Consider the following 230,686-nt stretch of genomic DNA (forward strand, 5'->3'; position numbering starts at 1 on the left):
GCCGCCGTCATAGCGCAATATTCGTTCGTTCTGCACGTACAGACCGTAGGAATCGAGCGCGGTAGCCAGCGCATAGATGCGGCCCTCTCCGTCCGCGACCGCTTCGTTGAAGTCGATTCTGGCGTCCCGGCCTGCGGCCGCGTAGGACATCTGGCGGAGCAGCGTCCCGTCCGCGTCCAACTGTTCGATATGCTGCTTCGAATCGCTCACGACGGCGATCGAGCCGTCCCCGCCGGAAGCCGACAGGGACAGGTTATTCAGTCCTTGCGTCGTTTTCCAGGACGTCGCGTTTTTGTCGCCCCGCTCGGCGAGCGTGTATCCCGACCAGCCGGACAGCGCGAGAGACAGCAATACTAGCAACACAGCCACTTTTTTCATCGATTATAGGCGCCCGCTTTCTCTTCCGACGGTTCTGCGGAGAGAACCTCAATAGTTTCATCGTACTACAAGTTCTTCCTTAATTCACCCCCCGTCAACACAAAATGACAGATTTCAAAAATTGAGGTACTATGGATATAAATATTGATAGATTGTTCCTATAATTAATTCTACCTATATCGGAAAAGAGCGTGACATGGGGCATGGGACAACTGGTTTGCGGCGGCGCGATGATGCAATGCTCGTTCGGAGTAGCTCCCTCAACGTTAAACGTGCTGCCGGCCAGCAGGACGATGACCGCGATGCCGATCGCCAACATTATGGATAACAAGCCATTCGTGAACATCATGCCGTTCGGCATGTGCAATTCGATGGCCAACCCTACCGTAGCGGCCGCCACGGCGGCCAAGCTCGGCGTGATGACGCCGATGCCCTGCACGCCCATGACCGCCGCGCCCTGGACGCCCGGCTCCCCGACCGTCTTGGTCGGCAACTTCCCCGCATTGAACGGCTCGTCCAAGTGCATGTGCAGCTACGGCGGCATCATCCAGATCAATCTCCCCGGCCAATTTACGATTCAGGTGCCTTAAGATGATAGAGACGATACTCAAGCCGTTCATCAAGCCGATCCAACGACGCATCCTGCGGCCGCTCAAGCAGGCCAAGACGCTGCCCAAGCGCGCCCTCAAGTGGCTGATCCAGTGGGCTCGCGCCGTCCTCGGCGGCGGGCTGCGCTCGCTCGACAACTACTGGAAGGTCGGCAGCTACTATATCGCCAAGAAGCTCGTCGTCCTGATCGTGCTGATCGGGCTGGCCGTCGCTTACTTCGGCTTTATTAACCCGCCCAAATTCGTGGACAAGTGGTTTGCCCGCACGCCTACGTACGAGGCTGCCGCGGCGCTGGACAAGGGCTACACCGGCACCGCCAAGATCGTGGACGCCACGGGAAGCGTCGTCTATGTCGGACCGCTCGAGAGCGGACAGTACAGCGGTGTCGGCAAGCTGTACGGCGACGGCAAGCTGCTGTACTTCGGCGATTTCGTCAAAGGCGTGCGCGCCGGCTCCGGCGAAGCGTACGCGCCGGACGGCAGCCTGCTGTACCGCGGCGCATTCGCCGCCGACGCCTACAACGGCGCGGGCACGCTGTACGCGCCGGACGGCAGCGTCGTGTATGAAGGCGCATTCGCCGCAGGCAAGTACGAGGGCAACGGGACGCTCTACGCGGCCAAGGACAAGGTGAAGTATACGGGCGCGTTCGTCCAGGGACTGTACCAGGGCGAGGGCAAGCTGTACGGCGACGACGGCAAGCCGGTCTACGAAGGCGCGTTCGCGGGCGGACAATACGAAGGCGCAGGCAAGGAGTATGTCGGAGGAACGCTTCGCTACGAAGGCGCGTTCGCCGCCGGACTGCCATCCGGCGAGGGCACCGAGTATGCGGCGTCGGGCGCGCCGCTGTACAAGGGCGCATTCGTGCGCGGACAGTACCAGGGCGCGGGCGCGCTGCTCAGCGAGCAAGGCGTCACCGTGTACGCGGGCGCTTTTGTCGGCGGCCTGCGCGACGGCGAAGGACAAGCGTTCAACGCGGACGGCACGCCGCTGTACCAGGGCACGTTCCGCGCCGACCAGTATCAAGGCTTCGGCGCGCTGCTGGACCCGAACGGCACGGTGCTCTACAGGGGCATGTTCAGCGCCGGACGGGCCGACCCCGCCGCCTTCATGGGCATGGCGCTCGCGACGCTGCAGGAGAAGCTCGGTGCGCCGGACGCGCAGCCGGGTTCGAAGGACGCCGGCACGGGCGGCGACGCAGGCGAGACGCCGGATACGGGCGCGGGAGGCAATGATTCGGCAGGTGCGGGCACGGCGGGTGCAGGGACTGGTGGCGCGGGTTCGAGTGGTGCGGGTGCAGGTGCGACGGGCGCAGGCGCTGCTAGTGCGGGTACGGCTGGAGCCGGGGCTGGTGCGGCGAGTAGCGGAGTTGCGGGCGCGGGTGCTGCGAGTGCGGGTGCGGCGGGTGCCGGAGCCGGTACGGCGAGCAACGGAGCGGCGGGCGCAGGTGCTGGTGCGGCGAGTAGCGGAGCAGCGGGCGCAGGTGCTGGTACGGCGAGCAACGGGGCTGCGGGCGCAGGTACGGCCGGCTCGGGTACGACGGGCACGGCGGGTACTGACTCGGTGAGCACCGGAGCGGCTGGCGCGAGCGCGGCCGGTGCCGGCGCGGCGAGCGGCGGAGCGACTGGCGCGGGGACGCAGACTGAAGCAGGCAGCGAAGCCGCGTCAGCAGGAGCGGCGGGCGCCGTGGTCGGCACGCCGTCGTCCGGCAGCGGATCGGCGACGGATGCGGCAGGCAGCGGCGGCGCATCGACTACAGGCGAAGCAGCAAACGGCGGGGCCGGCGCCGGCGACAACTTGACGCAGCCGGCAGCAGGAGGCGCAAACGCTGCGGGTCCGAGCATCAGCCAGCAGCAGACTGCTGCCGGCGGCACGAGTCCCGCAAAGACGACCGCCGCAGGCGGCGCGGTTGTCAACGGAGCAAGCACCGGCAGCAGCGCTGCCAATACGCCCCCGAGTCTCCCTTCGGGCGATGAGGTAGGCACGGCGGGTTCTCCGGTCGAGCTAGTCTACGGCGGCATTCAGTTCAGCTTCAAGCTGGAGCCCGACCCGGACAATCCCGAAGCGTACGCCGTCACACTCGTCCGTACATGGAACAAATACGTCATCAACGACATGCTTGGCACGCTCCAAAAAGCGTCGGCAAAAGGCGTTAAAACGGAAGCGTCGGGCAAGCTCTACACGATGTCCTACGAGTGGAACGGCATTTTGTACAACTTCAATTACAACAACGACAAGCCGGTCCGGCTGACGATCGGCGTTTTCCAAGTATAGCTCGAGGATGCTCCCGCCCCCTCACCATTCGCCCAAACACACTAAAAGCAACCGTCAGGGCAAACCGCCCTGACGGTTATTTCGTTACTCCGGCAGCAATCTCTCTGTAGCAGCGCTTTTCTCGCTTACAGCACGATCCCACGCCGCAGCCCCCCCTGCAACGGTGCTTTTCTCGCTTACAGCCGCGCCTCTCTCCTGTAGCAGCGCTTTTCTCGCTTACAGCACGATCCCATGCCGCAGTCCCCCCTGCAACGGTGCTTTTCTCGCTTACAGCCGCGCCTCTCTCCTGTAGCAGCGCTTTTCTCGCTTACAGCACGATCCCACGCCGCAGTCCCCCCTGCAACGGTGCTTTCCTCGCTTACAGCCGCGCCTCCCTCCTGTAGCAGCGCTTTTCTCGCTTACAGCACGATCCCATGCCGCAGTCCCCCCTGCAACGGTGCTTTTCTCGCTTACAGCCGCGCCTCTCTCCTGTAGCAGCGCTTTTCTCGCTTGCAGCACGATCCGGCTCCCTCGTCTCTCCAGTAACGTTGATTTCCTCGCTTACAGCACATTCCCCCACTCATTACATGCTCGTCCGCCCACTCCTCACTTTACGCGCAATGGACCGTCTGCCGACAATTCAAACAAGCCGCACCGCAGCCCCCCAGGGACCGCGATGCGGCTTGTTTGTCTCGCCCGCCCTCCGGTACGACGACGCGAAGCGGCTATGCTATTCGTGTCAGCGGCAGCCTCAGCCGCGCTCCTCGCGTCCGGGCGCAGCTTCGCGGCGGGCGGACAGTTCGCTCTCGTCGTCGGCCGACGCGCCTTCCTGCAGCTTTTTGAACGCCCACCAGCGCACGCTCAGCTTGTCCGCCTCCGTGGAGCCGTTCAGCCGCATGCCGATGCGGAATCCGCCGTGCTCGGGATAGACGATCGTGCCGAAGTCCACGTTCGGGACGTCCGACTCGTACTCGGTTCCTTTGAACACGTCCTGCGAGCCGTAGTAGATCGACGCCTTCAGCGTATCCTGAAGCGCCAGGCCGACGTGGACCGTCACCTGCCCCGCGCCGAGGCCATGCTTGATCTCGTCCGTCACATAGTTGCGCCTGCCGCGCGAGAAAAACTTGAGCCCCGTCTTGGCGTTCAGCTCCAGCGGCACCTCGATCGTTCCCGTCGCGATCTCGTCCTGAATCGCTTGCGGGCGCGGGAGGCCGAGCTTGAAGTCGAACGCATTGCGCTCCGGATGATAGTTGACGTCGAGCCTTGGCTTCGCATCGTACTCGAGATCGTAAGCCTCGGCCTCGGCAAAAAAGCGATGCAGCGATGCCGATCTGTCGGCCTGGGAGAGCCTCTGCAGCAGCGAAGCGTTGGGCACGTATTCCCCGAACGGCACCCGCTCGACCTGCTCGATCATATAGGTCGATCCGAGCTGCAGAAGGCCGATTTTCGCCAAGCAAATCTCCTGCTCCGCCGAGCCTTCGGCAGCCTGGTCGAGCGAGCGCTCGTACCAGGTTTTCAGAATACGCCCCATAACCGGCTGCGAGATGATATCCACCTTGTGGACGGCGGCATGGTCGATCGGGACGCGCTGATCGCCGATCGCGAGCGTCACCGACTGCGGAGGCAGCGTCAGCTTGGCGGACGTATCGGGACGATCGTGCGCCTTGACGCTGTAGGTCAGACGGTACTCGGTATCCTGCCCGTCCCGCGGCTCCGCGAATTCGATATGCGATCCGTTGTCGCCGACCGGACTGAAGCCGTCCGCTTCATAGTCGAAGCTGAGCGCCACTCTCGCCGTTTGCAGCGTCTTCTCCACGACCAGCGTCACGTCGACGACATCGCCCGGATTGACGTACCGGGGCATCCGCTGCGATACGCGGACATGGGCGTCCTGGTACAGCACGACGACATCCTCCAGCAGCCGCACATGCTCGAAGCTCGAAGGAGAAGGTGCCTCTTCTTTGACGAACAGCCGGTAAGACTCCAGCACGCGATTGTATTCGCTCACCTCTTCGCCACGGATCGACGAATTGCCGACGGAATGGACCGGCTCGCGCCCCTTTTCGTCATAGGCGACATACAAGTACACGTTTTTCTTGTATTCGTTGTTCGTGAAGCCCTCGATCATGGACAGCTTCAGCGTGACCGGAGACGGCAGTACGACCTCGCGGCCCGAGTAGTCGATCGCCAGCCCCATCTCGACCGTGATCGTCTTGTCGTCCACGGCAACGACCTGCATGCCGGCGACGACGCCGCTCCCGAACAGCAGCCGGTTGAGCAGTCTGCGCTTGTTGTTCAAATATTTTTGCTCCGACTCGAAGTCACGCACCGTCAGCAGCTTGCCGTAAAAATACCGATTGCGCTCGAACGGGTACATTCTCGCTTTTCTCATCCGTCAAGTCCCCTCCTTGTCGTCGGAACCGCGCGGCGGGTCCGCTCCTTCACTCCATCTCGGAATCCATGCCCAGTCGCATATGCGCATCGAGCCGGCGGTTCATGTTCGCATCCACGATCAACGTGTCGTTCGGCATCGAGCGGCCGTCGCCGAGCGTGAAGATCGAAGGCTCCGCGAGCACCGTATTGACGCCCAGATACGTATGCAGATCGAGATACATCCAGGGCTGCAGCCATTCCAGCTTCGCCTCCGTATGCGCCGGCTTGATGTCGTCGACGAGCTGCCTCAGCAGCACCTTCTCCATGTCGCTGCGCGCCTGATCCGGATGCAGCAGCACAGAGAACGTGAATGGATCGTTGCCGTACAGCCGGTCGATGACCTCGCGCCACTCCCCCCGTTCGCGCAGCGACTTGTACTGCGCAGGCTCGACGATAATCGGCTTCATGCCGGTCAGCGTCTCCACCGCCGTCTCGATGCCCTTTCGCGTGCCCCGGTGCCTGTACATGTCCGGCGCGGCGCGAATGAGGCGCCGGATCGCGTCGTCGCTCCAATATTCGTTCGTGTCGAGCCCCAGCCACGAAGCCAGCCATCTGAGCTGTTCGCCGTGCACTGTCTCCCGGTCGAATTGTCTGGACACGCCGTCGATCCGCGCCTCCATCTCGTCGAACAGTGTGCCGAACAGCGCCAGATAGCGCTCGAGGAAGCTTTTGCCTCCCGACTCCTGCTGATAGACCGCGGGCATATACGACAGCAGCGTCTGCCTCGGAAAATAAACGCGCATGCGACGCATCGCCGGCGTACTGCGTTCGCTGCCGATCCATTCGACCAGCATCCACAAGTACCGTCCCTTGGCGCCAAAAAACAAAGCGTCCGTCGGATTGACAACCGGCTCGGACCAAAAATCGGCGAGTCCCTTGAGCTTCTCCGACGCGCTCAGATCAGTGCGGGCGATCCAGTCGTCGATCCGCCGGATCGAGCCCGCGATCATCCTGACCCCCGTATCGTCCGCGAAGTAGCGCACGCGCAGCTGCGTCCCGTCCGGAACGTCGGATTCCATCGTAAATTTGTGCCACACCGTCTCTCGGTCCGCACTGTCGAACGCGCGGGACAGCCAGTAGCCTTCGAGCGAGCCCGCGCCCGCCATCGCCAGCGTCTGCGGCTGCAGATCGAGCACGGCCAGCGTCTGCTGCTCGCCGTTCAATATATACATCCGATCCTTGCCGTCGATCAGGATCGCGTCGGCTTTGCCGCGGAACCCGCCTACCTTGCCGATCGGCTCGCCGGCCTCGTTGAACTGCAAAATAAAGCGGTCGTCCTCCCCCTCCGACTCCATGGTGCGCGAATCGCCGACATAGATCTGCCGGTTCGAGTCGACGGCCAGGCCGGCGAACGACAAAGGGGGCAGCAGCATGCGCGTCGTCAGCTCGCCCTCGGGCGAAAAGGCGAACAGCGTCCGTCCGAGACTGTCGTAAACGTACATATCTCCAAGCGGAGATACGGTCAAAAAGGGCTTGCCCGGAGGTCCGCCGTCCGCCGGCAGCTTGAGCGAGAACCTGTCGTCCCCGATCAGCGCGACCAGCCCGCCCGATAAGGTGAGCCTGACGATCCGCAGCAGCGCCGGGCCGGCGGGACGCGCTTGCGCATCTCCCGCCTCATCGGGCGGCTCAGCCAGCGTCAGCGCGTAAAGACTGCGACCGTCGGAATGGAGAGCGAGAGGGCGGCAGTAAATGCCGTCCATCCATTCTCCCGTGCGGCTCCAGCGGGTCTGACCGCTGTCCATATCGTAGGCGGCCAGCATTCGCTCGCCGTCGGGATCCGCGACGAACAGCGTCTCGCCGGCTGCCGCGAGCATGGCGGAGGCCGAGAACAGCCCGTGTCTGGACACGAACAGACGCTCGTGATGCCGGCTATGCCGGTCGTACAGCCACAAATCGCCCGCGTCGTCCAGCAGGATGAGCCGCGCGAAGGGACCGACGGCGAATGCGTTGACCGCGCCGATGCCTTCGAGCTCGCCGAAGGACGCCGTATCCAGGACGCCGTAGCGCGCATCGCTGCGCAGGCGCAGCGTCTCTCCGTTGTCCAGGTTCTCCATCCAGCCCCGGCGGCTCCAATGCGCCGGCACGTTCACCGAAAAAAATAAAGCCTCTTCATTCACTGCCGCTCACCTCCCTTCTGCATGACACAGCCCATTTTCCGGCTCAAACCTGGGTCCGGCTGAGCAGCTCGATCCGGTGCTCGCCGGAATATACGAGTCCGTTCGGCGGCAGCAGCACGTCGCCGCCTTGGCTTTTGGCCGCGTATCTTCCTTCTCCGTCCAGCCACAGATCCTGTACGTACGACACGCCGCCGATGCGGCTCAGCGCAGCGAAGACATCTCCCCGGTACACCGGACGGCCGAACGGCCAGCCCGAAGGCGACTTGAGGCTCCCGGACGGACTGAGCAGCGCATTCAGAACGGACGTGATCCGTTTTGTTTCCTGCGCGAACTGAGGCTCGACGACGATCACGGCATGTACGGTCACCTTGATATATTCCGGTGCGATCACGTGGATCTCGGTCCCGATGAGTCTGCGCTCGTCCAGATGCCTGGCGACCGTCTGCAGGAAACCGGGACTCGGCTTCGGCGTCGGCTGACGGCTGTACGGCATCGCCACGACCGTCACCGCATGGGGCGCCGGCTCCGAACGGCCGGGCGCGTATCCGGCGATGACATGCACCCTGGCTACCCGCAGGCCCGGCGTAGACTGCGCGATAGCGGCGTAGTCCTCGTCCGTGACGGCGCGATGCGGCTTGAGCCATTCCTGCCGCAGCCGGGCGATGCAGTCGCCGACGTCCTCGCCCTCGGCGCCGCCGAATCCGTAGCCTGCGTTGGTCACGGACACGCCGAGCGCCCGCTGCGCATCCGAGACCCATTCGGTCAGCAGATGCGGCTTGATATTGCCCCGCGAACCGCCGCCCAGGACGCAGGCGACCAGACAGAGGTTGGGCTCTTCGCATGCCACCGGGATCGCGCCGCGCTCATCGTCGCCGAAGCGCACTTCCCCGGTGTCGGGGTCGTACGTATAGTGGCGGTCTAGTGGCCCCGAACGGTCGAAGTCCTCGACCGGCTGCCAGTCCTCCCATAGCCAATCGCCTGCGGCGGTCCCCGGGATGCCGACCTGGAGCACAAAGTGTTCCCGCCTGCGGCAGGGCAGATCGTACACGACGAACCGCTGCCGGGGCAGGCCGTTGCTGCGGCCGATCCATCGCTTGTCCGCAAAGGAGCGGTCGGCGTGAATGCGCCGGACCCGGCCCGGACCCGCAGGCGGCCGCATGCCGGACTCGCCGTCGCCGAACGCCGCGGCGATTCCGCCGCCGGGGTCCGCGGTCCAGGCGTATATGCGGTCCTCGGGACCGGCCGCCTGCAGATCCGCGACTTCCCGCCACTCCCGCCAGCGACCGTCAGGCTCCCTTACCTGCACGCGCCCCAGGCCGAAGCGCGAGAGGTAAGTATCGGCGGCTGCAATCACGGGGCCTTCTTCGGGTACTTCGTATTCAAGCGTCTCGCTTTTCGTATCGCGCTGGACGACGAGCGCCGTATGCAGCATGATCCGGTCGATGCGCGGCGGCTCCTCGTAGCCCTCTTCCTCCAGCACGCAGCAGATCCACCATCTGGGCCGGTCGTTGGCCGGATGGACGAGCACGGGCCGAAGCGGCGCGGCGAGCGTCATCGTGACCCGTCCGCTGAAGCTTAAGTGCACGGTCTCGTCGACGACAGGCTCGATCGGCAGCCATGCGGAAGCGCCAGTCGCCTCGTCGAAGGCGTAGCTCTTCCAGGCTACGCGCGCGGAAGGCACGATATCCGGATGCGCCTCCCTGGACGCAAGCAGACGTCCGTACGCGCCGGCTTCCCCGGCCGAGGCGGCAGCGCCGCCGGTGAAGCCGGTCGCCTCCTCCTCCGCCAGCAGGATCGTCAGCTCGATCGGCTCCCCGACCGGCGGCTCCCGGTCGAACGATACGTACAATCGGCTCCCGGACCTCGCGTCCGCGCCGAACGCATAGAAAGCGACATCGCCCTGCGTGTTGGACGCCGTCCGGTCGCTCGCCTCGCGCTCGGTCCGCGTCACGATCCGGTCGATGCCGATCGGCCGCAGCGTCAGCGGGGCGGTCGTCTCGAACACCTGGTCCTCCGCCAGCAGCTTCGTGCCGCCGGGCAGACGCACAGTGTCGCGTATTTCGGAAAAAGAGGCCAGCGCCGAAGCCGCTGTCGTCTGATGCGGCGCCTCGCCCAGCAGCTCCAAAAACTTGCGCCGGTTGCGATCCGGCACCCGGCTCAAATAAAATTGCTGCATCTCGCTGATCCAGGCGAACAGCTCCAGCATCGTCATGCCGGGATCGTGCGCATTCTCGTCCGTCCACTCCGGCAGCCTGCGCTGGATACCCTGGCGCGCTTCCTGCATGATGCTATCGAATGTCCGGTCGTCCAGCGGCAGTCTGGGCAGCATTGGCACCGCACCTCCTCTCCTTCGTTATCTCGCATGCCTATCGCAGGACGCATGAGGCATCGCGCGAACCCTTACACCATTCACGTCACGTCACGCAGCAAGCATGCGCGCCCTCAGCTTCCGGGCCGTCCGACGATCGCGCCTAGCCCAGTCTCGCCGTAACCGTGTGGACCCCGGAGGCAACGATGCCGTGCGGGTAATCTGCCAGCGCCGATTCCGGAACCTCACGAGCTTCGCCGTGCTCGATGACGACGATAGTCGCATGCAGCAGCTCCACCGACTCCACCTTGCGCACGGACTGAAGCAGGCCGTACATCGCCGAGGCGTGGACGGTCTCTCCGATCTGCCAGCCGCGCCCGTCGAGCTGTCCGCTGCGCGTATCGAGATAGCGGTTCAGCGCCGACCGGCAGTCCGCCTCCGCCGGCACGATATCGTCCGCGGAGCTGACGCGGACGACTACGGTGACGGATACTTCCAGCAGCGCGGGCGGCAGGATGGCGAGCCGACCGCCCTGCAAGAGCAGATTGGAAGCTTTGTCCCGCATCGCCGCTTCGATTTTCTTTTTAATACCCGGGAAAAAAGCGATGCCTTCCCGGCTGCCCAGCGGCAGTGCCACGACCGCGACCTTGCCTGGCGAGCGCCGCAGTCCGGCATCGCGGCCGGGCAGACAGCGCACCTGCACGATCGACGGATCGGCTTCCCGCACGATCCACTCGATATCGGATGCCGACACCGCCCGGCCGCGGTGACGCGCATGCTGCGGGCCCCGCTCCATCGCGCGCGCGAGCGGCTCCGCGTCGCCGCCGCCGACCGCCGCCGCCGGATTGCCGACGCTGTCGACAAAGGCGATCGGCTGCAGCAAGCTTCGAATCGACAGAGCCGGCACATTGCCCCGCGCGCCTTCGGTCACTTGATACGTCACGCGAATCTTATCCGTACCCGCCAGCGGCGGCGCCATGCCCGTCTTGCCGTCGCCGAAGCGCAGCCTGCCCGAAGCTTCGTCGATCTCATAATGCCGGTCGTGCGGGAACGAGGCGGCCAGCGACTCTACCGCGAGCCATCGAATCCACACCCGTGTCTGCCGTCCTTCGCTGTCGCGATGGACCTCGCAGCAGTCCTCGTCCATCTCGGACAATGCCTGATCGTTCACGAAGCCGGTCTCGTCGACCCACACTTCCTGCGAGACGACCGGCGCGGACGCGAGCTGCCAGCCGTCTTCCGACCGCTCGGGGTACTCGTCGTGCAGCGTGCGGCGCTGGACGACGGCCACCGCGTTGCGGTCGACGCGCAGCACGGACGGAACCTTCGCGCCCTTGATCCCATAGGCGCCGTCGCGGTTCAACGCGCGCAGCCATACCCGCTCCTCGCCGAACAACCGGACGGCCATAAGCCCGGGCGGGCCTGCGAACTGAAGGGTGCCGGACTCCGTAAATCCGTTTGTGGCGTCCATCCCCTTCAGCGGCACCCAATTCAGCGTCAGTCCCTCGCGGACGAGCGCCTCCCATTCGACCGACGGCATGCCGCCGTCCGCGGGCACCCGCCTGCCGAGTTGAAAGGACAGACGGATCGGCCCTTTGAGCGGAGGCCGGTCGAAGCCGAGATAGACGGCGGGCGCGGGACAAGCGATCGGCGTGAACAGCTTGAACGGCTCTCCGCCCTGACGCAGCTGTGCCGACTTGTCAGTCCACTCCGCATTGTTGAGCGACAGCGCCTGCTCGGGCGCGAGCCGGGCGGCAGACGGATAAGCGTATGTCAGCGACAGGCGCGACAGGCGGGGCGTCATATACGAGACGACCGGCTGATTGACCGTGTCCATCGCGGCCACGCGCACGCGCAGCCACCAATCGGCATTGCCGTTGACGTAGGTGCGCTGCCAATCGGCCGGACAGTCCAGTTCGAGCGCGTAGCTCTTCTCTTCGCGGTCCGACATGTCGGCGAACAATTCCTCGTACCGTCCGCTGCCGGGCAGCCGCATCCAGCTCTCGCCGTTCCAATATTCCCACAGCATCCGGCGCACGAACAACCGCTGGGGCGGCTTGCGATCGAAGTCGGACGACCGCATGACCATCCGCCACCGCACCTCGGGATCGGGGGCCATGCGCAGCTCCCACGGCTCGCAGCTCGCATCGAACCGCAGCGTCATGCGGCTGCCCCGCTTGCTGAACGCTTCCGGACAGGAGAGATGGAACAGCGAATACTGCACGAATTGCTGACCGAACGGGAAGAAGCCCGCCGGGTCCAGCTCCAGATCGCCCGCGTACAGCAAGGCGGGCGGGATGCCGTCCGGATCGGCCGCGAGGTCGTGCTGGCCGCGCAGCGATAACAGCTCCGCCTCGGGGAGAGCCGACAGCGCCGGAGAGGCGGCCAGCTCGTGCGGATCGGGCTTGACCCGCGCCCGAATCCAGCGCCCCTCCTCGCCGTTGACGTCCGTGGTTCCCAGGGTGCCGGCGGTCGTTTTCCACAATGTCACTTCGTTGCGCTCGCTCGTCACCCGGTCGAACAGCCGCCAGCTCTCGCCCGCCTTGTCGTACCAGGACCATTCCAGATGCTCCGTATTCGCCATCCCGCGCGCCAGCTCCGGCTCGACGTAACGGCTTGCGGCGTTGAACCAGGAGATCGTCAGCCGGGCCGGATGGTCCAGCTCGAACAGCTCGTCGTGCCGGATGTACAGCTCGTGGCGCTGCAGATTGTCCCCTTCCGAGCCGAACACCGCGATCTCGGGCGCGGCGCCGGCCGCCTGCTCGTCCTCGTACGCGCCGGAGGCGCGCACGATAATATCGCGCTGCGGATGGACATTGATCCACTCGACGAGCCGCGCGGGCGTCACCAGCAGCGCCTGCTCCGTCTCGAAGGGAATATCCTCCCCTCCGTCCGGCGCGGCCGCCGCCAGCTGCGTTCCCTGCGGTACGTAGACAGGCTCGTAGGCGCCTTCGGCCAGACGGAACACGGCCAGCGAGCGGGACGGCCTGGCGGGCTGAAGCTTGACGCCGAGCAGCTCCAGAAAAGCGATGAAGTTGTTCAAGGGCGCACGGTTCAGACGTTTGACGTTCTCCTCCAGCATCTCCGCCGCGAGAAAAAACAAGGCGGTGCCCGCATCGGGATCGTCCGGCGAAAATCGCCACTCCGGCGTATAGTGGGGCGCCATCGCTCTGAATCGCTCCGCGAACGCGGCGATATCGCTGCCGTCGATCGGCGGAGGCAGGCGAATGCCCGTCCTGTCCGTTGAATCTGACTTCATGCCCTAGAGTCCTCCCGCTGCGCTGCCCTTTATTTGGTGCCTTCGTCGAGATAATAAGGATACACCTGGTTAAACAAGTTGTTGGTCGAACGGACCACGTAGTCGACGGACAGCAGGATGCGGCCCGGCCGCGACGAGTCCGTCTGCGCGCGCACCTCCACGTCCTTCACGCGCGGCTCCCAGACGACGATCGCCTCTCTGGCGTCGCTCTCGAGCAGTCGCAGCGTCGTCTCGTCCAGCCCGGAGAAGGCATAGTTCGCCAGCCCGCTGCCGAAGCCGGGGCGCATGACGCGCTCCCCGCGCGACGTCATCAGCACGATGCGGATCGCCTCCGCGATGTCGTCCTCGCCTTCGGACATGAGCATGCGGCCGGTCGTGGCGTCGACCCCGACGGGGAAGCGCCAGCCTTTGCCGAGAAATGAAGCGGACATATGCATCTCCTTCCCGCGCGCCGGCGCGAGTGGCGCCGACGGGCGCGCTAGTTGATCTTGACCAGCGAACCTTTGATATTGATGATGCCGTCGCTCTTCATGTCAATGCTCGCGGACGCCTTCAGCGTCAGTTGGGCGGAAGCCTCGATCTTGAGCTGCGTCCCCTTGATCTCGACGGCATTCGGCGCTTCAATCGTGATCTTGCCGCTCTTGTCCAGCGTGATCTTGGCGCCGGCCGACTTGACGACGACCGTCCCTGTCGCGCCTCCGGTCAGCACGACCGATTGGTTCGAATCGTTCGTCGCCACCTCGACCTTGTTCTCTTTTTCGGAGATGTCGAGCTTGAAGCCTTTGGAGGTCTTGATCGTAATCTTGCCGTCGCCGTCCGTATCCTGAAACAGCAGCTCATGCCCGCCTCGCGAGCGAATCTTGCGAATATCGTTCTTGTCGTGCTTGGCCGGCGGCAGGCTGTTCTTGGTCCACAGGCTGCCGATGACGTACGGAAGCTTGAGACTGCCCATCTCGAACGCGACCAGCACCTCGTCCCCGACCTCGGGCACGAACAGCGTCCCCCGGCCGCCGCCGCCCATGAGCGAGGCGATCGGCACCCAGTCCGTCTCATTGTCGTTTTCCCGCACCGCAAACTTCAGCTTGACGCGATTGCGGTTTTCCGGATCGCTGTTGTTCGTGACCGTGGCGACCATGACGCCATTCACGCTGCCCGCATTCGGCCGCAGGCCCGGGCTATCCTGCCCCATCATATGGCATTCCCCTCCACGTTGAAGCTGGTGACGAAGCCGCTTGAATCGATGGCATGCGTCACGTTGCTGAGCAGCATCGGCTGACTGAACTGCCTGCCGACGTTCTCCAGTTTGATGAACCGTCCGGCCCGCAGCTCGGGCAGGCCGATGCACGTCCCGGAGCCGGTGACGAGCTCCATCGCCTTGTCGTGCATCATCGAATCCGCGAGCTTCTGCGCCGCCGCCACCGTCGTATACTCCATGAATTCGGTCTCGATCAGATAGGACGACAGCGCGCCTACGATATTGGGCCCGGAGCGGCCGTTCGTGCCGATGACGTCGACCGCCTTGGACTTCGCTTCGATCGCCTGATGCGTATCCGGATCGATGCCCCGCACGACGACCTGTGTCACCTGATTGGAAATATCGACCTCGGCGGAATAACTGAGCAGGCTTTTGCCGTACGTGAGCGTGAGCACCTCGGCAGCGGACGTATTGCGTTTTTTAAAATACAGCTTCGAGCCGATCACCATGAAGTCGCGCTCATTGTCGAAGGCCAACGAATGCAGAAAATGAAAGTCGCTCACCCGATGCTGCTCGATGCGCGGCACCGGCGTCATCGTGTCGTCGACGACCGGCGTCAGTCCGTACTTGGCGGCTATCTGCTTGACGACGTCGCTCGCCTGCTTGTCCTTCCACTGGCTCGACTGCTTGCTGCGCATCATGAGCATCGACTTGTCCATGCCCTTGACGCTCACGACAGGCAGGCCGCCGGTCGGATAGTCGACACCGACACCGGTGACGATCCCCTCGAACACCGTCTCGAAGCGATCCGTATACCCCATGTTAATCGTAATCGACTTGCCGACGTCGACGAGAGAGCCGAGCCACTTGAGCGAACGGGCGACCGGGTCGAAGGCGTTGGCGATGCGGAAGCTGAAGTGGTCCGAGAACATGCCGGTGCGCGACGTGACGCGCAGCGACGGGATGGCGGCGCCGAGGCGCACCAGGTTTTGCCCGTCGATCAGTATCTCGAAGGACGGCGCGAAAAACGAACGGTATTTGCTCTCCAAAGCAGCGAGGTCGTAGGTTGTCGTATCGAACTTTACCGTCACGCGCTTTTCACTCCAATCTCGGAATCGTCAGCTTGCGCCCCGCGGGCAGCCGTCTCGGATTGTCGATGCCGTTCGCCTCGGCGATCGCCCGCCACTTGGACGGGTCCTCGTATTCCTCGGCGGCGAGCATCCATAGCTGCTCGTCCTGCTTCAGCGTCTTCTGCTTGGTGCGGTCGGCGGACTGCCGCGGCACCTGCTGGTACTGCTCGGTCATGCCAAGCACGGCGCGCAGCGTCACGTTGAGCGTCGCCCGCACCGGGATGCCGGTGTCGAGGAACATCGTGAACCGCTGCGATACTTTCTCCGCCACGCCCTTGAAGTTGAGCGAGCCCCATACGAACCGGCACAGCGGGGGCGCATGCAGATCGCTGTCGACCTGCAAGAGGCCGCTGATCTTCGATGTATGGGTTCGCACGTCGGTTCCTTTTTCATAGGTGTCGAAAAAAAGATCCATCGTCAGCGTCGTCGCTTCGCCGCTCACGAACTGGGCGATCGGAGACTGCAAGCCCGGCACCGAATGCCAGGAGTAGCTGTTGCCGGCCTGAAGCACGTATTCGCCCGGATTGAACAGCACGTCGACCGTCTCCTGCGAATTGCTCTTGATGATAACGATTTTGGCTTTGGAAAGGGCCATCGTGGATTCCTCCGTCAATATCCGCTAAGTCGCTGCTCGAACTTCATCCTTCGCATCAGCGCCGTGTACACCGTATCGGCCAGCCGCTCGGGATCGAGCTCCGGCATCGCGCGGACCGCCTGCTGCAATTGCTCGGCGCTGAGCTGCGGCGGCTGTTGCGGCTCGGGCGGTGCCGGCGGCTGCGCCTCGGCCGCGGGTCTGGGCTGGCGGCGCAGCTCCAGCTCGGCGGCGGGCGCAGGCCCGGCAGCGGGCATCGCCGCTGCCGGGGCCGAAGCCGCCGCTGCGCGCGGCCGCTCCGCGTAGCGCAGCGGCGAGGGCGCGGCGTAGCCGGCGGCCGCTGGAGGCGCGGACGGCGCTGCCGCCGCGGCAAGCGCGGGTTCGGCCGGCGCAGACGGCGCCGCGGTGGCGCCGCGATGCGACATGCCGATGGCAGGCGCAGCGGGCAAGGCCGTCGTGCCGCTGCGGCGCGGCGCGAGGCCGGCCGGCGACGGCAAGCGGCCGCGGCGATGCGCGCTGCCGGGCACGGCGGGGGCCGCCGGATCGCCGGCCGGACGGCCGGACGGCGACATGCGCGCGCCCGGCGCGGGGCGTGCCGGTGCCGGGACGGACAAGGTCGTCCGGGCACCCGGCGCTTGTCTCGTCGTCGCAGAGCCGGACGGCGCCATTCGAACGCCCGGCGCGTGTCTCGACGTCGCCGGGATCAGAGCGCCCCGCGCTTGTCTCACCGGCGCTGTGCCGGACGGGGTCGCGCGCGCGCCCGGCGCGAAGCCGGCAGACTCTGCGCCGCCGATGCGGCGCAATCTCATCGCGCCTCTGGCAGTTGCGCCGACTGTGCCAGTTGCTTCTGCATTAGCGCCAGCTATCCCTTGCGCCGCTACGCGCGCCGTGGCCGGGGCATGAGTCGCCGGCCGGGATTGATGCCGCTGCGTTTGGCCGGTTTTCGTGCCTCTGTGTGCCATAGTTCCCGGCAGCGCGTCGCTTCGATTTGAACGAGTTGCTTCTATAAAAGAAGCTTCTGAAGGGGCGATGACGGCGCTCCCGTTCTCTCCCCGCTTAAGCGTGCGAAGTGGCTGAGCGATCTTGGCCGGGGTGCGATCGGTTCGATGCGTCGTCTTCCGCACAGCCAACGAACCGTTCCGCACCAGGCCCGGTCTGACGTGCAGCATACCGATGCCGGCCGATCTTGCTCCGCCGATGCCCGCTTCGCCCCGACCGGCTCCTGTCCGGCTCAAGCCGGCAGAAGCTAATATGCGGCCGGGGATCCGCGAGCTGCTTGGCATAGCCGCGCTCTCGCGCATTGCTGGCGGCAGCGTCGCCGCTCCCGCAGCCGGAGGAACGCCGGACGTGCCGGACGCGTCGAGACTCCGTTCGCTCGCTCCTTCCGTATCCGCCACCGGGCGCTCCGAGCGCGCTCGGCCGACATCGCGAGCAGGATGCCGCAAATGTCCGACGGTCGGCTCCGCTTGATGCTGATGCCCATCGCGAGCTGCGCCGCGAGTGCCGGATGGCCGTGCGTTCGCAGAAAGCGAAGACGCGGCGTCTAGCGTCCGGCGTCTGCCGACAAGCGGGCCGGACGACAATCCCGGCGCCAAGCCGCGACTAAGCACCAGTCGCGGCGAATCGCTGCGGGCGCTGCCGGCCGCTGCGGCCGACAGACGGGAACCGCGCTCTGTCGGCGTAGCTCGAATGGTTGCTCGCACCGCGGCAGAAGACGATTCGCCGCTTCCGTTTATACCGTTGTCGGCTGCTTCGCGACGGCCTTGCGGCTTATGCGAATGGCCGAGTCGTATGCCCGCTCGCCCTCCCGCAGTCTCCTGGCGCGCTGCGTTCGTCAAGTTTCCGACCGCGCCGAGCTTGAATCTTGGTCTCGCAGCCGCAGCAGCGTGATCGGCCAGAGACTTCATGGCGTCATCCGACCGCTGGACGCGCGCTTCGCCCGCTTTGGCGGCCCGCGCGAAGCGCAGACCGGACGCTGCCGTATGCGATCCGCCCGTCGCGCCCCGCGGGAGCGTCCGCCGCAGCACAAGCTTGGACGCCGGGATGCTCTGTCCGCTCTCCGGGCGTACAGGCTGCCGGATACCTGCCTGACGAACGCCGGTGCGCCCGATCTCGCGCGCTTGTATGACCGGCGGCTTCACTGGCTCCGCGGAGACGGCATTTGCTTGCAGGCCGGGCTGAGAGGACGGTTTGCCCGTACCGGGCAAAGCTGTCCTCTCGGACCGCTGCCGCTCTGCCGAAGTGGGCCGGGAAGCCTCGGCTTCCTTGGACCCGAACGAGTCGGCTCTCTCGGACCGGTTCGATGCGGTTCGCTTAAGCCCCGCCTCCTCGTTCGCCTCTCTGCGCTGGGCCAATCTGCCCGACAGACTGCGGACCGGCCTGGTCTCTTCTTGGCTTCGCGCAGCAGCTTCTTGCTGCTGAGATCGAAGCTCGTCTGGCTCCGGCCGAGCCGGCGCTTGATCCGACTGCTTGGCCCGATCGCCGGACTCGGCGGCGAGCCGCCAGCGGGAGCCGTAGTCCCGGTTCAGCATGGCCGCCTGCGCAACGCCCGTGCCTGCCGGTCGCCGTACGCCGCCGTGAATCAGAATCCCGATCGGCGCCGCACGCGAACCGCCGACCGCTCTCGCTGCAAGCGTCAGCTTGAGCAACCCGGACGGCCGCACGCTCCCGATGTCCCGGGAACCGCGTTGCTCGGCATAGCCCGAGTGTTCCGCTTCGATGGCGGATGCTCCGTCAGTCTTTTCCTCTATCTTTTCTGTCTTTTCTATCTTTTCTGTCTCTTCTATCTTTTCTGTCCCTTCTATCTTTTCTGTCTCTTCTATCTTTTCAGTTGACCGCATTTCTCTCGTCGTTCCGGCGAAAAGCTGCGGCGCTGTATTCGCATGACTTGCATCGACAAACTCGTCTTCGCTCCTAGGAGCCATCGCCGGCGCTTCGTTATTCAATGAAGCGGCCTGTTCGAAGTCGAAGTCGGACGCAACGCTTGGACGAGTTTGTTCCTGAATATGCTCCAGACTTGGCTCTCCAGCCGGACGCGCTTGTCCGGAACGTTCCGATCCGGCTCTGGCGCGCAGTTGGGCGGACCGGATGCCGCTTGGAGCGTCGGCGGCGCTTCGCGCCGGAGCATCATGCGTGCCGTCAAGTTCGCCGCCCTGCAGCTTCCCGTGCGTTTCGCGCACAGTGGAGCCGGGCTGGCTGCGGGAAAAATCCGTTGAGATCGACGCTTGAAGCCGATCTTCTTCAACGCCGCGGACAACAACCGAGCCGTCCGGCTTGTTCGCCGCAGTGCCGGATTGACCTGCGCGAGCGGCATCGCCACTACGTATGCCGACCCGCCCGTCGCTCCGTCCGTCGTTCGTCTCTACTCTATCGACGCCAAGTTCAGATGCTCCCCAGGAACTCCCCTGCTCCGAACGGCTGCGTATATCCGATTCAGTGCGACTGCGAGCATCCGATTCGATACGACTGCGGGCATTCGCTTCGCTGCCGCCAAGCGGCAGCGGCTCCCGGTTGCTGCGGTTCGTCAGATCGGGCGCAGCAGCGCTCCTTCGGCCCAGTCCCGCCATCGGTGTCGCGGACGAATCCGGAGACGTTAAAAACTGCGCGCCGACCTGTGGGATCGCTGCAGCAGCCTCGGTGATCGCCCGTCTTGCGGCCGATCCCGCAGACGGCGTCGTTCCGCGTGGCGCACCCGCATCCGAGCGCGGCTCCCCGCCGCGGCGATGCCGCCGGCCAATCGCGTACACGTACCGGGGCGACGAGATCGTCATAGTGCGCTTGTCGGACATCCCGCTCCGAACGCCGCCGGTCAGCCGCGCCAGCAGCTGCCGCACGGCCGGCACCGACACGGCGATGATACCCGTCCGCGGCATCTGGCGCGACGATTCCCGTGCGGATTGCCGTGAGCCGAGACCTGGCAGCGGCATCTGGCGGCGGATGTCGTTCTGCCGTCCCGATTGCTGCGCAGCCGGAGTTCCTGTTCCTGTTCCTGTTCCTGTGCCTCTGCCGAGCTCGCCTGCCGCAGCAGCACCGGACGCCCTGGGCTGGGCTGCCTCCGCCTTGCCTGCCGGCAAAACGCGATCCCTGCCAAGCGCGGACGCGCCGTCATGCGGCAGTTGCCCGGATAGGCCGGCAGCGTCACTGCCCGGCTCCGATAGCAGCCGGACATGATCTACAGCTTCCTGCTCCAAGCCTGACGTCTCTGCGCTCGCGACATCGCCCGAACCTTGCCGGATACGATTCCCGTCCACGCCCAAGCCGCCGTCGCCCGTCCGCCCTTTGTCCCGGTCCGAACCTGCAAGCCCGCCCGGCGCGCCGCTGACGCCGCGTGCGCTCATCAATGACTCTTGAGCGCCGGCCCGGGACGCCGGCCGGTCGCCGATTCCCGGCACGCGCGTCTGCGGTCTGCCCGGCTGCTCTAATGTTACATCCCGCTTATTCTGCCGCACGGGCGGAAGATCGGCATGAGGGCGCGGGCTATCCCGCCCATCCCGGTTGTGGACAGACGGGCCGCCCGACTCCAGTCGCGCCTTGTCGTACACCGCCTCGTCCCGATCCATGCGTTCAAGCGGGGCCTTCTCGCCCTGATCCACTCTTCCTGGCTGCACCTTCTGAACTCGTTCCGTGCGCCCATGCGATGCACTCTCAGACCGCTCCATCCGTTCTGACGGCGCCTTCTCAGACCGCCCGGTGCGCCCATTCGATGCCGCCTCTCCCCGATCCTTGCGCCTCCCCGGCGCAACCTCATCGCGATCCCTACGCACTTGCCGCTCTTGCGGGGCCACCGTCTCAACGCCCGGCCGCGGCGCAGCCTGATACGGCGCGTTCACGGCCAGCTCCCGCACGATCCGCTGCTCGCGCACGATGCGTTCGACTTCCTTGACGACGACCGTATGCCGCTCGACGATACGCTCCCTGACGATCGTGCGGGTCTCGACCGGCCCCCGGACGGGCGCCGGCAGCTTGATCGCCGGCGAAGTACCCGCGCGAAGCTGCGAACGCGGTGCCTGCGCCTCCTGCCGGCGCTTGCCGGAAGCCGGAGCCGCGCGGAAGACGAGCGCCGGACGGGCAGCACGGCCCTGTCCGCGAAGCGACGCGTACTTGCGCTTGATAGCTTCGGCGAAGGACGCATACTCCGTCCGCGCTCTCCCAAGCTCCGCGGCAGGGGGAATTCCCCCTCTGGCTCGCTTCATGCTACCCCTCCTTCCGACCGCTCTGACCTTCCGCTCACCCGCCTGCCGCCGTTCTATTTCCGATTAAAAATCGCCTTGATGCCGTTGTGTACAAGCTCCACCGACTCGATGGCGATATCGCTCGACCGGGCGTCAAGCGACGGACCGCTCCACTTCACCGGATACGCCTCGAAAAAATTCCAGCGGCACAGCTCCTCGCCGTCCTGACGATACAGGATGATCGAGCCGCTCTTGCGCGTCACGGTCCCCCGCACGGTCTGATCGTACCAGTCCCACAGCGCCGACGACGAGGAGAAGCCGCGACGCAGCACGATCTGGGAATAACGCGTGCCCTTGGGCAGGCGATGGGTGTACCCGTTCACGCCGCCTTCGCGATACTCCTCGAACTCCGTCTGCGACTCGAGCCCCTGCACGTCGGAGAAACCGGCCACCAGCATACCGTCCAGCTCCACGTCGAACCGGAAGCTGCCGAGCACGTCGCGTGCAACGCCGTTTGCCGTCATCTGGAAGCTCACCTCCTGCCGAATACGTCGAACGGATTGTTTTTGTCCGGCTCGTCATTCAGCTTCTTGTTGATCTTGGAGATCTCGTCGCACCAGCGGCGGCGCTCCCGATGCTCCATATCCATAATCTCGTCGTGCGGCCAGTGGAAGTAATAGGCGATGAAGCCCACCTCTTCGTACAGACGCTCGGCAGGATACGTTACGAGAGGCCCTCCGCTACGGACAAAAAATCCACTTCCACCTCGAACTCGTGATCGCATTTCGGACAAATTGTTTCGAGCTTGGGTGTTTCAAGATCGTTGATCTGGCGGTATATGTTCTGTAAGTAGGCGAGGTCTGCCGTAAACAGCTTTTCTATGACTTTGGTATCGACATGCTTGAGCTCTCCGAGCCGGGTGACTACCCGCGCGAGCAGGATGACGGTCAGGTAGCTGGCGTTCTGCTGGACGCGCGGGTCCCGCATCGGCAAAATCTCGTCGGCGGCCGTGGCCAGCCTCATGACGCCGCGCTTGTGCAGATTGCCGGCATCGTCGACGTATCCGCGCGGAAGCTCGAAGTCGTATTCGGTTTGAAAAGCCATGGATGGCGTCCTCCACTCGTTGAATTCATATTGAAACGCCGGTCTGTCGGACTAAACCGCCCGTCGGCCGGGTCATGTGCGGTAACGGCGAACTGCAAGAAACGCGGGTCCGGCATAGCGGACCTGCACTTCTTGCAATCGGCTACGCGCGCCGCCGGCGCAACAAAAGCGCAGGCGGTACGACACAGCGATGCTCCGACTTAAATGCGGGAAGGCCGCTCCGCGGGCGCAAAAAATCGCTGCCGCGGGTCAGCCCTCTCGCCGCCCGTCAGGGCTCTGATTGTTATTGCGAACGCGTCATGCCTTCGTGCGCCAGCTCGAGCAGCTCGATAGCGGCTTCGGAGCCTTGACCGTTGAAGTTGGGCGCGGTGTAGCGAACCGGCCAAGCTTCGATGACTTGCCAGGTCGCCACGTCCGTGCCTTCTTCGTCGATGGCGATGATCGTGACGGTCTTGCGTTCGACCGTGCCGTTCACGCAGTCCTGAATCCATTCCCACAGCTCGAGGGAATCGGTAGCGCCCCACTTGAGGCTGATGTTGCCGTAGCGCGCGAGGCCGGGCAGCTTGCGCGGCGTGATGACCTCGTTGCCTTCGCGGTACTGGATAACGTCGAACGAAGCGTCGAAGCCCGACACTTCACTGAAGCCCGCCTGCTGCAGACCTTCAAGCTCGACGCGGAATCTAAAATTGCGGTACGGATCCGTACGTTCTCCTGTCATGGGAATCCCCTTCCGTGAATATCATGAGCGCCTCCGGTCCGGACGGCGCGATCAAGTTAGGCTGGCTTTATTCGGAGCCGGTCTTCTGCGTGATGCGGAAGATGACGAATTCGGCCGGCTTGACCGGCGCGACGCCGATGACGCAGATGAGGCGGCCGTTGTCGATGTCGTCCTGGGTCATCGTGGAGCGGCCGATATCGATGAAGAACGCTTCGGACGGGCTGGACCCGACGAGCGCGCCGTCGCGCCATACGCGTGTCAGGAAGGCGTCGATCGTGCGCTGCACGCGCGCCCAGAGCTGATCGGTATTCGGCTCGAAGACAACCCAGTTCGTACCTGCCTTGATCGATCCCTCGAGGAAAATGAACAGGCGGCGAACGTTGATATACTTCCACTGGGAGTTGGAAGAGACGGTGCGGGCGCCCCATACGCGGATGCCTTGACCGGTGAACGAACGGATCAGGTTGACGCCGGCCGGATTCAGAATATCCTGCTCGCCGGTGTTGTACTGGACGTCGAGTCCGACGACGCCGCGCAGCACCTCGTTCGCAGGCGCCTTCTGTACGCCGCGCGTCGTGTCGGAGCGGGAGTACACGCCTGCCATCGTGCCGGACGGAGGCACGAAGATATTGCGCTTGTCGAGCGGGTCGAACACGGACAGCCACGGATTGTAAAGCGCCGCATAGCTGGAATCGAACAGATTGCGGTGGGTCATGACGTCCGCCACCTTCGTCTTCTCGCGCGGAATATCGAGAATGGCGAAGCGACTGCCCAGATTCTCGCAATGCGCGACCAGGGACAGTTGGACGTTCGGATCGGTCACGCCGGGGATCGCCATGATGCTGACCACGTCGTTGTCGATGAACGACTGGATGCCCGTGCGGCGGCCCGGTCCGCGGTCTTCGCCGATGAAGTCCGCGGCGGACAGATTGCCGACGGTGCCGTCGCTGCCGCCGGTCAGGACGAATTCGAGCACGCCTTCGGCGTTGCCGGTCAACTGTTCGAGAGGCGCGACCGCAGCCGTCGAAGTGACGAGCGCGCAGATGTCGACCAGGTTGGAGCGTCCGGCCACCTTGTCCAGGTAAGACGGCGCTTCAGGGTTGAGCGATACTTTCTCGAAAATCTCGACCTCGTCTCCAAAGACGACGGTCAGCGTAAATTCGCTCGTCGACAGCACCTTCGTCGGCAGCAGCGCAGTGTCGACGACGTCGCCGGCCAGCGGCTCGGCCAGCTCGATGACGTTGTCCTGCACGCTGACGATCCGGCCAAGCTGCACATCGTCACCGTCCGCGAACGATACGACGTCGCCGGCGTAAAATCCGTTTGCGTTTTTAACGCGATAGCGCTTGTCGGTCACTTCGTAAATCTGCGTCTTCGCCTTGCTGGCGGGCGCCAGCGATACGCTGACCAGACTGCCCCATGCGCCGGGGTTCTTGGCGGAGATGGAGAGGACGTCCGCCAGATTGTCCGCATTGGACGCAGGCTTCGCGTCCGGCGGCGCTACCCGCATGACGTAGCAGCGCGAGCCGCCGTTCATGAAAAACTGCTCGACCGCATAAGCAAGAAAACGGTAACTGCCGAATGCGCTCTCGGACAAATACGATCCGAATGCCCGCTGAAAGTCCGCCGGTCCGGTCACAAGCAGCGGCAAGCCTTCTACCGCGCCGCGCTGGGCCAGTCCGATAAAACCTGCCGTGCTCGTGCTGACGCCCTCGAGCGGTCTGGACCCGCTCTCGAATTCCTCCACATATACCCCTGGCGATAAATACTCTGCCATATTCCCCGGCTCCCTTGCGGATGCGTCCTGATGTCGTACGCGATGTGGCATCCGCCGGCAGCCAGTTCCTCCTCTCCGGTGTTGGGATAGGTGATGCGCGGCAGCGAAGCGTCTCGTATCGCCGGCCATGCCGACTTAACGATAGCGAAGACCCGCTGCCCGCCCACCCTCTGATTCTGAATCAATGACGCCGCGCCTCCGCCTCGCGGCGAAGCGCTCCGACGTCATATTTGCGTTCAAGAACTCCCGCCCGGCGTCGGTCTCTCGACCGGTCGGAATTGCGAAGCGTTGACGTTAAGCGATCCGCGACTTGGCGTGCAGGGTCGCCCCCCTTCGATCGATGCGGTCCGGCGGCCGCCGGACCGCCCTCACCCGGGGGGCCATTGTATCTGCTCCTGCCAAGCCAGGGCGCCGCCTGCCGCCGTCCAATCGGCCCGCGTCCGTGCGCCGCCGAGGGTCAGCTCGGCCTTCACGCGGAACGTTGGCGGGTACGCGCCGCGCAGCGGCAGCGTCACGATCCCGTCGCCGTCGGTGCGCGCCGCCGATGCGGGCAGCAGCATCGCGCCCCGCCGCCAGTCGCGGGCGGTCGGCGCTTCGAGCGCCAGCGCCCCCGGCTGACCCGTGTCCGGCCCGGCACGGCACCGCTCCACGGCCTTGCCGCCGCGATCCATGATGACGAACGGATCGCCCGGCAGCAGCCTGCCGTTCTCGGGCGCGTATCGCAGCGCCGCGGATCCGTCCTTGCAATCGTCCGCCAGACGGCCGCGGCCGCAGCCTTCTTCCTCCGTCCAGGCGAACACTGCTACGCCCGGCACAGGCTTGCCGGCGGCATCGGCGATGCGCAGCCGCAGTCCCGTCGCGCCGGGCGGCGGGTCGAGCCGCGAGCCGGGCAGCATGGGCGCGATCACGACGGGCGCCTGCTTCGGCAGTGCCGTCAGGTCGACCGCGCTGCGCCACGGCAGGCGGAGCGGCGCCTCTACGACGACGGTGCAGGCCGTGCCTGCCACGTCGATGAAAGCGCAACCGCCGTCGGATGTGCGGAGCGGCCTGCCGGGGAGCCCTTCAAGCCGGACGGATACGTCCGGACCGGACAGGGCGCGCCCCGTCCAGGCATCGACGGGAAGTACGACCAGCGAGCAGCGGTATACCGAGGTTGACTCCGCTCTCATGGCCGTTCCCCTCCCCCGATGTCCTGCAGCGTGATGCGCCGTTCGACGACGCGGGGTCCCGGCTTCACGCGGTTCGACTCCAGCAGGATCGGACCGACCTTGTACACGAGCGACAGCTTGTAGGGCAGGTCGCCGAACTGCCACAGCCGCACGAGCTGGTCCGTGTCGAGGTTCTCCGCCGTGATGCGCAGCTCCTCTCCGCTCATGGCGAGCGATCCTTCGAGATACGGCGCGCGCAGCACCGCGTTGTCGTACAGCACCTGCACGACCTTGCCCAGCATGAGATGCTCGTCCAGCGTGCGGGCCAGCGGCTCGGCTGCGGAGTGCGCCGTGACCAGGTAGGTCAGATCGAGCGCCAGCGGGGGGTATCGAAGCTGTCCGCCCTGCGTCTGCATCGTATTCCTGCGGGCGTCGCCACTCTCCCTGACGCCGACGAGATACAGGGACAGGCTGAGGTCTCCCTTGTCCGCCGGAGAAGCCAGGCCGATCAAGTCCGGACGGGCGACCGGATCGGGCGACAACTGCTCGCGCAGCAGCTTGAGCAGGCTCGAACCGACTTCAGCGATCGCGGTATAAGACCCGATAGATGCCACCCCTCCCGAAGGCATAAAATATATGCTAAGAATCCCAAGAGATTCCTACAATTTTCGCCAATATTTTTATTATATCGGCATTTGCGTCCAGTGGCTATCCAAAACTTGCAACCTTTTCAGGTATCGCATTCAGGCGTCGTAGGGCGCAAAGTTGTCCTTGACCCAGATTTTCCCCATCTTGCGCAGCTCCTGGGCGGCGCCCCGCACCAGATGCGCCATGCCGATCGGTCTGTCCTCTCCCGCCGCCAGGAAGGCTGCGGTCAGCACGATATTTTTGATATGTCCGCCCGCCACGTCCAGCCGCGCAGCCAGAAAAGCCAGATCCAGGTCTTCGTCCGTCGGCACCGATGGCGGCAGATGCGCCCTGAAAATCCGCTCGCGGTCGCCCGCGTCCGGCGCCGGGAACTTGACGACCGCGCTCATGCGCCGCAGCAGCGCTTCGTCGAGATTCTGGAGCAGGTTCGTCGCCAGAATCGTCACCCCGTCGTACGCCTCGATCCGCTGCAGCAAGTACGCCGCCTCCATGTTGGCGTATTTGTCGTGGGCGTCCTTGATCTCGGTCCGCTTGCCGAACAGCGCGTCGCCCTCGTCGAAAAAAAGGATCGCCCCGCTCTGCTCCGCCTCGGCGAACAGCTCGCGCAGCCGCTGCTCGGTCTCGCCGATATACTTGCTCACGATGCGCGACAGATCGATCCGGTACATCTCGAGGCCCAGCTCGGCGGCGACGATCTCGGCGGACATCGTCTTGCCCGTGCCGGGCGGGCCGGCGAGCAGCAGATGCAGGCCCGTACCGTAAGGCAGCTTGTCGCGGAAGCCCCATTCCTCGAGCACGCGTCCGCGATGGGCGAATCGTCCGCAAGCTTCCTTCAGCAGCGCCAGCGGCTCTGCCGGCAGCACCAGATCGCTCCAGCCCCGCTTCGGCACGATCCGCTCCGCCATCTCGGACAGCCGGTGGCGGAACTGGCCGCGCGAAGCTTCCTCCAGCTCGGCCGCCTCCGGCCAGGCGCGGCCGGCGCCGGCGGCCAGTACGCGCGCCAGCCTCCACGCCTGCTGCGTCTGGCCCGGCGAGAGCCGGTACTTGTCGGCCAGCTGTTCGAACAGGCCTTCCTCGTAGCGTCCGGGCATCGGGCCCGGTACGCCTTCTCGGCCATGCGCCGCAGCTTGCTGCCACAGCGCCGCGCGCCGCGCGGCATCCGGCAGGCCGGCTTCGGCCTGCCAGTATGTCCGTCCCTCTGCGCCGGGCAAGGCGTGAGGCGTGCGTCTGTCCCGGCTCGTCCAGCAGACGAGCGGCCGCGCGGCGAACGCGGCATAGTCGCCGAGCGCGTCGCCGAAGACGCCGAGCAGCGCCGGCTCGGGCGCCTTGCCGCTCTCGCCCTCCGCGAAGCAGAGCGCCGCGCCGCCGAGCAGCGCCTCTCTGGCGATGCGCGCGAGCGCGGCGGCCAGCTTGAGCGGATCGGCGGGCAGCCGGTCGACGCGTACGCAGAGCAACGGCTGCCCTCTGGAGGCCGCAAGACGACGGGCCCGGAGCAGCTTGCCCGAGCCGGCCGGTCCCCATAGCTGCACCAGCGGCCAGCCGGTCTGCGGCTTGTCCCCCGCCAGCGGCTGCAATGTATGCCATGCCGCATCGTCGTCAGGCAACTCCGGCAGGTCGCCGTCGGCCGGCCCCAGCAGGCGGGCGATGCCGTCGAGCCGCCAATCCACAGCCTCCGCCTCCAGCGCAAAGCTGACGATGCGGCGATCGAGCCGGAGCGGATCGCGCAGCCCCGGCGCTCCGGCATAAGCCTCCTCGCCGGCATCGAACAGCAGGCGGCGCGCCTTGGGTCCTGCGAGCGCGCGCCTCGCTGCGGCGCGTTCGTCCGCCGAATCGCACAGCAGCCGCAGCGCCAGGTCCGGCGTGGCCGACTTCAGCGTCACGTCGTCGTTCAGATAGCCGAACCATTTTTCGTAGCGGCGGCTGCACTCGCCGGCGAGGCCGAGCACGACGAGCCGCCGCTCCCAGCGCGACAGTCCGAGCCGCTCCGTCAGCTCGGCCAGCGGCAGTGCGATGCCGTGAAGCACGCTCCGGCGCTCTTTTTCCGCCATCCGTTCTTCCGCCTCGCGCCGCCGCCGGACGAAGTCTTCCCAGCGCTCCGCGGGAACTTCCTCCTCGTCCCTCGGCCGGATCAGTTCGCCCGGCGTCACGACGAGTCCTTTCAGCGCGGCCAGCGGGTCCGCCAGCGGATTTTCTCCTTCCGGCCCGAGCAAGGTCTGGAGGCCTTCCTCGAGCAGCAGCAGCTCGTCCGCCAATAACTGCGCCCCGTCCCGATACATTCCGTCGCCGCTCAATGGCGCGCCTCCTCTTTAGCGACGCATCAGGCTCAGCACCGCGATATCGTCCGATTGCGGCGCTCCGTCCGCGAACATGAATACGTCCATCAACAGGGCATCGATCACCTCGGCGCTCGACATCCCCGGCGTCATCTTCAGGAATTGCTGCAGCCGCTGCCCGCCATATTGCTCCTGCGCGCTATTCTCCGCTTCGGTGATGCCGTCCGTGTACAGCACGAGCCGGTCGCCGTCCGCGAGCGTGACCACGGTATCGTAGTAGCTCGATTCGGGCATCGCCGCGAGCGGCAGACTTTTCCGCAGCTTGAGCGGCAGCACTTCGCCCGTCGACCGGACGAGATACGGCGTGCAGTGGCCGCCCTCGCTGAGCGTCGTCTCGCCGGTCTCGACGTCGAATACGCCGCATACGATCGTCGCGAACAGCATCGGATCGTCCTTGGCCAGCTCGTCGTTGACCATGCGGAGCAGCTCGCCCGGAGACAGATCGGACCTCATCTTGCCCTTCAGCAGCGTCAGCGCGACCGCCATGAACAGCGCGGCGGGAATCCCCTTGTCGGACACGTCGCCGAGCGTGAAGAACAGGCGGGTCTGATCGATCTTGTAAAAGTTGTAAAAATCGCCGCCGACCTCCTTCGCGGACTTGAGCAGCGCGCAAATGTCGAACGGCTCCTGCGCCGAAGGCATCGTGCGCGGCAGGAAGCTCATCTGGATGCCGCCCGCGATCTGCAGCTCGCTCTCCAGCCGCTCCTTGATCTTGGTCGTCGCTGCCAGCGCGTGCACAGAGCTCTCAAGCTGCTCGTACAGCCTGCCGTTCTCGAGCGCGACCGCCATCGGCAGCGCGACAGCCTCGAGCAGCAGACGGTCCCGATCGGTGAAAGGCCGCCCCCCCGTCTTGTTGACGACCTGGAGCACGCCCTCCACCTGGCCGCCGTTGACGATCGGGACGGTCAGCAGATTGCGGGTCACGAAGCCCGTCGTCTCGGCTACGCGGCTGGACCAGCGCGGGTCTCTCGCCGGATCGTTGACGACGATGCTGTCGCCCGACTGCGCGACGAGTCCCGCGATGCCCTCGCCCAGCGGCAGACGGATGCGCTTGACCTCGTCGCCTTTGCCTCCCGTCGCCACTTCGAAAAAAAGCTCCTGCCTGTCCCGGTCGAGCAGCAGCACCGAGGCTGCCTCCACCGGCAGTATCGTCTTGGCCCGCTCCACGATCAGCCCGATCTGCTCGCTCCGCTTGAGCGTGGAGTTCAGCTGCAAGCTGATATCGAGCAGCGTACGGGCCCGCCGCACGCGCGACCTGCAGACCGCGCCGACGGCCGCCGCACCGGCCAGACCGCCCGCCAGCAGCGCGGGCACGGCCGCCATCCACCACTGTTCCATCGATCCATCCTCCGTCCGAATCCGCTGCGCCTTCGAACCCGACGCATCGTCGATGCCGCGCCGATCCGCCTCTCGCCTTTCTCCGCTTCGCTTCGCGGCTTTATCGGCCTGCCAGGCGCTCCACGGCCTCATCCGCCGCATCCGCCGTCTCCAGAATGCCGAGCAGTCCCGACATCTCGAACACCTCGCGCACCGCTTCGTTCATGCCCGCGCAGATCAGACTGCCTTTGATCGCCTTCGTTTTTTTGGCGGCGACGAGCACGACCCGCAGCCCCGCGCTGCTGATATATTGAAGCGCCGTCATATCCAGCACGAAGCGGCTGTGGCCCTCTGCCGCCAAGCCGCCGAACGCCGTCTCGGCCTCCGAAGCGTTCTGACCGTCGAGCCGCCCCTCTATCGCCAGGACGGCGACGCCGTCCTTCACCGTCGCGTTCAAGTTCATATGTAACACCTCTTCTATTCGTATTTAATCATCGTGAGCCGGTTGCCCGACGGCAGCCGCTCGTAGCGCACATCGTCCATCAGCCGCTTGACGAAGTATACGCCGAGCCCGCCGATCGGGCGGCTGTCCAGATCGAGCGTCAGATCGGGGTCGGGCTGGCCGAGCGGGTCGAACGCCGCCGCATTGTCCTCGAGCACGAGCCGGACGCCGCCTTCCGCAGCCGCCGCGGACAGCCGGATTCTGGGGATGCCGCCTTGCGGATAGCCGTAGGAAATGATGTTCGTCAGCAATTCCTCGCAAGCGAGCGTCAGATGATGCTGCGTGCGCGCGTTCCAGCCGAAGCGCCCCGCCGCGTCCGCCATGAAGCGGTGAAGCATGTCGATGTCGGAGCGCTCCCCGTCCAGCGTCAGCACGCAGCCGTCGTCTTCCGCCTGCCTTTTGTTGTCGTCGCTCGCAGCCACTGTCTTCCCTCCGTCCGCCGCCCGCAGCGGTCCTGTGACGTACTCTTTCACGCGTATCATACCATATAACGACATTTTTACGACAAAAAAACGACGGATTTCGATCGGTTTTCTATCTCTTTTGCCGTATGGCACTGCCTTTTTAATATCGGCGGCGCGCCTTTCAAAACTTTTCGTTTTTCATTGGAAAATTTAAGCTATAATAAGGGACAAATCCATGTACGGAAAAGAGGTTGCGAGCTTGAGCCGATCGTATGCCAAGTCCCGTCCGCAAACGTCCGCCGCAGCGGCGGAACGCGCCGCCTCGCCGCAGCGGGGCAAAGCCGTCCAACTGCTCGCCATGCAGCGCTCCGTCGGCAACCGGGCCGTCCTGCAGATGCTCCGTTCCTCCGGCGCTGCGCTCGAAGAGGAAGCCGCCCCCGCCCAGCGCAAGGCGGAGCGGCCCGGCGCGCTGCCGCTCGACGTGCAGGCGAAGATGGAGAAGGCGATGGGCGCGGACTTTTCCAACGTCAACGTCCATACCAATTCTTCGCAGGCTTCCGCCGCGGGCGCTCTGGCCTATGCCCAGGGCAACGATATCCACTTCGCTCCCGGCCAATACGACCCGGACACGCAGAACGGCCAGAAAATGATCGGACATGAGCTGGCGCATGTCGTGCAGCAGCGTGAAGGCCGCGTGCTGCCGACCACGCAGCTCAAGAGCGGGCTGCGCATCAACGACGATCCGGCATTGGAGAAGGAAGCCGACGCGATGGGCGAGCGGGCGGCCGCAATCCCGGACCAGAGCGCTCCGACGATTCAACGGATGGCGGATCGTCCGACGCCGGAGCTGCCGGAGCATGTGGCTCCTTTTATGCCGGGGCAGCGGTCATGACCGCCGCTCGTCGCACTCGCCCGTCCGTCGCGCCGTTTTTTACGAATCCGCAACCAGCTTTTGAGTCGTCCATTCTCGTTCATCGCCAAGGAGACATGCAGTCATGAGCGCATTCGAAGCCAAATCCCGCACCTCCCCCGCCGCCGCAGCGTCCAGGCCCGCCCGTGCCACGGCAGCTCCGGCGACCGCGACGCTGCAGCGCATGCAGTCTCCGGCCGCCATTTTGCAGATGCAGCGCGCATTGGGCAACGCCTCCGTCCTCCAGCTGCTGACGGACCCTAGCAAGCTGCCCGCCTCGATGCCTTCTCCCAAGTCGGCGACGCAGACATCGCTTGCCGGCGCTCATTTGCGCAGCTTCAAAAAGGAAAACGACGCGACGGGCAACGAGACGTTCGAGGTCGATGCCAACACGATGGTCGGCGGCAAGATCAAGTATCGCGGCGAACTCGACATGTACGAGATCTACGACAAGACGGGCAATTGGAAATTGGCGAAGTTCGGCAGCGATTACGGCTTCATCCGCAAAGAAAAATTGAAGCCGATGGGCGGTCTGTCGGGCGCGCGGGACAAGCTGGCCGAGATCAAGGCCCAGCAATCCGGCGGTGCGCTGTCGTCCGTCGGCAACGCTCCCGAGGACGACAAAGACGCGCTCGAGGATAACGCGGAGCTGGCGGATACCGTCAAGGAACTCGGCACGCTCGTGCCGGGCGCCAAGTCGGAGCAGTTGGAGATGGCGATCGACGACCTGAAGGGCGTCGCGGGCAAGGAAGACGACAAGGACGCGCTGGAAAACGCCAAAAGCCATCTCGACGTCGGCACCGGCCCGCTCGACTTCGTCATGTCCGGCGTCGGCGGCCTCGTCGCCATGAAAAAAACGCTGTCCGCAGCCCGCGACACCGAGAAGTCGGGGCATGAAAAGCGGATGGACGTCGCGGAAGGCGTCATCGACACGGCCAAAGCCGGCCAGGAGCTGGTCGAAAGCGGCGCCTCGGTCGTCAACGACGCGGGTGTCGTTCACACCGGCGAAGGCATCGGCCACGCCGAGGCGGTCAGCGACTGGTCGGGCTCGGTCGGCGAAGCGATCTCCGCGATCAAGAGCGCATTTTCCGTCGTCAAGGGCATATACGATATGTTCAAAAAAGGCATGAGCGACGAGGGCCTCAGCAAGGACGAAGCGATCACCGGCACGCTCGACCTGCTCGAGAACAGCCTGCAAGCGGCGCAGGGCGTGGTCAAGACGGTCAAGTCGATCAAGGACATCCTCGACGTCGGCACGGCCGGACTCGCCACCGCCATCCCCGGCATCGGTATCGCGATCAGCGGCATCTCGATCACGATCAAGACGTACAATTCGATCAAGGCGACCGTCTCGGTCATGAAGATGACCGCGGCCAAGCGGGAGTTCAAGGGCGCTTACGGCGCGGGCGGCAAAAACAAGGACTATATCGTCGCTTCGAAAAAGCGTACGCTCGGCGGCGTCCATCTGTGGTCGACCAACGCGGGCACCGATCCGGTGAAGCTCAAGGCGCGCAAGGACCAGCTCATCGCGCTCGGCGCGAATGCGGATGCGGAAGAAGCGCAGGAGCTCAAGGACATCCAGGATTACGAGCTGGCCAAGGAAATGAAATATATCAACCGCAAGCGGCAAATCCGCGGTACGATGGAGATCGGCCTGGAGATGACAAACATTGCCGGCGATATCGCTACGCTTACAGGTGTCGGCGCCCAGGTCGGCGTGCCGCTGAAGGCGGCGGCGGCCGGGGCCGGCGCGACGATGAGCGTGGCGCGCACGGTCAAGCAGATGGGACGCGACCGCGCCGCCCAACCCGGCGCCTGGGGCGTCACCAAGGCCGTCTTCAACGCGGACAAGTCGTCGGCCGTCAAGCTGGCCAAGCGGATCGAGCATAGCAACCTCATTCTCGAGATGGTCGCCGCGCTGCCCGAATACCGTCCCGGCGACGAGAGCACCCTCAAGCAGTACAAGCGCGTCGAGAACTTCATCGCCGCCAGCGGCATCTCGCCGAGTGAGCTGTACCGCCTGAACGGCAACGTCGAAAAGCAGCGCGAGCTGCTCGTCAAAGGCATGAAGGAGCGCTGAGGCGTTTGAACAATAGTGCCCACACCGAGATTGAGGAGATGAGTTATATATGGACGCCAACGCAATCTATGCGCGCGATCTGGCCGAACTTGGATTTCTGGAGCGCTCGCTCACAGAGGCAGGGCTGCCCTGCCGCCTGATCGAACCGACGGAAGGCGTGCCGATCCCCGCCCTGCTCGCGGCGACAGAAGCGGGCGAAGACGGGCGCGAACGCTACTTGACCTTCACCTTCGTCCCGCTGGCGGACGAGGATATCGGCGATATTCGCCTGCTGCAGCTATACACCGTCGTCTCCCCTGCCGTGCAGGCGGATCGCCGTGCCGAGCTTGCCGAGCTGCTAATGACCGTCAACGGGCGCATGCCCTTGGGGCATTTCGGCCTGAATGAAGCAAGCGAGCTATACTACCGCTACGTATGGGCTGTGAGCGACAAACATCGGCTGCCCGATCCGGAGACGCTGCATGTCACGGATCTGTTCCTCATGACGCTCGGCATGTTTGGACAAATGGCCGGCAACGTCGCAGACGGCCGTCTCACCGCCGCAGAAGCGCTGGCCGACTTGGACGCATAGGATCGCAAAAAAAGCCAGATGGGGTCATCCATCCTGGCTTTTTTTTGCGTTATCTGCTTTTTCGCCCAATCCGCCGCCTCCACGCTAGATAAGACGATGGCACATCCTTATTTCGCCCAATCCGCCGCCGCCACGCCCAATAAGACGTTGACACATCCTTATTTCGCCCAATCCGCCACCTCCACGCCAGATAAGACGATGGCGCATCCTTATTTCGCCCAAACCGCCACCTCCACGCCAGATAAGACGATGGCGCATCCTTATTTCGCCCAAATCGCCGCCACCGCGCCCAATAAGACGATGACACATCCTTATTTCGCTCAGCCCGCCACATCCACGCTAGATAAGACGATGGCGCATCCTTATTTCGCCCAAACCGCCACCACCACGCCCAATAAGACGATGACACATCCTTATTTCGCCCAAACCGCCGCCGCCACGCCTAATAAGACGATGGCACATCCTTATTTCGCCCAATCCGCCACCACCACGCCCAATAAGACGATGACACATCCTTATTTCGCCCAATCCGCCGCCTCCATGCCAGATAAGACGATGGCACATCGCTAATTCGCCCAATCCGCTACCGCCACGCCCAATAAGACGCTGACACATCCTTATTTCACCCAAACCGCCATCGCCACGCTAGATAAGACGATGGCGCATCCTTATTTCGCCCAATCCGCCACCGCCACGCCCAATAAGACGCTGACACATCCTTATTTCGACCAATCCGCCACATCCACGCTAGATAAGACGATGGCGCATCCTTATTTCGCCCAATCCGCCGCCTCCGCGCCCAATAAGACGATGGCGCATCGCTATTTCGCCCAATTCGCCGCCACCGCGCCCAATAAGACGATGACACATCCTTATTTCGCTCAGCCCGCCACATCCACGCTAGATAAGACGATGGCGCATCCTTATTTCGCCCAAACCGCCGTCGCCACGCCCGATAAGACGACGACACATGATGACACATCCTTATTTTGCCCAACCGCCGCCGCCACGCCCAATAAGACGCTGACACATCCTTATTTCGCCCAAACCGCCGCCACGCCTAATAAGACGATGACACATCCTTATTTCGCCCAAACCGCCGCCGCCACGCCAGATAAGACGATGGCGCATCCTTATTTCGCCCAATCCGCCGCCGCCACGCCAGATAAGACGATGGCGCATCCTTATTTCGCCCAATCTGCCGCCGCCACGCCAGATAAGACGATGGCGCATCCTTATTTCGCCCAATCCGCCGCCGCCACGCGCTCTAATTCAAAAACGGATTGCGCCACTCCATCAGCGCGGCGCAGCCGCATGATTGCTCGTCCTCGAGATAGCCGTGCGCCACGCCGATCGGCATGCGGCCGCAGCCCAGCAGGAAGCTCACGACTGGGTCGCGCAGCCGGCCGGCCGTCACTTCGGCCAGATACTGCTCCGGAGTCAGCCGGTCCGCGTGCTTGTGATAGCCCGGCATACGCCCGCCGCTCAGCAGCCGCCTGCAGCCCAGATGGACGACCGTCTCGTGCATCGTTTGAATGAGCAGCTTGCCCAGGCCCAGCGCGCGGTACGCCGGACGCACGCACAGGTCGACGACATACAGCGTATCCCCGTCCGGCTCATGGTTGCGGATATAGCCTGCGTCCGTCACGGACGCCCAGCTATGATGATCGTCGCCGTCCGCGAGCGTACGCCGGAGCGCCGTCATCGACCCCACGATCCTGCCGTCGACCTCGACGCACAGCGCGCCCTCCGGGCATCGCGCTACATGCTGCTCGAGCTGCGCCTCGTTCCACCACAGCTCCGGCGGATAGGGCGGCGGGAAGCTCTCCGCCTGCACCTCGATCAGCTGGCCGAAATCCTTTTTCTCATAGTTGATCACCGTCGCCACACTCGTCCGTTTCCCGTCCGATACGATCGCTTGCTTGCGCATACCCAGCCTCCCTTCCTACTGCCAGTCCGTATACAGGTCCGTCCTGCGATCCCGCCAGGTCGTCACGGAGCCGGCTTCGCGAATATCGTCCAGCAAGGACAGATCGAGATCGGCCGTGATCAGCATATCGGCGTTGATCTCCCCTTCGCTCATAATGCCGCGCGGCGGGAACGGAATGTCGTTGGGCGTGATGACGGCCGCCTGCCCGTAATTCGCCCGCATGAAGTCGACGCGAGAGAGTGAGCCTACGGTGCCGGTCGTCACAATATAAATCTGGTTCTCGACCGCCCGGGCATGACAGCAGTACCGCACCCGATAGTAGCCGTGCCGGTCGTCGGTGCACGAAGGACAGAAGATGACATTCGCGCCCTTCGCCCGCACCATCCGCACGATCTCGGGGAACTCGATGTCGTAGCAGGTGAGCAGACCGATCTTGCCGAACGGCGTATCGATGACGCTGACGCCATCGCCCGGCTGGACGTTCCACGATTCGACCTCCGTCGGCGTAATATGCAGCTTGTCCTGCGTATGCCAGGTGCCGTCGGGCTTGAACAGAAACGCCGAGTTGCGCAGCGATTCGCCCCGCTTCGTCACATGCGTCCCCGCGAACAGATACATGCCGGATTCCCGGGCAAGCTCGGAAAACAAGCCGGTGTACATATCGGTATACGCGGTCAGCGTCTCGATTGGCCGGCCTGCGCCGCCGGACGCCTCGCCGATGCCGAGCAGGGGCGTCGTGACGAACTCCGGGAACAGTACGAACTGCGCGCCGTACTCCGATGCGTTGCGGACGTAATGCCGAATCTGCGCGCTCCATTCCTCTACGCTATCGACATCCTTCAACGCGAATTGAACGGCCGACACTCTCATTTTCATGCTGTCTTCCCCCTTGTTAAATATCTTTTCATTATAGCCGGCATGTATGCGAGTGCAATTGCGGCGATTTATGAGAGAATTATCATCCAACTCTAAGAAACTGACACGAACCGCATAAATATGCGGCTCGTCTTCTTTTTGGAAAATTATAGGATGTTTTAAATTTGGTATATTAGGGTTAATCAATAGGCCCCTTGCGTGCCGAATCATGGACGGAGGATCGAACGACAACATGAGCACAACGATTCGCAGTAAAATGATCCGCACGATCGCCTCTCTGGGGCTCTGCTTCACCTTGACCGTTTCCGGAACCTTTGTCGTACACGCGAAGACAGCATCCGCGGCCACAGCCGCTGCCAAGCAGACGGCGAAGGCGGACAAGATCATCACGCTCGGGAAAAAATACCTGGGCGTCAAATACCGGCTCGGCGCGCCTTCGGGCTCCACGTCCGTATTCGACTGCTCCAGCTTCACGCAATATATTTTTGGCAAGTACGGCGTCGAGCTGCCGCGCGTGTCGAGTCAGCAGGCGCTCAAAGGCAAGACGGTCGCCAAAGCGAACCTGAAAAAGGGCGATCTCGTCTTTTTCAAATCAAGCAACAGCTCCAAGATCGGACATGTCGCCGTCTACATCGGCAGCAACAAGATTCTCCACACTTACGGCAAGCCCGGCGTCACCGTCACCAGCCTGAGCGCTTCCTACTGGAAGAGTCACTATAAGACCGCGAAGCGGGTGCTGTAACCGAAGCGGACGTCTCTCGCAAAACTGCGGGCCGCTTCCGGTCTCTCGTTATCATGGAGCCTGCCTCTCCACCGCCGACCGCCAAAAGCCTCACCGATATCGCCAAGCCGGCGCCCGGGAGGCTTTTTTTGGCTGTGTCACGCACAAGCAGGCTGCCGCTCACTTGTTCGGCAGCGCGATCGCGATCGTCGTGCCGCTGCCGGATTTGCTGAACACCTCGACCGTGCCGCCGTGCAGCTCGATAATCCGCTTGGCGATGGACAGGCCGAGGCCGCTGCCGCCCGTCGAGCGGTGCCGCGCCTCGTCGACCCGGTAGAACCGCTCGAACATATACGGAATCTCGTTCTCGGGAATGCCGATGCCGTAATCGGTCACCTCGATGCGAACGAGGTTTTTGTCCGTGCGGATTCGCACGTCAATCGGTTCCTTGCTGTACTTGATCGCATTGTCCAGGAAGATCAGGATCATCTGACGGATCTTGTCCTTGTCGCCGGTCATATGAATCGCGCCCGAGCCCGCATGGACGCGAATATGGCGCAGAAACGTCGCGCGGAGCACGCCCGACAGCTCGTTCACGATGGCGACGATGTCGAAGCGGCTCTTGCTCAGCCAGTCGTCCTGCTCCGCCTCGGCGAGCGTCAGCATCGAGAGCGTCAGCTTCTTGAGCCGCTCCGTCTCCCGCGCGATCGCCTCGATCGCTTCGTCCCGCACGGTGACGTCGTCGCGTCCCCACCGCTTCAGCATATCCGCATAGCTGCCGATGACGGTCAGCGGCGTCTTGAGCTCATGCGAGGCATCCGCCACGAATTGCTTTTGCCGCTCGATCGTGCGGTCGAGCCGCTCGATCATCTGGTTGAAGGCACGGATCAGCTGCTGCAGCTCCACCGATTCCTCGCGTCCCATCTTCACACGCTGCAGCTTGCCGCTCCGGTCGATCTCCCGCATCGTCTGCACCATCTGTCCGATCGGCCCGGTGAGCCGGGAGGTGAACCAGAACGTGCCGAGGATGGCGAAAATAATCGCGCCGACGCTCGTCACGCTGAGCGCGCCGAGCAAAATCTGCAAATACCCGTCCAGCGCCGTCAAATAACGCGCGCTGTCGATCTGTCCGATCAGCCGGTGCTTGTCGTAGATCGGCACGGACCAGGTCAGCACGCGGTGCCCGTCGACCTTGATCGTGTCGGAATGCGAGACTGTGCGCACCTCCTTCGGAAGCGCGAGCAGCTGCTTGTCGACGCCCACCGAGTTCACGACTCTCGAATCGGGCGTGACGATCCGCATCATCTCGTTGACGTTGTACATGTCCTTGAGCAGCGCGGAGTCGTCGATGCCGGACATCTCGTTTTTGCGCAGCGTCTCCATCACGAGGTCCGCCTTGCTCGACAGCAGCTGCAGCTCGCCGCGCGTCGTCACCTTGATGACGAAGTAGTAGACGAACACATTGTACAAAATCAAAATAAAAATCAACCAAAATACGGTAAAAAGGGTAAAGCGCAGCCTTAGGGTCATACTTCGGGCTCCTTGAGCATGTAGCCGACGCCGCGAACGGTATGCAGCAGCTTGTGCCGGTAGCCCTTGTCCATCTTCTGACGCAAATATCGGATATACACGTCGACGACGTTCGTATCGCCGATATACTCATAACCCCACACGTCGGACAAAATCTCGTCCCGCGTCTTCTCCGTTCCCCTGTGCCGCGCCAGATACAGCAGCAGCTCGAACTCGCGGGGCGTCAGATCGATGCCGTGGTCTTTGCGGTATACTTTGCGTGTGATCAGCTCGATCGTCAGATCGCCGATCTTGAGCGCATCCTCGCTCTCTCCCTCGCGCGAAGCCTTGAAAATACGCAGCAGGTTCCGCACGCGCGCGAGCAGCTCCTCCATCGCGAACGGCTTGGTGACATAATCGTTGGCGCCGTGCTCGAACCCGCTCACCTTGTCCGGCACCGTGTCGCGCGCCGTCAGCAAAATGACGGGAACCGCATTGTCGTTCTGCCGGAACCGGCGCAGCACCTCGACGCCGTTGAGTCCGGGAAGCATCACGTCGAGCAGCAGCAGATCCCACTCGCCGCTCAGCGCCATCTCAAGCCCGGTGCGCCCGTCCGCCGCACGGCCGACCTCATAGCCTTCATGCTTCAGCTCCAGCTCCAAAATGCGGGCGATGCCGTCCTCGTCTTCTATAATCAATATACGTTCGCTCATTGTCGTCCACCTCGTTCAAATCGTACTGCCGATATCGCATTCGCGCGATTCCGCTATCCTCTATTGTACCATGACAGGGTTGTCAGATCGAATGGATGCGTTATACAGTACCGCCAGCACCGTCCGATCTATCTGAGCAGCGTCGCGCAGAAATCGTCGGCGTCCGCCTGGGCGCGCGGGGGCAGCGCGATCTCGCCGCCCTGCCATAGCCAATGTACGACCGCGGACGGCGACAGCTGCGGCAGCATAAGCCGCGGCCGCTCCGGGAACAGCCTGAGCCAATCTGCGCGGCCCGCGAAGTCGACGTCGCGGTTGGCGATCCAGCATATGCGCGCGCCTTCGCCGGCCGCGCTGCCGAGCAGCGCCCCGCAGGCGCGCTGCCTGCGCTCGCTCCACTTGGCCGGCGACGGATCGGCCACCGCGCAGATCGCGTCGGCATGCTCCGCGAGCCACGTCGACACGGCGGGCGTCTGCCAGGCGCCCGAGACATCGAGCAGCACGACGGGCATGCCGAGACCGGCAAGCCAGGCGGCGAAGCCCGGGCCGGGGACATCCTGAGGCGAGCTGTCCGGTCGAAGCGGATAGCAGGCCGCCTCGCCTGCGAGCCAGGCCGGCGATACGGCGCCCATCCCGGCGGGGTCCGCGAAGGGCGCCTTGGACGGCATGCGCCTGATGCCGTCCAGCCAGTTGTACAGCTCCGGCTCCGCGCCGGGGCATTCGACGAGCGCGTGCGCGGCGCCCATCCGGCTCAGCCGCCCGGAGAGGATGCGAGCCGCGAATGTCGCGCCCGCGCCGGGATAGGCGGACACGAATGCGACGATGCGGGTCGCGCTCCCCCGCCGACGGAGGCGATCGTCCCTCCGTCTGCCGGGCAGCGGCCCGCCAGCAAGCGCGGATGGCTGCACATGGACGGGATCGCTTCTCTCAAGAGTGTCGTCCGCCGCCGCATAGGCGCTCCATGTCCGGACGACCTCGGCCGCGCTCCCGGGACGGTCCGCCGGGCGCTCGGACAGAAGCCGCAGCACGGAATCCCGGATCGCGGGCGGGACGCCGCCGAGCCACTGCGCGCGCCCGTCGGCCGCCTGCCTTGCGGCATAGCAGCCTCCGGTCAGCAGATGATACGCCAGCGCGCCCAGGCCGTACAGGTCCGTCCTCGCGTCGCTCTGCTCGCCCCGCAGCTGCTCCGGCGCCGCAAACGCAGGCGTGCCGAGCATCAGCGTATCGCGCCCGATACCCGGCTTGAACTCCCTCGCGATGCCGAAGTCGATCAGGATGGCGTTGTCCGCACCGTCGATCATGACGTTGGCAGGCTTCAGATCGCGGAAGACGACGAGCGGCCGCTGCGCATGCAAATACTGCAGCGTCCTCGCCAGCTGCAGCAAGTAGCGCAGCGACTTCGCCGGCGGCAGCTTCATCCCGTGCCTGCGCATCAGCTCGGCGAGCGTGACGCCTTCGACATAGGTCATGACGATCAACGCGATGCCGCGGCCGTCCGGCGGCTCGTAATCGACGATCTGCGGCAGCCCCGGATGCCGCAGCGCGCTGAGCAGCCTGGCCTCGGAGATGAAGCCGTCGCCGCGATCGTACGTGCGGGTCAGCTTAAGCGCGACCGGACGCCCGCCGAGCTTCGTATCCTCGGCGAGATATACCCAGGCCATGCCGCCCCGCCCGAGGCTCTCCACCACCCTGTAGCGGCCGGCCGCCAGTTCTCCCGCCGCCAGCGTCGGCAGTGGCTGGCGAACATCTTCACCACGCATGCTCTCTTCTCCCCTTTCCCCGCTTCATTGTCGGTATCCGTCCGCCCGTCAGCCGCCGCTCGCGCCCGGCTGCCATAAAAAAAACGCGCCGGAAGCGGCTCTGCCAAGAGCCGTCTCCAACGCGGAATGCTTTTCCGTCGTCCGAATATGCGATTGTGGAAAATTATATCATACGCAGTGACGATGCGGAAGTATCTGCTTCGTCTTCGTGCCCGCCCGCTATTTGCGCATCCATACCGTCACTTCGTCGCGGTTGTGGAACAGCTGCTTGACCCGCTTGATATCGAAGCTCTCTTCGTACGAAGCGAGCAGGTCGGCGATCGTCTGCATCGGCTTCTTGTACATGAGCTTGAGCGTCACGATAACCGAAGCGCCGGCGGACAGCGCCGGGGCGAGCTGCTTGACGATGCGCGCCGTATGATGCGGGTCCCAGCTCATGTCGCAGACGAGCAGGTCGAACGTGCCGGGCGCGAAGTTCAGCTCGGCCGCGTTCTGCCGCAGATGGCGGAGCATCGGGTGATCGTACAGCGACTCGTCCATGGCGGCGGGATCGACGGCGGTCACGCGCAGGCCCCGCTCGAGCAGCACTGACGTCCAGCCGCCCGGCGCAGCGCCCAGGTCAAGCGCGCTCGCGAAGCGCGTCAGCGGCAGGTCGAACGTCTGCTCCGCCTCGAGCAGCTTGAACGCGGCGCGCGAGATCAGTCCCTCCTCGCGGCGGAAGCGCACCGCGCCTCCGGGCCAGTCGGACAGATTGTCCCGCGGCGCGGACAAGCCGACATACAGGCTGCGCTTGGCGGTATAGACCGACAGAATCAGGTCGGCTCCCCGCGACACGGTCTGCGCGCCCGCCTCCAGCAAGGCCGGGACCATCAGGTCCCGCGCCTCGGCCGACGAGAAGGGGAATGTGCTGTCCTGGGCTTTGCGCACCTGGATCGCGACCTTGGCGCCCCGCACTTCCGCGGACAGCGAGCCCGCGAACGATACGAGCGCGGCGGCGACTTCCTCCGCCTGCTCGGAGAGCGCGAGCTCCTCGCGCACAGGGAACAGATGCCTTAAAAAAATCGGCTCGTCCCGGCGAAGCTGACGCACGAGCGCCTCGTCGTCCGTCCCGTCTACGGACAGCTTAAACGTCTCGCCGGGCGCGAGTCCCGAGAGCGTGATCCCCGGCCACCTGCGGCGCAACTCCTCCATCGCGTACGGCGCAAATCCGGGATTGCTCGTTCCGATGAATACAGACACGCTAGTCCCCCTTTTCGACCGTAATCCACGGTCTGTCGTTCACCCAGCGCACGTCCACCGGCACGTCGTAAGCGCCCTGCAGCAGCTCGCGCGTCAGCACCTCGCGCTTCGGTCCTGCGGCGATGATCCGCCCTTCGGCCATGAGCGCCACATGCGTGAACAGCGGCACGATCTCTTCGATATGATGCGTCACGTACAAGATGCCCTGCACGCGTCTGGATAGCGTCTCGAGCGAATCGAGGAACTTCTCCCGTTCGAACAGATCGAGGCCGGCGCATGGCTCGTCCATAATGAGCAGCTTTGGATCGGCCATCATCGTGCGCGCCAGCAGCACTTTTTTGCGCTCGCCCTGCGACAGCGTGCCGAACGGCTGGTCGAAGCGCGAGCCGAGCCCGACGCGGTCCAGCTCCTCCCGCGCGCGCGCCTTGACCTCGTCCGGAATCTCCTCGTAAATGCGCAGATAGGCGTTGATGCCGCCGACGATAATCTCCCATACCGGATCCCGGCCGACCAGCTTCTCGATGAGCGAGGGACCGATGTTGCCGATCTGCTTGCGCACCTCGCGCACGTCGACCCTGCCGTACCGATGGCCGAGCACGTCCACCGTACCGCTCGTCGGGAACAAATAGCCCGTGAGCATCTCCAGCAGGGTAGACTTGCCGCAGCCGTTGCGGCCGAGCAGCACCCAGCGTTCGCCTTCCTTGACGGTCAGGTCAACGCCCTGCAGGATCGTCCGGCTCTCCCGCCTCCATACTATGTCCCGCAGTTCAATCATGTCTCTCTTCCTCTCCCTTGAACAATTCGGCCAGTCTCTCTCTGACCTCTACGACCGAGCCGAACCGGTACACCCTGTCCCATGCGCCGTCCGCCCGCCGCAGCAGCAGGCAAGGCACGCTCTCGATCTTGTAGGCCTCGGCGAGACCGGGCATAACATTGATGTTGGCTGTGAAAATTGCAACCTCCGGCAGCGACGCCTCGGCCACCGCCAGCATCCGCCGGGCGACCGCACAAGTGCCGCATAGCGGGGTATAAACATACAGCGCGAGCGGTCCGGTCCGCCCGTCGATCTCGCGCCGCCAGTCGCGCGCCGCCCACTCGATCACGATTCGCCGCTCCCCGGGCGCTCGGCGCTTGCCGCGTTCGCGGCTCGGGCCAGCACGTCCGGCGGCATCGGCCCGTCATGCACGATCATGCCGGGCACGGCGGCCTCCCGCAGCGCTCTCGTCATCTGCGCGCGGCCCATCATGCTCGAGGAATGGACATATACCTCCCTGGGGTACGTACCCGCGGCCAGCAGTCCGCCCACGACTGCGAACCCGCTCGGCTGCCCGTAACCGAGCTCGTAGTCGAGCGACAAAATATCAACTTCGCACTCTCGCAGCAACAGCAGGCATTCTTCCGCCGTACGGGCTGCCACGAAGCCTCGCGGACAAGGTCTCACATCGTCCAGAAACACATGGATCAAGCTCGGTCATCCCCCTTCGCTCATCAGCTTGCGGACACGGGCAATCTGCCGTTCGTGCGTACCGTCCTGCTCCGGCGGCGTCTCCAGGAAGCACGGCACCTGTCCAAGCTCAGGCGCGGCGAGCAACTCGCGGAAGCTGCCGTCCCCGATATAGCCCTCTCCGATCGGCGCATGCCGGTCCTTGCGCGAGCCCGACGGATACAGCGAATCGTTGAGATGCAATGCCGCGAGATGATCCCAATAGCCGAGCTTCGCTGCGCGTTCGCGGAACGCGTGCCAGTCGGAGCCGTTCCATTCGCCGCTCGCAAATAAATGGCAGGTGTCCAGACAAAATCCGATCTTGTCCGGATAAGCGCAAAGCGAACGAATCTGCACCATCTCCTCCGGCGTACGGCCTGCCTCGCCGTGATTGCCGGCCTGGTTCTCGAGCAGCAGCAGCGCCTTGCCCTCCCAGCGGGACAGCGTGCGGTCGAGCCAGGCGATCATGTCGCGGTAGCCCTGCAGCGGGTCGTCGCCGCGGATGACGCCAAAATGAATGACCGTGCCGATCGAGCCGCAAGCCTCGGCAATCGCGAGATCGCCAAGCGTGCAGGCTTCCATCTGTGCGGCGGCGTCCGAGGTCGCCGCGGGATTGATCGCATAGGCGGAATGCCCGACCGAGACGATGCCCTCTGCCCGGCAATAGGCGGCGCAGCGCGCGGCGTCCGCCTCGTCCACCGGCTTCGATACGAGCGTACGCGGGTTGGAAGGGAAGTACTGAAAGGCGCTGCCGCCCATGCGAACAGCCGCGCGCGCCGCCTCGTAGTAGCCCCGCCGCGTGCTGACATGGCTGCCGACCGCGCGCATGCTAGGCTTCCTGCTGGCAGGCCGGGCAGTAGAACATCTTGCGTCCGGCCAGCGTCTCCAGCACGATCGGATCGCCCGAGCGCGGGCAAGGCTCGCCGCCGCGGTCGTAGATGAGCAGCCGGTCCAGATAACCGCCGGTCTTCTCGTCCGTCGCCGTCAGCGGGTGCTCCATATAGCCGCCGCCGTCCGCCGCCTCGGCGAGCACCTTCCGCATGGAAGCGTACAGGCGGGCTACCGCGTCGTCGGTCAGCGCGGAGATTTGGGATGCGGGATGTATGCTCGCGTCGAAGCAAATCTCGTCCGCGTAGCAGTTGCCGATGCCCGCCAGAAACTTCTGGTCGGTCAATACCGGCTTGAGCCGCCCGCGCCGCTTTTTGAGCCGGGCCGCGAACGCGGCCTCGGTCAGGCGCGCGTCCATCGGGTCCGGTCCGAGATCGGACAGCCGCTCCAGCACGGCCTTGGCGCTCAGGCGGTGGAGAAAGCCGAGGCGCAGGCCGGCAAAAAACAGCCGGTTGCCTTCGTCCAGCGTCAAAATCACTTGATAGTGATCGTCCGACTTCGGGCCTTCCTGTCCGTAGTACATCCAGCCGCCGAGCATGAGGTGGAGCAGCAGGCGGTTGCCGTCGTCCAGGTGGAATAGCAGATGCTTTCCTTTGCGCTCGATGAACAATATACGCTTGCCTTTCAGCGCGTCCTTGAACGTCTCCGGCGGCTCGTTGATCGTCTTGTCTCGGTTGACAGCGACCTCCCGGATCATCTGTCCGCATACGAGCGGCGACAGCAGTCTTCGGTAGGTGTCCATTTCAGGCCATTCCGGCATAATCTTCATCCCTTCTTCAAGCCAGCCCGCAGGCGGCCTGCGATCGTCTCATCGGTATCGTGAAAATGTCGGCAGTGGGCGAGCGGGCAGCGGTTATGTAAGGTGGTTGGGGCGCAGGCCGCTTGACGCGGGAGGCGGACTTCCGGTTCGGCGAAGCCTAGCGGACGCCCAGTCCCGCGACAAGCGCATAGACCGCCTCGGGTCCCGCGCATACTGCGTCAGGCATCGCGTCTGCCCGCTCGCAGCGGCTGCGCCAATCGTCGCTCCCGCAAATGCCCGTCAGCACGAGCACGGTCGGACATCCGGCCGCAAGGCCTGCGGCGAGATCGGTATGCGGATTGTCGCCGATCACCCAGGCCTCCGAAGCTTCGACCCCGGCCAGGCCAAGGGCGTACTGCATCATAATGCCCGACGGCTTGCCGATGATAACGGGCGCGACGTCGCTCGCCGTCTCGAGCAGCGCGCCCAGGCTGCCCGCGCCGGGCATGAACCCGCCGCCGGCGACAGGCAATCTGCGGTCCGGATTGGTAAGCAGATAATCCGCGCCGGCCAGCAGGTAGCCGAGCGCGGCCGTCAATTGTGCGTAAGTCATGCCCCGGTCGAGCCCCTGCACGACCAGGTTGACGGGTGCGCCGCGGGACAGCTCGTCCTCTCCGGGCATGGCGACGCCGGCTTCGGCGAGCGCGCTGCGCAGCCCGTGCTCGCCGATGACGAAGGCCGACGCGCCCGGATGCATCCGCTTGGCATAGTCGGCCGCGGCGGAAGCCGAGGTGATGACGCGGTCGGCGGACGCCGGAATGCCGAGCGCCCGCAGATGCGACGCCACCTGCTCCGGCGTACGCGTCGAGTTGTTCGTCAGGTACCAGCAGGCGACTGCCGCCGCTTCAAGCCGGTTGACCAGTTCGGCGGCGCCTTCAATCGGCTCCTCCCCGCGATAGAGCGTGCCGTCCAGATCCAGCAGCACCGCCTTCGGCGGGCGGGCGAGCCGTTCCTCGCGGAGCAGCAGCGTTTCATGCGACATGTTGCATAGACTCCTTTGACGCTGTGATGCGTTTATTTGGCTGCCAACATTATATGAATCACAATACCCTTTTGTCGACCGCTCTGCAACCGTACGCGCCAATTAAAAAGCGGCCGTCTGAAGTAGGCCGCTCCAATATTTTGCTTTATTTGGAAGGTATAGTCCTCATCTGCTATCCAGGGCAATGTACTGCAACCCGCGCAGCGTGCAAGGCTTGAAGCCGGCATCACGTCCATCCAGAGCCATGCGCATTAAGGCAGGGCGGCGGGGCGATGAGCCGGCATTGTTTGGGCGAATATGTGCGGGAGAGCACCATAATGGTGCTATGGGCAATCGAGGGTGCGGCGCTTTCGCCGGATAGACTCATCATGGCATCATTTCGATGCTATGAATGAGTCGCGTCGCGTCGTCTTCGGGTGGACATGCGCAGAATAGCGGCATGATGGCGCATCCGTTGCTATCCGCTGCCGCATGCTCGAACTTGTGTGTAAATGCATCATTCGTGTGCACACCCGTCCGCCCGACCGGCCGGGCTCACCCTGACCGGATCGCCGCCTCCAGCTTGCGGCGAAGCCGCGCCATTCTGTGCCTCACGGCTTCGAGCTCCGCCCGCGCCCGCGCGCTCTGGCGCAGCGAGGACCGCCGCTGCAGCAGCGCGAGCGCGCGCTCCGCATAATCGAGCGCGGCGCGCGGGTCCCGGCGGCGATGCTCGTAATGCATCGCGAGCTCGATATGCGCCTCCGCGGACGGCAGCAGGCGCGCCTCCGCATGCCGCGCCGCGCGCTCCCACAGCGCCGCCGCCTCCTCGAGCCGGCCGAGCCGCTTGAACCGCGCGGCCGCCGGCAGCAGCCAGCGGCCGTCCTGCGTCTCCTCCGCGCACAGCGCCTCGAACAGCCGCTCCGCGTGGGACGCACCCCCGTGCTCCTCGAGCCAGGCCGCCGTGCGGTACAGCTCTTCCGGCTCGCTCGGCAGCGCCCACTGCGCGCCGAGCCGCCCTTCGAGCAATCCGCCGAAGTGGACGGCCAGGCTCGCCAGCGTCAGAATGTCCCGCTCGTTGTGCACGTACACGCCGCGCAGATGGGAGCCGTCGCCGTCGCTCAAGTAGCGCATATACAGCTCCGGCGCCAGCGATCCGGGCACGTCCTCGCTCCGGACGATGCCGAGCCGGTCCTCCTCGATGCGGCTGAGCTTGCAGGAGGGCAGCGTATTTCTCCAGAGCGCGCGCGCGGGATGCAAAAAGTCCAGATGGCCGGGCCCCTCGCCGCTCGGCCGCCAGCCGTTCAGCACGAAGCGGCTCGTCAGCACCGGCCAATCGAACGACCTGCCGTTGTACGTGACCAGATGCGTCACGTCCGCGAACCTGCCGAGCAGATAGGCCAGCATCGCCCGCTCCTCGCCCGGATGACGTATGAGCAGCTGCTCGACGACAAATGTCCGTTCCCCGTGATCCACATAGCCGATCCCGATCATAAAAGGCAAGTTGCCCGTGCCGACGCCGAGCCCGGTCGTCTCCGTATCGAGGAACAGCAGCCGATGCGCCTCGATGCGCTCCTGCACGCTCGCCGTCGCATCTGACGCCGATACAGCCGCGCGTCCCGCCCGGTTCTGCCGCGCCGCGATCGGATGCAGCCTGCCGGCGCCGGACGTCAGCTCGGACAGCACATAGTGACCGTGCCGATGCTCGAGCGGGTAGACGGCCCGCCGCCGCAGGAAGCAGCCTGCCTCGCCCGCGACCTCCGTGACGCCAAGCGCGCTCAAGGCAGGATGCAGCCCATTCGCGGTCCGGTCCGGCAAGCGCTCGCCGAGCGCGTCCGTCAACCGCTCACCCGCCCCTTGTTCAACCGCCGCAGCCTTCGACTGCCCAGCCGTCCGCTCGCCCGCCGCCTCGTCCGGCAGCCCCGACTCCGGCACGACTCGCACATCGCTCTGCGCGCCGAGCGCATCCTGCAGCCGCTCTGTCTCCTGCGCGCCGAGCGTGTCCGCAGCACCGGCGCTCTCCGACCCGTGCCGCGCATCCGCCCCCGCAGAAGATTCGGCCGCCTCACGGAACGCCGCCTCTGCTTCCTTGACCGACGCCGCATGCGCCCGCAGACGGTCAAGCCGATCCCGCAGGCTGCTCATTGCGAGGCCCCCGCCGCAGACTGGATCAGCCCGAGCGCCAGATCCTTGCCGAGCAGGCCGACCTCCTCGATCGGGCCGACGCAGGCCGGACAGCCGCTCAGGCAGCCGCAGCCCTCGATCAGCCTCCCCGCCTCCGCCAGCAGCTCGTCGTGCTTCTCGTAGAGACGCTGGCTCAGCCCGATGCCGCCCGGATAGCGGTCATAGAAATAGATCGTCGCCCGCTTCGTATGCACGGCCTTGACCTGCGGCACGACGCAGATGTCCATCGGATCGCACATCAGATGAAGCGGCGCCAGATGGACCAGCACGTTGGCGAGCCCCAGCAGGGCGGACTGCATATCGTTCGCGCTGCGCGCGGCCGCCTCCTCCTCGGAGAACGAGAACCAGTACCCGCTCGTATGCAGCTCCTCCTCCGGCAGATGTATAGGACCGGAACCTATGTTCTCATGCGTTCGAAGGCGCATTTTTTTGAATATCGTCGGCTTCGCCGTCACCATCAGCTCCCCGTACTGGCGCACGATGGCGCCGCCGGGAGACTCGCGCTCCTTGTCGACATGCAGCACTTTAAGCTCGACCGCAAGACTCGCATCCGTGAAGTAATCCACGTTCACCTCGCGCACGTACGCCTTCTTTTCCGGATAATCCAGCTTCTCGACCTGGTACTGCACGCCTTCGTGCAAATAGATCGCTTCCTCGTGGATGAGCGTCGGCGCGCCGAACCGGTCGACCTCGCCCAGCACGCGGTGCCCGTCCGTCATATCGATGATGACGAAGTTCTCCTGCGCCGCCGATCGCAGCGAGATGCCATGCGCCGGGAACGCCTGCTCCATCCAGTACCAGCGCCCGGCCGTCTCGTGCAGCACCTTCTCCTCCGCCAGAAATTCGAGCAGGTCGACGAGCTTCTCCCCGCCGAACGTATCGCCCGACTCGAACGGAAGCTCGTACGCCGCGCACTTGATATGGTCGAGCAGGATGAGCAGGTTGTCCGGATGAATGCGGGCCTCCTCGGGCGGCATGCCGAGAAAATAGTCCGGATGCTGAATCAGGTACTGATCGAGCGGATTGCTGCTGGCGACGAGAAACGTAACGGAGCTGCCGTGGCGCCGTCCCGCCCGTCCCGATTGCTGCCATGTGCTGGCGATCGAGCCGGGATAGCCGTTCAGCACGCAGGCCTGCAGCTGGCCGATGTCGATGCCAAGCTCCAGCGCATTCGTGCTGACGACGCCGCGGATCTCGCCGCTGCGCAGCCCCTTCTCGATCTCGCGCCGCAGCTTCGGCAGATAGCCGCCGCGATAGCCGCGGATCGACTTGGAGCCGAACTCCCGCTTCGTGAGCTCCTGCAAATAAGTGAGCAGCAGCTCGACCCGCACCCGGCTGCGCGCGAACACGATCGTCTGGATGCCGCTGCGCAGCAGCGAAGCCGCCAGCTTCTGCGACTCGAGCACACTGGAGCGCCGGATGCCGAGCTGCCTGTTCACGACCGGCGGATTGTAAAAGACGAGATGCTTCTCCCCGGCCGGCGCGCCGTTGTCGTCGACGAGGGCGAAGGACTCCTCGACGAGCCGCTCGGCGTGCTCGCGGGGGTTCGCGATCGTCGCCGACGCGCAAAGGAACTGCGGTGCGCTGCCGTAGAACCGGCAGATCCGCTTCAGCCTGCGAATGACGTTGGCCACATGACTGCCGAACACGCCGCGGTAGGCGTGCAGCTCGTCGATAACGATATATTTGAGATTCTCGAACAGCTTGACCCACTTGGTGTGATGCGGCAGAATCGCCGAGTGCAGCATGTCCGGATTCGTCACGACGATGTGGCCGGCATTGCGGATGACCTGGCGTACGGTCGGCGGCGTGTCCCCGTCGTATGTATGCGTCTTGATGTCGACCTCCATCGCGTCGGCGAGCGCCTGTAGCTCCGCCACCTGGTCCTGGGCGAGCGCCTTGGTCGGGAACAGATACAGCGCCCGTGCGCTCGGCTCGGTCAGCAGACACTGCAGCACCGGCAGGTTGTAGCAGAGCGTCTTGCCGGAGGCGGTGGGCGTGACGGTCACGACATGCCGGCCTTCCTCTACCGCGCGGAACGCGGCAGCCTGATGCGTATACAGCGTCTCGATCCCCTTGGCGCCGAGCGCCGCGGCCAATCTCGGGTCGAGCATCTGCGGAAAAGGAGCGGTGCGGGCGGGACGGGCAGGCAACGTGTGCCAGTGCGTTACGTTCTCCATGATCTCCCGGCTGCCCCTCAGGTGATCGAGCCATTCCTCCATCGTCGCCGCTTTGCCCGTCAGGGGATTCATGCCGCATCGCTCCGTTTCTGTCGTGTACATTTTTCTCGTGTACTTTTCATTGTACAGAATGTACGTTCGTACGGCAACGGCGGATCGCATTTCTCGTTTTGGCCGCTCGGCCGCATCAAAACTGAATTCAGGAAATTATGAGAATTGTCGCGCAATTTAATTATTTTCGTCGAATGAGAACGGGTTCAGGGGGGTTCGGTCGAAAAACTCGCTTTACGACGGACGATTCGCGTTGCTCGTTGTCGCATCCTGCGCTTTCCCGGGAAAAGTTCGAACATTTCCCGCAAACCCGCCGCGCCGCGCACCGCGCTGCCGCCCGCCAGAGCGCATGATGACAGCGCATGCCCACGTTAATTCTGCCGGTCCTCATCACGCGGCAAAAGGCCGTCCCTCGCCGCTCGCGCGACGCCGGACGGCCTCTCGTTTTCGCCTAGTATGCTATGCCTTGTCTACGTTGAAGTACTTGGCGTCCGGATGCGCGAACACCATCGCGGACACCGAAGCCTCCGGCTCCATCATGAACCCTTCGGTCAGATTCACGCCGATATCCTCCGGCTTCATCAGCTCGAACAACGGCCCTTGGTCCTCCAGATCGGGACAGGCCGGATAGCCGAACGAGACGCGGATCCCTTGGTACCTGGCGCCGAAGCGCTGCTTCATCGTCATGTCGGCCGGGTCCGGGAAGCCCCAGTTGTCGCGCATGATCTGATGCACGCGCTCCGCCATGCCCTCCGCCACCTCGAGCGCGGTCGCGAGCAGCGCATGCGAGCGCAGATAGTCTCCGCTCTCCTTCCACATCTCCGCCTGCTCGCGCGTGCCGTTACCCGCCGTAACGACGAGGAAGCCGACGCTGTCCATCACGCCGCTGTCCACGGGCTTCAGGAAGTCCGCCAGGCACAGGTACGGCTCGACCGCCTGCCGCGGGAATGTGAACTTTTTGATGACCGTCTTGCGGTCGGCCGGATCGTAGATCAGGATGTCGTTGCCGTCTCCCTGCGCCGGGTAGAACCGGTACATCGCCTGCGGCTTCAGCCAGCCGTTCGTCTGCGCGTCGGCCATGATGCCGTCGATCGTCTCCTTGAGCTGGACGGTACGCTCGTCGCCGGCCTTGAGCAGCTCGTCGACGTTGCCCTTGAGGCCGAGGTGATGGCCCATCAGCATCTGCAGGTTCACATACGGGAGCACATGCGGCAGCGGATAGTCGCGCAGCACATGCTGCTCGTAATCCGGCGGCGTGAACACGGGCGCATCCGGCGCCACGCTGGCGCTGCGCGCGCGGGTCGGCGCCGGGCGCGCCGGCTTGTCCTCCTCGCGCTCGAGCGTGGCGAGCGCGGTGCGGTGCTCCAGCTCGATCGCCTCGCGCTGCGCCGGGTCGCTCAGCCTGTTCGCGATGTCGAGCCCGTCCATCGCATCCTTCGCATACAGGACGACGCCGTCGTACTCGGGCGCGATCCGCGTCTTGGTGAACTTGCGCGTCAGCGCCGCGCCGCCGACGAGAATCGGCGCGTCGATGCCTGCGCTCTTCAAGTCCTGCGCGGTCAGCACCATCTGCTGCGCGCTCTTGACGAGCAGGCCGGACAGCCCGATCGCGTCCGGCTTCTCCTCGCGATAGGCGGCGATCAGCTGATCCGGCGGCACCTTGATGCCGAGGTTGACGATCTTGTAGCCGTTGTTCGAGAGGATGATCTCGACCAGATTTTTGCCGATGTCATGCACGTCGCCCTTGACGGTCGCCAGCATGATCTTGCCCTTGACGGCCGAATCGGCCTTCTCCATATGCGGCTCGAGATGCGCGACGGACGCCTTCATGACCTCGGCGCTCTGCAGCACCTCGGCGACGATCAGCTCGTTGTTGTTGAACAGACGCCCGACCTCGGACATGCCCGCCATGAGCGGTCCGTTAATAATATCGAGCGGCGCGTACTTCGTCAGCGCTTCGTCCAGGTCGGCATGCAGCCCTTCCTTGCTGCCCTCGACGACATAGCCGGCCAGGCGCTCCTCGAGCGGCAGATTGGCGGCTTTGACTTTTTTCTCGATCTTCTTGTCGCGGAATGCGGCGACGAACGCCGCCAGCGTATCGTCGTTCGTCTCGTAGAGCAGCGCCTCCGCCAGCTTGCGCTCATGCTCGGGAATCGAGGCGTAGCGCTCCAGCTTCTCCGTGTTGACGATCGCGTAGTCGAGGCCCGCCTTCGTGCATTCGTACAGGAACACGGAGTTCAGCACCTCGCGACCCGCCTCCGGCAGACCGAACGAGATGTTGCTGACGCCGAGAATCGTCTGGCACTTCGGCAGCGTCTCCTTGATCAGACGGATGCCTTCGATCGTCTCCTTGGCCGAGCCGATATACTGCTCGTCGCCGGTGCCGACCGGGAAGACGAGCGCATCGAAGATGAGATCCTCGGCCTGCAGGCCGTATTTGCTCACGAGCAGGTCGTGGGAGCGGCGGGCGACCTCGAGCTTGTCCTCCCGCGTGATCGCCTGGCCCCGCTCGTCGATCGTGCCGACGACGACGGCCGCGCCGTATTTGTGGAGAATCGGCACGACCTTCTCGAATTTCTCCTCGCCGTCCTCCAGATTAATGGAGTTAATTAATGTCTTGCCCTGAATGTACTTCAGGGACATGTCGATGACGTCCGGGTCGGTCGTGTCGACCATGAGCGGCGCCTTGACCTTCTTCGTGACGAAGTCCAGGAACTTCTTCATGTCCTCCGTCTCGTCGCGGTCCGGGTCCTGCAGGCACACGTCGATGACATGCGCGCCGCTCTTGACCTGGGCGCGCGCGATCTCGGACGCTTCCTCGTACTTGCCCTCGGCGATCAGCCGCTTGAACTTGCGCGAGCCGAGCACATTGGTGCGCTCGCCGACCATATACGGGCGATTGTCGCTCTCGATATATACGGTCTCGATGCCGGATACGGCCGGCGGATGCTCGCCCAGCTGCCGGCGCGGCGGCACGTCCGCCAGCGCATCGGACATCGCCTTGATATGGGCGGGCGTCGTGCCGCAGCAGCCGCCGGCGATATTGAGCCAGCCCTGCTCGGCGAATGCCCGCAGCTTGCGCGCGAGCGATTCGGGCGATTCGTGGTAATGGCCGTTCTCGTCGGGCAGCCCCGCGTTCGGGTAGCAGCTGACGCCGGACTTCGCGATGCCCGACAGCGTACGGATATGGTCGCGCATGAATTCGGGTCCGGTCGCGCAGTTCAGTCCGAACGAGATCGGATTCAAGTGCTCGAGCGATACGTAGAACGACTCGATGTTCTGCCCGGCCAGCGTCGTGCCCATCGGCTCGATCGTGCCGCTGATCATGATCGGCAGCGTCCGGCCGGCCTGTTCGAATGCCTGACGGACGCCGATGCTCGCAGCCTTGACGTTCAGCGTATCCTGGCAGGTCTCGATCAGGATCGTATCCACGCCGCCCTCCATGAGCGCGATCACCTGCTCGCGGTAGTCCGTGACGAGCTGGTCGAACGTTACGCCTCCGGTTACGGACAGCGTCTTGGTCGTCGGTCCGAGTGCGCCTGCCGCATATCTGGGCTTGTCCGGCGTCGAATACTTGTCGCAGGCTTCGCGCGCGAGCCGCGCCGCAGCCAGATTGATCTCGCGCGCCTTCTCGGGGATGTCGTATTCCGCCAGCACGACGGACGTAGAGCCGAACGTGTTGGTCTCGATGATGTCGGCTCCGGCCGCGAGATACTGCTCGTGAATGCCTTGAATGACGTCCGGGCGCGTCAGCACGAGCATCTCGTTGCAGCCTTCCAGCTCTTCGCCGCCGAAGTCGGCCGCCGTCAGATCCGCTTGCTGAATCATCGTGCCCATCGCGCCGTCAAGAATCAGAATCCGCTGTTTGAGCTGCTCTTGCAAAGGGACTTTCTTATCGGTTAAAGTCATATTTAGACGTATCATCCTTTTCCGGGTATCTTCATAGGTTAAATCATTAACTTCTATAGTAGCAGAATGTTGAATTCACGGAAAGATCACGTTCGATACTGTCGACAAACCCGCATGCAAGGTTTATAATTTATTCATCATATTCTTGAATTCACAGTGGGAAAGAGGGAATTAAACATGGCTAAAGTTCGCGTGCGCAATACGAACGAGCTGATCGAAGGCGAAGACAACGTCCGGTCCTTCCTTGACAAGCAAGGCGTACTGTACGAGCACTGGAATCCGGGCAAGCTTCCGGAGCGTCTGCAGGAGAACTTCGAGCTGTCCGCCGAAGACAAGGCCGAGATCCTCTCGACGTTCGACGAGGAGATTCGCGACCTGGCCGGACGCCGCGGTTACAAGACATGGGATATCGTCGTCTTGTCCGAGTCCACGCCGAACATCGAGGAGCTGCTGAAAAAGTTTGAGCAAATCCACACGCATACCGAGGACGAAGTACGCGCGATCACGGCCGGCGAAGGCATCTTCATCATCCGCGGCGACGAAGCGACCGGTTACTTCGACGTCATCCTGACCGCCGGAGACGTCATCTCCGTACCGGAAGGCAGCGTTCACTTCTTCACCTTGACCGAGTCCAAGAAGGTCGTGGCCGTGCGCCTGTTTATCGAGACGGAAGGCTGGATCGCTCACCCTTACGAAGACCCTGCATTCGTAAAGTAATCATTAACGCCGCTAACGAAAACAAGCCGCCTGCTTCGCTGTCGCGAAGCAGGCGGCTTGTTTAATGAACGCAGCTCGTCATTCGGCGGACAGGCGCGCCGCCAAGCCGGGCAGCTCGCTGAGCGAAGCGATCTCGTAGGCGGGCACGATCTCGTCGCTGCGGACGGCGCCGTGCCGGTTGATCCATACCGAGATCATGCCGACGCCGTTGGCGCCCTTGATATCGGTCGTCAGCTTGTCGCCGACCATGATGCAGTCGCCGACTTCGAGTCCGAGCCGCTCGAGCGCATGAGCGAACAGCTTCGGCGACGGCTTGCCTTCGCCGAAGCTGCCCGAGATGACGATCTCGTCGAAGTACGGGACCAGCTCCGGCGTCATCGCCAGCTTCTCCTCCTGCAGATCGGGCGAGCCGTTCGTGAGCAGCAGCAGCTTGTACTTGCCCTGCAGCTCGTCGAGCACGGAGAACGTCTCTTCATAGGCGATCGGCAGCTTGCGCCGGTGCATCGGGAACTGCTCCGCCAGCTCGGCGCCGAACGCCGCGTCGTCGATGCCGACTGCCGCAAGTCCGCGTGTCCATGCTTCTCTTCGATAGTCGGGAGCGATCTGCCCAAGCTTGCGGAACATCTCGTGTTCGCCCGCCGTAAAGTTTCCCCACAAACCTTCGAACGGGTTGATCCCGATCATCTGGGTGAACGGGAACGTCTCGTACGTCTCATAGAGCGCCCGCGCCTCGCGGCGCACCGCTTGCTCCAGCTCGGCGGCATCCGCCCCCGTCCGCTGCGATGCGTAAGCACAAGTCGCCTCGAATGCCTGCTTGACGCTGCGGTCGTCCCATAACAGCGTATCGTCCAGGTCGAACATAATCGCTTGAATACCCATCCTGCGTTCTCTCCCCATACCTATGCTACTAGATTCTCGCATACCATCTCTGCTTACTTGGCGCGCGTCTCCCACTCGATCTGATGCTGCGAAGCGAATTCCTTGAGACGAACGGCCATCGCGTCGATCGGATACCGGTTCATCAGCTTCGAGAACACCCAGTTGCCGCCCTTGACCGTCTCGATGACGATGTAGCCCGGCATCTGGACGATCTTGCGAATCTCCATGCCCTTCAGCGTCTTGTAGCCTGCGAATTTGCGCGTCTCAAGCTTGTCCTTCGTTACGGCCAGATAAGGACGACGCAGGAAATAAAACAATGCGAGCAGCACATAACATCCGACCGTGGACCAGAAGATGCCGACGCTCTGATTGAAGTCCGCCGCCCACGGCTTGAACATCAATATGTAGAAGATAATGAGCAGCACGAGCGTGAACGGCATAATCATGCTTCTTCCTTTGAATCTGTCAATCTGGACTGCCGGGGACGACAGGCTTTGCTTGCCGTCTTTTTTCCGCCGTTTGTTGATTTGCTTCGAATTGCGCTGAACCGCTCGTTCCCATGAACGCGACACTGCTTAGCCCCCTATGTATAGGCAACTGCGGCTGTCGGCCGCGCTGCCTGACTTTCACTTATACTCTCTCTTGCGACTGTCCGTTCCGGACGCCGGGCACATCGGCGGCGCCGTTAATGCTTGATCGTATCGGTCGGAGGTTCGTCCGTCCACTCGATCTGGTCGAGCTGCTGCTTGAAGTTGCGCTTGAAATTTTCCAGATACAACTGTCGCAGCTTTTGTCTTTCAACCGTCTCGTCTTCCGTTAGTCCGGCCGTTTTATGTTTATGGGCAAGTTCGTTGATCCGCGCGATCAGCTTGTCGAATTCCATGGGGTCACCTCCAAAAAAGCCTCTTTTAATTTGACATGATAACAACAGGAATGTCAAGGCAAGCAGCAAGCCAAAAAGACCGATAATATATCGGTCTGTGGATCAATCTATTCAACCAAATATCGCATGGTGACAGAGCAGCGCAGCAGAAGCGAAGTCCGCTGCCTCAAATCAACATGAAAACGCGGATTATCTGGAGTGGCTAAGCTTCTCCGGCAAAATCAGACTTTGTCCGGACGACAGAGACGAAGACGACAACCCGTTGCGCTTCATGATCAGATGCACGGCGGCTCCCGTCTTCATGGCGAACGGCTTGACATCCTGCGCGATCGACCAGAGCGTGTCGCCGCTGTCGACCGTCACGACCGATTCGCCGATCTTCGCAGGGCGCACGGTATCCGGTTCGGCCGAGGCCGACAACATCGACAAGCCGGCGAACAGCACCAGCGCGGCGAGCGGAATAAATAGCAAGCGCAGCAGCTTCGCGGACGACAGCGTCGTCTTGCCGGAAGAAGCGGCAGTATGGCCCGATTGACGGCGGAAGGCCGTCGAACTTCTATATGTAATGCGATTGTCCTTAGAATTGCGAGTGCCGATGCTGCGGTCCGAACCGATAAGCTGAACTTGTATCATCTCATCCACCCCAAACGTTTGTTCTGATAGGAGCTTATCACGAACATATGTTTGAGTCAATACTTTTTGCGAACATAAGTTCCCCGAGAACGAATGTTTGTGCGAACTCCGGTTCTGTGTTATAATTTGTCATATGAACTCAAGACTGTAGGAGGGCATCGAGGTGTCGAAGATGTCGAATCGCCAATCCGCCATATTGGAATTTATTAAAAATGAAGTCAAGGACAAAGGTTATCCGCCATCCGTGCGCGAGATCGGCGAAGCCGTCGGCCTCGCCTCGAGCTCGACCGTGCACGGTCATCTCGATCGTCTGGAGAAGAAGGGCCTTATTCGTCGGGACCCTACCAAGCCGCGCGCGATCGAGATTACCGACGGCGAGCCGGACCCGATCGTCCGCTTCGCGCAGTCCGTCCGCCCCGTCCCGCTTGTGGGCAAGGTTACGGCCGGCGTCCCGATCACCGCGACGGAGAATATCGAGGAGTACTTCCCGCTTCCCGCGCAGATGGTCGGCGAGCAGACCGTGTTCATGCTGTCCGTACGCGGCGACAGCATGATCGACGCCGGCATCCACAGCGGCGACTTCGTCATCGTCAGGCAGCAGCAGACCGCCACGAACGGTGATATCGTCGTCGCGATGACCGAAGAGGACGAAGCGACCGTCAAGACCTTTTACAAGGAACGCGATCACATTCGTCTGCAGCCCGAGAACAGCACGATGGAGCCTTTGCGCCTTAACAATGTCAGCATATTGGGCAAGGTCATCGGTTTAATCCGCAGCATTCGTTGATCGGTCCAGAAGCCTTCAGCAAAAAGACTCGGCATCGCCGCCGGAAAGGCGCCGCCGAGTCTTTTGTTGTGCGCAGCGACGTTTGCTAGCGCCCATCGCTGTGCGTTTCTTCGTATATTTTTTGCGTATAGGCCGAGATCGCCGCATCGTAGGGCGGATAGACGTATCCCAAGCTACCGGCGACTTCAGTCGCGTATTTCCTGAACAGCTCATAGCAAGCGAACAATGAACGCCACATGCTCTCATAGCTATCTTCCGCATACGTAGACAACAAGCGCTCCCAATCCTGCTTCGGCAGATGTCGGTCGATATATTTGTAGTTTTTGCCCACGCTGAACGTGTAGCCGTGCCGCGCCCCGATCTCCCACGCCATCATCCTTAACAGATTCGGCCGGGCTATCCCGTTCAGATGATCAATCGCATACAGTATTTCTCCCCTCGCCAGCCCTTTGACGACATAGGCAGAGACCAGCCAGAACTCGTTGCAGCAATCGTCGAATTGTCTGTCCCCAGGCTGTTGAACCCAATACTGGCGATCGCTTGCGACCACTTCGCGTCCGACTAGTCCGTCTTTATCGAGCAGCACCTGGACCAGACCGTCGCTCTCTTCGAAATATTTGTCCGTCTCCTCGAGTGGAATCAGCGTCAAGTCCATTTTGTTGCCGTCCTCGAACAGCATGAGGTAAGAAAACCAGTTGCCCAGCTCCGGCGGAAAAAGCGCCATATCCTCCGGCTTCTGCATCATAGCCCGCACGCCGAATATATCCAACCATCGGTCGTCCTGCTTGAATGACGTCATGTCGGTCACAAAGTAGGAAATGTCATAGTCCTGAAATTCGTCTCTGTCGACAGTCGGATTCGTGCGCGAGCCCTCAAGCGTCGCCAATCGAATTCTGTCGTCCGCGGCGGCGAATTCGACGATCACCCGCATCATCTCCTGCTCGCTCCTCATATTCCGCCCCCCCCCCCAATGCTGTCAGGTTAAGAACCCTGCCGCTCCCCGGCGCGTGGTCTTCATGAATGTATTGTCCTTGGTCTGTTTGTTGCGTTTGAACGAACGATCCTGGACGACAGGGATGCGGCTACGTTGAAGTTCTTCCCCGAACCGTTCGTGCAACACAGCCTTGAAAGGGGAGATAACTGCCAAACCGCAGTTATTTTCTCCTGCGCCAAGACATCTGGCGGCGATAACTGCATTTATACAGTTATTTTCGAGCCTGAGCCGGATGACGGTCGATTTTCGCGAGATTAACTGTATATTCGCAGCTATCGCTCCGAAAAATGCCGCCACCACGGAGATTAACTGTATATTTGCAGTTAACCTGACAACATTGCCCCCCCCTTTGCTTCCGTTCATCAAGCGACGCAATCGGTATCATACGGGGTAGCATGAAAACGGCCGGCCCTTCAAAAGAAGAGGCCGGCCGTGCAAGCTTCGCTATAGATCCGTTCCTTAGTAGGTCGTCAAATATTGATCCCGCTCCCATTGATGAACCTGGGTGCGATAGATGTCATATTCGATTTCCTTCATCTCGTAGAAATGCGTCAGCGCATGATCGCCGAGCGCTTCGCATACGACCTCGTCGCGCAGCATCTCGGACAGCGCTTCGCGCAAGTTGAGCGGCAGGCTCGGAATGCCCGCGTCGATGCGCTCTTCTTCGCTCATGACGTAAATATTGCGGTCGACGGGCGCCGGCAGCGCCGTCTTGTTGCGAATGCCGTCGAGTCCGGACTTCAGCATAACCGCGAGAGCCAGATACGGATTGGCCGCCGGGTCCGGATTGCGAACCTCGACGCGCGTGCTGAGACCGCGGGAAGCCGGGATGCGGATCATCGGGCTGCGGTTGCTCGCCGACCATGCGACATAGCAAGGCGCTTCGTAGCCGGGTACGAGCCGCTTGAACGAGTTGACCGTCGGATTTGTGATGGCGGCCATGCCCCGCGCGTGCTGCAGGATGCCCGCCATGTAATGACGCGCCGTCGCGCTCAGGCCGAGCCGGTCGTTCGCGTCGTAGAAGGCGTTGTCCGAGCCCTTGAACAGCGACTGATGGCAGTGCATGCCCGAGCCGTTCATCCCGTACAGCGGCTTCGGCATGAACGTCGCGTGCAGCCCGTGCTTGCGCGCGATCGTCTTGACGACGAGCTTGAACGTCTGGATCTGGTCCGCCGCCTTGATCGCGTCGGCATACTTGAAGTCGATCTCGTGCTGGCCGGGCGCGACCTCGTGGTGGGACGCCTCGATCTCGAAGCCCATCTCCTCGAGCATGAGCACGATGTCGCGGCGGCAGTTCTCGCCCAGATCGGTCGGGGCCAGATCGAAGTAGCCGCCCTGGTCGTTCAGCTCGGTCGTCGGATTGCCCTTCTCGTCCGTCTGGAACAGGAAGAACTCCGGCTCGGGACCGACGTTGAACGACGTGAAGCCGAGCTCCTCCGCCTCCTCGAGCGCCCGCTTCAGAATTCCCCGCGGATCGCCCGCGAACGGCGTGCCGTCAGGCATATAGATGTCGCAGATGAGGCGTGCGACACGATCCTCCGTCACCCACGGGAATACGACCCAGGTGTCGAGATCGGGATACAGGTACATATCGGACTCTTCGATTCGCACATACCCTTCGATCGAGGAGCCGTCGAACATCATCTTGTTGTCCAGCGCCTTGGTCAGCTGGCTCACCGGAATTTCCACGTTTTTGATGATGCCCATGAGATCGGTGAATTGCAGGCGGATGAAGCGGACATTTTCTTCCTTGGCGATCCGAATGATGTCTTCGCGCGTATAGCTCATGAACAGCCTCCTAGTATTGATCGTTGTAGGTTACGTCTACTTGTTCTTGTAGAACCGCGACAGCTCGCCTTGAATGATCGAGACCTGGCCAGGGCGTCTGTTGCCCGACATGATTTGCTGCTTGAGCATGCGATGCAGCTGAGACTCGGACATCTCGCGCCGCTTGTTCTCCGACTGTTCGTTGATAATCGTCGCATCGTCGGCGTCGTCACCGACCGGGTTCATCACTTGCTTGATGCCCGCGATATTAACACCCTTTTCGATCAGCGCCTTGATCTCGAGCAGACGTTCGACGTCGTTAAACGAGAACAGTCGCTGATTGCCGGCCGTCCGAGCGGGTTGAATTAACTCATGCTGCTCGTAGTATCGTATTTGCCGGGCGGTCAGATCGGTCAACTTCATGACAATGCCAATCGGGAACAGCGCCATATTTCTGCGTATTTCGTCGCCAGCCATTTCGTATCAACCTTCCATCCGGGCGCGGATTTTTGCAACTCATTTTATTGTAGCCCGACCCGCAAAACGTGTCAAGGAATGTAAGGTTTATTTCCAAACGACATTTAGTCTCAAGCGAGCCCGAGAAGATGCAGCGTCTCCCAGGCTTCCCTGACGGCCAGCTTGACATGCGCGTAGGTCAGACCGCCCTGCATGTAAGCGATGTACGGCTCCCTGACGGGCGCGTCCGCCGACAGCTCCAGGCTGCCGCCCTGGATGAATGTGCCCGCGGCCATGATGACGGGATGTTCGTAGCCGGGCATGTCCCACGGCTCGGGCACGACATGGGCGTCGACGGCCGCTGCGCGCTGCACCGCCTGCACGAAGGCGATGAGCGGCGCCTCCGCGCCGAAGGCGATCGCCTGGATCAGGTCGGTCCGAGGCTCGTCCCAGGCAGGCTTGGTCTCGAATCCGAGCGCGGCGAAGATGGCAGCCGCGAAAATGCTGCCGCGGACGGCCTGCGAGACGAGCAGCGGCGCGAGGAACAAGCCCTGATAGATGGACCGCGTCGCGCCGAGCATCGCCCCCACCTCCGCGCCGATGCCCGGCGCGGTCAGCCGGTAGGCGGCCTGATCGACGAGTTCGCGCCGGCCGGCGATATATCCGCCGCTCGGCGCGAGTCCTCCGCCCGGATTTTTAATGAGCGAGCCGGCGATCAGGTCTACGCCGACCTCGCAGGGCTCCCGGTCTTCGGTGAATTCGCCGTAGCAGTTGTCGGCGAAGATCACCGCATCGGGCTTGATCTCCCTGAGCCGGCGCACCATCTCCGCGATCTGCTCGATCGTAAAGGAAGACCGCCATTCGTAGCCGCGCGAGCGCTGAATCGCGAACATGCGGGTGGCGGGCGTCACGGCCGCCGCGACCGCCGGCCAGTCGACGCCGCCGTCCGCCAGCAGCGGTACCGACCTAGCCTTGATCCCCCACTCGGCGAGCGAGCCGCTGCCGTCGCCCGGCTTGCCGACGACCTTGCGAAGCGTGTCGTACGGGTCGCCGGTCACGAAGATCAGCTCGTCCCCCGGTCGCAGCGCGCCGAACAGCGCCGTCGAGATCGTATGCGTGCCGGACGCAAAATGAGGCCGCACCAGCGCGGCCTCCGCTCCGAACACATCCGCATATACGAGATCCAGCACCTCGCGGCCCCGGTCGTTGTACCCGTAGCCCGTCGACGAGGCGAAATGGTAATCGCTGACTTTATGCTTCTGAAATGCGCGGATAACCTTCCAGTTGTTGCGCTCGGCGATGCGGTCCGTCTCGGCGAACCGCCCGGCGGCAAGCGCCTCGGCGCGCTCCGACAGCCGCTGCCATTGCAATTCGAGTTGTTCCTTGTCGTATGTCATGTTCCTCGGCTGCTCCCCAATCCGAATCCGCTATTGCTCCAGCGCCTCGGCCGTATTCGTATGCTCCACAAAAAAATCGCCCAGCGGCCCGCCGTGCTTAAGCAGATCGTCCGGGTTGATCCGCAGCCGCAGCAGCAGCCGGTCCTCGTCCGTACGGCGATCGAGCACTTCGCCTACGCGATAGGCGAGCGCAGCCAGCTCGCCGCGCGATGCGGGCAGCGACAGCAAACGCACCTCGCCGAGGAGCTTGTCCTCGATCCGGCGGACGAGCGTCTCCATATCACGGGCGCTGAATGCGCTCACACGAAGCGAATCCGGCCCGCCGGCCAGGACGCCGATGTCCGAAGGCGGGCAATCGTCGATCTTGTTGTACACGAGCAGCGTCGGCTGCCCGCCGGCGCCCAGCTCGCCGAGCACTTCGTCGACGACCGCCCGCTGCCGGTCTCTCATGGGAGAGGAGGCATCGACGATATGCAGCAGCAGATCCGCTTCGTTCACTTCCTCGAGCGTCGCCCGGAAGGCGGCCACCAGATCGTGCGGCAGGTTCTGGATGAAGCCGACCGTGTCGGTGAGCAGCACTTCCTTGCCGCTCGGCAGCGCGAGCGTGCGCGAGGTCGGATCGAGCGTCGCGAACAGTCTATTCTCCGCGAGCACGTCCGCGCTCGTGAGCTGCCGCAGAAGCGTCGACTTGCCGGCGTTCGTGTAGCCGACGAGCGCGACCTGTACGACGCCGTTCTTTTTGCGGCGTTCGCGGTGCAGCTTGCGGTGCGCGGTCACGCTGGCGAGCTGGCGCTTCAGCTCCCCGATCCGGTTCCGGATATGCCGGCGGTCGGTCTCCAGCTTCGTCTCGCCGGGTCCCCGCGTCCCGATTCCGCCGCCGAGACGGGACAGATTTTTGCCTTGGCCCGACAAGCGGGGCAGCAGGTAAGAGAGCTGCGCCAGCTCGACCTGCAGGATGCCTTCTCTCGTCTTGGCGCGTCCTGCGAATATGTCCAGTATCAGCTGCGTGCGGTCGATGATTTTCACGTCGAGCTCTTCTTCAAGATTGCGCACCTGGACGCCGGACAGCTCCTGGTCGAAGATCGCGGTCGTCGCATGTTCCTCGGCGATTCGCTGCTTCAGCTCCTGCGCCTTGCCTTTGCCGACGAACCACCTCGTATCGGGAACGTCCCGATTTTGCATCAGACGCCCGGCTACCTCGACGCCCGCCGTCTCCGCCAGATGCGCCAGCTCGTCGAGCGAATGAATCGGATCGGCGTCCGTTCGGCGCACGGCGTCCGTCACCAGGCTGACGAGCAGCGCGCGCTCGGCCAACTGCGAGCCCGTATCGTATGAATTCGGCTTCATCCTGCGTTCGGCTGCCTCCATTGCTTCGAATATCGTCCTCAATATTGTACCCGCAGCCGCCCTCGCTTTATCTCATTCCCCAGCCAAAAGCGGACCCGCCCGCCGCCCCGAGCGACGAAGGAGCCGGCAGCGGCCTCAGATCCTCGGGCCTGATCCCTACCAGCTCCTGCCGCGACGGTGAAGCCGACGGATACTGCTGCAGCAGCCTGACCGCCTGATTGCGGATCGCGCGCTCGAGCATATTGCGCACGTATCGCGCATTGCTGAACGACTGGGCTACGTTCTCCCGCTCCTGAAGCACGTTCTGCTTGAGCTTCGCGACCGCCTGCGGCAGCAGCACGTAATCGCGCTCCCGGGCCATGCCCTCGGCAATCTGCAGCAGCTGGTCGACCGTAAAGTCGGGAAAATCCATCTGAATCGGGAACCTGGACGGCAAGCCCGGATTCGTCATCATAAACATGTCGATCTCCAGCGGATAGCCCGCGAGGATAAGCACGAACTGGTTGCGGTGATCCTCCATCGCCTTGACGAGCGTATCGATCGCTTCCTTGCCGAAGTCTTTTTCGCCGCCTCTGGCCAGGCTGTACGCTTCGTCGACGAACAAGACGCCGCCCAGCGCCTTTTTGACCAGATCCCGCGTCTTCTGCGCCGTATGGCCGATGTACTCGCCGACCAGATCCGCGCGCTCCACCTCGACCAGATGTCCCTTGGACAGCAGTCCCATGCTCTGAAAAAGCTTCGCGAGCAGCCGGGCGACCGTCGTCTTGCCCGTCCCCGGATTGCCTCTGAAGATCATATGATAAACATGCGATTGGCTGTGTAATCCGGCCTCGCCCCGGTACTGGGCGATCTGCAGGAGCGCGTATATCTCGTAGACGAGCTCCTTGACATTGTCGAGCCCGACCATGCGTTCCAGCTCCTGCTGCCACAGCGCCCACGGTCCGGAGGACGGCAAGCCCTTGGCGCCGCCCAGCGCCTCGGCATTCGCGGCCGTGCCCGATGCGTTCGCCTCCTGGCTCCGGAGCACGACGTTGATCTGTCTCGCAGGCCTCGCCGCGGCGCTCTCCCGCTCGCCATGCGCTCTCGCACTCATGAAAAGCTCCACCCCGCAGACCTCAAGTCGGCGCGAACGCCGCACTTCAAGTCTATTCGGACCGGCCGTGCATCATGCAACGAACGCTACAGCCACTTCTGCAGCAGCCACTTCGTATAAGCGAGCACCTCGCGGGATCTGTGGTACGACATGTTCATGACCTGCGAATCGGTCACGCTGACCTGCGGCCGCTCGTAATCCAGCGCCTCGGCGATGTCGAGCGATCTCGCTCCGTGATATTGATGCGTCACGATGACCGCCGTACGCCATCCGTGCGCCTCCATCAGCTCGCGGGAAAATCGCAGATTCTCGTAGGTGCTCGTCGCCTTGGGCTCGATGAAAATCGCATCCTGAGGCACGCCCTGCTGCATCAGATAGTCGCGCATTCCCTCCGCTTCCGTCAGCACGGCGCCTCCCGCGTCCAGACCGCCGGTTACGATGAACCTGGCGAACACCTGCGCCTTGTACAGCGACAGTGCCTGATCCAGACGCTCGCGCAGCCCCGGGCTCGGCTTGTTGTCCCAGAGCGACGCGCCCAGCACGATGCCGACGTCGGACGGCTGCGGGAGACCCCGGGCGGGCTCGCCATGGAACCGGTTAATGATGACAAACAAGCTCCCGCACCAGACGAGCAGCGCCAGCAGTCCGAGGCACGCGGCCGACACCGCCGCGCGCAGCAAGACCCTGCGCCTGCTGAACGCGGCGCGGACGGGACGCCCGGCATCCCCCGGCAAGACGGCGCGGCCATCGCGCTTCGCCGGCCCGGTCACGGCGTCCCGCTCTCCCAGCCGAGACGCTCAAGGAACAGCTTGCGGTGCTTGAGGCTCATCTCGAAGTACGGGAACTTCTTCTGGCGGATGAGCGACAGCAGCCGCTGCGCGGTTCTGTGCGCCATCGCCGAATCGCGCTGGGTAATATGGCCGTCGTCCAGCGCCTCCTCCAGCTCGTCCTCGTCCAGCAGCAGCGTCTCGCCCGTAGGCAGCACGACGATATCGAGATACAGGTCGTCGAACCAGGGCACTTGCTGGTCGGTCAGCCCCTGCGTCTTGCATATATCGATGTACCACTGGACGACTTGTCCGCGCGAATCGAACATCGTCGTCACGACGAAGTGCTCCCCGCGTGGATAATGCTGCGTCCAAAGGTAGCCCTTGTCCGCCAGGCACATTCGCTTGCCGTTGTATTCCTTCCACAGGGGGTCCCGGAGATCCTGGATCCTGTACAGCGTCACGAAGCCGCGGAAATAAGGCTCGTCCATCGGGATGCACGCATAGTTTCTTTTTAAAATACGGCGCCAGTTGGCCCGATCGGAAAATTTTCGTTTCATAAATCCTCTCTCGTTCACGATAGTCAGGTTTACACAAAGCTTACCACAACTTGCCTGTGCGAACCAGTTAAGCTATCTTACCCCAACGGCTTGCGCATTCTGACATGCAAGATGCCGGCGTCGTAAAAGGGCTCCTGCGAGATCGTCTCGTACCCGAGCTTGGCATAAAAAGCCTCGGCGCTGCACTGGGCGTCCAGGATGGCCTCGCCGAAGCCGAGCTGCGCCGCGTCGCGCTCCATCGCCTGCACGAGCTGCCGGCCGACCGAACGCCCGCGATAGGAGCGCTTTACCGCAATCCGCTGCAGCTTGGCCGTGCCGGGCTCGTAAATGATCCAGCGCCCCGCGCCTACGGGCGCACCGGCGTCCGTCGCGAGGAAATGGCGGCTCGCGGCCGGCGATGCGTCGTGACGGTCCACTTCCTCCTCGGGCGACACGCCCTGCTCCTTCACGAATACTTCCATGCGGACGGCCAGACTCTGCTCCAGCTCCGCCGGTGTGGTCACCAGCTTGCAATCCATCGCGATTCCTCCATCAATAGGTATCTATAATGAACCTATTCTGAACAAAAATATAAAAAAAGACAAGCGGTGGGGGCCGCTTGTCTGAACAAATGCAATGTCTTGAACCGATCTGTCCTGCCCTGCCTGCCGGTCGGCCGGCTCAAGGCGTCGTCGGAGTCTGATTCATAGGATCGGCCTGATTGTTGTCGTTGCTCTTGTTGTTATTGGCCGTCTGCCGTCCCGGACCCGTCGGCTTGCCGGACGGCTGTTCCGAGGGCGGGGTCGCCGCCTTGCCGGGCCCGCCCTGCGGTGTTGTCCCTGCCGGCTGCTCGGACCCCGCAGGCGGCTGCGCCGGTCCGGACGGCTGTGACGGTCCGGGCGGCTTCGACGACGCAGGCGGCGGGCTCTGGGATTCGCCGGGCTTCGGTTGATTCGGATCCGGCGACGGCTCCTCCGGAGGCTGCCGGCCCGGATCGCCGCCGATGTCGGGCGATTCCGTCTCCACAGGCGGCAGTCCGTCGGTAGGCTCCGGCGTAGGTTCGAACGCCGTCGTCACCTGGACGGTGACGCGATTCGACTCTGCGCCCTCCGTGTTCGTCGCCGCATCGTACGGCCTTACATAATACGTATAGGTCGTATCCGGCAAGATGGACAGATCCTCGTAGGAAGGCGTCACCGATTCGGCCAGCTGCTTGAAGGCTTTGTCTTCGCCGCCTTGACGGTAGATCTTGTAGGTGATGCCGTCCCCGGCCACCTCCGACCAGCCCAGCTCGACGGCGACCTGCTCGGTATCGTATTCGCCCGTCAGATCCGTGATCGCTTCCGTCTGCGGCGTAGGCGGCGGCGTAGGTTCCTGCGCCTGCTCGGGCACGGGGAACGCTTGCTTCGCCTTGCCCTCCAGCGCCTTCGTCATGATCTTGGAGAACAGCTTGGCCGCCTGGCCGCTGCTGTTTTTGACAAAGTGCTTGGTGTCCGTCTTGTCGTAGCCCATCCAGACGGCCGCCGTATATTCGGGCGTGTAGCCCACGAACCAGACGTCCCGGTTGCCTCCGGAGCTGACGCCGCTGATGCCGAGCTGCGTTGTCCCTGTCTTGCCGGCCACCGTGCGCCCGCTGATCTGGGCGCTCTTGCCCGTGCCCCCGCTCACGACACCCTTCATGAGCTCGGTCACATAATAGGCGGTCATCGACTTGATGACTTGATTGTCCTTGTCCTGCTTGAACGAGTACACCGTCTTGCCCGAAGCGTCCGTAACCTTCAGGATGGCGTGCGCATCCTGCAGCTTGCCGCCGTTCGCAAATGTGCTGTAAGCACGCGCCATCTGCACCGGCGTCACGCCGCGGGTCAGGCCGCCGAGCGCGATCGCGAGATTGCGGTCTTCCTTGTCCAGCTCGATGCCGAGCTTGCCCGCGAACTTGACGCCCGTGGACACGCCGATCTCGTTGAGCAGCCAGACGGCCGGCTGGTTGATCGAGTTTCTGATTGCATCTTTCATTGCGATGGCGCCGACATAAGCGTTTTTGTTCGAATCCTTCGGACAGTATTTGCCGTTGTTGTAGCAGATCTTGTCGTCCCGCAATATCGAATCCGGCGTGAAGTTGCCCGTCTCAAGCGCGGGACCGTACGAGACGATCGGCTTGAACGAGGACCCCGGCTGGCGCCGGCTCTCCACGCGGTTCAGGCCGCTCTTCTGATAATCGCGGCCGCCGACCATCGCCTTGAGCGAGCCGTCGTGCTGATCCATGATGACCATCGCGCCCTGAATCGGCGTATCGTCCACGCTTTTCTCGAAGTTGGCGTCCTTGGCGAATTCGCTCTCCATGGCCGTCTGTGCCTGCGTATCGATCGTCGTAAAGATCGTATAGCCGCCGGACAGCAGCTCCTCCTCCGTAAGACCGAGCTTATCAAGCGCCTCGTCGATCACATAGTCGGAGTAGCTGGCGAACTTGCTCGTGTTCGTCATCGCCATCGACGGCTTGTAGACGACCGCGGCCGCCTCCGCCCGCTCCTCCTCCGTAATGAGCCCCTGGTCCGTCATGAGCCGCAAGATGACGGCGCGCCGCTCCATCGAGTTGTCCGGGTGCTTGTAGGGGTTGTAAATGCTCGGCCCCTTCGGAATAGCGGCCAGCGTGGCGATCTGCCACGTCTTGAGCTGGTCGAGATCGCCGACGCCGAAGTAGAACTTCGCCGCCGTCTTGATGCCGTACTGCCCGTTGCCGAAGTAAATCCGGTTCAGATACAGCTCGAGGATCTCTTCCTTCGACTTGTGCCGCTCGAGCGCGAGGGCGATCGATGCCTCCGTGCCTTTGCGGAACCAGGTCTTGTCCGCGTTCAGGAACAGGTTCCGCGCGAGCTGCTGGGTGATCGTGCTGGCGCCCTCGACCATGCTGCGCGCCACGACGTCCTTGACGAGCGCCCGGCCGATGCCGAACAGGTCGACCCCGCCGTGCTCGAAAAACCGCTTGTCCTCCGTAGCGACGAAGGCGTCGACAACCTGCTTGGGAATATCCTTGTAATATACGTATTCGCGGTTGCCGCCCGTAATCGATATTTTGGAGATTTGTTTGCCGTCCGCGTCGGCGATGATCGTCGAGCGGTCGAGATTAAGCTTATTGATATTGGCCGATAGAACGCGTTCTCCGTTTAAAATGACGAGCAAATACGCGACAGCCGCCGCGAGTACAGCCAGTACGGCTATGCAGATGAACCAGATGAGCGCGACCTTGCCGCGTCCGCGCTTGCGAGGCGGCTTGCCGCCCTTTCCCTTTCGAGACGGATTCGGTGCAGACTGAGCCAATGGCTTTTCTCCCCTTTTAACAGTTGGTTTTTCTCTGTCTATACCATACCCGCCCAAAAGAAGAACAACCCAGGACTTGGGTTGCTCGGCGGTCTGGCTATTCATTTAGACGCTAAATGGGGGTGAAAGGTTTCGCATGGGCGGAGCCGGCGGCTGCCGCTTCAGGCGTTGGCCCCGGTGTCCTGCTGCTGCAGAGATACGTTGCGTTGGGGCATAAACGTGCTGATGGCGTGCTTGTAAACCATCTGCTGGCGTCCGTCGCTGTCGATCACGATCGTAAAGTTGTCGAAGGCGCGGACGACGCCGCGGATCTGGAATCCGTTGGTCAAGTATACCGTGACGGGCACGCTATCCTTGCGCAGTTGATTCAGAAACGTATCCTGGATGTTAATGGACTTGTTCATTACCGGTATCCCCCATCGCCAATAATTTCTTGTGTACGCGCCTATTGCAGGCTTATTTTAAGCTTTCCTGCTATTATAGCATAAATCGATTGCAAAAGTTTCGAGTTTTTTGAATCCTCGTCCGCGTCGATCCAGATGAGGTCCTGCATATGGCGGAACCAGGACAGCTGGCGCTTGGCGAACCGGCGCGTGTCCCGCTTCAGCAGCGAGACGGCGTCCTCGTAGGAGAGCCTGCATTCCAGATAGGCTGCCATCTCCTTGTAGCCGAGCGCCTGCATGGAGACGGCCGACGACGGCAGGCCCGCCGCGAGCAGGCCGCGCACCTCGTCCAGCAGCCCTGCGGCCAGCATGGCGTCCACGCGCTCCTCTATGCGCGCATACAATCGCGCCCGCTCCATATGAAAGCCGAGCAATACGAGATTGTACGGCGATTCCTTGCGGTCGCCGCGCGCCTCTCCGAGCTGCTCCGAAGCGGGCGCCCCCGTCGTCTCGCGAATCTCGAGCGCCCGGATCACCCGGCGCACGTCGTTCGGATGCAGCTTCGCCGCCGTGAACGGATCGACCGCGGCGAGCCTGCCGTGCAGCGCCTCGGCGCCCTCGCTGTCCGCCAGCGCCTGCATCGCTTCGCGAAAAGCCGGATCGCCGCCGGTCGGCTGGAACTTGAAGCCGTAGCACACCGACTCGACGTACAGTCCCGTGCCGCCGACGATAAACGGGATGTTGCCGCGGCGCTGGATGTCCCGGATCGCCTGCTCGCAGGCCGTCTGAAAGTCAGCCGCCGAAAACGGCTCCGACGGGTCCTTGATATCGATCAGATGATGCGGGATCCCCTCGCGCTCCGCTAGGGGCAGCTTCGCCGTGCCGATGTCCATCCCTCTGTACACCTGCATCGAATCCCCGCTAATAATCTCGCAGCCGAACTGCCGCGCGATCGCGAGGCTGGCGGCCGTCTTGCCGACGGCCGTCGGTCCGACGAGCACGATCAGCGGAGGCTTGTTGTTGTTCATGTAATCTGTATCACTCCGTAATCCACGGCCGAATAGGAAGTCCGCACCCTGCGGAAACCGTGCCGTTCGAATTCGCCGCTCGCCTTGTGGTCCTTCAGCACGACGGCGCGGCGCGCGACGCGCTGCGCTTCGCGGATCGCCTCCGGGCCGAGCGCCCGGTCCTCCGCATGATGCCGGAGCGGCCGCAGCGAAGCCGAGCCGAGGACGGGCCGCGCGAACATCGGGTCGAAGTATACGACGTCCGCGCTCCCGTCCGCCATCTCCCGCAGCGCCGCCAGATGCTCCGCGTGGACCAGGTCGACACGCCGCATCGCCGCATCCAGCTCCGGCACGCCGCTCGCGTAGCTGCGCAGACCTTCGCGCACGATCAGGTACAGCGTGCGCGACGACTCGATCGCCGTCACCCTGCCTGCCGGTCCCGCCGCATACGACAGCACGACCGCGTCCGCGCCCAGCCCCGCCGTGCAATCGACGATGACGTCTCCCCGCACGATGCCGGCGGCGTCGACCAGCGCGTCGCTGTCGCCGTCCGACAGCCGCTTGACGCGAATCTGCGCCATGCTCGGATGATAGAACAGCGGCTCCGCGCCCTCCGCCGCGAACCGGAGTCCGTCCGGACGGACGACAAGTATGCCGTCCCTCGCATCCGGATGGCGCCGGGATAGTCCCGCCAGCGTCTCGCGGCGGCGCTCGACGAAGCGGCAGCCGAGCTCCTCGGCCAATTCGCGCGCGTAGGCGGTCAGGCTTGCCGCCGGCTTCTCCGCCGTCGTCACGATCACGACATCACCCGCTTGAACATTTTCTCGAGCTCGTAGGTCGTGAAGCTGACGACGATCGGCCGGCCGTGCGGACAAGTATACGGCTGCTTGCAGGCGGCCAGCCTGCGCAGCAGCGTCTCGCCGGCCTCGCGCGTGAGCGACTGGTTGGCCTTGATCGACGCCTTGCAGGAGCAGAGGATCGCCGCCTTCTCCCGAATCTTGTGCAGGTCGATGCCGCGTTCCTTCAGAATCCACTCCGCCATCTCGCGCACGATGTCCGCTTCGTCGCCCTCGGGCAGCCAGTGCGGCACGGCCCGCACGATAAAGGTATTGCCGCCGAAGTCGTCGAGATATACGCCTGCCAGCTCAAACCAGGGCAGCTTGCCCCGGATGACCGCATACTCGTCGGGCGCGAACGACAGCGTGACCGGCAGCAGCAGCTCCTGGCTCGCCGCCGCCGGATCGCCGAACTTCTCATAATAAATCTCGTAGTGAATGCGCTCATGCGCCGCGTGCTGGTCGATCAGGTACAAGCCGGTATCGTTCTGCGCGACGATATACGTGCCGTGCAGCTGGCCGATCCAGTACAGCTCGGGAAATTCCGGCTTCGTCTCCTGGGCCGACGCGCCGAACGCCGTCCGCCAGACGTCGGCGGACAGTCTCGGGGCGTCCTGCTTCCTGCCCCGGTCACTCCATGGGTCCCGGCTCCCGGAAGCCCCGTAGTCGCGGGCGGCGGGCGCCTCGCGCAGCGCTTCCCGTCCGGCATAGGACGATCCGCCCCCGGTTGCGGCAGCGTCGCGTCCGGCCCGTGCGCTCCCGGTCTCCGCCGCATCGACGCCAGCCGCATCGTCACGCGCAGACCGTTCGGCCGCTCCGCCAGTAGCGTCCGTCAGCGCCGCCAGCCTGTGCCCGCCCCCGGACTGCGTCTCCTCCTGCCGGCTGCGATCGGCAGCATCGTCCGCCGAAGCGCCGCCGCCCGTCTCATGCTCGGGCGCTGCCGCACTGCCCGCAGCCGTCTGGTCGGCAGCCTGCGCGAGTTGCTGCACGCCGGCCGGCGGCATGCCGAAGCGGATCTGCTCCTGCTGCCATACTTCGGCCTTCGGCTTGCGCACGGCCATGCCGGAAGGAATGTAAGCATAGGCGTCCAGCGTCTTCTTCACGGCCGCCTCGACGAAGGCGCGCAGCTCGGTCTCCTTGCTGAACCGCACCTCCAGCTTCGCGGGATGCACGTTGACGTCGACGAGCAACGGATGCATGCGCAGATGCAGCACGGATAACGGATATCTGTTGATCGGGAGCAGCGTGTGGTACGCCTGCAGCAGCGGCTGCACGATCGCCGGGCTGCGGACGAACCGGCCGTTGACGATGGTCGTGATCGCACTCCTGCTGGAGCGCGTCTCGCTCGGCATGGCGGTCAGACCCGACAATACGAAGTCCGGGCCTTCCGCCTGCACCTCGAGCATCGCCTTCGCGGAGCCGGTGCCGTAGATGGCCGCGACGACCTGCCGCAGGTCGCCGCCTCCCGGCGTCCGCAGCAGCACGGAGCCGTTGTGCGAGAACGTAAAGGCGATATCGGGCCGCGCCAGCGCCTGCCTGTAGACGACATCCGACAGATGCGACAGCTCCGTCTGGATCGTCCGCATGTACTTCAGGCGCGCCGGCGTGTTGTAGAACAGCTCCCGCACGGACATATCCGTGCCTTTGGGCGATGCCGCATCCTCGTCCCGCTTCACGCCGCCGCCCTCGATCTCGAGCAGCCTGCCGAGGCCCCCGGCATCGGCCGCGCTCAGGGCTCTGACCTTGGAGACGGCCGCGATGCTCGGGAGCGCCTCGCCTCTGAAGCCGAGCGTGGCGATCTGGAACAGATCGCGTCCGCTCGCCAGCTTGCTCGTCGCGTGGCGCTGGAACGCCGTCCGCAGATCGTCGGGCTGGATGCCCGCGCCGTCATCCGCGACGCGAATGAGCGTGAGACCGCCTTCCTCGGCGGTAATATCGATATGCTTCGCGCCGGCGTCGACCGCATTTTCGACCAGCTCCTTGAGCACCGAAGCCGGGCGCTCGACGACCTCGCCGGCCGCGATCTGATTCGCCAGATGCTCGTCCAGCTGAATGATAATGCCCATGATGTTCCTCCTCCCGCGCGGGCGGCTTGCTCAAGCCGCCGCGTCCGCAGAGTCCGCCGCGTCGTACAGCGTCAGCGTGCCGTCGCCCGCGGACGCCCAGCTCAGATTGCCGTACCATTTGGACAGCAGCCGCACATCGATATAGCTGACGCCGTTTTTGACGACCACATGGCTGTCCTTCGTGGCGAGCCGGTTCGTGCCGCCTTGTTTGGTCAGCACGATCTGCCGCGCCTTCGCGTCATAGCTCAGCACCGATTCGGACGCCAGCGCCGCAAGCCGCGAGTTCACGTACCAGACGCCGTCTTTGCGCGTCACGAATCCCGCTCCCGCCATGCGGACGCCATTGACGACAAGCGCGCCTCTGCCGGCGGTCAGGCGGACATTGCCGCCCCCGGCCAGCCTGTAGGCCTTGAGCAGCTGCTGCACGTAGCCCGATACGGGGACGTCAGGCGCCAGGCCGACCTTGTCCACCTTTTTGCCGCCCGGCGTCTTGTACTCCTGGACGGTCACCTTGAGCGTGCCGCCGGACTTCACGGAGATGAGCTGCTGAATGACGCCTTTGCCGTAGGTGTTGGCGCCGACCAGCTTGGCGACGCCGTATTCCTGCAGCGCGCCGGCCAGAAGCTCGGTCGAGCTGGCGCTGCCGCCGTCGACGAGCAGGTACACGGGATAATCTCTGCTCACGCCCTTGAGCGGGATCGGCGTGTCGTTGCCGTCGCGGTCCGCCACATGCGCCAGAATGCCGTCGGCGACGAACAGCGCGCCGATCTGCTGCGCCTGATCGACATAGCCGCCGCCGTTGCCGCGCAGGTCGACGACGAGCGAGCGGATGTCCTGCCGCTCGAGCGAATCGAGCTGCTTTTTGAAGCGGGAGGCCGCATCCGAAGAGAAGGAATCCAGCCGCAAATAGCCGACGCCGTCGCCCATCAGCCGCGAGGACGCCACAGGCATCTGCAGCGCGGCGCGCGCGACAAAAAACTGCAGCTTGACGATGCCGCGCTTGACGGCGATGGCCACGCTGGTGCCGGCAGGTCCGGACTCGGCCGCCGCGACCGCCTGCACCGTCATGCCCACGGTCGGCATGCCGTCGATCGCCACGATCGCATCTCCCGGAGACAGTCCGGCTCGCGCCGCCGGGCTGCCTTCGATGACGTCCTCGACATAGACGACGCCGTCGTCCTCCGTCATGACGATGCCGGTGCCGACGAACGATTGGTCGACCGCATTCGAGAACCGCTGGAGATCCTCGGGCGTGAAGTATTCCGTATACGGATCGTTCAGCGAGTGGATCATCTCGTCGATCTCCGGTTTGCTGAGCTCCTCGTCGGTCGGCTTGCTGATGTGGTATTCCTCGAGCAGCTGGCGCACTTCGTTCACCTGGTCCTGCGTGGCGGCCAATGCGCCGCCCGGCAGCCACGCGGCGGCCAGCGTCAAGACAAGCAGCGATTTGAGCAACAGGGCGGCCGGTTTGCGGTATTCTCTCAAATTCAATCCCCTTTTCCGATCAAATGGTTGCGGGCGTCGTTCAGCCACTCCATCGCTTGCAAGGGCGTCATCCGCATGATGTCGAGTTTCTTGAGCTTGTCGAGCAGCTTGTCCGACTCCGGATATTTGCTGCGCGCCCGCTTCGCCTCGTCGGCCGCCGCCGACTCCTCGAACATCGACAGCTGCAAAATGCCGGGAGACGGCGCATAGTCGGCCTGCGGCGAGACGGCCGCCGCCGTCTGTCCGCCCTGCTCCCGCCGCGGCTCGGCCGCTGCTGCAAGCGCCTCGCCGGACGGCGCTTCCTGCGGCCCGGGCGCGCTGCGCCCGGGCTCCGCGCCCGCCGACTCGAGAAGGCCGTAGGCGCGCGTGACGATCGAGTCCGGCAGCCCCGCCAGCTGCGCGCAATAGATGCCGTAGCTCGAGTCGGCCGCGCCGGGCACGAGCTTGCGCAGGAAGGTCACGCCGTCCGCGCTCTCCTTCACGGCCATGCAGCCGTTGCGAAGGCCCGCCAGCGTCTCCTCGAGATGCGCCAGCTCATGATAATGCGTAGACACAAGCGCCTTGCAGCCAATCCGGTCGTGGACATATTCGATGACGGCCTGCGCGATTGCCATGCCCTCGTCCGTCGAGGTGCCCCTCCCGAGCTCGTCGATGATGACGAGACTGCGCGCGGTCGCCTGCTCGGTCATGATCTGGATGTCTTTCATCTCGACCATGAACGTGCTCTGCCCGCCGACCAGATCGTCCGCCGCGCCGATCCGCGTGAAAATCCGGTCGACGATCGGCAGCTCGGCCCGCGCGGCGGGGACGAAGCAGCCGATCTGCGCCATGATGCAGATCATCGCGACCTGGCGCATATAGGTGCTCTTGCCCGCCATGTTCGGACCCGTGATGAGCAGGATCGCACCGCCCTCCCGCGTGAGCGAGGCATCGTTGGAGATATAGGCGGCGCCCTCGGTCACCGCCTCGACGACGGGATGCCGTCCTCCCTCCACATGCAGATCGTAGCCGTCGCTCCAGACGGGACGGACGTAGCGGCGCTCCGCGCTCGCCTCGGCGAGCGACTGGAGCGCGTCCAGGCTCGCAACCCGCTCCGCGAGCCGCTGCAATCTGGGAATCTGCAGCGCAATATCGTCGCGGAGGGCGGCGAACAGCTCGTACTCCAAATCCACCATCCGATCCTCGGCTTCGAGGATGAGGGCTTCCTTTTCCTTGAGCTCCGGCGTGACGTAGCGCTCCGCGTTGGCGAGCGTCTGTTTGCGTTCGTAGCGGCCTTCGGGCAGCGTCCCCAGATTCGCGCGCGTCACCTCGAGATAGTAGCCGAACACTTTGTTGAAGCCTACTTTAAGCGACTTGATGCCCGTCGCCTCGCGCTCGCGGCGCTCCAGCTCGGCGATCCAGGTCTTGCCGTTCTTGCTGGCCTCGCGCAGCTCGTCGAGCCGCTCGTGATACCCGGAGCGGATCAGCCCGCCCTCGCGAACCGAAACGGGCGGCTCCTCCGCGATCGCGGCCGCCACCGCCTGCCCGATATCCTCGCAGGCATCGAGCGCATCCGCAAGTGCGGACAGCGGACCGCTCCCGAGCTCGGCGCAGATGTCCTTGAGCATCGGGATGCGCGACAGCGAGGCGCCGAGCGCGTTGAGATCGCGCGCGTTGGCCGTGCCGTAGGCGATCCGTCCGACGAGCCGCTCCAGATCGTAAATATCCGCCAGCGCGTCGCGCAGCTCCTGACGGAGCATCCAGTTGCCGTGCAGCGCCTCCACGGCATCGAGACGGCCGTCGATCGCCGCGCGGTCCAGCAGCGGCTGATCGATCCAGCGCCGCAGCTGCCGTGCGCCCATCGCCGTGCGCGTGCGGTCGAGCAGCCACAGCAGGGAGCCCTTGCGCGAGCGGTCGCGCACGGTCTCCGTCAGCTCGAGGTTGCGCCTCGTGAAGGCGTCGAGCGCCATGAACTGCTGCGGGTCGTAGCGCTTGACGGCGCGCAGATGGGCCAGCGAACGCTTCTGCGTCTCGCCCAGATAATCGGCGAGCCGCGCGACGGCGAGCTTGGACACCGCCTCGTGCGCGTCCCACCGCTCCTCGGGGAACTGCGCGGCCAGCTTGGCATCCGGGGCATCCGATTGCCCGCGCACCGTCGCGACGAGCGCTCTGCCCGAAGCGCGGGACGCTTCGTCGAGCAGCGCGAGCGAGCGGGCGTCTCCGACCCCTTCGGCGGGGCGGTAGACGTTGAGCTCGTTTTTGACCGCCTCGACCGTTGCCGCGAAGGACGTCACATACAGCTCGCCCGTCGTCAGATCGCACGCGGCGAGCCCGAAGCGCCCCTCCTGCTCGGCCGCGCCGACGATAAAGTTGTTCGCCGTCTCGCCGAGCGACTTGGCCTCCATCACCGTGCCCGGGGTCACGATGCGCACGATCTCGCGCTTGACGACGCCCTTCGCGGCCTTCGGATCCTCCACCTGCTCGCAGATCGCTACCTTGTAGCCCTTTTCTACCAGCTTCGCTATGTATCCTTCGGCAGAATGGTGGGGCACCCCGCACATCGGGATGCGCTCCTCCAGCCCCGCGCCTCTGCCGGTCAGCGTAATCTCGAGCTCGCGAGCCGCCGTCAGCGCATCATCAAAAAACATCTCATAAAAATCGCCGAGCCGGAAGAACAACAGCGCATCCTTCGCCTCTTCCTTCACGGACAAATATTGCTGCATCATCGGGGTGTAGCCGGCCATAGCAACCTCCATTAATTCGCCTAAACTAATCAATCTATTATACCAAGCTTTGCGGAGTTCGTCGTGCTAGAACGGCAAAACGGCGCGAAATGGCAATACGCGGGTCGAACGCTACAGCGATTAAATGCGATTGTGCAGTTATTTTTCTCTTGCCGGCCCGCTTGAACCGGATAGCTGCAAATAAGCAGCTAATATCCGCAAACAGGCGGCGATCCCGCGAAAAGGAGAGAAATAGCTGCAATGGGGCAGTTAAATCCGGCATTACGGGGGCATCAGGCAAAATTAACTGCTAATAGGCAGTTAATGGCGGCGCATCAGTGTGCGGGGAACGGCAGGGGCGCGCGGCTCGACGGGCGGCCGCGGCGGGCGGGGCTCGGGAGCGGCGAGCAACGCTATCGTCATGTCGCTGCAGCGCAGGCCCATCGGAACCGCGGGACGCCGCGGTCCGATGCGCAAGCTTATTCAGGGATGCGCCACCGCCGCCTGATGTCGACGCTCTCGTCCCACACGCGCCCGCGGGCGATGTCATCGAACAGCGGGGCCACGGCATCGCGGTAGCGCGAATAGGCGGGGAGCGCCTCCAGCGCGGCGCGCACGGCGGCGGCGGCGGCCCGGAGCGGCGCCGGATCGCCCTCGTCGTAATAGGCGTCGCGCTGCGCGTCGTCGTCCAGCGGGCGGCAGGCGGCCAGCTCGCGCGCATGCTCCGCCGCGAGCTTCGCCAGCGACAGCGTCCCGAGCGCGAGCCGCGGCGAGACGAGCCAGCTCGGCGGCGTCCGATACTCGAAGCCGCCATGCGGCTTCGGCCGGCAATCGCCGAGCGCGCCGTAGCGCGGCCGCCGCCGGCCCGCGCCGGGCGGCTCGAGCAGCCGCAGCGGCAGCGCGAGGACGTTGTCGAGCGCCCGCAGCCGCTGCGCCGTGAGCGCGACGCCGCTGAAGTGCAGATGCCCGCCCAGCGGCAGGCCGCGCACGGGCGCTGCGCCGGCCCGCCAGCGCAGGCCGGCCCCTGCCGTGCGGCCTGCGGCGTCTTGCAGCAGCAGGCGGATGCGCTGCGCCAGCACGGCCGGCTCCCGCGACGGCCGCGGCCGCAGCTCGGCGAGCGGCCACCGCTGCACGCCGCGCACGACAACCGAGTCGCAGCCGGCGGCCTCGTCCCGGCCGAAATAACGCGACGCCGGCACAATGCGGCCCGACGCCGTGAGCATGACGAACTCGGGGTCGGCTCCGAGGCGCGCCTCGGCCGCCCCGCCTCCCGCCTCCTCGCGCCAGCGCGCGGCGAACGCGCTCACCGCAGACGCGAGCCGGCGCGAGCCGGCCTCGTCGAGCCCGCCGATCGACGGCGTCAGCCCGACGATAACCCCTCGGCGGCCCGACCTGTCCACCTGCCAGGTCACGGTGCCCAGCTCAAGTCCGAGCGCATAGAGCGCCCGCGCCGAGGCGCGCGCCAGCCGTCTCGCCAGCTCGCGCGCGCCGATATGCTCGCCGGGATCGGGCCGGATGACCGGCGCCTCCATGCCGAAGACGGTGACCGCATATTGATTCATCTGCCGGCCGGACGCTGCGCTGCCGCGGGCAAGCCGCCAGCCCGTCCCGCCGCCCGCATCGCCCGTCTCGATCGCCGAGCGGAGCCCTTCGCGCCCGAGACGCCGGTCCAGCTCGCCGCGCGGCAGCGCTTCGATCGCCGCTGCGGACGCATTCCAGCGCCAGGCTCCCGCGCGGCCGGCTGCGGCTGCAGCCACGGCATCGCTCGCGCCGAGATGCGCCGCGCGGCTGCTTGTCTCCATCTGTCCGCAGCCGCTCTCCCCGACGCAGATCACGACATCCGATGCGTCCGGCCGGCCGCGCTCCGGCAGCCGCCTGCAGCCGGCCGACGCCAGCAGCCCGGCGGCGGCGCCTTCTCCTTTTACCCATACGGTTCCCTGCGCCGGGGAGCTATCCCCGAACCGGAGAGCGCCGGCATCGTCCCGGGCGCGCCCCGCGGTGCCAGCAGATGTCGCTGCGGACTCTCCCATCGCCATCCCCCCGCATCAAACACGGGAAGGGCCGTCCCGCCGACGGTTGAACGTCGAAGCCGGATGACCCTTCCCTGTCTCAGTCCATGTCCCGAAGCCGGCAGCCGCCTGAAGACCGCGTCCGGGCCTGAGCCCGTGCGTCTTGAGCGTATTCTCCGGTATCGGGCAGATTTTACCGAACGAAGCAGGCATCCGCCCTCGACTCTTCCATCGCTTCTGCATAGACATAAGTACCGGCCGTGGCGGGCCGCTTACAGATCGTCTTCAAGCAGGTCGGCATCGAGGTCTTCGTAATCGCCGTCGTCCAGTGCAAAATCCGCGTCCTTGCCGTCGTCGAAGCCGTTCGGATCTACTACCACGCATACTTTGGTCTCAGCGACCATCTCGACCGCGAATTCGCGCTCCACGCGAATCAGCACCGAAGTGCCGCCTCCGCCGATCAGCGCTTCCACACAGTTCGGTTCCTGCGTCGCATCCGCAGAGACTTCTTCCGTGGAGCTGCGATGGCGGGGGTCTACATACGAGAGCGGCACGAGCTCGGAGTACGAGATCGTCTCCTTGGCGACGTCGGTCTGGGAGTTCTTGTCGTACGAATACCAGATGTTGATATCGTAAGACCCGACCACTTCGATGCCGTCACCCGAACGAACCGCTTCGTACTGGTGATTGATGATCCATGCCCCGAGAATGCTGGTGGGATGGTGCGGCGGCGTGACCGAATGGGTTATCGTCGAGAATTTGCGGCCTTTGCCGCAGACTGCCTTCGTGATAATTTCCCTTCGCTGCAGCCGTTTATCCGCAAGCGTCATGCAATGACCTCCTCCATACAATCAATTCAATAAAAGTCTATGCAGGACATTCGTCTAGAGTGACAAAAATGTATCCATGCATTGACGCTCCGTCTCTTTGATTGTATGCCGGTCCTTTAACGCGAAGACCTGCGCATTTTGCCTCTGCGCCCGACCGTCAGATATCTGCGCAGCTCCCTGCACAGGTGCAGCAGCGCGGCGCGGATCTCGAACTCCTGCCGGGTGGCCGGCAGCGGCATCGCCTTGAACTCGCGCTCGAGCAGGTCGAGCTCCCGCTCGGTCGTGCCCTCGTAAAATTCGGAGCGCACATCGCGCGTGAGCCTGTCAAAAAGGGATGCGATCGCCTCGGCCTGCGGAACGCTGGACGATACGAACGCAACGTTCTCCATCATGAGCTGGATCATGTCGAGCTGCTCCCTGCGCATGCCGAAGTACAGCAGCCACGGCTCGTCCTGACGGATCAGCCGGTTCTCTCTGGCCCGCTGCGCCGCCTGCAGCCCTTCCTCGATCGCGGCTTCCGCCTTCAGCAGCTCGTCGCCGCTCCATACGGTGCCGGGATCGCGCAGGAACTTCGCCAGCTCGCCGAGCGTCGCGGCGAACATAGCCTCCGTCGTCCGCCGCAGCATTTCAAGCGACTTGGCCTCCCTGGGCATGTAGACCAGATTGAATATCGTCGCGGAGCCGAGTCCGATCGCCAGCAACGCCAGCTCCGTGCCGATCGTATGCCACGATACAATCCCGCTATGGAACAACTGGAACACGATGACGGCGCCCGTCACGATGCCTTCCTTCATTTTAAGACGCGTGAGCAGCGGGAACGCGATCAATATGTATACGGCAAGCGCCCAAATATGGAAGCCCGCCGCGGCGAACAGCGCCGATGCGACGACGAGACCGATCGCCGAAGCCGCGAAGCGCGCGTACACGGTCATAATCCCCCGCCAGCGGGTCGTATCGACGCCCAGTATGGCGAGTATGCCCGCGGCCTGCGGATTGTCGACATGCAGCAGCATCGCGATATAGATTGCCGCCAGCGCAGCCAGCGCCGTCTTCATCACCCGCAGGCCGATGAGGCGACTCAGCTTGTTTGCGCCTTCCTTCACGTTCATGCCCATTCCTCCGGTTTTGCGCGAGATGCTCCTTCCACCATCGTACCTGTTCGGGGGAAAGGCGTCAAAGCGACGGCGGAAAGCCCGTCGGAGTTTTATCCCGACGGGCTTTTGTTCTCGCATATACCGGTCTGCGGTAGCCGCTCAGCCGAATACGATCTCCTTGCCTTGCTCGGCCGACTCGTAAATGCCGCACAAAATTTTCATCATCTCTACGCCGTCCTGAATGGGGCTAAGCGGAGCGCGATTTTCCCGGCAGCATGTTATGAAATGATCGATCTCATTTTGAAAGGCCCGATCGGCATCGAACGATGCATGGTCCGTCTGCGGCGTCAGCGTGACGATCGTATTTGACTTTTCGGAGACCAACAGCACCTCGGGATCGATCTCGAGTCCGCCTTTGTCCCCGTACAGGCGCACCAGGGTCTCGTCTTTGCGCGCATGCAGCGTGAAGCTCACATCCACCATCAGGGAGGCGCCGTTATCGAACCGGATCAATGCGTTGGCCATATCTTCTACAGTGTTCGATTGATTGTCGTAATCCGCAGACTTGTAAAACGTCAGCCCCTGCACATGGCTGCGCAGCCCCAGTTTCTTGTACGTGTTGCCGCTGATCGACTTCACCTTGGGCCGGCCCATCATATACCAGCAAAGATCGATAATATGAACGCCCAGATCGATGAGCGGCCCGCCGCCGGATCTCGCCTTGTCGGCGAACCAGCCGCCCGGATTGCCCAGACGCCGCAGACAGGAGGCTTTGGCATAATAGATGCCGCCCAGCTCTCCCTCATCGATCCAGCCCTTCAGCATGGCCGCATTCGGATCGTATCTGCGCACATAGCCGATTTGCAGCTGCTTGCCGCTCCTCAGTACGGCTGTCTCCACTTCCAACGCTTCTTGAACCGTCATACAGAGCGGCTTCTCGACCAGCACATGCTTGCCGGCTTCCAGCGCCTGAATGGCGAACGGCGCATGCGTGTTGTTCCAGGTGCAGATGCTGACCGCATCTACGTGAGGGTCGGCCATCATCGCCGCATACTCGGTATATACTTGCGGAGCTCCGTATGCCGCCGCCTGCGCCGCCGCGCGCTCCGCGTTCATATCGCACACCGCATATATTTCCGCATCCGCGTTGTTCCGGTACGCATTCATATGATAGTTGGAAATGGAGCCCGTACCGACGATGCCGACTTTGATTTTTCCCATTGCCGCTCTCCACCTTCGCTTTACGCTGCTGAATGTATGATAGCCTCTAGGTGCCGGACCGCCCCGTCAGCCTGTGCGCACGACCTGGATCGCACCGACCGCCGCCGCATCGCTGAGCGCGGAGAAGTCGATATCCAGCACGCCGTCCGTCACGGCGATCTTGGCGAATTCGCATCTGCGCGCCTTGTCGTGCCCAAGCGCGGCCGTATAGTTGTCGTAGCCGGACAGCATATTCGCGCCCTCGATGTCGACGTTGAATACTCTTATGCCGCCGGTATTAAAGTAGATCTCGGCGAAGTCCAGCGTTACCTTGTAGGTGCCGTTCGGCACGTTGAATTTATAAGCGAACGGATTGCCGCCGCTGCCCAGGCGCTGCGTGCGGTACAGCGTCTGATCGCTCGTCCCGGAGATCGTATCCGTCGTCGTATCGACGACTGTTGTTGATGTCGTGTAGCCCCATGTGTTCGTGCCTGAGTACGGCTGATCGGCCGCCCATACTTTGCCGTCCGCATCGGTGTACGCCGTCGTCGATCCGACGTCCACCCGCTGCTCGTATCCGCCGACCACGGTGATCGTCCAGGTTTTCACGGTGCCGAAGGCAGCGACGCCGTCCTGAATCATACCTGCGCTGAACGTGTAGGTGCCCGGCGTCGTCGGCGCCTGAATGCTGAACGAGAAGCTCTTGCGCTGGCCGGCGACGATCGTCTCCGTGCCGGACAGGAAGATACGCTGGTTGGTTGCGCCAAGACTGTAGCCGCCGGCGCCGAAGTCGCCCCAGCCGAATTGATTGGTCGGACCGGCATAGAGTCTGAACAGGCCCGCCTCCGTCCAGTTGTTCGCCCCTGCATTTTGTACTTCGATGTTCACGCCGGCCTTGGAGCCGGCAGCCATGACGGCAGGCACGTCCCACGCTGCGAATTTGGCATCCCGCGGAGCGGCCACGTTGACCGTAAATGTTTTCGTAACGCCAAACCCGCCGCTGCCATTGTCCATTTGCATGGAGAGCGTGTAGGCGCCCGGCGTCGTCGGCGCGGTCACGAAGAAAGAGAACGTTTTGGCTTGCTCGGTCTTGATGCGCTCCGACGCTCTCATATATACCTTCTGATTCGTCGCGCTAACGCTTGTACCGCCATCGGGGAACCTGCTCCAGGTCAATTGATTCGTCCCCGCGCTTTTTAGCGTATAGTTGCCCGCCCGCGTCCAATCGCTCGTCCCCGTGTTTTTGAAGGTGACCGACACGGGTACGACATCGCCCGGCGCCACGTACTCGGGAACATCGTCGTTGAAGCTCAGCGCGTTGTTGGCGGAGGCGCCGCTCGGCGTGACCCGAATATCGTAGACACCCGTATCTCCGAACAGCGCGACGCCGTCCTTGATCATCTGGACTGCGAAGGTGTATACGCCCCGCGTACGCGGTGCCGTAATCGAGAAGCTGAACGTTTTGCTCGCGCCGGGCGCGATGCTGTCCGTGCCGCTCAGATACGCCCGCTGATTGCCGGCGCCGCTGCTCGATCCGCCGCTGGCGAACGCGCTCCACAGCACCTCGTTGCGGTCGGGGATCGCAGCCAGCCGGAAGTTGTCGGCAGCCGTCCATGTAGCGGTGCCGACATTTTTCACGGTGACGGACACCGTGGATACCTGCTCCTCCGTCATGACGGACGGGACAGTGACTGCCGTGATTCGCGCCGCGTTCGCCGGAGCCGATACGACCTGAATCGTCTTTTTGCGATTGTCGCCGAACGTCGCCGTGCCGTCCTTGATCATCGACGTTCCGAACAAGTAGCTCCCCGGCGTCGTCGGCGCCTGCACCTGGAAGGTGAACGTCTTCGTCTGCTGCGGCTGAATGCTGTCCGCCGGCGCCAGGAATACCCGCTGATTGCCCGCAGCCAAGGAATAGCCGCCGTCCGGAAAGTCGCTCCAGATCAGCGCATTGTCCGTGGTGGCGGACAGTCTGTACAGATTCGCCTCCGTCCAGGCGGCGCTGCCCACATTGCGAACCGTGACGCTTGCCGTATACTTTTGCCCCGCGATCATCTGATCGGGAAGCTGGGCATCCAGGATGATGGCGTCGCTTGCCACGGCGCCCTTGACCTTCTGCCGGATCAGCGAAGCGTACGTATACGGATCGACCGCCTCGTAGTTGTACTCCGGATGCTCCGCGATGATCTTTTTCATCACCTGGCTGATATATTCGGTGGACGAAAACGCCGGCTTGATGTACAAGAAGTTCGGCGCCGTCCCCGGACTCGTCAGCGTTGCCGTCACATTGTAAATGTAGGCAGCCTGGCCGTTGACATCGTTGTTGGCGATCGGCACATTGTCGCCCATGACGACCATGTTCGTGCTGCGCACATCCGGCTTGGGCGAACTCAGATTCGGATTGTAAAAGAGCGACAGATCGTTCGAGAACCAGCGATACGCCTCCTCCGAGGCCGGCGTGACGGGACCGGCGTTGCCGTTCAGGACGAAGCCCGACATCGTATAGCCTGTCGAACGGTAGAGCCGTTCGTTCCAATTGCGCCACACGGACGCATCGTGCACGTAATCGGGATTTGCATAACCTGCCGCTCCCGCACCGGCGACAAAATAGTCGTTCGAGGTTGCCGTGTCGTACAGGAACTGCATCAGATCGCCCGCATTCCGCGTGCTTGGCACGATGTTCCAGGCGATCGGCGTTTTGCCCCGGGCAGGATCCGAATTCCACACATACGGGAATTGATAATGAACGGTAGAGGCGTCGTGATCGCCCATCCCCCACAGGATGTACGTCTTGTTGGCCAGCACCGGGCGGCTGCCGGCTTCGGCGGCAGGCTTCAGGTCCGTCGCGACCGGCGCCCACCAGTGAACCGACATATTCGCGTCGCCCATCGTATCGATGACATTGACGATAGCGGCGTTATACTTGGACAGATGCTCGACCATCTTCCACTCGCCCTCGAACTCGGTATGGCTGCCTTTGCCGCCATAAGTCGAATATTTGTCCCACCAGGGGAAAAATCCGTAAACCTCGATCATACTTTTGCTGCCGTACAGCGTATAAGCCGACTGCATAATGGCGAGGAAGGTGTCCAGATCCTTGCCCAGCGTCTGATTGGGCGCATCGAATGCGCGCTCGTCGCCCCATGGGCTGAGATCGAACACGAAGGCCTTGCGCATGACCAGGATGTCCCGGACCGACGTATACTCCTGGGAATGGGTAATGGGCTGTCTCGCATACGCGTCTTCGATATAGCCAAGTACACCCGCATTGGCCAGCCCTGTGTCCAGATACTGCTGCTTTGCCCATACATAGGCATCCGTCTTGGCGTTGTTGCCGGTGAACTGACCGACCAGATTCCGCGAGACGGTCAGGCTGTTGGGCGCGGCGGTCAGCCTGGCGTACAGGCGTCCGCCGCCCATGACAGCCGGCGTACGCTCGATGCCCGCGATCGTCGTCGCGACGTTGGCGGTCGCATCCACCTTCGGATCCCAGACGACGAGGCCGGCCAGCTCGGATCTGAACGTGCTGACCAGCGCTTCGATCGAAGCGAGCGGCGTGACCGTATATTCGCTCAGCCACTGTCCCGGCTTGCGGAAGGTATCCAGCCATTTCTCGTCGATCTGCATCGCTTGAGACGGCGTGATGGACGGCGTCTGGACATAAAAGGAATTGTAGACGTAAAGCCGCGGCCCCTTCTGATTGACGATGCCTTGCAGGCTGGACACGAACAGCTTGATGTCGTAGGATTCGGCGGTATTGAACGTCCCCGACACCGTCCGCAGATCGAACGTGTAGATGACGGGGAAGGCCGCGGCCGCAGCCGGTCTGGCCTGGAAGCCCGACCAGCCGGACACGGCGAGCGCGAGCATGAGCAGCACTTTGAGCAATCGATTCATCGTCATGAGACAGCCTCCGATTCGATCGAATGAATGGCCTTATCTAACGGATTCCAATTGTCCCGATTCACTGGATCTGCGCGCCAGCAGGACGGCTCTCGCCGACGCGACACAGTCGGCGGCGGACAGAATCTGCGGCTGCTGGCCGCGAATTCTGCGCACGAAGTCCAGACATACGCTGTCAGGCTCACGGGAATCTTCCATTACATTGCGGTGATTGTGATCATGCGTGCACAGAATGACCTCGCCCGACTTGGACAGCACCTCGATCGTGCCGTCCGTACCGATCACGAGCATCCGGCAGTCCCATGCCGTACCACGCGGCGTCAGCCAGTCCGCTTCGATATGGACCGTGACGCCTCCTTCCAGCACGAACAGCGCCTGGGCGAAGTCGACATAGTCCGGCTTGTCCGCAAAGAAGCGGGTATGCAGCGAGCGGGCCGTCACTTCGCGGACTTCGCCGCGGCACATCCACAAGGCCAGATCGATGTCGTGGATCATCAGATCCACGATCAGACCGCCGTTGCGGGCGTTGTCGTACATCCACGGCTCCTCCCGCTGGGCGGTGGATTCGTGCGGCCGCATCATGATGCAGCCCGCGATCTCGCCGATCGCGCCTTGATCGATCAGCTCCTTGGCCTTGACGTACAGCGGGTTGAAGCGCTCGGTCAGCAGGACCGAGCACTCGGCGTCCGAAGCGGCGATCTGCCGCTCCAGCCGCGTTAGCTCGTCTTCGGTAATCGAGACGGGCTTGTCCGAGATCGCATGCTTGCCCCGCTTCAGGCATTCGATGACCGCATCTGTCTTCAGATCGTTGGGCAGGCAGACGATGGCCGTATTGCAATCGACCTCGTCCAGCATGAGCGAATAATCCCGGTAGAACGGAACGCCGTAGCGCTCCGCCACCGCCCGCCAGCGTTCCTCCGTCTCCATGACGGCGACCAGCCTGACGTTTTCCGCCTTCAATATTTCCTGGATCGCGTACTCTCCGTGAATCCGCAGCCCGATCGCGACGACTTTTAGCTCCATATTTGACCGCCCATCCGCATTATTGCTGATTTTTCTGCACATAGTCGGCGATCAGCTTCAGCTTCTCGGCCGTCACTTCCGGCTCGCCGATCTTTTTGAAGTTTTCGAGCATGTCCTTGGTGATCTTGCGGACTTCTGCCTCCGAATCGGCGAAGATTGCCTTGGCCTCCCACTTGCTGATCTCGGGCCACAGGTTCGGCCAGTGCTTGTCCCAGACCGGGCCGGTGCCGGAGAAGTTGAACGGCACGTTTTGCTCGCCGACGGCCGGCAGCCAGATCGTCTGCGCCATTTGGAATTCGTCGGTGCCAGGCATGACAGTCGGACGCGGAATGACTGGCGCATTGAGCAAATTGTAATAGAAGACGCCGGAGCTTGTCTCGAAGCTTCTGTCCGCCTTGTCCTGCTGCGCCTTCACCTCAGGCTTCGGCTCCAGCAGACCGTCCGCATTTTTGACATAGAACTCGCCTTCGGGACCCGTGCTCAAGATGGTGGCGCCCTCGTTGCTCACGCTCCAGTTGAGGAATTCCATCAGGCGCTCCATGTTGCGCGTGTTTTCGGCGAACTTCTTGGAGACGGTCAGCGCCTGGGCCATCGTGAAGCTGGACTCCTGATAGACCGGCATCGGCAGACCCGGCACCTGGATCGGCGGGTTCGGGATGAAGCGCTTGGCCGGATCTTCGGCCTTCAGCGCACCGTTGGCGGTGTCCATCGGGCCGTTCGTATTAAGCGTGAACCCCACGCGGCCCGAGCTCAGCTTGGCCTGGTACTGCGCGGGCTGCTGGGTGATCGTCTCCCGGTCGAGCAGACCGTCCTTGTAGAGCTTGTTCATAAATACCATGTAGTCTTCGATGTGCGGATTGTTGAACCACCAGGTCAGCGTTTTGTTATCCGCCGACAGGTTGAACCAGTTTTGAGTCCAGGAATACATGAGCAGTTGGCGGAAATTGTCGAAGGAGGCCGGGATGATCGGCTTGCCGTCCACGTCCGGAATTTTTTCTTTAAACGCTTTCAGTACCGCATACAGCTCGTCCGTCGTCTTCGGCGGCGACATGCCCACTTGCTTCAGCCAGTCCTCGCGGATCATCGGGCCGATGACCATCTGCATGACGTCTTTGTTCGCCGCCGGATTGCCGGGAATCATGTACATTTTGCCGTCTTTTTTGCTGGCATAGGTCACTTTGTTAAAATCCGGATCGGTATACTTCAGCAGGTCCGGATACTTGGCCAGCCACGGGTCGAGATCGGCGATATAGCCCGCTTCCGCCCACTTGTTGGCGATGGCGTTGTTGATGTCGTCCGTCAGGATGCTGACCACATCCGGGATGTCGCCGCTCGCCAGCATCGTGTTCATCCTGTCCGCCGGCGTTTTCGTGTTGGCAGCCGTGAGCTGGATATCGATGTTTTTGTTCTCCAGCAGCCATTGGTGCATCCGGTTGTTCGCCTGCGGCGCATTGTCGAACGTGTGCATGATCATGACGTTGACCTTGAGCGGCTCTTCCTTCGCGGTTGCTCCCGATGCCGATGCCGCAGCCGAAGAAGTTGCCGATGCCGCGGCTGTGCCCGTAGGCTTGCTGTTTGTATTGCCGTTGTCTTTGGCGCATGCGGCGAGCGAGGCCCCGATCATGGAGACGGACATTAGCGTCGCGATCAGCTTGGCTTGTTTTTTCATATGGACGACTACCACCCTTGTTTTAAATTTGTTGGAAGCGATTCTCTAGCCTTTTAATGAGCCGATGATCACTCCCTTCACAAAATAACGTTGGAGAAACGGATAAATCGTCAATATGGGCAGGACGACGACGATCAGCATGGCCATCTTGACCGACTCGGCCGTCACGGTCCGCCTCGAGCTCTCGCTCAGGTTCACGACGCCGTAAGCCATCGTACCCGTCTCGTTCTGATTGATGTTCATCACCTTCATAAGGAGCGTCTGGAGCGGCAGCAGATGTTCGTTCGTCGTGTAGATCACGGCGGTCAGATAGTCGTTCCAGTGTCCGACTGCGGCGAACAGCGCCATCGTGGCGAAGATCGGCAGACTGAGCGGCACCGCGATCCGGGAGAAAATCGTCAGGTCGCTCGCCCCGTCAAGCTGTGCCGAATCCTCCAGCTCCTGCGGCATGGCGCGGAAGAAGGAACGGAAAATGAACACGGAGGCGGCGCCGTAGAGCGAAGGAACGACGTAAACCCAAAAGCTGTTGAGCAAGTGCAGCGACTTGTACAGCATATAGGTGGGGATGAGTCCGCCGCTGAAAAACATCGTCAGAATGAGCATCACATTGATGACGCTGCGGCCCTTCAGCCGCTGCTTGGACAGGCCGTATGCCATCAGCGAGACGAGCACGATCGAGAGCAGCGTCCCGATCGCCGTCCGGCATATCGAGATCGTGTACGCATTCACAATGTCGCTTCTGGAGAAGACCGCCGCATAGTTGTCGAGCGTGAACTTGCGGGGCCAGAAGTTGATGCCGCCGCGCGAAGCGTCCAGCCCTTCGTTCAGCGAGATCGCGGCGATGCGCCAGAACGGAAACAAAAAGCTGAAGCAGAGCACGCTCAGAAAGATATAGTTGAACCATTGAAACGTCTGTTCCCCACGCGTTGGCTTCATGTTGACCTCCCGGTGTCCTCAAGATGAATCGGCATTAGTGCGTGTCTGAAAACCCTCGGAGTATTCAGACTCGCCCTAGAAGACGCCGTCTTCTCCAAACTTTTTGACGATAAAATTTGCTGTGACGAGCAGGATCAACCCGATGACGGACTTGAACAATCCGACGGCAGTCGCGAGCTCGTAGTTGGCCCGGAATACGCCGACCTTCATCACATACGTATCGATGATCTCCGCCCGGTCGAGCACCATGTTGTTCTGCATCGCATAGATCTGCTCGAAGCCCGCGTCCAGGAAATGCGCGATATTGAGGATGAACAGCAGGATGATCGTCGCCCGGATGGCCGGCAGCGTAATATGCCATACCTGGCGCCAGCGGTTCGCGCCGTCCACGACGGCGGATTCGAACAGCTCCGGATTGACCGAGGCGATCGACGCCAGGAAGATGATCGTCCCGAAGCCGATGCCCTTCCAGATGTCGGAGGCGAGGATCATGCCCCAGAAATAATCCGGATCGCCGAACCAGAATACCGGCTCCTTGATCAGGCCGAGGCTCGCAAGCGCCTCGTTGATGAAGCCGCCGTCGACGCTGAACAGATCGTACCAGATGCCGGTGATGACGACCCAGGATACAAAAAATGGAAGATAGGAAATCGTCTGCGCCAGCCGCTTGAACAGCCGGCTGCGCACCTCGTTGAGCAGCAGCGCCAGCAGGATGGGCGCCGGGAAGCCGAACAGCATCTTCAGCAGGCTGATCGAGATCGTATTGCGCAGCAGTACGGGGAAGTTCGGACTGCCGAACAGCTCCCTGAAATGAGCCAGCCCGACCCATTCGCTGCGGAATACGCCTTTGATAATGTCGTAGTCCTTGAATGCGATGAGCACGCCGTACATGGGCTGATAGGCAAAAACGAGAAACCAGACGACGCCCGGGAGGACGAACAGATAAAGATAGCGATTATTCCATACGCTCTGCAAATCGACACTCCCTTTTGTTCTGTAGTTGCGCTTGCTGACTCTAAGTATAAAGAGGGAGCGGCGGACTCAGAATCCACAATTCTACGGGACTGGTTTAAAAATTCTACGCATTTTGTATCCGCTTGCAAAATGATACGGCATCGGCCTCCGAAGCGCGCAACAGCGCCCGTCGCTGCGCGCGAGGGGCGCTGTTGCGCCGTCCTATACGTCTCTCACTACAGGAATCGCGATCGTCACCTTCGTCCCCACGCCCGCCGCGCTTTGGATCGTCACCCCGTACGCCGGCCCGTAGTGCAGCCGGATGCGCTCGTGCACGTTGCGGATGCCGTAGCCGTTGCCGTAGGGAATCAGTTCGGCCGCGGGCGGCGCGGCCATCCCTACGCCGTCGTCCTCGACCTCGAATACCAGATCGTCGCCGGCGCGTCGCGCGCGAATCGCGATCGCAGTCGTTCCTGCCTTGCGCTCCGCGCCGTGCAAAATCGCATTTTCCACGAACGGCTGCAGGATCAGCTTCAACGTCAGACACGATTCGATATCCGCCTCCACCTCATAGGTTACGGCGATGCGCTCCTCCAGACGGATTTTCTGAATTTCCGTATAGGCCCGCAGATGGCGGATCTCCTCCCTGACCGCCAGCAGCGGCAGCCCCTTGTTGAGCGACAAGCGGTAAAAGGTGGCCAGATGATTGACCATACCCATGATTTTGTCATTCTGACCGTCCATCGCCATCCAGTTGATCGTCGCCAGCGTATTGTACAGAAAATGCGGGTTGATCTGCGTCTGCAGCGCCTTGAGCTCGGACTCCCGCTGCGTCTGCTGGCTGGCCGTCAACTGCTCGACCAGCTCCCTGAGCTTGCGGATCATCCGGTTGTAGCTGCGGGCCAGCGCACCGATCTCGTCGCGGCCGTCGATATCCACCTTCACGTCGAGCGTCAGATCCTCCACGCTCTTCATCTGGGCGGACAGCACGGACAGCCGCCGCGCGATCATCCGGGCCAGCGCCAGCGCGAGCAGCAGGCTGACCAGCAGGCACACCGCGCCGACCGCGATCGTGAACTGCCTGACCGTCTTGGCCCCCGCGAACAGTCGGTCGTACGACAGCACCCGCACATACAGCCAGCCCGAATCGCCGGCCCGCTCGTACAGCACCATTTTGTCCGCGCCGTCCAGCTTCATGCTGAATTTGCCCGCCGCGCCGCTGCCGGCTATCGCCATCTTCTCCGTTAACGCTGCCGTGAGCGCCCCCGGCACGGCAGCGCCGCTCCCAGCGCTCGCATAAATCGTCCGCAGCTTGTCGTCCGCGACGAACATATAGTCGTCCCGTCCGGCGCCGGCTGCCGCGAAGTCTCCGAATATGCGGTCATAGCGGACGAACAGTTCGAAGACGCCGGTCAGCTTTTCGTAACCATATATCACGGGCTTAATGATCGCGACCCGCCTCGCATGCTCCGCTCCGCCCGTCTCTCCGGCCAGCCGGTAATCGGGTCTGTTCATCTCGTCCGTGACGATCCAAAATTTGCGCTTGGACAGCGCGATATAGTCGTTGATCGTATAGTTGTCCAGTTGCGCGAAGTATTCGTTATACCAGCCGGTATGGGCTATATAATCGATATCGATCAGCACGTCGCCGGATTCGGGCAGCGTCGGGTTGTTTTTGTATAAAATGAGAGTCTCGATGCTGCTGTCCTGCTTGCCGACCTCGAAGTAGCGCGAGATCGTGTTCAGGAAGGCGAAGGAATAATCGCCTGGCGACGTATAGGCAAACGAGACCGCGCCGACGAACTTCGAATCCGACACGAATTGGCCGAGCAGCTGATCGTAATTGTTGAGCTTGTATTCCGTGTTCAGGACGACCTGCGACAGCGTCTGCCGGTACGATTCGCTCGCCTGCTCGTAGACGTACTTTTGCATGCTGGCGTAAAAGGCAGCTCCGAGCGCCAGGATGGACAGCAGCACGAGCAGGCCGTAACAGAACATCATCTTGTGCTTGATCGAGATGTCGTGAACGCGCTGCGGCAGCCTCATTCGGAAGTCCGCCCCATCAGCGTCTCCCTGTATTCCTTGGGACTTGCGCCGTACATATTTTTGAACACGACGCTGAAGTACGACGTGCTGTTGAAGCCCGTACTCTCTGCGATCTCGTATATTTTGCGCTGCGGGTCAGCCAACTGAGTCCGGGCATGACGCATCCGCACGCCGGTCACATAATCGGTGATCGTCTCGCCGGTCTGCTCCTTGAACAGATTGCTGATATAGTTGGGCGTGAGGTACACCGTCTTGGCCAGTTCCTCTACCGTGATCGGTCCGGCATACCGGGCCTCGATGTAGGCTTTGATCCGCTGCACGGGCGATTCCTTGTTGATGGCTTGGGCATCCCCGAGTAGAATCGTCTCATCGAAACCCGGACCGGCCCTCCGCGACAGCTCGGCGGCGGCTCGCAGGTACGACTGGGCAAATGCGAAGGGATCGCGTATGCCGGCGCCGACGCAGGCGGCCAGATGGCAGCCAAGCTCGATGTTCGCATACGAACGAAGCGCTTCCAATATATTCAGCGATTGTTCCTCCTGCGCGGCTGCTACCCAGATCAGTTCGCCTCCGTCCGACCAGAAGGATGCGGACCAACGCAGTCCCAGGCAGAGGCGCTCCAATTTTTGCGCCAGCCGGATATCGCCGCTTTCTTTTTCCTTTTTGCCGGCCTTCATCGGCTCATCCGTCTGCAAGACGCCGATGACATATTCAGCCTCCGCAGGCATGCCCGCCTCGCACATGCCTGCGGAGGCCGCCGCCGGATCGGCCAGGCGTCCCTGCAGCAGGTCGCGCAGCAGCTGGCGCACGGCGAGCGGCTTGCTTTTTTCCATTTGACGCTGCAGACGGAGCCGGGTCTCTTCGAGCCTGGCCTCTTCTTCGCAGGCGGCGGCGACCGACTGAAGCGTATTGAGCAAATCCGGGAAATACAGCGGCTTCAGCAAATAGGCGGTGGCGCTCAGCTCGATCGCCGTGCGCGCATATTCAAAATCGTCATAACCGCTTATAATGATGATCTTCAAGCGCGGATTGAGCGTCCTCGCGTGCTTGGCCAGCTCCAGACCGCCCATGATCGGCATTTTAATATCGGTCACCAATATATCGGGGGGCGCGTCGCGCATGAGTCTGAGCGCCTCCTCGCCGTCGGGCGCCGTACCGGCCAGGACGAGCCCCATTTGCTCCCAGGGCACATGCCGGACGATGCCTTCCCGCTGGATTCGTTCGTCATCCGCGATCCATACTGTCCATGTCATATCGGAGCCTCCTTCCGGCAGGGCTGTCGCAGTCGTGTGCGAAACGATTCGACAGCATGTGCATTAATTCGACGGCGCTTCTGGCGTTTCCTTCCCGCTCCGGCGGCTATCCAAGGCATAGACCGGAGGAGCGAGTCCGATTTAAACTTTCCAACAAAATCCGATCGTGACGATCTGCCGGGGCCCCGCCTTGACGGCGATCTCTCCCCGAAGGGTGTCCAGCTTCTGCAGCGGCTCCTCGTTCAGGTTGAGCAGATGGACTTCATCAAGCTCCCGACGGCAGATCAGCCGGCCGCTTGCTTCCCGATCGGTCGTGTTGAACAGACGCACGATCCAGCGGTTCTCCCCCTCCTCGGCAGCCTTGAGCGCACTGATCTGCAAGCCTGCCCCTTCTATTGAGAGAAACGATGCCGTGAGCGGCAGATTCGCTTCCCTGCGATAGGGCGATTGTCTCCATACGCGGCCCGCGGGGCGCTCCCCGGTCCGGATGCCGGCGACATAGCGCTGATGCGTCAGCCACAGTCCGCTCTCATAATCGTCGTCGACGCGTCCGGCTTCGATGGCGTACTCGAACGTCATCGTCCGCAGCTGCTGCCCCCCGTCGCCCGGATCGGTGCCGACCTCTTTGGCCGTACTGCGGAACAGCGTCAGTCCAAGCGCGCGGTTATCGTCTTCGCGCAGACATACTTCATAGAGCCCTTTGCTGAAAATCGCGATTCCTGCTTTTCCGTCGTTCGCGGCTAAAATGCCATTGTGCGGAAATGCTTCGTACGGCTTGCGCAAATAGCCGGATTGATCCGGCTGGCGCAGCGGGCGCTTCACCAGATCGAACGGCGTGCTGGCGGCATAGCTGTCCGTATCGAGTCCCGTCGGGAACCAGACGCCGAAGCGGTGGTCGCGCACCGTGTTGTCGACGACCGTGCGGCAATAGACCTTCGGATCTCCGCGCAGCAGCGTGACGAACGTCGTGACCGGATAGTCCGTCCACTCTTCGCTGCGCCGCATTCCCGACGTATCGATGCCCCTCGGCAGCCGCATAAGGGTACAAATGCGCAGACAGGTGGCATACGGGCCATCGTATACGATGGACAGCTGCGCAGGCGAGCCGGCGGAGGTGAAGCGTTCATTGGCAATCGGCGCCATATGCGTCCAGCCGTCTCCGATGTCTCCTTCGTCTTCGAAGCGCAGCAGCCCGCGGAACGTATGGCCCGTCTCGCTCTCGGTGATGTCGATCGTGCCGTCCGGCTGCACCTCCACCCGGACCCGTCCTGTGTCCCACGTTCGTGCGCGAATTTGCTGGGAGCCCGGATGGCGCACGGGGGCGACGAGCTTCGGCGCGCTATACTCGAGCGGTCCGTGCCAGTCCAGCTCGAAGGGCTCTACCGTATACGCCGCATAGCCGAACGGAGGCACCGCCGCATGCAGCGCCAGCCGGTACACGTCGCTGATCCGGCCGCGCGGGAGCTCGCGATACGGCCTGTACATCTCCGTATGTCCGCGCTGCACCGACAGCACCTGATAGGCGATCTCGCGCCGGTCTCCGTCGAAGATTTTGAAGGAAGTCCCTTGCAGATTGTGTTCGGCCATGCGCACGGAGGCGTCGGAGCCGACCGGCAGCGCCAGCTCGACTTGTACGATGCCGTCCACCGCGCTCTGGGACATATTGAATACGGCCAGCACCTGCTTGCCGTCGACCCGGCCCTCGTCCAGATGGTCGACGATATATTGAACGCTCTCCTTCACGAGTCCGTCGCCGATCAATCTGGCCTGGTCGAACCGGTAGATCATGTCCCGGTGGACCTGATCGATCGAGCAGCCGCAGATCGAATCGTGCGGATGGTTCTGCAGCAGATGCGCCCAGGCTTCGGTCAAAAATCCCGCCGGATAGGGCTTGCCCGCAGCTGCTGTCAGAACGCCGAGCGGCTCCGCCCATTTCTCCAGCAGATTCTCGCCATGCTGGTTGTGCTGCTTGAGATGAATGCGGGACGACAGCACATTTTCCGGCACCCAGTTGTTGATGCCGCTGTACCCGAGCGCGCGCTGCTCGCCTTTGTGAACCCGCAGGTCCTGCACTTTTTTCCTCAGATCGACCACGTATTGTTCGATCGTGGCATGGACGAATTCGACGCCCGTACCTTCGCTCAGCGTCCGCAGCAGCCCAGCCAGCTGCGGCTCGATCTCGACATGGTCCACCCCGTCCATGCCGATCGCAATATCGGTTGTCGCGCGTTCATTTTTGAATGCGAGCAGCCGGTTCGCGCGCTGAATCAGCTCCTCCGTATGGCCGGCATAATCGTCATCCCGGTCGAAAAACGGCCAGCGCACGGCAAAGTAAAAATCGCTGTAGGAACGGTCCTCGTCCAGCTTCAGTCCAAGCACCCGGCTGCCGTCCGCGCCTTCCCACCACAGCTCGGACGGATCGCCGTCCCCGTGGAAACCTCTGAACAACATGGCGTGATCGATTCCGAACCCTTGAAGCAGCTGCGGCAACTGACTGTTATGACCGAATATATCGGTCACATAGCCGGACCGGACAGGCTCGGCCCCCCATTTGCGGCTGTCCCGGATGCCCTTCAGCAGGTTGCGGATCAGCGACTCGCCGCTGACCAGAAACTCGTCGGGCATGACGTACCAGGGTCCGATCCGAATTCGCCCGTCGGCGATCAGCTTCGCCAGCCGGTCCCTCCGTTCAGGCCGGATAGCCATATAATCGTCCAGCATGATCGTCTGTCCGTCCAGCATGAAGTAGCGGTACTCGTCGTCCCGCTCCATATGTTCGATAAGCTCGTCCATCATATGCACCAGCCGCAGGCGGAAGCCTTGGAAGTCCTGATACCATTCACGATCCCAATGGGTGTGGGACAGGATGTACATCTTGTTTATTTTTCGAATTGCTTCGCTCACGATGCTAGCGCCTCCTAAAATCCAAGTATATAATATATCATTATAAATGTACGGGCGCTCCACCACAATAATATGTTATATCATTTATTTTGAATAAGTTCTGCTCGTCGCAGCGCGCAAAAAAACGCCTTGCCCGACGAGAGGCAAGACGTACCGTTCCCGCAGCAGCGAGATGAGATTAGCGTACGGAGGGAACCGAGGTGGAGGCGCGAATAACGAGCTTCGTATCCAGCCGCTCGCCGGCGACGGGTTCGCCGTCGCGGATGAGCCGGATCAGCGCATCAGCGGCACGCTCTCCCATCTCGTAAAACGGTTGACCGACCGTCGTCAGCGGCACCTCCAAATACTCGGTCATAGGGAGATTGTCGAAGCCTGCCACGGACAGCTCGCCGGGAACGGAAATTCCCGCCAGCTGGGCGGCCTTCATCAGATGAATGGCCAGAATATCGTTGCCGGCGAGCAAGGCCGTAGGCCGACAGCTGCCGGCAAGCCATCGCTTCAGCGTAGAGGCTGCCCCCTGTCGAAGCGCCTCCGGCTCACTGCCGGAAGGCCAATCCGCGGATTCGATCCATTCCGGGCGTACGGGAATTCCGGCCTCGATCAGCGCGCGGCAGTAACCGTTGTAGCGCTGGCGGAGAGAAGGATGCACATACAGCCCCGGCGCGACGAAGGCGATCCGAACATGTCCCAGCTCGATCAAATGCCGGGTCATCGCGTAGCTGCCGCCCTCGTTGTCGGGCGCGAATAGCGGTGCCTCGATGCCTTCAAGCGGATGATCGATGACGACATACGGGAATCCCCGGATCGTCATGCCGCTGAACAGATCGATATTGTCCAGCCCCGCGCAGGGATAGACGATGATCCCCCGGGCGTCTGCGGCAAGCTTCTCAAGCAAGCTCCGCTCCACGCGCGGGTCCATCGTCGCATTGTGGAAGCTGACGTAATAGCCGTGCTTGCGGGCCGCATGCTCGATGCCTAGCAGAATATCCCGCCCCGATTGCTCCGAGTCGCTCATGACGACAGAGATCAGCGGGATATCCGTTTTTTCGGCCCGCTCGCGCTCGCCCGGCTCACTTCCTATTAGCGCGCCCGTTTCGGACTGCATGGCGAGGTCGCCGAGCTTGCCCACATCCTCGCGGACGAAGGTGCCTTTGCCTTTTACGCGGTACAGCAGCTTTTGATGCTCAAGCTCCCGCATCGCGCGAATAACGGTGATCCGACTGACGCCGAACCGCTCGGATATTTCAAGCTCCGTCGGCAGCCTGTCCCCGGCCGATAGCCGTCGTTCCGCGATTTCTCGGAGGAAATGCGAAATGATTTTGCGATATAACGGCGTGTCCTGCGACATTCCATCTCATGCCCTTCATTGTTATTGCCGTCATTATATCAAATGGCATATCATTTGACCAAAATAAAAAGACCCGCCGTCCGCAAAGGACGTCAGGTCCGAATGATTGTCTATCCGCAATCCGCAGCGCAGCGGCGACCTACGATTTCAACTGGTATTCTGGCTGATACGCTCTGTAGATCGGATTTTCCCCGCATACCATCAGCCCTTGCCCCCAATTGACATGGACGTCCTCGGTCGGCAGGTCCGTCGGATCGCGGTACTGGAACAGGACGTTGCGCCGGTTGCGCGGGCTGCGATTGACGTCGGAGCCGTGGATCGTCAAGTAGTTAAAAAACAACACATCGCCTGCCGAGGCCGGACAAGGCGTCGCCGCGGACAATGGGTATTCCCTGTGATCCAGATAATAACGGCCCACATGCGGCAGCAATCCTTGCTTGTGGGAGCCCGGAATGACGCACAGACAGCCGTTCTCCATATCCGAATCGTCCAGATGGACGCTGGCCGCGAGCATCGTATGGCTGGCATGCGGGAAGTAAGGCGTATCCTGATGCAGCGGGAAGGCGGCGCCTTTCTCCGGCGGCTTGACCAGCATCTTGCTGTGATGCAGCTGTACGTTCGGTCCGATCAGCTGCGACAGCACGGCCGTCATGTTCGGATGAACGGCGGCGCGGGTGAACGACGCATCATGATAATGCACATCGTGGAAGCCCTTGAGCACGAGCTTCTTCAATTCCTCCGGCGGCAGATAGTCTCCCTGCCATGTCGCATTGCCGTCGTACTTCGTTTTCGAGGCGCGGTCGATGATGCCGGCCACGGCGCTGCGCATCTGTTCCACTTCCGCGGCCGTGAACAGGCCACGGACGAGCAAGTATCCGTTTTCCTTGTAAAATTGTACGTCCTCTGCTTTAATCAGCTTATCCACGCGGAGTCCCTCCTGTACTGAAAACGCTCCTATCGCAATCAGTATAAGAGAGTCTGAGTCTGCTGTATTTGCAGAGGCTGGCCTTCCATTTGCACAATTGCGCCAAGGGGTGAGATTATTGACCGAAGAGAACTTTGCAATCGCGACCCGGATACTGAATCAGAACTACAGAAAATGCGGCGATGGCGTTGAATTCCGGATTTTTAACTGGGGGCTGACATGGAAGCACTATGACAATCCGGTCCACCGGCATTCCTTCTATGAGATTTGCTACGTGCTCGAGGGGGAAGGCGAATACGAAGACGAAGAGGTGACGTACCGGCTCGAAGGCGGCGTTCTTTTTGCTTCGCTGCCCGGACATTGGCATCAGATCCGCAGCCGGACGGGTTTGCAGTTGTTTTTTGTCGCCTTTGAACTCGCCGCAGCCGTAACGTCCCCCGAAGCCGAGGCGTATGAATCCGGGCTGCTCGGCAGCCCCTCCCCCGTCGTGCTCTGCCCGGAAGGCGTGACCGCTCTGCTATGGCGGGCGCTGTACCGGCAGGTGCTCATGCATGCGGCGGACGGCGAGCCGTTGACGGCCGAATTGTGCGCCATGCTGCTCCGTTCCTTTCCCCGAACGTTCGGGCAGCCGAGCGGCACGCTTCCCGTCAAGGCCAATTCGTCCTCCCGTTCCCGCTCTCATCTCGTCCAGCTTGCGAAGCGGTATATCCGCGACAATCTGTCGGGCGAGCTGGGTCTGGCAGAAGTGTCCGCCTATTTGAACATATCCGTCCGGCATTTGTCCCGCATCTTCAAGGAAGAACTCGGATTGTCGTTCGTAGATTATGTCACCGGGGAGCGCATGCACGCAGCGGAAGGGTTGCTCAAGACGACGCTGCACAGTGTCAAGGAAATCGCGGGCTTCACCGGCTATCAGTCCGTTCACTACTTCACCCGCGTATTTTCCGATCGCTACGGCACGCCGCCCGCCGAATATCGCAGAGCGGCCCTGCCGACGAATTAAAAAAAGGGATGAACAGGAAACGCCCCCTGTTCATCCCTTTGTTCGTCCGATGCCGATCTTAACCGAGCCGGTAGATCCCCTTGTACTTGCCCTCCAGATAGTCGCACAAATATGTCGACTGCAGCGGCTCGCCGGTGATTCGTTCGATAATCTCGCCGGGCTCGAGCATCTTGCCGTGACGGTACACCTGCTCGGTCAGCCATTCCTTGAGCGGCGCCAGGCGGCCGGCCGCGATGTCGGCCGAGAGGCCCGGCAGCTCGCGCTCCGCCGTCTTCATCATCTGCGCCGCGTACATATTGCCGAGCGAGTAGGACGGGAAGTAGCCGAACATGCCGCCCGACCAATGGACGTCCTGCAGCACGCCTTCGCCGGCATTCGCCGGCTCGATGCCGAGCGCTTCCTTATACTTGGCGTTCCACACTTCCTCCAGCCGCTCGGGCTCGAGTCCTTCGTTGAACAGCATCTTCTCGATCTCGTAGCGGATCATAATATGGAGATTGTAGGTCAATTCGTCCGCCTCGATGCGGATAAGCGACGGCTCCACGACGTTGATGCCGCGGTAGAACGCCTCTGCGCTCACGCCGTCCAACTGGTCCGGGAACTCCTGCTTCAGCTCGGGCAAGTACCGCTCCCAGAAGCCGCGGCTGCGCCCGATCATGTTCTCCCACAGGCGCGACTGCGACTCGTGGATGCCCATGGACGTGCCGCCGCAGAGCGGCGTGCCGTTCAGCTTCGGATCGACGTTCTGCTCGTACAGCGCATGCCCGCACTCATGGATCGTGCCGAACAGGGCGCTCGTCAGATCGTCCTCGAGATAACGCGTCGTGATCCGCACGTCGCCCGTGCCGAGCCCTGTCGCGAACGGATGCACGCTCTCGTCGAGCCTGCCCGCCTCGAAGTCGTAGCCCATCTGGCCGAGGATGTACAGGCTGAAGCGCTTCTGCGCCGCCTTGTCGAACTTGCCCTGCAGGAACGACGTGTCAGGCTTGTCGCCGCGCGCCGCGATCTCCTCGGCCAGCGGCACGAGACGTTTGCGCAGCTCGGCGAACAGCCGGTCGAGCTCGGCCGTCGTCGTGCCGGGCTCGTACATGTCGAGCAGTGTGTCGTACGGCGTGCCCTTGACGCCCCATAGCTCGATGAAGCGGCGATTATAGTCGATGATTTGCTTCAAATAGGGAAGGAAGCCGTTGAAGTCGCTCTTCGCCTTGGCGTCTTCCCACTCGGTCTCGGCCTGCGAGGTCAGCACGACATACTCGCGGTACAGCTCCGGCGGGATCTTCAGGTTGCGTTCGTATTCCTTGCGCGTTTCCTTGATCAGCTTGCGGTCAATGTCGGACAGCGCGTCCTGAGCGTCCGGCGCGGACAGCGCGGTCAGCAGCTCGCCCATCTCGTCGGACGTCGACAGGCGGAACATCTCCGCGGACAGCGCCCCCACGGCCTCCGAGCGCTGCGGTATGCCTTTGCGCGGCGCCCCGGTCCGCATATCCCAGTAGACGACGCCCAGCAGCTCCTCGTAATGCTTGATCCGGGTCGTCAGCTCGCGAAATCGGTCGATTGCGGCATCCTTCACGGCGGCATTTTCGCTCATTCCGATCTCATTCCTTTCAGTTCCAAATGTATGGCAGACCCCTTGATCATACCTGCCGCGATCTCTATAATCAACATAACGGTCTAACATTGCTGGTAAGGGGCGAAGAACGTTGAAAATCGAGTGGAGCGATGAAGCTGCTGCCGCGCTTCGGTCGAAGTTCGATCCTCCGGCCCGCGTCTGGAAGCTGGTGTCGGACAACGAAGGATGCGGCTGCGCCGTGAACGGCGTTCCTTTTCTGTGGGCGGTCGACAAGCCGGCTCCCGGCGACCTTCGGGCGGACAGCGCGCAGATCGAATTGTGGTACGAGCCGCAGCATGCGGTCTATTTCGACGATGTCCTCAAGGTATCCTACGATGCGGCGGCCCGCAGCTTCAAGCTGTCGAGCGACGGCCAGATTTATACGAACCGTCTGGGCGCCGTCGACCTGAGAACATCTGCAAGCACTCATCACGGATAGGAGTAATGGGACATGACGAGAAAGCTGGACGAAGTACTGAGCTTTAACCGCGAATTCGTAGCGAACAACGAGTATGAAAAGTACGTCAACAACAATGCGCCGGACCGCCGGCTCGTCGTGGTCACTTGCATGGACACGCGCCTCACGGAGCTGCTCCCGAAGGCGCTCAACATCCGCAACGGCGACGCCAAGATCATCAAAAACGCGGGCGCGATCATCACCGCCCCGTTCGGCAACATCATGCGGAGCGTCATCGTTGCCCTGTACGAGCTGAAGGGCGACGAGGTCATGATCGTCGGGCATCACGACTGCGGCATGACGGGCATCGACCCGAAGGTCGTCGTCGGCCATATGATGAACCGCGGCATCCGTCAGGATACGATCCGTATGCTGCACAACTCCGGCGTCGACTTCACCCGCTGGCTGACCGGCTTCGAGAACGTCAAGAGCAGCGTGGAGAAGAGCGTGGAGATCGTGCGCAATCATCCGCTCCTGCCGCCGGGAACGCCGATCCACGGCCTTATTATCGACCCGGTGACCGGCGCGCTGGACCTTGTGACCGACGGCTACGAATATTTGGCCGCGCAGAGCGACGCGAGCGCGCTGCTGGAATAACCGACATACCGGGAGGGACCTCTTTTAGAGGCCTCTTTTTTTAATGGAAGCCTGCCTCGCCTCGACGACCTCCGTCCGGTCCCGCGTCAGATGGCGGTGAACGACGCTCTCGTCCGCGTCTTCCCCGGAGGAGAGCCACCTGGCCCCCATCGCTTCGGACGCGCGGACGGCGGCCTCCAGCAGCCCGTCATCGACGATCGGCAGATTGAAGTCGTCGTAGACGACATCTCCGTCGCTTGGCCATGCCGATCTTCTGCGCTCGAGCATCTGCTGCAGACGCCGGCCGTCCAGCCCGAGCTCGTCCATCCGCTCCGGCTCGATCTCCTCCGTCGCCTTTGCGAGCAGCTTGCGGGCACCGGCGCCGTTGCCTCTGCGGGCGTGATACTGCATGACGGCGATCCGGATCAGCACCAGCCAGCAGCCTTCATAGGCCGCTTCTTTTTTTTCCTTCCAATATTCCTCCATAATCTCATGGCATTCGAAGTAATCGCGCTGCGCGTGATATTCGGCCAGGTAACGTACGAACGGTTCGGGAATTGGGAATAATGGGATCATGTCGGCGGCGTGCTCCTTCGTTCGGACTTGGCTAACGCAAGATTCGTTATTCACCAGCATACGAAAAAACGCCGAAAAATGAAACCGTTCGCGTCTGGTGCCGTATTAACGAGGGTAACTCAATCACACGGGAGGAATCGCACAATATGTGGAAAAAGATGTTGCTCGTGTTCACGCTGTTCGCCTTCACGGCAGCCGTTGTCATTCCGGCCGACGCTGCGGACGCCGCGCGCAAGGGCTTCAGCACGCCTAAGCGGTCGTATTCGAAGACGCCGGCCAAGGCGCAGGACAACGTATCCAAGAGCACGACCAAAAACAATGGTACGACGGCGGGGGCCGGCACGACGACGCCGAAGCGCGGATTCAACAGCGGCGGCAGCTTCATGAAAGGTCTGATGATCGGCGGCATCGCCGGTATGCTGTTCGGCGGCTTGTTCGGCGGCATGGGCTTCTTCGGCGACATCCTCGGCATGTTGGTCAATCTCGCCGCGATCTTCTTCGTTATCGTCCTGATCATGGGTATCGTGAACTCCTTGCGCAGACGCAGACAGCATCAACCGCAGGGCCCGAACGATAACCAGCGCCGCTGGTAATCCGATATGCGGCTGACGACGGACGAGATCGTAAACGCGGTATGCCTGCATACGTCGGAGCGGCAGCAAGTGCCGGCTACCTCCGTCGAGGTCGAGCTATCGTGGGATGACGAGCAAGGCTTCACCGCAGAGGTATGGGTCGAAGGACGCAGCCGCTACCTGGTCGAAGCGAATCTCAAGGAATCGATCGCACGCTATATGCTCAGCGAATACGGACGCCGCGTCTATCCGTCGGAGATCGAGATGGTGGCGGACGAGGAGCTCGAGGAGATATTCGCCGACATTAGCGAAGCATAGCATAGGAACGGAACAAGAGGAGCCTCGGTCGTAGCGACCGGGGCTCCTCTTGTGTGGAGGCGTTCATCGTCTCGGGATTGGGCGGCGTCTCTAACTGCGCGCTTCGACGCTGTCGTCACGCAGCGGCGCGAAGAAAGTGCGCTCGATCTCTCCGGCCGGGATCGGCTTGCTGAAGTAATAGCCCTGGATCTCTCTGCAGGACTCGGCGCGCAGGATGTCGAGCTGCTCCTTCGTCTCTATGCCCTCCGCGATAATGTCCAGCTTCAAGTGTTCGGCCATCGAGATGATCGTCGCGACGATCGCTCTGTCGCTCTCGCTCACCGTAATATCGCGGATGAACGAGCGGTCGATCTTGAGCTTGTGGATCGGGAAATGCTTGAGGTAGCTGAGCGAGCTGTAGCCGGTGCCGAAGTCGTCCAGACTGATGCGGACGCCGAGCGCGCTCAGACGATTCAAAATCTGCGTGGACATCTCGACATCCATCATCATGCTCTCCGTAATTTCCAGATCCAAATATTGCGGCGCCAGGCCCGATTCCTGCAAGATTCTGGAGATATGCTCGTCCAGATCCTGCTGGTAAAACTGCTGGGAGGACAGGTTGACGGAGATCGGCACGAGCGGGCCGCCGTTCAGATGCCACTCGCGCATCTGGCGGCAAGCCGCCCGCAGCACCCAGTCGCCAAGCGCGCCGATGAGGGCGATCTCCTCGGCCAGCGGGATGAATATGCCCGGCGAGATCATGCCTTTGCGCGGATGGTTCCAGCGCACGAGCGCCTCCACGCCGATCATCCTGCCGTCGGACGAGCGCACCTGGGGCTGATAGTACAGCTCCAGCTCGCCTTGAGGCAGCGCCTGCCTGAAATCGCGCTCGAGCTCGAGCTTCTCGGCGAGCTTGTCGTCCAGATCCGCCTGGTAAAAGCGGTACCCGTTTTTCCCCTGCCTCTTGATCTCGTACATGGCCAGGTCCGCATGCCTGAGCAGCTGGTCGGGCGCCTCGCCATGCTCCGGACAGATGGCGATGCCGATGCTCGCCGTCACATAGTAATCCTGGTGATGCAGCGGGTACGGACGCTGAATCTGATGCACGATCTCCTCGGCCAAGGCGGACAGACTGTCCCTGCTGCAAGTGTTCATGACGAGAATTGCGAATTCGTCCCCGCCGAGTCGGGCGAGCTGGGCGCCGCTGTCCTCGATCGCAAGCTGGATTCGTTCGGAGACATCCTTCAGGAACTGGTCGCCGTATTGATGGCCGAGCGAATCGTTGATCAGCTTGAAGCGGTCGATATCCAGCACCATGACGGCGAAGCAGCCGCGATGGAGCCCGAACTGCGCGACGGCCTCGGACAGATCCTCCTGCCATTTGCGCCGGTTCGGCAGCCCTGTCAGATCGTCCTCGTACGCCATTTTTCGAATATGCGCTTCCTTGTTCTTCTCCTCGGTAATATCCCGGAGCTTCATATACATGCCGACCGTATCGTCGCCCGACAGGACGGAGGCGATCGATACGCGCAGATCGAGCTGCTGTCCCTTGACATTGCGAACGACGGCTTCGTACTGCTGACGCTCGCCTCTGTCGGCCAGCTCGAGGATACGCGCCAGCTCCTCCGTGCGCATGGCGTTGGCGACGCGCAGCAGCTCCTCAAGCGACATGCCGATCAATGCCGACTGGGCCGTGCCGACGATTCGTTCGGCGGACGGGTTCAGGCCGGTAACCTTGCGGTCGAGGCTGAGCGTGATGATCCCGTCGCTCATGCTGTCGTAGATGGCCTTGTACCAGTTCTGGCTCTCCTCGATCCGCGACTGCTTCGCCGCGAACCGCTTGGCGATGACGATGCCGACCAGCGACAGGCCGAGCGTCAGAAACGTGCCGCTCACGACGCCGTACGCCAGCAGCCGCTGGCTCGCGAACATGTCGGTCGCATGCATGTCCATATGATGCGTCCGGAAGGCGGCCGCGCTCATGCCGGTATAATGCATGCCCGCCACCGCCGCTCCCATGATCAGGCCGCTGCCGAGCTTCTTGAAAACGGCGTAGCGCTTCTGCTGACGGTGGTATACGAAGCCGAGCCACAGCGCGGCCACCGAAGCGATCAGCGCGATCGCCACGGACAAGGCGACAATCGCCGGCGAATAGTCGATCGGTATCATCATCGCGTCCATGCCGATATAGTGCATGGCGCATATGCCGGCCGCCAGGCAGCAGCCCGCCAGTAACAGGCGCCGGTAGCCTATCGTAGGCTTGGACGAGAGGAACAAGGCGACGAAGCAGCCCGCAATCGCCGCAAAAACGGAGATGAAGACGAGGCGGTTGTCGTATCGGACGGACATCGGCAGCCGGAGGGCGAGCATGCCGACGAAGTGCATGGACCAGATGCCCATCCCCATAATCGCCGAGCTGAAGCCGATCCACCACGTTCGGTGCCTGGAGCTGGCGCTGCTGATGCGCCCGGCGAGATCCAGCGTCGTATAAGAAGCCATCACGGCAATTATATAAGAGAGTAATACCAAAGAGAGGTCGTATGTACCGTGCGTATGCATCATGCTGGGGGCCTCCCGATTTGTCATGCTGGGCGCCAGCTGCGGACGCAAGTCGCCATCTGTACCATTATACGTGGTTTTCAGCAATATTACATCCAATAACTGGCGAATTTAATCATAATTCATCGAATTTTGTCGTTCAAGTATTGCGTTTGATACTATTCCACCATTCAATTCCATATAAAAACGCCCGCAAAAGCTGCGGGCGCTGCATTGCTTGAGTGACTTGTATAATCATTACCAGGCATATGCGCCGGGCGCTTCGCCCGGTCCCGGAAAGATCTCGTTCAACCGCTTGAGCGTATCTTCGCCAAGCTCGATGTCGACGACGCGGAGCGCGCCTTCGAGCTGCTCCATCGTACGCGGCCCGATGATCGGCGCCGTCATCGCAGGATGCGCGAGCGTCCAGGCCAGCGCGAGATTCGCTTCGGACTCGCCGAGCTCGCCGGCCAGCTCCGCGAACGCCTCCAGCTGCGTGCGGTACTTGTCCACGCGCGTCTGATCGCTCGCGCGCTTCGAGCCCGGCGCGGGATTAAGCGCGCGTCCGCTCAGCAGGCCGCCGTCGAGCGGACTCCAGGCGATGACGCCGATGCCGTGCTCCTGCGCGGCGGGCAGCACCTCAAGCTCGGGCAGGCGCGTGATCAGGCTGTATTTGTGCTGCTCCGAGACAAGACCGAGCATGCCTCTCGCCTTGGCCTCGTACTGCGCCTTCACGAGATCGCGTCCCGCGAAGTTGCTGGAGCCGACGTATCCGATCTTGCCTTGGTACTGAGCGACGCGGAACGCTTCCCACAGCTCGTCCCACGAGACGTTGCGGTCGACGTGATGCATCTGATACAGCTCGATATGATCGGTCTGCAGCCGGCGCAGCGAGCCTTCAAGATGCCTGCGCAGCTTGTAGGCGGACAGGCCCGCACCGCTGTTCGGTCCGTCCAGCGGATCGCTCATGTCGCCGTAGAACTTGGTCGCCAGCACGACGCGCTCCCTGCGTCCGCCGCCCTGCGCGAACCAGCGGCCGATGATCTCTTCGGTGCGGCCGGCATTCTCGCCCCAGCCGTAGATGTTCGCCGTGTCGAAGAAGTTGATGCCTGCATCGAGCGCCGCGTCCATCATTCTGAACGCTTCCTTCTCATCCGTGTCGACCCCGAAGTTCATCGTTCCGAGGCACAGCTTGCTGACCTTGATGCCGGACTTGCCGAGTTGACTGAATTTCACCTGAGCTTCTCCTCCTTGGCATGAATTCCATTCTATTGTAACCGATTGTATGACAGTTAGGCCAATCGAAGCATGAATCAGGAAGGCGCCTTCCGGGTAAACCTTAATCTATCGGAGGTGCACCTATGATTGTCACGTATACGATAATGTTCATCATTATGATCGTCGCCGTCGGCTGGCTGTTGTTCCGGGCGCGGCAGTTGAAGCGCAAAGCGGACAAGCGCTAGACAGCGGCAGCCGCATTCCGCGGAGCCGACGTTGAAGCCCGCAGCCTGAGCTAACGGTCCAAAGCGTCAAGCACGCGCGACATGCCCGCCTTCGCCTCATCGAACTGCCGGTGCCTGTGGCCGTTCGCGCCAGACGGGTGCGGGAACCCCCACAGACAGCGCTCCTCCCGAATGACGCCATCATCCGCGAGCCTGCGGCAGATTTGCTCGACCGTCCGTCCCAGCGGGATGACGAGCGCGCTCCCGAACGCCGCCAGCTCGGCGCGAAGCGATTCGACAGCCAGATCGTGAAGCACCGTGCCGGGCAGGAGCGGCGGCCGATGACCCGTGTAGTTGGCCCCTGCTGCGAATACCGGCTGCGGGAGCACGGCGGCCGTGTGCAGGAGCGTGCGATCCCGGTCAAAAAGAGCGGCGGCATCCGGCACGCCGAATCTGGCGGCGATCGCGAGCGCATCCAGCATGCCGATCAGATTCGTCCGCATGCTGCCCGCGAACCTGGCGGTCAGCTTCGCTTCGCGGCAGGCCGCCTCGGCGGACAGTCCCTGATTCAAGGCGCGTCCGACGGTCCGGTAGGCGAGCTCCATCTGCTGCCAGCCGGGCGTTAGGCCGACAATCACGATCCGGGCCGCCCGGTTCACATATTCATGATGCGGCGCATAATAGATCTCGACGCTGCCGACCTGCGACAGCAGCGTCTGCGGGACGAGCAGGTCCGCTTTGTCGTAGCGTTCCTTGGCGGGCAGCGACCGGATGAACGGCTCCAGCCGCCGCCAATTGTCGGACAGCACGTCTTGCTTGCTCCCTTCTCCTGCGGCCTGCGCCGCTGCATATTCGGGCATGCGAAGATGCCGTCCTTCAGGCCGGACGGCAACTTGGTTCGTCGTATGGAGACTGCTGCGTCAGGATACCGCCTTGCCGCCGTGCTTGCAGCCGTCGCGCTGGCAATGCATGTACGTGCCCGTGAACTCCAGCCGGTGATCGCTTACTTTAAAGCCGTACTCGCGCTCCAAGCGTTCCTCCAGCTCCCCGAGCCAGTCTTCCTTGATCTCCGTGAGCCGGCCGCACACGGTGCAGATCAGATGATGATGCATATGCGCATGATCGTCTCCGCGCAGATCGTACCTTGCGACGCCGTCCCCGAAGTTCATCTTTTCCACGATATGCATCTCGGCCAGCAGCTCCAGCGTCCGGTACACGGTCGCGAGGCCGATGTCCGGATACACTTCGCGTACGAGCATGAACACTTCTTCCGCGCTCAGATGATCTTGTTCGTATTCGAGGAGAATTCGCACCGTGGCCTCGCGCTGCGAGGTCAATTTATAGCCTTTGCTTTGCAGTTGTTTATTTATTTTAACTAATTGGTCGTCGATTGCCGCCATCGGGCTGCCCCCTTTATCAGATAACCGCCTGAAGAGGAATTAGATTATAATGATTCTAATCTACCATAAACGAGGCCGTCTGTAAAAGAAATCGGACGATCCCTCTTGAAAACGCTTGACATGATACAATATGTATCATAAAGTTATAGCAAATAGTCTAACCTATCAAGGAGAATTTAAATATGAGCATGGGAGATCGTCTTCGTCAGCTGCGGCTTGAACGCCATCTGTCCCAGGAGGAAGTGGCGCGCCAGGTCGGCATCACGAGATCCGCATACAGTCACTATGAGATCAACAACCGCCATCCCGTATACGAGACGCTGATCAAGCTCGCCGCCTTCTTTAACGTATCGCTGGACTATATTATCGGCGGAGCCGGCACGCAGCGCAGCGATCACCCCATCGAGACGCAGGAGCACAAGATTCTGGAGCTGTTCAAGTCGATGAACCACGATCAGCGCCAACTGTCGATCGGCCTGCTGCTCGGCGTCGTAGAGGGAGAATTCAATAAAATACCGAGGAGCGGCGTCGCCAAAAGCAAATAAAGCCGGCCGCAAGCGCGCAAATCCCGCCGACACAGCAGCCTGCCGCGACATCGGATAAATAATGTACGCTGAAGTACACCCGGCTCCAGCATGTCGCCACAATCATCAGGACCGCAATCGCACCTACGACAACCCGCATCAAGCGGCTGCGCAGCATGTACCCAGCGAGCAGCAGCCACCATCCGTAGAGCGCGGCGGCAATCGACGCATTGCCGCTTGGATACCCATAGCCGTCGTGATCGATTCCCCACGCCCCTCCCGGCCGCTCCCATCCGAACGCTGCCTTGAGCGACATTTGCAATAGGTAGGCCAGCAGGACGACGCCGACGAACGAGAAGGCGACCTTCCATTCGCGCCGCAGCCCCCAATACGCCGCCGACAATATGGTAATTGCGCCGATAGCGGCGGTCGCCCCCAGCTCGTTCATCAGCCGTCCTGCGCTCGTCCACGCATCGCTGCGCCAGTCGGCTACCGCATCGGCCGCGGCCTTGTCCCATCCGTCATATCCCTGCCACCGCAGCACGCTGATCGCAGCCAGCAGGATGAGCAGCAGGACTATCGCACCCGCTAACGCTCGCTTTCCCGTTCGCACCTTCACGATATCAGCTCCTCTTCTTTTTCCAGGCTCCCGAACAGCGGGAGCGTCAGCATAAATTCGCTGCCGCCCGCAGGACGAATGCGCGCTTCGATCCGTCCGCCGTGCGAGACGACGATCTCCCTCGCGATGGCGAGCCCCAGTCCGCTGCCGCCGGAGGACGCTTGTCTCGACTTGTCATTTCTGTAGAACCGGTCGAACAGATAGGGCAGATCTTCGGGTTGAATGCCGGAGCCGTTGTCCAATACGGCGATCTCGGCTTCGCCGGCGCTCGCGCCCCACCTCGCTACGACCCGTATCTCTCCGCCGCGCGGCGTTGCCTTGATCGCATTGTAGATGAGATTGGACATGACCCGGTCCATCCGATGCTCGTCGAGCTTCAGGTAGGATGCGCCCAACTCCGCGTCGGCGGCGGCGCAGGCGAACCGGATGCCCTTCTCCTGCAGCTCCAGCCCGTAGTCTTGAGCGATGCGCTCGAGCCAGCCCTGCAGCGGGACGAGCTCGTACGACATCTTGGCCTGGCGCGCCTCCAGCAGGGACAGATCGAACAAATCCCGGATCAGCTCGTTCAGCCCCTCCGCCTTCTTCAGCATCGAGCCGATCGCGGCGTCACGTTGGGCCGAGTCCGTGATGACGCCGTCGCGCAGCGCTTCGAGATAGCCCTGAATGAGCGTCATCGGGGTGCGCAGGTCATGCGAGATATTGCTGACGAGCTGTCTGCGGGACTGCTCCATCGCCCGCAGCTCCTCCGTACGCTCGGCGATGCGCGCCTCGAGCTGTCCGTTCCATCTGCGGAGCTCGGCGGACAGCTTCTCCGCCTTCACGAACGTGCGGGAGAACCGCAGCGAGATAATAAATGAGTTCATAACAATAAGGAACAGCAAGCCGAAAGGCACGAGATCGAACGACAGCCACCAGCCGTTATATAGAAATATATCGTTGAGTATCGCTGCTACGAGACCCGCCACGCCGATCAGCGCGAGCGTCGCTCCTTCGCGGCCTCTGAGCCGCGCCAGGATGAGCAAATATAATGAAGCCCCGCTCAAAATGACGACAAACGCCTGGTACAGCGGCATGATGGAGCTAGACGCAAGCAGCGGCAGCGCCCAGGTCACGCCCATCAGCACCGCCGCGACTGCGCAAGCCGCATACGTCCATATCCGGGTCAGCTCCTTGCTGTAGGTCCGGCGGAAATAGGCGAAGCCGCTGAGCACGCTCAGCACGAAAAAGCTGTATTCGAGCTTCCCCGCCGCCGTCCATGTCAGTGCGGGCGCGAGCCGGGGGAGCAGCCCTTCTCCGATGACGCTCATCCGGCCCGCGACGCAAATGCACAAAAACGCGAACAGCAGATTGTCCAGCTCCCGCCTGCGCAGCGCGTACAGCCCCAGATGGTAGACGCCGATCATGAGCAGGCAGCCCAGCACGATCAGCTCCCTCGCCTCGCGTTCATAGGTCAGCTGCTTGATCTGCCCTGCGGTCCCGAGCACGAGCGCGCTCCGGATGCCGCCCGTACGGTGGTGGAAGTTCGAGAGCGCGAGCTCGATCGTGGCGGCTCCGCCGGCAGGTTTGAAAAAGATCATATCGGGCGACTGATAGGGCTTCGTCTCCTCCTTCGAGCTGCCGGGCCGGCCTCTGGCTGCGACCTGCTCGCCGTCCACGTAGAGCGTATAGGCGGTGGACAGGTTAGGCACCCGGATGCCGAGCATGCCCTCATCCGTCGGCAGATTGCGCAGCTCCAGCCGGTAGATGCCGTAGCCTTGGCTCGTCAAGCGCCCGTCCCCGTCGCGCGGCAAGCTGCTCCACATGCCCGGCACCCGGATCAGCCGGTCGTAGGCGGCCTTGCCCCACGTCCCGCGCCAGGCGAAGCGCCACTGCCCGGCAAGCGGCACGGTGCCGCTCCGCTCGAAGGAATAGCCGCGCAGATCCATGACGCCGTCCTGCAGCGCCGGACGGTCTGTCGGCTTTCCGTCGCGCCAGGCACAGCCGGCCGCCGTTGCTGCAAGCGCGACGAAGAGCACGACGAAGACTAAGACGGACCTCCCCCGCGTTCGTTTTTTCAACCCCATTGCGTATCGCTCCTGCCTTGAATCGTTGCTCTCATCGTAAACGCGCATTGCTTATGCGTCAACGCTTTAAGTATAATAAAGTTCAGTCGAAAGTTGACATCGCTATGGGAGGGAATCATCTTGGGCAGACCGATCGGCACCGTTCTCGTCGCGGACGACGAGCGGGAGATCACCGAACTGATCGGGTTATACCTGACGAAGGAAGGCTTCGCGGTGCATGCCGCTCACGATGGATCGGATGCGATACGAATCGCGGAGGCGCTCGGTCCCGATCTCGTCATATTAGACGTGTCGCTCGGCGACATGGACGGCATCGAGGTGTGCAAAAAAATGCGCGCGGGCAGCTGCGCGGACGTGCCCATCCTGTTCCTCAGCTGCAAAGGCGAGGATGCGGATATCGTGCTCGGCCTGTCCGAGGGCGGCGACGACTACATCACCAAGCCGTTCAGCCCGCGACAGCTCGTGGCCAGAGTCCATGCGCACATCCGCCGCAGACGTCAGCGCGAGCGGCCGCAGTCGGACGAGCAGCCCGTCACGCTCGTATACGGCAGCCTCGAGATCGACCCGGTCCGCTTCGAGGTGAAGCGCGGCGGAGAGCCGCTCCAGCTCTCTGCCAAGGAATTCGAGCTGCTCTGCGTGCTGGCGCGCCAGCCGAACCGCATCTTCGCCATGAACGAGCTGTACCGGCTCGTGTGGCATACGGACAGCATGGGGGATACGCGCACGCTAATGGTTCATATCAGCAATCTCCGCAAAAAAATCGAACCCGATCCCTCGTGCCCGGTATACATACACACGGTTCGCGGGTTCGGCTACCGGTTCCTGGCGGAATGCGGCGCACTCGAAGACGTGCGCTAGACAAATCGACCGCGACATCGCGACATATTCATTAAGCAAAGGAAGTTAACGCAGATTATGAGAATGGCTACCGATTGGCAAGACTACGAGCTCATCGACACCGGCGCGGGCGACAAGCTCGAGCGGTGGGGAGATGTCATCCTAAGACGCCCCGACCCGCAGATCATCTGGCCGCTGGCCAAGGAGACCGCCGACTGGCAGAAGCCCGACGGCCACTATTACCGCAGCTCCTCCGGCGGGGGACAATGGCAGTTCAACAAGCAGCTGCCCGAACGCTGGACGATCTCCTACGGACAGCTCCGCTTCCACATCAAGCCGACCAACTTCAAGCATACGGGGCTGTTTCCCGAGCAGGCGGTCAACTGGAGCTGGATGATGAAGCGGATCAAGGACGCCGGCAGACCGATCCGCGTGCTCAACCTGTTCGCGTATACGGGCGGCGCGACCGTGGCGGCCGCTGCCGCGGGCGCCGAGGTGTGCCACGTGGACGCCGCCAAGGGCATGGTCCAGTGGGCCAAGGAAAACGCCGCCCTGTCCGGCCTCGAATCCGCGCCCGTACGCTACATCACCGACGACGTCTTCAAGTTCGTACAGCGCGAGCAGCGCCGGGGCAAGCAGTACGACGCCATTATTATGGACCCGCCTTCGTACGGACGCGGTCCGGGCGGCGAGACCTGGAAGCTCGAGGACAGTCTCTACCCGTTTCTCGAGGAATGCAAGAGCATCCTGTCCGACAATCCGCTGTTCGTGCTCGTCAACTCGTACACGACCGGCCTGTCTCCGACGGTGCTGCACAACCTGCTGCATATGTCGATCGGACGCCGCCACGGCGGCAGAATCGACTGCGGCGAGATCGGCCTGCCGATCACGCGCAGCGGGCTGACGCTGCCCTGCGGCATCTACGGTCGCTGGGAGAGCGCCGAATAGCATGAGTTACTGCAACACTGCAACGCCCGGGCCGCAGCCCGGGCGTTTTTTTATTGCGGCAACGTGCCTCTGGACAGCCTCGTCGTCGTCCGCATGTTGCTGGACAGAATCGGCAGCGCCACGCCCAGCAATACGACGGCGACGCCCACCCAGCGCAAATACCCGATATGCTCGTGGAGGACGACGGACGACAAGATGACCGCGACAGGCAGCTCAGCGGCGCCCAAAATGCCGGTCAGTCCCTCCCCGATGCGCGGAACTCCGATCGCATACAGCATCGGAGGCAGAAAGGCGCCGAAAAAGCCGAGCAGCAGTCCGAACGGCAGCAAGCCGGACAGTAGCTTGCCGTCGATCAGAAATTCAGGAGGGAAGCATACGAATACGAACAGCAGACCGCCAGTGATCATCCATGCGCTTCTCTGAACCGGATGCGCGGAGGGCACCGCCTTGCCGTTGACCAGTATAAACAACGAATAGCTAAGCGCGGACGACAGCCCGAACAGCAGCCCCATCCCGTTCAAGCTGCTCATCCCCTCGTCGAGGACGCCTGCCGCGAGCATCGTTCCCGCCAGCAGCACGACAAGCGAATACATCATCGTGCGGCTCGGGCGCCGCCGCTGTCCGAGCGCCTGGATCAAGATGCCCATCCACGTGAATTGGAACAACAGCAAGATGGCGATCGAATTGTGGATATAGCGCAGCGACTGATAATAGAGCAGCCCCGTGACCGCCGTAGGCACGCCTGCCGCCATCAGCAGCACGCGCTGCTTCCACGCAAGCTTCGGCGGCGCGTGTTCAGCCGTTTTAATATGGGCGTTACTGGCGGCGCGGCCGCTTCTCAGCTTGTGGATCAGCAGGAATACCCACACAAGCGCAAACCCTGCAAGCATTTGACTGCCGACGACTTCTCCGAGCGCATAGCCTCTTCCGTACGCCTTCGTTACGATCGTCGACAGCACGCCGTAGCTGACTGCGCCCAGCAATACTGACATTTTGTATTTCATTTCTTGCTAACCTCCAGTATTTGTCTCTAAAATCAAGCACAAAAAAACTTCCCTGCTACCAAATACGGACCTCATGAAAAAGATCCGGTATTCGTAGCAAGGAAGTTAAGGCTTCCCGTAGAGACCCCCGCCCTTCATATCGCGAGGTTATACGAATTTGCATACATGCATTCTAAAACAATCGACAGGCATCATGTTAACGCGATCGCTTGCCGTTGTCAATCGCAACACATTCCAGCGTATGCACGAATTTCCGTTCGCACCATGCCGCGCGTCGGTCGCTGCGCTACATCGCCTGCGGGTCCTCTTTGCGTTCGAGCGCCTTCTTGTCCCTCGTGCCCGATACTTTGCCGATCAGGTACACCAGGAGCTGCCGGTTGTGCGCTGACAGACGGTCGAGCGAGCGGTTGACGATATCGCTGCGGATGCGCAGGCCGCGCTCGCGCTCGGTATGGCCGACGTCGGTCGTGCTGACCCATACGATGCGGCGGTCGTTCGCATCGCGCGTACGCTGTACGAGTCCGTTGCGCTCCATGCGGTCGAGCAGCGTCGTCACGGCGGCAGGCGTCGTCTCCAGATGCGGCAGCAGCTCGGATGGCTTCATCGGTTCGTATGCCTGCAACAGCTCCAGCACTTGCAATTGTCCTCCGGTCAGTTGAGGCGCCATCTCCGCCTCCATCTGGGTTTGCCAGTCCTTTGAGAGCTTCATCCAGCTCTTCACGAATTCAGCAGCCGGTTCCACCTAAGGCTCACCTCTTCATTAGCGTAATAGCCGATTTTTCTCTGCTCCTTTAATTATATGCAAACCCGATGTCGAAAGATAGATTAAGCGCATTAAATATTTACGTCATAAAACCGCATCGTATGGTACAGGACGACAGCCTATGACATATACTGATGACAACTGAAGACAAAGGCCGGTCGACGGACGGGGTTGAAGCGAAGGAGAGGTATGAATGGCGGCTGAAGATGAGCGTATACGAATGATCGGCGTCATGGCGCGCGAAGCCGGAATACTGGACGATCCTGCATGGCTGAGCCGGCTGTCGGAGCCGGTTCCCTTGTGGTTCGTATTGGAAATGATGCTGAGGTGGATCGACCGCTACGATCCGCAGGACGGCCCATTCGACTGACCGCTGATGACAGCACGAGCACCGATCGCTTGGCGACGGTGCTCGTGCTGCGGTTCATGGCAGCTGAATCGGGGCGTGCGGCTGGATGCATGCGTCCCGATGGCTGCGGGTCAGTGCGGATCAGTGGCTCTGCGGCGGCTGCGGCTTCGGATACGTCTCCGCGAGCGGATCGGTGCGCTCGATGGCGGCCACGATTCGGCCTGTGCCCCTGCGATCCTCGAGCGGCGTCGCATCGGAATGGAACTCGCCGTATGCGCCGCCGGCCGTCACGGTCACGATGCTGATATCGTCCTTGACATAATAGGCGGCGACGAGACGCGTGCCGTTCGGGCGCACGCGCTTGCCTTCCTTGATCTCGAACGTCTGGATGCCCTTGCCCCCGCGTCCCTGCGGCGGATAATCGAGCAGCAGCGAGCGCTTGGCGTAGCCGTAGTCCGACACGACGAGGATCTCGCCCTCGTCTCCGGCGACCTGAAGGCCGGCGACGACGGCATCTCCCTCGCGCAGCAGAATGCCGCGCACGCCGCCCGCGACGCGTCCCTGCGGGCTCACGTCGGATTCCTGAATCCGAATGCTGAGCCCTTGCTCCGTGACGAGCAGCAGCTCCTGCGGCGTATCGCTCCGGTACACCGAGCGCACCTCGTCGCCTTCGGCAACCTTGACAGCCGCGATCGCGACGCTGCGGTTGGTCGCGTACTCGGACATGAGCGTCCGCTTCACCTGGCCGCGCCGCGTGACGAACACGAGCGCGGGCCCCTGCTCGCCCTGATCGGCCAGCGTCTTCCACTCGCCCGCCTTGACCGGGATGACCGCCATAATCCGGTCGTCCTTGGGCAGCGGGATCAGGTTGACGATCGCGGTCCCGTTCTCCTTCCACTTGAACTCGGAGATCTGGTGGACGGGCAACTGGTAGTACATCCCCTTCTGCGTGAACAGGAGCAGCGAATCGAGCGTGTTGAGCTGCAGGCTCCAGCGCAGCTGATCGCCGTCCTTGAGCCCCGTACTGCCCAGATCGCCGCCCGAGCGGGTGAACGACAGCATGCTCGTGCGCTTCACGTAGCCGTGGCGCGACAGCGTGACGAGCACTTCCTCTGCCGGCACGGTCACCTCAAGATTGACCTTCAGCTCCTCGACCTCGCCCTGGATGACGGAACGCCTGTCGATGCCGTACTTGCCCCGAATCTCGCCCAGCTCGTCCTTGATGACGCCGAGCAGCTTTTTCGGGTTGTTCAAAATCGAGCGCAGCTGGTTGATTTTTTTGACCGTCTCCGCGTGCTCTTTTTCGAGCGAATGAATCTCCAGATTCGTCAGGCGGTACAACTGGAGCGTAAGAATCGCGTCGGCCTGGCGCTCGGAGAACCCGAACTTGGCCACGAGATTGTTTTGCGCATCCTGCCGGTTTTTGGAAGCCTTGATCGTCTCGATGACCGCATCGAGCAGGTTGAGCGCCTTGACGAGCCCTTCGAGCACATGGGCACGGTCCTCCGCCTTCTCCAGATCGAATTGGGTGCGGTGCGTGACGACTTCGCGCTGGTGGGCGATATAGGCTGCGAGCATCGCCTTGACGCCGAGCTGACGCGGCGCTTTGTTGACGATTGCCACCATGTTGAAGTTGTAGGCGACCTGCAGATCGGTTTTTTTGAACAAAAAGGCGAGAATGCCCTCGGCGTCGGCGTCCTTCTTCAGCTCGACGACGATGCGCAGTCCGGCGCGGCCGCTCTCGTCGCGCACTTCGGCGATGCCCTCGACCTTCTTCTCAAGGCGCAGCTGGTCGATGCTGTTCGCAAGCTTGGACTTGACGACCTGATACGGAATCTCGGTGACGACGATCTGCTGTCTGCCGCCGCGCATGTCCTCGATCGCCGTCTTGGACCGCACGTAGATGCGGCCCTTGCCCGTCTCGTATGCCTCACGGATGCCGTCTTCGCCCATGATGCGACCGCCCGTCGGAAAGTCCGGTCCGCGCATGATCTTCATCAGATCGGACACGTTCAGGTCCGGATTGTCGATGAGCGCCGTGCACGCGTCGATGACTTCCCGCAGGTTGTGCGGCGGAATCTCGGTCGCGAAGCCGGAGGAGATGCCGCTGACGCCGTTGACGAGCAGATTCGGATAACGCGCCGGCAGCACGACCGGTTCCTTGGTCGTGTTGTCGAAGTTGTCCTTGAACAGGACGGTGCGCTTGTCGATATCCTTGAGCAGCTCCATCGCGATATGGGACAGACGCGCCTCGGTATACCGCATCGCCGCCGGCGGGTCGTCGTCCATCGAACCCCAGTTGCCATGGCCGTCGACGAGCGTGTGCCCCATTTTCCACGGCTGCGCCATCCGGACCATGCCGTCGTAAATCGACGAATCTCCGTGCGGATGATAGTTGCCCATGACATCGCCGACGGTTTTCGCAGATTTGCGGTACGGCTTGTCGGGGGTATTGCCCGAATCGAACATCGCGTACAGGATCCGGCGCTGGACCGGCTTCAGGCCGTCGCGCACGTCCGGAATGGCGCGGTCCTGGATGATGTATTTGGAATAGCGTCCGAAGCGGTCGCCTACGACCTCCTCCAGAAACGCCGGCAAAAAGTTCTCGAGCAGGCTCATATATGTCTCTCCGTCCTTATTCCTCGTATTCCGTGAAGTCGACGTTGTCGATGATCCAGCGCTTGCGCGGATCGACCTTGTCGCCCATCAGCGTGGACACGCGGCGCTCCGCCTTGGCGGCGTCCTCGATCTGCACCTGCAGCAGCGTGCGCGTCTCCGGATTCATCGTCGTCTCCCACAGCTGATCGGGGTTCATCTCGCCGAGTCCCTTGTAGCGCTGCAGCTCCGCGCCTTTTCCGATTTCCTTGAGGTAGTTCTGCAGCTGCTCGTCCGTCCATGCATACCGTACGGTCTCAAGCTTCCCCGACTTGCGCGTGAGCTTGTAGAGCGGCGGCTGGGCGATGAACACCTTGCCCGCGTCGATCAGCGGCTTCATATACCGGTAAAAGAACGTGAGCAGCAGCACCTGGATGTGCGCGCCGTCCGTGTCGGCGTCCGTCATGATAATGATCTTGGAGTAATTGCACTCCTCGACGTCGAACTCGGGACCGACGCCGGCGCCCGTCGCGGAGATGATGGCCTTGTATTCTTCATTCTTCAAAATATCGATCAGCTTGGCCTTCTCCGGGTTCATCGGCTTGCCCTTGAGCGGCAGAATCGCCTGATACTTGGAGTCGCGCCCCTGCTTGGCGGAGCCGCCGGCGGAATCGCCTTCGACGATGAACAGCTCGTTGCGCGTGTAGTCCTTGGACTGCGCCGGCGACAGCTTGCCGCCCAGACTCGCGCTCTCGCTGCGCTTCTTGCCGCTGCGAATCTCCTCGCGCGCCTTGCGCGCCGCTTCGCGCGCCTTGGACGCCTGCACCGACTTGCGGATGAGCTGCTGTCCGACCTGCGGATTCTCCTCGAGGAACACGGCCATCTTCTCCGCCACCACGGCGTCGACCGCGCTGCGCGCCGAGGCGCTGCCGAGCTGGTCCTTCGTCTGCCCGACGAACTCGACCTCCGACATCTTGATGTTGATGACCGCCATCATGCCTTCGCGCAGATCGCTGCCTTCGAGGTTCTTTTCCTTTTCCTTGAGCTGGCCGATCTTGCGGGCGTATTCGTTCATGACGCGCGTGTACGCCGTCTTGAAGCCCGTCTCATGCGTGCCGCCGCCCCGCGTCGGGATGGCGTTGACGAACGAGGCGATCGTCTCGGTGTAGCCGTCGTTGTACTGGAGCGCCACCTCGACCTCGATATCGTCCCGCTCCGCCGAGAAGTGAACGACGTCGTGCAGCACCGTTTTCCCCTCGTTCAGGAACTCCACGAACTGCTTGGCGCCGCCCTCGTAGTGGAATACGTCCTCCTTGCCGGAGCGCTGGTCCTTGACCGTCACCTTGAGCCCCGAATTCAGGAATGCGATCTCCTGCAGACGCTCGGACAGCGTGTCGTAATTGATCGAGACATTGCCGTGGAATACCTTCGGGTCCGGCTTGAACGTCACCTTCGTGCCGGTCTTGTTCGTATTGCCGAGCACCTCGAGGCCCGTCACGGGCTCGCCGACATGCTCCTTGCCAGCCTCGTCGACCCATGTCTCGAAGCGCATGCGATGCGTCTTGCCCTCGCGGTAGATCTCCACCTCGAGCCACTGCGACAGCGCGTTCGTGACGGAGGCGCCGACGCCGTGCAGGCCCCCCGATTTCTTGTAGCCGCCGCCGCCGAACTTGCCGCCCGCGTGCAGAATCGTAAAGACGACCTGCGGCGTCGGCACGCCGGTCTTGTGCAGGCCGGTCGGGATCCCGCGCCCGTTGTCCTGCACCGTGACGGAGTTGTCGCTATGAATGGTCACGTCGATCCGCGAGCAGTACTTGGCCAGATGCTCGTCGACGGCATTGTCCACGATCTCCCACACGAGATGATGCAGACCGGACGAGGTAGTGCTGCCGATGTACATCCCGGGCCGCTTGCGGACGGCGGTCAGCCCCTCCAGCACTTGTATGTCGTCCGCTCCGTATGTCGTACCCGCCTGCGCCGCCATTTCGGCGTACAGACCTGTTTGTTCGGTCACGAAAGATCCTCCTTGCTGCTTCTAAAGCGCCCGTACAGACGCACCTTCCGTTCATTTTAAGCTAAAAGGCAGAATATGCACAAGGCGTCCGTAAAGTAATGATGCCCCGCAAATAAAAATAAACCGCCTGCGGGCGGCAGAAACGGTCTAAAGTCGGACGTTTGCAATTTTTATCGGCAAAGACTCAACTGGCAGCTACGACTTTTTTCAACAGGCGGATATCGGTCGTATGCTCGGCGACGACGGATGCAAGCTCGTTAAAAGCAACCTCATGCTCGGTGTTTTTGGCCACTTGCTCGAAGGTCGCGTCCAGCTTGTGTTCGATCCGGTCAACTTTGTGTTCGACTCGCTCCATTCGCAGCTCCAGCTGATCGAGTTTCTGCTCGAACTGATCCTGCTTCTGCTCGAACCGATCCTGCTTCCGCTCCAGCCTATCCAGCCGTCCGACGACATCTCCCAGCGTATCCGCAATCTGTCTCAGCAATTCATCGCTCACTTGTATCACCGTCCTTGCATCGATTATAGCACGAGCCCGGACGATGTCGAACCCTCGCTTAAAACTTCCAATTCATGTTGACAAATGACGCCTTCATCCAAATTAAGCCAAAATATCCTGCCGCGTGAATACGGCGAACGACACCCCGATTGCGGCCAATGCCCACACGCCCAGCACGGCCAGGGAGAACCCGAGCGTCATCCCTTCGATCGGCGGCGGAGAGCCTTGCAGATAGACGGACAGGTCGAGATTGACGTTAAACAAATATTTGGCGCTGTGCCAGGACGAGGCCATATTCGCGAGAATCGAGCCGGAGATGACCGCCGCCATCATCGTGACGAGACTTGCGGCCGTGCTGCGGACGAGCACCGACACCATGAAGGCGATGACCGCCACCGTCATGGCCGAGAACCAGACGAGTCCGAGCTGCATGAGCATATAAGCGCCCTGCGTCACCGCATGCACACCCGTCGTATCCATATCGGAGCCGTGCAGCCTGAAGCCGACGAACACAGGCTCGCGCCAGCCTCCGTAGCCGAAGACGAGGCCGGATATGAGGTAGCTGACCGCGGCCGTGACAACGAGGATCAGCGACACGTACAGCGTCAGCGTGGCCAGCTTCGCAGCCAGAATGCGCCAGCGCCGCACGGGCCTTGTCAGCAGCATCTTGATTGTGCCGCCCGATCGCTCCGAGGACACGATATCCGATGCGACGGCCAGCACCATGAGCGGGATGAACAGACCGACCGCGTTCTGCAGGAACGTATTGGTGAAGCGCACCGCGTTCGTCGTATTCGGATTGACGTCGCGGTCCAAATAATATTGCAGCTGCTGAACGAGCGCGAGACGCCATTTTTTCCATTCCTCGGGTATGCGGTCGCTCGACAGTGCGTTCGTATTGTCGGCGATGCGCTGTCTGAGCTCCGCCCGCCAGTCGGTGAACTTGTCCTCGCTGTTCTGTGCAATCTTCATCTGCGCGTAAACGAATACGGGCACGAGCACGAGCAGAATGAGCAGGATGACGGCGAATCGCTTTTTCTTCCACACCTTCACCGTCTCGTTGCGGATCAGCTCAAGATTACGGCGCATCGCGCTCGCCTCCCGTCAGCGTGAGAAATAAAGATTCGAGCGTCGGCACGACACGCTGAACCGCCAGCACGCCGACGCCCGCTTCCGTGCAGCGCGCGACGACGCCCGGGACGTCCGCTTCGCGGATTCGCGTCGGGATCGCGCCCGGAAGCGCCAGCAGCACGGCTTCGTCGAGCAGCGCGCGGTCGCGGTCCGCCACGTCCACGCGCGGGTCTTCGGACAGAATCCGCCGGCCGGCCGCCGGGTCCTCGAACAGCCACAGCGTATGCGCTTCGGCCTGGGCGATCATCTCGTGCACGTCGCCGACGGCGATGATCCTGCCGGCGTCGATGATCGCGACGCGGTCGCAGAGCAGCTGAATCTCGCTGAGCAGGTGGCTCGACACGAACACGCTCATGCCCTGCGCGGCCAGCTCGCGGATGAAGGCGCGCAGCTCCTTGATGCCCTTCGGATCGAGGCCGTTGGTCGGCTCGTCCAGAATGAGCAGCTTCGGCGCGCCGAGCAGCGCCTGCGCGATGCCGAGCCGCTGCCGCATGCCGAGCGAATACGTTTTGACTTTGTCGTGCATCCGCTCGTCGAGCCGTACGATCCGCGCCACCTCGGCGATCCTTTCCTCGCCGATGCCGTCCTGCATGCGCGCGAACAGGTCGAGATTTTCCCAGCCGGTCATATAGCCGTACATCTCGGGATTCTCGACGATGCTGCCGACGTACCGGAGCGCACGCTCGGGGTGCTTGTTCGCATCCTCGCCGCAGACGAGCACGCGTCCGGACGTCGGCTTGATCAGATCGACGAGCATGCGGATCGTCGTCGTCTTGCCGGAGCCGTTGGGGCCGAGAAAGCCAAAAACCTCCCCGGCGCGCACATCGAACGAGATGTCGTCTATAATTTTCCGACCGCGAATCGTCTTCGACAGACGCTCGACAAAGAGCACGGGGGCTTGCATCCCGCCCCGATCCGCGTTATTCCGCAAGGGCGGGTTCGAATTGATGCCGCTTGTGGACGAAGTGTCCGCTTCCGTCTGCATGGTCTCATCCCTCCCTGCTGTCTAGTTCAGCGCCTGCGCTACACGAATCGCGATGCGGGCATATCCCGCTTCGTTCGGATGGAAGTGGTCCGATGACAAGTAAAGCGCCGACTGCGATCGGAACAAATCGGCCGTCGGAACGACAACGATGCCGCCGTCGGCTGCGGCGAGCTTCTCGGCGTAGCCGTTCCACGATTCGAGGATAGCGGCGATCGGCTCTCTCAGCTGCTCGAGCTCGTAGAACGGGTTGTATAGCGCGATATAAGCGATTCGAGCGGACGGATTCAGTTCGCGAAGCTTGGCGAAGACGGCCTGAAGACGCTCCTGTGTCGCCGGCAGCCGCTTGTTCGCCAGCTCGGGGTCCACGCCGCCCCCCTCCGCGATCGATCCGCCCTCCTGCTGCGAGGAACGAAACAAATCGTTGCCCCCGATCGTGAGCAGGACGAGGTCCGCCTCGGCCACCGCATCGCGCATCGCCTTGCCGTCCAGCTGCTTGGAGAGCCCGGCGGCTTCGAGGCCGCTGACGGCCAGATTGCCGCTCAGCTTCACCGGCTTGCCCAGCGACTTCGCGAGCTGTGCCAGGCTCGCGCTCACATAGCCCTTGCCCGTCGCGTCGCCGATGCCGCGCGTGAGCGAGTCACCGAGCGCGACCGCCCGAATCTCGGGCTTGTCCGCCCAAGCGCCGCCCGCCTGCGACGCAGCCGGCGTCGGCGTCGGCAGCGCCAGCCCGGCCGAAGGCGCCCATGTGTCCTTCAGCGCCCAGCCGAAGCCGTAGAGCAGCAGCGCCGTGCACAGCAGAGACACCGTACCCAGCGCCGGCCAGAGCCAGCTTCGTCTTCTCAGCATGTCATCCCCTCCTCTCCGTGCGCGAACCGCGATGTTCGCGACGCTTCCATTTCCTTCAACATACCGAATCGCGGCGTCAATATCAAATCCATCAGGGATGAGCGCCATTCTTACTGCCGCAGCTCGCATTTCTTGACCGCAGGTGCGCCATTATTTCTTGACCGCAGGTGCGCCATTTTGGGTGCACCATGCCGAATGCCCGCCGGCCACTCGCCGCCAATGACTGCCACATCCGACGCGCAAAAAAGCTCCCGTCCAATCCTGGGCGGGAGCCGAGCCGCGAAGCGTCAAGCCGACAAAAACCGGTACTGTGCTTCGATCAAGTTGCGATAATGCCCCGGCCTGCGCATGAGCTCCTCGTGATTGCCTTGATCCACGATGACGCCATGGTCGAGCACGAGGATGAGATCCGCATGGCGGATCGTCGACAGCCGGTGGGCGACGATAAACGAGGTGCGATGCTCGAGCAGCGTGCCGAGCGCCTCCTGGATGCGCACCTCGGTCTCGGTGTCGATGCTGGCCGTCGCTTCGTCCATGATCAGAATACGCGGATCGGCGAGCAGCGCCCGCGCGAACGACAGCAGCTGGCGCTGCCCCATCGACAGCGCGGAGCCGCGCTCCTGCACCTGCGTATCGTAGCCGTCCGGCAACTTCACGATGAAGTCGTGCGCGCGCACGGACCGGGCGGCCGCCTCCACCTCCGCATCGCTCGCCTCAGGCCGGCCGTAGCGGATGTTGTCCCGGATCGAGCCGGAGAAGATGAACGTGTCCTGCATGACGATGCCGATCTGTCGGCGCAGACTGTCCAGCGTCGCTTCGCGGATGTCCATGCCGTCGATGCGCACGGCACCCGAATTGACGTCATAGAATCGGCAGAGCAGATTCACGATCGTGCTCTTGCCCGAGCCCGTATGTCCGACGAGCGCGACCGTCATGCCGGGCTTGATGTCAAAGCTGACATTCTTCAGCGCCAGGCGGTCCGGATCGTAGCCGAAGACGACGTGATCGAACTGTACGCGTCCCTTGATGTCCGGCAGCGGGCGGGCGTCCTCCTGTTCGGCGACGATCGGCTTCTCGTCCATATACTCGAAGATGCGCTCCGCCGAGGACATCGAGATCAGCAGCTGGGAGTACATCTGTCCGAGCCGATTGATCGGCTCCCAGAAGTTGCCGACATAGGTGATGAACGCGACGAGTACGCCGACCGTCAATTCTTCCTGCTGGATCAGATGCGTACCGTACAGGAGGAGGATCAGCGTGCCGACCGCCGACGTGACCTCGATGACGGGACCGAACAGCTGGTTGAGCGCGGACGCGAAGTTCCAGGAGCGGACGCTGCTGCCGTTCAGGTTGTCGAAGAAGCGCATATTCTCCTTCTCTTGCGAGAACGCCTGCGTCACGCGCATGCCCTGGATCGCCTCGTTCAGATGCGAGTTGATGCGCGACTGCTTGATCCGCACCGTCTGCCAGGCCATCCGCGTGCGCTTGCGCAGCGAGGAGGAGACGAAGATGAGCAGCGGCACGGTGATCATGACCGCCAGCGCCAGCTTCGGCTGCAGCACGAGCAGGATGACGACGATGCCCGCGAGCTGGGCGATGTCGATGACGGAGTTGACGACGCCGTTGGACAGCAGATCCTGCAGCGCATTGACGTCGTTGGTGATGCGCACGAGCACCGAGCCCGCGGGCCGCTTGTCAAAAAAGCGGAACGACAGCGTCTGCACATGCTTGAACAGCGCGGACCGCAAATCGTAAATCACCTTTTGCCCGATGTCGTTCGTATGCCGGATCGTATAATTCTGCGCCCACCAGCGAAGTCCGTACATCGCGAGCATGACGCAGAAGACGATCGTCAAGTAGCCCATGCTGCCGTTGCCGCGGTCCGGATCGATGACCTTGTCGATCGCGAGGCTCATCAGATACGGAACCGCGAGCCGCGTCAGCATGCCGAATACCATCATGACGAACACGACGCGCGTCACCGCGCCTTTGTAAGGCTTCAGATAGTCGAACAGACGGGCCATCTGCTTCCAGTTGAACGATTTCTCGATCAGGACGTCGTCCTGGTATTGAAACTGTCTGCTCATCCGCTCACCTTCCTGCCGCTTGCCGATTCTTCGCCGAGTTCGTCCGGCCGGTCCGCGAACTGCGTGCGGTACGTCTCCCGGTACAAGCCGGGCAGCCGCACCAGCTCCTCATGCCTGCCGCGCTGCACCGCATGTCCCTTGTCCAGCACGATGATCTCGTCGGCATGCCGGAGCGAGGAGATGCGGTGGGCGATGATGAATACGGTTCTGCCCTTCATCACCTGCCGCAGCGCGAGCTGGATGCGATGCTCCGTCTCCATGTCCAGCGCACTCGTCGAATCGTCGAGGACCAGCACTTCGGGCCGGATCAGAAAGGCGCGGGCCAGCGCGATCCGCTGCTTTTGTCCGCCGGAGAGGCCCATGCCGCGCTCCCCGACGATCGTGTCGTAGCCGCCGGGCAGCTCCATAATGAAGCCGTGCGCATCCGCGAGCTTCGCGGCCTGCTCGATCTCCTCCTGCGTGGCGTCCGCGCGTCCGTAGCTGATATTTTCCCGGATCGTCGTCGAGAACAGGAACGATTCCTGGAACACGATCGCCGTCCGGCGTCTCAGCTCGCTCAGGTCGAGCTGGCGGATGTCCGCGCCGTCCAGCGTGATCGCGCCGCTCGTCACGTCGTATGCGCGCAGCAGCAGCTGGACGACCGTCGACTTGCCGGAACCGGTCCCGCCGAGCAGGCCGATGACCGAGCCCGGTGCCGCCGTCAGATCGAAGTTGACCAGGGCGGATGGCTGATGCTCGTGGTTCGGATAGCGGAAGGTCACATCATGATAGCGGATGACGCCAGCGCGCTCCGCCTTGGGCAGGATCGGGTGCGCCGGCGCCTGCACGTCGACATGACGGTTCAGCAGCTCCAGCAGCCGCTCGCCTGCGGCTTTGGACATCGTATAGTTGTTGATCTGGAAGCCGAGCGTCCACAGCGGCGCGACGATCATCCCGAGCATGGCGTTCAATGCGACGAGGTCTCCCAGCTGCATGTGGCCGGCGATGACACGCCAGCCGCCTACGAGCAGCAGCAGGGCGACGCTGAAGCTGGCGACGAATTCGATGATCGGAAAGTAAGTCGCCCACACGCCGGCAATCGATAAATTGTTTTCCTTGTATTGGGTGTTGCCCTCGTCGAACTTGCCGTATTCGTAACTGGCGCTGTCGTAGGACTTGACGGTCCGCACACCCATGATATTCTCCTGGACGCTGGTCGTCAGCTTGCTGATCGCGATGCGGATCGTCCGGAAGATCGGGTGAATCTGCAGTTCGAAGCGGATCGCCGTGTAACCGATGATCGGGATGATCCCGAGCATCATCAGCGCCATCGGCCAATCGACATAAAACATCATGCCGTAGCCGAACAGCACCAGGAACATCGTGTTGAGCAGCTGCGCGAAGCCGAAGCCGACGAAGTTGCGGATGCCCTCGATGTCGGCCGTCAGGCGCGACATGAGATCGCCCGTACGGGCCTGATCGTAAAAAGAAAAAGATAGCTTCTGGAGCTTGTCGTAGCTCGCATTGCGCATGCGGTACGCGAGCCTGTTGCCGAGTCGTCCTCCGCAAAATCCGTGCACATACTGGAATCCTGCCTTGACGACGATCAGCGCTACCGCCAGCAGTGCGAGTCCCATGATTCCGTCGAATTCCCGCGGCGTAATCATGTCGTCGATGAGCGTCCGCAGCAGCAGCGGATAGACGAGACCGATGGCCGTTGCGACGGCGAGTCCGAGCACCGAACCCGTCAAAAAACCTTTGTCCGGCCAGAAAAATTGCTTGAGGCCTCTGAAAATATCCAAGCGACAGTCCTCCCCTGTGAGCATCACCACGGAAGTGTAACAGGATTGTCACATGTGTTCAAACGCCGTATGCCGCAAGGAGAAAGCCTGAGTGCGGAGGAGAGCGATTAAGCATGGGAAAGAGTCCGATATCTCTTAAATCATCCTGTTTAAGCCCTTACATCGATATATTCAGCAGAAATTGCCGGGAAACGGCAGCAAATGAAAGAAAAGAACCCCCTCGCATTCGCTAACGATGCGAGAGGGCCCGATATGCGACAATATGGAACAGGCGGAAAAACGTCTAAAAATCGGATTCTAGCGCCTGCCATTCGTCCTGCAGCCTGCGAAGCGCCTGCTCTGCGCCGGGCTTCGCCAGCGCCAGCCGGATGCCCTCGGCATAGGCGGCGAGCTCCGCGGCGAGCCGGTCCGCGACCGCGCGCAGCTCGCTTCGATAGGCCGACACGAGCCGCTCCGCCCACGCTGCGCGGATGCCGGCCAGCCAGGCGTCGGCCGCCTGGAACAGCGCGGCCTCCGCCTCGTCCTTGAGCGCGCGGCTGCCCTCGCGCTCGAAGAAGTGCTTGGGGCTGCGGAACGCCTGCCACAGCTGACGTCCGTCGCGGTCCGGGCCGGAGGCGAACGGCTCCGAATCCTGGAGGCCGAGCGCCGGCGCCGACGGCGGCTCGGTCTCGAAGCCGCCGAGTCCGACCCGCGCGATCCCCTCTTCGATCTGCCGGCCGATGATCCGTCCGAGCGCCGTCTCCATGCGAAGGCCTGCGGAGCGCAGCTCCTGCTGCAGATCCTCGCCTACGCTGCGCTTCAGGTCCAGCCAGCAGGAGACGATCAGCTTGCGCAGGTCGCGCCCGTCGTCCTGGAGCACCGACGGATGGAACGCGGACATGAAGTGTTCGCCGAAGCGGTACTGCACCCTGCGCCGCAGATGATAAAGCTGCTCGCCGAGCTCCTCGACGAGCGGCTGGACCGCAGCGTCCGGCAGCCGCGACGTCCATTCCTCCCGCAGCCGGTCCGCGGCGGCAAGCTTCGCCTCCGCGGACGACTGCCGGCCGGCCGCGTCCTCGCTGGCCGAGCCGAGCAGGCGCTCGATGCGCCCGCCGGTCCGGGCGAGCTGCTTGCGGGCGGACGCCAGCGCGAGGCTGCCGAGCTCCTCGTCCGCGAACCGCCGGAACGCGGTCTCGAAGTCCGCGAGGCCCGAAGCCCGGCGCGCCGCCGTGTCACCGGCCAGCTTGGCCTCGAGACCGAGCAGGCTGGACACCGGATAGATGCGCGGCTGGCGAATGCCGTGCTTCAGCAGTTGCGTCTCCACATGGGCGGCCACGCCCGCCAGCTCCTCCGGAGAGGCGGCGAGGTCGGCCGCATTGAGCACGAAAAACATTTTGTCGAGCTCAAACGCGTCCTTCACGCTGCCGAGCTGATGCAGGAAGCTCCGGTCGGCCTCGGTGAAGGCGTGGTTATAATACGTCACGAACAGGACGGCATCGGCGTTTTTGATGTACTCGAAGGCGACGCCCGTATGGCGCGCATTGATCGAGTCCGCCCCGGGCGTGTCGACCAGCACCGCTCCGCTGCGCGTGAGCGGCGCGTCGACATGCAGGTCCGCCGAAGCGACGAAGCAGGATGCCTCCTCGTCCGCCACATAGCGGCGGTAATCCGTGCCTTCGGCCAGGAACGAAGTGCCGAGCAATGGCCCGTAGCGCTCCCAGCCGCGCGCGGCGGCGCGCAGAAATGCAAGATGCGGCCTGCCGCGCGGATGGATATCGTCGGGCGACATGCGGGCGGCCAGCGCGAACAGCTCCGCGGGGCTGGCGGCCGACGCGATATTGCGTTCCGAGACGCCGAGCCGCGCGAGCGAATGCGCGAGATCGCTCCGCATGTCGTCCGCTTCCTTCATATGAATGCGGGCGGTGCCGTGCGGCGCGTCAGCCGCGGGCGCGACGATGCGGTTGATCGTCGCCGTCGTCGGATTGGGCGACACCGGCAGCGCGGGCTGGCCGACGAGCGCATTGGCGAACGAGGACTTGCCCGCGCTGAACGCGCCGAAAAGCGCGATCGTGAACCGGCTGTCCCGCAGCTGCGCGGCCTTCGCGGACAGCGCCTCACGCTGCGTCGCCAGCTCGGGGAACGGCGCCAGCAGCGCCGCACCTCGCTCGAGCAGTCCGGCGGCCGCGGCCGAAGCGCCGTACGAGGCGCTCTCGCCCTGCTCCGCTTCGGCCGCATCGCCTGCGGCAGCGGTCCCGGCGTTGGCTGCCAGGGCGCTCAGACCTGCGGCCAGAGCCGGGGCGACAGCCGGCGTATCCGCAGCCGCGCCGGAAGCCCCAGCCGCCTCAGGCAGCACCGGCTGCGGAGCCGGCAGCTTCAAGTCCGCGACCGCCGCGCCCCCGCTCTGCGGCAGCATCGACACGAGCCCGCGCTCCGCCTCCTCCGCTTCGGCGTCCAGCGCGCGCAGCCTGTCGGCCGCGGCCTGCCTGCCGCCCAGCTGCTCCAGCTGCGCGGCGATGCCGGCCGCAGCCGCATCGCGCTCGGGCTGCCGCTGCGCCGAGAGCGCCTCGAACATCGAGAGCGCCGTACGGCGCACCCGGCTCTTCCATTCGGCGCCCAGCTCGGATGCATAATGAAGCGTCGCATCGCCGCCCGCTCCGGCGCCGGGCTTGACGAGCGATGCGATCCACTCGCCGTCCGGCGCGGGCAATGCCCGCTCCAGCTCCGCTTCCCATGCGGCGTCGCCGAGCCCGGCCTCGCGCGCCTCACGGCGCAGCATCGCCCGCACGTGCACATGCACGTTCGCCTCCGCCTGCGCGGCGAAGTCCTGCGCGAGCTCACCCAGCCTGCGCTCGCGCTCCGCCTCGGTTTTGGCGCCGCTGCCTAGCCAGCCGACCTTGAAGCCGGCCTGCCGGCTCTCCAGCACCGCCCGCGCCTTTTCCCGCGTCTCCGCCGGGGTCAGGCCCGCATTGGCGAGCAGCTGGTCCAGCTCGCGCTTCAGCGCGTCCAGCCGCCGTTCGCCCGCGGACCGCACCTCCTCGAGCGCGGCATCGAGTCCGGCACGCGCCGCCGCCAGCTCCGCCAGGCCGTTCTCGCCGCCTGCCTCCTCCAGCAGCGACTCGCGCCGCTCCGCCTGCCGCTGCACGATGCCTTCCTTGAACTGGCCGGCCAGATGCAGCGCCGACCGGTCCGCGCTGTGCAGCAGCAGCCGCTCCTTGGCGCCCTTCAGCTGCTCGATGACGCGTTGCAGCTCCGTCATCTGCGACAGCGGATGCTCCGGTACGCGCATCGACAGGAACAGCAGGCCCGCGAGGCCGATCCGCCATGCCTCCAGCGCATCCGTCAGTCCCTGCCGGAAGTCCGCGAAGCGAACCTCGCTCTCCCGGTGCTTGTCGATCTGATTAACGATCAGATAGGTCGGCTTGCCCCACTGATGGAGCGTCCGCAGAAACCGGAAGTTCACATCCGACAGCACATGGTTGTAGTCGGTCACGTAGAAGACGACGTCGGCCAGATGCAGCGCCGACTCCGTCGCGGCGCGGTGCGCGCCGTCCGTCGAGTCGACCCCGGGCGTGTCGACGAGCGCGAGTTCGCCGCCGAGCAGCGGGATCGGATAGCTGACCTCGATCGAGGATACGCCTTCGCCGTCTATGGCGAGGTCGCCGAGGCGGTCGACGGACACATCGGGAATCTCCGTGACCGTGCCGTCTTTGGCGACGAACTCGACCTTGACCGACGGCTCGCCGTTGACGATCGTCACGACGTTGGCGCTCGTCGGGATCGGCGACGACGGCAGCAGCTGCGCGCCGCACAGCGCGTTGACGAGCGTCGACTTGCCCGCGGAGAAATGTCCGCAGAACGCAAGCGTGGCGATATCGAGCCCCAGCTTGCCCGCGAGGTCCGCGAATTTGCCGCCGTTCACGGAATCACCGGCCGCAGCCGCCGCGGCCGACATGCGGCGCAGCGCGTCCGCATACGCCGTGACCCGAGACGCCGCATCGTTTATCGTCGGCATTTCCAATTTACTTGTCGTCATGATACGGCTCCTCCCCGCTTCCGCGCGCCCGCCGGCTTCAGCCTGCGCTTGCCCTCAGGACAAATATCCAGCAGCGGACAGATGTCGCATTTCGGATTTTGCGCCTTGCAGTGATAGCGCCCGAAGAAGATGAGCCGGTGATGCGTCAGCGTCCACTCGTCCTGCGGGACGAGCTTCATCAATTTCTTTTCGACCTCGAGCACGGAATCCTCCGCCTTGGCGATCGCCAGCCGCTTGGACACGCGCTCGACATGGGTATCGACCGCGATGGCGGGCACCCCGAAGGCATTGGACATGACGACGTTGGCCGTCTTGCGGCCGACGCCCGGCAGCTCTGTCAGCCCTTCGTGGCTCTGAGGGATCTCGCCGCCGTATTTGTCGATCAGCAGCCTGCATAGCTTCTGAATGTTGGCCGCTTTGTTGCGGAACAGTCCGATCCGCCGGATATCGTTCTCGAGCTCCTCAAGCGGCACTTTCAAATAATCCTCGGGCTTAGTATATTTCTCGAACAGCGTCGCCGTGACCTTGTTGACCGTCTCGTCGGTGCACTGCGCGGACAATAGCACCGCGATCGTCAGCTCGAACGGGTTGCGGTGATTCAGCTCGCAATGCGCGTCCGGGAACATCTTGGCGATTTCGTCGAGAATATATCGCATTTTTGTCTTGTTCATCGCTTGCTTCCATCCCCCATGCCTTGTTTCCGTTAAAAGCATTACTCTTCAGTGTATCGGAAGATTGGCAATTCGACAAGAAACAGCGCGTGACGGCAGCGGCAGATGACGGCAAAAAAAAAGAGGCCCGCCGTTAAGCGGAGCCTCTCCTGTGCCGAGCGCGATTTATGATTTGGCAACCTCGACCGCTTTGCCGCGGAGCACGTACACTTTGATCGGATCGCTCTTGTTCAGGCTGTCGGTCGTCAGCGTCGTATCGCCTTGATGGATATACGCCTGCGGCGACAGCGAGACATAGTTGTTGTTGTCGCTGAGCGATTCCTTCTCGTAGTAGAGCGTGCTTGTCGTCTTGTCCACGCGCCAGTACGTCTTGCTGATGGGCGTCACGACGGTCAAAATGATGCGGTCGCTCTCGTCCTTGCGCAGCTCGACGCGATCGTCCGCCTGGATGGCGGACAAGCTGTTCGACGTCGCGCCGTTGCGGATGATCGTCGGCGTCAGTCCGACCGTCTGCTTGACGGCGGCGCCGGAGCCGGATTTGATATCGATCGTGCCGGCCGCGGTATCGACGGCAACGACACGGCCGTACACGTACGGTACGATCTTGGCGAGCGTCGGCGTCTGGCCCTCAAGCGTGATGTTCATCAGCGTGCCGACTGCGAAGCCGCCGAGCGTCGTCGCATTGCCGCTCGCATCCTGGAGGACGAAGCTCTTGCCGACCGTCCATTCGGTAATCGTGCCGTCGGAAGACCTGGCCCTCAGCTTGGAAGCCGCCGTATCGACTGCGATCGTCTCGAATTGGACGGTCTTCACGACCTGCAGCGAGATTGCATAAGTCTGTCCGTCGTCGAGCAGCGCGACGATTCTGTCGCCCGCCTTCACGTCGGCATAGGAACGATTCGTGACACCGAAGATCTCTACCGAAGGGTTCGTATAAGGCACGGACACCGTCGTATTGTTGTCGAGCAGCAGCTTGATCGTCTTCGTCGTCGTGTTGTTGTCCGATACCGTACCCTTGTACTGGGCGACATAGGAGATCGCGACGATGTTGCTGCCGGAGAAGCCGATGTCGATCTTGCGGCCCTTGTACAGCCTGCTCATGCCCGCTTCGGCCGTCAGCGTCGTACCGTTCAGATCGTAGCGGACACCTGCGCCGAGCGTGAATGTCTTGACGTTGCCCGCGGCATCCCTCAGGATCAGCACCTTCGCGTCGCTGTCGTACGAGGAGACGATCATGCCGTTCTGAACCTGCACGCTCCGCCCGGACGCTTCGACTGCGGTCACCTTGCCTTCCGGATTGAGCGTCAGCGCGACTGCGTCGCCCGGATACAGATCGGCGAGGGTCGCGTCGGCAAGCCCCGAGATCTTCACGGTGACGCCTGCGACATATTCTTTGCCGATGATGTCGGTCGAGCCGGATACTTTGTATTGAATCGTCTGGGCCGCCGTATCGATCTTGAACAGCGTGCCCGTCACGCTCGAGAGCGAAGCGCTCTTGGTCACGTTCACGGCAGTGTACACGCCGTTCTTGATCTCGTAGGAGACGGTGTCGCCGACCTTGATGTCGGCGATCGCCGCCGGGACGCCGCTCGCGGTCCGCAGCACGGCGTTCGAATCGACGGCGCGCGTCTCGGCGACCGAAGTCGCGTTGTCCTTGATTTGCAGCTTGCGGTTCGCCGTATCGACGGAGAGGACCGTGCCGGTCCCCGTCTTGGCGACGGCCGATTGACTCGTCTTGACGGCGAGGACCTTGCCGGACTGCGTATATGCGTCGATCACGAGCGTGAGTTCGGCATTCTCCGGCAGATCGGTCAGGTTCACCGCGTTGTTCTCGGCGTCGGTGACGATCGGCAGGCGTGCGGCGTCGTACGAATACGGCAGCACGTCCGCGCCGCTCAGCAGCGTGATCGTGGACTTCGCCGCATTGACGACGACCAGCTTGCCCTGGACGGACTTGACCTGCGGCGTGTCGCTGACCTGCTCCACATAAGCGGCCGTGCCGTCCGCGGCGGCGATGACGCTCGCCGTGCCGTACAGCTTGAGCGCGTCTTGACCGGACAGCGCTTCGGCGTCAAGGCGCGAATACAGCGTCGATGCCGATACGTTGTATGTGGACAAGGTTCCGTTCGCCTGCAGCAGGGTTACGCTGTCAGCGCCGACGCCGAGCAGCATTCCGGTCGTCTGGTTGGGATATGCGACCTGCTTCTTGGCTTCTGCGCGGCTGAACAGCGTGGCGGCCGTCGCGCGCGTGACGACGGTCTTGGGTGCGAACTTGTTGCCGTCCACGCCCTTGACGAGCTCCTGGTCTACCGCCGCCTTGACATAGCCGACGAGCTTGGGGTCGATGGCGGCATTGTCGGCGAACGAAGTCGCGCCCGACTGGGACACAGCGCCGATCGTGCGGACGAGCAGCCTGGCCATCCATTCGCGGGTAGCGTCGGCTTCCCCCCACTTGGCCTTGGGCTCGGCTTCCGCCAGCGCGAACTCCTCGCTCCGGTCCAGCAGTCCTTGCTTCATGGCGTAGCTCACGTACAGGTTCGCATAAGCGCTAACGCTGAAGGTGCTCGGAAAAGCGGCGACGCCGGAGTCGAGCGCCTGCTGCTCGAGACCGAGAAAGCGGATCGCGATGATGACTGCGTCCTGCCGCTTGAGCTTGTCGTTCGGTCCGAACTGGCTCGCTCCCTTGCCCGCGATCAGACCTTGCAGCGCCAGCTTGGCGATATGCTTTTCAGCCCAGTGTCCGGCCGCCACGTCCGTGAACGGCGTCTTGGAGGCCGCGGAGGCGGCGGGCGCGAACGCAGCCGCGCTTGTCCAGCAGAGCGCCAGCATCAGTATAGTTGCCATGAATCTCCGTGACTTCAACGACATCGTCATGTCTCCCCGTTCATGCGGCCGGGCGTTCCCGCCGGCCGTCACGCTAAGTTAAGATAAGCTTTGACTGCGGCTGCGAGGCCGGCAGCCGTACGATTCTGGAAGTCTTCGGTGAACAGCTTGCTCTCCTCGGCCGCATTGGACAGATAGCCGGCTTCGAACAGCACGGCCGGCATCTTGGTCTCTCGCGTGACGGCAAGGCTCTTCTGGATGACGCCCCGGTCCGCGAGCCCGGTGGCCGGCGTCGCGTACTGCTTCACGATGTTGGCGAACGCCAGGCTCTCGGCCCTGGTGTAATACACCTCGGTGCCGTTCGCCGTATTCTTCGTGTTGCTGTTGGCATGGACGGACAGGAACAAGTCCGCCTGCAAGCTGTTCGCCAGGTTGTAGCGGTCGCTGAGCGACGGGAACGTATCTCCCGAACGCGTCATGACGATGTTGAGCCGCGGATCCCCTGCGAGCAGCGCCTGCAGCTTGAGGATGACGGCGAGATTGAAGTTTTTCTCGTACTTGCCGCTCACGCCGATGGCCCCGGAGTCCGAGCCGCCGTGTCCGGCGTCCAGCACGACCGTATATACCTTGTCCTGAGGCGCGGGCGGCGCGACCTGATCGCTGAGCGCGATCTTGAATTCGCCTGCCGATGCGTCGTTCGACAATTGGTAGCCGGATGCGCGGCCGAGATCGATGACGAAGCGGAGCGCGTTCGGATTCGTGCTGAACAGCGAGTAGCGGATCTGCGTCATCACGGCGCTGCCCGCGATCGGATAGTTGCCGCTCTTGGCCGTCGCGCCGCTGACGACGAGGTTCTGGCCGAAGTCGGCGGCGAAGTCCGACTTGGGCACATCCACCACGATCCGGTCCGGACCCGTCAGCGTCGTGACGACGGGCGCGATCGAGCCTTCGTAGCTGAGGATGACGGCTTCATTCTCGTAACGAATGCCGTGAATCAGAGCCAGGCTCGCGTAAGGATCGGTACCCGTCGTGCCTTCGCCGACATTGCCCGTGCCGTTCTGGCCGCCGGTCGAACCGGTGCCGCCGCCGGAGGCGGGATCGTCGTCCACGACGCCGATCAGACCGCCGCCCGCATTCCCCTTGCTCCCGGAATCGCCGCCCGACGGATCGCCGGTCGGCGTGCCGCCGGCATCTCCCCCGTCAGCACCGCCGGAGCCGGCGTTGGACGTATAGATAAAGGCCGACTTCGTCTTGTTGTCCCACACGATATCCGCGCCGAAGTTCTGCTTGACGAAAATAAGCGGCACCAGCGTCGTGGCGGTCTTGGGCGTCGTCTGCTTGATGATCGGGGCCGCCTCGATCTCGGCCGCGACGCCGTTCACGGTCGCCTTCTTGCTGCCGACGGTCATGACGACGACAGATTCCCCGCTCGTGACCGTCACCGTCTTGGTCGCATTGTCGAACTTGACGGTGTAGCCCAGGTTCTCCGTGACGGTGCGGATCGGCAGCATGACGCGGCCGTCGATCAGCGCAGGCGGCTCCTTCGATGTCAGTACCACGCCGTCCAGTATGAGTTGGGGCGTGACGGCAGCGGCGGAAGCGAATCCGGCGGCTGCGAACAGCATCGATACGACAAACAGCAGGGAAATCCAGTACCTCATGCTTCACCTCGGTGTCTATGATTGGGCCGCTCCAAAAGCGGCGCTTCCGCTAAAAAAGTCCTACTTGCGGACCTTCGTATCGGAAGGGGCGCTTTTTGGCTTGTCCACCTACAATTAGACGCCGGGCGATGTCAAAAGTTGCGAGATTTAGAGGAAAAAAAGGCCCTCTCTCCCGAAAAGTGTCGACCCGGGAAAGAAGACCCATTTTGTAAATCGAATGAAGGATTAAAATACGTTCGCGAGTCTCTTTTCGTTCTTCGCTTCGTATGCTGAGATCTCGTCGGCATGCTGCAACGTCAGGCCGATATCGTCAAGCCCCTGCAGCAGGAACTGGCGACGGTGCTCGTCGAGCTCGAACGGGATGCTGAGGCCCTGGTCGTCCGAGATGACCTTGTTCTCCAGATCGACGGTCAGCTTGTAGCCTTCTGTCGCTTCGGTGCGCTTGAACAGATCGTCGACCTGCTCCTCGCTCAGCTTGATCGGCAGAATGCCGTTCTTGAAGCAGTTGTTGTAAAAAATATCCGCGAACGAAGGCGCAATGACGACGTTGAAGCCGTAATCGAGAATCGCCCACGGCGCATGCTCGCGCGAGGAGCCGCAGCCGAAGTTGGCGCGGGACAGCAGGACCGAAGCGCCCTGGTAGCGCGGCTTGTTCAGGTTGAACTCGGGAATGACGGCCCCCTGCTCGTCGAATCTCCATTCGAAGAACAGGAACTGGCCGAACCCGCTGCGCTCGATGCGCTTCAGGAATTGCTTGGGGATGATGGCGTCGGTGTCGACATTGACGCGGTCGACCGGCGCGACGAGACCCGTAGATTTGATAAATGGTTGCATATGCGTATGTCTCCCCTCTTAAGCCGTCACTTCGGACTTGAATTCCCAGTTGCGGACATCGGTGAACTTGCCCTTGATCGCCGCCGCCGCAGCCATCTCCGGCGATACGAGATGCGTGCGTCCACCGCGGCCCTGACGGCCCTCGAAGTTGCGGTTGGACGTGGACGCGCAGCGCTGTCCCGGCTGGAGCACGTCGGGGTTCATCGCGAGGCACATCGAGCAGCCCGCTTCGCGCCATTCGAATCCGGCAGCCGTGAAGATCTGGTCCAGACCTTCCTTCTCCGCCTGGATCTTGACGCGGCCGGAGCCAGGGACGACGATCGCGGTGACGTTCGGGCTCACGCTGTGGCCTTTGGCGACGGAAGCCGCCGCGCGCAGATCCTCGATCCGTCCGTTCGTGCAGGAGCCGATGAACACGTAGTCGATCGGAATCTCGGTCATCGGGGTGCCCGGCGCGAGATCCATATATTCGAGCGCCTTCTCGGCGGCCTTGCGTTCGTTCTCGGTCGGCAGCTGCTCCGGATACGGCACGATCGACGTGATGCCGGTGCCCATGCCGGGGCTGGTGCCCCAGGTAACTTGCGGCACGAGCGTAGCGACGTCAAGATCGACCTCGGTGTCGTATACGGCGCCTTCGTCCGTCGTCAGCGCCTTCCACTGCTCGACGGCGCGGTCGAAGTCTTCGCCCTGCGGCGCGTATTCGCGGCCGCGCAAGTAGTTAAAGGTCGTCTCGTCCGGCGCGATCAGGCCGGCGCGGGCGCCGCCCTCGATGGACATGTTGCAGACGGTCATGCGCTCTTCCATCGTCAGGCCCGTGATCGCTTCGCCCGTGTACTCGATGACGTAGCCGGTCGCGAAGTCGGTGCCGTACTTGGCGATCAGGCCGAGGATGAGGTCCTTGGCAGTGATGCCGGCCGGACGCTTGCCGATGAAGTTGACCTTCATCGTCTTGGCCTTGGACTGCTGCAGACACTGCGTCGCGAGCACATGCTCGACTTCGCTCGTGCCGATGCCGAACGCCAGCGCGCCGAATGCGCCGTGCGTCGAAGTGTGGCTGTCGCCGCACACGATCGTCTTGCCCGGATGCGTCAGGCCCAGTTCAGGCCCCATGACGTGGACGACGCCCTGGTCGATCGTGTTCAGGTCATACAGCTTGACGCCGAACTCGGCGGCATTCGTGGTCAGCGTGTCGATCTGCTGCTTGGAGATCGGGTCGGAGATGTTGAAGCGATCCTTGGTCGGGACGTTGTGGTCCATCGTCGCGAACGTCAGGTCGGGACGGCGTACCTTGCGGCCGGTCATGCGCAGGCCCTCGAACGCTTGCGGCGACGTGACCTCGTGGACCAGGTGCAGGTCGATATACAAAATGCTCGGCTTGCCCGCTTCCGAATGAATGACGTGATTATTCCAAATTTTCTCGAACATCGTTTGCTTGCTCATTTTACAGTCACCCCGTGTCGTTGTCCTTGTCTAGAATAATTCTATAATAGCATTGGTTCTATCATTGTTCCAAGATATAATATCTATAAAGTTGATAGTTCAGCCATATAAGGAGAGCCGCCCATGGAATTCCGATTGCTCCAGTACGTCATCCAGATCGCCGCCGAACGCAACTTCTCCCGCGCCGCGGAGAAGCTCCATATCGCGCAGCCCTCGCTCAGCCAGCAGCTGTCCAAGCTTGAAAAGGAGCTCGGCGTCCTGCTCTTCAAGCGCACGACCAACAGCGTGGAGCCGACGCATGCGGGCACGGTATTCGTAGAGAAGGCGCAGCAGATCGTCGATATGACCGAACAGCTGCGCCGCGAGATGGCGGATATGGCCGACCTGCGCAAAGGGCGCATCGTCATCGGCAGCCTGCCGATGACCGGATCGCACATACTGCCGTACGTGCTGCCCGCGTACCGCGCCGCCTACCCGGACATCGAGATCGCGCTTGTCGAGGAGCCGTCCGCGATGCTCGAGCAGCTCACCGCGAGCGGCGGCACCGACGTCAGCCTGCTGTCCCTGCCCCTGATCGAGCCTTCGCTCGCCTACGAGCCGATCCTCGAGGAAGAGATCCGGCTCGCCGTCCCGCCGGGCCATCCGCTGGCCGCGGCCCGCTCGCGCAGCGGCGGCGCTGCCGCCGTCGATGTCGCGTCGCTCGCGCAGGAATCGTTCGTCATGCTGAAAAAGGGACAGGGCTTCCGCGCGATCGCGATCAGCCTGTGCCGGGAGGCGGGCTTCGCGCCGCGCGTCGGCGTGGAGAGCGCCAACATCGAGACGGTGCAATCGCTCGTCGCGGCCGGCATGGGCATCGCCTTCGTGCCCGAGATGATCACCCGCCGGGACAACGACGGCCTGCAGCCGGTGTACATCCCGCTCAAAGGAAGGCCGACGCGCACGCTCGTCATCGCTTACCGCAAAGGACGCTACCTGTCCAACGCGGCTGAGGCGTTCATCTCTACATTCAGGGAGACGATGAGCAGACTGCAGCAGCAGTCCTGAGCGGACGCCCTGAGCTGAACCGCAGAACGGAAGCCCAGAACGGATTAGTACAACGAAGGTCTGCGGTCGTCGAATACGGGGATGCGGTCCCGGACTTCGTCCGTCAACGCCAAGTCGATCTCCGCCCGCAGAATCATCTCGTCCTCGCCCGCTTCGGAGACGACCTCGCCCCAAGGATCGACGATCATCGAATGGCCGAAGAAGCGCGTCGTCCCGCTCTCGCCGCTGCGGTTGCAGGCGATGACGTACATCTGGTTCTCGATCGCGCGCGCCTGCAGCAGCGTCCGCCAATGATGCAGCCGCGGGTGCGGCCATTCGGCCGGCACGAACAATATTTTCGCGCCTTCGAGCGCGAGCTTCCTCGCCAGCTCCGGGAAACGGATGTCGTAGCAGATCATCGCGCCGGCCGGCACGCCTTCGAGCTCGAAGCGGCCATGATTCTCGCCGGCCTCGAGATGCAGATGCTCGTCCATCAGCTTGAACAGATGGATCTTGGCATACTCCGCAATCTGACGGCCTGCACGGTCGAAGCCGTACATCGTGTTGACGACCGCCCCGCCGAGCGCGGCCCGGCTCTCGGCAATCGAGCCCGCGATGACGTTGACGCCGTACTTTTTGCTAAAATCCGATATAAACGCCTTCGTCCGGACGCCCTCGGCATCGGCGATCGAGCGAATCTCGTCCAGCGCATAGCCGGTATTCCACATCTCCGGGACGACGATCGCATCGGGCTTGTCCCCTTCGCTCACCGCGCGTTCAAGCAGCTCCGCCAAGCGGGCGTAGTTGTCGTCCGGATGTCCGGCATGAATGTCCATCTGAATCAGTGCCAGCTTCAGCTTGTTCGTCATATCCGATAACTCCTTGCTTCCAGAGAGTGCCGGCTGTGTGCCAGCTCGCATGCAGCTTCATCGTAACCGATTCGGCCAGCACCGACAAGAAGAGGGACGCCGTGTGAGTGACGTTGACGGCATCTCTCGGGTATCGCTCCTGAGCGTCACCACTACGCCCCCTCAACTCCCCCTTTTCCGATTGTACTACTCGATTCCTTGTGCTATTGTCGTCCTAGAATGTATATTCTACCTATTACCTACTGATAAGCAACGGAGCGTGAAGCTGTCACATGTCTATCCGCATTCAACCCGCAGACCGCATGACCGGGCTGCCGGAGCAGTTCTTCGCCGCGCTCGTCGGCCGGGCGAACGCCCGCGCGGCGACCGGACGCGATGTCATCAACCTCGGACAGGGCAATCCCGATCTGCCTACGCCCGCACATATCGTCGACAAGCTCAAGGAAGCGGCCGGCAACCCGCTGTATCACAAATATCCTCCCTTCCGCGGATTCCCGTTCCTGAAGGAAGCGGTGGCGAAGCGCTATAAGGAAGACTACGGCGTCGACCTCGATCCCGCGACCGAGGTCGCGATACTGTTCGGCGGCAAGACCGGGCTCGTGGAGATCAGCCAATGCTTGCTCAACCCCGGCGACGTCTGCCTCGTGCCCGACCCCGGCTATCCGGATTACTGGTCCGGCGTAGCGCTCGCTGGCGCGCGGATGAGCCAGATGCCGCTGCTCGCCGGCAACGGATTTCTCCCGGACTACGAGGGGATTCCCGCCGAGGATCTGGCGCGGGCCAAGCTGATGTTCCTCAACTATCCGAACAATCCGACGTCCGCGGTCGCGACGCCCGAGTTTTATGCCGATACGGTGCGGTTCGCCGAGAAAAACGGCATCGTCGTGGCGAGCGACTTCGCCTACGGCGCGATCGGGTTCGACGGACGCCGTCCGGTGAGCTTCCTCGAGACGCCGGGGGCCAAGGAAGTGGGCATCGAATTTTATACGCTGTCCAAAACCTATAACATGGCAGGCTGGCGCGTCGGCTTCGCGCTCGGCAACAGCCGGATCATCGAGCTGCTCAATCTGATCCAGGACCACTATTATTGCAGCCTGTTCGGCGGCATCCAGGAGGCGGCCGCGCTCGCTCTGACAGGACCGCAGCAGGCGGTGGCGGATCTGGTCGGCGTATACGAGCGGCGGCGCGACGCGCTGTACGACGCCTTGGCCGCGAACGGCTGGCAGGCGGCGAAGCCGGCGGGTTCGTTTTTCTGCTGGCTGCCCGTGCCGGCAGGGCATGACTCCGCCTCCTTCGCGAACCTGCTGCTGGAGGAGGCGGATATCGTCGTCGCGCCGGGCATCGGCTTCGGCGCGCACGGCGAAGGTTATGTGCGGCTCGGGCTGCTCGCGCCCGAGGCGCGCCTGCGCGAGGTGGCGGAGCGGATCGGCCGGCTGGGCCTGTTCCGCTGACCGTATGTTGGGGGCGAGCGGCGGCGGTGCGGCTGCTCGAGAAGTGATGAGCGGCGGCGGCAGGCTTGGGTGTGAGGAGCTAGCGGCGCGGATATAGCGGACTTTTTGGCCGCTATTGCGCCCCGCGGGCCGCCTCGGTGCAGACATAGCGGACTTTTTGGCCGCTATTGTGCCCCGCGAGCCGCCTCGGCGCAGCGATAGCGGACTTTTTGGCCGCTATTGTGCCTCGCGGGCCGCCTCGGCGCAGCCATAGCGGACTTTTGGGCCGCTATTGTGCCTCGCGGGCCGCCTCGGCGCAGCCATAGCGAACTTTTTGGCCGCTATTGCGCCCCGCGGGCCGCCTCGGCGCAGCGATAGCGGACTTTTTGGCCGCTATTGTGCCCCGCGAGCCGCCTCGGCGCAGCGATAGCGGACTTTTTGGCCGCTATTGCCCCCCGCGAGCCGCCTCGGTGCAGACATAGCGGACTTTTGGGCCGCTATTGTGCCTCGCGGGCCGCCTCGGTGCAGACATAGCGGACTTTTTGGCCGCTATTGCGCCCACGAACCGGCTGCGGCGCAGCGATAGCGGCGGTGTGCCGGGCGATCGCTTTCTTTACAAGGCCGGAGGGCCGTGCTATTCTTAGTTCAATCGGCGGCGCCAGCAGAGGCGTTGCCTCCGTCCATCCTCATACGCAATGACGGGAACCAAAAGGTGAACCGCACCGTCCAGAGAGCAAATTCCCAGGCTGCGAGAATTTGCACGGCCGCCCTCCTTTTCCCCATCCCCGAGCGTCCGGCGACGAGCCGGACGGTGCCCACCGTTACAGGGCGTTCGAGCGGACGGTCCGCGCACCCACGAGGTCGCGGCCGTCAACGAAGGTGGTACCGCGGGAGCCCAAGCTCCCGTCCTTTGAACAGGACGGGGGCTTTTTTGCATGGCGTTGGACCTGAATCAACTAAAATACAACTACTAGGAGGAGACGCGCATGAAGCGGCGTATTGTCGTCAAGATCGGCAGCAGCTCGCTCGCCGGCGAGTCCGGCGGGCTGAACAGGGTCAGCTTCGGCTACTTCGCCTCAGAGATTGCGGCCCTGCAGCGGGACGGCGCGCAGGTGCTGCTCGTGAGCTCGGGCGCGATCGCGGCCGGCTTCCGGGCCGTCGGGTACGAGAGCCGGCCCAAGCTCGTGCACGAAAAGCAGGCGGCCGCGGCCGTCGGTCAGGCGCTGCTGATGCAGGCTTACCAGGAAGCGTTCGCGCCGTACGGCATCGCGGCCGCCCAGATACTGCTCACGCGTCCCGACTTCAGCCAGCGGCAGCGCGCGCAGAACGCGCAGCGCACGATCGAGGAGCTGCTGCGGCAGGGCGCAGTGCCGATCATCAACGAGAACGACACCGTCGCCGTCGACGAGATCAAGTTCGGGGAGAACGACTCGCTGTCCGCGCTCGTCGCCAACCTCGTCAAGGCGACCGGGCTATACATTTTGACTGATATTGAGGGTCTGTACACGGCCGACCCGCGCAAGGACGCCAGCGCCGTGCGGATCGACCGTGTGGATGTCATCTCGGAGGAGCTGTACGGCATCGCCGGCGGCGCCGGCTCATCGGTCGGCACCGGCGGCATGCGCTCCAAGATCGAGGCCGCGCGCATCGCCATGGGCGGCGGCGTGCCGACGTTCGTCGGCCGCTCGACCGAGCCCGGCGACCTGACCGCCGCGGTCGAAGGCCGCGGCAGGGGCACCTACTTTGCCGCCTCCCTCCACTCGCTGCCCGCGAAGAAGCAGTGGATCGGCTTCCTGTCGGTGCCCCAGGGGCGGATCTTTGTCGACACCGGCGCGGAGTCGGCGCTGCTGAACGGCGGCCGGAGCCTGCTGCCGGCGGGCGTCACGCATGTGGAAGGCGACTTCCACCCGGGCGACGTCGTCGAAGTCGTGAGCGAAGGCCGCACGCTCGGCAGAGGCGTATCGAACTACGACGCCTGGCAGCTCACCGCAGTCGCGGGGCTGTCTAGCGACGAGGCGGCGCGGCGTGTCGAGGTCAGCCGCGTCGAAGTGATTCATCGAGACGAATGGGTAACGACATACGTACCCAAGGAGGTTAAACGATCATGAGCGAAGCAAAAATAAAAGCGACCGCAGCAGGAACTGCCACAGCGGTGCTGGGCAGACTGACGACGGCGCAAAAAAACGAGGCGCTCGCCCTGATGGCGGATGCGCTAATCGCCAATCAGGCGGACATCATCGCGGGCAACGATATCGACATCGAACGCGGCCGGACGGGCGGCACCTCCGAGTCGCTGCTCGACCGGCTGCGGCTGACTCCCGACCGGATCGAAGCGATCGCCGGGGGCCTCCGCGAGATCATCGAACTCCCCGATCCGGTCGGCGAGACGATCGCGCGGTTCGAACGGCCGAACGGACTTCAGATCGAGCAGCTGCGCGTACCGATCGGCGTCGTCGGCATCATCTACGAAGCACGGCCGAATGTAACTGTAGATGCCGCCGGGCTGTGTCTCAAGACGGGCAATGCAGTCGTGCTGCGGGGCGGCTCGGCAGCCCTCGAGTCCAACCGGCGCATCGTCGCCGCACTGCGCGGCGCGCTGCGGGGGAGCGATATCCCCGAGGACGCGCTGCAGCTGATCGAGGACGCGAGCCGGGCTTCGGCCAACGAGATGCTCAAGCTGAACGGACTGCTCGACGTCATCATTCCGCGGGGCGGCGCTTCGCTCATCCGCAATGTCGTCGAGAATGCCACCGTTCCCGTCATCGAGACCGGGGCTGGCATCTGCCATACGTACGTGGACGATACGGCCGACTATGGCATGGCGGAGGCGATCGCGCTGAACGCCAAAGTACAGCGTCCGTCCGTCTGCAATTCGATGGAGACGCTGCTGCTTCATGCCGGCTTTGCGGAGCAGCATCTGACGCGACTGGCCGACCGCTTCCGCGAGGCAAACGTCGAGCTGCGGGCCGACGAGATCGTCCGCTCCCGCGTATCTTGGGCAACCGCCGCGACCGACGACGATTATGCGACCGAATACAACGACTATATTTTAAATGTACGTATCGTGGACAATCTCGACGAGGCGATGGCCCATATCGCCCGCTTCGGTACGAAGCATTCCGAATGCATCGTGACGCAGACGCAAGCGAACGCGGAGCGCTTCCTGCAAGAGGTCGACGCGGCAGCCGTGTACCACAACGCCTCCACCCGCTTCACCGACGGGTTCGAGTTCGGCTTCGGCGCAGAGATCGGCATCAGCACACAGAAGCTGCATGCGCGCGGTCCGATGGGCTTGCCCGCGCTCACCTCGACCAAGTACCGCATTATCGGCAACGGCCAAATTCGCGGATAATATCACGACATTAAATTTTAACGACATTAATTAACGAGCGGAGAAATGCAACGATGAACGAAAACCCAGCTAACGAAAATCCAGGCAGCAAGCTTGCCGACTCCAAAATTTGCTTCTACGGCGCCGGATCGATGGCGGAAGCCATCGTCCGCGGGCTCGTCGATACGGGCGCGGCCCCGGCCGGGAACATCACGGTATTCAATCGCGCCAACGCGGAGCGTCTCGCCGAGCTGCGCGCCAACTACGGCGTCCTGACCGCAACGAACGATGCCGAACGGCGGGATGCACTCGCCTCGGCCGACGTCATCGTCCTCGCGATGAAGCCCAAGGACGCCGCTGCCGCACTGAAGGCGCTCGCGCCCGCGCTGCGTGCGGAGCAGCTGCTGGTGTCGCTCATCGCCGGCCTGTCGATCGACACGATCCGCCGCCTGACGCGCGCAGACCAGCCCGTCATCCGCACGATGCCCAATACGTCCAGCAGCATCGGGCTCGGCGCGACCGGCATCGCCTTCTCCGGCGGCCTGCCGGAGGACGCGCAGCGCCTCGCGCTCGATATGTTCGGCGCGGTCGGCATCGCCCAGGTCGTCGCAGAGCCGCTGCTCGATGCGGTGACCGCGGTATCCGGGAGCGGCCCCGCCTATTTGTACTATGTCATGGAGGCGATGATCGCAGCCGGCATCGAGCAGGGGCTCACGCCGGACACCGCACGCGAGCTGACCGTGCAGACGGTTCGCGGCGCAGCCGATATGGTGAGGCTGACGGGCGAGGCGCCCGCCGAGCTGCGCCGCAAGGTGACGTCGCCGAACGGCACGACGCAGGCCGCGATCGAGACGATGCAGCGGCTCGGCGTCGATAGTGCGATCACGACGGCCATGTCGAACTGCGCGGCGCGGGCGGGCGAGCTTGGCCGTGCGATCGCGGACGAGGCGCTGCGGGATTAAGCGCCCAGCGCTCTTCGTCCCCATCAGACCTTCTCGCCGCGATCGCCATCAGATTCAACATAGAAAGAAGGAAGTCACACGATGAGCCAAAACAAAAGCCAAGCGACCTACCGCTTGTACGACGATAAAGCCGACTTCGCCAAAAAAGCGGAAGGCATCGCAGTCGGACTCACGGTCGGCAGCTGGACGGAGCTGCCCGAAGTTGCCAAGCAGAAAATGGAGCAGCATCTCGGTCGGGTCGTATCCGTCTCGGCGCACGAGCCTGAGAACGCTGCCCCCGGCGAGCGATATGCGGACATTACGATCGAGTATCCCGATCTCAATTTCAGCCGTGACATTCCGGCCCTGCTCGTCACGATCTTCGGCAAGCTGTCGATGGACGGCCGCATCAAGCTGACCGGTCTCTCGCCGTCCAGCGATTTTCTGTCCGCCTTCCCCGGCCCGAAGCTGGGACTGGCAGGCATCCGGCAATATCTCGGCGTGCATGACCGTCCCCTGCTCATGAGCATCTTCAAGTCGGTCATCGGCTACGATCTGGCGGGACTGCGCGAGCAATTCCTCCAGCAGGCGCTCGGCGGCGTCGATCTGATCAAGGATGACGAGATTCTGTTCGAAAATCCGCTCACTCCGCTCGAGCGCCGCGTCGAAGCCTGCATGTCCGCCGCACGCGAAGCCGAGGCCGTCACCGGGCAGAAGCTGATCTACTTCGCCAACTTGACGGGACCGACCTCCAAGCTGCGGGAAAATGCGCTGCGCGCCATCGACGCCGGCGTCAACGGCCTGCTGTTCAACGTGCTGGCCTACGGCTTCGACGCGCTCGCGGAGCTGGCCGCCGATCCCGCGGTCAGCGTGCCGATCGCCGCTCACCCCGCGCTCGCAGGCGCCTACTATCCGTCGCCGCATCACGGCATCGCCGCTCCCGTCCTGCTCGGGACGCTCACGCGCATCGCCGGCGCGGACCTGTCCCTCTTCCCCTCGCCGTACGGCTCCGTCGTCATGCCGAAGGCGGAGAACCTGGCCGTGCGGGACGCGCTCGTCAGCGGCGCGCTGCCGCAGAAGGCGGTGCTGCCCGTGCCTTCGGCGGGCATCCATCCCGGACTCGTGCCGCTCATCGTGCATGACTTCGGCACGGATGTCGTCGTCAACGCCGGCGGCGGCGTGCACGGTCATCCGCTCGGCGCGGCCGCCGGCGGACAAGCGTTCCGCCAGGCGATCGACGGCGTGCTGGCCGGCGCGGATCTCGAAGCGTACGCGGCCGCCGATGCTGCGCGCGAGCCGCTGAAGCTCGCGCTTGAACGCTGGGGGGTGCGCAGACCGTGACCGAGCGCACATTCAATAAGCCGCCCGTACTGTTCTGCGACTTTGACGGCACGATCACGATGAGCGACAATATCGTCGCCGTCATGAAGCACTTCGATCCGCCGGGCTGGGCGCCGATTGTCGACGATATCGTAGCGCTGCGCAAGTCGGTGCGCCAAGGCGTCGGCGAGATGTTCGCCCTGATTCCTTCCGCGCGGCGGCAGGAGATCACGGATTACATCCTCTCTACGGCCGGTATACGCCCCGGCTTTCGCGAGCTGCTCGACTGGTGCCAGAAGAGCGGCGTCGAGTTTTACGTGACGAGCGGCGGGATCGACTTTTTTGTCTATCCGCTGCTCGCGCCGTTCGATATTCCCGCCGATCATATCTTCTGCAACGGCAGCAGCTTCGAAGGCGAGCGCATCGAGATCTTGTGGCCGCACGCCTGCGACGAGCACTGCGACAATGACTGCGGCATGTGCAAGACAGCCGTCATCCGCCGGTTCCCGAAGGATGAATATACGCGCATTCTGATCGGCGACAGCGTCACCGACTTCGCGGGGGCGAAGCTTGCCGATCTCGTCTTCTCCCGCTCCCATCTGACAGAGCGCTGCCGCGAGCTGGGACTCGCGCATGTGCCGTTCGAGACGTTCTACGACGTCGTCAAGTATCTCGATGAAGGGAATTGGTAACAGGCATGAACGATCTATTGTTGGAAGACAAGCAGCGGGTGTACCGCGAGCTGGATATCGTCAAAAGCGACTTCGCGGCGCGCGGCTGGTTCCCCGGTACGAGCGGCAATCTGTCGATGCGCGTCGGCGGCTTCGAGCCGGACCGCTTCGCATTCGCCGTCACGGCGAGCGGCAAAGACAAGGCGGCCTCGACGCCGGAGGACTTCCTGCTCGTCGACCAGACGGGCGCGCCGATCGAGGCCACCCGGCTGAAGCCGTCCGCCGAGACGCTGATCCACTGTGAGATTTACCGTCAGACCGGCTGCGGCGCCATTTTCCACATCCACTCCGTCTACAACAGCATCGTCTCCGAGCTGTTCTGGGAGCGGCGCGCCGTGCCCGTCGAGGGCGTCGAGCTGATCAAGGCGTTCAATATCTGGGACGAGGAAGCGGTCATCGACGTGCCAATCGTCTCCAACTTCGCCGACATCCCGCGCATCGTGCCCGAGGTGAAGGTGCGTCTGGACAAGCGTATCCCCGGCATCCTGCTGCGCAAGCACGGCATCTACGCGTGGGGACGAGACGCATTCGAAGCGCGCAAGCATCTTGAGGCGTTCGAGTTTTTGTTCGAATACGTGTACCGGATGCAGCTGCTCAAGCGCTGACGCATATATGCGAGTTCGCAAATATGCAAATTCGCACATCCGCATATGCGCATATGCGCATATGCGCAAAAAGACCGCTTTGCCCTCGGGGCATCGCGGTCTTTTGTCGTTACGGCGGCCCCGGCCATTAAATAAGGATGCGACACATTCTTATTTACGCCCGAACACGCCATTTCGGCAAAATAAGGTTGCGCCACATTCTTATTTACGCCCGAACGCGCCATTTCGGCAAAATAAGGTTGCGTCACATTCTTATTTACGCCCGAACACGCCATTTTGGCAAAATAAGGTTGCGACACATTCTTATTTACGCCCGAACACGCCATTTCGGCAAAATAAGGTTGCGTCACATTCTTATTCCCCCCCAAACACGCCATTTCGGCAAAATAAGGATGCGTCACATTCTTATTTACGTCCGAACACGCCATTTCGGCAAAATAAGGATGCGCCACATTCTTATTTACGCCCGAACACCCCATTTCGGCAAAATAAGGTGGCGCCACATTCTTATTCCCCCCCCCCCCCCAAACACGCCATTCCGGCGAAATAAAGACACGCTACATCCTTATTTGCTCCCCCAACCGCTCTCCCGCCGGCAGCCTAAAACAAAAATGGACAGCGCCTCCGCTGCCCATCCTAATTGCCCCGCTTAGGAACGGCTCACCAGCCGCAGGCCCCTGTCGCGCTCGCGCTCGAAGCCGTAATATCGCGTACCCTGGTACGTCAGCATGCCTGCATCCTGCTCGGCCAGCAGTCCGTACTCGCCGCCGCTCAGCTTGAACTCGATGCGCGAGCCGTCCGGAAGCTCGAACGTGGCGTAATAATACGTATCCGATTGGTGATGGGAGACACCGTCGTCGTGATGGTGACGGTAATGCACGAGCGAACGCTTGGCGATGACGCGCGATGCGACCGACAGCAGCGGCTTCCTGTTGTTGCGGCTCCACTCCCCGATACTTCGGACGCCGAGCACCGCGATGATGCCGAGTACAGCGCAAAACAGAACCGGAAGAATGACCTGCAGCTCGCCCAATATGTCCATACCGATCCTCTCCTTTTCTGTTCCTGTCGCCAGCCTAGCCGTTTATACCTATATGTACGCGGCTCGGACCGAAAACTTAACCGAAAATTATCGGAGCGGACAGAATGCGGAGAAATCGGCTTTTCAAGCGAACGCGCTTGGGCGGATCAGGACTTCGCGGGCTTCGCCAGGCTCTTGTGACGGAAGCGCAGCGCCGACCAGACGCTGTCGATCGCCACGTTGCTGATCACGCGGTAATCGGTGCGGGTCTCCATGATTCTCCACAGCAAATCCCGGTTCAGGTCCGTCTGGACCTTGGCGGACTGCTTCGGATACGAGATCCAGCAGACGGCGTCGGGCTGCAGCAGCGGGATGATCTTGGGCAGCGTCTTCAGCATGTCCTCGGTATTGTTCACGAACACGAGCACGAAGTCGAAGCGGCCTTCGAGCGCCGTCTCGACGTCGACGCCCAGATCGAAGCCCTCCGGCGCTCCGTATACGAGCGCTCTGCCCGTTTTGTAATACAATTTCTGATATAACGGCTTTTCCATTAGTGAATTCTCCTTATGATCAACTCGATTGCATTCGTCCGGCTGCCGGTCAGCGTCCGGCCCTGAATCGTTGGGCATGCGCCCGGGCTTCCTCTACGCTGCGGACGCGGTTGCGGCTCCATTCGAGCAGAATCCGGTCCATATATCGAAAGGATAGCTTGCCTGCGAACACCGATTCCTTGAGTGCGAACAGAATCAGTTCCTCCGCGTACTTGTCCTGATCGAGCCAGCCGCCGATCGTCTCGACCTCCATCGGCGAGAGCGGTCTGCCGAACTCCCGCTCGAATACGGCGAACAGGTTGACCGGTACCGCTCCGCGGCCGTCGGCTGCTGCCTTCATGCCGCCTGCGGATGCCGCGCGGGCATGGACTTGTCCGTCCTGTGCCGCCGCCATGCCGCCAACGCCGGGACCGGAGCTCGAGCCGGCGGACTGGATCGGCGCTTCGCCGGATACGACCAGCTGGGCGACCGCCTGATACAGGCCGGACAGGTTGTACCGCTCCGACCGGACGCCCGACTGCGGGTCGCCGATCTCGTCGATCGCGATCAGCTCGCGCCGCAGCAGCTTCTGCAGCGTCTCTCCGATGACCGCATCCGAAGCGCCAAGCCGCTGCTGCAGCTGCTCCGTCGTCGGAAAGTCGTTCTGCTCAAGCTGTCTGAATGCGATGAGCTGAATGAGCAGCATGCACTCCGTATCGGTCAGCGACAGCATCCGGTACACGCGCAGCAGGGCATATGGGATGCTGGCCGCGCCGTCCATATAGACCTCGGCAAGGCTCCTCGCCGTGCCCGCTGCGTCACTCATGCGCTACAGCCTCCCTGACCTCGCGTACGAGGTCGTAGGTGTCTCTGGCGATCAGCAGCTCCTCGTTGGTCGGGACGACGAGCACCTCGATCTTCGAGGCGTCCGAGGAGATACGGCGCGGTTCGCCGGACCTCACGCGATTGCGGGCTTCGTCGAGCTCGAGCCCGAGGAAGGTCAGCCCCTCGCAGACAGACTGGCGCAGCACGTCGGAATTCTCGCCTACGCCCGCCGTGAACAGCAGCACATCGATCCCGTTCATCGCGGCCGCATAGGCGCCGATATACTTGCGAAGCCGGTACGTATACATTTCAAATGCGGTCTTCGCGGGCTCGCTGCCTTCGTTCATCGCCTGTACGACTTCACGCATGTCGCTGCTGACGCCCGAGATGGCCATCAGACCGCTATGCTTGTTGAGCATGGAATTCACCTCGGAGAGCGTCAGCTCCTCCTTGTTCATCGCATACGGCACGATCGCAGGGTCCAGATCGCCGCTGCGCGTCCCCATCATGAGCCCCTCGAGCGGCGTCATGCCCATGCTCGTGTCCATCGACTTGCCGTCCAAGATTGCCGTGCAGCTCGCGCCGTTGCCGATATGGCAGCTGACGATCTTGAGCTCCTCGAGCGGTCGGCCCAAATATTCGGCGGCCCGCTTGCTGACATAGTCGTGCGAGGTGCCGTGGAAGCCGTAGCGGCGGATCTGATGCTTGCGGTACAGCACCATCGGGATCGCGTACAAATACGACGTCTTCGGCATCGTCTGATGGAATGCCGTATCGAACACGACGGCCTGCGGCACTTCCGGCAGGTTCGTCTCCACGGCGACGATGCCCATCATATGCGCGGGATTGTGCAGCGGCGCGAGATCGAACAGCTTGCGGATCTCCAGCTTCACCTGCGCGTCGATCAGCACGGATCGGCTGAAGGTCTCGCCGCCGTGCACGATCCGATGGCCGACAGCCTCCACTTCGTCGATGTTGCGCAGCACGCCGAAGCGGCGGTGGGTGAGCATGTCGAGCACTTTGCGGACGGCGACCGTATGCTCGAGAATCTCGCTGACCTCGCGCACCTCCGGCTGTCCCTCCACCTCATGCGTCAGGATGGACGATTCCATGCCGATCCGCTCCACGCGGCCTTTGGCCAGCACGGCCTCCGTCTTCATATCGTACAGCTGATACTTCAAAGATGAACTGCCTGCATTGATGACGAGTATGTTCATGATTTGCGCTCACCATCCTTGGTGTACTTGAAGAAGCCCTGGCCGGTCTTCACGCCGAGCTGGCCTGCGCGCACCTTCTTCTTGAGCAGAATGGAAGGCCTGTACTTGAGCTCCCCGTATTCCCGGAACATCCGGTCCAGCGCGGCCCATACCGAATCGAGCCCGAAGCGGTCGGCCATCTCGAGCGGTCCGTATTGGAACTGATACCCGATGCGCATCGCGGTATCGATGTCCTCGGGCGAGGCGACGCCCTCCTGCAGCACATTCAGCGATTCGTTGATGAGCAGACAGATGAGACGCGTCGTCACGAAGCCCGGCGATTCGAACACCATGACGCCTTTTTTGGACAGATCGCGCTCGATGAATTCCTTGGTTCTGCTAAAAGTGTCGTCCGACGTCTGCAGGCCTCTGATAATTTCCACGACATCGATTCTGAACGCCGGATACACGAAGTGCATCCCGATGACGCGCTCGGGATGCTTGGTCACGCTCGCCAGCTCCGTCAGACTGAGCGTCGACGTGTTGCTCGCCAGCACCCGGTCCTCGGGGATTACTTCGTCGAGCTGCTGGAAGACAGCCTTCTTGCTCTCCAGGTCCTCGCTGATCGTCTCGATGATGAGATCGCACTCAGCCAGATGCGTGAGCGAAGGCTCTGTATGAATTCGGTTCAGAATAAGTTTTTTTTCCGCCTGCGTAATCGCCCATCGCTCGATCTGGCGGTCGAGATTTTTCCCGAGCGATTGAAGCGCCTGCTTGAGCCGCTCCGCCGAGCTGTCCGTCAGATGCACGTCCAACCCTTTGACGGCGAGCATCTCGGCGATACTCTGCCCCATCGTGCCCGCTCCTACGACTCCGATCGTCCGAAACATGCGCATTCTCCTTCCGCAGCTACACATCTGCAATCAACCTGACATTCCCATCTTATCATACCCGCCCGCCGACATAAACCGACGGGGTCCGGGACAATGAGAAGGCTTTGCGGCGGTTCTGCGTCAAGGATGTGACAAGCGTGCGCGATCGCGTCAGGCTCAGGTCGGCAGCATATCCGCCAGCCGTTCAAGCAAGATGCGGTTCTCCGCCTCCGTCCCGACGGATATGCGCAAATGGCGCGGCAGATTCCAGCCCTCCCCGGAGCGGACGATAATGCCGCCCCGCAGGAGCGATTCATACACTATCCGCGCGCGGTCTCCGAAGTCCGCGAGCACGAAGTTGGCTTGCGACGGCATGCTGTCGATGCCGAGACGGCGCAGACCTTCGCGCAGCTGCGTCCGGCCAGCGCTGATCGTCTTCAGCGTGGCAGCCAGATGGGCCTCGTCGTCCAGCGCCGCCGCTGCGGCAGCCTGTGCCAGCGCATTGACGTTGAAGGGCTCTTTGACACGGAGCATGCTCGCGATCACGTCGGGCGGACCCGCGGCATAACCGACGCGCAGACCGGCCAACCCGTACGCCTTGGAGAACGTCTGCAAAATAACGAGTCTATCCCCCTCGCGCAGCCAATCAAACCCGTCACAGTAGTCGGGCGCGTCCGCAAAGTGAGCGTAAGCGGCATCGAGCACCAGCAGGCAGCCCGCAGGCAGCCGCTCCAGCAGCAGACGAAGCTGCGCCCTTGGCATATAGGTACCCGACGGATTGTTCGGCGAGCAGACATAGACGAGCTTCGTGCGGTCGTCCACGGCGGCGAGCATATCGTCCGCGGACAGCTCGAAGCCTTCGCGCAGGCGCAACTTGACCGTCTCGGCGTTCATGAGCCGGGCGCCGAATTCATACTCGCTGAACGTCGGCGCAAATGTGACCAGGCGGTCGCCGGGGTCCAGATAAGTCTCCGCGAGCAGTGTGATCAGCTCGTCGGCCCCGTTGGCGACGATCAGCTGCGAAGGCGGCAGCGACAGCCGCACCGCCAGCTTGCGAACCAGGAGGCCGGCCCTGTCGTCCGGATAACGATGCACCTCCGGCAGCAGATCATGAACGGCCTTGATCGCGAGCGGCGAAGGTCCGAGCGGGTTCTCGTTGGAGGCCAGCTTAACGACCCGCTCCACTCCGAATTGTGCGCGGATATCCGCGATCGCCCGTCCCGGAACGTAGGGCTTGATGTTCGACAGTGTCGCGCGCGGGGCCGGACCGATCCCGGGCTGATGTTCAGTCTGCATTGTCGATCGATTGTTCGGGTCGTTCGAGTCGTTTGGCATCAGCTTGCTCCATCTCCTTTGACTTGTGGGGAATTGAATCCTCCCATTCCACTTTAACTCAATATTACGTTAATGCGTTACCTTAGTAAAGTATTAATTTGCGTTGAAGCATTTCCGAGCGAACGCGCGCTCCGCTTCTCCTGCGCTGTTGCTGCAGCGGCGCTTCGCGCCGATATCGCTTGCATCCTGCTCCGATCAGCAGTGGAAAATGTCAAAAAAAGGGAGCCGCCCCGGTCAAATCCATGACTTGGGACAGCTCCTATAATGCTATTACTCCACGCCGGCCGTGCTTGTCGGAACGCTCAGCAGCTCGGCGAGCTGCTTTTTCCAGTTGGTCACATACTTGTCTTCCTTCGCCCACTGCGCCATGACGAGCGTCTCGCCCGCCTCCAGCGACAAGCGGAGCGGGTTGCGGTCGCCGCCCAGCTGCCGGTACGGATAGATCACGAGCTCGTCTTCGAGGACGACGACCAGCATATCCTCGTTCGGCGACGAGAACGCGTCCTTGGCCGCCGGTTCGATCTTCAGCACCTGCGACCAGGTCGGATACAGCGTATCGAACTGGTTGAAGGACTCGGGCAGCGGCGTCTTCAGCTCCGTCAGCGTCGCATTCTCGAGCGGCGCATACGGCTGGCCGTTCGTCGTCTCGGCCGCCGCCGCGACCCAGCTGCCGGTACGCCTGATGATCGACCATTGCTCGAGTCCGACGGCCGGGGAGGCCTCAGCTTCGGCGGTAGCGACATTTCCGGCCTCACGCATCGCCGCCGCAAGCGGCACATGCGGCTCCTGCTCGGGCTCGAACGCTGCCCGCACCGATGTCGAAGCGACTTGATCCATGTCTTTGACCCAGCGGTATTTGCGGTTCGGCGCATCGGACAGATTCTGCTCGACGGACACGTACTTGTTGCCCACGAACAGCAGCCGCTCCATCAGAGGCACCTCCGATACTTGGCGCAGCTGGATCGCATTCGTCTTGGCCGCCTCTTTTCCTGTCAGCGGATATGCGATCAGCTTCTGGCTGAGCGCATCGGCATCGGGCGCCGACGATACGGAGTCGATCTTCCAGAAGTTCTGTCCGTAGGGCATCACGATGCCCTCGCCCTGGGCTTCGAGCTCGAACTGCCCGTCCTCCGGCGCGACGAACAGCGTCCGATACCCGCTCACCACATTGCCCGTATCGCTGGCGCTGTCGCTGCGAAGGCCCAGGAGCAACGCCGAGTGCAGTTCGGCCCGCGCGTCCGCGAACATCGGCGACTCCGTGCCCGCCGTCTGGACGGCGCCCTTGAGTTCGATCGAGCCGGCCAGCCCCCCGGACCCGAACGACCAATGCCAGAACCCTGCGAAAAGCAGCAGCACGGCCAGCGCTCCGACGCCAGCGCCGTGCCAGCCGAGACGCATCCAGGGTCTGCGCCGGGCGACGGGACGGTCGATCGCCTCCTCGATCCGGGCGACCAGTCTCGCGTCAAAACCATTTTTGGTGAGCGGCCCGCGCGACAACTGCTGCATAAAATCTCTGTCATTCTGTTCCATGGGGGCTACGCTCCTTCAACTTGGCGATTTTGCGGCGAGCGTGAAACATCCGCGACTTCACGGTTCCCTCGGTCACGCCGAGCACCTCGGCAATCTCCTTCAGCGACAGCTGGTGATGCGCGTAAAGGATCAATACCTCGCGTGATTTAACGGGAAGCTTCAGCACCAATTTCCATAGGTCGTTCACCGCATGCTGTTCGATGACGTCATCCTCCACCGAACGCCGCTGACCGGTCTCCAGGCTCCAATCCGTCAGCGATACGCGGCGTATGAACGCGGAGCGCTGATGATCGATTACCGTGTTGCGCGTGATGGTCAACAGCCAGGTACGAATCGAAGAATCGCTTCGAAACGTATCCAGATTTTTAAATACTTTGACAAATACGTCCTGCGTAATATCGTCTGCGACATCCCATTTGCGCGTCAGGCTGAACGCAAAGTTCCAGACTTCCTTGCCATAGGCGGTCATCAGCTCATGCAGCACCGTTTTTTTGTCGTCGGAGTCGCTCATATATTTAAGATACTCAAAATTAGCGTCAGAGCTCTGCAAGCAACCACCTCATTATTGGACGAAGACAAATGACATCCGGTTCAAATTATTATGTTACCACAATTCTGCGGATCGGTCATTCGACAAAGCCGGCGTCACGCAAAGCTCCGAAAAATAGGAAAAAGCCGTCCCGCTGCCGCAAGGATCGGCATGCAGGACGACCGTTATCAGGCTGCCGCAGCGCTGAGATGAGCGCGGAGCTCATCGCCGGACAGCGTCTCTTCGCGAATCAGAATGTCGAGCAGCTTGGCGAACGTGTCCATATGTCCGGCCAGCAGCTGCCTCGTGCTCTCCGTCAGCGCGTCCAGGATGCGGGCGTTCTCCTTGGACCACTGCTCGGCGGTCAGCGCTTCGGGATGTATGATGCCGAGATCGGTCATGCCGGATTCGATCAGCGTCCTGACGATGTTGGTCGCCTGATCGAAGTCGCCGCGTGAGCCGGTGCTCCGTCCGCCGTAATGCAGCTCCTCCGCGGCCGCGCCGCCGAGGGCAATCTGGATCTGCGCCTCGAGGTAGGCCTTCGTATACAGGTAGCTGTCCTTGCGCGGATGATGCCGCACGTAGCCGAGCGCCTGGCCTCTGGGCGTGAGCGATACCTGGGCGACGCTGCCGGGCCGTACGGACTCGGCGACGATCGCATGACCGAGCTCGTGCAGCGCCACGCGCTCGCGCTCCTCGCTGGTCGTCTCCCTGTCCATCCGCTCGCCCATCATCACCTTGTCGATTGCCTGCGCCAGATGCACCGGCCGCAGCTGCTCGCTCTCCTCGCGCATCGCGTAGATCGCGGCCTCGTTCATGACGCTCTCAAGCTGGGCGCCGGAGAAGCCGAACGTCTCCTCCGCAACCTTCGAGAGCGATACGTCGTCGGCCAGCGGCTTGTTGCGGGCATGCAGCTTCAAAATATGCTCGCGTCCCTGGCGATCCGGCATGTCGACCTGAATGTGCCGGTCGAACCGTCCGGGACGGGTCAGCGCGCTGTCGAGCAGCTCCTTGCGGTTGGTCGCCGCGATGATGAGCACGCGCACGGACTCGTCGCCCTGAATGCCGTCCATCTCGGTCAGCAGCTGGTTCAGCGTCTGGTCGTACTCTTTGTTCTGGCTGCCGTCGCGCTTGCCGCCGATCGCGTCGATCTCGTCGATGAAGATGATCGCGCTGTCCTTCTTCTGCTTCGTTGCCATGCCGCGCGCCTGCCGGAACAGGTCGCGGATGCGGCCCGCGCCGACGCCGACGTACATCTCTACGAATTCGCTGCCGGATGCGGCCACGAACGCCGAGTTCGTATGCTTCGCGGCGGCCTTCGCCAGCAGCGTCTTGCCCGTGCCGGGAGGGCCGGTGAGCAGGATGCCCTTGAGCGGCCGAATGCCGAGCTTCTCGATCTTCTCGCGCTGCACGAGAAAATCAAGCGCCTCGACGAGCTCCCGCTTGGCCTGCTCCTGACCGCCGATATCCTCGAACGTCAGGTAAGCCGGAGGCCGGGTCGCCGTCTTGCGCATAGCGCCGCCGAATGCCATGCCGCTGCGCGACTTGGCCAGGAACAGCAGGCCGGTCGCCAGACCTGCGCCGAGCAGGAGCGGCAGCGGCGGTACGCCGACAAAAATCATAAAGACCAGGAAAACGGGCACGAATCCGATCGCAATCTCTTTGCCGTAGGTTCTCCAATTATGCATTCGGCCACACCTCCATCCGGTCTCCCTGACGCGGTAAAATCACATATTTGGCGCTGCCGTCGAGTCTGAGACTGATATAAACGTTGTCATCGTCGATCTCGGTCGAAGCCTCGAGTCCGGGCGTCTCGGACGACAGCTTTGCCATCGCATCGCGAATGCCCGTATATTCCTTGCGGTCCATCGCCTGCGCGACGTCGAACAGCGCCGAGCGCCATATTTTCTCAAGCTTCTCGTTGTCGGCGTTCTCCGCCACGAGCTTCAGGCTCTTGGAGCCGATCGAGCGCGCGCCTTCTTCCTTTACCGTTCTATATACATCCGCCAGATCGGCGTCCTTGCTCAGCTTGACCTTTAACGTAATGCCGTCCGCATTCATGTCCGTATGCGCCGATTCGACGCCCGGCACCTTCGCCGCCGTACGGTCGAGCGGCTGCTCTACGCCATAATGACGATAAGCAAACCAACCGCCGAACAACACCGCAGCCGATAACACCGCCGTCGTCGCTATAGGCAGGATTCGCATTTTCATTCAGGCATTAGCCTCCTTTAGTAAGTTGCGCATCTCGTATATCAATTCATCCGCTACAACAGTACATCGGTCAGTATATCATATTTTGATAGACTTTTAATACATATACGCTTAAAAAGTTGTGTCAAATGTTTGCCAGCCGGGTAAGAGTGGAGTTGCGCGCAAAAAAATACGGCCTGCGCTCAGTGCGCGGCCGCAAAAATTGAATCATGATGGCTATGCGATCAGGTTGTAGGATTTAAGCTCGCTCCCGTCTTTAAAAGACAGAAATACGATCGCTTGTCTGGCTTCTTTGGCGTCGTCGATATAACGGATCTCCCATGCCGGCTGGCCCGAAAACCATCCGGGGAGCGTACGGACGATTTTTTTGCCGGGATGCCCCGACTCGAATCGCTGCTCGGCTTCGCTCTGCGTCAGTCCGTCGCTCGCCTTTTCCTTCACTGTGCCGTCATCGCGCAGCCATACGAACCACTCGGTATTCGTGCCGTCGCGGCCCTCGACCACCCAGACGGACTGCTCCCATACGTGCTTGGTCGCAGCTTCGATCTTGGTGAGGCCCGCCTCCTGCTTGGCTCTGGCGATCGCGTCATGCGACTCTCTGCGATAGTCCTCGTCCGCGCTGCGGACATACAGGGCGAACAGCACGGCGACGAATACGATGAAGCCGGCGATGATCGTCGCGAGCCGCCATCCGGTCCACACGGACTGCCTCCTGCGCGCAGCCGTCCGGCTCGGCGTCATCCGCGCAGCCTCTCGAAGCTGCGCTGCGCCTCGAAGCGAATGCGTTCGACGTCAAGCGTGAGCAGCTCCCGTCCGCGCATCAGCTGGCGCCCGTCCACCCACACGTGGGCGACATCGGCGCCGCTCGCCGCATAGACGAGATGCGAGATATAGTCGGTTCGCGGCATGAAATGCGGCTTGTCGATCGATACGGCCGTAATATCGGCCTTGAAGCCGGGACGCAGAGAGCCCGTCACATCGCCGAGCCCGATGGCGCGCGCGCCGTACAGCGTGCCCATCCGCAGCGCCTCGGCTGCGGGGACGGCGGTCGGATCGCCGGATACGCCCTTGTGCAGCAGCGCCGCCATGCGGATCTCCTCGAACAAGTCCAGGTTGTTGTTGCTGGCGGCGCTGTCGGTGCCCAGCGCTACGGTCACGCCCGCGCGCAGCAGATCGGGCACTCTGGCGACGCCGCTGGCCAGCTTCAGATTGCTCACCGGGTTGTGGGAGACGGCGACCGCGCGCTCGGCCAGCAGAGCGATCTCCTCGTCGTTCAGATGCACCGCATGCGCGACGAGCGACTGGCGGGAGAACAGCCCGAGCTTGTCCAGATGCTCTACGGGACGGACGCCGTATTGCTTGACGTTAAACTCGACCTCCGCAGCCGTCTCGGACATATGGGTGTGGAGCGGGAGATTAAGCTCGTGGGCGGCCGCGACGATCCGTTCGATATAATCCGGCGGGCAAGTATAAGGCGCATGCGGGGACATCATGACCTGAATCCGGCCATCCGCGGCGCCCTGCCAGTCTCTGGCGAACTGTACGGCATCGCCTAGCTTGGCGGTCTGCACGTCGGGCGGACACAGACCGATCACGCCGCGCGTGAGCGTCGCCCGCAGTCCGGCTGCAGAAGCGACCTCCGCGACGCGGTCCATATGATCGTACATGTCGACGAACGTCGTCGTGCCGGATAGAATCATCTCGGCAGCAGCGAGCGAAGTGCCCCAGAATACGTCGTCACCGGTAAACTTCGCTTCCATCGGCCACATATGATTTTCCAGCCAGTCCTGCAGGACGAGGTCGTCCGCCAGACCGCGCAGCAGCGACATCGCCGCGTGTCCGTGCGTATTGACAAGGCCGGGCATGAACAGCAAGCCCCGTCCGTCCACGATCTCTTCGGCAGCGTCGCGCAGCTCGCCGGGGGCGACGCCTTCGCCGGATGCGGCGATATACCCGCCCTCGATCGACATCCAGCCTTCGAATACTTGCCTGTCCGCGGACAGCTCCGCGAATACGCCGTTCTCAATCAGCCAACGCTTCATAATTCGTCTCCTTCGCTCTCGTCGGTCATTTCCGATTGTTGATCGTGGTCCATATAATAAGCGAGACTCAGCAGCTCGCTCGTGAAGTCCGCATGATGAATCCGTATGCCCGCAGGCGTCTTCAGCACGGTCGGCGCGAAGTTCAGAATGGCGCGAATGCCGGCCTCGACGAACCGGTCCGCCACCTTCTGCGCCTCGCTCGCCGGAACCGTGATGATGCCGATCGAGATTTCTTTGTCGCGCACTTCCTGCGGCAGCAGCTGGATCGGATTGACGGTCAGGTTGCCGATGGAGACGCCTTTTTTGGCGGGATCGTCGTCGAACACGGAGACGATCTTCATATTGTCCTTGAGGTACATATTGTAGTTGCAAAGCGCTCTGCCCAAGTTGCCCGCGCCGACCAGCGCGACATGGATCGGGCGGTCCAGGTTCAGGATATGGCGGATCTTCTCGATCAGATAACCTACGTTGTAGCCGACGCCCTTGCGTCCGAACTCGCCGAAGTACGCCAGGTCCTTGCGGATCTGGGCGGGATTGAGATCGAGCTTCTCGCCGAGATCCTGGGACGAGACGGTCTGCACGTCGCTGATGCTCAGCTCGTTCAGATACCGCAGATAGATGGGCAGGCGCCTGACGACCGCTTCCGATATTTTCACCTGCTTCAAGTGGTTCGTTCCCCTTCCGGCGCCTTGATGGTAGTTTCCTTCGATTTTTTCGCGCGGCTTCGTTTTGGAGCGGCGGGCTCCTGCGTACGCCCGTCCGCGGAGGATGCTGCCTCCTGAGCAGCGGAATCCTCGGCGGCGGCCGCGGTCTCGCCGTCTGCGGCCGCGCCGCCCTGCGAACCGTCCGCTCCGGCAGCCGCAGCGTCGGCAGGCGTCTCCGAAGCCGGCTGCAGCCATTCGCGGACGCGGGAGACGAGGCCGGCCAGCGGCAGATGCTCCATCTTGGGACCGGGCAGCGAATACAAAAAGTATTTGCCGTAGCTCGTGTCGATGACGCGTGTATCGTACAAAATGACGATGCCTCTGTCCGAGGCCGTCCGCACGAGCCGGCCGAAGCCCTGCTTGAACTTGATGACGGCCTGCGGCAGCGACAGCTTCATGAACGGATTTTTGCGCTGGGCCGTGAGCCGCTCGCTCTTGGCCTCCGTCACCGGATGGTTCGGCGGCTGGAACGGCAGGCGGACGATCGCAAGGCAGGTCAGCGCGTCGCCCGGAAGGTCGACGCCCTCCCAGAAGCTGCTCGTACCGAGCAGCACCGACCGCGGCTGGTCCATGAATTGGCCCGTCAGCCGACTGCGGCTGCTGCCGTCCATCCCCTGCCCCAGCACTTGAATATCACCGGGCGCGAGCGCCGCCTTGAGCGGCTCGTACACCGTCTTGAGCATCTTGTGCGAGGTGAACAGCACGAGCATGCGTCCCCGGGTCTCGACAGCGACCTCAGCCAGCGAAGCGGTCAGCGCCTTCACGAAGGCGGCTTCCCCGTCACGCCCCTTGATTCCCGGGAAGTCTCTCGGTATCAGGAGCAGTGCCTGCTTGCGGTAGTTAAACGGCGAAGGCAGCTGCGCCGTACGCAGGCGGCCCTGCGCTTCGGCCTCGTCGAGTCCGAGCTGCTCCTTGACATATTGGAACGATTTGTCCACCGTCAACGTCGCCGAAGTCAGCACGATGCTTTCTTTTTGACCGAACAGACCGTCCTTCAGCAGCCCGCTCACGTCCGCCGGCACGATATACATCCAGATCGACCGGCTCTTGTACTGCGTATGTCCCTCGATCCAGTATACGGAGCTCTCTTCGGACAACGATACGAACGACTGCAGGTCGGCCCGCAGGTTCGACAGCTCCTTGACGGTGCCGTTCATATCGGTGAGCAAGCCCTGCAAAGCCAGATCCTCGCTGCGCTCCCGGACTTCGGCGAGCAGCTTGTCCAGCGGACGCACGAGATCGGACAGCCGGAGAATGACGTTGTCCCCGTCGACCCGGATCGACTCCCAGTCGCGGGGCAGCGCGTCCGGCTTCAGCCGCAGGCTCAGCGCGCCGGCATCGTCCGCGGCGCTGCTCGAGGCGAGCAGCGCGTACAGCCGGTCCGTCCACTGCTCCCACGCCTCTCTCAGCTCCTGTACGCGCGGCAGCAGCTCCTCCGCCCGCTCGGACCAGGCATCGCTGTTCGCGCCTGCCGTCTGCCCGGTCAGCTGCGAGATCAGGCTCGGCAGCTGTCCCGACCGCATATCCTTGGCCAGCCTGACGAGCGCGGCCGTGAGCGCCCCGTAGCCGATCCGCCGCCCGAGATGATTGCTCGCGACCTCTTCCATATGATGCGCTTCGTCGACGATCAGACGGTCGTATGCCGGCAGCAGCCGATGCTCGGCGCGCATGTCGGTGAATACCATCGCATGGTTCGTGATGACCAGATCCGCCTTGAGCGCATCCTGGCGGGCGCGGTGATAAAAGCACTTGCGGAACCAGGGGCACTGCCGGTTGAGGCAGGAGTCGGCATCGCTCGCCACCGCGCCCCACTCTTCCTTGGAGCGGCTCCCGAGATTGAGCTCCTCGGCTTCGCCGCGCTCGGTCTCCGACAGCCAGACGGCCAGCTGGCCGCGCGTCACCGCCTCCTCGCGGGTGAGCGCGAAGGCGGGCGTCTGCATCTGCTGCTCGAACTTGCGCAGGCACATGTAGTTGCTGCGGCCCTTGAAGACGGCCGCCTTGAACGGGACCGGCAACACCTCCTGCAGGAGCGGCAGGTCGCGCTGGCGCAGCTGCTCCTGCAGCTGTATCGTATGCGTGGTCACGACGATTTTTTTATTTTCTTTTAATCCATAATAAAGGGAGGGCAGCAGGTAGCCGAGCGACTTGCCCGTTCCGGTGCCCGCTTCGACGAGCAGATGCGAATCGTCCGACAGCGCCTTGTGCACTTCGTCGTACATAATGCGCTGGCCTTCCCGCTGCTCGTAGCCGGGGAACAGCTCCTGCATCCGGCCGGAGACGCCGTCCAGGTACGCCTCGAACGACATCTCCGACAGCGCGCGCTCGGACTGCTGGCGCTGGGCCTCGCGGTCCGCATCGTCCTCGGTCCAATCCGAGATGCGCATGGCGAATTGGCGGTAGTATTGGTAGCCGTCCGGCTCCTCGAACCAGGCGGTGTCCCGTTCGCTGCGCAGCGAGGCGAGCAGCCAGCCCAGATCGCTGTGTTCGCCGTCCGTCAGCTCGCACAGACGCTCCAGCGTGAGCGTAGGGAGCGCGCGCAGCCTGTTCAGACAGGCGATCAGCACTTCGGCGGTCGCCAGCGCATCGCTGTCGGCCTGATGCTGCCGCTCGTGTACGATGCCCAGATCGTGGGTGATCGCGCCGAGCCGGTACGACGGCATGAACGGAAAAACGAGCCGGGCCAGGTCCACCGTATCCAATACCCGCCCCGAAAACGGCAAATAACCGCTCCGTTCTAGAGCGGCTTGCAAAAAGGCGGCGTCAAAACCCGCGTTGTGCGCGACGAGCACGGCATCGTGAAGCAGCGGCACCGTCTCGGCGATGACATCCTCGATTGCCGGCGCGTCGGCCACGTTCTCGTCCTTGATGCCGGTCAGCCCTGTGATGAATGCCGGGATCGGACGCGTAGGCTTGACGAACGAACTGTATGAAGACAGCAGCGCGCCCGTCTCGTCGACGACCGCGATGCCAATTTGTATAATCTCATCCTGCTGCGACGACACGCCAGTCGTCTCAAAGTCAAGAACGGCAAATTTCATGCATGACTTCCTTTCCTGCTGATCGCCGGCTGCCGCGGAGCCGGCCGGCCGGCAGCGGGTCCGTCAGCCCGGCGCGAGCGCGGCAAGCTCCGCGCTCCCGAAGGAGAGCTGCACGCTCTCCGCTCCTCTGCTGCACGAATCCAGATTGCGGCGGGCGTCCTCGAAGCCCGGAGCCAGCTCTATCGCCTTGCGGAAAAACGAACAGGCCTGGATCAGATTGGCCTGAACCGCCTGCACGCAGCCCATCGCGTTGTATGCGATCGCCTGCAGCCTAGGCTCGTCGGCCGTGCAGGCGACCAGCTCGAAGTGCCGGTGCGCGTCCGCGAATTCGCCCAGATGCATCCTGCTCATCGCCAGGTACAGACGGGCGACAGGCCACTCGGCATAATGCGCGATCAGCTCCTCGAACTGGCAGGCGCACTCGCGGAACATCTGGAGCTTGAAGTAGCCCTGGCCCTTGACGAACGGCAGCGGCAGCTCTTGCGGCAGCATGGCCGCCGCGTCCATGACGGCGCCCGGCGGGGACGCTTGCCGCTGTCGCCGGTAGTCGCCCATTTTTTCCTCAAGCGCGAGCCATGACTCAATGATATCATCACTCATCGATTTTAACACGTTCCATTGCTCTTCCAGCGCCAATTTTTCTTCCGTGGACGAATTCGGATAACGTTCGATCATCTGGTCGAGCACATCGTTCATGGTCGCAAATAAGGGATGAATCATCAAATAAGGGCCCCCTGTCGCAGAAGGAATGTACTGCTCATTCTGCGTTTGCCGGACCCCTTTCATACGCTTCAGACGACGGTCGAATGAGGCTCCTGCGCCATCATTTGAACGACTCGGTTCGCCTCGTCCATAATGGCGACCTTCGGCTTGTGGGCGCGCGCTTCTTCGTTCGTCACATAGCCGTATGCGATAATAATGACTTTGTCGCCGGGCTGCACGAGCCGCGCGGCCGCCCCGTTCAGACAGACGACGCCGGAGCCGCGGGGACCCGGAATCGCATACGTCTCGAATCGGGCGCCGTTGTTGTTGTTCACGATCTGGACCTTCTCGTCGGGCAAAATATCGACCAGCTCGAGCAGGTCCTCGTCGATCGTCACGCTGCCCACATAATTCAGGTTGGCTTCGGTAACCGTCGCCCGGTGGAGCTTGGACTTCATCATTTGTCTGAGCATATCAATCAAGCCTCCGCTGCTGGAATAAGGATATTGTCGATGAGACGCGTGCGTCCGAATCTGACCGCCACCGCCACAAGCAGGCGTTCGCGGCTGTCGGAGAGCTTGAGATCGGCCTGCGGCGGCTGCATATCCGGGAAGGTCAGCACATCGACATAGTCGATGTCGGCGAGCGGCGAGGCGGCGATGCCGGCCGTCACGGCAGCCTTCAGCCGCTCCGCCGTCGCGTCTGCGGCGATCCATTCGGGCACCCGGGCGAGCGTCGCGGACAGCACGAGCGCTTCGCTGCGCTCCGTCTCGCTCAGATATACATTGCGCGAGCTCAGTGCGAGGCCGTCGGCTTCGCGGACGATCGGACAGGGGACGATGTCGACAGGCTGATTGAGATCGCCCGCCATCCGCTCGATGACGGCCACCTGCTGCGCGTCCTTCATGCCGAAGTATGCCTTGTCGGGCTGCACGATGTTGAACAGCTTGGTCACGACGACGCCGACTCCGTCGAAGTGCCCCGGACGGCTGGCGCCGCAGAGGCGCTCGCTGACCCCGGACACGGTCACCCGGGTCGCGGCCGGTCGCGGATACATCTCGCCGACACTCGGCATAAACACGATGTCCGCCCCGGCGTCCGCTGCCACAGCCAGATCTCTGGCCTCATCGCGCGGATAGCGGTCAAAGTCTTCGTTCGGGCCGAACTGCAGCGGATTGACGAAGATGCTGAGCACGGTCAGTCCGTTGTCTGCCGCGGATCTGCGCAGCAGGCTCGCATGCCCCTCGTGGAGATAGCCCATCGTCGGCACGAGACCGACGGATGCATGTTCGCCGGCCTGCCGCCGGTAATCCTTTATTTGCATGCGAAGCTCTGCGATCGTCCGGACGATTGCCGGCGCGGCGGTCAAGGATGCCGTCATTGGGTGTCGCCTCCGTATAGTTTGGCTGCGGACGTATCTTCCGGCTGCGCCTGCGCCTGAAACGCATTCGCCTCGTCCGGGAAGCGGCCGGTTTTCACTTCGTTCACATATTGGGATATCGCAGTGCGGACCGTCTCTCCCACGTCTGCGTATGCCTTCACAAAGCGCTTGTCGCGGATGCCCGAGCCGTAGCGGAGCAGATCGTGGTAGACGAGCACCTGGCCGTCGCAGCCCCGTCCGGCGCCGATGCTGATCGTGGGGATCGCGAGCGCGCGGGACACGGCCGCAGCGACCGGCTCCACGACGAGCTCGAGCACGATGCCGAACGCGCCCGCCTCCTCCAGCGCCTGCGCATCCGCGAGCAGCCTGGCGGACTCCGCATCGTCGCGGCCCTGCACCTTGTAGCCGCCGATCTGGAGCACCGACTGCGGCGTCAGTCCCAGATGTCCGAGCACCGGAATGCCGGCCGATACGAGCAGTCTCACCTCGTCGGCCAGCTCCGCGCCGCCTTCGAGCTTGACCGCATGGGCGCCGCCCTCCTGCATGAGCCGCGCCGCATTGCGCAGCGTCTGCTCCTTGGAGCCGCGATAGGTGGCGAACGGCAGATCCGCCACGACCATCGTGCCCGGAGCGCCGCGCACGACCGCTCTCGTGTGATAGACCATATTGTCCAGGGTGACGGGAACGGTCGTATCGTATCCGAGCACGACGTTGCCCAGCGAATCGCCGACCAGCAGGACATCGACGCCTGCTTCTTCGGCGAGCCTCGCGGACGGATAATCGTAAGCGGTCACCATGGCGATCGGCAAACCTTGGCTTTTCATTTTTTTCAGTTTGGGCGGGGTTAGCGGCTGGCTCATCTCGCACATCTCCTTTTGTCAGGCGGACTGCCGTCCAAGCACAAAAAAACCTTCGATGCCCATGAGCAAAGAAGGTGTCCATTCAGCAGGAGCGCTTCACGTCCTTCTGTCTCGGTCCCTTGGGCTCAGAGCAGAATCCGCCGCGAAATCATCACGGTTATTCGATTCATAGGTTGCCGTATGTCGACACGGCATTCATCACTATCATGTCTCCCGGTGCGGTTCGTCATGATACCGCCCGAGCAGCTATATTATAGCAGATGCGCGTCGGCCCGTAAATGGCGGGCAGACGCCGGACAGGCGCCCTATCCCCCACATCTACCCGCCTTGGCCCGGCAGCGGGGCCGCATCCCCGATCTCCGCCGAATAGATCGTCCGTTCGCCGCCTTCCGGCAGCTCGACGCGAAGTCCGCCTCCGGCGTCCAGCCCTCGCGGTATCCCCTCGAAAAAGCCGTTGCCGGCGTTCAGGCTGACTGTGCGGTTCAGCGTGACCGAGTAAGTCTCCCACAAGATGCGGATCGGCTCGAAGCCCCGCTCCTTGTAGACGGCGTACAGCTGCTCGAACTCGAGCAGCACGGCTGCGATCAGCGCCGCCCGGTCGAACGGGCGGCCCGCCGCGATCTTGAGCGACACCGCGCGGGAGAGCAGATCGTCCGGATAATCCGCGGGGTCCAGATTAACCGCAATTCCGAGACCGACCGCAACATAGCGCAGCCGTTCGTCTTCGGCGGCGGACTCCAGCAGGATGCCGCTGATCTTGCGTCCGTCGACGAGCAGATCGTTGGGCCACTTGATGCCGATCGCCAGCCCAGTCTCCCTGGAGAGGCCCCGGCACAGCGCGACGGCCGCCAGCAGCGTGAGCTGCGGCGCCTGCTGCAGCGGCACCTGGGGACGCAGCAGCAGGCTCATCGACACGCCGCGCCCCGGCGGCGATACCCATGCGCGCCCCATGCGGCCGCGGCCGTTGTCCTGGCGCTCGGCGATGACGAGCGTGCCCTCCGGCGCGCCGGCCTCCGCGAGGTCGCGCAGGACGTCCTGCGTGGACGTCACAGCGTCCAGCAGATGCAGCCTGCGGCCGAACGCCGCCGTCGCGAGCCGGACCTGCAGCTCGGCCGCGTTCAGCTTGGCCGGCCGGCCGACGAGCCGGTAGCCCATGCGCGGCACCGCCTCGATCTCGAAGCCTTCGGATTCCAGCCGCCGGATCTGCTTCCATACGGCCGTCCGGCTCACGCCCAGCTGCCTGCTGATCTCCTCGCCGGACACGAAGCCGTCCTGCTTGGCTTCCAGCAGCGCGAGCAATTGCGACTGTTCCATGCGTATTCACCGTTCCTCTCGTTGCTCATCGGCACCGCGCATATAGGCGCCGATGAGCGCCTCTCTGTCGTTGGACAGCTCGCCCGTCGCGACCTGCGCCAGCAATTCGCGCAGCGCCGCCGCGATCCAGGGGCCCGGCGGGCGCCCCGAAGCCGCGGCCAGCTGATCGCCGCGAACCGCCAGGCCCGACGGGTCCAGGGCGGGCATCGCGGCCGTCCAGCCGGCGCCCATGACGGCCGGCATGTCCGGCACCGCATGCGATGTTCGCAGCTCCCCGTCCGCGAACAGGCTGAGCCAGTCCGCGGCGGCCTCGGCGCCGCATTCGAGCACCGCCAGCGTCCAGCGCCGGCGCCAAGCCGCTTCGTCCGCGGCGTGAACCAACGCCGGCCGCCCCGCCTCCGCCCCGGTGTCGGACGCGACGAGGCGGTGCATGTGGAGCAGCCTGGTCACCCGCCTGATCCGCCTCGTCGCATAGTGGAGTCGCCGCAGCGCTTCCTCGGCTTCGTCCGGCTCCGCCCGCCCGGCGATGAAGAGCGCCGCCCAGCGCATATCCGGATCGGCTGCGGCGGACGGGACGAGCGCAGACAGTCCTGCATGCTTGCCCTCGGATGACGGCGCCCCGGCACTATCGCCGCAGCCCGCAACGCGTCTGAGACCGTCCAGCCACGATCGAGGCAGCGGCGCCTTGAACCGCTCCGGCAGCCCCGCAGCCAGCAGCAGCTCGAACGCCCTGCCGGGATCGCGCCCGGCGCACACCTTGTCCAGCTCCGCGCCGACGCGCTCCATCGCGATCAAGGCCAGGCGTTCCCGACTGCGGCGCATTCCCTCCCAGGCGGCGGCATCGATCGCGAAGCCGAACTCGGCGGCAAACCGTACGCACCGCAGCACCCGCAGCGCATCCTCTCCGAATCGCAGCACGGGATCGCCCACCGTCCGCACCGTCCGGCCGCGCAGATCGTCGATCCCGCCGAACGGATCGACGATGAAGCCGTCCGTGCCGGCGGCCATCGCATTGATCGTGAAGTCCCTGCGCGCCAGATCCTCGCGGACGTCGGTCACGAAGCGCACGTCGTCGGGGCGCCGTCCGTCCGAATATTCCGCATCCTGCCGGAATGTCGTCACTTCAAAAAAAAAGCCCGAGCGCCGGACGGTCACCGTGCCGTGCTTCAGACCGGTGGGCAGCGCATCCGGGAACAGCGACAGCACGCGATCGGGCGCTGCGCTCGTCGCAATATCGATATCGTGCGCCGCGCGGCCGAGCAGCTCGTCGCGCACGCAGCCGCCTACAAAGTAAGCCTCGCAGCCGGCTTGCTTCAGAATGTCCAGCACCTCGAGCGCTGCAGTCCAGAGGCGGCCGCCGTATCGCATTTTCATCGGGTCGCCTCCTGGACCGGACTTCGAATTCATCTCTCGCATACAGGCATGATCGGGCTTGCCGGCAATCCCAGCACGTTGTAATAAATCCGCTCGTACTGGGCCGTAATCAGGTCGTTGCAAAACTGTGTGCGCGAACGGTCGATGCAGGCCTCCCTGAATCTGGCGTACATCGTCTCGTCCTTGAGCAGACGGATCGCGTCCGCCGCCATCTCGGCCGTATGACCGATCGGAGAGAGGAACCCCGTCTCCCCGCTGACGACGAGCTCGGGTATGCCGCCCGCAGTCGAACCGATCGTCGGCACGCCGCAGGCCATCGCCTCGAGCGCGACGAGGCCGAAGCTTTCCTTTTCGGAAGGGAGCAGCACGAGATCGGCCAGCGACAGCACCTCGGCCACGTCGTCCTGCTTGCCCAGGTAGTGCACGCGATGCTCGAGCCCCATCGCCTGAATCTTGGCCTGAATCTTCGGCAGGTCCGGACCTTCGCCGACGAGGAGGAGCTTGGACGGCACCTCGGCATTGACCTTGGCGAATATGTCGACGACGTCGACCGTGCGCTTGACCGGCCTGAAGTTTGAGATATGCATGAGCACCTTCTCGTGGGGCTCCGCGAAGTCAAGCCGCATGCCGGACACCTCGCGCGGATAGTACACGCGCTTGTCGACGAAGTTGTAGGTGAGCTCGATCGGCCGTTCGATGTCGAGCAGCTCCTGCGTCTCGCGGATCAGGTCGCGGCTGACAGCCGTGACGGCATCGCTCGCGCCGATGCCGAGCCGGATGATGTCCTTGAGCGTCTCGTCCTGGGCGAGCACCGTGATATCGGTGCCGTGCAGCGTCGTGACGATCTTGAGCCGGTCCCCGGACATCTGCTTGGCCAGCAGTGCGCAGATCGCGTGCGGCACCGCATAGTGGACATGCAGCAGGTCGAGCTGCTTGAGCTTGGCGACCTGGTGCATCTTGCTCGCGAGCGACAGATCGTATGGCGGGTAGCGGAATACATAGTAGTCCGACACCTCGACCTCATGGTAATAAATGTTGCGGTGGAACTTGCCGAGACGGAACGGTACGCTGTGCGTAATAAAATGTATCTCATGTCCCTTTTCCGCGAGCAGCTTGCCGAGTTCTGTCGCTACGACGCCCGAGCCGCCCAGGGAGGGATAGCAGGTGATGCCGATTTTGAGCGGTCTTTCCATCGCAGCTCCTTTCTTCCATGCGGATGCGCTGCAGGCCGTTCGTGCGCCGGCAATGCCCGCTCAGATGCCGAGTATGATTGTTAACAGATTGGACTGCGGGAGCGCGGCATTAGAGCCGCTCCATCTTCACCGGGCCCTTGGGAATGAAGCCTTCGGCGTACGCCAGCCGGTGCGGCGCCCCGAACAGCCGATCGCGCGCCGCGACATTGTCCAGATACCCTGCCGTCAGCGGCGTCGGCACCCAATCTTCGCCTTCGCCCATCGGTTCGAACTGGGAGCGATAAGCGGAGAGGGCGGCCATCTTCACGGGCTGCACCTCCGTAATATCGACGACGAGCTGGGGCGTATGCACGTCGTTAATGAAATAAAAATAAAGCACGTCCACGGTCCATGCCGCAAGCTCGGGCATATGACGGCGGAGCTTGGCGTTGAATACCGCCTCCTCCGTCAGCCGGCTGCAGGCGATATGGTCCGGATGCCTGTCGATAAAATAAGGGGCGAACACGGCCCGCGGACGATGGCGGCGGATCGCCTCGACCAGCTTGTCCGACTGCGCCGTCCCCGGCCTCAGCCCCCGGTCCGGCAGCTCCAGATTGCCGCGCACGGCCAGACCGAGCAGCGCCGTCGCCTCGGCCGCCTCCCGCTGACGCGTATCGGGATCTCCGTTGGAAGACATCTCGGCATAGGTCAGATCGTACAAGCCTACGGCCTGCCCTTCGCGCACCGCCTTGGCGATCGTGCCGCCCATGCCGATCTCCGCGTCGTCGGGATGCGCGGCGAACACGAGCAGGTCGAGCTTGGCGTCCTCGCTCATTCGTCGATGCCGGGCTTGTACTTGTGCACAAGCTCGCGCCATGCGAAGTCGCCGCGTTCGAGACATTTGACGAGCAGCTCGGCCGTCGCTACGTTGGTCGCCACGGGGATGCCCTGCACGTCGCTGAGCCGGAGCAGCGCGATGATATCGGGCTCATGCGGCTGCGCCATGAGCGGATCTCTAAGAAAAATAATGAAGTCCATATCGTTGGTCGCCACCATCGCGCCGATCTGCTGGTCGCCGCCGAGCGGCCCCGACTGGAAGCGGTGAACCTGCAGCGATGTGCTCTCCATGATGCGGGTGCCGGTCGTGCCGGTCGCGTACAGCTTGTGAGGCTTGAATACTTGCTCGTAGGCGATGGTGAAGTTCACCATCTCGTCTTTTTTGCGATCGTGGGCAATGAGTGCGATATTCAGCATGGTCTGCCGCGTCTCCTCTCCCGGGAGCGGGATATTATAGGCGAATTCTTGTCTAATCCAGGAAATGCTCGAAGCCGTATACGAGTCCCGTGACGCTCATGATCTTTTTGACGGCCGTGGCCACGCCCGGCATATAGCCGGCGCGGTCGTAGCTGTCGTGCCGGATCTTGAGCGTCTGTCCGTGCCCGCCGAAGATGACCTCCTGCTGCGCGAACACGCCGGGCAGACGCACGCTATGTATGCGGAATCCGCCGTAGTAGCCGCCCCGCGCGCCGTCGATGACTTCCTCCTCGTTCGGATTGCCCTGCCGCAGCTCGCGCCGCGTCTCGGCGATCCGCTCCGCGGTCTTGATCGAAGTGCCGGAGGGGGCGTCGAGTTTCTGGTCGCCGTGATACTCGATGATCTCGACATGCGGCATATACTTGGCCGCATCTGCGGCGAACTTCATCATAAGCATGGCGCCGATCGAAAAGTTGGGCGCGATCAGGCAGCCGATGCCGGCGGCGCGGCATTCGCGGTCGATCTCGTCCATCTGCTCCTGCGTGAAGCCGGTCGTCCCAACGACAGGACGCACGCCCTGGCGGATCGCGGTCATCGTATTGGGCATCGCGGACTTCGGATTCGTGAAGTCGACGAGCACGTCCGGCTTGCTCTCCCGCAGCGCGCGCTCCAGATCGTCGCTCAGCCTGACGCCCGCCTCCGGCAGTCCGGCCAGACGGCCCGCATCCTCACCGGATGCGGAACGTCCGATCGCGGCCGCCAGCACAAATGCCGGATCCTCCAGCACCATTTTGACCACTTCGCGACCCATTCTTCCCGCTGCGCCTGCAACGGCGACCTTGATTGGCTGCGCCATTCGCTATCACCTGTTCCTTCGTCGAGTATGATTAGAATTCATAAGCCGCCACCTGCGCGCCCGCTCCATCTTCGTCTCCCGGAGCAGCCTGCCCGCCTCCGTCAGCATCGGATTCATCTCCCTCGCCGTCCGCAGCGCCGCGATCGCACGGTCATATTCGCCGGCCAGTCTGCAGGCGATGCCGAGCAGCAGATACGCGCCCGCATCCAGCGGATCGAGCACGACCGCCTCCTGCAGCAGCTCGATCGCGCTGCCGGCTTCGGGCTGCGGCCGCGTGAGCAGCGCCTTGGCCTGACGGGCGAGCATCCGGCTCTCGACGAGGCGCAGATGCAGCACATAGTCCGGTTCGTCAGGGGCGAGCCGGACGGCGCATCGCGCGTATTCGTGCGCCTTGTTCAGGCGGCCGCTGCGTGCGAGACTGATGGAGCCTTTATAATAATAAGAAGCGTTGGTCGGCTCGGCCTCCACCGCCTTCTCGAACCAATCGACCGCGGCTTCGAAGTCGGAGGCCAGGATGGCAGCATAAGCTTGGCGCAGGCATGATTCCCCTTCCGTCATTCGTACCATCCTCCTCGAATTGGGGATGATACAGCATATGAACCTACGGGGTATCCGTGCGCTTCTTCGTCCACCTGTCTTTGTCCCGCGTATTGAACTTGTTCAGCACGCTTCCGATCGCCCGGGTCAGATCGATGCCCTCCCGATTGGCGAAGCAGAGGACGATGAACAGGACGTCGCCCAGCTCCATTTCGATGGAATTGTCGGCTTCATCCGCTTTTTTCGGCTTTTCGCCGTATCGGTGGTTAACCTCCCGCGCCAGCTCGCCCGTCTCTTCGGCCAGTCTGGCCAGCATCGCCAGCGGGGAGAAGTAGCCCTCTTTAAATTGCGAGATATAGGCGTCCACGTCGCGCTGGATGTCGGACAGCAGACGCTCGTCCAGCGCGAGGTCCGTGATTTTGGATTCAGCCATACGTCCGGTCCTTCCCTTCGGTTTCTTCTTATGTTAGCTTAAGATGTCGGCAAAAATCAAATGAAAATCACCTTGGGGGTCATAGGCATGAATCGGCAAAAGCTGTGGGCAAGCATCCGTACTTGGAGCATACTGCTGCTCGGCACAGCGATCTACGGGTTCGGTATCGTGTACTTCATCGTCCCGAACCGATTGATGGAGGGCGGCGTCACCGGTATCGGCATCCTGCTGCTGTATGCGACCGGGCTCCCCGCCTCGCTCACGACGCTTCTGCTTAACCTGCCTTTATTCTGGCTCGGCTGGCGCAAGCTCGGCTTCCGGGCGATGATCTATACATTCGGCGGCACGCTTTCCTTATCGGTCTTTCTGTGGCTGTGGCAGCTGCTCGTGGACCGTGGCTGGCTCACCCCCTTCACGACGGAGCAGGACTTCATCCTCGTCGCCCTCTATGCGGGCGTGACGCTGGGCGCCGGACTCGGGCTCGTCTTCTATTCGGGAGGCACGACGGGCGGCGTGGATATTATCGCACGGATCGCCAACCGCAAGGGCGGCATCAGCATGGGACAGTTCATCCTGCTCATGGATGTCGTCGTTCTCGGCACCTCGCTTGTATTCATTCCGAAGGAAAAGGTGCTCTATACGCTCGTCAGCGTCTTCATCGCCGCCCGGGTGATCGACTTCGTGCAGGAAGGCGCCTACTCGGCCAAAGCCTTCACGATATTGTGCCGGGAGCCGGAGACGCTCGCCAAGCAAATCACGATTGAGCTTGAACGCGGCGTGACGCTGATGAACGCCGTCGGCGCGTATTCGGGCGAGCCGCGCATGGCCGTCTACTGCGTCGTGAGCCGGTTCGAGGTGCGCAAATTAAAAAGCCTTGTCCGCCAGCACGACAGACAGGCTTTTATTGTGATTGGCGACGTGCACGATGTGCTCGGCGAAGGCTTCCGCGAGGAATAAGGGCGCTCCCCTTCATAGCTGCTACGGGTGCAAGCCGAGGTCAGGTCCGCTTGTTCAGGTCCCGCCTGCTATGCTCGCCGCGGTATTTGCGCCAGCCCGAATAGGTGAGCGCCGTCAATATAAATGCCCCGATCGTCGTAAAAAAGCTTGCGGGTGGCGCGGCATGCAGCGGCCCCGATGCCGGCGTCTCCGTCTCCGGCGGGAACAGTCCCTCGACCGTCTCCCGAAGCTGCTGCGGGAGCTGTGCGAGCAGCTCGTCCTCCGCTTGCGGGCTCGCGAGGACACGCTCCGCATAGCGGAATACGGCATCCGCCCGCTCGACCGCGGTCGTTCGTCCGCTCGCCGCCGCGGCGGCGCGAATCAGTCCATAGTGGCCGGCGAGCGAATCCAGCTTGCGGCGGGCGTCCGGATCGGACTTGACCCGCGAGGTGCCGAGCGACTCGCCCAGCGAAGCTGCTTCCTCGCGCATCAGCCGCCTGTACTCCAGCCATAGTCCCTGTCCGTCGGGGGATACCGTATCGGCGGCGAGTCGCAGCGCGGCGGCGGCACGGTACACCTCCTGCTCATCCGGCGACAGCGCGACGATGGCCCTCCGCATCCGCTCCATGCTGCCGGTCAGCGCCGACGCGCTCTCGGCAGACGGCAGCGCGTCCGGCGGGATGACCGCCAGCGCCGCCTCCGCCTCTCTGACCTTCCTCAACACGACCAGCGGATCGCCCGCGGATACGGATCTATACAAGCTCTCCGCCGCCAGGCGGAACTGTTGCACCGGGTTCTGCCGAGAGGCCGTGCCGGACGCGGCGGCAGCCTGTCCGCACGTCCATATCTCCAGCAATGCGATTATCGCCGCGATGGCCAGCACGCGCCGCAGATTGCGGACGCTGAGTTCCAACTTGAACATGGACATCCCTCCTCTACAACGTATGAGAGGATGTCCACGATTAGACCAAGCTCACCTCGCGGCCAGACGTACGCCGGTCTCCTGATGTCTGAGCGCCAGCGCCACGACCGCCGCCAGCGCTACGCTGAACAACGTCAGCGCGAATGTGAAGATCGCCACGCCGGCAAGGCGGTCGTCGAGCGACTGCGGCAGACTCGGATAAATGCCGAGACTGTAATCCATGACATCGTTGAGCAGCGTCCACGCGGCGGCGACGGCCAGCGCCCCCAGCCCGTAAATGAAAAAACGGCCGTACAAAACGGCGCATACCGCCATTGACAAATGTGAGGCGATCAGCATCCAATCCTGCCATACGAACGGACTGCCGTAGTAAGCGCTGGCAAAAATAATGACGGTCGCCCATACGCCGTATTTGATGGAAGTGACGACAGCCAGCGCCTCGACGACGCCTCGCACCGCTCGCGGCCAGCGCCCCACCGTCCTCCCCGCCGGCGACAGCCACAGCCACAACGCAGCCAGCGTAAAGAAGAGCGAGGCGGTCGGGCTGTCCGGCACGAACGGCAAATGCCAGGCCGGATGCGAGGCGGCCGTGTCGATGAGCTGATCCTTGTACCAGTAATAGCCATATATCGTTCCGATGATGTAGAAGCCCATAAGCAGCGTCATAATGGATTTTTGCGTTAAAAAACGGCGCGACAGCAACAGCCTGATATCCATTCTCACACCTCTGCTCTATGAATTGTTGCCTGTAACCTTCAAGGGGGCCTGACCATGCCGGTCAGGCCCCCTTGAGCGTATGTCTTATTCGGTTGCCGCCTTTTGCTTGGCGAGCCAGGTCGCGACCTTGTCGATCTCTTCATCCGTCAGCTTATCCTTGAACGACGGCATGCCGTCGCCCTTGCCGTTGGTGATGATCTCCTTGATCTGGTCGTGATTCAGCGTGTCGCCGATTCCGGCCAGCATCGGGCCGACTTGACCCTGAAGCTCGGTGCCGTGGCAGGCGATACACTGCGCCTTCATCGTGACGGAGAACGCTTCGTCCTCCGGTGCGACGAGCGCCGGGATCTTTTCCTTGCCATAGATGTATCTGCCCTTGCCTGCGGCGATCTGCTCCTCCGACTTCATCTCCCGCTCGATATGCTCGGGGATGACGCCGCTCGCTTCGACCTCTTTGGTGTAGTGATGCCAAGATACCCAAGTGAGGTAGACGCTGGCGATCAGCGATACGAACAATAGCGAGCTGGCGATCGGACGGCGATAAAATCTGCGTTCCTTGCCCGTATCGAGAAACGGTGCGAGGAACAGCGCGCCGAACAGGAGCCCAGGTATGGCGATCGTACCGAGAACGATATAGTTCTCGGACGTGTACGGATACTTGAGCAACTGATAGATGAACAGGAAGTACCAGTCCGGCATCGGGATGAACGCGCCGTTGAGCGGGTTCGCCGGATAACCGAGCGGAGCGGGCTCCGCGATCGTCAGCGTCAGGAAGCCGACGAGCACGACGACGCCCGCCATCCATTCCTTGAGCAGGAAGTTCGGGATGAACGCTTCGGACTTGCCGGGGAACGCCGTATAGTCCGGCGGCGCCGGCTTGTCCGGATGCGGCTTGCGGATGCGCGAGTCGCCTACGAAGACGACCTTTTCGTTAGAATTGCCTTTTCCATGTGCCAATGCTTGCCACTCCTTTCTCTTACAGCGGCCCGGATATGCCCTGTTTGCGAATCATGAAGAAGTGTGCGGCAAGCAGTGTGAGCAGCACGCCGGGCAGGAAGAACACGTGAATCGCGAAGAATCGGGTCAGCGTCTGCGCGCCGACGATCGTGCCGCCGGCCAGAAGCTCCTTGATATATCCGCCGATCCACGGGACCGAACCCGCAATCTCCATGCCTACCTTGGTTGCGAAGTAAGCCTTGTTGTCCCACGGGAGCAGGTAGCCGGTGAAGCCCAGACCCAGCATGACGAAGAAGATCAGCATCCCGACGACCCAGTTCATCTCGCGCGGCGCCTTGTAGGAGCCGGTGAAGAAGACCCGAAGCGTATGTAGGAACATCATGACGATAACGAGGCTCGCGCCCCAGTGGTGCATGCCCCGGACGATTACGCCGAAGGCGACCTGGTGCTGCAGATAGTCTACGCTGTAGTACGCGTTGATAATATCCGGCACATAATACATCGTGAGAAACATCCCCGAGAGGATCTGGATGACGGTAATGAAAAACGTCAATCCGCCGAAGCAATATACGAACGCGGAGAAGTGGTGAGCCGGGTTAACGTGCTCAGGCACCTCATGGTCCGCGATATCTCTCCACATCGGCGTAACATCGAGACGTTCGTCAATCCAGTTATACATGCCTTTGAACATGGACGAGACGCCCTCCTTTATACGCGAGTGTTCGATTCAAGCGGTCCGAGATATACCCAGCCGTTCTCTACCTTGACCTGGTATTCGTCAAGCGGTTTCGGCGCCACCTTGAGGTTTTTGCCGTCTTTGGTATATCTGGCGCCATGGCAAGGACAGTGATACAGATTCGGCGCTTCCTCGCCGCTCCAGCTGATCGTGCAGCCCAGATGCTTGCACACAGGGGACAACGCGAAGATCTTGCCGCTGTCGTCCTTCGCTACGAAAGCCTGAAGCTTCGGATCGCTCTCGTACCATCCGTCTACCTGGTGAACCTTGAAGTCGATGCTCTTCGGCTCCTTGGTCACGTCTTTTTCCTCGATCGCCTTGACGAAAGCGGTCTCAGCCTTCTTCTGCAGAAGCGGGTCTACGGCAAAGCGCAGCATCGGGAGAATCGCTCCGCCCGCCATGAAGGCCGTAGCGCCGCCGAGCGTATAAGATAGAAACTGACGTCTTGTCATTTCATTGCGCTTGATCGGCTTATGCGAGGTTTCGTGCTGCTGATTGTGGTCCATTTTTTCTACCCCCTTTGCCCACCAATATCGCGTCCGATACGGACTTTCACCTTTTGTTCACAAGGACATACCTATAATATCCCACGTGTCAAAGAGCGTCAAGAATACCAGTTCCCGAATTGGACACATCTCGGAAAACCGCGAACTAAAATGTTGTCAATTTGTCACATTTAACCGCGGAGCGGGCCTGCTTTTGTTATGCCCTGTTGCCGCAATCCTATGCAATGCGCGGCGGCGTCAGCCGCGTGCCGCGGCAGCGCTCTTCCACATGTCCGCGATCTGCCTGCGCAGCGACTCGGCGTCGGGCGCGTCCGACTCGGCGCGCGGCGCCGCGAGCAGATCCGCCTCGGGCAGCTGCCCTTCGTCCCAGCCGGATCTGCCCGATACGACAACGATATGGCGGAATCCGCCGGAGCGGACACGCGCGCACAGCGCATTGAGCGCCTGCTCGTCCCCCGGTCCGATATAATGGTTCGCCGGATAAGTAACCGTCCTGCCCCTGAACGCCGACTCGATCGGAGCGAGCCAGTCCCCTGCCGCCCCTACGAGCGCTGCCGCTTCGGGCGGCGTCTCGTCGCCGAGCAATCCCGTGACGGGGAGCAGCGCCGTATCGAGGTACGGCGCGAGCTCCGCCCAATCGTTTTCCCCAAGCTCGCTGAACTTCACGCTCTCTCGCCTCCATTCATACCTATTCTATCCTACTCGAACCCGGCCGACATGCAAGCCATTTTTTCCCGACCGTCCGATCAACGCGAACAGGCCCGCCTGTCCCAAGCGGCGAGCCTGCCGAAGTCGTCCCGGTGCATGCCCTGCGTGCGGCGTGAGCCCATCACGGCTGCATCGTATTATTAATGAAGAATCGTCTTCAATTCCTCGGTCAACCGCAGGAATGTCGCCGAGTCTCCCTGCTCGAGCGCGTGATCGATCTCCCCGTAGAGCCGTTCCTTCTTGTATTCGCGCAGCGCATCGTCGAGCGTCAGTTCCGCAGCCAAGCCCAGCATCGTCTCATAAGCGACTTTGATGTCCATCGGTTGACCTCCTGATCGTTCGGAAGGCACGGCTTCTAGCGCTTGCCTCCCGCGTATTTGACGGCTTCTGCCGCATAATGATCCGCCGTTCTCCGCATGCGCGCCAGATCCTGCTCCGTCAGCTCGCGCACGACCCTCGCGGGCGTCCCCATACTAAGCGTATAGGGCGGGATCTCCTTCCCCTCGGTCACGACGGCGCCGGCTCCGATCATCGCATACTCGCCGATCCGCGCCCCGTTGAGCACGATCGCGCCCATGCCGATCAGTGAGCCTCTCCCGATCGTACAACCGTGCACGATGGCCGAATGGCCGACCGTCACTTCATCATCGAGGAGCAGCGGCTGTCCGGCGTTCACATGCCCGACCACGCCATCTTGCAAGTTCGTCCTGCGGCCGATTCGAATGCCGGCCATATCTCCCCGGATCACGGCGTTGAACCATACGGAGCTGCCCGCTCCGATCTCGACATCTCCGATGATCTTGGCGCCTTCGGCGACGTATACGCCCTCGCCAAGCCTCGGAACATGCCCCTCATAATGAATGAGCATTCGGCTCCCTCCACTTCTCGCGACGCCTGCGCAGCCTGTCCGCACCGCCGGTATATATTGGAGAGAAGTGTAGCAAGGCCGTTATCTGATGTCAACAAGCCCGTACTGCCACGGCAACGCGTCTTCGAACCTTACGTCGCTGCCCGATACGAGCAATACGCCCTGCGGGGTCATCGTGACGACCGCCTCGCCCGCCGCTGTCTCGCCGAGACGAAGCAGCCCGAGATGCAGCATCATCGCCAGTGTGCGCCGCTCGAGAATGGTGCGTTCGGCGTCGTAATAATAAGGCTTCACGAGCGGCAGCAGGATGGCGCACAACGATTCGACGGTAACCCATTGATGTCTCGACAGCCGCATGATCCATTGCGTGAGCGCGTGCAGATTCGGAATCGGCAGCTTGTAGAGCCGCAGCCAGAACCTGTACAGCTCCGCCGGGTCGCATTCGGCCGCCCCCTCCGCGATGTCCCGCCCCTTGTCGGTGAGCGCCAAGCTGCCTTCTTCCTCAAGCAGCATGCCGGCGTAATAGGCATAATCGTACAGCAGCGAGAAACGCTCCGGATATTCTCTGAACCGTCTGCCGTAGCCGAAGCGGAAGGCTGTCTTGGCCGGCGGCTGTTCGAGCACCGCAAAGCCGTTCAGCAGCTGCTGCAGCTGCCGCTTGTACAAGTAGCCTTCGGAAGTGAGCGGCGTGTCCTGACTGCGGACGAATCGCAGCAGCAGGGCGAGATCCGCCGCCAGCAGCCCGCGTTCGTCCCGGTAGGCGGGCGGCTCCTCGCGCAGCTGGACGCTCTCGCGGAACTTGCTCTCGATCGTGTCGCACAGCTTTTTTTTCACATCTTCGGGCACATGGTACAAGTACCGCGTCTGCTGCGTCGCGCCGCCGAACAGCCAGCCGTACCGCTTGAATCTCGCGATGGCGCTTCTGCCTTCATCGACCGGCGTCTGGGGCGTCTGTGTCGGCTTCGCCTTCTTGCGCTGGGACGATGCAGCGCGCTTTTTGGCGCCGCTGTCCGTCGCACCGGCCGCCGTCGCTGCGGATACTGCCCCCGCGCCGCCTGCTTGTTGTCCCGCTTCGGCCTGGGAGCGATCGGCTGTGCCCGACGCCCTCGCAGTCAGGTCCTCCAGGCTGTAGGAAGCGCGCTTCTCGAACAGCAGCGAGTTCAGAAACCGAAGATCCGCCAGACTCATCTCCTCGACGCGACGCTCGAGCACTTCTCTTCGCTGAACCTTGCTTAGAATCGACTGGATCAGCTCGTTTTTGGAATGGCTGCTGCATTCGCATTGATAGACTTGCGCGATGCCCGACAGCTGCGCGATGTCCGCGTAGCTGAGCATATCCGCCAGATTCATCGAGGCACCTCCTCATCCGCTGATAAACGCAGTATCGTCGCGAAATGGGGGGTTTAAACGTAAATGCGGCGGCGTGAATGCGGATGGGGACGAGTCCGCTCCCTCGGCCCTGACTAAATGCCGGCACGCAAAAAAACCGGAAGCCGCAGCCTCCGGTTCCAAATCTATTATCCCGCGATTATATCGTCGCCAGATGGGCCGTGCAATTGTGGAGCCGCGGCAGCCAGCGGCCTCCCTCCCGCTCCAATATCGTCAGCGACAGGTTCGCGATCCGGCTGTCGTCCACGCCGGTCTCCAGCGCATGCAGCATCTGCGCCAGGAAGCTGCCATGCGTCACGATCAGCCAGCTCTCTCCCGGATGATGCGCCGTGAACTCCTCGACGAAGACCATGCCCCTGGCCCGCACCTGGACGTCGGACTCCTGGCCCGGCACCCGGCCGCGCCAATCCGCGCCCCAACGGGCCACGCGCTCGTCCTCGGTCGTGCCCTCGGCCTCGCCGAAGCTGCGCTCGCGCAGGCGGACGTCGCTGACGAGCGGGAGCCCCAGACGCTCCGCGATCAACTCCGCCGTCCTGCGGGCGCGCATCAGATCGCTGCAGGCGATGCCGTCCCACACGGCCGGCTCCCTGCGCAGCCGGTCCGCAAGCAGCAGCGCCTGCCGCTCTCCCTCCGCGCTGAGCGGGATATCGGTCGTACCCTGGATACGGCCGGATTGGTTCCAGGCAGTGACACCGTGACGCACCCAACCAAGCTTCATCATGCCGCTCATGCCTTTCTCAGCCTCGAATACCAGTTCATAATGAGCAGCGCGGCGAAGATGCCGAGCACGGACAGCATCACCCAATATTCGGGCGCGACGGGCGAGGTGTTCAGCACGAACGGGTCGCTCACGCGCGTGAGCGGCATCTCGATCATGAGCGAGCCTGGCGCATCGCTCGTGCCGGCAGCCTGCATCACGCCGCCGGCAGGCTTGCCGTCGTGATGCATGTGGTCGTACAGCATGAGCAGCAGGGCGCTGCCGCACAGGGCCAGCAGGCATGCGATCGAGGTGACGATCCGTCTGCGCAGCGATCCGATCGGCGCATACGCTCTGCGGGCCGGCGGCAGCAGCCATCCGTCCTCCGCATAGATGCGGCTCATCACGCTGGCGTTCACGGCCGCTGCGGACTTCTCCGGAATGAGCGCGGCCTCCGCCTCCGCGACAGTCCGAATGAGCGAGACGCTCTCCTCCCACAGCCGGAATTGCTCGGCGCATGCCGCACAGCCGGCGATGTGCGCGTCGATCGCCAGAAGCTGCGGATCGTCCGCTTCGAGCTCCCAATAATTTTGCATTTGCTGCTGAACGTGCCCGCACGCCAGGGTCATCTAGACTTCAACTCCTCGTATACCTTCATCAGAGCCGGCTCCGGCTCGTGAAAATACTTTTCCAGCTGGATCTTGACGCTGGCTCTCGCACGGAACAGAAGCGACTTGACCGCGCTGACCGTCTGTCCGAGTATGCCGGCAATCTCCTGATAATCGAGCCCCTCGTACTCTCTCAGAATGAGCGCAGAGCGCTGCTTTTCCGGCAGATTGTTGATTGCTTCCCGGACGAGGGCGACCTTTTCGTTGCGAAGCAGCGTCTGCTCAGGTGCGGCTTCGTAAGGCGCGAGCGGCACGTAAACCGTATCGTCGAGCGACAGCAGGGACGCCTTCTGCTTGCGCAGCTCGCTCAGCACCGTATTGCGAGAGATCGTATACAGCCATGTCGAAAAAGAAGCGTCGACCTCCCGGAAAGAATGCAGGCTCCGATAGGCCTTGTAAAACGTCTCGGAACACAGATCCTCCGCCATCATCTCGAGCTTGGCGCCGCGCAGCATATGATAAATAAAGGATAAGATCTTCTTCTGATACTTGGCCATCAACTCGGAAAAAAGCTCCGCGTTGCCTTCTTTGATTTCCCGAATCAGTTGAGAATCGGTCATCATATTAAACGCGACCTCCACCTTCCGGGGGACGTCTTCGGCCTGTATGAATTTATACCGGCATTCAGACATAAAGTTGCGATTGCTCGCCAAAACAATAAAAGCATCCCCAGTTTTTTACATAAGATATCATCATTGTATCATACGACTTCATGAGAATGAAATTAATTCCCCTTAAAAATTTCTCAAATTCGATTGGCGTCTCGTAAAGAATGACGCTCTGCGCAGCGGCGGCAAGCTCCCGGCGGCCGCGGAACAAAATAAAATGAAAACGCTTATTGACAACATGAAAACGGATACATATAATAAAAGTACAGTATGGTTTCTCTCCACTCCTATCCAACTTGAGCACAGACGTGCTGCCGCCCTTATGGGCGGTTTTTTTTTTGCTATTTGCGCATGAAAATATAAAAAAATCCGCAGGACGGCCTCCCTGCGGATTGTATGATCAGAAATATACGGAATACGCCAGCGAACGCAGCAGCTCTACCGCGCGGCCGAGGTCGTCGGCATGGCGGAAGGACAGGCGCAGTACGCCCGGGACGTCCTCCCTGCTCTCGATAATGTGCAGATTGCTCAGATTGATGCGCGCCTGGCCGAGCTCGGTCGCGATCCGGCCTACGATGCCCGGCTGGTCGGGAACGTCCACGTAGCACTCGTGAAGCGATATGATCATCCCCTTGCGGCGCTCGGGCAGCCGGTCTCTGAACCGCCCGGCGTCCGCGAAGCGCTCGATGATGCCGTCGCCGTCAAGGCGCTCGAGCAGCGATTCGAACGAAGCAATCTGCCCGCGCCAGTCGGCGAGCAGCTTGAGCAGCACGTCGCGGTTGCCGAGCAGAATGTCCCGCCAGATGTAAGGATCGCTCGAAGCGATCCGCGTGATGTCGCGGAAGCCGCCTGCGGCCAGACTCCGGTAAAGGTCGTTCGACTCGTTGTAGCCGGCGATCTGATTGACGAGCGCGACGGCGATAATATGCGGCAAGTGGCTGATCGCGCCGACGATGTCGTCGTGCAGATCCGCGTCGACCTTGACGATGTTGGCGCGCGTCCATCTCAGCAGCTCCTCGAGACGCGCGAGCGCCTCCGGCGGCGTCCCAGGCGAAGGCGTCAGCACGTAATACGCATTCTCGTACAGGTCGGGCGTCGCCGCCTCGACGCCGGAGCGCTCGGAGCCGGCCATCGGATGACCTCCGATGAATACGGCGCCGTGCAGCGCGAGCCGCTCCGCATAGCTGACGACGGAAGACTTCGTGCTGCCGACGTCCGTGATGATGCAGCCCGGCTTCAGCGGCAGCTCGGACAGGCGGAGCAAATATTCGTCGAGCTTGCCGACCGGCACGCATAAAAAGATGACGTCCGCTCCCGCCGCAGCCTCTTCCATCGACACGGTCGCTTCGTCCACGACCCCGAGCGACTTGTATTTCTCTACGGAAGCCGCGTTCACCGAATGTCCGACGACCGTCAGTCCCGGCTTGCCCTTCCAGCAGAGCGCGAGCGACCCGCCGATCAGCCCGACGCCGAATATGGCGATGCGCATCGGTTCGCGGCTTGTGATTTTATCCGTCGATGCGAGATCATGACCGTCTTTGCCGTCTATCATACCTTACGCCCGCACCCCGATTTCCTGCAGAACAGCTTCGAGCGCGGCGACGACCTTGGCGTTCTGCTCCGCGCTGCCGACCGTGATGCGGATGCGGGTCGGATATCCGCGCTGCCCGGCCCGGATGATGACGCCCCGGCGAAGCAACGCTTCGAACACTTCCTGCGAAGGATGACGGACGTCGACCATGATGAAGTTGCCGTGCGCCGGGAAGTAGTCGAGCCCGAGACGGTCGAACGCGGCGCGCAGATAGGCCAGGCCTTCGCGGTTGGCCGTGCGGCAGCGGTCCAGGAACTCGTCGTCGTTCAGCGAAGCGAGCGCGGCCGCCTGGCCGAATCTCGAGGTGTTGAACGGCTCGCGGACCTGGTTGATCGAGCGGATCAGGCCGGGCGCGCCGATGCCGTAGCCGATGCGCAGCGAGGCCAGCCCGTAAATCTTGGAGAACGTGCGCAGCAGAATCAGATTCGGATAGCGCTTGAGCAGCGCCAGTCCGTCCGAATAGGCCGGGTCCTCCACATATTCGCAATATGCCTCGTCCAGCACGACAAGCACGCGGTCCGGCACCTGATTGAGGAATGCCGTCAGTTCGTCGTCGCTGACGATCGTGCCCGTCGGATTGTTCGGATTGCAGATCCAGACGATCTTGGTCTTGTCGTTCACCTTGGCCAGCATGGCCGGCAGATCGTGCTTGCCGTCCGCGAGCGGCACCTCGACGCTGACGCCGTTCTCGATCGTGACATTGTGCTTGTACTGGGGAAAAGTCTCAACGGCCATCACCGTCTCGTCGCCCGGCTCCAAGTATGCGCGCGCGATCATCAAGATGATCTCGTCGGAGCCTGCGCCGAAGATGATCTGATCGGCATTGACGCCGGTGCGGGCCGCGATCGCGCGGGTCAGCTCGACGGCAGCGCCGTCGGGATAAATGCTGATCTGCTCCAGCTCGCGCCGGATCGCGTCGGCCGCCTTGGGCGAGCTGCCGAACGGATTCTCGTTGGACGCCAGCTTGATGACCTCGGACAGGCCGAGCTCGCGCTTGACTTCTTCGATAGGCTTGCCCGGCTGATAGACGGGCAGATTGACGATATTCGGTTTAGGCTGCATAGGATAACTTCCTCCCTGGCTTCATCATAAAGGACGGAGCGATTGTCCGCTCCGTCCAAAGAACAACATGCCTCTATTGTGACATAACTCTATGTCGCTGTACAGATGCAAAGCGTTCATACGCGCACGCCTTGTCTCCTGCCCGCCGGCTCTCGCCCGGGAGCGGCGCCGGTCCGGAAAGCCGCCAGCGCGCCGGCGGCGGCAGCCGCTTCAGTTGCCGCCGGTCGCGCGGGGCTTCAGGCCTGCGATGAAGTCGCGCACCTCTGCGAGTCCGGCCTCGACGCGGTCGGCGTCCGAGAGCGCCTCGGGCGGCAGCGACGATTCGACCTGGCGCACGATGGCGCTGCCGACGATGACGCCGTCCGCGACGCCGGCGAAGCGCTCGGCATGCTCCCGCGAGGAGATGCCGAAGCCGACGCAGATCGGCACGCTCGAAGCGCGGCGCACCGTCGCGAGGAACGCGTCGATGCCCGCGTGGAAGTCGGAGCGCACGCCGGTCACGCCGAGCGACGATACGCAGTAGACGAAGCCCTTGGCGCGGGAGGCGATCCGCTCGACACGCGCTTCGGATGTCGGCGCGACGAGCGGGATGAGATGTACGCCCGTACGCTCTGCGATCTGGCGCACCTCTTCGTCCTCTTCGAGCGGCAGATCGGGGATGATGACGCCGCTAATATCATGCGCTTGCAGCAGACCGAAAAATCGGTCCAAACCGAGCTGCAGCGCCGGATTGAAGTACGAGAACAGGATGAACGGCATCCGGACGCCGGCCTCGCGCGCCTTCGCGGCCACGCCAATGCAGTCCGTCAGCGAGATCTTGTTGCGAAGCGCCCGCTCGGAGGCGCGCTGAATGACGGGACCGTCCGCAAGCGGGTCCGAATAGGGCACGCCCAGCTCGATCATGTGGGCGCCCGCCGCCTCGGCGGCGGCAATGAGCTTGACGGAGGTGTCGAGATCGGGATCGCCCATCGTCAGAAAGGGGATCAGCGCCGTCTCTCCTCGCGCCGCGAGCTCCGCGAATACGGTGTCGATCGCGTTGGCAGTCGTCGTGCTCATGGCAGGTTCCCTCCCAAATATCCGATGATCGACTCGACGTCCTTGTCGCCGCGGCCGGACAGGCTGATGACGATCGTCTGCTCCTTCGGCAGCGTCGGCGCCAGCTTGAGCGTATGCGCGACGGCATGCGCGGATTCAAGCGCCGGAATGATGCCTTCCTGGCGCGACAGCAGCTGCAGCGCATCGAGCGCCTCGGCGTCGGTGATCGGCACGTATTCGGCCCGCTTGATGTCCTTCAGGTAGGCGTGCTCGGGTCCGATGCCCGGATAGTCGAGACCTGCGGAGATCGAATGCGCCTCCTGCACCTGGCCGCCCTCGTCCTGGAGTACGTAGCTCATCGATCCTTGGAAAACGCCCGGCGTACCCTTGGTCATCGTAGCCGCATGCTTGTCGGTGTCGACGCCGCGTCCCGCCGCCTCGACCCCGATCAGACGAACCGAGGCGTCGCCGACGAACGGATGGAAGATGCCCATCGCATTGCTGCCGCCGCCGACCGCCGCCACGATGACGTCCGGCAGCCGGCCTTCGGCTTCGAGAATCTGATCCTTCGTCTCGAGCCCGATGACCCGCTGGAAGTCCCGCACCATCATCGGATAAGGATGCGGGCCGGTGACCGAGCCGAGAATGTAATACGTATCGTCGACATGGCTGACCCAGTAGCGGAGCGTCTCGTTGCAGGCGTCCTTGAGCGTGCGCGTACCGGAGGTGACCGGCACGACCTCGGCGCCGAGCAGTTTCATGCGGAATACGTTCAGCGCCTGACGCTTCGTATCCTCCTCGCCCATGAACACCTTGCACTCTAGGCCGAGCAGCGCGGCGACCGTCGCGGAGGCGACGCCGTGCTGGCCGGCGCCCGTCTCGGCGATAATTTTCTTTTTGCCCATCCGCTTCGCCAACACCGCCTGGCCGATCGTGTTGTTGATCTTGTGCGCGCCGGTATGGTTCAGATCCTCGCGCTTCAGATAAATCTTGGCGCCGCCGAGATGCTCCGTGAGCCGCTCCGCATAATACAGCGGCGTCGGCCGGCCCGAATATTGCTTCAGCAAATAGCGAACCTCGGCCAGAAAGTCGGGATCGTCCTTGTATCGGTTGTAGGCTTCTTCCAGCTCGTACAGCGCGTTCATCAGCGTCTCGGGCACGTAGCGCCCGCCGAAGCCGCCGAATCGGCCATGCGAATCCGGCACTTGAGTCGTAGTCATGATTGCTTTTTCACCCTTTCCGCGAATGCGGCGATCTTGGATGCGTCCTTGACGCCATCCGTCTCTACGCCGCTCGATATATCTACGCCGTCCGGCGCGTAGGCCGACAGCAGTTCACTTACATTGTCCGGATCGAGCCCGCCTGCCACGAACAGTCGCAGGCCGGCCGCACGGGCCGCACGCTCGTAGGCCGGGATGACCTCCCATGGAAAAGCCCGTCCGGTGCCGCCGCCGGCCGTATCGATCAGCACGGCGGATACGGCATCCGCATAGGCCGCGAGTCTCACGGGACCGGCCGGGGCGTCGACCTGAACGGCAGAGCCCGCATCAGCATCGGAGGCAAAGGACGACTCCCCGCCCTCTGCCTCCTCCGCTCCGTCGGCCGCCAGCGCGCGCCACACCTCGACCTTGAACCTTTGCCCGACCTCGCGGCAAAACTCGGGCGTCTCCCGCTTGCCGTGCAGCTGCACGACGTCGAGCGGCGCGGCCGCCAACACGGCAGCAAGCTCCTCAAGCGTCGGATCCACGAAGACGCCTACGGCAAGCGGCGCTCCGCCGTCCGCCATCCGGGAGTCGCGCGACACCTCGATCAGCGCGCCCGCCCGCTCCGGCGTCACATAGCGCCGGCTCTTCGGCGCGAAGATGAAGCCGATATAGTCGACCGGCAGGCCGTCCATGCCGCGCAGCGTCTCCTCCTGCATGATGCCGCAGATCTTGACCGCAGGCCGCGCCGCCGCACGGTCGCTTGCCTGCGCGCCGCCTGACGCGCTCATTCTGCGGCACCGGCTGCCGCGACGGGACCGAGCAGCCCCTCGATCGCCGCACCGACGTCCGGCTGCCGCATGAAGTACTCGCCGACGAGCACCGCCTGCGCGCCCGCCTGCCCGACGAAGGCGATGTCCGCTGGCGAAGCGATCGCGCTCTCGCTGACGGCCGTGACGCCGGCGGGCATGAGCGCGATCAGCTGCTCCGTCACCGCAAGATCCGTCTCGAACGTATGCAGGTTGCGGTTGTTGACCCCGATGAGCGTCGCGAGGCCGACCTCGAGCACCGTCTCCAGCTCGGGCCGGTTGTGCACCTCGACGAGCACGTCGAGCCCGATGTCGCGCGCGAGCCGGTGATAGGCGTCGAGCTGGCGCTTGTCCAGAATGGCCGCGATCAGCAGAATCGCGTCCGCGCCGATCAGACGCGCTTCGTAAATCTGGCGCTCGTCGATCGTGAAGTCCTTGCGCAGCAGCGGGATCGACACGCCCTCGCGGACATGGCGCAAATAATCGTTGCTGCCTTGAAAATACTGTACGTCCGTCAGCACGGAAATGCAATCCGCACCCGCAGCCTCGTAAGCCTTGGCAAGCTGCACCGGATGGAAGTCCGGCCGGATCAGTCCTTTGGACGGACTCGCCTTCTTCACCTCCGCGATCAGCCCGACCGGACGGCGGCGGCGACCGGCCTGCAGCGCCGACTCGAAGCCGACGCATGCGGGCAGGCCCGCGATCTCCCGCTCCGCCGCATTGATATTCATCGCAGACTTGAGCGCAGCGACCTCATCGCGCTTCGTCGCTACTATACGATCAAGAAACATGGCTAAGCTCCTCCGTTCGCGCGATCCATTGCGTCAGCTTGGCGGCCGCCGCGCCTGAATCGATGGTGTCCGCCGCGCGCTGCACGCCGTCGGCCAGCGAATCCGCCCGGCCCGACACATAGATGCAGGCGCCCGCATTGGCCAGCACGACGTCGCGGTACGCGCCGCGCTCCCCGTCCAGCACGCGCCGCACGATCGCGGCATTCTCCGCCGCGTCGCCGCCGATCAGCTCGCCGAGCGGCACCGTCCGCAGGCCGAGCGACTCGGGTGTGATATCGTACGTCGTGACGACGCCGTCCCGCAGCTCCGACACTTGGGTCGGCGCCGACAGGCTGATCTCGTCGAGCCCGTCGTGGCTGCCGACGACCATCGCGCGCTTGAGGCCGAGCCGCCCGAGGACGGACGCGACGACATCCGTTTTGGTTCTGTCGTACAGGCCCATCAGCTGACGGTCTGCGCCGGCCGGATTGGCGAGCGGTCCGAGCATATTGAAGATCGTGCGCACGCCGAGCTCGCGGCGCGGTCCGGCCGCATGCTTGAGCGCCGGATGGTACAGCTGCGCGAACATGAACGTAATGCCCGTGTCGCGCAGGCAGGCCGCCGCCTGCTCCGAGGTGAGCTGGATGTTCACCCCGAGCGCCTCCAGCACGTCCGCGCTGCCCGCCTTGCCGCTCATCGCCCGGTTGCCGTGCTTGGCTACCCTGGCGCCCGCCGCCGCCGCGACGATCGCCGACGACGTCGAGATGTTGAACTTGTGAATGCCCGATCCGCCGGTGCCGCATGTATCGAGCAGGTCTTCGTTATGGGCCGTCAGCTTGTTGCCGTAATCCCGCATCGCCTCCGCGAACCCGGTGATCTCCTCGACGCTCTCGCCCTTGAGGCGGAGCGCGACCATCGCCGCGCCGATCTGGGCGGGCGTCGCCTCGCCGCGCATGATCAGACTCATCACGCCGTGCGCCTCTTCCTTCAGCAGATCGTGCCCGGCCATCAGCTTCGCCATCGCCTGCGGCATCGTAATATTCGCGTCAACAACCGTCATGTTCATACCCTCCCGAGCGTGATGTGATGAGCCGTTCAATCATAGTCCAGATTCGTGCTGCGGTCGCCCGCCATGACGATCAGCCTGCCCTGCTTCGGCTTCGCCGCCGGCGGGAACATCGCCTCCGCCGCGCGGATCGCCTTCAGGCAGCCCTTGGCCTTGTTGACCGTCTCCTCGTATTCGCTCTCGGGCACGGAATCCCATACGATGCCCGCTCCCGCCTGCACATAGGCTTTGCCGCCCTTGAATACGATCGTGCGGATCGTGATGCATGTATCCATATTGCCGGTGAAGCCGAAGTATCCGATCGCCCCCGCATACGCGCCGCGCGCCTCGCGCTCAAGCTCCGAGATGATCTCCATCGCCCGCAGCTTCGGCGCGCCCGATACGGTGCCGGCCGGCAGACAGGACAGGAAGGCGTCGAAAAACGTTTTGTCCTTGGCGAGCTTGCCCGTGACGTTGGATACGATGTGCATGACATGCGAGTAGCGTTCGATCTCCATGTACGAGTCGCAGCGCACCGAGCCGAATTCCGATACCCGCCCCAGATCGTTGCGGCCGAGATCGACGAGCATCACATGCTCGGCGCGCTCCTTTTCATCCGCCAGCAGCTCCGCCGCCAGCGCCGCATCCTCCTCGGGCGTCCGCCCTCTCGGACGCGTGCCTGCGATCGGCCGCGTCTCGACGCGGTCGCCGTCGACCTTGACGAGCAGCTCGGGCGAGGCGCCGACGATCACTTCTTCGCCCAGCTTCAGCATGTACATGTACGGCGACGGGTTCATCGTCCGCAGCATCCGGTACACCTGGAGCGGGTCGACCTCGGTCTCGATGTGAAAGCGCTGGGAGAGCACGACCTGGAAAATGTCGCCCGCGCGGATGTATTCCTTGGCGCGGCCCACGTTCGCGATGAACTGCTCCTTGGTCAGATTCGAGCGCACGTCCCCGAGCTCGGGATCGGCCTGCGGCGTACCCGCTGCCGGCGCCGACGGCGGCAGCGGCTGCCGCATGCGCGCGATCGTCTCGTCCATGCTGGCGCAGGCTTTGTCGTATGCCCGCTCGATATCCGCGTCGGCCGCGCCTTCGGGAATATGCACGTTTCCGATGACGAGCACCTGCTGCTTGTAATGATCGAACGCGACGATGCGGTCGCAAAACATGAAATGCATGTCGTCCATGTCGAGGTCGTCCTCGCGATGCGGCGGCAGCCTGCGCTCGTAATACTGGAGCAGGTCGTAACCGAAAAATCCGATCGCCCCGCCCGTGAAGGGCGGCAGGTCAGGCAGCGCGGGACTGCGGTAGCCCCGGAGACGCTCGCGCAGCAGCTTCAGCGGCTCGCCGGTCTCGAACGTCTCCTCGCGTCCCCCCTGCTCGATCGTCACTTGTCTTTTTTTCAATCGCAGCACCATAAAAGGGTCCGTCCCGATAAACGAATATCTCGCCCACTTGATGCCGCCCTCCACGCTCTCGAGCAGAAAGGCGCGCCCTCCCTGACCGAGCTGCTGGAATACGCGAATCGGCGTCTCCGTATCGGCCATCAATCGCTTCACGACCGGAATGACGTTATAGCCCGCCTCCGCCAAGCGGAGAACCTCCTGAAGCTGTTGCCCGCGCTGCTGTCCCATCTCCTGTATCTCCCCTCTCCAGGTCCGCAGTCCGTGCGAACCTGCCGATGCGCGCGGCAGACGCCGCATACGCTTGATGACGAGCCTTCTAAACGCAAAAGTCACCTCTGCCAAGGCAGAGGTGACATCATGGATAAGGATATGTAGACGCGCCGCATCCGACAATTCATGCCGGTAAACGCCTGCCTATGCCGACTGCGCAACCCGTACGGATCGCGGCTCGGCCGCTATCGCTCATCTCGTCTCTGCTCGTCTCACCCGCGCGTAAGTCATCGTCCCTCCGGCCGACGGTTCTGCGCCAAGTAATGAATCTACTATATCATCGCAGAAGGAAGCGCGTCAACGGGAAGACGACAAATCCGGACGCAGCTTGACCGCTTCGCCGAGATAGACGTGGCGAATCTCCGCCTGCGTCGCCTCCGTGTTGACATGCACCATGAGACGGATGCACCGCTCGAGTCCGCCCTTGACGGGTATCTCTACCGAACACATCAGCGGCACGAGCTCCCAGCCCGCCATTCTCCGGATCGCGCTGGCCGGGAACGTCGCATCCAAATCCGGCGTGACGGTGATGAACACGCTGCAGATATCCTCGGGACGCGTGCCGTTCTCCTCGACGATCGCATCCAGCAGCTCGATCGTCGCCTCCAATATCGGTCCTGCTTCATTGGCGTCCACCGTGATGGCGCCTCGAATGCCTCTCATGCTCAATGACTTCAAGCCTCCTCTATCAGCCCTTCGACGATCTCTCTCACCCACTGGGCGCTCACGTCATGGCGAATCTCGACGCTGCCGATCGCCGTCGGCACGACGAACACCATATTGCCCTCGCTGAACTTCTTGTCGTGCTGCATCGCCTGCATAATACGGTCCGTATCCATCCCTGCCGGGATGCGGACCGGCAGCCCGAACTTGCGGAAGATGCCCTCGGTCCGCGCCGCGATCTCTTCGCCGTAGCCGAAGCGCGCCGCCAGACGGGCGGAGCCGACCATGCCGATCGAGATCGCCTCGCCGTGCAGCAGCTCGCCGTAGCCGGCCGCCGCCTCGAGCGCATGCCCGATCGTATGGCCGAGATTGAGGATGGCGCGCAGATCGTTCTCCCGCTCGTCCCGCGAGACGACGATCGACTTGACCTTGCAGCCCTCGTACAGCGCATGGCCGAGCGCATCCGGATCGAGCGCCAGCAGCCGGTCCGCGTGGTGCTCGCACCAGTCGACGAAGGCGGCGTCCCAGATCAGGCCATGCTTGATCACCTCGGACAAGCCGGCCTTCACCTCGCGGAGCGGCAGGCTCGCGAGGGCGTCCAGATCGTACAGCACTGCCTCGGGCTGGTGGAAGGAACCGATGATGTTCTTGGCCAACCGGTGGTTGACCCCGGTCTTGCCGCCGACGCTGCTGTCGTGGGCGAGAATCGTCGTCGGCATCTGCACGAAGCGTACGCCCCGCATGTAGACGGCGGCGAGGAAGCCCGCCAGGTCGCCGACGACGCCGCCGCCCAGCGCGATCACGGTCGACTTGCGGTCGAGGCCAGCCGTCAGCGCGTCCGCAACGAGACGGTCAAGCTCGGCCAGCGACTTGGACGCTTCGCCCGAAGGGACGACCGACACCGTCACAGCGTACCCGGCGTCCCTGAGCGACGACGCGACCCGGTCCGCATACAGTCCGCGCACGGACGCGTCGGTCACGAGCAGCAGCGGCGCACGGACGGGCAGTCCCAACTGTGTGAAGTACTCGCCGGCGCGCGCATGCAGGCCCGATCCGATATAGATCGGATAGGAGCGCTGGCCGAGGTCGACGACGAGCTCGCGCACATCTCCTGCGGTCGACATCAATATGCCCTCGTCTGCTTCATATAGTTATCGTAGTTCGCGCGGATCTCCTCCATCGAATCGCCGCCGAATTTCTCGAGGAACGCCTTGGCCACTTCCCAGACGACGACGCTCTCCATGACGACGCTGGCCGCGGGGACGGCGCACGCATCGGAGCGCTCGACCTGGGCCGTGAACGGCTCCTTCGTATCGATGTCCACGCTCTTGAGCGGCTTGTACAGCGTCGGGATCGGCTTCATGACGCCGCGCACGACGATCGGCTCGCCGTTGGTCATGCCGCCCTCGAAGCCGCCGAGCCGGTTGCTCGCGCGGTGGTAGCCCTTGTCCTCGCTGTACAAAATCTCGTCATGCACCTGCGAGCCCGGGCGCTCGGCCGCCTCGAAGCCGATGCCGATCTCCACGCCCTTGAACGCATTGATCGAGACGACCGCCTGCGCGATCCGGCCGTCGAGCTTGCGGTCCCACTGCACATGGCTCCCGAGGCCGATCGGCAGTCCGGTCACGATGCATTCGACGACGCCGCCGATCGAATCCCCGTCCGCCTTGGTCTTGTCGATCAGCTCGATCATGCGCTGCTCGGTCTCGGCGTCGATGACGCGCACCGAGGACGCCTCCGTGCGCTCGATCAGCTCGTCGATGCCGAGATTGTCGGGCAGCGGCGGCGCCTTGACGCCGCCGATCGAGACGACATGGCCGGCGACCCGGATGCCGAAGCCTGCCAGGAACTGCCTCGCGACCGCGCCGACGGCGACTCTGGCGGCCGTCTCGCGCGCGCTCGAGCGCTCGAGGATGTTGCGCAGATCCTTCTGCTCGTACTTGATGCCGCCGTTCAGGTCGGCATGGCCGGGACGCGGACGGTGCACGCGGCGCTTGGCCTCGTCGCCGCCCTCGATCGGCTCGATGTTCATGACGGACGTCCAATGCTTCCAGTCGTTGTTGGCGACGACGAGCGCGACCGGCGCGCCGGTCGTGCGGCCGTGGCGCACGCCGCCTACGATCTGCGCCGTATCCTGCTCGATCTGCATGCGGCGGCCGCGGCCGTGTCCCTTCTGCCTCCGCTGCAGCTGGAAGTTAAGCGCTTCGAAGTCAAGTTCAAGATTGCTCGGCAAGCCTTCGATAATGGCTGTAAGCTGCGGGCCGTGCGTCTCGCCCGCGGTTAAGTATCGTAGCGTCAAGTGAGTTCCTCCCCAAGTATTGCGGCAAGCTCGATTATGTTTCGTTTATTATAGTACAGCGTTAAAGCTTTTGACAAGAAAAGAGCCCGCCCACAGGGACGGGACACGGCTGACCGCTCGCCGGTTATTGGCGCGCCAGGGGCGCGGTATCGGACCATGCTCCGAACCCCGTATCGCCGGTGCGCAGCTCCTGTGCCGCAAGCCTGGCATGCGCCGCGCCGGCTGCATGCGCCGAATGGGCGGCAAGTTCGGCTTCCGGCACCAAGCCGAGCAGCTCCGGCTTTTCCAGACCCAGTATTTGCGCGCATTCCCGCGCCGTGATGAGCCCGCTTCGATAGGCTTCGATCGCTTTGCGCTTGTCCATGACAACCTCCGCAGTCCAAGATTGGTGCTAGTATCTCGCGGATGCGGCAGGATCATACGATCCGGCGATAGAAAAAGGTGTCCGCAGTCTCCAGTCCGTACTGTCCCGGAGAAAAAATCTGCTCGGTGCTGCCGACGAACAAAATGCCGCCAGGCTTGAGCGCCTGCGCGAACTTCTGGTAGAGCTGCTGCTTGGCTTCCTCGGTAAAGTAGATCATGACGTTGCGGCAGACGATCAGGTCGAAGCCGTCCGCGAACGGATCGAACAGCAGGTTCTGCTTCTGGAACCGCACCGCGCGCTTCAGCTTGTCGTCCACCTGGTAGGCGTCGCCGCCCCCGCTGAAGTACTGCGCCGCCATATCCTTGGGCACCTCGCGTATGGAACGCTCCGGGTAGACGCCGGTCTTGGCCTTGGCCAGCACGCCGTCGTCGATATCCGTCGCCAGCAGCGTCGTCTGGCCGAGCACGCCGAGACGGTCGAGAATCATCGCCAGCGTATACGGCTCTTCGCCGGTGGAGCACGCCGCGCTCCAGATCTTAAGCCGGGGCGAGCGCCGGATCATATCCGGCAGGAAGCGGTCCATCAGCGTATGCCAGCGGTTCGGGTTGCGCCAGAATTCGGACACATTGATCGTCATGCGGTCCAGAAATTCATTGCGCAGCCGCGGTTCGGCCATAATGGCCGCAAAGTAGGAGGCGAAATCCGAAAATCCGTTTTTCGTTCTGAGCGTCGTAAGGCGTCTTCTCATCTGCGTTTCTTTGTATTGGGAAAGGTCGATGGAGGTCGCCTTGCGGATGTTCGCCACGAACGCGGCGAAGTCCTCGTCCTCGCGCGCGCTCCCGTATGTATGATTGCTCATGCTTCGTACGCTCCTCGGAGATAAGCCCGCGTGTTCTTGGGATCAGATCCAGACTTGAATGACCTTGTCGTAGGTCAGCAGTTCGTCCTCGGAGAAAAAGATGCCGATCTCGCGAAGCGCACTGTCGTGCGAATCCGATCCGTGGATCAGATTGTAGTTCGTGTGAATCGCAAAATCGCCGCGGATCGTGCCCGGCGCGGCTTCAAGTCCGCTGGTCTTGCCGATCAGCTGGCGGGCGGCCGAGACGGCCTCATCGCCCTCCCATACCATGGCGAAGACGGGACCGGCAGTGATGAACGAGATCAAGCGATCGTAGAAGTCCTTGCCTTTATGTTCGGCATAGTGCCGCTCCGCCAGCTCCGGCGTGACGCGCATCAGCTTGGCCGCGATCAGCTTCAGCCCCTTGCGCTCGAAGCGCCCTACCATCTCGCCGATCAGTCCACGTTCGACGCCGTCCGGCTTAACCATCAGATATGTACGTTCCAATCGTAGTCCCCCCAGCCGCAGACGTCCCGCAGGGCGCGTCCGCCGTTTTCCATCATTTTACCACAAGCGCAGCAGGTTAATAGCTTCTCTTGGCCACAAATCTGGCGATCTCGGCCAGATTTTTGCGGGCGGGGATGGCCGGCAGCTCCTCGAGCAGCTTGAGCGCCTTGACCTTGTAGCGGTCCGCCAGCGCCTCGGCCTGCCCGATGCCTGCGCTGCCTCGCACGAGCCGGACGGCTGCGCTCGAATCCGCGTCCCCGCCGGCTTGCTGAATCCGCCCGATCTCGGCGAGCAGGCGCTCGCGCAGTCCCGGCTCCTGCAGCGCGTAGAGGACGGGCAGCGTAATATTGCCTTGTCTCAAGTCGCTGCCGGGCGGCTTGCCGATCGCCTTTTCCGTGCCGCACAGGTCGAGCAGGTCGTCCGTAATCTGGAACAGCATGCCGACGTTGTATCCGTAGCGGTACAAAATGTCGCTATGCCGCTTCGAGGCGCCAGCCGCCATCGCGCCGAGCTGACAGCTGACGGCGATGAGCAGCGCGGTCTTGCGCCGGATGCGCAGCAAGTAGTTGCGCACGCTCTGCTCCGTGTTGAAGAAGTCGCGTATCTGCTCCATCTCGCCGATGCACATCTGAACGATCGAGCCGGACAGTATCTGGTGGATACGCGGATGCGCAAGCTCGGACGCGACGACCAGCGACTTGCCGTGCAGGTAATCGCCGGTGAACATCGCGATGCGGTTGTCCCACTTGGCCTTGACCGTCGGCTGGCCGCGTCTCGTATCGGCGTCGTCGATGACGTCGTCGTGCACGAGCGAAGCCATATGGATCAGCTCCAGCGGCACGGCGACCCGCTTGAGCTGTTCGAGCGAATATTCGCCGAACTTGCCGGAGAGCAGCACGAACACCGGACGCAGCCGCTTGCCGCCCGCCTTGAGCAGATGGAGCGCCGATTCGTTCAGCAGCGGCAGATCGCTCGAGACGCTCTGCTCGAGCGCATCCTCGATCGCCTGAAGATCGGATTTGAGTGAAGCGTAGATCTGCATCAACTTCATATAGTCACCTTCGGTTCAAAGTGGTGGAGCTGTCGGACGCGATCTGTCGCGCCGGTCCGCTCCATTGCTCGATCCTCGCTTCCGGCCCCAGGCATCCCAGCTCGCGCGCATACGAGAAAAACAGGGACAACCCTTCGAGCTGTCCCGGCCCGAGATCGTGGTTCAGCCCGGCGAAGTATCCGCGCCAGTAGGCTTCGGTGCCGCCGATCGTGCTGATCGCATGCGAGATGACGGGCGTCAGGTCCGTCTGCGAGCGTGCCTTCGATTCGATGAGCGCCTCGTAAATCTCCTGCACCTCGCCGGAGCGGGCGGCCGCCGCTTCCTTCCTGACCGCCCATACCGCGAAGGTCATCCACATGCCCGTGAACCGGTACCAGCTGTCGGACAGGTCGATGACCTGATACCCGTGGTTGCGCCAGGAAGCCCGGATCGCATGGTCGCCGATCAGCAGGGCGGCATCCGCATCGGCCAGCATATTATCGAGCACCGGCTCTGCCGTCTCGTATACCGGATGGCCGCCGTGGAACTTCTCCATCAGTATCTTCAGCAAGTTCACCGAAGTCGCGGACGTGGTCGTCATGGCGATCCGTCCGCCGTCCAGCACCGTCTCGAGCGGAGACTTCAGGAACAGCAGGATCGATTGGACCGGGCCGCGCGCGCTGACCGACAGGTTCGGCAGCAGCAGATAATCCTCGCTGTTCAGGCCGTAGGCGAACGACGAGATCGCCGCCATGTCGATATCTCCCTCCCGCAGCCGCCGGTTCAGATCGGCGGGCATGCCCTGCACCGTCTCGGGCGCGCTGCGGAGCCGGTCCGGCTCGAAGCGATGGAATACCGGCCATACGTTCGTATAGTCGATGCGGCCGATTCGGATCGGCCTCGTTCGCTCAAGATTCATGCTGCTCGCCCCATCTGTCGTATAAATGATGATCCAATCCCATACTGTCCATAATCTTGCCGGTCATGAAGGCCACGATGTCGTCCAGCGTCTGCGGCCCCTGATAGAAGGCGGGCATCGCCGGAATGATACGGACGCCCAGACGCGCCAGCTTCAGCATATTCTCCAGATGCACGGCGCTCAGCGGCGTCTCCCGGGGAACGAGCAGCAGCGGCCGCCCTTCCTTCAGCGCGACGTCCGCCGCCCGTGTCAGCAGATTGTCCGAGCTCCCGTGGGCGATGGCCGACAGCGTCCCCATCGAGCACGGCACGACGACCATGCCTTCACAGCGGAACGAACCGCTGGCGATCGCGGCTCCGATATCTCCCGGCGGATAATAGACCAGCCTGCCGCCTTCGATATGCGCGAACGCCTCGGCTACCGCGGCCGCCCGGCGGGACGCGTCCCAGCCCAGCTCCTCCTTGAGCACGCGCCAGCCCGCATCCGAGATGACCAGGTGCACGTCGATGCCGGCGCCGAGCAGCTCGCGGACCAGCTTCACGCCGTAGGCCGCGCCGCTCGCTCCCGTGATGCCGACGGCCCAGCGGCGGGGCTGCCCGCGCTCCCTCACCATGAGCGCACCAGCACGAGGTCGATGAACGTGAACGCGAACAGCACCGAGCTGAGCACGCCGTTCATCGTGAAGAAGGCGGCGTTAAGCTTGCTCAGATCGTCCGGCTTGACGAGCTGATGCTCGTAATACAGCAGCACGGCCGCCACGATCGTGCCCGCCAGGTACCACCAGCTCAAGTCGGTCAGCGCGAGGAGCAGGATGAAGCCGCCGAGCGTCACGACATGCATCAGTCTGGCCGCCAGCAGCGCCCGCGCGATGCCGAAGCGCGCCGGAATCGAACACAGGCCTTCCTTGCGGTCGAATTCGACGTCCTGGCAGGCGTAGATAATATCAAATCCCGCGGACCAGAGGGCAACCGAGAGGAACAGGATCACGGCAGGCCAAGTGATCGTCCCCGTGACCGCGACCCAGCCGCCCAGGGGGGCGAGTCCGAGCGTCAAGCCGAGCACGAGATGACAAGCCCATGTGAAGCGCTTCGTGTACGAATAAATAACGGTCATGAATACGGCAATCGGCATCAGCTCGAGCGCGAGCTTGTTCAGTTGGGAGGCTGCCCAGAATAAGAGAGCGAAGGAGATGATGACGAAAAGCACCGCTTCGGAGGAACGAAGCAATCCTGCCGGAATCGCCCGGCCGGCTGTGCGCGGATTGCGCGCGTCGATCGCCTTGTCGATGATCCGGTTAAGGCTCATCGCGGCGGTACGGGCGCCGATCATCGCCAGCAGAATCCAGCCGCATTGCGCCCAGGTGGGCAGCGTGTGATTGACCGTCACCGCTCCCAGAATGGTGCCCACGTAGGCGAACGGGAGGGCAAAGATCGTATGTTCGAATTTGATCATTTCCAAAAATATTTTCAACTTCCGAATCATGCCGGTTCATTTCCCTTCTTCCCTGTATGCAGTGCGGCGACGCCGCCCGCGAGCGGCTTGGCGCGCACGTCCCGGAGTCCCGCTTCGCGGAACATCTCGGCAAGCCTCGGCAGATCGGGAAAGTCGGTCAGCGATTCCGGCAGCCAACGATACTGCTCATACTTGCGCGCGACGAGCTTGCCGAGCAACGGCATTAACTGCTTGAAGTAAAAATAATATATCGCCTTGAACGGCTGCCAGCCCGGCTTGGACATCTCCAGGCAGACGACCTGCCCGCCCGGCTTGACGACGCGGTGCATCTCGGAGAGCACCCTGGCATAATCGGGCACATTGCGCAGACCGAAGCCGATCGTCACATAATCGAAGGTGTTGTCCGGAAAGGGCAGCTCCATCGCATTGCCCTGAACAAGCTCGATCTGCTTGTCCAGCCCCTGCTGCTTGACCTTCTCCCGTCCGACCGCCAGCATCGCCGCGCTGAAGTCGAGTCCGACCGTCCTGCCCGTGCCGCTCGCCTCGGCGAGCGCAATCGTCCAGTCACAGGTGCCGCAGCACAGATCCAGCGAGGATTGACCCTGCTGCACGTTCATCTTGCGCATGGTGAGCTTCCGCCAGGCCTTGTGACGGCGAAAACTGATAATGTCGTTCATCAGATCGTACTTCGGCGCGATGCTCTCGAAGACGGAATGAACATGCTTCTGCTTGGACTGTGCATCCATTGTCGTTACCCCAACTCCTTGATCGCCGCAGCGGGCATCTTGGCCGGTCCGCGCAGGAACGGCTCGATTAGGCTTTGCAGCTCTGCGGCCAGCTTGTCGGACGGCAGATCGGGCAGCATCGACTGCAGCCGCGACGCCGACTGTCTGAGCAGCGAAGCGAGCTTGTCCGCGACGCCGTACTTGTCCATCAGCTGACCCAGCAGTCCCTGGTCGTGCCGGCGCTCCTCGAGCGCCCTGCGGTCCTCGTCGCTGCCTTCGCGCAGCACATGCCACACGCCCCAGCTCTCGCTGAGGCGGTCGGGCCGCTCCAGCCTGAGCAGCTCCAGCAGGAACAGCTCGCAGCGGGAGAACTGGTCGACGAGCTCGGGCCACAGCTTGGCGTACAGACCGGTCATCAGATGGCCGAACGACATAAAAAGAACGCCCCGAATGGCGGAACTGTCGTTCACGTATTCTTCGGCGTCCAGCCGCATCTGCTTCATCTTGCCGTACAGGGACACCTTGATCCGGTTCACTTCGCATACGGCTTCGCTCAGCCGCTTCACCGTCTCGATCTGGCCGGCCTGGGACAGCAGATGATAAAACCGGCTGCTGAAGTAGTCGCCCGCCAGCACCTTCATCTGGCGTGCTCTCATCTGAAGAGTCCCGGCCTTCGTGTCGCCGACAGCATTCTCCACCATGTCGTGCGTATCGAGACCCATCTGGACGAGCGACGTCACGAGCGGGTACAACTCGGCCTGCGCGCCGAGCTCCTGCTGGTCCCTCAATACGGACTGAAGCAAGCGGACGCGGCCCTCCGGAAATTCAGGCAAGTCCGTGTGCTTTGTGATCATATCGTAATCGGTATATTTTCGGGCAATATGCGCGATCGCTTTTCGTGTCATGTTCAGCCTCCGGGATTGCCAAGCGCGGGTTGTCGTCATCGATTTAATTCCTTAATTATAACATAACCGTACAAGCGCCGCATGAGACGCTTAAACGTTCATCAAAATGCAAAATTCGCGAGCCACTCGCGCCCTGTAGCCGTCCAAACCATACGGTTCTTGAGCAATTCGGTCGCATCGTGCGTCCCATCGCCCTGCAGACCGCCGCCGAGCTCGGCCCAATCGGCCGCTCTCAGGTCGGCCGAAGCCAGCATCGCCGTGCGTCCGCCGTCATAAGCGTAAAACCGAACGAGCAGTTGCCGCACATTGGTCACGCGCTCGAAGGAAGCCCTGCACAGCTCGTATGCGTCGCCCAGCAGATCCTCGGGACGTTCGACGCCTGTCTTGGCCGACAAATCCACGTTCAGAATGCCGGGCTCCCATCTCACCCTGTCCAATCCGAACACAAGCGGCAGCGGGTCGAGCAGATCGACGAGGCCTTCGTCCACGAGCCGGTCGCTCGGAATCGGCACGAATAGCCGGTCTGCCGCCGAGCCGGCCTGCGGCGATGCGGCAGGCTGGACCAGGCTGAGCAAGACGATGACGCATACGCCGAGCGCGAGCAGCGCGATACCGCTCCACCAATGACGCATCGACATCCCCCCTTTTTACCCACAACGGCTCTCTCCCATTGTATAAATAAAAAGGGCAGGCTATGCCTGCTCCCCGAGACATGCTTTTAGTTGTCCGTCTCGACAATGCCGTACTTGGTCAATACTGTAGCCTTACCGCGAATCTTGATCGCCGACGTATGATCCGTGAACTGCGCGATCAGCACCTCGCCTTTGTCCAGCTTCTCGGTATGGTGGAACCTGGTATCCTGCCCTCGGGTCAAACCGATGACGTTCACGCCGCTCTCCTTGGCCTTGACGACGATATAATCCGCCTGATTGGGCACGTCCATAACGGCAAGCCTCCTTCACGAATATCAAGCATCGCATATTAACGCACAAGCGTCCTTCAATAAAAACGGCTCCCCGGACAAATACCGGGAAGCAGTCTTGTTCACGTATGTAATGGTCGGAACGGCGGGATTCGAACCCACGACCTCACCCACCCCAAGGGTGCGCGCTACCAGACTGTGCTACGTCCCGTAAGAATCGCGAACGTATGTGATTATAGCATGCTATACGTTTCACTGGCAAGTGTATTGCAAAGTTAAATGCAACCGGCGGCAAACAACGTTTGCCGCGCGGCACCTTAAGCTTTGGAGGGCTTCAAATCCAGCCGATAGGAAGGCGCCTCAGAGCCTTCCCTTAAAAAAGAGACTAAATCTTTGTGATGTGCCCTCGAAACGGGAGCACTGTACCCGCCCTCGAAAAACACGCGACCTAGATCGCCGTCGTAGCGCTGAATTTTGTCGGTCTGAACCAGGTAGCCGCGCTCAACCTTGCGGAAGCCTTCGCCGGATAAATACCGATCGAACTCTTCGAGCGAACTAAGATGACTGAAGACGCCGTACGATGTCTGAAACTTGATGATTCCGTTCTCGATGAACTGGAACAGCACATCTTCGAGCGGAATTTCTAACACTTCAACCTCTTTGCCGCGGCGAATGGACACCGGTATCGTTTTGCTCATTTGCGGAGCTCCTTCGGCATTGTAGGTTTGTTCAGGAAAATGTACGATCCGGTAAATGCAAACATCGAAGCGACGCCCATAAAAAGAGCTCCCAAAACGCCATAGAACCGTTTTTTCATTTTTTCTCACCTCCTTCACTGAATGGTAGCAGCATAACCTGGACTAAAAATGCTAAGGCGAGCGTGTCCGAAACGATAACAAAATTCATCGACACGATAATCAGCCCTATAACTTTCAACAGCGGATAATGCTTTGAAGAAACCCAAGCATATTTGTCGAAGTTGGAAGGTGCGAACACGGCGACCATGAAAAAGGCCAACGAAGTTAAAATATAGGTCCACATCGCAGATAGGTTGATATGAGGCAGAATTGACAGCACAACCGTGGATGCCGCAATACAAGCGATCCCCGAACGAAGATGATATCCCCCCGTTGCGATTCGAAGTATGGCGAACCCGGCAAGCACCAATGCCGTTTTTCCGGGAGAACCGGTAATCAGGCCGATCATGATCGTAAAAACGATAATGGAGACAGTGTTCAATATAATTTTCAAAGCATATTCGATGACATCGGCTGAAGGGGCCTTAACTCCCGCCGCATTCATTCTCAAGTTGAGATTTTCAGAATAACTACGCAGCATCCTCATTGTCCTTTCTCAGAGAAAAGTATAAGAAAGCCGGCAAGGTAAGTAAAAATACGAGGCTCGCATAAATAACAAAATCTTTATATTCATTTCTAAAGACGTAAATCACGACGGTCAGTACGACGATTGCTGATATAATCACGGCAATCAACGTGACATTTGTCCCTTTGAACTCCATCTCATGCCGCCTCGAGGTCGGCACGAAATCGAATCCCCAGTTGAATCGCAAGATCAAACGCGCGAGGCTCAACATCAATATAAAAGTCAACAGCTGGGTAGCGGCATTGATCATACCGTTATTTTTAATCGTTTCAAGCGATATATTGTTAATCGCGCCAAGAACTAGAATGGTGATCCCCTGCACGACGACGAGTACGGCAAAACCTGCGAAATTCATAAGAATGGAATAAAAGACCGGAACCCGGAACAGCACCCATAGAACAATGACGTACATTGCAAACTGAATATAAGTCGACAAATTCGACGTTTCCGGATTAAGACGGGTGAAGTAGGACAACTGGCTCATCATGAATGCGACAATGGACACTGTAATAAAAGCACGCGTATTCAGGCGAAAACGAAACAAGGAAAACATCACGATAAAGACGCCGAAACACTCGATCGCTGAGCCAACGATAAATGGTACATACTGCATTGGTCTGGAGCCCCTTTAACTAAAATGCAATAGAACGATCCGACCTCTCTATATTTATTAGGTCGCTATAATCCATGCAGTCGTGAAACCTATTCTGATAAAATACTAACATTCGTGTCGATGCATGTAAATCGCTTTATACGAAATTCTGATAGTCAGCAACCCAATAACGGTCAAAATATAAAAACGCGCAGAAGCCATCTTGCCGATAAAGGCCAAGATGGCTTCTGCGTGCCCGCAGCATGGATTATGTAGCGTTCACACAATCGCAAGTCTTATTATTTAATTCCGTCCTTGAGCGCCTTCCCTGGCTTGAACGCGGGGATCTTGCCTGCCGGAATCTCGATCTCGTCGCCGGTCTGCGGATTGCGTCCCTTGCGGGCGGAGCGTTCGCGGACCTCGAAGTTGCCGAAGCCTACGAGCTGGACCTTGTCTCCGGATTGGAGCGCCTCGGAGATGACGTCGAATACGGCGTCGACTGCCGAAGTGGCGTCTTTCTTGGAAAGGTCGGCGAGCTCGGATACCTTCGCGATCAGTTCGGTCTTGTTCAATGCATTCACCTCCCATACGGACAACTGGCATAGTATCTGTTTATCCGTTTCATCAGAAATTATACACATGAAATCACGGCCGCCGCAAGCGGGAAGGCGCGCGGGCCTTAAAGATCAGGCTCTGCGTCTGCTCAAATGCACGAATGTGACGGTCAGGGCGAGCACGAACAAGGGTCTTTTGATGATGTCGGTCGTATCGTATTGCACTTGCAGCTGCGTCAGATCGTTGCTCAATATACCCGTAAGCACGGCTCCGACAAACGTCCCTATGATGTTCGGACGTCCCGCGCCGAATACGGGGCATGGCGAATGTTGAACCCGGGTTAGTTGCACCATTATGGTGCAAGTGCAAAACGAGCGAGCAGCGGACTCGCGCGCAAAGTCGGCCGGAAATGGCGTCCACCGCGGGCGGCAAGCCCCAATTATAAAAGCCGCCGGGATGTCCCGGCGGCAGTCGGCCCTTGCGGGCGGTTACTTTTTCAGCATATGGAAGACCTGCTCGACGTCCTTGTCGCCGCGCCCCGACAGGTTGACGATGAGGATCTGGTCGCGCGTCAAGGTCGGCGCGAGCTTCTTGGCGTAGGCGACCGCGTGGGCGCTCTCCAGCGCCGGTACGATGCCTTCCGTACGCGACAGCTCCTGGAACGCCGCCAGCACCTCGTCGTTGCTCACGGTTACGTATTCCGCCCGCCCGGTTACTTTCAGATGGCTATGCTCGGGACCGATGCCCGGATAGTCGAGCCCGGCGGCGATGGAGTATGTCTTGCGCGGTTCGCCCGCCTCGTCCAGCAGCACCAGGCATTTGAAGCCGTGGATGGTGCCCGGCACGCCTTCGGTCAGCGTCGGCGCCTGGTCCGGCTCGACGCCGATCAGCCGCACGCCCGGCTCGTCGATATAGTGCGCGAACGCCCCGATCGCGTTGCTGCCGCCGCCCGCGCAGGCGATGACGGCGTCCGGCAGACGGCCTTCCTTCGCGACAATCTGGCGCTTCGACTCCTCGCTGATGATCGCCTGGAAATGCTTGACCATCGTGGGGAACGGATGCGGCCCGACAGCCGAGCCGAGCAGGTAGAATGTATTCTGATAGTTCTGCACCAGATCGCCGAGCGCTTCGTCGACCGCGTCCTTGAGCCGGCCCTGCCCCTTGTTGACCGGGACGACCTTCGCGCCGAGCAGCTCCATGCGGAACACGTTCAGCGCCTGCCGCCGCATATCCTCGGCGCCCATGTAGATGACGCATTCCATATTGAACATGGCGCAGGCCGTCGCCGTCGCGACGCCGTGCTGACCGGCGCCCGTCTCCGCGATGATACGCCTGGCGCCCATCCGCTTGGCAAGCAGAATCTGGCCGATCGCATTGTTGATCTTGTGCGCGCCCGTATGGTTCAGGTCCTCGCGCTTGAGGTAGATCTTGGCGCCGCCCCAGGCGTCGGACAGACGCTCCGCGTAGGTCAGCGGGCTCTCCCGCCCCACGTACTCCCGCAGATAGTAGCTTAGCTCCTCGTTAAATTCGGGATCGTCCCGGAATTTGTAAAATTGCTGGCTCAAATAATCCAGCACTTCCTGCAATTCCGGCGGGACGAAGCTGCCTCCGAACTCTCCGAAATACCCTTCACGCAACGTCTCCTGGCTCATGCAAGCGCCTCCAATATTAGAAATCATGGCGAAGCCCGTTTGGTGGCAGGCTCCTATTCTTTCCATCTATCGTATCATAAAAATGACGGGCGGCAACCAAAAAAAACGATCGCCCGACACCCCGTACAAGGGTCCGGCGATCGCGCGCCCATTTATAATTATACGTCCTTGAGGATTCCGCCCAAGATCAGATCGATCGAAGGAAACCGAAAGCGCTGCGGCATCAGCAGCGACTGCAGCATAAGACCCTGGACGATGGAAAAATAATAGACGACGAGATCCCTCGCTTCCCCCTCGACGAACAGCCCTTGCGCCTGCCCGGCCTCGAACAGCGGCAGGAGCGCGTCAATATGCTTGTCGACTGCATAACGGTCCATGATGCTGTGAATCGCCTGCGGCAAATAATCGGACGTATGGAGCTGCAGCACGAAGGCGAAGTAGTAGCCATTGCTCTCGGACAAAATGAATTCGGTCAGACTTCTCAGCACCTGCGGCGGATTTCCCTCGATCTGCTCGAATTTGCTCAAAGCGTTGTAGGATTCGCTCAGCACCTTTTCCGTCAGCGTCTCCAGCATATTTTCTTTCGATTTATAATAGTGGTAGACCAAACCGTGGCTGACGCCGGCTTCGGCAGCGATCTCGCTTATTTTGGTTCCGTTGTAGCCTTTCTTTACGAACACGCGCAGAGCCGCTTCGGCGATCTGTTCGGAGCGTTCATCGCGGAGATGCTTCAGCTCCTTTTCCTTTAACCGTGGCATTACCGGTATCCTCCTGTTCATCCAGCAGTGGTCTGGCATAGCTATTGCGAACGCTCACCTTATTTTTACGCAATCGTCTCTTGGAATACAAGTCGAATATCCCAAGCTTCGCGAGCAATCGCATGAAGAGCAGCAGGACGGGCGAAAAAGTGGCGGGGGCGCTCAGCTCATGCAATATCCGTTCCGGAAACGGCCGGCAGGCGCCGGCGTCTTGCCCCAGGCTGAATATTTGATGCAGCCATTTCGTATTCGTACGCGCGGGCATCGCTTCCAGACTCGGACCGAATCCTTTCACGATCGTGCCGTGGACGCGATAACCTTTTCGTGTGGCCCACTTTTCGACGTAGCGCTGCATCGGCAGGCATTGGGCCGTATCCGGGAAGCCGCACTGGATGAGGAACACCATCGTCTGCCCGGAATTGGAGCAATTCGGGATAGCCTCCATAAACGCCTTCACTTGACCCGGCATGCTGTGAAAATAGATCGGAAAGGCGATCAGGATCAGATCGGCCTCCCCGAGTTTATTCAGGCTTTCGAACGCTCTTGTTTTCAGATGCACATGGAACGTGTCGGCGTGATTGCCCGGAATGCTCGTGAAGCCTTCCGTGAACCGGTTCAGCATTTGAATTGTGTTGCTCGTCTTCCCGCGCGGCGAACCGCTATACGCGAGCAGTTTCATAAGCGGCCTCCTTTGCGCTCTCCCCGGTTGTTCGTTGAAAAGCAAACCCGCCGTAAAAATTTCCGATGAACCGGTTGACGTCGCGCATGATCTCCAGGTCTTCCGCGTCCGTATCCGCTTCCTTGTGCAGGATAAAGCCAAAGTCGGGGTTCTGCTCGTACCTGGGATCGTGGGTGAAGATTCCGCTCCTGATCTTGATGAACGGCAGCTCCATCGGGTAGAGCCTGTCGATAAACGATTTGGTACGCCCCGACATAAAGCCTTGGACGACAGGCGCGATCACCACGATCCGGTCGGAGTTGACGAAGGCACGCAGGATGGACGCTTGGTCGTCCTTGATAATGCAAACGCCAGGCGTCTTTATATTGCACACGTAACAGCCCAGGCACGAACGGACGTCCATCCGATTCAAATCGAATACCGACACCGAGCAATGCTGCTCCTGAAGCAAATGAAGATAGCTTTCGGTAAACGCGAGCAGCTCCGAATCCTCGGTGCCCGAGCATATGACCGTAATGCGATTGATCGATTTACGCATAGCGCGCCTCATTTCTCAGAGAATTGATTTATTGATTCAATGAGTCAACATTAGCACGAATATCCCGTTTGTTCAAGAGGCGGACGCATGCAGAAGTTCGTGTCACGAGGCGGCCATTGCTCGCGAGCCCTCTTTTCTCATATAAAAAGACCGTGCGCTCGATGTGCGCACGGTCCTGTCCTCGGATTCGGTTACAGTATGATGGCGATCAGTCCGCCCGAGCCTTCGTTGATGATGCGGCCGAGCGTCTCCTGCAGCTTGTAGCGCGCATTGTCCGGCATCATGGCGATCTTGCCCTGGATGCCTTCGCGTACGATCGAATGCAGCGAGCGGCCAAAGATGTCGGAATCCCAGATCTTGATCGGGTCCTTCTCGAAGTCCTGCATCAGATAGCGGACGAGCTCCTCGCTCTGCTTTTCCGTGCCGATGATCGGGGCGAACTCCGACTCGACATCGACGCGGATCAAGTGAATCGAAGGGGCCGTCGCCTTGAGGCGGACGCCGAAGCGCGAGCCCTGGCGAATCAGCTCCGGCTCGTCTAGCTGCATCTCTGCGAGCGTCGGGGCCGCGATGCCGTAGCCGGTCGTCTTGACCATCTCCAGCGCTTCGGCGAACCGATCGTACTCGCGCTTGGCGTGGGAGAATTCCTGCATCAGCTGCAGCAGATGGTCTTTGCCGCGGATCTCCGTGCCAACTACCTCTTGGAGGATGCGATCGTACAATTCGTCGGGCGCATACAGGTCGATCTCGGCCACGCCTTGGCCCATATTGAGCCCGCTGAGGCCGGCCCGGTCGACGAAGTCGTACTCGAGAAACTGGGAGACGACGCGGTCCACATCGCGCAGACGGCGGATGTCCCTGACCGTATCGCGCACGGAGTTCTCATAGCTCGACCGCAGCCAGTGCTGCTCCTGGAGCACCATGACCCAGCTCGGCAGATTGACGTTGACCTCGTGCACGGGGAACTCGTAGAGCACCTCGCGCAGCACGCCCAGCACTTCATCCTCGCCCATCGACGCCACGCTCAGCGTGATGGCCGGTATATCGTACTTGGCGGCAAGCTCGGCGCGAAGCGCCAGCGCTTCCTCGCTCTTCGGCTTCGTCGAATTGACGATAAGCACGAACGGCTTGCCGACCTCCTTAAGCTCCGCAATGACGCGCTCCTCCGCCTCGACATAGGAGCTGCGCGGGATCTCCGCGATCGAGCCGTCCGTCGTCACGACGACGCCCAGGGTGGAGTGCTCCTGAATGACCTTGCGGGTGCCGATCTCGGCCGCTTCCTGGAACGGGATCGCTTCCTCGAACCAGGGCGTCGTAATCATGCGCGGGCCGTTCTCGTCCTCATAGCCCTTGGCGCCCTCGACCGCGTAGCCGACGCAATCGACGAGACGCACATTGACCTCGAGACCTTCGCCGACCTTGATCTGGACGGCGTTGTTCGGCACGAACTTGGGTTCCGTCGTCATGATGGTGCGACCGGCCGCGCTCTGCGGCAATTCGTCGATCGCCCTGACGCGGTCGGCTTCATGTGCGATGTTCGGCAGCACGACCGTCTCCACGAATCGCTTGATGAAGGTCGATTTGCCTGTCCGGACGGCGCCGACGACCCCGAGGTAGATGTCGCCGCCGGTGCGCTCGGCGATATCTTTGAAAATATCCACTTTTTCCACTGAGATTCCCTCCCCTTCGTAATCGCGAAGCCTGCGGTTCCGTCAGCGCGACGGACTCGTACATGAACTTGGACTAGTATCATTGTATGTGCCAGTCCCGGGATTATGACGCCGGCAGGCAACTTTTTGCGGAGCGCCGGCCCCAACGTTCTCTCATCCAAATGATCCTATGATAGAAAAGAGGCGCCTATGCCTGCAAAGAGAAGCAGCAAAAAACCGCCCCGGATCGGAGCGGTTTGAAAATGACGGCGACGTTATTATTTGAGATACGCCCGAGGCTCTCCGTCGGTCAGACGGTATACAGGCGACTTGACAGGCACATAGAACGACTCGCCCGTCAGAAAATCGCGCAAGTCGTCCGTCGGCGCCGGCTTGACGTCCGACTTTTTGAGCGCTTGAACGATGTCGACGCCATAATCCGCATACACCGTGCTGCCCGGATCGATGAGCAGCTCCATCACCCTGCCCGTATACATACTGCGGATCGCCGGATCGTCGATGCCGAGCTTTTTGTAATCGAGCAGTCTGAAGTCGGGGTACACCTCGTCGCCAGCAGGCTGGACGCCCTTGTGCTTGAGCACATAGGCGTTCACCTTGGTCTGGATCGTGCCGATCGTCTGGTACACGGCCAAGTCCAGCAGCTTCACCTGCGGATTGTTTTCTTCGTCCACAATGATGAACTGGCCGGAGCCTCCGCGCTCGAACGCCTCCTTGGGCAGCTCGGTCACGTAGCCCATCCGCTTCAGCTTGGCGAAGTCAAGACGGAACTTCTCGTACTTGGGCGTCGCCTCCGAGGCATTCTCAATCGGCAGCAGTCCCGTGTCCTCACGGTATCTGTCGACCGCGTCCTGCACGGAGCGGACGGCCTCCTTGGCCGACACTTGATTCGAAGGCGTATACTCGTCCGGGTACATGCACCCTGCCAACGGCAGCAGCGACAGCGCGAACGCCGTCAGCGCCCCCCGCTTCGCCCAATCCTTGCCGCGCTTCAACCATTGCCATCTATTCAACGCATATGCCTCCCGTATTTGCACTTCACGCCATTACCATAGTTCATCCGACTGCTGCCGCTCGAGCTGCTTGCGCACGGCGGCCTTCAACGGATCCTCCGGCACCTCGACGTGCACGTCGCTCAGAATCCGCGCCTGACAGGACAGCCGCATCCCTGCCTCGAGCAGCGGCCCCAGCTTGAGCCGTTCGGCCGGCGTCGGCGCGCTCAGGGCGGCCGCTTGCTCGGGCGGCACCGCGACCTTGCACATCAGACATCCGGCGACGCCGCCGCAGCGGGTCCTCACGGGCGCATGAGCCCGCCTCGCCGCCTCGAGCAAGGTCGTGCCAGGTCTGACGTCGACAGTGGCCGCCTCCGGTCCGAACGTCACCTTGCAATAGCGCCGCTCAGCCATCCCGTCCCGCCCCCCTGCCGTCCGAGTCGCTCTCCGCGCCGGTCGCGACGGCAAGCGCCGCGCGCCGGACCTCCTCGGACAGCGGCTGCCGCGCCAGCAGCCGCTCAAGCGCCGGCAGATGCGCCTCTCGTGCGGCGCGTATAAGCTCCCCGACGGCGGCCGTCCGGTCCGGCCGCTCTCTAAGCAGATTAAAAATCAGTTCGTGACCGAGCGGGACGATCCGCACGGATGTCCCGTCTTCGAAGCGCAGCTCGTCAGCCTCTGCATACAAAAACCGGTCGACCTCGGTCACATAATGCGAGGCAAGCGCTCTCACCTCGAAGTCGCCGACCAGCTCGATCTGCACGCCGCCGATCCGGTAATGCGCGAGCAGCGACCGGTAGCTGCCCGACGCGTCCCACGCCGGGCCGTCCGTCGCCAGATCGGCAAGTCTGCCGTGCAGCGCCCCTACCGCGGACGCATCCGCGTATATATCCAGGTCCCGCGGAGCGGATGGCAGACGGGCTCCCCGAAGCGCCAGGCCCGCGCTGCCGCCGACGACCCATCCGGCTCCGCAGCCCGCAGTCAGCACGGCGAGCCGGCGCAGCGCCTCCTCGATCTCTCCGCCAGCGCAGCGGATAGCCATCGTCCTCAGCTCCTTAGAAGTACGTCCTGTTGACAGCCGAGATCGTGCCCGGCGATGCGATGCGGGCCTGACATCCGAGACGGTAGCCCGCGTCCAGCTCGTCCGGCCCGAGCCGGTCCCACTCGGCATCCGTCGATTCCTCCAGATGTGAGGCGCCCTCCGTCACGATGCAGCGGCAGCGCGCACAAGTCCCCCGCGAACAATTGAACTGCCAATCGATACCCGCCCGCTGGGCGAGCTCGAGCAGTGTCGCGCCGACGACCGGCTCCGTTTGGGCTTCGATTGTTCTTCCTTTTAACGTCAGCATTGCCTTAAGCCTCCGGCCTGATTCTAGTTCGTTATATAATAGAGATAAGTCCGCATATCATGCCCGTCACGAGCATGACGAAGGCGACGAAGGACAGCACCAGCCGCAGCGCGCCTCTGGTCTTCGCTCTGGCAAGCATGATCAGCACGGCCGACAGCACCATCAGACCGATGCCGACGAAGGACACCCACATTTTCATCATCGGATCCATGATTCGCCCTACCTGTCCTTTCCCGACCGTTAACGCAAGTATGTAGCGCCCGAGAAAAAGCGCGAATCGCCGCGTTTTTTTCCGTTCGACTGCCAGTTATAATACCACAATATTGATCGATCTGAAAATAGAACGAAGCCAGTTCCGGCGTCGGATCGACGATATCCGGCAGTCTGGCAAGCGGATGCGGGCGTGCTTTTGGGACAGCCCCCTCTTTTGAATAGCCTGTTTTCAGCTTCGAGGACCTCGGTAATTCAAGCTTAATTCAGATTTGTTCGGTGTCAGGGAGCCTTCCACACCAGGTTTTTTAATTATTGCAAGCAGATCGGACAGCAACGTGAATTTGTGAAGACGAAGAAGTTTCTAGCACATAGTCTAAGTCTACCGCTCCGGCTTCCAATGCGAGCAATATCATATCTTCTTCTTCATGACAGGTCACAATGATGACCTTGATATCCGGATATTCCCTCGCTATTTTTTTGCAGGCCGCAATGTCTTCTTCCCCGGTTGTCATCTCAAATCGTTAAAAAAGCGGCCCTTTTACAGGGTCGCTTTTCGGCGTTTGGCAAGACGTCGACTATTTGAATATTTTGACGCGTTCCTCGAGCGGCTGGAACGTCTTCTCCCCCGGCCGGGCCGTCGGCTTGCCGAAGGGCATCTGCGCGATGAGCGCCCAGCTGTCCGGCAGTCCCCAGGTCTGCTTGACCTCCTGGTCGATCAGCGGGTTGTAGTGCTGCAGGGAAGCGCCGAAGCCCTCCGACTCAAGCGCTGTCCAGATGACGAATTGATGCATGCCGGAGGAATGCGCGGACCACTTGGGGAAGTTTTCCTTGTAGGCGGCGAACTGCTGCTGCAGTCCTTCGATGACCTTCTGATCTTCAAAAAAAAGCACCGTGCCGTAGCCTGCCGCAAAAGCGTTCATTTTCTCCAGCGTAGACTTGAATTGCTCTGCGTCATTGACGATCCTGCGCAATGTCTCGGTCGTAATCTGCCAAAATTTCTTGTGCTCCTGCTTCAGCAGCAGCACGAGCCTGGCGCTCTGCGAGTTGAACGAGGAAGGCGTGTGCTTGACGGCCTCCTTGACGATCTCCTCGATGCGAGCATCCGGCACGACGGGTTCGTCGCTGATTCCGTAAATGCTTCTGCGCGCTCTGACCGCTGTCAGAAACTGTTCGCTGACGGCCGCATCCGTAGGCATGTCCGAACTCTCTCCCTCTCAAGCTGCTGGTTTGGCTTTCTCTTTAGTTGTCCCCTCTCTTCGCCGGAATATGAGCGGCAACAATATCCGCCGCGCACCGCCTGCTCGCCCCAAGACGCCAAAAAGCTCCCCGCGACGATGGTCGGGAGGAGCTTCAGGCGGCCCAAGCCGTTATTTTTTGAGCATCATTTTCATGAGTCCTTCAAGGCCGCCCATGTTCATGCCGCTCTTTTTGACTGCGGATATGATCTCCTTGACCGTATCCTCCGATACCGGTACGCCGGCCGCGCCGGATACCTGCTTGATCAACTGACGGATCTGCGCCTCGCTCTGCAGGATGTCCGGAGACACCTTTTGGGCGATTTTCTTCAAGGACGTTTCAGATACGGGCTTGCCCGTCTTCTTGGTGACCGAGTTCAGAATATCTTTGGACAATTTTTTGTCCATGCTTCCCCTCCTCCGCACATCATGCCTTGTATAGTATGAGGCGGTAAAAGGAAGGGTGTGGGCGGGCATCCCCTGGCGATCTAGCTCGGATTGGAACGGTTAAAGAGCACGGCTTCTTCGATCTCGTGCGTGCGGACGCGGCCCATCAGCGCCTCCACCGCCTGCAATGGCGGCTTGCCTTCGAACAGAACGGCATGGAGCTGGGACGTGATCGGCATCTCGACGCCGTACTGCACCGCGAGCTTCGAGGCGGCCAGCGTCGTGCGGACGCCCTCGACGACCATCCCGATCCGGCTCTGCACTTCCTCGTAGCCAAGTCCTTGCGCCAGCAGCTCGCCCGCACGATAATTCCGGCTGTGTCGGCTCGTGCACGTCGCGATCAGATCGCCGACGCCCGCAAGTCCGGCGAAGGTGAGCATATGGGCGCCCATGGCGGATCCGAGTCGCCCGATCTCGGCCAGCCCGCGCGTCACGAGCGCCGCCTTGGCGTTGTCCCCGAACCCGAGGCCGTCGGACAGGCCCGCCCCGAGGCCGATAATGTTCTTGATCGCGCCGGCCGTCTCGGCGCCGATCGGATCGGGATTCGTGTAGACGCGGAAGTATGCGTCGTTCATGAACAGGTCCTGGGCGGCCTCGGCCTGCAGCAGATCGGTGGCCGCGACGACGACCGTCGTCGGCAGGCGGACAGCGACCTCCTCCGCATGGCTCGGTCCGGAGAGCACGACGATCTGTCCTTCTTCGCGCCCCAGCTCCTCGGAGAGCACCTGGGACATGCGCTTCAGGCTGCCCGTCTCGAAGCCCTTCGTCGCGTGTACGATCAGCGCCTCCGGCCCGATATGCGGTGCGGCCAATCGCGCGATCTCCCGCGTCGCAGACGACGGGGCGACGAATACGACCGCTTCCGCATCGGCCAGCGCCTCCGCGAGATCGGTCGTTGCCGTCAGCGCCTCCGGCAGCGCGGCCTCCTTCAGATACTTGCGGTTGGTCCGCTCCGTATTGATCTCATCCGCCTGCTGCGTGCCGCGCGTCCATATTTTCACCCGGTGGCCGTTGTCCGCCAGCACGCATGCGAGCGCCGTGCCCCAGCTGCCCGCGACCAGCACGGTAACGTTGCTAGATGCCATGGGTATCCTCCTTACTCTTTTTGGCGCCGAGCTTGTTTTCGGTGCCGTTCAGCAGCTTGACGATATTTTTGCGGTGACGCACAATCGCCAGCACAGCCAGAATGAGGGCGCCCCAAAATACCGGTCCGATCTCGCCGGCCACGCCGAGAATAACCGGAACGAGGGCGGCAAAAATCATCGAACCGAGCGAGACGTAACGGGTAATGACGATCACGACGATCGCCACGACGCCGGATGCGAGGACAGGCAGCGGCGCCAGATAGATGAGCGCGCCGATCGTCGTGGCGATGCCCTTGCCGCCCTTGAATCGGAAGTAGAGCGGCCAGTTGTGGCCGGCGATGGACGCCAGCCCGCACAGGACGGCGACCCATGAATCGCCGTCCCCGTCAATGGCATGGCCGATCGCGACGGCGACGAGCCCCTTGGCGATGTCCAGCAGGAAGACGGCGGCGGCCGGACCTTTGCCGAGCACGCGCAGCGTATTGGTCGCGCCGGCATTGCCGCTGCCGTGCTGGCGGATATCGATCTTGCGCAGCCAGCGGGCGAACAATATGCTGAACGAGACGGACCCGAGCAAATAACTGATAACGATGGCGATGACGGCTGACAACAATTCGTTCTCTCCTATTCCTGATCGGACTTGCGTCTTGTGAAGAGGCGCAGCGGCGTGCCCTCGAAGTCAAACGCGGCCCGAATCTTGTTCTCCAAATAACGCTCGTACGAAAAATGCATCAATTCCGGATCGTTCACGAAAATCAAGATCGTCGGCGGCTTGACCGATACTTGGGTCGCGTAGTTGACGCGCAGTCTGCGCCCCTTGTCCGTCGGCGGCGGCGTGATCGCGACGGCATCCGCCACGACGTCGTTCAGCAGATGCGTAGGCACGCGCATCGCATGCTGCTCGGCCACGCGGTCGATGACGGGGAGCAGACGGTGAAGCCGCGACTTCGTCTTCGCGGAGAGGAATACGATCGGCGCATAGGACATGAACAGGAAATGATCCCGGATCGTGTTGGTGAACTGCTGCATCGTCTTGTCGTCCTTCTCGACGACATCCCATTTGTTGACCACGAACACGGACGCCTTGCCCATCTCGTGCGCATAGCCCGCGATGTGCTTGTCCTGCTCGATGATGCCTTCTTCGCCGTTGATGACGACGAGTACGACATCCGCGCGTTCGATCGCTTTCATGGAGCGCATGACGCTGTACTTTTCCGTCGTCTCGTACACTTTGCCGCGCTTGCGCATACCGGCGGTGTCAATCAGCACATAGCGCTGGTCGTCCTTGGCGAACGGCGTGTCGATGGCGTCGCGTGTCGTGCCCGCGATCTCGCTGACGATAACCCGGTCCTCGCCGAGAATGGCGTTCACGAGGGAGGACTTGCCGACGTTCGGGCGGCCGATGAGCGCGACCTTGATGACGTCGTCGTCGTACTCCTGATCCTCGCCGGCTGGCAGCCGGTCCACGCAGGCTTCGAGCAGATCTCCGATGCCGATGCCGTGCGAGCCGGACAGCGCGATCGGATCGCCGAAGCCGAGGCTGTAGAACTCATAAATATCGTCCATGCGCTGCAGATTGTCGACCTTGTTGACGGCGACGACGACAGGTTTGCCCGACCGGAACAGAATCTGGGCGACCTCTTCGTCCGCATTCGTGACGCCAGCCTTCGCGTCCACCATGAATACGATGACGTCGGCCTCCTCGATCGCCAGCTCGGCCTGCATGCGGACGAGCCGCAGGATGCCGTCCTCGCCGTCGATCTCGATGCCGCCGGTATCGATCACGCTGAAGCTGCGTCCGCTCCATTCGCCGGAGCCGTAGATGCGGTCTCTCGTTATGCCCGGCTTGTCTTCGACGATTGCCAGCCGGTCTCCGATTATGCGATTAAAAATCGTAGACTTCCCAACGTTCGGGCGTCCTACGATGGCAATGACAGGTCTTGCCATGCTTTCACTCCTTAAGGGATTCCCTGAATCATACAATAATCATACAATGAACATCATATCAAAAATACTACGCCTTGGCTAACGAATCCTGCCCCTTGGCAAGTCTGGCATCCATGTTGAAGCCATTAATGCCGGTCCACGATCATGTACAATCCGTCCTTTAATTTGTGCGCGGCGCAATCGAGTATTTTCTCCAGCAGGTTCGTCAAATTTTGCAGCTCCTCCTCCGACTTGGCGATCAGGGCCGCCGAACCATCCGATATGTTGCTCGGGTCCGTCGTCAGCAGCATAACGACTTTAGCCATGGGCCGTCTCTCCTTTTTGTTTGTTGGCCTTTGTCGGCCGTCTGACTGCCGATTCGAGCAGCGGTACGCCGCAGATCGCCTGCATCGCCTTGTCGGGATCATGCTCTCTGGGAATGAGCAGCACACCGAGCGCGCCGGTGCCGAGATCGAGCTTCGCCAGCGGCATAAGCGCCGGATCGCCGTCGTCGCGATATACACCGAGTCTTGTCGACACATCATGCAGTATCGCTTGGCGCAATCCCAGATTCGCGAGCGTTACCTTCGCATCGTCGCTGACGGGCGTCAGCATAAATCCGATCGCCTGCTTGCGCATAATGTCGAGATTGGATTCCAGCCCGACATTCATCATATAGACGCCCCCGACAGAGACGCTGGCGTCTCCTATAACGACGGGAGCGAACGATACGGTCGCGATATCCCGTATATTTTTGCCTCTCATAAAACGGAGCACGACCGCGATGCAGACGATGCCGAGCGGCACGCCCCACAGCCAGCTCCACACGGTCGTCGCGAAGCTGACGATCAGGGCGGTCGCGATCGCCAGATAATTCCGCCCCTCGAAGACGACGGAGATGCCTTCTATGTAGGAGGCGCCTCTGGGCACCAGCTCCTGATGATCGATTGCGGTGAGCGTGTTGCGCTCCATATTGCGCACTTCTCTGAACTGCTGCGCGGCCAACGACAAAAAAGTAATCGCGGTGTAATCTTTGTTCATCAGCGCCGGCACCGCTACAGCGCCGAGCGCACCGGCGATCAGTCCGAGCGCCAGATGGATGATCTTGCCGTGCGGATAAGCCGGATATTGCCGGTAATCGCTGCGCAGCATGACGATCCGGGCCAGCAGCCCGAACGCCGTGCCAAGCGACACGCCGAGCAGTTCATGATGGCTGGCCAGCCACTTCGCCGTGATCATGCGGCCACCTCCTCATACCGAATGTTTCATTTTCGTTAGTATGCGCAGGTTGGCGCGGCCAAAATAGAAAAAAAGTGAAAACGCAAAAAAGACGCTGCAGCCATAAGCCGCAGCGTCCTGTATGTCGCACGCTAAAACTGTCGGTTAGCTTACTTGAACTTGCTCAGCTTGTCGCCGAACTTCTCGGCCAGCGTGAAGCTCATGCTCTCCGGCGCAGGAATGTTCGCTTCCTCGCGCTGTCCTCTGGAGGAACGCGGAGCGCGCTCAGGTTGAGCAGGCGCTTCTTCGGTCTCCTTGATGGACAGAGAGACGCGCTTCTCGGCAGGGTTGAAGTCCAGAATCTTGGCTTGGACTTCTTGGCCTTCCTTGAGCACTTCATGAGGCGTCGCGATGTGGCGGTGCGCGATCTGGGAGATGTGTACCAGGCCTTCGACGCCCGGAGCGATCTCGACGAATGCGCCGAAGCTCACGAGGCGCTTCACGACGCCCGTCACCGTGTCGCCGGTGTTGAACTGGCCGCTGACGGATTCCCAAGGACCCGGCTGGGCAGCCTTGATGCTCAGGCTGATCTTACCGATCGAAGGATCGACTTTGAGTACTTTGACGTTGACCTTCTGGCCTTCGGAGACGACGTCCGCAGGATGCGCGACGTGATTCCAAGCGATCTCGGACACGTGCACCAGGCCGTCTACGCCGCCGATGTCAACGAACGCGCCGAACGGCGTCAAGCGTTGAACCGTGCCTTCGAGTACCTGTCCAGGCTGCAGCGAAGCCATGACCGATTGCTTTTGCTCTTCGTATTCGGCTTCGAGCACTTCTTTGGCGGAGAGGATGACCTTGTTGTTCTCGCGGTCGATCTCCTTGATCTTGACGCGGAGCTTGCGGCCCTTGTAGTCGGAGAAGTCTTCTACGAACTGGCGCGCTACCATCGAAGCGGGGATAAATCCGCGCACGCCGATGTCGGCGACCAGGCCGCCCTTGACGACATCCGCTACCGTGACTTCCAGGACTTCGCCGTTGTCGAATTTGCTCTGGAGGTCATCCCAAGCCTTGGCGCCGTCGATTTGACGCTTGGAGAGGACGAGGCTCGCCTTTTCGTCGTTGATGCTGACGACCTTCGCTTCGACTTCCTGACCGATCTGCACGGCATCGGAAGCATTCTCCAGATTGACGTTGGAGAGCTCGCGGAGCGGGATGACACCGTCGTATTTATATCCAAGGCTCACATAAGCTTGGTTGTCTTCGATTTTAACGATGGTTCCCTTTACGGTATCGCCCTTCTTCAGCGATACGACGTTCTCCAGCGCGTCTTGGGTTACCGTCTCTGCAGCGTTGTCGGCAGCGACGGACGCCTGCTCGGCGGATTCCTGGACATTGATTTCTTCAGACATGGAAATAACCTCCTCAGTTCTACCACAACTTTATTTAAACCCGCAACGCGGGGTTTAAATCACCTAAGTATAAAAATAGGACGAATGACCGTAGTATACGCCAAAAGGAAAAAATTATTGCGCCGGCTTGCCCGTGTTCAGCATCTCCCGAATACGGCCCATGAGCAGCTCGGTCGCCGCCTCCTGGGACTCGGCGGAACCTTCGGCGGCCAGCGCCGACAGCTCGAGCGGAGCGCCGTAGACGGCCTTCATCTTCGTGAACGGACGATAGCTGCCGATCAATGCGACAGGTACGATCGCCGCCCCCGCACGAAACGCCATGCTGACCGCGCCTCGCTTGCCCATCAGCCCGACGTCACGGCGCGTTCCCTCCGGGAAGATGCCCATGACATTGCCCTCGCGGAGAATGCCGATCGCCGTCTTGATCGCTTCCTTGCTCACGCCTCCGCGCTTGACGGGAAAGGCGCCGAGATTCGTAATCATCGCCCCGAAGCCCGGTATCCGGAAAAGCTCGGCCTTGGCCATGTAATGGACCTTGCGGTCGACGCCGATTCCGAGCGCGATCGGATCGAGCAGGCTCTTATGGTTGCTGGCCAGAATAACGCCGCCATGCTCTGGCACTTGTCCGGCGCCGACGGCTTCGAACCTGTAGAGCAGCTTAAACAAAATTCGCAGCAGCAATCTCGCAAAACGGTAGAACATCGGTCAATTCTCCCTCGCAGCGGTCGTCTGTGACGCTTGATCGGCGCGCGATACGATCTCGCCCACAATCTGTTCGATCGTGAGGCCCGTCGAATCGATCAGCACCGCGTCCGCAGCCTGGCGAAGCGGCGCAATCTCGCGCTCGCTGTCCATGCGGTCGCGCTGCGAGATCTCCCGCTCGAGCTGTTCGAGCGTGACGCCGGGGTCGTCTCCGAGCTCCAGATATCTGCGCCTCGCCCGCTCCGCGGGAGAGGCGGTCAGAAATATCTTGAGCTCGGCATCCGGCAGCACATGCGTGCCGATATCCCGGCCGTCCATCACGATGCCCTTGGCGGCGGCCATCCGCCGCTGCAGCTCCGACATGCGTTGGCGGACGGCTGCGCATGCCGAGACGCGCGATACCGACAGCGTCACCTCTCGGCTCCGGATGACCTCCGTCACGTCGTCGCCGTCCGCAAGCACGATCTGTCCGCCGTCGCCTGGCAGCAGCGAGATGTCCAGCGCCGCGGCCAGCTCGCCGAGCCGTGCGTCGTCTTCGATCGGGATGCCCCGCTCCAGCGCAACGACGGTAACGGCGCGGTACATCGCGCCGGTATCCACATATACGTACTGAAGCTTGCCTGCGACCAACCTCGCGACCGTGCTCTTGCCCGCGCCTGCGGGTCCGTCGATCGCGATATTGATGCGGTGCTGATAGGTTACATTCATGAAGAAACTGCAAGCCTCCTAGCGCGCACGAACCTCGGTGTCCGTCCCCTCGGGCGAACCCGTCAGGAGAAGAGGGGCGCGTTCTGCATGGTTACTCGAGAAAAGTAGCGCATATTACGCCTGCGCATGAATGAACAAATTATACCACAGCGCATAGGCATATGCAAAAAAGCAAGCCGGATAGACCGAGGTCTATCCGGTGCTGTAGGAGATGCCTTCATACCGCTCGGTCGGAACGAGGGCATGACGGATGGCAGGCACCCGCAGGATAAGCTGGGACAATATGAGCAGAATGGCGCCTCCGACCGCCGCCATCCGCAAATACCTGTCGGCGCGGTCTATCCAGCCTTCGCGCCCTTGCTGCGCTTGATTTTTGTTTTCCGCCAAGGCTACAGGATCCCTTTCTCCGCTAATCTTTGCGCCGCTCCAGCTGCTTTTCGAAGCAATACCGGATAATTTTCTGCTGGTCGGCATCCTGAATGTCCATGAACCGCAGCATGGCCAGATTGTGATGAGGCTCCACGGGCACGATTCTGACGATCTCGGCATCGAATTGCGCGTGCGAGACGGCGCCCGATTTATAATTCAAGAGTAACCAGCAGCTCAATTTAATATTCGGAGCGATCGGCCATTTGCGGTCGCAGCGGAACGATACCCCGCCCCCGCCCACATCGTCCGTCAAGGCCGTGAACCGGACCTTCTCTCCGAGTCTGACCGCGATCTCGAGCTGGGCTTCTACACGGAGGAAGCTTCTGCGCTGCTCTCTGGAAATATCGTCCGGATTCGGCTTGGGGACGACCAGCTGGCTGATGCTGTCCTTGCGCATCGCGTGCACATGGGCGACGAATTGATGCTTGACGCCCTCCGCCGTAAAGTAGGTGATTCTAAGCTCGTCCCCCGGCTGCGTCCTGTGCAGCCTGCGGGTCTGCTCGTCCATCGGAATATCGACATAAAAGAACAGGTCGTCGGCGTCGGTGACACGGGACCTGAGCATGCCGGGTGAACCCGGTTCGGATGGCATGGCATGGGGCTGTATGTAGAGCATTTGACCTATCTTGGGGAGCACGCTGCACCTCCATGCGACTGCGGGAATGATGTCGGAATATTGCAGATCGAACCAACCGTTTATTTTGCTCTTGCATTATATCACGATCATTTGTCCGGCGGCAGATGCCATTTCAGCAAAAATGGACAAGCCGCCCTTCGCTTTTGCTCGCGGGGCGGCTCTCTTGCCGTGCTATAGTATCGCTTTTGCCGAATCGGGGATTTGTTCGATCTTCTCCTCGATTCCCGTGTTTGCATTTACGTAGATCCGATATTGCGAGCCGTTGATTTTTCCCGTGTATTCGTGGCACAGCACGTCTTTCTTTTCATCGTTTTCGATGACGGCCAGCCGATGTGCCTTCATCTCGAATTTCGGATGGAGCACCGATCTGGCTTTGGCTTCTTCGATCGCAGGCTTGCCGACCGCAATGCCGGCCTCGCGGTAGACATGGTCCGCCGCCTGCAGGCCGACGGCTTCGCCGTTATCGAGCGCGATTCGCACCGTCACCTTGTCGGGGTATATCAGGACGCCGTCCTTTTCGGCCACGAAGGTGAATACCGAGACATGATCGTATTCGTCGTACGTCACAGGAGTCATCGCTGTGTAGCCCTTATCCTTCAGAAACTGAATCGCCTTCTCCTTTGCCGCTCCTACATTGAAGCTGCGCGTTTTGACGATGCGGGGATTCATGAACCACAGCAGCTTGCCGCCCTTTGCCGTAAAATCCATCTGGATCGTTTGCGCTTCGCCCTTTTTTTGCGAACGGGAGGCCGTGCTGACGACCGCAGTATAGGTCGGGTGATCCGTCTTTGTGCCGTTTTCGGTAATTTTAATTTCTCTCGTGCCGGACATCGCTTTTATCCCGAGGAATTCCGCCGCCTTCTGCCGCGCCTCCTCGGCGCTGATCTTGGGCCCCGACGCATTGCCGTGCGCCCGCTGCAAATCCGCGGAGACGTTCGACGGTCCCCAATCGTTCTCGGGATACGAGGATACCTTCTTGTCGACAGTCTTGAATCCGTCGATGATGGAATTGTCGGCTGTCTGATCCGCGCTCGACATGGCCACTTCGACGTCCATCCATCGCAGATGGTCGGACAGTACGGCGTCCTGCACCTTGCCAAGCTCCTTGTTGATGTCGGCGGCCTTCGCGTACAGCGACTGGATCGTTTGCGCCTCCTGCTCGGTTAGCGGTTCCTTGGTGAGATCCCGCACCGAAGTGCGATAGGCAAAATCGGAGATGCGCGATAAAAAGTTTTCCGCCTTGTTGAAAGGCAGCAGCGCCAGCGGCAATTGATTCACTTCATTTTGCGCCTGGCTCGTCAGCCGCCATACGTTGACCAGTCCCTTGCGCTGCATCCGGTACGAAGCGCCGTTTACCGCCAGCGTCTTGCCCAGCTGCTCCTGCAGGCTGTTCATATGATTCGTGAGATCGTGGAAAGCGCGCTGATATTGATTTTCCGCCTTGATCAGCACGGCGTTTTTTTCCTGGTGCTCCTGGTAACCCCAGAAAATCGCGCCCGCGAACAGCAGCGCGCACAGGGGAAACATCACTGCGCTTAAACGTTTATACATAAAAAACGGCCCCTTTCATTCCCAGACTACGGATTGCCGTTAGTGTGGGTATGAGGAGCCGCCTTTATGCATCGCAAGTTTCTTCCATATCGAACCTTTCGGCATTGCCGCATATGCATTGCCTGAAGCCGGTGTCGATCTTGCCCCGTTCGCGTCTGCCGCGCAGTATGAACTTCTCGCCGCAGGCTCTGCATCTGATCGTCACCTTG

The 230,686-nt window shown here is 62.3% G+C and carries 211 protein-coding genes, 1 tRNA gene, 1 pseudogene and 1 riboswitch (2 of these 214 only partly in view); of the genes and pseudogenes, 27 read left to right on the top strand and 186 right to left on the bottom strand.

The features are described 5' to 3' along the window. Positions 1 to 378, bottom strand: partial view of an adenylate/guanylate cyclase domain-containing protein gene (locus VQ071_RS08855; protein ID WP_340513593.1) — the 5' end (the start) only. 2,370 nt of this gene lie to the left of the window's left edge; the window shows 378 of its 2,748 coding nt (coding positions 1–378); its start codon is at positions 376 to 378; the stop codon falls past the left edge of the window. Positions 379 to 581: 203 nt separating this feature from the next. Here VQ071_RS08855 and VQ071_RS08860 point away from each other — a divergent pair, with 203 nt between their 5' ends. After that, positions 582 to 968, top strand: a complete 387-nt coding sequence (locus VQ071_RS08860; RefSeq protein ID WP_340513594.1) for a DUF4280 domain-containing protein — start codon at positions 582 to 584, stop codon at positions 966 to 968. A gap of 1 nt (position 969) precedes the next feature. Next, the gene (locus tag VQ071_RS08865) at positions 970 to 3,258 is read left to right on the top strand and encodes a hypothetical protein (protein WP_340513595.1); all 2,289 of its coding nucleotides are present in this window, start codon (positions 970 to 972) and stop codon (positions 3,256 to 3,258) included. 730 nt (positions 3,259 to 3,988) lie between these two features. Here the strand turns inward: VQ071_RS08865 and VQ071_RS08870 are convergent. From VQ071_RS08870 to VQ071_RS08965, 20 genes are all read right to left on the bottom strand, one after another. After that, complete coding sequence (locus VQ071_RS08870) at positions 3,989 to 5,629, bottom strand: hypothetical protein (protein WP_340513596.1); 1,641 nt, start codon at positions 5,627 to 5,629, stop codon at positions 3,989 to 3,991. A 49-nt stretch (positions 5,630 to 5,678) separates the two neighbouring features. Next, positions 5,679 to 7,787: a phage tail protein gene (locus VQ071_RS08875; RefSeq protein ID WP_340513597.1), complete on the bottom strand. Its 2,109-nt coding sequence runs from the start codon at positions 7,785 to 7,787 to the stop codon at positions 5,679 to 5,681. A 43-nt stretch (positions 7,788 to 7,830) separates the two neighbouring features. Then, entirely contained in the window at positions 7,831 to 10,116 is a 2,286-nt protein-coding gene (locus VQ071_RS08880; protein ID WP_340513598.1) for a putative baseplate assembly protein, read from the bottom strand. A 142-nt stretch (positions 10,117 to 10,258) separates the two neighbouring features. Beyond that, complete coding sequence (locus VQ071_RS08885) at positions 10,259 to 13,354, bottom strand: baseplate J/gp47 family protein (RefSeq protein ID WP_340513599.1); 3,096 nt, start codon at positions 13,352 to 13,354, stop codon at positions 10,259 to 10,261. Between the two features lie 29 nt (positions 13,355 to 13,383). Then, positions 13,384 to 13,785 (bottom strand): GPW/gp25 family protein, encoded by a 402-nt coding sequence (locus VQ071_RS08890; RefSeq protein ID WP_340513601.1) that lies wholly within the window; start codon positions 13,783 to 13,785, stop codon positions 13,384 to 13,386. A gap of 47 nt (positions 13,786 to 13,832) precedes the next feature. Continuing rightward, a complete protein-coding gene (locus tag VQ071_RS08895; RefSeq protein WP_340513602.1) occupies positions 13,833 to 14,546 on the bottom strand; it encodes a phage baseplate assembly protein V in 714 nt (237 codons plus the stop codon). Then, entirely contained in the window at positions 14,543 to 15,640 is a 1,098-nt protein-coding gene (locus tag VQ071_RS08900; protein WP_340513603.1) for a phage late control D family protein, read from the bottom strand. Before VQ071_RS08900 ends, VQ071_RS08895 begins: the two co-directional genes overlap by 4 nt. Positions 15,641 to 15,647: 7 nt before the next feature. Continuing rightward, on the bottom strand, positions 15,648 to 16,274 hold the full coding sequence (locus VQ071_RS08905) for a CIS tube protein (RefSeq protein ID WP_340513604.1): 627 nt from the start codon (positions 16,272 to 16,274) through the stop codon (positions 15,648 to 15,650). 14 nt (positions 16,275 to 16,288) lie between these two features. Further along, entirely contained in the window at positions 16,289 to 21,463 is a 5,175-nt protein-coding gene (locus tag VQ071_RS08910; protein ID WP_340513605.1) for a hypothetical protein, read from the bottom strand. A gap of 53 nt (positions 21,464 to 21,516) precedes the next feature. After that, positions 21,517 to 21,966 carry a phage tail protein gene (locus tag VQ071_RS08915; protein ID WP_340513606.1) on the bottom strand — a complete coding sequence of 150 codons (450 nt, stop codon included), beginning with the start codon at positions 21,964 to 21,966 and terminating at the stop codon, positions 21,517 to 21,519. 8 nt (positions 21,967 to 21,974) lie between these two features. After that, positions 21,975 to 22,226, bottom strand: a complete 252-nt coding sequence (locus VQ071_RS08920) for a DUF6760 family protein (protein ID WP_340513607.1) — start codon at positions 22,224 to 22,226, stop codon at positions 21,975 to 21,977. Further along, positions 22,166 to 22,546: a phage tail assembly protein gene (locus VQ071_RS08925; protein ID WP_340513608.1), complete on the bottom strand. Its 381-nt coding sequence runs from the start codon at positions 22,544 to 22,546 to the stop codon at positions 22,166 to 22,168. The genes VQ071_RS08920 and VQ071_RS08925 overlap by 61 nt, the downstream gene beginning before the upstream one ends. Positions 22,547 to 22,829: 283 nt before the next feature. Beyond that, a complete protein-coding gene (locus tag VQ071_RS08930; RefSeq protein WP_340513609.1) occupies positions 22,830 to 23,264 on the bottom strand; it encodes a phage tail protein in 435 nt (144 codons plus the stop codon). A 67-nt stretch (positions 23,265 to 23,331) separates the two neighbouring features. After that, the gene (locus VQ071_RS08935) at positions 23,332 to 25,041 is read right to left on the bottom strand and encodes a phage tail sheath family protein (RefSeq protein ID WP_340513610.1); all 1,710 of its coding nucleotides are present in this window, start codon (positions 25,039 to 25,041) and stop codon (positions 23,332 to 23,334) included. A 368-nt stretch (positions 25,042 to 25,409) separates the two neighbouring features. Further along, on the bottom strand, positions 25,410 to 26,210 hold the full coding sequence (locus VQ071_RS08940; RefSeq protein WP_340513611.1) for a hypothetical protein: 801 nt from the start codon (positions 26,208 to 26,210) through the stop codon (positions 25,410 to 25,412). After that, positions 26,207 to 26,803, bottom strand: coding sequence for a DUF4255 domain-containing protein (locus VQ071_RS08945; RefSeq protein WP_340513612.1), 597 nt, complete (start codon positions 26,801 to 26,803; stop codon positions 26,207 to 26,209). Before VQ071_RS08945 ends, VQ071_RS08940 begins: the two co-directional genes overlap by 4 nt. A gap of 129 nt (positions 26,804 to 26,932) precedes the next feature. Next, positions 26,933 to 29,128, bottom strand: coding sequence for an ATP-binding protein (locus VQ071_RS08950; RefSeq protein WP_340513613.1), 2,196 nt, complete (start codon positions 29,126 to 29,128; stop codon positions 26,933 to 26,935). Positions 29,129 to 29,143: 15 nt separating this feature from the next. Continuing rightward, positions 29,144 to 30,640, bottom strand: a complete 1,497-nt coding sequence (locus tag VQ071_RS08955; RefSeq protein WP_340513614.1) for a PP2C family protein-serine/threonine phosphatase — start codon at positions 30,638 to 30,640, stop codon at positions 29,144 to 29,146. After that, on the bottom strand, positions 30,609 to 30,950 hold the full coding sequence (locus VQ071_RS08960; protein WP_340513615.1) for an STAS domain-containing protein: 342 nt from the start codon (positions 30,948 to 30,950) through the stop codon (positions 30,609 to 30,611). Before VQ071_RS08960 ends, VQ071_RS08955 begins: the two co-directional genes overlap by 32 nt. A gap of 14 nt (positions 30,951 to 30,964) precedes the next feature. Beyond that, a complete protein-coding gene (locus VQ071_RS08965; protein WP_340513616.1) occupies positions 30,965 to 31,471 on the bottom strand; it encodes an ATP-binding protein in 507 nt (168 codons plus the stop codon). Positions 31,472 to 31,652: 181 nt separating this feature from the next. Between VQ071_RS08965 and VQ071_RS08970 the strand changes: the two genes are divergently transcribed. The 4 genes from VQ071_RS08970 (at position 31,653) to VQ071_RS08985 (ending at position 35,524) form a co-directional block, all read left to right on the top strand. Continuing rightward, a complete protein-coding gene (locus tag VQ071_RS08970; protein WP_340513617.1) occupies positions 31,653 to 32,285 on the top strand; it encodes an eCIS core domain-containing protein in 633 nt (210 codons plus the stop codon). A 103-nt stretch (positions 32,286 to 32,388) separates the two neighbouring features. Then, positions 32,389 to 34,383 carry a hypothetical protein gene (locus tag VQ071_RS08975; RefSeq protein WP_340513618.1) on the top strand — a complete coding sequence of 665 codons (1,995 nt, stop codon included), beginning with the start codon at positions 32,389 to 32,391 and terminating at the stop codon, positions 34,381 to 34,383. Between the two features lie 49 nt (positions 34,384 to 34,432). Further along, complete coding sequence (locus tag VQ071_RS08980; protein ID WP_340513619.1) at positions 34,433 to 34,954, top strand: YbjN domain-containing protein; 522 nt, start codon at positions 34,433 to 34,435, stop codon at positions 34,952 to 34,954. Positions 34,955 to 34,972: 18 nt separating this feature from the next. Beyond that, a complete protein-coding gene (locus VQ071_RS08985) occupies positions 34,973 to 35,524 on the top strand; it encodes a hypothetical protein (RefSeq protein WP_340513620.1) in 552 nt (183 codons plus the stop codon). A 697-nt stretch (positions 35,525 to 36,221) separates the two neighbouring features. Here VQ071_RS08985 and VQ071_RS08990 read toward each other — a convergent pair. Continuing rightward, positions 36,222 to 36,884, bottom strand: coding sequence for a GNAT family N-acetyltransferase (locus VQ071_RS08990; RefSeq protein WP_340513621.1), 663 nt, complete (start codon positions 36,882 to 36,884; stop codon positions 36,222 to 36,224). 15 nt (positions 36,885 to 36,899) lie between these two features. Then, positions 36,900 to 37,760 carry a carbon-nitrogen hydrolase family protein gene (locus VQ071_RS08995; protein WP_340513622.1) on the bottom strand — a complete coding sequence of 287 codons (861 nt, stop codon included), beginning with the start codon at positions 37,758 to 37,760 and terminating at the stop codon, positions 36,900 to 36,902. A 232-nt stretch (positions 37,761 to 37,992) separates the two neighbouring features. Here VQ071_RS08995 and VQ071_RS09000 point away from each other — a divergent pair, with 232 nt between their 5' ends. Then, positions 37,993 to 38,502, top strand: a complete 510-nt coding sequence (locus VQ071_RS09000) for a C40 family peptidase (RefSeq protein WP_340513623.1) — start codon at positions 37,993 to 37,995, stop codon at positions 38,500 to 38,502. Positions 38,503 to 38,661: 159 nt separating this feature from the next. Here VQ071_RS09000 and VQ071_RS09005 read toward each other — a convergent pair whose 3' ends face one another. The 13 genes from VQ071_RS09005 to metH form a co-directional block, all read right to left on the bottom strand. Next, positions 38,662 to 40,011 (bottom strand): HAMP domain-containing sensor histidine kinase, encoded by a 1,350-nt coding sequence (locus VQ071_RS09005; protein WP_340513624.1) that lies wholly within the window; start codon positions 40,009 to 40,011, stop codon positions 38,662 to 38,664. Continuing rightward, positions 40,008 to 40,703: a response regulator transcription factor gene (locus tag VQ071_RS09010; protein WP_340513625.1), complete on the bottom strand. Its 696-nt coding sequence runs from the start codon at positions 40,701 to 40,703 to the stop codon at positions 40,008 to 40,010. The genes VQ071_RS09005 and VQ071_RS09010 overlap by 4 nt, the downstream gene beginning before the upstream one ends. A gap of 128 nt (positions 40,704 to 40,831) precedes the next feature. Then, entirely contained in the window at positions 40,832 to 42,460 is a 1,629-nt protein-coding gene (locus tag VQ071_RS09015; protein ID WP_340513626.1) for a serine/threonine-protein kinase, read from the bottom strand. Between the two features lie 219 nt (positions 42,461 to 42,679). Then, positions 42,680 to 43,699 (bottom strand): SAM-dependent methyltransferase, encoded by a 1,020-nt coding sequence (locus tag VQ071_RS09020; protein ID WP_340513627.1) that lies wholly within the window; start codon positions 43,697 to 43,699, stop codon positions 42,680 to 42,682. A gap of 1 nt (position 43,700) precedes the next feature. Continuing rightward, positions 43,701 to 44,474: an ABC transporter ATP-binding protein gene (locus tag VQ071_RS09025; RefSeq protein WP_340513628.1), complete on the bottom strand. Its 774-nt coding sequence runs from the start codon at positions 44,472 to 44,474 to the stop codon at positions 43,701 to 43,703. Continuing rightward, entirely contained in the window at positions 44,467 to 44,802 is a 336-nt protein-coding gene (locus VQ071_RS09030) for a thioredoxin family protein (protein WP_340513629.1), read from the bottom strand. The genes VQ071_RS09025 and VQ071_RS09030 overlap by 8 nt, the downstream gene beginning before the upstream one ends. After that, complete coding sequence (locus tag VQ071_RS09035) at positions 44,799 to 45,155, bottom strand: cyclic-phosphate processing receiver domain-containing protein (protein WP_445293280.1); 357 nt, start codon at positions 45,153 to 45,155, stop codon at positions 44,799 to 44,801. The genes VQ071_RS09030 and VQ071_RS09035 overlap by 4 nt, the downstream gene beginning before the upstream one ends. Positions 45,156 to 45,170: 15 nt before the next feature. Continuing rightward, complete coding sequence (locus tag VQ071_RS09040; protein ID WP_340513631.1) at positions 45,171 to 46,010, bottom strand: deoxyribonuclease IV; 840 nt, start codon at positions 46,008 to 46,010, stop codon at positions 45,171 to 45,173. Between the two features lies 1 nt (position 46,011). Continuing rightward, positions 46,012 to 46,830: an Fpg/Nei family DNA glycosylase gene (locus VQ071_RS09045; protein ID WP_340513632.1), complete on the bottom strand. Its 819-nt coding sequence runs from the start codon at positions 46,828 to 46,830 to the stop codon at positions 46,012 to 46,014. A 157-nt stretch (positions 46,831 to 46,987) separates the two neighbouring features. After that, a complete protein-coding gene (locus VQ071_RS09050) occupies positions 46,988 to 47,851 on the bottom strand; it encodes an HAD-IIA family hydrolase (RefSeq protein ID WP_340513633.1) in 864 nt (287 codons plus the stop codon). Positions 47,852 to 48,385: 534 nt separating this feature from the next. Next, a complete protein-coding gene (locus VQ071_RS09055) occupies positions 48,386 to 49,972 on the bottom strand; it encodes a ribonuclease H-like domain-containing protein (protein WP_340513634.1) in 1,587 nt (528 codons plus the stop codon). Next, positions 49,969 to 52,263, bottom strand: a complete 2,295-nt coding sequence (locus tag VQ071_RS09060; RefSeq protein ID WP_340513635.1) for a DEAD/DEAH box helicase — start codon at positions 52,261 to 52,263, stop codon at positions 49,969 to 49,971. The genes VQ071_RS09055 and VQ071_RS09060 overlap by 4 nt, the downstream gene beginning before the upstream one ends. A 438-nt stretch (positions 52,264 to 52,701) precedes the next feature. Beyond that, complete coding sequence (gene metH / locus VQ071_RS09065; RefSeq protein ID WP_340513636.1) at positions 52,702 to 56,151, bottom strand: methionine synthase; 3,450 nt, start codon at positions 56,149 to 56,151, stop codon at positions 52,702 to 52,704. Positions 56,152 to 56,328: 177 nt separating this feature from the next. Between metH and VQ071_RS09070 the strand changes: the two genes are divergently transcribed. Further along, positions 56,329 to 56,868, top strand: coding sequence for a cupin domain-containing protein (locus tag VQ071_RS09070; RefSeq protein ID WP_340513637.1), 540 nt, complete (start codon positions 56,329 to 56,331; stop codon positions 56,866 to 56,868). A gap of 78 nt (positions 56,869 to 56,946) precedes the next feature. Here the strand turns inward: VQ071_RS09070 and VQ071_RS09075 are convergent, their stop codons facing one another. The 4 genes from VQ071_RS09075 to VQ071_RS09090 all read right to left on the bottom strand — a co-directional run bounded on the left by VQ071_RS09075 (position 56,947) and on the right by VQ071_RS09090 (position 59,263). Beyond that, positions 56,947 to 57,747, bottom strand: a complete 801-nt coding sequence (locus VQ071_RS09075) for an HAD family hydrolase (RefSeq protein WP_340513638.1) — start codon at positions 57,745 to 57,747, stop codon at positions 56,947 to 56,949. 53 nt (positions 57,748 to 57,800) lie between these two features. After that, positions 57,801 to 58,319: a hypothetical protein gene (locus VQ071_RS09080; protein WP_340513639.1), complete on the bottom strand. Its 519-nt coding sequence runs from the start codon at positions 58,317 to 58,319 to the stop codon at positions 57,801 to 57,803. Between the two features lie 113 nt (positions 58,320 to 58,432). Next, the gene (locus tag VQ071_RS09085; RefSeq protein WP_340513640.1) at positions 58,433 to 58,630 is read right to left on the bottom strand and encodes a DUF896 domain-containing protein; all 198 of its coding nucleotides are present in this window, start codon (positions 58,628 to 58,630) and stop codon (positions 58,433 to 58,435) included. A 189-nt stretch (positions 58,631 to 58,819) separates the two neighbouring features. Further along, complete coding sequence (locus tag VQ071_RS09090) at positions 58,820 to 59,263, bottom strand: LysM peptidoglycan-binding domain-containing protein (protein WP_340513641.1); 444 nt, start codon at positions 59,261 to 59,263, stop codon at positions 58,820 to 58,822. A 163-nt stretch (positions 59,264 to 59,426) separates the two neighbouring features. Between VQ071_RS09090 and lexA the strand changes: the two genes are divergently transcribed. After that, positions 59,427 to 60,050: a transcriptional repressor LexA gene (gene lexA / locus VQ071_RS09095; protein ID WP_340513642.1), complete on the top strand. Its 624-nt coding sequence runs from the start codon at positions 59,427 to 59,429 to the stop codon at positions 60,048 to 60,050. Between the two features lie 85 nt (positions 60,051 to 60,135). Here lexA and ant(6) read toward each other — a convergent pair whose 3' ends face one another. From ant(6) to VQ071_RS09245, 30 genes are all read right to left on the bottom strand, one after another. Next, positions 60,136 to 61,002, bottom strand: coding sequence for an aminoglycoside 6-adenylyltransferase (gene ant(6), locus VQ071_RS09100; protein ID WP_340513643.1), 867 nt, complete (start codon positions 61,000 to 61,002; stop codon positions 60,136 to 60,138). Positions 61,003 to 61,503: 501 nt separating this feature from the next. Then, the gene (glnA, locus tag VQ071_RS09105; protein ID WP_340513644.1) at positions 61,504 to 62,832 is read right to left on the bottom strand and encodes a type I glutamate--ammonia ligase; all 1,329 of its coding nucleotides are present in this window, start codon (positions 62,830 to 62,832) and stop codon (positions 61,504 to 61,506) included. 36 nt (positions 62,833 to 62,868) lie between these two features. After that, positions 62,869 to 63,288, bottom strand: a complete 420-nt coding sequence (locus VQ071_RS09110; protein ID WP_340513646.1) for a MerR family transcriptional regulator — start codon at positions 63,286 to 63,288, stop codon at positions 62,869 to 62,871. Positions 63,289 to 63,398: 110 nt separating this feature from the next. Then, positions 63,399 to 64,664, bottom strand: a complete 1,266-nt coding sequence (locus tag VQ071_RS09115; RefSeq protein WP_340513647.1) for a methionine gamma-lyase family protein — start codon at positions 64,662 to 64,664, stop codon at positions 63,399 to 63,401. Positions 64,665 to 64,694: 30 nt separating this feature from the next. Beyond that, on the bottom strand, positions 64,695 to 66,011 hold the full coding sequence (gene hflX, locus VQ071_RS09120) for a GTPase HflX (protein ID WP_340513648.1): 1,317 nt from the start codon (positions 66,009 to 66,011) through the stop codon (positions 64,695 to 64,697). A 67-nt stretch (positions 66,012 to 66,078) separates the two neighbouring features. Further along, positions 66,079 to 67,104, bottom strand: coding sequence for an AAA family ATPase (locus VQ071_RS09125; protein WP_340513649.1), 1,026 nt, complete (start codon positions 67,102 to 67,104; stop codon positions 66,079 to 66,081). Positions 67,105 to 67,190: 86 nt separating this feature from the next. Then, a complete protein-coding gene (locus VQ071_RS09130; protein ID WP_340513650.1) occupies positions 67,191 to 67,874 on the bottom strand; it encodes a YdcF family protein in 684 nt (227 codons plus the stop codon). After that, positions 67,871 to 68,431, bottom strand: coding sequence for a DUF402 domain-containing protein (locus VQ071_RS09135; protein WP_340513651.1), 561 nt, complete (start codon positions 68,429 to 68,431; stop codon positions 67,871 to 67,873). Before VQ071_RS09135 ends, VQ071_RS09130 begins: the two co-directional genes overlap by 4 nt. Before the next feature lie 77 nt (positions 68,432 to 68,508). Continuing rightward, positions 68,509 to 68,949, bottom strand: coding sequence for a GNAT family N-acetyltransferase (locus VQ071_RS09140; RefSeq protein ID WP_340513653.1), 441 nt, complete (start codon positions 68,947 to 68,949; stop codon positions 68,509 to 68,511). Positions 68,950 to 69,091: 142 nt separating this feature from the next. Continuing rightward, positions 69,092 to 71,728 carry a transglycosylase domain-containing protein gene (locus VQ071_RS09145; RefSeq protein WP_340513654.1) on the bottom strand — a complete coding sequence of 879 codons (2,637 nt, stop codon included), beginning with the start codon at positions 71,726 to 71,728 and terminating at the stop codon, positions 69,092 to 69,094. A 161-nt stretch (positions 71,729 to 71,889) separates the two neighbouring features. Beyond that, positions 71,890 to 72,132 (bottom strand): RNA chaperone Hfq, encoded by a 243-nt coding sequence (gene hfq / locus VQ071_RS09150; protein ID WP_340513656.1) that lies wholly within the window; start codon positions 72,130 to 72,132, stop codon positions 71,890 to 71,892. A 41-nt stretch (positions 72,133 to 72,173) separates the two neighbouring features. After that, positions 72,174 to 73,139, bottom strand: coding sequence for a tRNA (adenosine(37)-N6)-dimethylallyltransferase MiaA (miaA, locus tag VQ071_RS09155; RefSeq protein WP_340513657.1), 966 nt, complete (start codon positions 73,137 to 73,139; stop codon positions 72,174 to 72,176). Next, positions 73,136 to 73,918 (bottom strand): class I SAM-dependent methyltransferase, encoded by a 783-nt coding sequence (locus VQ071_RS09160; RefSeq protein WP_340513658.1) that lies wholly within the window; start codon positions 73,916 to 73,918, stop codon positions 73,136 to 73,138. The genes miaA and VQ071_RS09160 overlap by 4 nt, the downstream gene beginning before the upstream one ends. Then, positions 73,915 to 76,020, bottom strand: coding sequence for a DNA mismatch repair endonuclease MutL (gene mutL, locus VQ071_RS09165; protein WP_340513659.1), 2,106 nt, complete (start codon positions 76,018 to 76,020; stop codon positions 73,915 to 73,917). Before mutL ends, VQ071_RS09160 begins: the two co-directional genes overlap by 4 nt. 30 nt (positions 76,021 to 76,050) lie before the next feature. Further along, entirely contained in the window at positions 76,051 to 77,505 is a 1,455-nt protein-coding gene (locus tag VQ071_RS09170; protein ID WP_340513660.1) for a S41 family peptidase, read from the bottom strand. Between the two features lie 2 nt (positions 77,506 to 77,507). Then, the gene (mutS, locus tag VQ071_RS09175) at positions 77,508 to 80,228 is read right to left on the bottom strand and encodes a DNA mismatch repair protein MutS (RefSeq protein ID WP_340513661.1); all 2,721 of its coding nucleotides are present in this window, start codon (positions 80,226 to 80,228) and stop codon (positions 77,508 to 77,510) included. Between the two features lie 458 nt (positions 80,229 to 80,686). After that, positions 80,687 to 82,237, bottom strand: coding sequence for a putative amidoligase domain-containing protein (locus VQ071_RS09180; protein ID WP_340513663.1), 1,551 nt, complete (start codon positions 82,235 to 82,237; stop codon positions 80,687 to 80,689). Positions 82,238 to 82,488: 251 nt separating this feature from the next. Next, positions 82,489 to 83,046: an outer spore coat protein CotE gene (locus VQ071_RS09185; RefSeq protein WP_340513665.1), complete on the bottom strand. Its 558-nt coding sequence runs from the start codon at positions 83,044 to 83,046 to the stop codon at positions 82,489 to 82,491. A 116-nt stretch (positions 83,047 to 83,162) separates the two neighbouring features. Next, the gene (locus tag VQ071_RS09190; RefSeq protein ID WP_340513666.1) at positions 83,163 to 84,155 is read right to left on the bottom strand and encodes an aromatic acid exporter family protein; all 993 of its coding nucleotides are present in this window, start codon (positions 84,153 to 84,155) and stop codon (positions 83,163 to 83,165) included. A gap of 144 nt (positions 84,156 to 84,299) precedes the next feature. Beyond that, positions 84,300 to 85,361: a Gfo/Idh/MocA family protein gene (locus VQ071_RS09195; protein ID WP_340513667.1), complete on the bottom strand. Its 1,062-nt coding sequence runs from the start codon at positions 85,359 to 85,361 to the stop codon at positions 84,300 to 84,302. A 66-nt stretch (positions 85,362 to 85,427) separates the two neighbouring features. Continuing rightward, the gene (locus tag VQ071_RS09200; RefSeq protein ID WP_340513668.1) at positions 85,428 to 89,243 is read right to left on the bottom strand and encodes a malectin domain-containing carbohydrate-binding protein; all 3,816 of its coding nucleotides are present in this window, start codon (positions 89,241 to 89,243) and stop codon (positions 85,428 to 85,430) included. A gap of 33 nt (positions 89,244 to 89,276) precedes the next feature. Beyond that, the gene (locus VQ071_RS09205; protein ID WP_340513669.1) at positions 89,277 to 90,266 is read right to left on the bottom strand and encodes a Gfo/Idh/MocA family protein; all 990 of its coding nucleotides are present in this window, start codon (positions 90,264 to 90,266) and stop codon (positions 89,277 to 89,279) included. Between the two features lie 19 nt (positions 90,267 to 90,285). Beyond that, a complete protein-coding gene (locus VQ071_RS09210; RefSeq protein WP_340513670.1) occupies positions 90,286 to 91,935 on the bottom strand; it encodes a hypothetical protein in 1,650 nt (549 codons plus the stop codon). 45 nt (positions 91,936 to 91,980) lie between these two features. Further along, positions 91,981 to 92,871, bottom strand: a complete 891-nt coding sequence (locus tag VQ071_RS09215) for a carbohydrate ABC transporter permease (protein ID WP_340513671.1) — start codon at positions 92,869 to 92,871, stop codon at positions 91,981 to 91,983. Positions 92,872 to 92,946: 75 nt separating this feature from the next. Continuing rightward, positions 92,947 to 93,846 (bottom strand): ABC transporter permease, encoded by a 900-nt coding sequence (locus VQ071_RS09220; RefSeq protein ID WP_340513672.1) that lies wholly within the window; start codon positions 93,844 to 93,846, stop codon positions 92,947 to 92,949. A 201-nt stretch (positions 93,847 to 94,047) separates the two neighbouring features. Continuing rightward, on the bottom strand, positions 94,048 to 95,871 hold the full coding sequence (locus VQ071_RS09225; RefSeq protein ID WP_340513673.1) for a cache domain-containing sensor histidine kinase: 1,824 nt from the start codon (positions 95,869 to 95,871) through the stop codon (positions 94,048 to 94,050). Continuing rightward, positions 95,868 to 97,124 (bottom strand): response regulator transcription factor, encoded by a 1,257-nt coding sequence (locus VQ071_RS09230; RefSeq protein WP_340513674.1) that lies wholly within the window; start codon positions 97,122 to 97,124, stop codon positions 95,868 to 95,870. The genes VQ071_RS09225 and VQ071_RS09230 overlap by 4 nt, the downstream gene beginning before the upstream one ends. A gap of 141 nt (positions 97,125 to 97,265) precedes the next feature. After that, complete coding sequence (locus VQ071_RS09235; protein WP_340513675.1) at positions 97,266 to 100,028, bottom strand: alpha-mannosidase; 2,763 nt, start codon at positions 100,026 to 100,028, stop codon at positions 97,266 to 97,268. Between the two features lie 178 nt (positions 100,029 to 100,206). Further along, a complete protein-coding gene (locus VQ071_RS09240; protein WP_340513676.1) occupies positions 100,207 to 101,376 on the bottom strand; it encodes a GntR family transcriptional regulator in 1,170 nt (389 codons plus the stop codon). A gap of 139 nt (positions 101,377 to 101,515) precedes the next feature. Beyond that, positions 101,516 to 102,292: a phytanoyl-CoA dioxygenase family protein gene (locus VQ071_RS09245; RefSeq protein WP_340513970.1), complete on the bottom strand. Its 777-nt coding sequence runs from the start codon at positions 102,290 to 102,292 to the stop codon at positions 101,516 to 101,518. Positions 102,293 to 102,419: 127 nt separating this feature from the next. Between VQ071_RS09245 and VQ071_RS09250 the strand changes: the two genes are divergently transcribed. Next, positions 102,420 to 103,304 carry an AraC family transcriptional regulator gene (locus tag VQ071_RS09250; protein ID WP_340513677.1) on the top strand — a complete coding sequence of 295 codons (885 nt, stop codon included), beginning with the start codon at positions 102,420 to 102,422 and terminating at the stop codon, positions 103,302 to 103,304. Positions 103,305 to 103,362: 58 nt separating this feature from the next. On the opposite strand, the gene VQ071_RS09255 is transcribed toward VQ071_RS09250, so the two are convergent. Further along, positions 103,363 to 104,892: a carboxypeptidase M32 gene (locus VQ071_RS09255; protein ID WP_340513678.1), complete on the bottom strand. Its 1,530-nt coding sequence runs from the start codon at positions 104,890 to 104,892 to the stop codon at positions 103,363 to 103,365. Between the two features lie 112 nt (positions 104,893 to 105,004). Here VQ071_RS09255 and VQ071_RS09260 point away from each other — a divergent pair, with 112 nt between their 5' ends. Next, positions 105,005 to 105,352 carry an iron-sulfur cluster biosynthesis family protein gene (locus VQ071_RS09260; RefSeq protein ID WP_340513679.1) on the top strand — a complete coding sequence of 116 codons (348 nt, stop codon included), beginning with the start codon at positions 105,005 to 105,007 and terminating at the stop codon, positions 105,350 to 105,352. 12 nt (positions 105,353 to 105,364) lie between these two features. Further along, positions 105,365 to 105,967, top strand: coding sequence for a beta-class carbonic anhydrase (locus VQ071_RS09265; protein WP_340513680.1), 603 nt, complete (start codon positions 105,365 to 105,367; stop codon positions 105,965 to 105,967). 24 nt (positions 105,968 to 105,991) lie between these two features. Here the strand turns inward: VQ071_RS09265 and VQ071_RS09270 are convergent, their stop codons facing one another. Beyond that, complete coding sequence (locus VQ071_RS09270) at positions 105,992 to 106,522, bottom strand: DUF309 domain-containing protein (protein WP_340513682.1); 531 nt, start codon at positions 106,520 to 106,522, stop codon at positions 105,992 to 105,994. Positions 106,523 to 106,668: 146 nt separating this feature from the next. Here VQ071_RS09270 and VQ071_RS09275 point away from each other — a divergent pair, with 146 nt between their 5' ends. Both VQ071_RS09275 and VQ071_RS09280 read left to right on the top strand, forming a co-directional pair. Continuing rightward, positions 106,669 to 107,115: a hypothetical protein gene (locus VQ071_RS09275; RefSeq protein WP_340513683.1), complete on the top strand. Its 447-nt coding sequence runs from the start codon at positions 106,669 to 106,671 to the stop codon at positions 107,113 to 107,115. A 6-nt stretch (positions 107,116 to 107,121) separates the two neighbouring features. Next, positions 107,122 to 107,412: a DUF2653 family protein gene (locus tag VQ071_RS09280; RefSeq protein ID WP_340513684.1), complete on the top strand. Its 291-nt coding sequence runs from the start codon at positions 107,122 to 107,124 to the stop codon at positions 107,410 to 107,412. 90 nt (positions 107,413 to 107,502) lie between these two features. Here the strand turns inward: VQ071_RS09280 and VQ071_RS09285 are convergent, their stop codons facing one another. The 4 genes from VQ071_RS09285 to fur form a co-directional block, all read right to left on the bottom strand. Further along, positions 107,503 to 109,953 (bottom strand): EAL domain-containing protein, encoded by a 2,451-nt coding sequence (locus VQ071_RS09285; protein WP_340513685.1) that lies wholly within the window; start codon positions 109,951 to 109,953, stop codon positions 107,503 to 107,505. 234 nt (positions 109,954 to 110,187) lie between these two features. Next, positions 110,188 to 111,165, bottom strand: a complete 978-nt coding sequence (locus VQ071_RS09290; RefSeq protein ID WP_340513686.1) for an aldo/keto reductase — start codon at positions 111,163 to 111,165, stop codon at positions 110,188 to 110,190. A gap of 277 nt (positions 111,166 to 111,442) precedes the next feature. Continuing rightward, positions 111,443 to 112,231: a uracil-DNA glycosylase family protein gene (locus VQ071_RS09295; protein WP_340513687.1), complete on the bottom strand. Its 789-nt coding sequence runs from the start codon at positions 112,229 to 112,231 to the stop codon at positions 111,443 to 111,445. Between the two features lie 60 nt (positions 112,232 to 112,291). After that, entirely contained in the window at positions 112,292 to 112,771 is a 480-nt protein-coding gene (fur, locus tag VQ071_RS09300; RefSeq protein WP_340513688.1) for a ferric iron uptake transcriptional regulator, read from the bottom strand. 182 nt (positions 112,772 to 112,953) lie between these two features. On the opposite strand from fur, the gene VQ071_RS09305 reads away from it, so the two are divergent. Then, positions 112,954 to 113,316: a helix-turn-helix domain-containing protein gene (locus VQ071_RS09305; protein ID WP_340513689.1), complete on the top strand. Its 363-nt coding sequence runs from the start codon at positions 112,954 to 112,956 to the stop codon at positions 113,314 to 113,316. On the opposite strand, the gene VQ071_RS09310 is transcribed toward VQ071_RS09305, so the two are convergent. Beyond that, a complete protein-coding gene (locus VQ071_RS09310) occupies positions 113,276 to 113,914 on the bottom strand; it encodes a phosphatase PAP2 family protein (RefSeq protein ID WP_340513690.1) in 639 nt (212 codons plus the stop codon). The genes VQ071_RS09305 and VQ071_RS09310 overlap by 41 nt on opposite strands. After that, the gene (locus VQ071_RS09315; RefSeq protein ID WP_340513691.1) at positions 113,911 to 115,977 is read right to left on the bottom strand and encodes a sensor histidine kinase; all 2,067 of its coding nucleotides are present in this window, start codon (positions 115,975 to 115,977) and stop codon (positions 113,911 to 113,913) included. Before VQ071_RS09315 ends, VQ071_RS09310 begins: the two co-directional genes overlap by 4 nt. A 120-nt stretch (positions 115,978 to 116,097) precedes the next feature. On the opposite strand from VQ071_RS09315, the gene VQ071_RS09320 reads away from it, so the two are divergent. Together VQ071_RS09320 and VQ071_RS09325 are read left to right on the top strand one after the other, a co-directional pair. After that, positions 116,098 to 116,835 (top strand): response regulator transcription factor, encoded by a 738-nt coding sequence (locus tag VQ071_RS09320; protein ID WP_340513692.1) that lies wholly within the window; start codon positions 116,098 to 116,100, stop codon positions 116,833 to 116,835. Positions 116,836 to 116,892: 57 nt separating this feature from the next. Further along, positions 116,893 to 117,762, top strand: coding sequence for a class I SAM-dependent methyltransferase (locus VQ071_RS09325; protein WP_340513693.1), 870 nt, complete (start codon positions 116,893 to 116,895; stop codon positions 117,760 to 117,762). A 50-nt stretch (positions 117,763 to 117,812) separates the two neighbouring features. Here the strand turns inward: VQ071_RS09325 and VQ071_RS09330 are convergent, their stop codons facing one another. Both VQ071_RS09330 and VQ071_RS09335 read right to left on the bottom strand, forming a co-directional pair. Further along, positions 117,813 to 118,766 carry a DMT family transporter gene (locus VQ071_RS09330; protein WP_340513694.1) on the bottom strand — a complete coding sequence of 318 codons (954 nt, stop codon included), beginning with the start codon at positions 118,764 to 118,766 and terminating at the stop codon, positions 117,813 to 117,815. Between the two features lie 74 nt (positions 118,767 to 118,840). Beyond that, positions 118,841 to 118,941: riboswitch (purine riboswitch) on the bottom strand. A 111-nt stretch (positions 118,942 to 119,052) separates the two neighbouring features. Continuing rightward, positions 119,053 to 119,475 carry a MarR family winged helix-turn-helix transcriptional regulator gene (locus tag VQ071_RS09335; protein ID WP_340513971.1) on the bottom strand — a complete coding sequence of 141 codons (423 nt, stop codon included), beginning with the start codon at positions 119,473 to 119,475 and terminating at the stop codon, positions 119,053 to 119,055. Positions 119,476 to 119,722: 247 nt separating this feature from the next. Between VQ071_RS09335 and VQ071_RS09340 the strand changes: the two genes are divergently transcribed. Then, positions 119,723 to 119,899 (top strand): hypothetical protein, encoded by a 177-nt coding sequence (locus VQ071_RS09340; protein ID WP_340513695.1) that lies wholly within the window; start codon positions 119,723 to 119,725, stop codon positions 119,897 to 119,899. A 120-nt stretch (positions 119,900 to 120,019) separates the two neighbouring features. Here the strand turns inward: VQ071_RS09340 and gyrA are convergent, their stop codons facing one another. The 14 genes from gyrA to leuC form a co-directional block, all read right to left on the bottom strand. Beyond that, positions 120,020 to 122,497, bottom strand: a complete 2,478-nt coding sequence (gene gyrA, locus VQ071_RS09345) for a DNA gyrase subunit A (protein ID WP_340513696.1) — start codon at positions 122,495 to 122,497, stop codon at positions 120,020 to 120,022. Positions 122,498 to 122,513: 16 nt separating this feature from the next. After that, positions 122,514 to 124,457 (bottom strand): DNA topoisomerase IV subunit B, encoded by a 1,944-nt coding sequence (parE, locus tag VQ071_RS09350; RefSeq protein ID WP_340513972.1) that lies wholly within the window; start codon positions 124,455 to 124,457, stop codon positions 122,514 to 122,516. Positions 124,458 to 124,671: 214 nt separating this feature from the next. Continuing rightward, entirely contained in the window at positions 124,672 to 124,983 is a 312-nt protein-coding gene (locus tag VQ071_RS09355; RefSeq protein ID WP_340513697.1) for a hypothetical protein, read from the bottom strand. A 102-nt stretch (positions 124,984 to 125,085) separates the two neighbouring features. Beyond that, positions 125,086 to 126,072 carry an ABC transporter permease gene (locus tag VQ071_RS09360; RefSeq protein WP_340513698.1) on the bottom strand — a complete coding sequence of 329 codons (987 nt, stop codon included), beginning with the start codon at positions 126,070 to 126,072 and terminating at the stop codon, positions 125,086 to 125,088. Next, positions 126,062 to 127,018 carry an ABC transporter ATP-binding protein gene (locus VQ071_RS09365; protein ID WP_340513973.1) on the bottom strand — a complete coding sequence of 319 codons (957 nt, stop codon included), beginning with the start codon at positions 127,016 to 127,018 and terminating at the stop codon, positions 126,062 to 126,064. Before VQ071_RS09365 ends, VQ071_RS09360 begins: the two co-directional genes overlap by 11 nt. Before the next feature lie 102 nt (positions 127,019 to 127,120). After that, positions 127,121 to 127,945, bottom strand: coding sequence for a GDSL-type esterase/lipase family protein (locus tag VQ071_RS09370; RefSeq protein WP_340513699.1), 825 nt, complete (start codon positions 127,943 to 127,945; stop codon positions 127,121 to 127,123). Between the two features lie 287 nt (positions 127,946 to 128,232). Then, positions 128,233 to 130,032 (bottom strand): ABC transporter ATP-binding protein, encoded by a 1,800-nt coding sequence (locus tag VQ071_RS09375; protein WP_340513700.1) that lies wholly within the window; start codon positions 130,030 to 130,032, stop codon positions 128,233 to 128,235. Continuing rightward, entirely contained in the window at positions 130,029 to 131,813 is a 1,785-nt protein-coding gene (locus tag VQ071_RS09380; protein ID WP_340513701.1) for an ABC transporter ATP-binding protein, read from the bottom strand. Before VQ071_RS09380 ends, VQ071_RS09375 begins: the two co-directional genes overlap by 4 nt. A 283-nt stretch (positions 131,814 to 132,096) precedes the next feature. Next, complete coding sequence (locus VQ071_RS09385; RefSeq protein WP_340513702.1) at positions 132,097 to 135,825, bottom strand: dynamin family protein; 3,729 nt, start codon at positions 135,823 to 135,825, stop codon at positions 132,097 to 132,099. After that, positions 135,822 to 136,496 carry an endonuclease III gene (gene nth, locus VQ071_RS09390; protein ID WP_340513703.1) on the bottom strand — a complete coding sequence of 225 codons (675 nt, stop codon included), beginning with the start codon at positions 136,494 to 136,496 and terminating at the stop codon, positions 135,822 to 135,824. The genes VQ071_RS09385 and nth overlap by 4 nt, the downstream gene beginning before the upstream one ends. 165 nt (positions 136,497 to 136,661) lie before the next feature. Beyond that, complete coding sequence (locus tag VQ071_RS09395) at positions 136,662 to 139,364, bottom strand: S-layer homology domain-containing protein (protein ID WP_340513704.1); 2,703 nt, start codon at positions 139,362 to 139,364, stop codon at positions 136,662 to 136,664. A 44-nt stretch (positions 139,365 to 139,408) separates the two neighbouring features. Next, positions 139,409 to 140,980, bottom strand: a complete 1,572-nt coding sequence (locus VQ071_RS09400; RefSeq protein ID WP_340513705.1) for an N-acetylmuramoyl-L-alanine amidase — start codon at positions 140,978 to 140,980, stop codon at positions 139,409 to 139,411. 225 nt (positions 140,981 to 141,205) lie between these two features. Then, on the bottom strand, positions 141,206 to 141,814 hold the full coding sequence (leuD, locus tag VQ071_RS09405; RefSeq protein WP_340513706.1) for a 3-isopropylmalate dehydratase small subunit: 609 nt from the start codon (positions 141,812 to 141,814) through the stop codon (positions 141,206 to 141,208). 18 nt (positions 141,815 to 141,832) lie between these two features. Next, a complete protein-coding gene (gene leuC / locus VQ071_RS09410; RefSeq protein ID WP_340513707.1) occupies positions 141,833 to 143,254 on the bottom strand; it encodes a 3-isopropylmalate dehydratase large subunit in 1,422 nt (473 codons plus the stop codon). A gap of 123 nt (positions 143,255 to 143,377) precedes the next feature. Here leuC and VQ071_RS09415 point away from each other — a divergent pair, with 123 nt between their 5' ends. Then, the gene (locus VQ071_RS09415) at positions 143,378 to 144,298 is read left to right on the top strand and encodes a LysR family transcriptional regulator (RefSeq protein ID WP_340513708.1); all 921 of its coding nucleotides are present in this window, start codon (positions 143,378 to 143,380) and stop codon (positions 144,296 to 144,298) included. Between the two features lie 44 nt (positions 144,299 to 144,342). Here the strand turns inward: VQ071_RS09415 and VQ071_RS09420 are convergent, their stop codons facing one another. Then, entirely contained in the window at positions 144,343 to 145,146 is an 804-nt protein-coding gene (locus VQ071_RS09420) for a carbon-nitrogen family hydrolase (protein ID WP_340513710.1), read from the bottom strand. A gap of 272 nt (positions 145,147 to 145,418) precedes the next feature. Here VQ071_RS09420 and VQ071_RS09425 point away from each other — a divergent pair, with 272 nt between their 5' ends. From VQ071_RS09425 to mtnB, 7 genes are all read left to right on the top strand, one after another. Continuing rightward, positions 145,419 to 146,597, top strand: coding sequence for a pyridoxal phosphate-dependent aminotransferase (locus tag VQ071_RS09425; protein WP_340513712.1), 1,179 nt, complete (start codon positions 145,419 to 145,421; stop codon positions 146,595 to 146,597). A 965-nt stretch (positions 146,598 to 147,562) separates the two neighbouring features. After that, on the top strand, positions 147,563 to 148,684 hold the full coding sequence (gene proB, locus VQ071_RS09430) for a glutamate 5-kinase (RefSeq protein ID WP_340513714.1): 1,122 nt from the start codon (positions 147,563 to 147,565) through the stop codon (positions 148,682 to 148,684). Further along, entirely contained in the window at positions 148,681 to 149,928 is a 1,248-nt protein-coding gene (locus VQ071_RS09435; protein WP_340513716.1) for a glutamate-5-semialdehyde dehydrogenase, read from the top strand. Before proB ends, VQ071_RS09435 begins: the two co-directional genes overlap by 4 nt. Before the next feature lie 53 nt (positions 149,929 to 149,981). Next, complete coding sequence (gene proC, locus VQ071_RS09440; protein WP_340513717.1) at positions 149,982 to 150,869, top strand: pyrroline-5-carboxylate reductase; 888 nt, start codon at positions 149,982 to 149,984, stop codon at positions 150,867 to 150,869. Positions 150,870 to 150,950: 81 nt separating this feature from the next. After that, on the top strand, positions 150,951 to 152,189 hold the full coding sequence (locus VQ071_RS09445) for a 2,3-diketo-5-methylthiopentyl-1-phosphate enolase (protein ID WP_340513718.1): 1,239 nt from the start codon (positions 150,951 to 150,953) through the stop codon (positions 152,187 to 152,189). Continuing rightward, positions 152,186 to 152,860, top strand: coding sequence for a 2-hydroxy-3-keto-5-methylthiopentenyl-1-phosphate phosphatase (locus VQ071_RS09450; protein ID WP_340513720.1), 675 nt, complete (start codon positions 152,186 to 152,188; stop codon positions 152,858 to 152,860). Before VQ071_RS09445 ends, VQ071_RS09450 begins: the two co-directional genes overlap by 4 nt. Before the next feature lie 5 nt (positions 152,861 to 152,865). Further along, positions 152,866 to 153,504 (top strand): methylthioribulose 1-phosphate dehydratase, encoded by a 639-nt coding sequence (gene mtnB, locus VQ071_RS09455; RefSeq protein WP_340513721.1) that lies wholly within the window; start codon positions 152,866 to 152,868, stop codon positions 153,502 to 153,504. A gap of 649 nt (positions 153,505 to 154,153) precedes the next feature. On the opposite strand, the gene VQ071_RS09460 is transcribed toward mtnB, so the two are convergent. The 26 genes from VQ071_RS09460 to VQ071_RS09585 form a co-directional block, all read right to left on the bottom strand. Beyond that, positions 154,154 to 154,546 carry a DUF2500 domain-containing protein gene (locus VQ071_RS09460; protein ID WP_340513723.1) on the bottom strand — a complete coding sequence of 131 codons (393 nt, stop codon included), beginning with the start codon at positions 154,544 to 154,546 and terminating at the stop codon, positions 154,154 to 154,156. A gap of 146 nt (positions 154,547 to 154,692) precedes the next feature. Continuing rightward, positions 154,693 to 155,076 (bottom strand): hypothetical protein, encoded by a 384-nt coding sequence (locus tag VQ071_RS09465; RefSeq protein ID WP_340513724.1) that lies wholly within the window; start codon positions 155,074 to 155,076, stop codon positions 154,693 to 154,695. A 49-nt stretch (positions 155,077 to 155,125) separates the two neighbouring features. Then, positions 155,126 to 155,881 carry a DnaD domain-containing protein gene (locus VQ071_RS09470; RefSeq protein ID WP_340513725.1) on the bottom strand — a complete coding sequence of 252 codons (756 nt, stop codon included), beginning with the start codon at positions 155,879 to 155,881 and terminating at the stop codon, positions 155,126 to 155,128. Beyond that, entirely contained in the window at positions 155,874 to 157,097 is a 1,224-nt protein-coding gene (locus VQ071_RS09475; protein WP_340513726.1) for an acetate/propionate family kinase, read from the bottom strand. Before VQ071_RS09475 ends, VQ071_RS09470 begins: the two co-directional genes overlap by 8 nt. Then, on the bottom strand, positions 157,094 to 157,966 hold the full coding sequence (locus VQ071_RS09480; RefSeq protein ID WP_340513727.1) for a 3-hydroxyacyl-CoA dehydrogenase family protein: 873 nt from the start codon (positions 157,964 to 157,966) through the stop codon (positions 157,094 to 157,096). The genes VQ071_RS09475 and VQ071_RS09480 overlap by 4 nt, the downstream gene beginning before the upstream one ends. A 159-nt stretch (positions 157,967 to 158,125) precedes the next feature. Continuing rightward, complete coding sequence (gene hisC, locus VQ071_RS09485; RefSeq protein WP_340513728.1) at positions 158,126 to 159,283, bottom strand: histidinol-phosphate transaminase; 1,158 nt, start codon at positions 159,281 to 159,283, stop codon at positions 158,126 to 158,128. A 270-nt stretch (positions 159,284 to 159,553) separates the two neighbouring features. Further along, entirely contained in the window at positions 159,554 to 160,813 is a 1,260-nt protein-coding gene (locus VQ071_RS09490) for a hypothetical protein (protein WP_340513729.1), read from the bottom strand. Next, entirely contained in the window at positions 160,800 to 161,324 is a 525-nt protein-coding gene (locus tag VQ071_RS09495) for an RNA polymerase sigma factor (protein ID WP_340513730.1), read from the bottom strand. Before VQ071_RS09495 ends, VQ071_RS09490 begins: the two co-directional genes overlap by 14 nt. A gap of 206 nt (positions 161,325 to 161,530) precedes the next feature. Continuing rightward, complete coding sequence (locus tag VQ071_RS09500) at positions 161,531 to 163,030, bottom strand: AAA family ATPase (RefSeq protein ID WP_340513731.1); 1,500 nt, start codon at positions 163,028 to 163,030, stop codon at positions 161,531 to 161,533. Beyond that, the gene (locus VQ071_RS09505) at positions 163,023 to 163,556 is read right to left on the bottom strand and encodes a hypothetical protein (RefSeq protein ID WP_340513733.1); all 534 of its coding nucleotides are present in this window, start codon (positions 163,554 to 163,556) and stop codon (positions 163,023 to 163,025) included. The genes VQ071_RS09500 and VQ071_RS09505 overlap by 8 nt, the downstream gene beginning before the upstream one ends. 216 nt (positions 163,557 to 163,772) lie before the next feature. After that, the gene (locus tag VQ071_RS09510; RefSeq protein ID WP_340513735.1) at positions 163,773 to 164,258 is read right to left on the bottom strand and encodes a cell wall elongation regulator TseB-like domain-containing protein; all 486 of its coding nucleotides are present in this window, start codon (positions 164,256 to 164,258) and stop codon (positions 163,773 to 163,775) included. Between the two features lie 35 nt (positions 164,259 to 164,293). Beyond that, complete coding sequence (locus tag VQ071_RS09515; RefSeq protein WP_340513736.1) at positions 164,294 to 165,598, bottom strand: amidohydrolase; 1,305 nt, start codon at positions 165,596 to 165,598, stop codon at positions 164,294 to 164,296. After that, entirely contained in the window at positions 165,595 to 166,263 is a 669-nt protein-coding gene (locus tag VQ071_RS09520) for a redox-sensing transcriptional repressor Rex (protein WP_340513737.1), read from the bottom strand. Before VQ071_RS09520 ends, VQ071_RS09515 begins: the two co-directional genes overlap by 4 nt. Then, entirely contained in the window at positions 166,260 to 169,340 is a 3,081-nt protein-coding gene (dinG, locus tag VQ071_RS09525; RefSeq protein WP_340513738.1) for an ATP-dependent DNA helicase DinG, read from the bottom strand. Before dinG ends, VQ071_RS09520 begins: the two co-directional genes overlap by 4 nt. Before the next feature lie 63 nt (positions 169,341 to 169,403). Beyond that, positions 169,404 to 170,060 (bottom strand): hypothetical protein, encoded by a 657-nt coding sequence (locus VQ071_RS09530; protein WP_340513739.1) that lies wholly within the window; start codon positions 170,058 to 170,060, stop codon positions 169,404 to 169,406. A 71-nt stretch (positions 170,061 to 170,131) separates the two neighbouring features. Continuing rightward, on the bottom strand, positions 170,132 to 170,515 hold the full coding sequence (gene panD / locus VQ071_RS09535) for an aspartate 1-decarboxylase (protein WP_340513740.1): 384 nt from the start codon (positions 170,513 to 170,515) through the stop codon (positions 170,132 to 170,134). 5 nt (positions 170,516 to 170,520) lie between these two features. Then, on the bottom strand, positions 170,521 to 171,423 hold the full coding sequence (gene panC / locus VQ071_RS09540) for a pantoate--beta-alanine ligase (RefSeq protein ID WP_340513741.1): 903 nt from the start codon (positions 171,421 to 171,423) through the stop codon (positions 170,521 to 170,523). Further along, a complete protein-coding gene (panB, locus tag VQ071_RS09545) occupies positions 171,420 to 172,283 on the bottom strand; it encodes a 3-methyl-2-oxobutanoate hydroxymethyltransferase (RefSeq protein WP_340513742.1) in 864 nt (287 codons plus the stop codon). The genes panC and panB overlap by 4 nt, the downstream gene beginning before the upstream one ends. 318 nt (positions 172,284 to 172,601) lie before the next feature. Further along, the gene (locus tag VQ071_RS09550; protein ID WP_340513743.1) at positions 172,602 to 173,597 is read right to left on the bottom strand and encodes a biotin--[acetyl-CoA-carboxylase] ligase; all 996 of its coding nucleotides are present in this window, start codon (positions 173,595 to 173,597) and stop codon (positions 172,602 to 172,604) included. Positions 173,598 to 173,603: 6 nt separating this feature from the next. After that, the gene (locus tag VQ071_RS09555; protein ID WP_340513744.1) at positions 173,604 to 174,971 is read right to left on the bottom strand and encodes a [cytidine(C)-cytidine(C)-adenosine (A)]-adding enzyme; all 1,368 of its coding nucleotides are present in this window, start codon (positions 174,969 to 174,971) and stop codon (positions 173,604 to 173,606) included. 29 nt (positions 174,972 to 175,000) lie between these two features. After that, positions 175,001 to 176,164 carry an N-acetyl-alpha-D-glucosaminyl L-malate synthase BshA gene (gene bshA, locus VQ071_RS09560; protein WP_340513745.1) on the bottom strand — a complete coding sequence of 388 codons (1,164 nt, stop codon included), beginning with the start codon at positions 176,162 to 176,164 and terminating at the stop codon, positions 175,001 to 175,003. Positions 176,165 to 176,273: 109 nt separating this feature from the next. After that, on the bottom strand, positions 176,274 to 176,978 hold the full coding sequence (bshB1, locus tag VQ071_RS09565; RefSeq protein WP_340513746.1) for a bacillithiol biosynthesis deacetylase BshB1: 705 nt from the start codon (positions 176,976 to 176,978) through the stop codon (positions 176,274 to 176,276). Beyond that, the gene (locus VQ071_RS09570) at positions 176,975 to 177,397 is read right to left on the bottom strand and encodes a methylglyoxal synthase (RefSeq protein WP_340513747.1); all 423 of its coding nucleotides are present in this window, start codon (positions 177,395 to 177,397) and stop codon (positions 176,975 to 176,977) included. Before VQ071_RS09570 ends, bshB1 begins: the two co-directional genes overlap by 4 nt. A 52-nt stretch (positions 177,398 to 177,449) precedes the next feature. Continuing rightward, on the bottom strand, positions 177,450 to 178,253 hold the full coding sequence (gene dapB / locus VQ071_RS09575; RefSeq protein ID WP_340513748.1) for a 4-hydroxy-tetrahydrodipicolinate reductase: 804 nt from the start codon (positions 178,251 to 178,253) through the stop codon (positions 177,450 to 177,452). 6 nt (positions 178,254 to 178,259) lie between these two features. After that, a complete protein-coding gene (locus VQ071_RS09580) occupies positions 178,260 to 178,811 on the bottom strand; it encodes a tetratricopeptide repeat protein (RefSeq protein ID WP_340513749.1) in 552 nt (183 codons plus the stop codon). Between the two features lie 43 nt (positions 178,812 to 178,854). Beyond that, on the bottom strand, positions 178,855 to 179,223 hold the full coding sequence (locus VQ071_RS09585; RefSeq protein ID WP_340513750.1) for a nucleotide pyrophosphohydrolase: 369 nt from the start codon (positions 179,221 to 179,223) through the stop codon (positions 178,855 to 178,857). A gap of 87 nt (positions 179,224 to 179,310) precedes the next feature. Here VQ071_RS09585 and VQ071_RS09590 point away from each other — a divergent pair, with 87 nt between their 5' ends. Beyond that, positions 179,311 to 180,180 (top strand): YitT family protein, encoded by an 870-nt coding sequence (locus VQ071_RS09590; protein ID WP_340513751.1) that lies wholly within the window; start codon positions 179,311 to 179,313, stop codon positions 180,178 to 180,180. A gap of 40 nt (positions 180,181 to 180,220) precedes the next feature. Here the strand turns inward: VQ071_RS09590 and VQ071_RS09595 are convergent, their stop codons facing one another. The 65 genes and pseudogenes from VQ071_RS09595 to VQ071_RS09915 all read right to left on the bottom strand — a co-directional run. Beyond that, entirely contained in the window at positions 180,221 to 181,081 is an 861-nt protein-coding gene (locus VQ071_RS09595; RefSeq protein WP_340513752.1) for a sporulation protein YpjB, read from the bottom strand. 51 nt (positions 181,082 to 181,132) lie between these two features. Continuing rightward, the gene (locus VQ071_RS09600) at positions 181,133 to 181,798 is read right to left on the bottom strand and encodes a DUF1405 domain-containing protein (protein WP_340513754.1); all 666 of its coding nucleotides are present in this window, start codon (positions 181,796 to 181,798) and stop codon (positions 181,133 to 181,135) included. 84 nt (positions 181,799 to 181,882) lie between these two features. Next, positions 181,883 to 182,755, bottom strand: a complete 873-nt coding sequence (locus VQ071_RS09605; protein ID WP_340513755.1) for a menaquinol-cytochrome c reductase cytochrome b/c subunit — start codon at positions 182,753 to 182,755, stop codon at positions 181,883 to 181,885. Between the two features lie 19 nt (positions 182,756 to 182,774). Then, positions 182,775 to 183,446 carry a menaquinol-cytochrome c reductase cytochrome b subunit gene (gene qcrB, locus VQ071_RS09610; protein WP_090112781.1) on the bottom strand — a complete coding sequence of 224 codons (672 nt, stop codon included), beginning with the start codon at positions 183,444 to 183,446 and terminating at the stop codon, positions 182,775 to 182,777. A gap of 17 nt (positions 183,447 to 183,463) precedes the next feature. Beyond that, positions 183,464 to 183,997: a ubiquinol-cytochrome c reductase iron-sulfur subunit gene (locus VQ071_RS09615; RefSeq protein ID WP_340513756.1), complete on the bottom strand. Its 534-nt coding sequence runs from the start codon at positions 183,995 to 183,997 to the stop codon at positions 183,464 to 183,466. Between the two features lie 237 nt (positions 183,998 to 184,234). Beyond that, a complete protein-coding gene (locus VQ071_RS09620; protein ID WP_340513757.1) occupies positions 184,235 to 184,663 on the bottom strand; it encodes a DUF2487 family protein in 429 nt (142 codons plus the stop codon). 182 nt (positions 184,664 to 184,845) lie between these two features. Beyond that, complete coding sequence (locus VQ071_RS09625; protein ID WP_340513758.1) at positions 184,846 to 185,025, bottom strand: IDEAL domain-containing protein; 180 nt, start codon at positions 185,023 to 185,025, stop codon at positions 184,846 to 184,848. A 35-nt stretch (positions 185,026 to 185,060) separates the two neighbouring features. Next, the gene (locus tag VQ071_RS09630) at positions 185,061 to 185,573 is read right to left on the bottom strand and encodes a gamma carbonic anhydrase family protein (RefSeq protein WP_340513759.1); all 513 of its coding nucleotides are present in this window, start codon (positions 185,571 to 185,573) and stop codon (positions 185,061 to 185,063) included. An 81-nt stretch (positions 185,574 to 185,654) separates the two neighbouring features. Next, positions 185,655 to 186,923 carry a hypothetical protein gene (locus VQ071_RS09635; RefSeq protein WP_340513760.1) on the bottom strand — a complete coding sequence of 423 codons (1,269 nt, stop codon included), beginning with the start codon at positions 186,921 to 186,923 and terminating at the stop codon, positions 185,655 to 185,657. A 178-nt stretch (positions 186,924 to 187,101) separates the two neighbouring features. Then, on the bottom strand, positions 187,102 to 187,692 hold the full coding sequence (locus tag VQ071_RS09640; protein WP_340513761.1) for a histidine phosphatase family protein: 591 nt from the start codon (positions 187,690 to 187,692) through the stop codon (positions 187,102 to 187,104). Next, the gene (locus tag VQ071_RS09645; protein WP_340513762.1) at positions 187,689 to 188,288 is read right to left on the bottom strand and encodes a hypothetical protein; all 600 of its coding nucleotides are present in this window, start codon (positions 188,286 to 188,288) and stop codon (positions 187,689 to 187,691) included. The genes VQ071_RS09640 and VQ071_RS09645 overlap by 4 nt, the downstream gene beginning before the upstream one ends. Beyond that, the gene (locus tag VQ071_RS09650; protein WP_340513974.1) at positions 188,285 to 188,887 is read right to left on the bottom strand and encodes an RNA polymerase sigma factor; all 603 of its coding nucleotides are present in this window, start codon (positions 188,885 to 188,887) and stop codon (positions 188,285 to 188,287) included. The genes VQ071_RS09645 and VQ071_RS09650 overlap by 4 nt, the downstream gene beginning before the upstream one ends. A 448-nt stretch (positions 188,888 to 189,335) precedes the next feature. Continuing rightward, complete coding sequence (locus VQ071_RS09655; protein ID WP_340513975.1) at positions 189,336 to 190,424, bottom strand: prephenate dehydrogenase; 1,089 nt, start codon at positions 190,422 to 190,424, stop codon at positions 189,336 to 189,338. 66 nt (positions 190,425 to 190,490) lie between these two features. Beyond that, positions 190,491 to 191,588, bottom strand: coding sequence for a histidinol-phosphate transaminase (hisC, locus tag VQ071_RS09660; RefSeq protein ID WP_340513763.1), 1,098 nt, complete (start codon positions 191,586 to 191,588; stop codon positions 190,491 to 190,493). Positions 191,589 to 191,798: 210 nt separating this feature from the next. Beyond that, complete coding sequence (gene trpA, locus VQ071_RS09665; RefSeq protein ID WP_340513764.1) at positions 191,799 to 192,644, bottom strand: tryptophan synthase subunit alpha; 846 nt, start codon at positions 192,642 to 192,644, stop codon at positions 191,799 to 191,801. After that, positions 192,641 to 193,843, bottom strand: a complete 1,203-nt coding sequence (trpB, locus tag VQ071_RS09670) for a tryptophan synthase subunit beta (protein WP_340513765.1) — start codon at positions 193,841 to 193,843, stop codon at positions 192,641 to 192,643. The genes trpA and trpB (VQ071_RS09670) overlap by 4 nt, the downstream gene beginning before the upstream one ends. Continuing rightward, positions 193,840 to 194,616 carry a phosphoribosylanthranilate isomerase gene (locus tag VQ071_RS09675; RefSeq protein WP_340513766.1) on the bottom strand — a complete coding sequence of 259 codons (777 nt, stop codon included), beginning with the start codon at positions 194,614 to 194,616 and terminating at the stop codon, positions 193,840 to 193,842. Before VQ071_RS09675 ends, trpB (VQ071_RS09670) begins: the two co-directional genes overlap by 4 nt. Further along, on the bottom strand, positions 194,613 to 195,425 hold the full coding sequence (gene trpC, locus VQ071_RS09680) for an indole-3-glycerol phosphate synthase TrpC (RefSeq protein WP_340513767.1): 813 nt from the start codon (positions 195,423 to 195,425) through the stop codon (positions 194,613 to 194,615). The genes VQ071_RS09675 and trpC overlap by 4 nt, the downstream gene beginning before the upstream one ends. Next, on the bottom strand, positions 195,415 to 196,464 hold the full coding sequence (gene trpD / locus VQ071_RS09685; RefSeq protein WP_340513768.1) for an anthranilate phosphoribosyltransferase: 1,050 nt from the start codon (positions 196,462 to 196,464) through the stop codon (positions 195,415 to 195,417). Before trpD ends, trpC begins: the two co-directional genes overlap by 11 nt. A 35-nt stretch (positions 196,465 to 196,499) precedes the next feature. Beyond that, positions 196,500 to 198,086: an anthranilate synthase component I gene (gene trpE, locus VQ071_RS09690; protein WP_340513769.1), complete on the bottom strand. Its 1,587-nt coding sequence runs from the start codon at positions 198,084 to 198,086 to the stop codon at positions 196,500 to 196,502. Positions 198,087 to 198,425: 339 nt separating this feature from the next. Next, positions 198,426 to 198,797, bottom strand: coding sequence for a chorismate mutase (gene aroH, locus VQ071_RS09695; RefSeq protein ID WP_340513771.1), 372 nt, complete (start codon positions 198,795 to 198,797; stop codon positions 198,426 to 198,428). Between the two features lie 5 nt (positions 198,798 to 198,802). Then, the gene (gene aroB / locus VQ071_RS09700; protein ID WP_340513772.1) at positions 198,803 to 199,915 is read right to left on the bottom strand and encodes a 3-dehydroquinate synthase; all 1,113 of its coding nucleotides are present in this window, start codon (positions 199,913 to 199,915) and stop codon (positions 198,803 to 198,805) included. Further along, complete coding sequence (gene aroC, locus VQ071_RS09705; protein WP_340513773.1) at positions 199,915 to 201,090, bottom strand: chorismate synthase; 1,176 nt, start codon at positions 201,088 to 201,090, stop codon at positions 199,915 to 199,917. Before aroC ends, aroB begins: the two co-directional genes overlap by 1 nt. A gap of 124 nt (positions 201,091 to 201,214) precedes the next feature. Continuing rightward, on the bottom strand, positions 201,215 to 201,454 hold the full coding sequence (locus VQ071_RS09710) for a hypothetical protein (RefSeq protein WP_340513774.1): 240 nt from the start codon (positions 201,452 to 201,454) through the stop codon (positions 201,215 to 201,217). Between the two features lie 52 nt (positions 201,455 to 201,506). Then, a complete protein-coding gene (locus VQ071_RS09715; protein ID WP_340513775.1) occupies positions 201,507 to 202,313 on the bottom strand; it encodes a CheR family methyltransferase in 807 nt (268 codons plus the stop codon). Positions 202,314 to 202,355: 42 nt separating this feature from the next. Next, positions 202,356 to 202,799 (bottom strand): nucleoside-diphosphate kinase, encoded by a 444-nt coding sequence (gene ndk / locus VQ071_RS09720; RefSeq protein WP_340513776.1) that lies wholly within the window; start codon positions 202,797 to 202,799, stop codon positions 202,356 to 202,358. A gap of 76 nt (positions 202,800 to 202,875) precedes the next feature. Then, positions 202,876 to 203,850: a polyprenyl synthetase family protein gene (locus tag VQ071_RS09725; RefSeq protein WP_340513778.1), complete on the bottom strand. Its 975-nt coding sequence runs from the start codon at positions 203,848 to 203,850 to the stop codon at positions 202,876 to 202,878. A gap of 4 nt (positions 203,851 to 203,854) precedes the next feature. Continuing rightward, entirely contained in the window at positions 203,855 to 204,748 is an 894-nt protein-coding gene (locus VQ071_RS09730; RefSeq protein ID WP_340513779.1) for a menaquinone biosynthesis protein, read from the bottom strand. Then, positions 204,738 to 205,361: a UbiX family flavin prenyltransferase gene (locus VQ071_RS09735; RefSeq protein WP_340513780.1), complete on the bottom strand. Its 624-nt coding sequence runs from the start codon at positions 205,359 to 205,361 to the stop codon at positions 204,738 to 204,740. Before VQ071_RS09735 ends, VQ071_RS09730 begins: the two co-directional genes overlap by 11 nt. Next, positions 205,355 to 206,230 carry a UbiA-like polyprenyltransferase gene (locus tag VQ071_RS09740; RefSeq protein ID WP_340513782.1) on the bottom strand — a complete coding sequence of 292 codons (876 nt, stop codon included), beginning with the start codon at positions 206,228 to 206,230 and terminating at the stop codon, positions 205,355 to 205,357. The genes VQ071_RS09735 and VQ071_RS09740 overlap by 7 nt, the downstream gene beginning before the upstream one ends. Beyond that, positions 206,227 to 206,946: a demethylmenaquinone methyltransferase gene (locus tag VQ071_RS09745; RefSeq protein WP_340513783.1), complete on the bottom strand. Its 720-nt coding sequence runs from the start codon at positions 206,944 to 206,946 to the stop codon at positions 206,227 to 206,229. Before VQ071_RS09745 ends, VQ071_RS09740 begins: the two co-directional genes overlap by 4 nt. Before the next feature lie 5 nt (positions 206,947 to 206,951). After that, positions 206,952 to 207,830, bottom strand: a complete 879-nt coding sequence (locus tag VQ071_RS09750; protein ID WP_340513784.1) for a heptaprenyl diphosphate synthase component 1 — start codon at positions 207,828 to 207,830, stop codon at positions 206,952 to 206,954. 101 nt (positions 207,831 to 207,931) lie between these two features. Beyond that, complete coding sequence (locus tag VQ071_RS09755; RefSeq protein ID WP_340513786.1) at positions 207,932 to 208,462, bottom strand: hypothetical protein; 531 nt, start codon at positions 208,460 to 208,462, stop codon at positions 207,932 to 207,934. Positions 208,463 to 208,548: 86 nt separating this feature from the next. Beyond that, positions 208,549 to 208,773, bottom strand: coding sequence for a trp RNA-binding attenuation protein MtrB (gene mtrB, locus VQ071_RS09760; RefSeq protein WP_271752330.1), 225 nt, complete (start codon positions 208,771 to 208,773; stop codon positions 208,549 to 208,551). A 113-nt stretch (positions 208,774 to 208,886) separates the two neighbouring features. Further along, positions 208,887 to 208,963: transfer RNA gene (locus VQ071_RS09765), tRNA-Pro, on the bottom strand. Positions 208,964 to 209,069: 106 nt separating this feature from the next. Beyond that, entirely contained in the window at positions 209,070 to 209,450 is a 381-nt protein-coding gene (locus VQ071_RS09770) for a LytTR family DNA-binding domain-containing protein (RefSeq protein WP_340513787.1), read from the bottom strand. Next, entirely contained in the window at positions 209,447 to 209,569 is a 123-nt protein-coding gene (locus tag VQ071_RS09775) for a cyclic lactone autoinducer peptide (RefSeq protein WP_340513789.1), read from the bottom strand. Before VQ071_RS09775 ends, VQ071_RS09770 begins: the two co-directional genes overlap by 4 nt. Beyond that, a complete protein-coding gene (locus VQ071_RS09780) occupies positions 209,566 to 210,090 on the bottom strand; it encodes an accessory gene regulator B family protein (RefSeq protein WP_340513790.1) in 525 nt (174 codons plus the stop codon). The genes VQ071_RS09775 and VQ071_RS09780 overlap by 4 nt, the downstream gene beginning before the upstream one ends. Beyond that, complete coding sequence (locus VQ071_RS09785) at positions 210,080 to 210,748, bottom strand: hypothetical protein (RefSeq protein ID WP_340513791.1); 669 nt, start codon at positions 210,746 to 210,748, stop codon at positions 210,080 to 210,082. The genes VQ071_RS09780 and VQ071_RS09785 overlap by 11 nt, the downstream gene beginning before the upstream one ends. Before the next feature lie 278 nt (positions 210,749 to 211,026). Beyond that, positions 211,027 to 211,368: an HU family DNA-binding protein gene (locus tag VQ071_RS09790; protein WP_445293274.1), complete on the bottom strand. Its 342-nt coding sequence runs from the start codon at positions 211,366 to 211,368 to the stop codon at positions 211,027 to 211,029. A gap of 45 nt (positions 211,369 to 211,413) precedes the next feature. Further along, positions 211,414 to 211,596: pseudogene (locus VQ071_RS09795) on the bottom strand (ABC transporter permease); the annotation flags it as partial. A gap of 174 nt (positions 211,597 to 211,770) precedes the next feature. After that, positions 211,771 to 212,934, bottom strand: coding sequence for a tryptophan synthase subunit beta (trpB, locus tag VQ071_RS09800; protein ID WP_340513793.1), 1,164 nt, complete (start codon positions 212,932 to 212,934; stop codon positions 211,771 to 211,773). 158 nt (positions 212,935 to 213,092) lie between these two features. Then, complete coding sequence (locus VQ071_RS09805; RefSeq protein ID WP_340513795.1) at positions 213,093 to 213,692, bottom strand: TetR/AcrR family transcriptional regulator; 600 nt, start codon at positions 213,690 to 213,692, stop codon at positions 213,093 to 213,095. Then, on the bottom strand, positions 213,649 to 214,314 hold the full coding sequence (locus VQ071_RS09810) for an NAD(P)H-dependent oxidoreductase (RefSeq protein ID WP_340513797.1): 666 nt from the start codon (positions 214,312 to 214,314) through the stop codon (positions 213,649 to 213,651). Before VQ071_RS09810 ends, VQ071_RS09805 begins: the two co-directional genes overlap by 44 nt. Positions 214,315 to 214,351: 37 nt before the next feature. After that, positions 214,352 to 214,909, bottom strand: coding sequence for a flavodoxin family protein (locus VQ071_RS09815; protein ID WP_340513798.1), 558 nt, complete (start codon positions 214,907 to 214,909; stop codon positions 214,352 to 214,354). A 191-nt stretch (positions 214,910 to 215,100) separates the two neighbouring features. Further along, positions 215,101 to 216,579 (bottom strand): stage IV sporulation protein A, encoded by a 1,479-nt coding sequence (spoIVA, locus tag VQ071_RS09820; RefSeq protein WP_340513800.1) that lies wholly within the window; start codon positions 216,577 to 216,579, stop codon positions 215,101 to 215,103. 257 nt (positions 216,580 to 216,836) lie between these two features. Next, positions 216,837 to 217,589, bottom strand: a complete 753-nt coding sequence (locus VQ071_RS09825; protein WP_340513801.1) for a hypothetical protein — start codon at positions 217,587 to 217,589, stop codon at positions 216,837 to 216,839. 33 nt (positions 217,590 to 217,622) lie between these two features. After that, entirely contained in the window at positions 217,623 to 217,982 is a 360-nt protein-coding gene (locus VQ071_RS09830) for a 2Fe-2S iron-sulfur cluster-binding protein (protein ID WP_340513802.1), read from the bottom strand. Then, positions 217,975 to 218,607 (bottom strand): hypothetical protein, encoded by a 633-nt coding sequence (locus VQ071_RS09835; protein WP_340513803.1) that lies wholly within the window; start codon positions 218,605 to 218,607, stop codon positions 217,975 to 217,977. The genes VQ071_RS09830 and VQ071_RS09835 overlap by 8 nt, the downstream gene beginning before the upstream one ends. Positions 218,608 to 218,620: 13 nt before the next feature. Next, positions 218,621 to 218,914: a 2Fe-2S iron-sulfur cluster-binding protein gene (locus tag VQ071_RS09840; protein WP_340513805.1), complete on the bottom strand. Its 294-nt coding sequence runs from the start codon at positions 218,912 to 218,914 to the stop codon at positions 218,621 to 218,623. Between the two features lie 31 nt (positions 218,915 to 218,945). Then, entirely contained in the window at positions 218,946 to 219,125 is a 180-nt protein-coding gene (locus tag VQ071_RS09845; RefSeq protein WP_340513807.1) for a DUF2768 family protein, read from the bottom strand. A gap of 577 nt (positions 219,126 to 219,702) precedes the next feature. Then, positions 219,703 to 220,323, bottom strand: coding sequence for a nitroreductase family protein (locus VQ071_RS09850; RefSeq protein ID WP_340513809.1), 621 nt, complete (start codon positions 220,321 to 220,323; stop codon positions 219,703 to 219,705). A gap of 171 nt (positions 220,324 to 220,494) precedes the next feature. After that, a complete protein-coding gene (locus VQ071_RS09855) occupies positions 220,495 to 220,770 on the bottom strand; it encodes a stage VI sporulation protein F (protein ID WP_340513811.1) in 276 nt (91 codons plus the stop codon). An 80-nt stretch (positions 220,771 to 220,850) separates the two neighbouring features. Beyond that, positions 220,851 to 221,894 (bottom strand): NAD(P)H-dependent glycerol-3-phosphate dehydrogenase, encoded by a 1,044-nt coding sequence (locus tag VQ071_RS09860; protein ID WP_340513812.1) that lies wholly within the window; start codon positions 221,892 to 221,894, stop codon positions 220,851 to 220,853. Then, the gene (plsY, locus tag VQ071_RS09865) at positions 221,884 to 222,507 is read right to left on the bottom strand and encodes a glycerol-3-phosphate 1-O-acyltransferase PlsY (protein ID WP_340513813.1); all 624 of its coding nucleotides are present in this window, start codon (positions 222,505 to 222,507) and stop codon (positions 221,884 to 221,886) included. The genes VQ071_RS09860 and plsY overlap by 11 nt, the downstream gene beginning before the upstream one ends. A gap of 11 nt (positions 222,508 to 222,518) precedes the next feature. Beyond that, a complete protein-coding gene (der, locus tag VQ071_RS09870; RefSeq protein ID WP_340513815.1) occupies positions 222,519 to 223,841 on the bottom strand; it encodes a ribosome biogenesis GTPase Der in 1,323 nt (440 codons plus the stop codon). Positions 223,842 to 223,966: 125 nt separating this feature from the next. After that, complete coding sequence (locus VQ071_RS09875; protein WP_340513816.1) at positions 223,967 to 224,146, bottom strand: capping complex subunit for YIEGIA; 180 nt, start codon at positions 224,144 to 224,146, stop codon at positions 223,967 to 223,969. Then, entirely contained in the window at positions 224,139 to 225,059 is a 921-nt protein-coding gene (locus tag VQ071_RS09880; RefSeq protein WP_340513818.1) for a YIEGIA family protein, read from the bottom strand. Before VQ071_RS09880 ends, VQ071_RS09875 begins: the two co-directional genes overlap by 8 nt. Positions 225,060 to 225,208: 149 nt before the next feature. Next, entirely contained in the window at positions 225,209 to 226,450 is a 1,242-nt protein-coding gene (gene rpsA / locus VQ071_RS09885; RefSeq protein WP_340513820.1) for a 30S ribosomal protein S1, read from the bottom strand. A 114-nt stretch (positions 226,451 to 226,564) separates the two neighbouring features. Continuing rightward, complete coding sequence (locus VQ071_RS09890; protein WP_340513822.1) at positions 226,565 to 227,152, bottom strand: lysophospholipid acyltransferase family protein; 588 nt, start codon at positions 227,150 to 227,152, stop codon at positions 226,565 to 226,567. Positions 227,153 to 227,155: 3 nt separating this feature from the next. Then, a complete protein-coding gene (gene cmk, locus VQ071_RS09895; RefSeq protein WP_340513823.1) occupies positions 227,156 to 227,860 on the bottom strand; it encodes a (d)CMP kinase in 705 nt (234 codons plus the stop codon). A 192-nt stretch (positions 227,861 to 228,052) separates the two neighbouring features. After that, positions 228,053 to 228,247 carry a hypothetical protein gene (locus VQ071_RS09900; protein WP_340513825.1) on the bottom strand — a complete coding sequence of 65 codons (195 nt, stop codon included), beginning with the start codon at positions 228,245 to 228,247 and terminating at the stop codon, positions 228,053 to 228,055. 22 nt (positions 228,248 to 228,269) lie between these two features. Beyond that, entirely contained in the window at positions 228,270 to 228,905 is a 636-nt protein-coding gene (locus tag VQ071_RS09905) for a flagellar brake protein (RefSeq protein WP_340513976.1), read from the bottom strand. A 192-nt stretch (positions 228,906 to 229,097) separates the two neighbouring features. After that, positions 229,098 to 230,477: a germination protein YpeB gene (ypeB, locus tag VQ071_RS09910; protein WP_340513826.1), complete on the bottom strand. Its 1,380-nt coding sequence runs from the start codon at positions 230,475 to 230,477 to the stop codon at positions 229,098 to 229,100. 64 nt (positions 230,478 to 230,541) lie between these two features. Then, positions 230,542 to 230,686: the 3' portion of a hypothetical protein gene (locus tag VQ071_RS09915; protein ID WP_340513827.1), read on the bottom strand. The gene runs 17 nt beyond the window's last position; the window shows 145 of its 162 coding nt (coding positions 18–162); the start codon falls outside the window, past its right edge — the gene reads right to left on this strand; it ends in the stop codon at positions 230,542 to 230,544.

The organism is Cohnella sp. 56 (assembly GCF_037963805.1).
In the GTDB taxonomy this organism is placed as follows: domain Bacteria; phylum Bacillota; class Bacilli; order Paenibacillales; family Paenibacillaceae; genus Cohnella.

Bases quoted from the DNA above. Each gene is read 5' to 3' on its own strand.
- VQ071_RS08860 (WP_340513594.1), top strand. From the start codon at position 582: ATGGGACAACTGGTTTGCGGCGGCGCGATGATGCAATGCTCGTTCGGA.
- VQ071_RS08865 (WP_340513595.1), top strand. From the start codon at position 970: ATGATAGAGACGATACTCAAGCCGTTCATCAAGCCGATCCAACGACGC.
- VQ071_RS08870 (WP_340513596.1), bottom strand. From the start codon at position 5,629: ATGAGAAAAGCGAGAATGTACCCGTTCGAGCGCAATCGGTATTTTTAC.
- VQ071_RS08880 (WP_340513598.1), bottom strand. From the start codon at position 10,116: ATGCTGCCCAGACTGCCGCTGGACGACCGGACATTCGATAGCATCATG.
- VQ071_RS08885 (WP_340513599.1), bottom strand. From the start codon at position 13,354: ATGAAGTCAGATTCAACGGACAGGACGGGCATTCGCCTGCCTCCGCCG.
- VQ071_RS08890 (WP_340513601.1), bottom strand. From the start codon at position 13,785: ATGTCCGCTTCATTTCTCGGCAAAGGCTGGCGCTTCCCCGTCGGGGTC.
- VQ071_RS08895 (WP_340513602.1), bottom strand. From the start codon at position 14,546: ATGATGGGGCAGGATAGCCCGGGCCTGCGGCCGAATGCGGGCAGCGTG.
- VQ071_RS08905 (WP_340513604.1), bottom strand. From the start codon at position 16,274: ATGGCCCTTTCCAAAGCCAAAATCGTTATCATCAAGAGCAATTCGCAG.
- VQ071_RS08910 (WP_340513605.1), bottom strand. From the start codon at position 21,463: ATGAAGCGAGCCAGAGGGGGAATTCCCCCTGCCGCGGAGCTTGGGAGA.
- VQ071_RS08915 (WP_340513606.1), bottom strand. From the start codon at position 21,966: ATGACGGCAAACGGCGTTGCACGCGACGTGCTCGGCAGCTTCCGGTTC.
- VQ071_RS08920 (WP_340513607.1), bottom strand. From the start codon at position 22,226: ATGCGATCACGAGTTCGAGGTGGAAGTGGATTTTTTGTCCGTAGCGGA.
- VQ071_RS08925 (WP_340513608.1), bottom strand. From the start codon at position 22,546: ATGGCTTTTCAAACCGAATACGACTTCGAGCTTCCGCGCGGATACGTC.
- VQ071_RS08930 (WP_340513609.1), bottom strand. From the start codon at position 23,264: ATGACAGGAGAACGTACGGATCCGTACCGCAATTTTAGATTCCGCGTC.
- VQ071_RS08935 (WP_340513610.1), bottom strand. From the start codon at position 25,041: ATGGCAGAGTATTTATCGCCAGGGGTATATGTGGAGGAATTCGAGAGC.
- VQ071_RS08940 (WP_340513611.1), bottom strand. From the start codon at position 26,210: ATGAGAGCGGAGTCAACCTCGGTATACCGCTGCTCGCTGGTCGTACTT.
- VQ071_RS08955 (WP_340513614.1), bottom strand. From the start codon at position 30,640: ATGAGGCCGTGGAGCGCCTGGCAGGCCGATAAAGCCGCGAAGCGAAGC.
- VQ071_RS08960 (WP_340513615.1), bottom strand. From the start codon at position 30,950: ATGAACTTGAACGCGACGGTGAAGGACGGCGTCGCCGTCCTGGCGATA.
- VQ071_RS08965 (WP_340513616.1), bottom strand. From the start codon at position 31,471: ATGATACGCGTGAAAGAGTACGTCACAGGACCGCTGCGGGCGGCGGAC.
- VQ071_RS08975 (WP_340513618.1), top strand. From the start codon at position 32,389: ATGAGCGCATTCGAAGCCAAATCCCGCACCTCCCCCGCCGCCGCAGCG.
- VQ071_RS08980 (WP_340513619.1), top strand. From the start codon at position 34,433: ATGGACGCCAACGCAATCTATGCGCGCGATCTGGCCGAACTTGGATTT.
- VQ071_RS08985 (WP_340513620.1), top strand. From the start codon at position 34,973: ATGGGGTCATCCATCCTGGCTTTTTTTTGCGTTATCTGCTTTTTCGCC.
- VQ071_RS08990 (WP_340513621.1), bottom strand. From the start codon at position 36,884: ATGCGCAAGCAAGCGATCGTATCGGACGGGAAACGGACGAGTGTGGCG.
- VQ071_RS08995 (WP_340513622.1), bottom strand. From the start codon at position 37,760: ATGAAAATGAGAGTGTCGGCCGTTCAATTCGCGTTGAAGGATGTCGAT.
- VQ071_RS09000 (WP_340513623.1), top strand. From the start codon at position 37,993: ATGAGCACAACGATTCGCAGTAAAATGATCCGCACGATCGCCTCTCTG.
- VQ071_RS09005 (WP_340513624.1), bottom strand. From the start codon at position 40,011: ATGACCCTAAGGCTGCGCTTTACCCTTTTTACCGTATTTTGGTTGATT.
- VQ071_RS09010 (WP_340513625.1), bottom strand. From the start codon at position 40,703: ATGAGCGAACGTATATTGATTATAGAAGACGAGGACGGCATCGCCCGC.
- VQ071_RS09015 (WP_340513626.1), bottom strand. From the start codon at position 42,460: ATGCGTGGTGAAGATGTTCGCCAGCCACTGCCGACGCTGGCGGCGGGA.
- VQ071_RS09025 (WP_340513628.1), bottom strand. From the start codon at position 44,474: ATGATTGAACTGCGGGACATAGTATGGAGGCGGGAGAGCCGGACGATC.
- VQ071_RS09040 (WP_340513631.1), bottom strand. From the start codon at position 46,010: ATGCGCGCGGTCGGCAGCCATGTCAGCACGCGGCGGGGCTACTACGAG.
- VQ071_RS09045 (WP_340513632.1), bottom strand. From the start codon at position 46,830: ATGCCGGAATGGCCTGAAATGGACACCTACCGAAGACTGCTGTCGCCG.
- VQ071_RS09050 (WP_340513633.1), bottom strand. From the start codon at position 47,851: ATGTCGCATGAAACGCTGCTGCTCCGCGAGGAACGGCTCGCCCGCCCG.
- VQ071_RS09055 (WP_340513634.1), bottom strand. From the start codon at position 49,972: ATGAGCAGCCTGCGGGATCGGCTTGACCGTCTGCGGGCGCATGCGGCG.
- VQ071_RS09060 (WP_340513635.1), bottom strand. From the start codon at position 52,263: ATGAATCCCCTGACGGGCAAAGCGGCGACGATGGAGGAATGGCTCGAT.
- metH (WP_340513636.1), bottom strand. From the start codon at position 56,151: ATGACTTTAACCGATAAGAAAGTCCCTTTGCAAGAGCAGCTCAAACAG.
- VQ071_RS09070 (WP_340513637.1), top strand. From the start codon at position 56,329: ATGGCTAAAGTTCGCGTGCGCAATACGAACGAGCTGATCGAAGGCGAA.
- VQ071_RS09075 (WP_340513638.1), bottom strand. From the start codon at position 57,747: ATGGGTATTCAAGCGATTATGTTCGACCTGGACGATACGCTGTTATGG.
- VQ071_RS09085 (WP_340513640.1), bottom strand. From the start codon at position 58,630: ATGGAATTCGACAAGCTGATCGCGCGGATCAACGAACTTGCCCATAAA.
- VQ071_RS09090 (WP_340513641.1), bottom strand. From the start codon at position 59,263: ATGATACAAGTTCAGCTTATCGGTTCGGACCGCAGCATCGGCACTCGC.
- glnA (WP_340513644.1), bottom strand. From the start codon at position 62,832: ATGAGCTATACGCGCGAAGACATCATTCGGATCGCCAAGGAAGAAAAT.
- VQ071_RS09110 (WP_340513646.1), bottom strand. From the start codon at position 63,288: ATGGCTGGCGACGAAATACGCAGAAATATGGCGCTGTTCCCGATTGGC.
- VQ071_RS09115 (WP_340513647.1), bottom strand. From the start codon at position 64,664: ATGACATACGACAAGGAACAACTCGAATTGCAATGGCAGCGGCTGTCG.
- hflX (WP_340513648.1), bottom strand. From the start codon at position 66,011: ATGAAGCCGAATTCATACGATACGGGCTCGCAGTTGGCCGAGCGCGCG.
- VQ071_RS09125 (WP_340513649.1), bottom strand. From the start codon at position 67,104: ATGAGTGCGAGAGCGCATGGCGAGCGGGAGAGCGCCGCGGCGAGGCCT.
- VQ071_RS09135 (WP_340513651.1), bottom strand. From the start codon at position 68,431: ATGAAACGAAAATTTTCCGATCGGGCCAACTGGCGCCGTATTTTAAAA.
- VQ071_RS09140 (WP_340513653.1), bottom strand. From the start codon at position 68,949: ATGGATTGCAAGCTGGTGACCACACCGGCGGAGCTGGAGCAGAGTCTG.
- hfq (WP_340513656.1), bottom strand. From the start codon at position 72,132: ATGAACAAGTCCATTAACATCCAGGATACGTTTCTGAATCAACTGCGC.
- miaA (WP_340513657.1), bottom strand. From the start codon at position 73,139: ATGAACAACAACAAGCCTCCGCTGATCGTGCTCGTCGGACCGACGGCC.
- mutL (WP_340513659.1), bottom strand. From the start codon at position 76,020: ATGGGCATTATCATTCAGCTGGACGAGCATCTGGCGAATCAGATCGCG.
- mutS (WP_340513661.1), bottom strand. From the start codon at position 80,228: ATGGCCGGCTACACCCCGATGATGCAGCAATATTTGTCCGTGAAGGAA.
- VQ071_RS09180 (WP_340513663.1), bottom strand. From the start codon at position 82,237: ATGGGAGAGTCCGCAGCGACATCTGCTGGCACCGCGGGGCGCGCCCGG.
- VQ071_RS09185 (WP_340513665.1), bottom strand. From the start codon at position 83,046: ATGACGCTTGCGGATAAACGGCTGCAGCGAAGGGAAATTATCACGAAG.
- VQ071_RS09190 (WP_340513666.1), bottom strand. From the start codon at position 84,155: ATGAACGTGAAGGAAGGCGCAAACAAGCTGAGTCGCCTCATCGGCCTG.
- VQ071_RS09195 (WP_340513667.1), bottom strand. From the start codon at position 85,361: ATGGGAAAAATCAAAGTCGGCATCGTCGGTACGGGCTCCATTTCCAAC.
- VQ071_RS09200 (WP_340513668.1), bottom strand. From the start codon at position 89,243: ATGACGATGAATCGATTGCTCAAAGTGCTGCTCATGCTCGCGCTCGCC.
- VQ071_RS09205 (WP_340513669.1), bottom strand. From the start codon at position 90,266: ATGGAGCTAAAAGTCGTCGCGATCGGGCTGCGGATTCACGGAGAGTAC.
- VQ071_RS09210 (WP_340513670.1), bottom strand. From the start codon at position 91,935: ATGAAAAAACAAGCCAAGCTGATCGCGACGCTAATGTCCGTCTCCATG.
- VQ071_RS09215 (WP_340513671.1), bottom strand. From the start codon at position 92,871: ATGAAGCCAACGCGTGGGGAACAGACGTTTCAATGGTTCAACTATATC.
- VQ071_RS09225 (WP_340513673.1), bottom strand. From the start codon at position 95,871: ATGAGGCTGCCGCAGCGCGTTCACGACATCTCGATCAAGCACAAGATG.
- VQ071_RS09230 (WP_340513674.1), bottom strand. From the start codon at position 97,124: ATGACATGGACAGTATGGATCGCGGATGACGAACGAATCCAGCGGGAA.
- VQ071_RS09240 (WP_340513676.1), bottom strand. From the start codon at position 101,376: ATGTCGCAGGACACGCCGTTATATCGCAAAATCATTTCGCATTTCCTC.
- VQ071_RS09255 (WP_340513678.1), bottom strand. From the start codon at position 104,892: ATGAGCGAAAATGCCGCCGTGAAGGATGCCGCAATCGACCGATTTCGC.
- VQ071_RS09265 (WP_340513680.1), top strand. From the start codon at position 105,365: ATGACGAGAAAGCTGGACGAAGTACTGAGCTTTAACCGCGAATTCGTA.
- VQ071_RS09270 (WP_340513682.1), bottom strand. From the start codon at position 106,522: ATGATCCCATTATTCCCAATTCCCGAACCGTTCGTACGTTACCTGGCC.
- VQ071_RS09275 (WP_340513683.1), top strand. From the start codon at position 106,669: ATGTGGAAAAAGATGTTGCTCGTGTTCACGCTGTTCGCCTTCACGGCA.
- VQ071_RS09280 (WP_340513684.1), top strand. From the start codon at position 107,122: ATGCGGCTGACGACGGACGAGATCGTAAACGCGGTATGCCTGCATACG.
- VQ071_RS09285 (WP_340513685.1), bottom strand. From the start codon at position 109,953: ATGATGCATACGCACGGTACATACGACCTCTCTTTGGTATTACTCTCT.
- VQ071_RS09295 (WP_340513687.1), bottom strand. From the start codon at position 112,231: ATGCCCGAATATGCAGCGGCGCAGGCCGCAGGAGAAGGGAGCAAGCAA.
- fur (WP_340513688.1), bottom strand. From the start codon at position 112,771: ATGGCGGCAATCGACGACCAATTAGTTAAAATAAATAAACAACTGCAA.
- VQ071_RS09305 (WP_340513689.1), top strand. From the start codon at position 112,954: ATGAGCATGGGAGATCGTCTTCGTCAGCTGCGGCTTGAACGCCATCTG.
- VQ071_RS09315 (WP_340513691.1), bottom strand. From the start codon at position 115,977: ATGGGGTTGAAAAAACGAACGCGGGGGAGGTCCGTCTTAGTCTTCGTC.
- VQ071_RS09325 (WP_340513693.1), top strand. From the start codon at position 116,893: ATGAGAATGGCTACCGATTGGCAAGACTACGAGCTCATCGACACCGGC.
- VQ071_RS09330 (WP_340513694.1), bottom strand. From the start codon at position 118,766: ATGAAATACAAAATGTCAGTATTGCTGGGCGCAGTCAGCTACGGCGTG.
- VQ071_RS09335 (WP_340513971.1), bottom strand. From the start codon at position 119,475: ATGAAGCTCTCAAAGGACTGGCAAACCCAGATGGAGGCGGAGATGGCG.
- VQ071_RS09340 (WP_340513695.1), top strand. From the start codon at position 119,723: ATGGCGGCTGAAGATGAGCGTATACGAATGATCGGCGTCATGGCGCGC.
- gyrA (WP_340513696.1), bottom strand. From the start codon at position 122,497: ATGAGCCTGCTCGAGAACTTTTTGCCGGCGTTTCTGGAGGAGGTCGTA.
- parE (WP_340513972.1), bottom strand. From the start codon at position 124,457: ATGGCGGCGCAGGCGGGTACGACATACGGAGCGGACGACATACAAGTG.
- VQ071_RS09360 (WP_340513698.1), bottom strand. From the start codon at position 126,072: ATGCGCCGTAATCTTGAGCTGATCCGCAACGAGACGGTGAAGGTGTGG.
- VQ071_RS09365 (WP_340513973.1), bottom strand. From the start codon at position 127,018: ATGCAAGCCCCCGTGCTCTTTGTCGAGCGTCTGTCGAAGACGATTCGC.
- VQ071_RS09370 (WP_340513699.1), bottom strand. From the start codon at position 127,945: ATGCTGAGAAGACGAAGCTGGCTCTGGCCGGCGCTGGGTACGGTGTCT.
- VQ071_RS09375 (WP_340513700.1), bottom strand. From the start codon at position 130,032: ATGAGCAGACAGTTTCAATACCAGGACGACGTCCTGATCGAGAAATCG.
- VQ071_RS09385 (WP_340513702.1), bottom strand. From the start codon at position 135,825: ATGACGACAAGTAAATTGGAAATGCCGACGATAAACGATGCGGCGTCT.
- nth (WP_340513703.1), bottom strand. From the start codon at position 136,496: ATGAACAAGACAAAAATGCGATATATTCTCGACGAAATCGCCAAGATG.
- VQ071_RS09395 (WP_340513704.1), bottom strand. From the start codon at position 139,364: ATGTCGTTGAAGTCACGGAGATTCATGGCAACTATACTGATGCTGGCG.
- VQ071_RS09400 (WP_340513705.1), bottom strand. From the start codon at position 140,980: ATGAGGTACTGGATTTCCCTGCTGTTTGTCGTATCGATGCTGTTCGCA.
- leuD (WP_340513706.1), bottom strand. From the start codon at position 141,814: ATGCAACCATTTATCAAATCTACGGGTCTCGTCGCGCCGGTCGACCGC.
- leuC (WP_340513707.1), bottom strand. From the start codon at position 143,254: ATGAGCAAGCAAACGATGTTCGAGAAAATTTGGAATAATCACGTCATT.
- VQ071_RS09415 (WP_340513708.1), top strand. From the start codon at position 143,378: ATGGAATTCCGATTGCTCCAGTACGTCATCCAGATCGCCGCCGAACGC.
- VQ071_RS09420 (WP_340513710.1), bottom strand. From the start codon at position 145,146: ATGACGAACAAGCTGAAGCTGGCACTGATTCAGATGGACATTCATGCC.
- VQ071_RS09425 (WP_340513712.1), top strand. From the start codon at position 145,419: ATGTCTATCCGCATTCAACCCGCAGACCGCATGACCGGGCTGCCGGAG.
- proB (WP_340513714.1), top strand. From the start codon at position 147,563: ATGAAGCGGCGTATTGTCGTCAAGATCGGCAGCAGCTCGCTCGCCGGC.
- VQ071_RS09435 (WP_340513716.1), top strand. From the start codon at position 148,681: ATGAGCGAAGCAAAAATAAAAGCGACCGCAGCAGGAACTGCCACAGCG.
- proC (WP_340513717.1), top strand. From the start codon at position 149,982: ATGAACGAAAACCCAGCTAACGAAAATCCAGGCAGCAAGCTTGCCGAC.
- VQ071_RS09445 (WP_340513718.1), top strand. From the start codon at position 150,951: ATGAGCCAAAACAAAAGCCAAGCGACCTACCGCTTGTACGACGATAAA.
- mtnB (WP_340513721.1), top strand. From the start codon at position 152,866: ATGAACGATCTATTGTTGGAAGACAAGCAGCGGGTGTACCGCGAGCTG.
- VQ071_RS09460 (WP_340513723.1), bottom strand. From the start codon at position 154,546: ATGGACATATTGGGCGAGCTGCAGGTCATTCTTCCGGTTCTGTTTTGC.
- VQ071_RS09465 (WP_340513724.1), bottom strand. From the start codon at position 155,076: ATGGAAAAGCCGTTATATCAGAAATTGTATTACAAAACGGGCAGAGCG.
- VQ071_RS09470 (WP_340513725.1), bottom strand. From the start codon at position 155,881: ATGAGTGACGCAGCGGGCACGGCGAGGAGCCTTGCCGAGGTCTATATG.
- VQ071_RS09475 (WP_340513726.1), bottom strand. From the start codon at position 157,097: ATGAACATACTCGTCATCAATGCAGGCAGTTCATCTTTGAAGTATCAG.
- VQ071_RS09480 (WP_340513727.1), bottom strand. From the start codon at position 157,966: ATGTTTCGGACGATCGGAGTCGTAGGAGCGGGCACGATGGGGCAGAGT.
- hisC (WP_340513728.1), bottom strand. From the start codon at position 159,283: ATGCCAAACGACTCGAACGACCCGAACAATCGATCGACAATGCAGACT.
- VQ071_RS09490 (WP_340513729.1), bottom strand. From the start codon at position 160,813: ATGGAACAGAATGACAGAGATTTTATGCAGCAGTTGTCGCGCGGGCCG.
- VQ071_RS09495 (WP_340513730.1), bottom strand. From the start codon at position 161,324: ATGAGCGACTCCGACGACAAAAAAACGGTGCTGCATGAGCTGATGACC.
- VQ071_RS09500 (WP_340513731.1), bottom strand. From the start codon at position 163,030: ATGCATAATTGGAGAACCTACGGCAAAGAGATTGCGATCGGATTCGTG.
- VQ071_RS09505 (WP_340513733.1), bottom strand. From the start codon at position 163,556: ATGAAAATGCGAATCCTGCCTATAGCGACGACGGCGGTGTTATCGGCT.
- VQ071_RS09515 (WP_340513736.1), bottom strand. From the start codon at position 165,598: ATGAAGCGTTGGCTGATTGAGAACGGCGTATTCGCGGAGCTGTCCGCG.
- dinG (WP_340513738.1), bottom strand. From the start codon at position 169,340: ATGAAATTTGCCGTTCTTGACTTTGAGACGACTGGCGTGTCGTCGCAG.
- VQ071_RS09530 (WP_340513739.1), bottom strand. From the start codon at position 170,060: ATGATTCATCCCTTATTTGCGACCATGAACGATGTGCTCGACCAGATG.
- panD (WP_340513740.1), bottom strand. From the start codon at position 170,515: ATGCTCAGACAAATGATGAAGTCCAAGCTCCACCGGGCGACGGTTACC.
- panC (WP_340513741.1), bottom strand. From the start codon at position 171,423: ATGACGGCATCCTTGACCGCCGCGCCGGCAATCGTCCGGACGATCGCA.
- panB (WP_340513742.1), bottom strand. From the start codon at position 172,283: ATGAGCCAGCCGCTAACCCCGCCCAAACTGAAAAAAATGAAAAGCCAA.
- VQ071_RS09550 (WP_340513743.1), bottom strand. From the start codon at position 173,597: ATGGAACAGTCGCAATTGCTCGCGCTGCTGGAAGCCAAGCAGGACGGC.
- VQ071_RS09555 (WP_340513744.1), bottom strand. From the start codon at position 174,971: ATGAAAATGCGATACGGCGGCCGCCTCTGGACTGCAGCGCTCGAGGTG.
- bshA (WP_340513745.1), bottom strand. From the start codon at position 176,164: ATGGAAAGACCGCTCAAAATCGGCATCACCTGCTATCCCTCCCTGGGC.
- bshB1 (WP_340513746.1), bottom strand. From the start codon at position 176,978: ATGAGCGAGGACGCCAAGCTCGACCTGCTCGTGTTCGCCGCGCATCCC.
- VQ071_RS09570 (WP_340513747.1), bottom strand. From the start codon at position 177,397: ATGCTGAATATCGCACTCATTGCCCACGATCGCAAAAAAGACGAGATG.
- dapB (WP_340513748.1), bottom strand. From the start codon at position 178,253: ATGGCGCAGCCAATCAAGGTCGCCGTTGCAGGCGCAGCGGGAAGAATG.
- VQ071_RS09580 (WP_340513749.1), bottom strand. From the start codon at position 178,811: ATGACGGAAGGGGAATCATGCCTGCGCCAAGCTTATGCTGCCATCCTG.
- VQ071_RS09585 (WP_340513750.1), bottom strand. From the start codon at position 179,223: ATGGCTGAATCCAAAATCACGGACCTCGCGCTGGACGAGCGTCTGCTG.
- VQ071_RS09590 (WP_340513751.1), top strand. From the start codon at position 179,311: ATGAATCGGCAAAAGCTGTGGGCAAGCATCCGTACTTGGAGCATACTG.
- VQ071_RS09595 (WP_340513752.1), bottom strand. From the start codon at position 181,081: ATGTTCAAGTTGGAACTCAGCGTCCGCAATCTGCGGCGCGTGCTGGCC.
- VQ071_RS09600 (WP_340513754.1), bottom strand. From the start codon at position 181,798: ATGGATATCAGGCTGTTGCTGTCGCGCCGTTTTTTAACGCAAAAATCC.
- qcrB (WP_090112781.1), bottom strand. From the start codon at position 183,446: ATGTTCAAAGGCATGTATAACTGGATTGACGAACGTCTCGATGTTACG.
- VQ071_RS09615 (WP_340513756.1), bottom strand. From the start codon at position 183,997: ATGGACCACAATCAGCAGCACGAAACCTCGCATAAGCCGATCAAGCGC.
- VQ071_RS09625 (WP_340513758.1), bottom strand. From the start codon at position 185,025: ATGGACATCAAAGTCGCTTATGAGACGATGCTGGGCTTGGCTGCGGAA.
- VQ071_RS09630 (WP_340513759.1), bottom strand. From the start codon at position 185,573: ATGCTCATTCATTATGAGGGGCATGTTCCGAGGCTTGGCGAGGGCGTA.
- VQ071_RS09635 (WP_340513760.1), bottom strand. From the start codon at position 186,923: ATGAATCTGGCGGATATGCTCAGCTACGCGGACATCGCGCAGCTGTCG.
- VQ071_RS09640 (WP_340513761.1), bottom strand. From the start codon at position 187,692: ATGAGCGGCATGATGAAGCTTGGTTGGGTGCGTCACGGTGTCACTGCC.
- VQ071_RS09645 (WP_340513762.1), bottom strand. From the start codon at position 188,288: ATGACCCTGGCGTGCGGGCACGTTCAGCAGCAAATGCAAAATTATTGG.
- VQ071_RS09650 (WP_340513974.1), bottom strand. From the start codon at position 188,887: ATGACCGATTCTCAACTGATTCGGGAAATCAAAGAAGGCAACGCGGAG.
- VQ071_RS09655 (WP_340513975.1), bottom strand. From the start codon at position 190,424: ATGCGCATCGCCATATTCGGCGTCGGGCTGATCGGCGGGTCGCTCGCG.
- hisC (WP_340513763.1), bottom strand. From the start codon at position 191,588: ATGCAGCCTAAACCGAATATCGTCAATCTGCCCGTCTATCAGCCGGGC.
- trpA (WP_340513764.1), bottom strand. From the start codon at position 192,644: ATGAGCACGACGACTGCCAACGCGATCGACACCGTATTCGCGGAGCTC.
- trpB (WP_340513765.1), bottom strand. From the start codon at position 193,843: ATGACTACGACTCAAGTGCCGGATTCGCATGGCCGATTCGGCGGCTTC.
- VQ071_RS09675 (WP_340513766.1), bottom strand. From the start codon at position 194,616: ATGAGCGCGTCAGGCGGCGCGCAGGCAAGCGACCGTGCGGCGGCGCGG.
- trpC (WP_340513767.1), bottom strand. From the start codon at position 195,425: ATGTTTCTTGATCGTATAGTAGCGACGAAGCGCGATGAGGTCGCTGCG.
- trpD (WP_340513768.1), bottom strand. From the start codon at position 196,464: ATGACGGTTGTTGACGCGAATATTACGATGCCGCAGGCGATGGCGAAG.
- trpE (WP_340513769.1), bottom strand. From the start codon at position 198,086: ATGGGACAGCAGCGCGGGCAACAGCTTCAGGAGGTTCTCCGCTTGGCG.
- aroB (WP_340513772.1), bottom strand. From the start codon at position 199,915: ATGTCGACCGCAGGAGATGTGCGCGAGCTCGTCGTCGACCTCGGCCAG.
- VQ071_RS09710 (WP_340513774.1), bottom strand. From the start codon at position 201,454: ATGGACAAGCGCAAAGCGATCGAAGCCTATCGAAGCGGGCTCATCACG.
- VQ071_RS09715 (WP_340513775.1), bottom strand. From the start codon at position 202,313: ATGAGCAATCATACATACGGGAGCGCGCGCGAGGACGAGGACTTCGCC.
- VQ071_RS09725 (WP_340513778.1), bottom strand. From the start codon at position 203,850: ATGAAGTTGATGCAGATCTACGCTTCACTCAAATCCGATCTTCAGGCG.
- VQ071_RS09730 (WP_340513779.1), bottom strand. From the start codon at position 204,748: ATGAATCTTGAGCGAACGAGGCCGATCCGAATCGGCCGCATCGACTAT.
- VQ071_RS09735 (WP_340513780.1), bottom strand. From the start codon at position 205,361: ATGGTGAGGGAGCGCGGGCAGCCCCGCCGCTGGGCCGTCGGCATCACG.
- VQ071_RS09740 (WP_340513782.1), bottom strand. From the start codon at position 206,230: ATGATTCGGAAGTTGAAAATATTTTTGGAAATGATCAAATTCGAACAT.
- VQ071_RS09745 (WP_340513783.1), bottom strand. From the start codon at position 206,946: ATGGATGCACAGTCCAAGCAGAAGCATGTTCATTCCGTCTTCGAGAGC.
- VQ071_RS09750 (WP_340513784.1), bottom strand. From the start codon at position 207,830: ATGACACGAAAAGCGATCGCGCATATTGCCCGAAAATATACCGATTAC.
- VQ071_RS09755 (WP_340513786.1), bottom strand. From the start codon at position 208,462: ATGCGTCATTGGTGGAGCGGTATCGCGCTGCTCGCGCTCGGCGTATGC.
- mtrB (WP_271752330.1), bottom strand. From the start codon at position 208,773: ATGGACGTGCCCAATCAGGCGGATTATATCGTCGTCAAGGCCAAGGAG.
- VQ071_RS09770 (WP_340513787.1), bottom strand. From the start codon at position 209,450: ATGAGCAAAACGATACCGGTGTCCATTCGCCGCGGCAAAGAGGTTGAA.
- VQ071_RS09775 (WP_340513789.1), bottom strand. From the start codon at position 209,569: ATGAAAAAACGGTTCTATGGCGTTTTGGGAGCTCTTTTTATGGGCGTC.
- VQ071_RS09780 (WP_340513790.1), bottom strand. From the start codon at position 210,090: ATGCTGCGTAGTTATTCTGAAAATCTCAACTTGAGAATGAATGCGGCG.
- VQ071_RS09785 (WP_340513791.1), bottom strand. From the start codon at position 210,748: ATGCAGTATGTACCATTTATCGTTGGCTCAGCGATCGAGTGTTTCGGC.
- VQ071_RS09790 (WP_445293274.1), bottom strand. From the start codon at position 211,368: ATGTGTATAATTTCTGATGAAACGGATAAACAGATACTATGCCAGTTG.
- trpB (WP_340513793.1), bottom strand. From the start codon at position 212,934: ATGAGCCAGGAGACGTTGCGTGAAGGGTATTTCGGAGAGTTCGGAGGC.
- VQ071_RS09805 (WP_340513795.1), bottom strand. From the start codon at position 213,692: ATGCCACGGTTAAAGGAAAAGGAGCTGAAGCATCTCCGCGATGAACGC.
- VQ071_RS09810 (WP_340513797.1), bottom strand. From the start codon at position 214,314: ATGCTGAACCGGTTCACGGAAGGCTTCACGAGCATTCCGGGCAATCAC.
- VQ071_RS09815 (WP_340513798.1), bottom strand. From the start codon at position 214,909: ATGCGTAAATCGATCAATCGCATTACGGTCATATGCTCGGGCACCGAG.
- VQ071_RS09830 (WP_340513802.1), bottom strand. From the start codon at position 217,982: ATGGCTGAGCGGCGCTATTGCAAGGTGACGTTCGGACCGGAGGCGGCC.
- VQ071_RS09835 (WP_340513803.1), bottom strand. From the start codon at position 218,607: ATGGCTATCCGCTGCGCTGGCGGAGAGATCGAGGAGGCGCTGCGCCGG.
- VQ071_RS09840 (WP_340513805.1), bottom strand. From the start codon at position 218,914: ATGCTGACGTTAAAAGGAAGAACAATCGAAGCCCAAACGGAGCCGGTC.
- VQ071_RS09845 (WP_340513807.1), bottom strand. From the start codon at position 219,125: ATGGATCCGATGATGAAAATGTGGGTGTCCTTCGTCGGCATCGGTCTG.
- VQ071_RS09850 (WP_340513809.1), bottom strand. From the start codon at position 220,323: ATGCCTACGGATGCGGCCGTCAGCGAACAGTTTCTGACAGCGGTCAGA.
- VQ071_RS09855 (WP_340513811.1), bottom strand. From the start codon at position 220,770: ATGGACAAAAAATTGTCCAAAGATATTCTGAACTCGGTCACCAAGAAG.
- VQ071_RS09860 (WP_340513812.1), bottom strand. From the start codon at position 221,894: ATGGCATCTAGCAACGTTACCGTGCTGGTCGCGGGCAGCTGGGGCACG.
- der (WP_340513815.1), bottom strand. From the start codon at position 223,841: ATGGCAAGACCTGTCATTGCCATCGTAGGACGCCCGAACGTTGGGAAG.
- VQ071_RS09875 (WP_340513816.1), bottom strand. From the start codon at position 224,146: ATGGCTAAAGTCGTTATGCTGCTGACGACGGACCCGAGCAACATATCG.
- VQ071_RS09880 (WP_340513818.1), bottom strand. From the start codon at position 225,059: ATGATCACGGCGAAGTGGCTGGCCAGCCATCATGAACTGCTCGGCGTG.
- rpsA (WP_340513820.1), bottom strand. From the start codon at position 226,450: ATGTCTGAAGAAATCAATGTCCAGGAATCCGCCGAGCAGGCGTCCGTC.
- VQ071_RS09890 (WP_340513822.1), bottom strand. From the start codon at position 227,152: ATGTTCTACCGTTTTGCGAGATTGCTGCTGCGAATTTTGTTTAAGCTG.
- cmk (WP_340513823.1), bottom strand. From the start codon at position 227,860: ATGAATGTAACCTATCAGCACCGCATCAATATCGCGATCGACGGACCC.
- VQ071_RS09905 (WP_340513976.1), bottom strand. From the start codon at position 228,905: ATGCTCTACATACAGCCCCATGCCATGCCATCCGAACCGGGTTCACCC.
- ypeB (WP_340513826.1), bottom strand. From the start codon at position 230,477: ATGTATAAACGTTTAAGCGCAGTGATGTTTCCCCTGTGCGCGCTGCTG.